Genomic DNA, 228,723 nt, shown 5'->3' on the forward strand with positions numbered 1-228,723 from the left:
AGCGGCGTGACTCAACTAAACCGGCCTCCAGGAATCCTGGGGCGGTTCAGTATCCGCCTGACATGCGTGGAATCGAGCCGAAGGCAATCGCAGGGAAGTTCAGCTTTCGTTTCGGCACTTTATGCAGGGCTGCGGCCCAGTGAACCTGCTGACGCCGGCCGAGTCCGAATGGCCGGCGTCGGCAGGGTGTCCCTATGAAAGGAGACATACTGCGCCGGCCATCAACACATTCAGGTAATTCAGGCGCTCCAGCGCGCCGAAGTGCTCCACCAATCCGAGTCGTTCGACAGAGACCTTCCCGACCGGGGGTGTGCCAATGAAACATGTATCGACACTCTAAGAAATGCTGCGTTCACTGCCCGTCAAGCGATTGCGACGATGTTGCAGTCGGGAAACAGATGCATGCTGGGACGAGCACAAGGGTCCCTTCGCCAGTTCGCCGACAGACGGTTACGTCACCGTCGCCGACATCGCCGACATCGCCGACTTGAGCGTCGCCACCCTTGCGGTCACCAATCCCAATCACAGTTCATACTGGTTTATTCAACTCACTACATATCGTTGAAACATAGTCATGACTTTCTTGCGGACACTCCTAATGGGGCAACATATATTAGTATTTAATTAATTTCTTCTGGTTAGCGTGCCTCCGTCTTCAAGCCACCCAATTTAATATCAACACTCATTTAGTAAGTGAAGTTATGAGCCTATCTAAGAAATTTAAATCTATAGAAAAATTTGCAGTTGAGCAGGAAGTTCATATTGCAGATTTTAATACCAGAATATCTGATCTTGAAAAGGAGTTATTGAAGAGAGATCAGTCAATGGCGCTGATTCAAGCTGATTTAGTGCGGTACGACTCAGCTTTGGTTGAAGCTCGCCGCCTTCTAGGAGAGAAGATCAGGCACCGGCATGCCGAAAAGCACCGCTTTACTGATTCGTTCTGGTGGAAAGCCGCGGCCGTGGTACGTGCTCCTGCATTCTTCTTTCGGAGATTTAAGCGCAGGAACCTCAGGAACCGCCTGAAATCGCTGGAAACCGTTGTATCATCACGGGACCAGCACCTGAAAAGGCTGAAGGCGCATGCAACCGCTCTCGCTGAGATCACGTTACAAAAGGACCATATTTTAGCAGACCTAAGCAGCCAAGCCTCTCAGCGCCAGCTCGAAGTAGCCGCTATCGAGCATAGCATCCGTGAGGAAAGTCACGTCTGCGACACGATGTTACAGGAATTCCTGACATCAAGCTCGTGGAGATTGACTGCGCCGATGCGCAAGATCACGACCGCCTGGACGATTTGGCACCGGGCAGTCGCACGACGCCGATTGGACCGGTCGGCGGTAAGGCAGGGGTTATGCCGAATCGAGCCGATACACGATCTCATACAGAATCCAGACGGCAGCTTCACCAGCACCGGCGACGACCCTCAGTTCAACGTTCAGCATGCATCCGGCGGCCCACCATGCGGCTGGGCCAAAATTTCATTCGATGTGCTCGAAGCGGACTTGCCCCTCAATCCAGTTATCTATGCCGGTGCAGACACCAACCTCACAAAGGCAGTCGAACTACCCCTCGATATGGCCGAGGTCGGACGAGCGTGTCAGATTGTCCGAATTCCCGACGACTCACTAAGATTGCGGTTTGATCCAATGGCCCACCAAGGCCGCTTTGCTATCAGCGATCTCCGTATATCAAAGGCAAGCCGAAGCAAGATACTGTTGGAATTGCTGGAAAGATCTCCGCATGGAGCTTTTAAAACTCTCGGCGGGGTATGGCGCCGGGGTCTCGCTGCGGTGTGGGACGAGGTGTTCACGTACAACAACTCCAGGAAACACGACCGCTATAGCTATTGGCTGGAGGGACCCGGAGGTCTCAACAAGAGCGACCTCCAGAAGATCAAGACCCACGTTGAGCAGCTTGAGTACAAACCGCTGATCTCCATCATCATGCCGACCTACAACACCCAGCCGGAATTTCTCAAGGCGGCGATCGATTCGGTACTGGCCCAGATTTATCCTCACTGGGAACTTTGCATTGCTGACGATGCATCGACGAAATCAAACATCAAGGCGATTCTGACACGCTATCAGGAGAGGGATAAGCGGATAAAGATCGTGTTCCGACCAATCAACGGGCACATCTCGGCGGCAAGCAATTCTGCGCTCGAACTCGCAACCGGCGACTTTACTGCTCTAATGGACCATGACGATGTTATTTCGGTCCATGCTCTGTACATGATCGCGGCGGAATTGAATGCACATATGGATGCAGACTTGATCTATTCAGACGAAGATAAGATTGATGAGCGAGGCTGGAGGTACGATCCGCATTTCAAGTCGGACTGGAACTTTGAGATGTTCTGTTCCATGAACATGGTCAACCACTTGGGCGTCTTCCGAACTTCTCTGATACGGGAAATTGGCGGATTCCGGGAAGGATATGAGGGCAGCCAGGATTATGACCTTGCCCTGCGCGTCATCGCCCGGACCCCACCCGAACGCATCCGCCACATTCCATTCATCCTTTACCACTGGCGGGTTTTCGAGTCCTCCGGCTCCTACTCAACCGACTTTCTCGACAAGGCTGTCGATTCCAGCCGCCGCGCGCTTGTCGACTATTTCGAAAGCATTGGTGAGGAGGTCGAGGTCACGGGCGGCTTCCTGGGCTATAATCGCGTCATCCGGCCATTGCCGAGCCCTGCGCCTCTGGTGTCACTGCTGATCCCAACCCGTGACCGGGTCGATCTGTTGCGGGGTTGCGTCGACGGTATCCTGAATCGGACCGATTACCCAAAGATCGAAGTCCTAATTCTCGACAACGAAAGCGTAGAGCCCAAGACGCACGATTATTTCAAGTCACTGGCAGGTGACGAGCGCGTGCGAATAGTGAAATTCACCGGCCCTTTCAACTTCTCGGCCATCAACAACTTCGGTGTGCAGCAGGCCCGCGGCAGCATCATCGGCTTTATCAACAACGACATCGAGGTGATTGGTTCGGGCTGGCTGCGGGAGATGGTGGTACACGCAATCCGGCCGAATGTCGGAGCAGTCGGCGCCAAGTTACGCTATGCCGATGACACGCTCCAGCACGGCGGCGTCATCGTTGGACTGGGCGGAGTCGCCGGACACTCGCACAAGCATCTGGGAGGCACGGAACCCGGCTACTGCTGCCGTATCCAGATCCCTCAATATCTTTCGGCCGTTACGGCGGCATGCTTGGTGATGAGGCGGAGCTGCTTTATCAAGGTCGGCGGATTCAACGAAAAGAACCTCGCCGTTGCGTTCAATGACGTCGATCTGTGCTTGAGGGTTCGGGAGGCAGGATTCGATATCGTTTGGACTCCCTTCGCCGAGCTGTACCATTTGGAGTCGGCATCACGCGGGACCGACATGGCTCCTGAGAAGGCCGAACGCTTTGCACGCGAACTGATGTACATGCGCACGCGCTGGTCCGAAGTCCTGGACAACGACCCCTACTACAGTCCGAACCTGACACTCGACAGCGAAGATTTCGCTCTCGGATTTCCGAGCCGCGCTAAAAAACCTTGGCTGAAAGGCTGATGAATGGAATGCATCATACGAAAATGCAACCTAGCCAGCTTTGCTCTAACATCCGTCGGCAAGGCCGATCAGTGTTATGGCTGAAACGGATGGTTCCCGCCAGCGATGGCGAGTTGCTGTTGGGCCACAGCCCAACAAAGACCCACATGTGAACGGGCAAATCATCTGTTTGAACCAGAACAATATCGTGCGGGGCAAGAAAATCAAAATTTGCCTATACGTTTGATTTTTTACGAGAAAATTTGATCTATAAATTTTCGCGGAAATAATAGGAAAACTTAACCTGTTGTTGTGATGATAAGTTCGTATTAGAAAGTATTTAACATGATCATGCCACTCATCATATCGATCTTCCAAATCATAATTATTTCGTGCTTTATTTTTTCCATTGCGTCTACAATCAGGCATCACATTGGTGATTCTGTGAAATCAGTTGCTTTTGCTATTATTATTATCTGCTTATTGGGCATGATTCAGTTTTGGATAGCATTTCTCCTATACCCTCTGTCGTTATTATTAAAAATCCTATTTTGGACAGTGGGTAGCGTACTGTTCACACGATCTCTTTGGAAACAGGAGTTTCGATACGAGGCTGCGGTTCCGGTCATTGGACTTGCATTAGCATCTATTGTTCTGGCGTTGTGGACTCACTTAGGTACCGATCTTTCACAGCCGATAGAAACTGCCCGATTGCGATGGACCCATTCACTGCCCACGGACAATATCTTACCGTTTATCTTTGTCGAGAATTTGCGTGATGGCGTGATTCGAATACCAATGGTCGGGGAATGGCTAAGCAGTGACCGGCCACCTCTTCAAGTAGGCCTGTATTTATTATTAGGGCTACCAATTGGTTATGATATGCTGAATTATCAGTTCAGTTCGATCTCATTCCAGATGTTCTGCCTAGTCGGGGTATGGGTATTAACCAGAGCCCTAGAAATATCGCCCCGCTACGCTATACTTGCAATGGTTACGACATTCTTCACCCCCTTTGTCATAGTTAACGGTAGCTTTGTTTGGCCCAAATTAATATCTGGTGGAATATTATGCATAACTACAGCACTTTACTTTACACCCTTGCATGATCGCACGCGAGGGGACTGGTTGATGGGGGCTGCTGCTGGTCTCTCTGCCGCGTTTGCATTGCTTGGACACGGCGCAACATCCTTTGCACTCGCTGCAATGGCGTTAACTGCGCTAGCACTTCACAGGTTCGGCAGACCCAATTATCTTCTCGCTGGATTTGTTGCATTTGTTTTGATGTACGCGCCGTGGATGGCTTATCAGAATTATTACGACCCACCGGCCAACCGGTTGACAAAATGGCATTTGCTCGGAGTAATAGAAATCGATAGCCGAACAATTGGAGAAGCAGCGAGAGACCAGTTAGCATCTACTTCAATGTTAGCGTGGATAGATGGTCGTCTTCAGAACTTTAGCTGGCTTTTTCTTGATTACGATAATGTTGTCCATAAGACAATTTTGGCATCGGAACATGTCGCCGCAGGTGATATCGATGCTGCTCGAAAGATGCTTGCTGAGGTGCGAGTAAGCCAATTCTTCTTTATGGCATCAGGATTAGGCGTAATTGGTGTATTTTCATACCTAGTCCCTCTTGGACTGATATTGAGCAAGACTAGACCACTTGCGCTACTCTTTATGATATCGTCGATGGTGTGGGTGTGGTTGATGTTTTTGCCGGGGAGCACGGTCATTCACCAAGGCAGCATGCTGCCTCAGCTTCTACTGATATCCGGCACCATAGTGACTGTGTCCGTCTTTGGCTTCTGGCCGGCTGCTGGACTTACTTTGGCGCATGTCGCCGTAACCATATTTCAGTATGCGCTGTAGCATTACAATTGCAGCGTTAATGCCTACTCCCTGTTGACCAATGTTTCGGGAGAGATGCGATGAGCGGTGTCGCCATTGAAGATCTTCTGGAGCTTTTGTCGGCCGAACTGCGGAAAGCCCAGGCCCGGCTGGGTTGGTTGATCGATCACCCGAGCGTCCTGGCCTCTGCGGTGGCTTTCCTTGACACGCTGCTTGGGCCGGAGCGTCGCAGGGCGGGCTGGAGATGCGGGCAGAGGCCGGCGGCGACGTCGGTCCTTGGCGCCAGCAGGCGGTGCTGGGCCGCAGCCACTGGGATGCCGACGCGATGCGCGATGTTGTGCGCGACTATACGCTTGAGACGCTGGCCGAAGGCGACGGCGTGCTGGTCATCGACGAAACCGGCTTCCTCAAGCAGGGCAAGGCGTCGTGCGGCGTTGGACGGCAGTACACCGGGTCGGCGGGCAAGATTACCAACTGCCAGGTCGGCGTTTTTGTCGCCTATGTGTCCACCAAAGGCCACGCTTTCATCGACCGGCGTCTGCCTGGGCCGACGATCCGAGCCGCCTGGCGGCGGCCCACGTCCCTAACCTAAGGACGTCCGGTTCGCGACCAAGCCGCGCCTAGCGGTTGAAGTGATCGAGCGGGCAATCGGCGCCGGCGTACCCTTCGTCTGGGTGGCGGTGGACAGCGTCTACGGAGTCGGCGAAGTGGAGATGACGCTGCGCCGGGCCGGCAAGGGATACGTGCTCGGTGTCGCAAGCACCACGCACAACCCGGAGCCGGGACAAAGGAGCCAAGGCTTTACGACCGGAGTTATCTGGAACTGGCCGACATTGATGCGCAAGGTTTCTTCGGGTGTCGCTCCGCTCAAACGATCTGGACACGCGGCCTGCTGATCCGGCGAGGTCTGAGTGACGGCAAGATGGCCTTCTTCTCAACATGGTGTCCGGTCGGTACGCCTCTGGAAGTCCTGGTCGGGGTCGAGGGGCGGCGGTGGCCGATCGAGGACGCCTTCGAGACCGCGAAAACCGAACTGGGCCTTGCCCACAACGAAACCCGAAGCTGGCACGGCTGGCATCGCCATGTCTCGCTGGTCATGCTTGCTTTCGCCCTGCTCATGGCGATCCGCCACAAGGCGGATACCCTCACGTCACCCCAAAAAAGACCACTGACCCATCAGCGAAATCCATGGTGCGATGGTCACTCCAGGAGATCCGTCGTATTGCCTGGCGTCTGATCCAGCGCCGCATTGAACCAGCTTTCGTTGTCGCATGGTCCCTCTGGCGCCGATGTCACCAGGCCATGGCCCAGAAATTACACTTCAAAAGGAACTCGCAACTGTAATGCTAAAGATCCGGAACTGCACGCGGTGTTCCAATGGCCATCCATTGCCCCCAACCTGGACCATTGTCATCAACCGACAGATCAATAGTTGCGCCGGCGTCTAGTGGAACTTTGATTACCAGTGCTGCCCATTTCATGGGTGACTCTGGTTGGATTCGCATTAATTCGCGCCCCGAGGAGTCGAGTACAGCAATAGATAAGCTGGAGGATGAAGGGCCTGTAACTACGGGAATGACGATCCGACGGCTAACTGGAACTGAAAGTCCGTCGAGGACAAGATTACCGACATTGGCGTCACTACCATTCCAAGACCCGTAAACCTTGTCATTCGGGTCAGGACGGATGACATTTATATGATCATCACCATCCAATTGCCACATGCCATTAAGACGTATATTTTTACTCACTATTTTGCTCATTTGAATCACTTCATTGATGTCAATCATTGGCTGAGGGGCAACGTGCTCTTGGTCAAGTTGGCAGATCGTTTGTCCATCATCGGTCACTGCGTAGGCTGTCAGGGAATTCCCTGCTACCGCGTTCACATAACCTTGCCAGCCAACACGCGCAGATTTTATCGTCGGCAATGTTTTGGATACATCCGGCCGCCAGTGTCCAGACAACCCAAGACCGACAATGACATCCCTTTCGTCAGCGATGACGATGATCTGCGCGACAGACGCGCTTTCCCTATCCCAAGCCCATCCCTTCACACGACCGTGGGTTCGTAGCGTTCCCGATCCGGAAGAAACTATAACATCGAAACTATCGATGACGCCTTGGCACCGGCTTTTAGGCGCTAAATGGAACTTGTCGCGGATGTTCAAACCATACCACTCAACGAAGGGCTCAGAGAACATGGAAAGGCGCTTCTGGCGCAGAAAATCGCGAGCCTGCCAAGGAATTGAAGGATTTGGAAATATGTGCTTGAGGGCTTCATCATCCTTGACCCCAAGGATGATGGCGATACCTGCTTCATCTCGGACCAAGCGTATATCCGGAGGTCCGCAAATTACGAACATCTGATGCAGCACGACAATAGTCGACAAGATCGATAACACGGTAACACCAACAATGGACAGCGCTCGTCCAATACTGGAAGGTAAACGAGCTGCAATCAGGTAGCCAAGAAGACCCGTCGCCGACCAGAATATCAAAGCCGGTGTTGTATAGCGGGAGGAAAGAGCCTGGGTATAAGTAAAATTTAGCCGGCCTAAGGCTGTCACTATTGCTGTGCCGACGACCATGAAGATGATTGTCAGCAGAATCGCCTCGGCCCGACAGGTCTCGCCGCGCCATTGGACAATGACAAGGAAGCCCAACCCGACTGAAATCAACAGGCCGAAGCTTCCCATGATCTGTGCGGCGAGCAAACCACCTTCGGCGTCGAATAACTGAAGGAACTGAAGCGTGTTGGCTATGATCACTCCGAACGGACCTCCCAGATAGGTCGCCGCGTAAAGTAGGACGCTGTCGATGTGCATTAGCGACTCCAGCGGCTGGGCATGTGCACTAGGTGAGTGATAATCATGAAGATAAAGTACAGCACTTGCTAGGAATACAGCAAAAATTATTATGAGGTGCAAACGCCGTACACGTAACCAGAAAGCTAAAAACATTAATAAAGGACCCACTAAAAGTCCGTTTGACATCATCGATATGGATAATACAAGACACGTTAGGCTTAACAAAAACCATAGTAAGGCATTTATTTTACTATGTGTACTTTGATCGGTACTTACCTGTACCAATCGACCAATGCTGGCGAAGGCTGCGGTCGCAACAGCAAAAACACCCACAAATTGAATTTGGAAACCCCATAGAAAATTTTCATGCTGAACTAATGAAAACAGTAAAACTGAAACCATTGAAGTCAAAATAATGCGCTGCCGACAAGGAACCCTATCGGATATAGAAAGTATTATCCAAAATAAGAAAATATGAATTATCTGAAATAAAAATATTGATACAATTAGAAATGCGCTTTTACCTTGGAAATAGTGTAGGTCTATCAAAAAAAAAGATCCTTGGAATTAAGATCCTATGCTCATTATGCTGACCAAACATGTTTTTCAAAATGCTATTGGAATCATAGTATCCCCATTGATCCATATGCAGGACAGAACTATATTGAAATATAATAAATGAAACGCATAGAAAAAATGTAAATATTCCAAAACACATCGCAAATGCGACAGTTGTCACGCGCAACAATCCATCAATATTTTTGAGAAAAATTATGTTTATTTTACCATTTTTTTTAGTATTAGAGTACATGATTCAATCCATAATACAGGCTTGGCTTTTGCCAAACGTAAATACCCGGTGCCCCAGGTAACTTGTCACGACCGGTACCGCGACGCCGATGGCGTGGGCGACTTCTTCGGCATGCCATGTGAAGCCGGCCCATGGCATCAGCCAGCCGGCCAGCGCCACGCTGATCAGCCAGACCTGGATGACCGCCACGACATTGACGATGGTAAAGCGCAGGAAATCGGACTGCGCCGAGCGTCCCGACTTCTCGAAGACGATTAGTCGCGACAGCACGAAAGCCGTGACCATGCCGATCAGGTAGGCGAGCACGATGGCGGCGCTGAACGACATGAAGTCGTTCAGGTAGAACCTCGACAGCCAGTTCACGAGGGCTGCGAAGCCGCCGACCAGCAGGAAGGCCAGGAACTGCCTGTTGAGAAAGGTCCCGACGATGCCCGACGTGACGCTCACGGCGCCGTCTCGGCGGTACGGGCAGGCGTTCCGACATCGCGGCGGACCGGCCCAAGATCGATTTCCACCGGGATCGCCTCGGCCATGATGCGGGCAAGGCGGATGCCTTCGGAGATGCCCCGGTCCTCCGGGTAGTAGTAGGAGGTATCCGCCACCTGAAGCCCCTCCACCCCGGTCCGGACCGGCGGCAGCCCATCGAGAAATCCGGGGGGACACATCGGCTGGGCATAGCGCAGGCGGCCGACCTTGGACGCCTTGACGTCGGCATCGGTCAGGTCCGGGTTGATCATCTTCAGGTACGACAGCGACTCGTCCACGAAATCCTGGTCCGGGCGCTCGAACTTCGGATGGCTCTGGGGCATGTAGTAGGGGATGTAGACGACATGGTCCGACCCCACGTCGCGCAGGTTCGAGAACTCGATGATGCCGGGGATCTCGATCCGGTCGTCGTTGATATTGACCCAGAAGTGCGGCGTGACCGCCTTGGCGAGCTTGTGAAGGACGCAGACGACGCCGATGTTCTGCTGGGCACGGTAACCGGCCATCAGGTCGGGCGGCAGGTCCGGGATCATGCCGGGGACATAGGGAATCGGGACCGTCGAGACGACGTGGTCGAAGCGCTGGAACCCCAGCTTGCTGGTCACGCCGGAAACCCGGCCGCCTTCCAGCTCGACCCGCTCCGCCGGCGTGCCCAGATGCATCACGCCGCCCATCCGCTTCAGCTCGTCGAACAGGCGCTGGACCAGCGTTTCCGAGCCGCCGCGGATATAGCCCATTTCCTCCTGGAAGATGCTGCGGCGCGACGTTCCGACGCGCTTGATCCGGGTCCAGATCCAGGCGGCCGAGATGTTGTCGGTATGCTCGAAGAACTTGAGGTGGAACAGCTTGTGCCAGAGCTTGGTATAGCCTTCCTCGCCGATCCAGCCCTTGATCCATTTATCGGCGGGGATGCGGTCCAGCTTCGACCAGTCCGACCGCTTGGTCGAGATGAAGGCATGAAGCCCGTAGCGGAGCTTGGTGATCAGGCTGACATGGGGGAACCGCAGCAGCGACAGCGGGTCGCCCCAGGGATGCAGCTTGCCGGAAAAGAAATAGCCCATCGAGGTCGGCCGCCAGACCATGGCGTCGCCCAGCCCCACTTCCTCCATCAGGTCGAACAGCGGCTGATCCGCCTTGCAGACGAAATGGTAGAATCGCTCGATGCTCAGCCCGTCGAAGTCGAAATGGGCGGCCATGCCGCCCGGCTGCCCGTCGGCTTCGAAGACGGTCACCTCGTGACCGGCCTTCAGCAGGAAATACGCCGTGGCGAGGCCCATCGCCCCGGCGCCGATGACGGCTACGTTTGCCATGAATGACGCTCCGGACGATTAAAAATCGAGGACGATGCTCGAGTATTTCGGATGCTTGAACGTCCGCTCGACCGCCTGTGCGAAGGGAGTCGGAGGCACGCCGAAGATGTCCCACCAGGGAATCAGCTCGAACTCCTCCGGGATCGACAATGCGGCGAGTTGCTTGGTCGTGAAGGGGGGATTGCCGTTGACCAGCGAATAGGCCTTCAGCATGAGCCAGAACAGGCCGTAGGGAATGTTGACGATCGGCGCCGACGCTCCGGTCGCCTGCTTGATCATCCGGATGATGTCGATGTAATCGATCCGCTCGCGCCCGCTGATGTTGTAGATGTCGCCGGCCGGCTGAACCTCCATGCAGCGCATGATGATGCGGGCGAAGTCCTCGACGAACAGCGGCTGGCGCAAGTAGCGGCCCGAGCCGGGAATCGGGAAGACCGGGATTTTCTTCATGAAACGCGACAGCCAGCCCAAGTGCTTGCGGTCGAACCAGCCGAACATCAGCGTCGGGCGCAGGATGCAGTGGGCAAGGCCGCTTTCGACGACCAGCTTTTCCTGAGCCTCCTTGGTTTCGGTATAGAAATCCTCGGCCAGCGAGTTGACGACGGATGAGCTGATATGGACGAAATACGGAACCTGATGGCGCTGGATCGCGTCGAGGGCGTTCTCCGTGGACGTGACGTTGTTGGCGACGTATTCGGCATGGATCTCGCCGCCGATCTGGGCCTGGAGCATCACGCAGACCTTCGCTCCGGCCAGGGCATCCTGCCATGGACCGGGGGCGGCCATGTCGGCCTCGATCACGGTGTCGACCGTACCCAGCTTCCGCAGGATACCGGCATTGACCGGATGCTTGTCGATGCCGACGATGTTGCGGTATCCCGCCTCACGCAGCAGAAGCGCCAGGTTCTGCCCGACTAGGCCGGCGGCGCCGAACAGGACTATCTTGTCGTCAGGTGCCAGACGGGTTGTGGACATCCGATCCTCGTAAAACTTAAACTTCTATTCCGACAGGAAAAATCGCGCAGATTGTGCAGTTGATATGGTTAAAGTTTTGTTTTGTAGAAAATGGCTCGTGGCACGGACTTGATTACGAGCATAATCAAACGCCAGAAGCCCGGTGTGTATGTGACCGGACGACGCTTTTCGATCGCTCGCCTGATGTCGCCCGCGACCTTGTCCGGCTTGGCCCACAGCGGCCCCTTCGGGAACGACGCGGTCATGGGAGTATCGACGAAACCGGGCTTGATGGTGACGACCGCGACACCCCTGGGCGCCAGCCTGTGGCGAAGCCCTTCCAGCAGGATGTCCAGCCCGCCCTTGGCGGCGCCATAGACGTAGTTGCTCTGGCGTCCCCGGTCGCCGGCGACCGAACCGATCGCGGCGATGACGGCGCCCCTGCGGTCTTCCATCCGCTGGGCAAGGCCGGTCAGCAGCAGCGCCGGCGCCATGAAGTTGGTGCGAAGTTCCGCCTGCGCCGCCGCAACGTCCCTCTTGCAGCGCTCCTGGTCGCCAAGGGTGCCGAAGGCGACCAGGGCGACGGCGATATCGCCCAGGCGCCGGGCACAATCGTCCAGCATGGACGCATGGTTGGCAGTGTCGTCGAAGTCGAGCAGGAACGTGAATACTTCGGCGGCCCCGCGCACGCGCAGGTCGGCTGCCACGCGTTCCAGTTGGTCGGCGCGGCGCGCGACCAGATATAGGCGGCAACCCTCCGCGGCGAAGAGCCGCGCAACCTGTTCGGCGATGGCCGATGTCGCGCCGAATATGGCGACGTTCTTCATGTCGGGGACTCGTCTTGATGATCGGCGTGGCCGCCGGTAACGCGGCGCCAGAAGCTGGAGGAGAATGCCGGATCGGCATGCGCCGCCAGATCCCGCCATTGCGGATAGGACGCCTGGAACCGGGCAGCGCTGACGCGGCCGTCCTTTGCCGGGTAGACCCGTCCGCCAGCCCGGGCAGTCACCTCGTCCAGCCGCTCCAGCAGGTCCAGCGTGGGATTTCCGCGGTTGGGGAAGTCCAGCGCCAGCGTGGTGCCGGCAACCGGAAAGCTGAGCAGGCCCGGATTGCGGCGCTCGCCGAAGGTCTTCAGGACGGCGAGGAACGATCCCTGCCCCGCTTCGGCGATCAGCCCGAGTTGGTCGCGGGTCGTCTGATAGGCGTCTTGATCGGGCACGGCGGACTGGTACTGCAAGAACCCGGCATTGCCGTAGAGGCGGTTCCAGTCGTTGATGGCGTCGAGCGGATAGAAGACGGGGTCGAAATCCACCAGCCTCCGCACGACCTTGCGACCGGCGAGTTTCCGATGGTAGACGGCGTTGAAGGCCTTGACGAAGGTGTTGTTCAGCATGCCGTCGGGCGCGCTGACCGGCACGCCCAGCCGGCCCTTGGCCGAACCTGTCTTGCCCGAATCGGCGCCGGCCGGCCTGCTCCGGACCGGTCCCGTCCCTGCCGGCGCATGCCGCGCACGGGTGTAGATGCCGCGCCCGAGCGCCGTGCCGAACGCCAGGCAGTCGATCCAGGCCGCCGTATATTCCCACTCGGCCAGACTATCCTCGGACAGCCGGTAGAACTCGTCCAGGCTGTCGACGCGGATGTCCTCGACTTCCAGGATCAGGCTGGAGACCAGCCTCAACTGAAGCCGGACATCCAGGATGACGCCGGTCAGGCCCAGGCCGCCGATCGTCGCCCGAAACAGCGGCTCGTTCTCGCCCGGACCGCAGGTCATGACGGAACCGTCCGACCGCGCCAGCCGGAACGACAGGACGTGTTCTCCGAAGGTGCCGGCGCCGTGATGGTTCTTGCCGTGGACGTCGTTGGCGATGGCGCCGCCGACCGTGACGAACTTGGTGCCCGGCGATACCGGGAGGAACCAGAGGGCGTCCGGTTCGGCCCGCCGCGAGATCACCCCCAGGATCGTCGCGAGCGAGACCCCGGCCTCGCAGGTCAGCACGCCGGTATCCCGGTCGAAGTCCAGGAACCGGTCGAGCCCCCGCATGTCGATCAGCGCACCGCCGTCGTTCAGGCAGGAGTCGCCGTACGACCTGCCCATCCCGTACGCCAGCATCGGATGCGGCAGCGCTCCGCCGAGCAGGCCGGGCATGTCCTGATCACGGGACGGCCGCACCGCTTCGTGGCCGAATCGGTGGAAGCGGCCCCAGGACAGATAGCTGCGCGTCATGGCCACGGTCTCACCACGCCATCGCGAGGGAGGCCCCGACCAGCAGGCCCAGGGCCAGCGAGGTCCTGTCCTTGAGGGCGAAGACGATGGGGTCGTCGTGCATCTCGCCGCGCGTGGTCAGCAGCCACACCCGCATGATCCAGTAGAAGATCGCGACGCAGACGGGCCACAGCCATACCGGGTTCGAATACACGAGCCGGCTGAAATGGCTGTCGACCAGGAAAAGCACCAGGATGACGAGCGCCGCGATGCTGCTGGAAATCCCGAGCACCAGGGTCATCGGCATGTCGGAAACCAGGTACCCGCGGGCTTTCCCTCCGCCGCCGGCTTCACAGGCGACGACATGAAGCTCGCTGTACCGCTTGACCAGCGCCAGGCTGAAGAAGAAGGCGAAGGAGAAGATCAGGAGCCAGTATGACGGCGGCTGGGCCAGCAGCAGGGAGCCCGCGAGGATCCGCGACGTGAACAGCCCGCCGAGCACGATGACGTCCAGGATGGCGATACGCTTCAGGACGAAGGAGTAGGCCAGGCTGACGCCGAGATAGCAGACCGCGACAGCGAGGAACGAGGCGGGCAGCAGGGCGCCGAGCAGGGCGACCGCGAGCCCGCAGGCCGGGATCGCGGCGAGTCCGGACTTGATCGGCAGCCTGCCCGATGCGAAGGGCCGGCGGCGCTTGCTCCGGTGCTGGCGGTCCGCCTGGATATCCAGCAGGTCGTTGACGACGTAGGTGCCGGACGCCAGGATCGAAAGAAGCAGCGCGCCGAGCAGCACGTTGGGGAATTCGGCGAAGTCGGCAAGCGGGCCGGCCAGGAAGAAGGGTACGAACACCAGCAGGTTCTTGGACCACTGATGGACCCGCAGGGCGCGTGCCCAGACTCGCGGCGAGTGGCCGCCGCGCGGGAACGACGCCTCGACCGTGGTCAGCCGTGCGGCCTTGCCAGCCAGCTCCCGGCTGCCGGCCACGATGGCCCCCCTGGCCTCCCGCCAGATCGGCAGGTCGACCTCGGTATCGCCCGCATAGATGAAGTCGCCGCCCACATGCTTCCTGATCGACGCGAGCTTACGCGCGCCGCTCAGGTTGGTGATGCCGTCGCTGGCGTAAACCGCTTCGAAGAAGTCGAAGCGCTGGGCTATCTGCCGCGCCAGCCTTCCATCGGCCGCCGTGAAAAGATACAGCCGGTGACCATGCTCCCTGCGCTGCCGCAGATAATCGACGAGCGGTTCGTTGACCGGCATGCGATTCATGTCCAGAACCACATGCCGCGCGATCTCGGCCTTCAGATGGGCCTTGCCCTTCAGCAACCAGATAGGGATAAGGAAAAGATAGAAAAACCGCTGCCTGACCAACTGAAGAAACGACTCGAACAGCAGATCAGTCCGAATCAACGTACCATCCAGATCGACACAGATAGGGACCAATAAATCGCTCTCATGAACTCGCTCACTTTTCGAAGGAAACTCCTTCACATCAGGCAAGTTCTTTAGCTCGATCATCTGGATAGCCTTTAATTATTACCTGAAATTCACATATTTATATATTTTAAGGTTTTTGTATTCGATGTTCAGATAGGCGACAGCCACCCATGGGGCGGCACATCGCCATATTCCGTTGGTAATATGCGCGACGTGTTTATAAAGCATTAAGCCGAATTGCGTCGAGCTTCTCAAGCCACACCGCCGCACCGGACGACCATGCGGCCCAAAGCTGCCCGAAGCTGAGTTAACGGATCCCTCACACTTTATGACTAATCATTTCGGATGAGTGTCGGCTGCGCCCCAGATCCGGCAAGTCCAGATCAATATCCCTCATGAACAGACGACCATGCAGATCCAAGCACTCGCCATAGCCGACGTAAAGATCATCACCCCCAGGAAATTCGGAGACGAGCGCGGGTATTTCTCCGAAACGTATAATAAACAGGCTCTTGCCGAAGCCGGTATCGAAGAAACCTTCGTTCAGGACAACCAGTCCCTGTCCGCCACGCGCGGTACGGTACGCGGCCTTCATTTTCAGATCCCGCCCGTCGCCCAGGCCAAGCTGGTCCGGGTCCTGCGCGGCAGCATCCTGGATGTCGCCGTGGACCTGCGCCGGGACCAGCCGACCTACGGCACCTATGTCTCGGCGGTGATCAGTGCGCGGGACGGCAACCAGATCCTCGTACCGGTCGGCTTCGCCCACGGCTTCTGCACCCTGGAGCCGGACACGGAGGTCTTCTACAAGGTGTCCGCCCCGTATTCCCCGGCGCACGACCGCGGTCTCTCCTGGATCGACAAGGATATCGCCATCGACTGGCCGGTGGATCCGGCCGACGCGGTGCTGTCGGCCAAAGACCTTGCGCTCCCTTGCCTGGCTGACCTGCCGGATTGCTTCACTCTCCGGCGGTGATCGCGGGGCGGCACTCTTGCCCTTCCTGCCACCGGACGCCCCACGGATTTCCGCCCCGATTAATGGATATCGAGCGATGAAGATCATCATCACCGGTGCCGCCGGTTTCATCGGATCGGCGGTTTGCCGGTACGTGCTCAACAACACCGGCGCATCGATCGTCTGCCTGGACAAGATGACCTACGCGGCCCACCCCGATACGCTCCGCGGCATCGTGGACGGCGACCGGGCGGTGTTCGAACATGTCGACATCTGCAACCGGGCCGAACTGGACCGCGTCTTCGCGACGCATGAGCCGGACGCCGTGATGCACCTGGCGGCGGAAAGCCATGTCGACCGCTCGATCGAGGGAGCCGGCGTCTTCATCGAGACCAACGTCGTCGGCACCTATCACCTGCTGGAAGCCACCCGCAAGTACTGGTCCGCCCTGCCGGACTGGCGCCAGGGGGCGTTCCGCTTCCATCACGTTTCCACCGACGAGGTCTACGGCTCGCTGGGCTCCACCGGCCTGTTCACGGAAGAGACGGCCTATGCGCCCAACTCGCCCTATTCGGCGAGCAAGGCCTCGGCCGACCATCTGGTCCGGGCATGGCACCATACCCATGGCCTGCCGGTCGTCGTCAGCAACTGCTCCAACAACTACGGGCCGTTCCATTTCCCCGAGAAGCTGATCCCGCTGATCATCATCAACGCGCTGGAAGGCAAGCCGCTGCCGGTCTACGGCAATGGGGAGAACGTGCGCGACTGGCTGTTCGTCGAGGACCACGCCTCGGCGCTGTGGCGGATCGTCACCGCCGGCAAGGTCGGCGAAAAGTACAATGTCGGTGGCAACGCCGAGCGCAGCAATCTTCAAGTCGTCCACGCCATCTGCGACGCGCTGGACGAGATGCTGCCGGTGGCGAAGCCGCGCCGCGAACTGATCGCCTATGTGACGGATCGTCCGGGCCACGACCTGCGCTACGCCATCGACGCCTCCAAGATCAGGCGCGAGTTGGGCTGGGAGCCTCAGGTCACGTTCGAAACAGGCCTGCGCCGGACCATCGAGTGGTTCCTGGGCAACCAGGCCTGGTGGCAGCCGCTCCGCGCCGGCGTCTACGACGGCCAGCGTCTGGGCCTGGGGGCGGCACCGCAGCCGCTCCGCCGGCTGGAGGCCGTGGCATCGTGAGCGAGGGGAGCCAGGCGAGCACGCGGACCATCCTGGTGTTCGGCAGCCAGGGTCAGGTAGCGACGAGCCTGCGCGAAGCGATCCTGCCCGCAGGCTGGACCGTCCGCACCGCCGGCCGTGCCGAGGGCGACATAGCCGTCCGGCGTGACGTGGACAGGATCGTCGCGGCAAGCGGCGCCGCCGTCGTGATCAACGCCGCGGCCTATACAGCCGTGGACCGGGCGGAGAGCGAGCCGGAAGCGGCCATCGCGGTCAACCGCGACGGAGCGTCCCACGTCGCCGAGGCCTGTGCCCATGCCGGCGCACCGCTGATCCACCTGTCCACCGACTATGTGTTCGACGGGCGTGCGGTCGGCCACGCCTACCGCGAGGACGATCCGATCGCCCCGGTCAGCGTCTACGGCGCCAGCAAGGCGGAAGGCGATCAGGCGGTGCGGGACGCCGCACCACGCCATGCCATCGTCAGAACCGCCTGGGTCTACAGCCCGCACGGCCAGAACTTCGTCAAGACCATGCTCCGCCTGGGCCGGGAGCGGCCGGAGCTGGGCATCGTTGCCGACCAGCACGGCTGCCCCACCGCCGCCGCCGACATCGCCGGCGCGCTGGTCGCCATGGCCGTGCGCATGGTGGAACCCGGCGCCGGCAGCGACCTGTACGGAACCTTCCATTTCAGCGGCACGGGACCGACCACATGGTACGGTTTCGCCCAGGAGATCTTCAGGCTCGCCGCCCGCCATGGACATCCGGCACCGCTCCTGCGGCCGATCGCCACCACCGACTATCCGACGCCGGCCGCACGCCCCGCGAATTCGGTGCTGGACTGCGGGCGCCTGCACGCGGTCTACGGCATCGCCGCCCCGGCTTGGCAGGACAGTCTCGCACCCTGTGTCGCGCGGCTTTGTGAAACCTTAGTGGAGCCAGTGACATGAAAGGCATCATCCTGGCCGGCGGCTCCGGCACCCGGCTCTATCCGGTTACCCACGTCGTCAGCAAGCAGCTCCTGCCGGTCTACGACAAGCCGATGATCTATTATCCGCTCAGCACCCTGATGCTGGCGGGCATCCGTGAAATCCTGATCATCACCACGCCGCACGATCAGCCCCAGTTCAGGGGACTGCTGGGAGACGGCAGCCAGTGGGGCATCGAGCTGACCTATCAGGTCCAACCTTCTCCCGACGGACTGGCGCAGGCCTTCATCATCGGCAGGGACTTCATCGGCGGCGACAGCTGTGCCCTGATCCTGGGCGACAATATCTATTACGGCCACGGCTTATCCCAAAAGCTTCAGGCTGCGGGGGAAAGCGGCAGGGCGGGCGCCACGGTGTTCGCCTATCTCGTCGGAGATCCGAACCGCTACGGCATCGTCGATTTCGATGCGACCGGCCGCGCCATGCATATCGAGGAAAAGCCCGTCAAGCCACGCTCGAACTGGGCGGTTACGGGCCTCTATTTCTACGATAACCAAGTCGTCGACATCGCAGCGTCGGTCAAGCCGTCGGCCCGGGGCGAGCTGGAGATCACCTCGGTCAACGCCGCTTATCTCGATCGCGGCCAGCTCTCGGTCGAACAGCTCGGGCGCGGCTTCTGCTGGTTCGACATGGGCACCCACGAATCCCTGCTGGAGGCTGGCGAGTTCGTCCGGACTATCGAGAAGCGCCAGGGCCAGCGCATCGCCTGCGTCGAGGAAGTCGCCTTCCGCATGGGCTTCATCGACGGTCCCAAGCTTCAGCGGCTGGGTGAAGGCTTGAGCAAGAGCGGCTACGGCAAATACATCCTTTCCCTGCTGGAGGACGCGGCGGCCTGACGGGCCGCACTGCCTGGCGCATCTCGGGCAGTCGATCTTTCCCATCAGCCGGCCGGTTCCCGACGGAAGCGCCGTCCCGGCGTATGGCGGCAACATCCTTATGAAAAATTAACTAGTTCGGCCGATTATCATACATCCGAATGTAAATGCCTTTCCTCCAGCATATGAAGTTGCTAGGTCTTTTGGCATAAAACCATCGCCTGTAGTGAAGCGGATGCATACTGATCAGCCGAAGCGTACCAAGGACCTGATACTCCCGGTCTATACCGATGGAACGGGAGGATGGCCGAAGCCGCTCGTCGCACACCCTCATGAAAATCCTTCCCCGCGCAAGCACGCTCCCCGCCGCAGCGGGCGGCCGGCGAGCCGTTCGCCGGCCTTGGGCAAGAGTTCCGCTTCGCCGGAACACCGATGCGCCCAAAAATCCGCGGGAACACCAATCGCCCTGGTTTGAACGCACACCCGCACTCGTGGCTACCCACTGCCACACGCGCCGACGTGCGGTCGCGGACGCCGAAGCGATCTTGAGGTGATCATGAAGATAACCAGAAAAATTCTGTCGCTATCGCCCGGCTGGCTGAAATCGCCAATTCTCATGATGGCGTCATGGGCGAAATCCCTGCTCGGATCGATCGACTATGCAATCAGCTATGTTAGACGGAACAGTTACATAGTCGATCGGTGGGAAGGCAACAAACCGCTCGCCGCCGAGGGTGGAAAAGTCGTCGTTTTTGTTCACTATGACAGAAGAGGGGTGCTGCACGACTTCGTCGAGTTTCAATTGACCAAGCTGGTGGAAAACGGCTTCAGGATCATCTTCGTCAGCAATTCTCCAAAACTGCTTGCCGACGCGGTGGATCGTTTGATCCCCCTTTGTGCGATCGTCGTGCGGCGGCGCAACGTCGGCTATGATTTCGGCGCCTACAAGGAAGGTATTTCCTTGATACCGGATATTGCGAAGCTCGATGCGCTCATCCTGGCAAATGACAGCGTATACGGTCCACTTCAGGAACTCTCCGGCGTCATCGGAGCGATGGATGCCGATGTCGCCGATATCTGGAGCATCACCGACAGCTGGTCCTTCTCCTTTCATCTGCAAAGCTATTTTCTTCTGATCCACAAAAAAGCCCTGGCCCATCCGCAGTTCGAGAAGTTCTGGTCGGAACTCAAGTATCTCCAGACAAAAGATTGGATAGTCCAGATCTACGAGGTTGGGTTCACGCGTCAGCTCAGAAGGGCCGGCCTGCGCTGCCGCGCCGCCTACCCCTATCGTCAGGCAGCCGAAGCGGTCGTCGATACGATCAGGCGGTACCGGGTTCTGGAAGTCGATCAGGCTGATAGGTCCACCGGCATCAGTCTTGCCAAGGCATTCCAGGCTGAATCGAGACGTGAAATCATGATCGACCCGGTTCAGCGGAATTACCTGATCATGCTTTTTCACGCGATCAACGCCGGGATTCCATTGAACGGAACGCATTTCTTCTGGGACTACATGATCGATCACATGCGGTGTCCCTTCATCAAGCGCGACCTGCTTCAACAAAATCCCGCTGAAGTTCCATACCTGATCTATTGGGAACGCGTCATAAACAACGTCAGCGACTATGATACCGATTTGATCGTTCAGCATCTCGAGCTGACGCTTCGTAAGCGCAGCATCTAATGCCTTCGGGGGCGGAACCTGACGGAGCTTCACCTGAATACGTGAAGCGTACAAGCACGGCTGGTGACGACCCTCATGGAAAGAAGCGCTCCTGGCGGGACTTCGTTCCATCCACGATTTGCCGTGCCCCAGCCTTCGATTCAGAAAAGAAGCCCATGGCCGCCGAAGCATCTTTCCTTCATGCGCTATCGCAGTCCGATCTGTTCGATGGATTTCACCGCCGGCAAGGTTTGGACGGTTTGCTTCCCGGACTGCTGACGGTAGCCGGTCTGGCGGCCCTGTGGTTCACAGTCTGCCTCATGACCCTGGTCATGCCTCCATTCCAGAATCCGGACGAACCGGCTCATTTCCTACGGGCGGAGCAGATCAGCCGCGGACATCCGATCGGGTATCGTTATTCGGAGTTTCGAAGCGGCGGCGCAACGGAAATCGGTATCCGGGCCGCCTATGGCCCGTTCTCCCCGGTTTTCAGCAACCGGGAAAACAAGTTCACCAGCGGCATGCTCGCCCAGGCGGGCATGGCTCATTGGAGCGGGGAACTGGTCGAACAGCATTTCCCCAATACCGCCGTCTACCCGCCTTTCTTCTACCTGCCGTCGGCGATCGGCATCCTGATCGGCAAGGCGGCCGGCCTGTCGATCGTCGATACGCTTTACCTGTCCCGGCTGCTGAGCGGCCTCTGCTCCATGGCGCTTGGCACGGCCGGCACCCTCTTGGCCGGCAGGGCGGCGCCGTTGCTGCTCGCCGTGCTGGCTCTGCCGATGGGGCTTTCGCTTATGGCATCGGTATCACAGGACGGTCCGATGATCGGCCTTGCCGCCCTGGCAGCGGCGATTTCCGTGCGCATGGTCCAGAACGGCGCTCCACCCTTCCGGCATGCCGTGGCCGTCCTGACGCTGGCGCTGGCGCTGATCGCGACGGCGCGGCCGCCTTACGCGGCTTTCGCCCTACTGCCGCTGGTCCTGCCCGGTGTGGCACCGGCTGCGCGCCGGCTGAGCGCGCTGACGATTTTCGGCCTGACCGCGGCGTGGGCTGGCCTTGCCGCCGTCATGGCACAAGTCGTCATGGAGCGTTCGGACGTCATGCCCGATGCGGTCCTTCAGGTGCGCCTGCTGCTCGACGATCCGTACAGGATCGTCTCGGTAGCATTCGCCACCCTCTCGGGAAGAGGCTTTGGCTACCTGAACGAATTCGTCGGCCAGCTCGGCTGGCTCGATGTCGGGATCCCGCGCTGGTTCCACAAGCTCGCCTGGATCGTCCTTGCCGCCGGATTGCTTGGCGGCCTGTCGCAGGCCGGCAGGTGCCCGCAAAACTCCCGTTGGAGCTGGATCGCCGTCGCCATCATCGCACTTGGAGGATCGGCGGCAGGCATCTTCGGCATTCAGTACCTGACCTGGACAGCGCCCGGCGATGTCATGGTGGACGGCGTTCAGGGCCGTTACTTCCTCGTTCCCGCCCTGTTATTGGCCACTCTTCCGCCAGCCGTCGCAATTTCCGGCGACCGGACCACCGGCCTCGCCCGGCTGTCATGGCTGGTGGTGACGGCGTTTCCATTGGTGACCTCACCTGTAATGGTATGGCAGGTGCTGTCTCGCTACTATCTTCAGTCCTGACGCCCCGGATGCCTTGGCCATCTCAGTAAGGCCACCGCGCTCCTCAGCCGGTCTCCGGCCGAAATCCCGGCGTACCGATCTTAGCCTTTCAATCAGGGATATGATTCTGTGAAACACGGACCGAACATCCTCACCGACATGGACGTAGATTGGTCGATCGATTTTTACACGAAACTTAATCGATACATAGTTGTCAGAGGCTGGATACACTGCCCGGATCGAGTCCTGGCGAAACTGTACCTGCGCGACATGATGGGAAATGTCATCGAGGCTTCCAAGATCAACATGTATTATCCTTCGGCACAGGTTGCGCCGGATATCGGTTTCGAAATCGATTATCTGTTCGATGAAGTATTCATTCCAGGTTTCTCGATGAAGGCCGTTTTCGAAGACGGCTCCACTTTCTTCCTGACTTCCGGCGAAGCCGAACAGCGTTTCCTCAAGCGCAACCCGGCCAACCACCTGATAAACAAGTTCATGTCCATGATCGAGCCGGATGAGTTCAAAACGGTACTGGATATCGGATCGCGCGCCAGATCCGGCCGAAACTACCGTGGATATTTTCCTGCCAAGAAATATATCGGCCTGGATATCATGGACGGTGAGAATGTCGATATCGTCGGCGATGCCCATAACCTGAGCAAATATGTTCCTTCCGGCTCCATCGACGTAATATATTCCAACAAGGTCTTCGAGCACTTGTTCATGCCTTGGAAAGTCGCTCTCGAGATGAACAAAGTCATGCGGCCCGGGGCATTGGCGCTGATCCAGACCCATCAGATGCTCGGCATGCACGATATGCCATGGGACTTCTGGAGGTTCTCGGGAGATGCCTGGTCGGCCCTGTTCAACGAGAAGACCGGCTTCAGGATCGTCGACAAGGTCCTCGCCTACGAAATGGTTCCGATACCCTTCTATTATCTCGATCAGTGGAAAGACGTAGAAAGCAGTGCCGGGTTCGCCGAATCGGCTGTGCTGGTCGAACGGACCGGAGGCTCGCACCTGTCCTGGGACGTTCAGCTCGATGACGTGATCAGCAACTTCTATCCGGAATGAGGGAACAAGGAAGGTAGATCCCCTTCTAGAACAGCACTCCGGCGATCCCCTTCATCCCCGGCGGCCCCCTTCATCATTGCGGAAACGCTGGACCCGGCGGGGTGGTGCTTCGGCATCGTTCCGGCTGCCGGCGCACTTGCCCGCTTCACGGCTGGATCAGGCCGGGGCGGCTGCGCCCGGCAGGATGCCGGCATGCAGGCCGTGAATGAGCGAAACGTGGCGGGGCAGGCAGACCGTGCGGAGGTCGTAGCGTTCGACGACGGTCCTGCGTGCCCGGTCCCGGAGCTTCCGCGCCCGGTTCGGTTCGTCCAGGATCTCGTCGACCGCATCGGCGATTCCCGGCGGCGAGAAGAAGTCCACCAGCAGCCCGTTTTCTCCGTCCCTGATGATTTCCTGGACCGGCGCCGTGCGGGAACCGATGACCGCGCACCCGGCCGACATCGCCTCCACCATCGACCAGCTCAGGACGAAGGGGTAGGTCAGGTAGACGTGCACGGACGATACCTGGAACAGCGATATCAGGCTCCGGTATGGCAGCTTCGGAAAGAAGTGGACCCGGGAGATGTCGAGCCCCTGCCCCACCTCACGCATCATGACCTGTCTCCAGGACGAGCCGTCCAGGGGCGCCCGGCCATAACTTACGCCATCGCCGCCGACGATCACGGTATGGAGACGCGGGCGCCGCTTCTGGATGAGGGGAAGAGCGCGCATGAAGCTGTGAAAGCCCCGATACGGCTCGAGGTTCCGGTTCACGAAGGTCAACACCTCGTCGGTATCGCCGAGGGCGAACCCCCGGTGATCCAGATGGATCCGCGCGCCGGCACGTGGGCGGACGAAATCCGTGTCGATGCCGTCGAAGATCGTCGAGATGCGGTTCCGATAGGGTGCCGGATGCTGGCTGTGCTGCCACGCGGTCGGTGCTACTCCCCAGTCGAAACTTTCCAGGCTTTGCAGGATGACGCCGTTCTTGGTGCGGACCCGGCAGATATCGTCGAAGGTGATGGGAAACTCGGGATCGAATCCGACGTCGCTGCCGGACGGCCGGTAAAAGAATTCGAAGAAACCAAGGACCTTGCTGTCGGGGAACACATCCTTCAGGTACAGGCCATCTCCCCATCCGGGATGCACGCAGATGACATCCGGAACGAACCCTTCGCGGCGGAGGTCCATCGCCACTCGCGCGACACGCTGCCCGCGCCTCACGCCGGCTTCGAATCCGCGGATATAGTGATGGGTGGCCGGCGATGCACCGGCGGTGGTGGGGTATCGGATCAGCCGAATGCCCTGGGACGATTCGGCCGGCTCGACCTTTTCCTGAGCGCCGATGGCCACGACTTCGTAGTCGGGGCGTCCGGCGAAATGCTCCACGAGGTGCTTGTACTGGCCCGGAAAATTCGGATGGATGAAGAGAAGGCGCATCAGCCTTCCACCCCCCGCTTGTGTCCGACGGCCCACAGGTTGAAGCGGGTATCGGTCCGGACGGTGATGTCCCCGAATCCGGCGGAAGCCAGGGCGCTTTCGAGCGTCTTGGGGGAAAACCCCGTACGGTGGGCCATATGTGTCCTGTTTCGCTTCAGGAGCGCCCGGCAGCCGAACAGGATATCCATGGCGGCTATGGGTCCGGCCGGAGATACGTAGATCGGTTCGTCCAGCCGGTCCTCGGCGATGTACCGGGCGATGCTGACGAGATCGGGCACGGTGATCAGGACGAAGCCGCCGGGTCCGAGCACGCGGTGGAACTCGCCCAATGCCACGGGAACTTCATGCGGATACAGATGCTCGAGGCTGTGCGAAGACCACACCGCATTGACCGACAGCGATCCGACGCCATCCATCGCGGTCATTGTGGCGACGATGTCGGGATTTGCGGCCGGATCGATATCGAGGCGTAGTTCCCGCCACTCCGGACCCCGGAATTCAGGATGAAGCTTCTGCGGATTGCGCCGGCCACAGCCGACATGAAGAACGATCCTGGTCTTGTCCCCGGGCGAGCCGGACGAGAAATGACTTGCTGGCCGGGGAAGCGGCGATTGTGACATTCATCGGTCCAAAGGGAGGGAGGATTAAACCCACGAGATGCTATGACAGTAAGCCGGAACGGGTTGTAAGCTGAAATTCTGAACAATTTCGTAAGAATCGGTCCTGGTCCGCAGTTCACATATCCGGTTAGGTAAAGTCAGGTAGCCCTCGACTAGATTTTCAATCTTTACTGTCATATTTCATCCCGGCATCCTGGCAGACATGCGGGCGTATCAATCTCACAGTTGTAAGTACTGATCGATAGTGGTACCTCTTCTCGAACCTATTGATCTATGCAATTGAGGCTGAGTCATGGCGACGTTACCGGGTGGCGTATATGTGGACGGATCGGGGCTGAGTGACGTCGACCGCGATATTCTGACCAAGGCATTCTCGGATCTGGGGTTTTCGGCAAGTAATCTGGTGCCTGCGTCGGTCGGTGAGTCGGTAGCGCCGGCAGTTGCGGACATCCTCAATGTGGTCGAGCTGACCTCCGCCGGCGGACAATCGTCCACGGTGCTCCCGGACGGCTATCAGGCGGTCGTGGTCGGCGACGTGGGCGACTTGGCGGTATCCGGAAACGACGGCAACAATCTGCTTGCAGGCAGCGGCAGCGCAAATTCCCTTCATGGTGGTGCCGGCAACGACCAGATCTTCGGATTCGGCGGCAACGATACGCTGGCCGGCGGTCTGGGCGACGATACCCTGTCGGGTGGCCTGGGCGACGACCAGCTGGAAGGCGAGGACGGCAACGACACGCTGATCGGCGGCGGCGGGGACGATACGCTGATCGGCGGCGCCGGCGACGACACCTACGAAGTGGACGATGCGGGCACGACGATCACGGAGAGCGCCGGGGGCGGCACCGATACGGTAATCAGCTCGGTCGACCACGATCTCGGCGCCAATGTCGAGAACCTGACGCTGACCGGAACGGCGATCCTCGGCCAGGGCAACGACCTGAACAACGTCATCACCGGAAACGATCAGGACAACTGGCTCGAAGGCGAAGACGGCAACGATTCTCTGATCGGCGGTCTCGGCGACGATACCCTGCTCGGTGGTCTGGGCGACGACAGCCTGACCAGTGGCGCCGGCAACGATTGGTTGGAAGGCGCGGACGGCAACGATACCCTGGGCGGCGGCACGGGCGACGATACTCTCCTGGGCGGTGCCGGCGACGACACCTACCTTGTTGACGGCAGCAATACGCTGGTAGGCGAAGATGCCGGCGCAGGCAGCGACACGGTCAGCAGTTCGGCGTCCTATGCACTCGGCGACAACATCGAGAACCTGACGCTGACCGGCACGGCCTTCCTCGGCCAGGGCAACGACCTGAACAACACCATAACCGGCAACGGCCAGGACAACTGGCTCCAGGGCGAAGGCGGCAACGACACCATCGACGGCGCCGCTGGCAACGACACCCTGTTCGGTGGTCTCGGCGACGACAGCCTGACCGGTGGCGCCGGCAACAACTGGCTGGAGGGCGACGCCGGCAATGACACCCTGGTCGGCGGTTCGGGCGACGACACCCTCCTGGGCGGCACGGGAGACGATACCTACGCCGTCAGCAGTTCCAGTTCGCTGATCGTCGAGCAGGCAGGCGGCGGCACCGACACGGTCAGCAGCTCGGCGTCCTACGCACTGGGCGACAACGTCGAGAACCTGACGCTGACAGGCACGGCCTTCCTCGGCCGGGGCAGCGATCAGGCCAACACCGTCACCGGCAACGGCCAGGACAACTGGCTCCAGGGAGAAGGCGGCAACGACACCATCGACGGCGCCGCCGGCAACGACACCCTGTTCGGCGGTCTCGGCGACGACAGCCTGACCGGCGGCGCCGGCAACAACTGGCTGGAGGGCGACGACGGCGCCGACACCCTGGTCGGCGGTTCGGGCGACGACACCCTCCTGGGCGGTGCCGGCGACGATACCTACGTCGTCGGCAGTTCCAGCTCGCTGATCGTCGAGAACGCGGGCGGCGGCACCGACTCGGTCAGCAGCTCGGCGTCCTATGCGCTAGGCGACAATATCGAGAACCTGACGCTGACCGGCACGGCCTTCTTCGGCCAGGGCAGCGATCAGGCCAACACCGTTACCGGCAACGGCCAGGACAACTGGCTCCAGGGCGAAGGCGGCAACGACACCATCGACGGTGCCGGCGGCAACGACACCCTGTTCGGCGGCCTCGGTGACGACAGCCTGAGCGGCGGCGGCGGCAACAATTGGCTGGAGGGCGATGCCGGCAACGACACCCTGGTCGGCGGTTCGGGCGACGACACCCTCCTGGGCGGTGCTGGCGACGATGCCTACGTCGTCAGCAGCGCCAGCTCGCTGATCGTCGAGAACGCGGGCGGCGGCACCGACTCGGTCAGCAGCTCGGTGTCCTACGCGCTCGGCGACAACGTCGAGAACCTGACGCTGACCGGCACGGCCTTCTTCGGCCAGGGCAGCGGTCAGGCCAACACCGTTACCGGCAACGGCCAGGACAACTGGCTCCAGGGCGAAGGCGGCAACGACACCATCGACGGTGCCGGCGGCAACGACACCCTGTTCGGCGGCCTCGGCGACGACAGCCTGAGCGGCGGCATCGGCAACAATTGGCTGGAGGGCGACGCCGGCAACGACACCCTGGTCGGCGGTTCGGGCGACGACACCCTCCTAGGCGGCACGGGAGACGACACCTACGTCGTCAGCGGTCTCAGCTCGCTGATCGGCGAGGAGGCAGCCGCCGGCACCGATACCATCAGCACCTCGTCATCCTACGCGCTGGGCGACAACATCGAGAACCTTACGCTGACCGGCACGGCGTTCCTTGGACAAGGTAATGCGCTGAACAACGTCATTACCGGCAACGACTCCAACAACTGGCTGGAAGGCAACGACGGCAGCGACACCCTCAACGGCGGAGTCGGCGACGACACCCTGTTCGGTGGTATCGGAAACGACAGTGTACTGGGCGGCACCGGCAACGACTGGCTGGAAGGGGGAACCGACAACGACACGCTGTACGGCGACGACGGCAGCGACACTCTGTTCGGCGGCACGGGTAACGACGTTCTCCATGCCGGAGGCGGCGCCAATCTGGTATTCGGCGGCGCCGGCAACGACGTCATGGTGAACGACGGCACCGGAGCCAACATCTACTGGCTTATCGGCAATGATGGAAACGATACCATCCAGGGGTTCCGCCCGGATTATGACCAGATCGGCATTTCATCCGCGGGAAACAGCGCTTCGGCGCTTGTCTCGGGAGCGAATATCACCGGCGGTTCGTCCATCTTTACCTTGAGCGACGGGACGACCATCACGGTGGAAGGCCATACCGACGTCAAGGAAAGCTGGTTTCATATCAGCAACCCCTGACCCGTAAATCAAACCGACAGATGCCTCCTGGTCCTGACGGAACCGGGAGGCATTTTTCTTTGCAAGCATCACTGATCCAATTGAAAATTTAGAAATAAGAATAGGACCAAATTTTATTTTATAAATTTGGCAACAGACTTATTTTTACATGACCCAATGTCCACGATATCAGGACGGTTGGAGTATTGCGATATGCGAGCTTCGCCCTTTGCAACGGATGCATCCTTACGGCAATCGTCCGCTCAAGCTCACCTCGACGCTCTCAAGCGGGGTTTTCATGAAGCGCTGGCGCAGGGCGACCTTCCGCAGGCCCAGTACCTGATCGAAACCGCCATACGCCATGCTCCGGGAGCGGCTGCGGTCAAGGCGCTCCATGCCACTGTCCTTACGCGGCAGGGGCGGCATGCCGAAGCGGCCGGGCAGCTCGAAGCGGCTTTCCGGATCGAACCGGCCATGATCGAGTATCTCGCCTATGCCGCCGCAAGTTGGGACCGCGCGGGCAGGCGGGAAGAAACCCGGAACCTGACTATCCGTCTCCTGGCGCTCGAGCCGTTTCAGCCGATCGGGCTCGCTCTCGCGGCCAGGACAGCCTTGCTCGCCGGCAAGGGACCCATGGGGTGCGTCTGGGCGGATGGCAGCGGGATCGCGGGCTGGGCCTGGGACCCGCGGCGGGCGGCGGACCGCCTGCCGGTTACCGTCCGGCTCGGGGGCATGGCGTTGACGGCAAGAGCGGACCGGATGGAGCCGCGGCTTGCCTCCGCCGGGATCGGCGACGGCGGACATGCCTTCTTCATCGATCTGGCACCCTTTGCGGCACCCGGTTCCGCCGTCATCGATGCCGACGTGGAGGGGGCGCCGCTCATCGCCAGCGCCCGCTCCCAGCCCAAGCCGGACAGGGGCTGCGTCCTGGGCGCCGTCTGGTTCGACGGTCGGGGGATCAGGGGCTGGGCCGTGGATACCGACAGGCCGCAGTCCCGCCTGACCGTCACCCTCCGCTCCGGCACCCGATGGCACCACACGGTACAGGCGGACGAATTGGACCAGGGCCTGCTGGCCCAAGGTGTCGGCGATGGCCATCACGGATTCACCGTCTGCCTGCCGCCCTTCCTGGAAGACGGAACAGCCGAGATCGCGGTGTTCGTCGAAGGGCATGCCGCGCTGGCCGGCAGCCCCGTTCTGATCGCCGGCGATCTGCGCCGCTCCGCCGTGATGAGGGAGTTGTCCGGCTGGTTGCGCGCCGCCGGTCAGGTGGAAGAAGGCGGAACACCGCCACCGCTTCCCCAAGCACTCGCCGGTCCCGCCGCCCTGGCTATCTGCCGCGAGACGATCGCCCGGCTCACGCTTCAGTCACAGGCCCTCCCCGGCCCCGGCGCCCTTTCCGGATCGGTGTTGCCTTCTGCCGCCGGTCTTCTGCCGAATCGGAGCGCCAGGCCTCCGGGCGTCGCCGTCGTGGTGCCGGTCTTCGGCGGTCTGAAGGAAACGTCGGCTTGTCTGGACGCACTGCTTGCTTCCCGATCCAGGAATGCGACCCGCTTCGACATCGTCGCGGTCGACGATGCATCGCCGCTGCCCGAACTTGGACGCCGGCTGGACGAGCTGGCCCGCTCGGGTGAAATCCGGCTGATCCGCCATAGGGTGAACCAGGGTTTCGCCAGCAGCGTCAACGCCGGCATGAAGGTCTGGCCGGACCGCGACATCGTGCTGCTCAATTCCGACACTCTCGTTTACGGCGACTGGGTGGACCGGTTGCGGCGGACCTGCCATACGGCCCCGGATATCGGCACCGTAACGCCGCTGTCGAACAACGGCAGCATTTGCAGCTATCCGCGCCCCAATGCCGTCAACCCGATGCCGCCGGCCGCCGAACTCGAACGCCTGGACCGCCTCTGCGCCAAGGTCAATGCCGGGACGGCGGTGGAGATACCGACCGGAGTCGGCTTCTGCCTTTACATCCGGCGGGAGTGCGGAACCGAAACCGGCGCACTGGACGCAGCCGCCTTCCCGCGCGGCTACGGGGAGGAGAACGACTTCTGCCGCCGTGCCGAAACGCTGGGCTGGCGACACGTCGTGGCCGGCGACGTCTTCGTCGCCCATCACGGCAGCATCTCCTTCGACACGGAGAAGACATCTCTCCTTGCGGCCGGGATGAACGTCCTCGACGGCCGGTATCCTGGATACCGGAATGCCGTGGACCGGTTCGTGCGGTTCGATCCGCTGAGGCCGCTGCGCCGCAACCTCGATCTCCAGCATGCCGTCGCGGTTTACCGTCGCGCCGTCCTGTTCATCACGACCGATCAGGAAGGCGGTACGGAACGCCATGTCGCCGAGCGGGTCCGGGAGCTTGAGGGGACCGGACAGGTTCCGGTCATCCTGCGCCCTGCGGAAGGCGGGCAAAGTCCCGGCGGCGGCCGGCTGGTCCGGCTCGCCGTTCCGCCGCTGCCGGATCTCTGCAATCTCGTGTTCGACCTGCCGGCCGAAGCCGATGTCCTGCTGGACGTCCTTACGCGGTTCGGCTTCAGCCGGATCGAGGTGCACCACATGCTGAACCTGCCGGCGGAGGTCCTCGACATAGTCCACCGGCTGGACCTGCCATACGACGTGACCGTGCACGACTACGCCTGGTTCTGCCCCAGGATCACGATGATCGACCACACCGGCAGCTATTGCGGCGAACCGGCTCTCGCCGCGTGCGAGCGGTGCGTCGCCCTGAACGGCAGCGAGACCGGGGAGGCGATCTCCGTCACCGATCTGCGGCAACGCTCGCAACGGCTGTTCCGGGGTGCGCGGGAAGTCGTGGCTCCCAGCGCCGATGCGGCCGCCCGGATACGCCGCCATGTCCAGGGCGCCCGGATCGCCACCCGCCCCCATCGGGACCACGACGCGCCGGCCGGCATCGACGGCTGCGCCTGGGACGGTACCCGACCGCTTCGCGCCGTGCTGGTCGGGGCGATCGGCGAGCACAAGGGTTTCCGCATCCTCCGCGACTGCGTCCGGGATGCCGCGAAGCGGGACCTGCCGCTGGAATTCTCCGTGGTCGGCCATACCTTCGACGACGATGCCTTGCGGGCAGCCGGCCGGATTTCCATAACGGGACCATATGCCCCGCACGAAGCTGCCGATCTGATCCGGGCGAGCCGTTCGGACGTCGCCCTCTTCCTGTCGGTCTGGCCGGAAACCTGGTGCTACGCACTGACCGAGGCCTGGGCGGCGGGACTCCCGGCATTCGGGTTCGACATCGGAGCGATCGGCGAGCGGATTGCCGCGACCGGCCTGGGCGCCGTCTTCCCACTGGGCTGGCAGGCTTGTGAAATCAACGACTTCCTGCTCGAAACGGCGCGCCGGATGCGCGGCCCGTCCGCTTTTTGTCGCAAGTAATGGGTTACCCTTGTGTGTTAATCCATAATATGTATTACTTTCGTTGGAAAATACGCAGCTAAGGTCAGCACAAGTTCCATGGCAATCAACCTTCCAGCCGTGCGTTCGGCCGCAACCGGGGTTGTTTCGGCTGCTCAAGTACTTACCCTGCCGGCAGGCCAGCACGCCGTTTCGCTTCGGCAGTGCAGGCATCCCGTCCTGCTGCTGCAAGGCATGCCGGCCCCCTGCATCCAGCTCGCCGTTCCGCCGCCGCTGCCGGGAATGCCTCCCAAAGCCCGGCTGCTCGGTCTCGACCCCGGCGTCTCCGCCTGGCTGACGCGGCCCGGCGACGTCATGATGGTCGAGGTGCTTGCGGATTCCGCGCCGGTCATCATCACGACCTACTCGCCGTCGACATACCCGGATGCGGGGCTCGATATCCGGGTGGTGGCGGTTCATACGGCCGAGAGCCGGAAGTCGCCCCGGATCGATGCCATGGCGCATATTTCCCGGCGCGGCGATGTCCGGATGGCCGATGGCGAGTGGCTGGGCCAGCCGGAGTCACGCCTCGCGATCGAGGGCTTCGCTCTCAAGCTGGACAACGCCGGCAGCGACCTCTCGGTCGAATACAAGGCTTATGCGGCCGGCGGCAAGGAATCTCCCTGGACCGCGGGCGGGTCCTTCTGCGGGTCCAAGGGGCGCCGGCAGCACCTGTCGGGGATCGCAGTCCGCCTCCACGGAAAGCACGCCGAGCAGTTCGACATCGGCTACAAAGCGGCCTTCGCGAGCGGTCATGTCACCGATGTTCGCCGGAACGGTGAAAGGTGCGGATCGCCTGAAGCGAACGACGTCCTGGTCGCGATCCGCGTAAAGATATCCGCCGGCATGTTCTAGCAGCGCAGCGCATACGGCCCGCATCGGGGCATGTAGCCAATACTCCGGCCATGCCACGGCTTCATGAAATGGAACGGCAGATGCGGGAGATCGGTCGCTGTTCGCGAAGCTCGCTCTCCACCGGAAGCTCCGCTACAGCCTGATCAAGGGTTGAACAGATGCCGACTCAAAGCCAAGCCCTGGCCGGAGATGCCGCCCGACAGTCCGAAACAGATCCAGCTCCCGGATCGGATGACGGCTACGAGGGCTACGTGGACATAGTCCGCTGGTCGCCCTGGCGGACGAGCGTCGTCGGCTGGGTAAGGCGGTGCGGCGCACCGGCGGAGCGCGTGTCCGGATGTATCGTGCTGGGCGCCGCTGATATGGCGAAGTTCGTGGCCGACCGCAGCCGGATGGACCTCCTGAATTCCGGCATCGGCGATGGCGCCTACGGCTTCCTGGTCGAGATCGACACGCCCCTTTCCCCCGAGGATGCCGCCCGCCTGAGGATCGCCGCCGGTCCGGAACGCACGCCGCTTCCTCAAACCGCCCTGCATATCGAACCCCTGCCGATGATCAAGGGCGCCATCGACACGATCGGCCCGTACAAGGTCGCCGGCTGGGTCTTCGACCCGAACGCCCCGGAACGGCCCGCCACCGTCGAGTTCTGGGTGGACGACACCTTCGTCTGCACGGTGACCGGCGACAACAGGCGCGACGAGCTGGAAGCGGTCCAGCCGAAAGCCGGACGCTACGGTTTCGAAGTTTCGCTCGACGCCGTCGCCCGTCCGGCCGGACGCCTGGACCTGGCGGCGACGCTCGACGGCAACCAGCACCGGTTTCGCCTCAAGTGGCGCAACGCCGAGATCTATGCGACCACGGCGGCGACCAAGCCCCGCCTGCTCGGCAAGCTGGAGCGGTTCGCCAAGGGCCACGTCCAGGGCTGGGCCGTCAACCTGCTCCGCCCCGGTTCGCCGGTCGAGATCACCGTGCTGGTCGATGGCCGTGAATTGATCAGGACCAGGACCGGAGAAAGCCGCGACGACCTCGCAAAGGCAGGGCTTAAGGGCAGCGCCGCCGGTTTGAGCCTGCCGCTTCCCGTCTCACCGACCGGCAAGCCGGACTTCACCCTCGACGCCGTCTTCACCAGGACCGGCCAGCCCATCGGCGGAGGTCCCATCGCCGTCACGAACCAGCCGCTGTCGCTGATCGGCCCGACGGGCGGAGAACCGGTCCGAGCCGCGACGGCGGCTTCCTCTCCGATCGCGGTCGTCGTTCCGATCTTCAACGCTTACGACGAAGTCAAGGCCTGCCTCGACTCGCTGATAAGCCACACGACCTGGCCCTGCACGCTGATCCTGATTGACGACGCCAGCACTGACGGCCGGATCGCCAACCTCCTGGACACCATCAAGGGATATCCGGGAGTCGAGATCCGGCGCAACCCGCAAAATCTCGGCTTCACCCGGACGGTCAACCTGGGTCTTTCGCTGGCCGCCGGACACGACGTCGTCCTGCTCAACAGCGACACCGTCGTCACCCCGCGCTGGCTGGAGAACTTGCGGATCGCGGCCTATGCCCAGGGCGATGTCGGGACGGTAACGCCGCTGTCCAACAATGCCGGCGCGTTTTCCGTACCGGAGCAGAACCGCGCCAACCTCCCTCCGCCCTGGCTGTCGGCGGAACGCTACGCGCGGGCCGTTTCCCAGTCCTCGGCCGGCCTCTATTGCGAGGCGCCGACCGGCAACGGCTTCTGCCTCTTCGTCCGGCGAGCCATGCTGGACGACGTCGGCGGCCTCGACGAAACCGCTTTTCCGCGCGGCTACGGCGAAGAGAACGACCTGTGCATGCGGGCGCTGCGGCGCGGCTGGCGCCACGTCATCGACGACCGCACGATCATCTATCACGCCCGCTCCGCCAGCTTCGGAGCCGAAAAGGACGGGCTCTACCGCGCAGGCCGTCAGGTCATCGACCGGCGCTATCCCGAATACGGCGCGCTGGTCCGCCAGTTCGGCGCCTCGCCCGATCTGACGATCGCCCGCTACAGGGTCCGCCGGATCGGCGAACCGCCGCCGAAGGCTGACGGACTGCCGCGCCCGCGCGCGATGTTCGTCATCTCGACCGACACCGGCGGCACGCCGCAGACCAACATGGACCTCATGCAGGCGCTGGAGGCGGAATACGACCCCCTGCTGCTGTGCTGCGACTCGAAGACGCTCTCGGTTTCGCGGATCGCCAACGGCCGGCCAACCATGCTGGAGCAGCATACCCTCGCCAGACCGCTGGCGGCGGAAAGCCACCGCGGCGATGAATACGACCGCATCGTGGCCACGTGGCTGGTCCGGTACGCGGTCGAGCTGCTCCATGTCCGGCATATCGGATGGCACAGCCTTCAGCTCCCCAGGATCGCGCGGGGACTGGGCATTCCGGTCGTCTTCTCGTTCCACGACTTCTACACCGTCTGCCCGACGGTCAAGCTGCTGGACGACAGGTCCGCCTATTGCGGCGGCGTCTGCACCGAAGGGACCGGAACGTGCAGTCCGGAGCTGTGGCCCCGCACCGGCGTTCCCCACCTGAAGCACGCCTGGGTCCATACGTGGCGGGCGTGGATGGGCGACATGCTGCGGCAATGCGACGCCTTCGTCACTACCACTCCGCCCGCCCGCGACCTCCTCTCCGCGACCTTCCCCTGGCTGGCCGGGCGCGATTTTCGGGTGATCCCGCACGGCAGGGACTTCCCCGGCTTCGGCGTGATGGCGGCCCCGCTCCAATATGGCGAACGCCTGCGCGTGCTGATACCCGGCAATATCGGCCCGGCGAAGGGCGGTGACCTGATCGCGCGGATCAGGCGACTCGATCCCGACAACAGGGTGGAGTTCCATTTCCTCGGCGCCGTATCGGCCGAACTCGCCCGTCACGGCATCCATCACGGCACCTATGAACGCGCCGAGTTCGGCGCCAGGGTCGCCGCGATCCGGCCCCATATCGGCGCCATCCTGTCGATCTGGCCGGAAACCTACTCGCATACCCTGACCGAGATGTGGGCCTGCGGCGTGCCGGTCCTGGGAATCGACCTGGGAGCCGTCGGAGAAAGGATTCGCGAGCACAAGGGCGGCTGGTTGGCCCCCTCGGCCGAGCCGGCTGAAATCCTGTCCCGGCTGCTCGATATCGCCAATGCTCCGGATGAGCATTGGCGCACCGTGACCGAGGTCCTGGACTGGCAGCGCGGCCCCGGGACCTCTTACGGCACCGCAGCCATGGCAGCCCGCTATTCCGACCTTTACCGCACCGTGAGGGAACGGCGGCGCGTCTTCGTTCCGGTCTCCCGGGTCAGCCCTGCTCCCAAGGCGATCGGACTGCTGTCCCTCCATCAGTCGTCCCGGCAGTCGCCCCGGCAGCCTCCCCGGCAGCCGCCGGACGGTGTCCGATGGTTCGTGGACTGGCTCCGGTATCCCGATGCCGAGATCGTCAGGACGCGGGCGGTGACCGCAGGCGAGGTCCTTGCCGGCAATCGGACCGGCCTGCCGGACATGCCCCTGGATGCGCTGGTACTTGCCGACGAGACCGTGCCGCCCGCCCTGGCCACGGCGCTCGACCGCTTCCTGGCCGCCAGACGCATTCCCCTCGTCCTGTCGCGCGACGGCCGCGCCACCGTGCGGAGATTCGTTGAAGAAGAGACCGGCGACGAAGCGAGCGGCCGGCCATCCTCATGGCTGGAAACGCCCCTGGGTGGCGATGCGGCACTGCGGTTTGCCGTCGATGAGACCGAATGGCTGCGCCCCGTCGAGCCGATGCCCCGCCAGTCCGCGGCAACTCCCCCGGCTGACCGCTCCCGAAAGACCATCCTGCTGATCCCGGACTGGGACCGCGCCGACAGCATGAAGACGTTCACCTCGCTTCGAAGCGCTCTGTCGAAGAGAAAAGACGTGACGCTGGCGACGCTCGGCGCCCCAAGGCACCTTGCCGGAGCGGAACTGGAAACCCTTCCCGATCCGGAGGACATGCAGGATATCGGCAGCTTCAAGCAGGCGATCCAAGCCATGGCGGAGGGGTGGAGCCTAGCGGTGTATCTACCGTCCGCCACGGCTGGAAGCGCCGAGCGGCTGGCCCGCCTCATGGTGCGGATTTCCATCATGGGAGTTCCGCCGCTGGCGCCGGGATGCCAGCTTTTCCAAAGTATGCTTCAGAACGGCGTCGACGGCTTCCTGACGGAACCGGCGCTCGACTCCGTCCAGGGCGGATTCGAGGAAATATTGTCCGGATCGATGGACGTTCAGGCGGTCAGGGAACATTGCCATGATTTGGCCGTCAGACGGTTCACCTTCAGGAGATTGAAAGACTCTTTCCAATTTCTCGTCGAGAACCTGACCTCATGAAACCGCCGCTTCGACAGTGCTGAAGATTTATTAAGCTTCCGCCGGATAGGTTACCTCGGCCCTAAGCCATATCCCCAAGGGCAGATCGGTCATCGGGCGCGTTCATGGAGAACATCATAGTGCGGACGGATGAAATGCCGGAGGGAGAGGTCGCGGACCGGCCTCGCGAAGGACGGCTCCTGATCTACGCCTTTCCCCCCGGCGAAGGCTTTGTCGAGAGATCGATTTCTTCCGCGGAGTACAGGAACCGCGCGGACTTCGTCGATGGCGTCCACGTCGAATACCGGGGAGACGTTCCGCCGGAGTTCGAGCTGGCGACGTTCGTCTCCGCCGCGTGGCCGCATCGCGGCGTCACCTGCTCATGTACGGAACCGGGAGCATACACCCGCTTCAACATGTCGTTTTCCTTGCGCGGCGCCGAAGCCGGCGACCTGATCCATCTGCGATGGCTTGCCCGCGTCGGATCGGCGGCCTGCGACGAAGCCGAAGCCGATCTCTCCCTGATGACCTCGGACGCCGGCAAGGGCGGCAAGACCCTTGCGGGCAAGCTGCCGGCGCTGCGAAGCCGAGGTGGGGGATGGTCGGAGTGCTATGCGATCCTCCAGGTGCTCGACCCCCAGCCCGACGGACTGCTGCATCTGGTCTTCAGCCTGCATGCCGGAACGGTCCTGGACGTCGCCGCCCTCGAGGTGCTGCGATGCGGAGCGCGCCCCTTGCCATCGGCGGCGAGCCTGCCGCTGCCGGAATCCGGCCCCAGGATCGACCGTATCGGCGATTGCGCCGTCATGGCCGCAGCCGGTCCCGAAGCTCGGCGCGGCATAGCGGCCGGCGGCGAGTTCGGCATCCTGAACACCGTGGACATGAACGGGATTTCCGGCGTCGCATGGAACCCGGCGCAGCCGTCGGCCTCCGTTCCCCTGGAACTCCATATCGACGGCGAACTGGTGTCGGTGCTGATTGCCGAACCCTTGTCCGGCGGCGCCTCCCCGGACGAGATGCCGCCGCCAGGGCATTTTCGGATGGCGATGCCGCCGCAGTTCCTTGACGACAGGGATCATGGAATCGACGTCCGCTTCGCCGACGGCGGCGCGAGCCTGTGGAATTGCCCGTTGCCGGTCCGGCTGGAACAGCCTTTCAAAGGTCTGGTTCAGCTTGGCGCCGATGGTCATCTCGTCGGCTGGGCCTCCGACCGGCGGCAGACTTCCGCACCGGTCCGCCTGGAAATCCTGGTGGACGGCCAAGTCGCGGGTGAGGTGATCGCCGACCTGCGGCATCCGGTGCTGGCGGGTGCCGCCTACAACGAAGGCCGCTGCGCTTTCCGCCTCCCCCTGCCGGACGGCGTTCAGGACGGACTGCCGCATCTGGTCGATGTCCGGGCCATGGGCGGTGCCGCTCTCCAGGGCAGTCCGATCGCCGTCCAGGTATGCCGCCGCCGCTATATGCTCCACGTCGAAGCCGTGGGCACCGCCCGGCTGACCGGCTGGGCCGTCGATACCGAACAGCCGGCGACGCCGCTTACCCTTGAAGTACGGATCGACGGCAGGATGTTTGGTATCGTACGGGCCGACCGGCGGAGCGCCGCCCTTGACGCGGCCGATGGGGGCGTACGGCAATGCGGGTTCTCGATCCCGCTGCCCGGCGGCGCCCGGCACGTCGCCTTCCATCGGGCCGGCTCGGACCTGATCGCCGCCTTCGATCTCGACCGCGCCGGAAACGTCGCAGCACCTCGCCCGTCCGTTCCGCTTTCCGGTCAGGAGGACGCGGCGAAGCCGGGGCCGTCCGAAGATCCGCAGGAAAGCTTTCGCCGGCTGTTCGACGCGGACTGGTATCTGGCGGCCTATCCCCTTGCTGCCGTCGAGATCGACAGGGGAGTCGCCGCGTCGGCTTCGGCCCATTGGCTGGCGCAGGGCGCCGCACAGGGCTGGAACCCGACGTTCTGGTTCGATGAAACCTGGTATCTGGCACACAACGACGATGCCGCCGCGGCGGTCGCGACCGGGTCCGCCGCGTCCGGTTTTCTCCACTGGCTCGCGACAGGTTCGGCCGAGTGGCGGCGGCCGGGACCGGTCTTCGATCCGGCGGCCCATCGGCAGGCCGATCCCTTGTCGGGAGCCGATGGCCGGGAGGTTGTCGCCGCCTGGCTCGCCGCACTGTCGACTCCGCCGAAACCGCTTTCCCCCGCGATCGGGAGCGGGACTGCGGCGCCACCGGCCGCAAGCACCGGCAGACAAGTCGTCCTCCGCAATCTCGTGGCCCTCCGGCGCGGGCCGGAAACGATCTACGACGCTTACGTCGACCGCCTGATCCGGGACTTGAGCCTGACCGCCGGCGCCGAGGCGCAACGGCTGCGCCAGTCCCTGGACGACAACGAAGCCGACATCGCCCAGTGGCTGATCGAACATCCGGTGGCAGGGGAACCCCTGGTCACCGTCATCATGCCGACCTTCAATCGCGGGTTCCTGATCGCGGAGGCCATCCAGTCGATTCTGGACCAGACCTGGAAGAACTGGGAACTGATCGTCTGCGACGACGGCAGTACCGACAAGACCTCTTTCGTCGTCAAGCACTTCAAGGACCCGCGCATCCGCTACTTGCAGCTCGAGAAGGCGAACGGTGCGATTGCCCGCAATTTCGGCTTGAAGTTCTCGCGCGGGGACTACATCGCGTTCCTCGACTCCGACAATATGTGGCATCCCTTCTTCCTGTCGCTGTCGGTCGGTGCGCTGATGTCCTCGGCACGTCCGATGGCCTACAGCGGCTATATCGATACCAGGATGACCGGCGCCCGGCTGAGCGAGGGAGTCGTGAAGTTCCGGCAGTTCGACTATCAGGCGCTTCTCAGCCGTAATTTCATCGACCTGAACACGATCGTCATCGATCGCGCGGTCTATGATTTCCTCGGCGGTTTCGACGAAACGCTGCCGCGCGTCCAGGACTGGGACCTCGTCCTGAAATACTCGCGCCTGATCGATCCCGTCGAAATACCGTCGGCGACCGCCTTCTACCGCCGCAACGAGGCCTGGGGTCAGGTGACCGACCTGTTCGGCCAGACGAACTTCAACGACATCGTCCGCGAGACTGCTCTGGAGCGCCTGCGGTCCGGACGGTCGGCACTTCGTCCCGGCAGCCGCCGCCGCTTCGTCCTGACCCTGATCAGCCAAGCCGATGGCGAGGATGCGGGCGATCTCTTCGCCTTGGCGGAGCTGCTGCGCGACATCGCCGAAATCCGCCTGCTGGTTCCCGATATCCCGCGGCTGCGCGCCTTCGCCGAACGCACCGGTCTTGCGGGCGGGGCCGGACTCGTCTGGCTGAACCGCGACGCCGACATACTCCGGTCGCTCGCCGGCGAGGGGATCGTCATCGGCGAGAGGTTCGATTGGGACGGCCTGCGCTTCGATCCCGGGGTGCCGGTTCTCCGGCTCGGCCGCGACGCGGAACGGACGACGATCGCCCCGTCAGGCCCGGCCAGAACGAGCATGCCGCTCGGCGCCCTGCAACTTTGCGACTTCAACACCTTGCCGAGCGCCGATACGCTCGCGCGTTCCGGTCTCGACCTTTCCCGCGACGACCGCGTCATGGTGTTCGTCGACGGTCCCGCCCGGCCGGCCTGGACTACGGCGCTGGCAGGCCGCAGCCGTTCCGGCCCTTCCGCACTCCTCGTCAGCCTGGGCGACGATCATGAGCCGGTCGTCGAAAGCGTCGAGAAGGGGGAAGTGCGGCCGGTGCATCTTACGCCGCAGGCCCTGCTGGGCACCGTCCGCCACTGCGCGGCGGTCGTCCTGACGGCGGGGAGCGCCGCCGACCGCCTGTTGGCGACGAACCTTGCCGTCGCGGCACTCGGGTTCGAGCGGGTGCTGCTCGCGGTGGAAGATCCCGTCTACTCGTCCTGGATCGCGGCCAAATGTGCCCATCGCTGCAAGAGCGTGGACAGCGGCCCCTTGCTGGAACAGGTGAAGGCGGCGATCGCCGACCCGAACAAGGCCCGCGTGACCGCACGCGGACGCCGCTGGTTCGATCATCTTTATCAGTGGGAATCGATGCGGGACCGGGCCGAGCTGTCCCTGAACGTCATGCTGAAAAACAGGGAGTCCGGGACATGAGCATGGGCATGAGCGTGAAACCGGACGCCATCGCCGGACGGCTCGATCCGGTCCTGTCCGGCAAGGTCACCGGCTGGATCTATCCAGCCAAGCGCGTAACGCTCACGGTCGACGGTACGGTCATCGGAACCGCCATGGCGGCGGAGCCCCGGCAATTCGCTCTCCGCCGGCTCTGCGACGAACGCTGCGGGTTCGCCATCGATCCGCCTCGCAACCTGTTCGACGGCGCCGTCCACGAGATCCGCGTCACCACCGACGACGGCCACGATATTCCCGGAAGCCCGATGCGGTTCCGCAGCCGCACGGCCGAGGGCGCCGTCGAAGGAGTCGTCGAGCGGGTCGCCGGCAACGTCGTCCATGTCAAGGTTCGCCGGCATGCCGGCGCTCCCGATCTGCCCATCGCCGTGGCCGGCATTGCCGGCGACGAGACGGTCGCCATCGCCGTCGCACGGGTGGACCCGGTGCAGCCCGCCGGTTCATGGACCAGCCTCGTCCTGGTCGTTCCCGAAGACGTGATTCGATCGGGCCACCGCCTGATCCATGTCGGTCTGATCGGAACGGACCGGTTCCTCGGCAAAAGCCCGGCACTCCTGCCCGCGCTCCGACCTTCCGCCGTTTCGATTCGGCAACGGGCGGCACCTGTCACGCTGGCGGTAAAGATCGCGGCCCCCAATGCGCGCGTGGCACATGAATGGGGGGATTACCATTTCGCCCGGCAACTGGGTGCGGCACTTCAGCGGCGTGGCTGGGCGGTGCGGGTCGATTGCCAGGAAGAATGGAGCAGGACCGGCGACGACGTGACGCTCGTACTGCGCGGCCGCCACCGCTACAAGCCGGACGGCGGATCGGTGAACCTGATGTGGATGATCAGTCATCCGGATCGCATGGCGCCGGACGAACCGGCCGATTACGACCATATCTTCGTCGCCTCCGACATCTACGCCCGGATCCTGGGCGGTCAGACCCAGACACCGGTCAGCGCACTGCATCAGGCAGCCGACCCCGGCGTCTTCCGCCCGCCGCCGGGCAAATCGGCCCTGCCCTCGCCGGTGCTGTTCGTCGGCAATTCCCGCCGCGAATATCGCACCATCGTCCGATGGTGCGTCGAGACCGGCATCGACGTGGCGGTCTACGGGAGCCTGTGGGATAACGTGATCCCCGCGAAGCTGATCGGCGGGACCTATATAGACAATGCCGATCTCCACCGCTGGTACGGATCCTGCGGCGTGCTCCTGAACGACCATTGGGACACGATGCGCGAAAACGGCTTCCTGTCCAACCGCCTGTTCGACGGCAGCGCCGCCGGAGCCTTCATCATTACCGATGAGGTGCGGGGTCTTGCCGCCGTTTTCGGCGACGCCATCGAAACCGCTGCCGATGCCGCCGAACTGAAGGAGAAGACCGACTATTACCTTGCCAACCCGCTGGAAGCGGAAGAGAGGGCGAAACGGGCGCGGGCCATCGTCCTTGCCGGACATACCTTCGACCACCGCGCCGAGCAAATCATTGAAATTCACCGCCGGCTCAAGGATTCAGGCATCGGCGTTCGGAACCACATCCCGGCGGCATGACTATGGGAAAGTGACTATTCGGCCTCCGGACAGGCAGAGACTTCGTCACATCGGATAGCACTGCCGCATCGTCTCGCTCCGGTCGGCCTGTTCGAAAGCGCCGACACCATACCGGCGCTATCGAACAGACCAATCTGCCAAGATGTCAGCCTCGGGCTTGAGATTTCCAGCCACAGGTTCGGACGCTCCCGGTGACCGGTCGCTTCAGTTTCATAACCGCTGCCTTACAGCCGCTGCACGACGATGTGATTGACGTCGACGGTCGATTTGGAGACCACTTGCGGCGGTGCTTCCGTCCAGATATCCCTGACGAAAAACTTCCCGCCTCCGAGCCGGACCAGCAAAACCACTAGTTCTTCCAGTGTCGCGCCGAACGGATCGAGCTGATTGATTTCGATGTGGTAGCGGCTATGCTCGAATATCACCAGTCCTCCGGGCCGGACGGTTTCGGTCCATGCCTGGATCATCTTCGGCGGATCGTAGGAGTGATCCCAGGAATTTGAATAAACGAAATCCGCACGCCCCAGCCAGTCCGGATTCTTTTCGTGAAAATCCCACTGGACCGTGTTGGGGAACTGGTTGGCAGTATCCGAGATTTCCGTTCCGATAACCTCGCAGCCAAGATATTCCGCAAACCATGCTTGTTCGAGCCCGCGCCGTGTCCCATGGCATATGCCGAACCTTGGTGCGGCTATCAGCTTCTTGATGTTTCCTGATAGATACTCAATGGTCGTCTCTTGTGCCCACTGACTGTTGATCTTTCGTTTGTTCCCTTCTGTCTGTATTTTCTGGTATTTTTCATAATCGAAATCGCCCTGTTCGTTTAAGTACTGGAAAACACGGAGCGAATTTTCCTTCATGGCAACCTCCTTGAGATCGGTTCAATCGAACTTTGACGGCAGTGATGCAATTGGTGGAATGTCAGGCCGGATCGTGCTTTATCGGTCCGGTTGATCGAAGCGAAGATCAGGCCGCCTGACCATCATAGATACCTGGATCTGATGGTTTCGCATGCCGCGGGCTGCAACACTTCAGCACTCCAATCTTCACCTTTTCAGGCCTTTAAAAGATCTCCCGCTGCGGATGGCTGTGTATTACGAGTGCCAGAAAACAGGCGTCCATGATGTCGATTTGCTCAGAGGCCATGTCGGCTTCTATCGCAGCCTTGGTGGCCCGTGCATATTCATCCCTGTGGGTCCGGCGGCGATCGGGCATTTCAGGGTTCAATGTGTCATGCACATAGCGGTAATGGACATCCAGGCAGTGCTTTCCTCCTAGAGTGAAGACGTGACTTCGCGAAAAGTCCTTGAACATATCCAGGATCGTCGCGAGATTGGCCGGCACGTATCCCCGAAATCCATGTGGCCCGTATTGCCGCCACATCGTGCCGGTTGGCAGAAGATGGATCTGCAGAGTTGGATAATCCCTGGAGCGCAGAGCATCGGCAACATTCTGGAAGAATGTCAGGTCACAGGGAAAATGCTCCAGTGCGGACTGTGAAACGATCAACGTCTTGTCTTCGAGCAAGCTATGATCGATCTCCTCGGCTCCTCTCCGAACAAAGTTCACCCTCGGGTCTTTTTGAAAATCGGACCAGCCGGGTCTCGCCTTGATATCTACCCCAGTATAGCTCTCAACTCCACCCAAGGAATCGTCGATGATTGGAAAGTAAATCCCTTTGCCGCATCCGCAATCCATCAGCCTCAGCCTCAGCCTCTTCAATTCATTTGAAATGGCTTCTGACGGCAAACTCTGCCAGAACAAGTTTGACAGAATGCGTGAAGGAGTCATAAGAACGTCGCAGTGCCTAGCGGGGTATGGAACAACGGAGCAACGAAAGTTCTTCACGTTGGGTATCGACGGCTGCAATTGATGCGATTGAGCAAGGTTGGCAATCAGCCAGCTAAGCTTCTGTGCGTCATCCAGAATCCCGTCGCCACTAATGATATTAGGTGATGACATGGAAATTTGAATCGAGGTCTCAATTTTCATGAAACGATCTTCCTATCGGACGATGTGAGCGGTTAATTATTTACCAAACCATATTTCAGAATTAACTCATATTGGGTTTTGTGGCGATCTTGACTGGACGCCACCATGCATTGGTCAACAGCGTTTTTGATACGCTGAGGCGTCAAGTTACCCACGGATGGACACGGATTTCACACGGATGAACACGGATGAATTGAACTTTGGATACATCCACGATATTCGATTCGCTCAACGTACATCTATCCGTGTCCATTCGTGGAAAATCTAGAAAGTTTGGAGACGCGAGGCGTATCACCCCGAAGCCCGACATGAGCCTAGGCATTCTTTAACGTTTGCTGTGGCGGAAGTTTTTGATTTAGCTGGATATTTATCATCTCGGAAAACTTGGCGTAGAGATCATTCGGGCAATGCCCTTGGCCCAGGCCTATGAAATGGCAGATCGCCGGCTGATAACTGCTGTCCGATTTGGTCAGGTGCAGGCTCAGCGGGGCTTCGCCGATATGCCAGGCACTCCATTTAAGCGTGGAGATATTCCAGCAATCCGACAGCGGATAAATTTTCATCCGGGTCTTAGCCATCGTAAGTCCCCAGATCGACTCGTTGGAAAATCCTCCTCCCTTGCGATGCTTGACCGTCGCGACGTCGCGATGGTTGATGAAGAAGTCCTGCGCGACCTTGAAAAAATCTTCGGCTTCCGGGGACCTGTCGAAAAAAAAGACGCCACCATTCAATTGCACGATGAATTCAAGCCCGAACCTTTCGATCAACGGCGGTATCTCCAGCCGCCAAAAACCCGAGCTGCGTTCGATGCCTGGAAATGTCACATGGTACTCTTTCAATTTTTCCCAGATCGCCACGATCCGGGAACTGGCGATCAGACAATCCGCATCCACATACATGGTGCGGTCGAAGGGAGACATCCGGTTTACGAACAGATGGAATTCCGTTCCCTTCAAATGGAGCATGTCATCGGGGATCAGGTACTTGTTCGTGAATATGTCGGCTTTCGGGCTGTCCAGGAGCCGTTCGTCATCGCAGGCAATGCATATGGGGCGCATGGGGTCGAACAGCCGCATCGATTTTGCGGCTTGAATCGCCATATCGAAATACTTTTCAGGACCAGTAGATATCAGGATATAGCCTTCTGACACAAGTCACCTCAAAATAACTCATAGACAAATATTCGACATTAGAGGCGTTAAATTATCGCCAGTTCAGATCGATGTTAACAAGCCCGCGCTGGCGAATGTTTTGTCGCACCCATTCGATCTTTTTGCGGATCGAGTCGATCTTGTGCTCATGGGTCTCGACGAACATATGGCCGATCCTGTCGATGACGTTGGTGTTCAGAAGTCCCTCGAGGATTCTGGCCTCCTCTCCTTCCACGTCGAGCTTGAACAAGGAAACCGGACGGTCCAGCTTTGAAACGAAGGCAACGACGTCGATGACCTGAACATCCTTATAGGAATTCTTACTTACATTCGGCTTTTCGGGCAGGAGCGAAGATCCCTGGGACATCGTCTCGACATCCTTCGCCCGGTCGCGGTGGAAATAGAGCCGTGCAACCCCATCCGATATCGAGACGGCCGCATTGAACAACTGGACGTTCGGCATTCCGCCCATGCGTTCTGTCAGTCTGGCGAAGGCAAACGGGTCGGGCTCGAAGGCGAAGACCCGGCAACCGGTCTGCGCCAGAATTTCGGTGAACTCTCCGACATTGGCTCCGCAGTCCAGGGCAATATCGTCAGGGCCGAGTTTGGCGCAAACATCGGAGAACTTATTTCGGGCGACCTGCTTGAGCCGCAACTTTTCAGTCGTGACTTCTGTGGAAGGCATCGCTCTTTCACCCGTCGATGAACTCATATGTGTCTCACATTGACCGCTGGCAGAGCATTGCGGAACACCATCGTAGTAGCCGATGGGGGCGAAACCTGAAGAGCGACCGATGTCGACCGGAATGTCAAGGGCACACTCTATGATAATCCTCCTCATCATGCGGAATATATAAACGAGTATGTTTTCTCCGCTCCTGCTTCATAAGGCGTTATGCAACACCGGGGCACACGCGCTGAGCCTTATAGGGACAATCATCTCTTGTATTAGTAAATATTCCTATTATAGTCCATCTTGTGGGAACGAAAGATGAACTCCGCGTGCCCGCGATCGCTTGACCTTTTGCAGAAGAAAGAAGAATTCAAAATGCAGTCTTTTCAGACCCTTACCGATGTCATGGGAAAGAGTACCAACGTAATACCCAGTCCGAATTACGTCCTGGCACTCGTCCTGCCCCCCGGAACAGCCAAGACCGTGACGGTTCCCGCAGACGCAAGGGTCGCCTTGTTCTCGGCGACGGGAAACTTCTGGCTGGGTTCGACCGGCGCTCCCGCCGTTCCCGCCGCCGACATTCTGGACGGCACGGCTCCGGAACTGAATCCCTCCGGACGTGCCGTGCGTCCCGGCCAGACGCTGGGGCTGGTGGCATCCTCGGCTTGCTCCGTCAGCATTTCGTTCTACGGGTGACGCCATGACCAGCGTATTTCACAGCCCTTCCCAGCTGGACTTCTCCGATCTTGCGCCGCGGGCGGATCCGACCTTCACCGGCAGCGCCGCCTTCGCCTCCCTCACCGTCTCGGGAACCGCCTCCTTCGGGAGCGGGCTGACGGTCGATGCATTCCCCAGCGTCGTCGCGGCAGCGCAGATGGACAGCGGAGCGGCCTTGACCCTTCCCGCCTCGAGCGCCGTCTTGCGGGTCCGTTTGACCGGCAACGCTACCCTGACGCTGCCCGCGATGTCCGTACTCCCGGCCAACGCCCGTACGACGCTGGAAGTGGAATTGGTGCAGGACGGCACGGGCGGCAGGACGGTCGCCTGGGCCGCAGGGTCCGGCGATACGATCGAGTGGGACTATTCGGCGGTTGCGCCGGCCATAGCCGCCGCCGCCGCGAAGGAAACCCATTTCGTCTTCCGCCGCCGGGCCGGTTCCACCTGCTGGTACGCCGCCAAGATCTGGCAGGGGGTCTGACATGTTCCGGCGGTCCACGGCCCTTTCGGCGGGCAGATACCCAATCCCGAACCTCGATCTGAACTACGCCGCCACCGGTGCCCTATCCGGCATCGAAACCTTCACCCGCGCCTCCTCCGCCTGGGCATTCAACCAGACGGGAACGCTTAGCCAGTATGCCGCCAATACGCCGCGCTTCGACTACGATCCGGCGACGCTGGCTTCGCGCGGGCTTCTGGTGGAGGAGCAGCGGACCAACCTCCTGCTCAACAGCAACACCTTCTCCGCATGGTCGAACAGCGGCCTGTCCGTGACCGGTTCGTCGGGGACGGCACCGAGCGGGTCGAACGACGCATGGCTTCTCGGCGCCGGCGTCGCCGAAGGCCGGGGTGCGCTGATCGTTGCCATCCCCGCGGACACCACCGTCTACGCCTACTCGATCCATCTCAAGGCCGGCTCGTCCGCCGTGACGGATATCCGCCTGTCGTTCGTGGGCGGCAGCGAATACGATGCCCGGGTGACCTGGGCGACGGCCGGCATATCCGTCAAGAAAGGGACGCATGCCTTCTCCCCGAGCCTGCAAAACATCGGGGGTGGCTGGTACCGGGCGGTCATGGGGGTGGCGAACACGTCGCGGACCCAGGTGCTGCCCTACATCTTCCCCGCCGGCCAGGGCACCTCGGCGACCGGCAATGTCCTTGCGTTCGGCGCCCAGTTGGAAGCCGGCTCCTTCGCGACAAGCTACATACCCACCACCTCGGCATCGGCGACCCGCGCCGCCGACACGTGCAGCATTTCCCTCGGCGCGTTCGGCTACGACTCCGCCGAGGGTACGTTGTTCGCGGAGTTTCTCAGGTCGGCGGGCACGAACAGCCAGCAGGGGCGTGCCGCCAGCCTCAGCAACGGCAGCAACGCCAATCTGATCGAGATCTATCAGGCAGGGGCCGCGACGCCGCTTGGGCAGATCTACAGCGACGGCAATGTGCAGGCGCAGTTCGGGGCTGCCGGCGGTGCCCCCGATACCGTCCAGCGCGCGGCCATCGCCTGGGCAGCCGGCGCGTCGGCGTTCTGCGCCGGCGGGACCACGGTCCAGGCGGATACCTCGACCGTGGCCCCGCCGGTCACCAGCCTGCGCGTCGGCGACCGGTGGGATGGTGCCCGCAACCTCAACGGCAATATCCGTCGCATCGCCTACTACCCGCGCGCGCTCGAAACCGCCATCCTCGGAAGGATCACGTCATGATCGATCACCACTGGCACGGCTCGCCCGAAGCCGTCGCCGCCGCCGTACTGGGCCTGCCCGACATCATCGGACCGCGCATTCTCGACGGCATCGCCTATGTCTGCATACGGGCGGACACGGCACTCGGCATGCCTGCCGGCCTTTCCGAAACCGGGCTCGAATTGAGTTCGCTCGTGCTTGGGGTCTGGGCTTAATCGGGTTTGGGCAAGTCGGCAGTCCGGGAGCGGCGTTCCACCCGCTCCCGGACTGCCGGCGGCGATACGCAATCTTAGCCTGTCCATGATGACAATTGATTACATTTACGTCCTGGTAGAGGGTGTCATCATCGCGTTACCCGAGTATCTTGAACTATCCCCCTCCACCTTTGTACTCCACCGAAAGTATGGGCAAGTAATAGATCATTAATCGATTCGTATGATGCTGCCGGCTGGAGTTCCGTCACCACTTGAAGCTGTCCGGGGAGACCTTGCCGTCTCATGTTGAAGTTGCCTTCCGCCCCAGCCGGTGCGCATCAAGTATCCTGTTCTCATAGCGGCCTGCTGACGCTCATCGACGTGGTACGGCATCGCGGCATCCATCTTTCCCTCGATCAGCTCGTGCGCGACAATTTCCTGGGCGACCACGAGGTCTCCATGGCGCAGCTGGCGAAGATCGCCAGGGCCAACGGCTTCCGTGCCGCGCCGGCCCGGATGCAATGGGACCAGCTGGCCGGCCTGGGCAAGGCGCTGCCAGCGATCGTCCGGTTGCGCAGCGGCGGCTACATGGTGATCGCGGAGGTCCGGACATCGCCCCAGGGCGACCTCGTGATCCTCCGCGACCCGCTGGCCGCACCCGATGCCGTGCTGGTGCTCGACGAAGCGCGTCTCAGAGCGGTCTGGGACGGTGCTGTCCTGCTGGTCAAGCGGCAGCACAAGGTTTCGGATGCCGGCCAGCCGTTCGGGATGCGCTGGGTCGTCGGACAGATCCTCCGGGACAGCCACCTGATCCGCGACATCCTGCTCGGCAGCCTGTTCATCAGCGCCTTCGCGGTGGCGCCCATCATCTACTGGTCGCTGCTGTTCCGGATCGTGCTGCCCCGCAACAGCCTCGACACCCTGAACCTGCTGGTCGCCGGGTTCGTCTTCGTCGTCGTCTTCGACACTATCCTCGGCGCGATGCGCAGACACATAATCCTGCACATCGTGTCCAAGGCCGATATCCGCATGGGACACCATGTGTTCGACCGGATGCTGAGGCTGCCGATCGGTTTCTTCGAGACTACGTCGACCGGGCAAGTTACCTCCAAGCTCGGCGAGATCGGCCGGATCCGCGGTTTCCTGCTCAACAGCGTGTTCGGGACGCTTCTCGACGGGGTCTGCCTGATCGTCTTCATACCGGTCCTGTTCTTCGTCAGCACGCCGCTGTCGCTGCTGGTGCTGGCCGGCTGCGCCGCGATCCTGCTGGCGAACCTCGCCTTCATGCCGGAACTGAACCGGCGGCACGAAAGACTGGTCCGCGCCGAGCGCGACCAGTACTCCCATCTGGTCGAAACGGTCCACGGCATGCGCACGGTCAAGACGCTGGCCCTCGACGCCCGGCAGCGCACCCTCTGGGACCTCCTCGTGGCGCGCACCGCACGGGAGCGGATCGCCTTCGGCCGGGTTCAGAACTCCATGAAGACGGTGATGGCGCCGCTGGAGAGCCTGCTGCCGATCACCGTGCTGACCGTCGCCGCCTATATGATCCTGGGCGGCGACTCGCCTTTCGACATGAGTTCGCTGATCGCCTTCGCCCTGCTCACCGGCCGCACGATGGGTCCGCTGCTGGGCATCGCCAAGCTGGTCGAGCGCTACCACGAGGCCCGCGGCTCGATCGCGACCATCGCGTCGGTCGTCGACCATCCGGCGGAGGAAGGGCTCTCCGGCACCGGCGTCCTCACTCCCCTGAAGGGGACGATCGAATTGATGGACGTCGGTTTCCGCTATCCCGGCACCGTCGTTCCGGCCATCGACGGTCTCGACCTGCTGATCCCGTCCGGATCGACCATCGGCATCGTCGGGCGCAGCGGCTCCGGCAAGACCACGGTCACCCGCCTGCTCCAGGGATTGCACGCGGATTACGGCGGGCTGATCAAGTTCGACGGCATCGACATCCGGCAGTTCGACCTGACCCATCTCCGCTCCAGCATCGGGGTCGTCCTCCAGGACAGCTTCCTGTTCCGCGGGACGATCCGGGAGAACATCGGCATCGCCAAGCCGAGCTGCACCCTGGAAGACGTCGCGGCCGCGGCGCGCCTTGCCGGGGCCGAGGAGTTCATCGAGCGGCTGCCGCGCGGCTTCGACACCATGATCGAGGAAGGCGCCGCCAACCTGTCGGGCGGTCAGCGCCAGCGCATCGCGATCGCCCGCGCCCTGCTGACCAATCCCAGGATCCTCATCCTGGACGAAGCGACCAGCGCGCTCGACCCCGAGAGCGAGGCGATCCTGAGCGCAAACCTGAAGCGGATCGCCTTCGGGCGGACAGTCATCATCATCTCGCACCGGCTGGCGTCGCTGGTCTCGTCCGACGCGATCCTCGTCCTCGAACGCGGCCGTCCGGCAGCGCTGGGCAGGCATCAGGAACTGCTTGCCGATTGCCGGCTCTACCGGGACCTGTGGACTCAACAGAACGGCCATCTTGGCCAACAGAACGGCCATCCTGGCCAGGAGACAAGCCGTGGCACCGGGTATGTTTCGATCAGCCCGCCGGCAGCGTAACGCCGCGCGGCAGCTCGTCAACGACTTCCAGTCGGAATCGGCCGAGATCGAGGGCGCTCCCGATCCGGTATCCGCGCGCCTGACGCTCCACACCATCGCCTTCATGTTCGCGGCGGCCATGGCCATCGCGTCGGTCACCCATGTCGACCGCATGGTCGATACCTCGGGGCATCTGGTTTCGACGGCGCCGACCATCGTGATCCAGCCGCTCGACGATTCGATCATCCACAGCCTGACCGCGCGCGTCGGCGATTTCGTCCGCGCCGGCACCGTGCTGGCGACCCTCGACCAGACCTTCACGGCGGCCGACGTCGCCCAGCTGGAACAGCAGCTCGGCAGTCTCCAGTGCGAGATCGCCCGACTGACGGCGGAACGCGACCAGACGCCGTTCGCGCCGCAGCCCGGAGCCAGCGAAACCTACTGCTCGCTCCAGCTCGCCTTGTGGAACCAGCGCAAGGCGCAGTTCAAGTACCAGATCCAGGACTACGACCAGAAGATCGAGAGCATGGCCGCCGCCATGCGGCGCGGCGAAAAAGACGTGGAGCACCTGTCGGCCAGGTTGAAGCTGCTGGCCGAGATCGAGCAGATGCGGTCCTCGCTGGAAAAGACCCAGTCGGGCAGCCGGCTCAATTATCTCGTCGCCAGCGACGACCGCCTCAAGGTGTCGATGGATCTCGCCTCGATCGGCAACGTCATCCAGCAGAACCGGCACGACCTGGAATCGCTGAAAGCCGCCCGGGAAGTCTACGTCAACCAGTGGCGCTCCCAGATCTTCCAGGATCTGGTCACCCGGCAGAACGCGCTGGACATGGCGCGCGAGCAGATGGCCAAGGCTTCCAAGCGGCAGGATCTAGTCCGCCTCGTGGCGCCCGAGGACGCCTTCGTCCTGGAAATGGCGAAGCTTTCCGTCGGGTCGGTCGTCCAGAACGCCGAACCGCTCTATACGCTGGTGCCGCTGAACGAACCGCTGGAAGCCGAGGTGCTGATCAATACGCGGGACATCGGCTTCGCCCAGGCCGGCGATCCGGCCAACGTCAAGTTCGAGGCTTACGACTACCTCAAGCACGGCTGGGCCACCGGATCGGTCCGCTTCATCAGCGAAGACACCTTCATCCCGCCAGGATCGACGATCCCGTTCTACAAGGCCCGGATCCAGCTGGCCTCGACCGCCTTGAAGAACGTCCCCGACAATTTCCGGCTGATTCCCGGCATGCCGCTCTCGGCCAATATCCGGATCGGTTCGCGGACGGTCCTGTCCTATCTCGTGCGCGGGCTGCTCCGCAACCTGAACGAAGGGATGCGCGACCCTTGATCGATACGGCGGGCGACGGCAGGAACGACGATCCGATTGCGGACGGGAGAGCATGGGCAAGCTCCTGACACGCATGACCGGCTGGATCGCGCCCCGGTTCTGGACGAAACGCCTCGTGGCGCGGTCGGCCAGGGCCGAAGCCCGCGGCGACCACCGCAAGGCGGTCAAGGGTTTCATGACCGCCGCCGAGCGGGGGGATCCGGAAGCTCGGGTCCGGCTCGCGACGCTGCTCCGTCTCGGGCGGGGCGTGCGCCGCAATCTGGCCGACTCGGCGCACTGGTGCCGGCTGGCCGCCGAGGCCGGCCACCTGCGCGCGCAATACGAACTCAGCCTGATGCTTGCCCTTGGCTCCGGCAAGGGCAGCCACGACGATGCCGAAACACGCTGGTATCAGGCGGCGGCTCAAGCCGACCAGGCCGCGGCCGACCGGCATTTCCGGCTGATGTATCCCAACGGGCTGCGCCTCGAACGCAACCTGCCGGAAGCGGTCCGCTGGGCGACCGTGGCGGCGACCAGCGGCCATCCCAAGGCGCAGGCTCTGCTGGCGTCCTTCTATCTCGATGGACGGGGGGTGGACCGGGACCTCGGTCAGGCCGGACGGTGGTTCGGCGCAGCCGCCGGCCAGGACGAACCGGCGGGCCATCTCGGCCTCGGCCTCATGGCGCGGCAATCCGGCGACTTCGCCACCGCGGCGGAGCATTTCCGCTTTGCGGCGGAAGCCGGGAACGCCCGCGCCAGTTGCGAACTGGGAGACCTCCACAGGACCGGCCATGGCGTACCGCGCGACTGCGCGAGCGCCCTCGGCTGGTTCCGCCAGTCGGCGGAAGCGGGCTACGCCCAGGGGCAGTACAGGCTTGGACTGGCGTACCTCGAGGGTGAGGGAGTGGACCGCTCCCCGGACACCGCCGAAACCTGGCTCCGCCGGGCCGCCCTTCAGGACGACATCGCCGCGATGATGGCGCTGGGACGCCTCCACGCCGATACCCAGGGCGGCGTCGCCGACACGCGCGAGGCGGAGACCTGGTTCCGGAAAGCCGCCGGTCGGGGCAGTACCTCGGCGATGATGGCGCTCGGCCGGATCATGGCTTCCGGTGGACCGGGCCGTCCGAAGGAGCCGGAGGAAGCGGCGCTGTGGTTCCGGCGTGCGGCCGAAGCCGGCCATGCGGGAGGGCAGCTGATCCTGGCGCGCCTGCTGCTTGCCGGCCGCGGCATCCCGGCCGACCCGGCCAAAGCCGTCCTGTGGCTGACGCGAGCCTCCGGGCAGGACAATGCCAACGCGCAGTACGAACTTGGACTGCACCTTGAGCAAAACGGCGGCGAAGCGCCGGAGGGGATGGATGCCGTGGACTGGTTTCGCCGGGCGGCGGAACTCGGCCATCCGGAAGCTCAGGCGCGTCTCCGGCTCCTCGACGGCCTCCCCGATGCCGGATAGCCCGTTCCCCCCGTGTTGCAGGCGGCACTCAGCCGGCGGCGATCACCGCCCTGATCTCCCGCAGCACCAGCTCGATGTTTTCCGGACTGAGGAAGGAGAGCGGCATCGCCGTGGAGATCGCGGTCGTCGTTCCGCCGCCCCGTTCCCGGATCGGTACGGCGATCCCACCGCAACCGGGGATGATCTCGCCAAGGTCGAGGCCGTACCCCGTCTCGACCGCACGGCCGACCATCCGGTGGACCATGTCGAGATCGACGTTGCGCTGGACGAAGCGGTCGATATTGGCCTTGAGGATGAAGTCGCGGGTGCCCGCGTCCTGCATCGCGAGGATGCTGGCGCTGCCCGGCCCCAGCCCCATCGGCAGGCGTCCGCCGACTCCGTTGGTCAGCGCCTGGATCGGTGCCGTGCCCATCTGCATGTCGAGGACGACGGCATCCGTGCCAGCGCGCTCCATCAGGTAGATACAATGGCCCAGGCGCTCGGCCAGCGCCATCAGGGCCGGACGCCATTTGCGGACCTTTTCCGCCGCGGTGTTCTGGCGGCATGCCAGCGCATAGATCGAGGGGCCGAGCCGATAGTTGCCCCGGTTCTGCGACTGCTCGACGAAGCCGTGCTTCGCCAGCGCCATCAGGGTGCGGTGGACGGCGGGTTTCTGCTCACCCATGCGGCCCGCGATGTCCTTCAGAGCAAGCCCTTCGGAACCTGCTTCTCCCAGGACCAGCAGTACCGAGGCCGCACGTTCGGCATTTGTCGATGAACTAAGTCCCGTCATGTTCTAATTATCCGAACAGAGTTCTTTCTATACTCTGATAATAAGAATTCTATTGACCGGCAAGCGGAAACGCGATGAGCTTGGGCCAGCACCGGAACTGGCAGGAAGCTCCCAATACTCCATGGCTTTCCTGCCGACCTATTCCCCGCTGCTCAAATAAGAGGTAGATCCTGTGCAGGTTTACCCTCTGATGAACGTGAGGGGTCATGAATCAGAGAGACATTGAGTACTTCGTAAAGGTAGTCGAAGCCGGGAGCTTTTCTCAAGCAGCTATCAAGCTTGGCAAGACTCAACCTGTGCTGAGCCGGCATGTCCGCGATCTGGAGACGGATCTGCGTGTCTCATTACTTTACCGGAACGGGCGCGGCGTCGTCCTGACCGAAGCCGGCGAGCGGCTTTACGCCCGCGCCACCGCCATCCTCGAGCAGCTTGCCGAAGCCCGCAGCGAAATGCTCAACCTGTGCAAGGGCGGCATCGACAGCGCCGCCATCGGGATGCCGCCCAGCGTCGCCCGCGTCCTCACGGTACCGCTCGCTCGCACCGTCTATGCCAGATTCCCCGATATCAAGCTGCGCTTCACCGAGGCCTTCAACGTCCATCTGCTGGAATGGCTATCCAGCGGAGCCATCGACCTCGCCATCCTCTACGCCAACGAAGCGACCCAGCGGCTCAACGCCGAACCGCTGATGACCGAGCGGATGCACCTGATCGCCCCGGCGGAGCGCGGCTGCCTGCCGCCACAGACGCCGGCCGCGGCTTTGGCCGAGCTTCCCCTGGTGCTGCCGAGCCGCCACAACGGGTTGCGCCAGCAGGTCGAAACCTGGGCCACCCGCCAGGGACTGCACCTGAACATCCGCGCCGAATGCGACTCGATCTCCTCCATGCTGCGGCTGGTCGAGGGCGACATGGGCCACACGATCCTTCCCGCAAGCGCCGTCCAGGCCGAGCTGGAAGCGGGAAAGCTGGTCAGTTCGCTGATCGTCGAACCTTTCCTGGAGCGCTCGCTGGTTCTGGCCATCCCCAGCAACCGAAGCGTCACGTCCGGCATGGGCGAGCTGGCGCGCCTGGTCAAGCGTCAGGTGCGCGCCCTCGGCACGCCGGCGGAACCCGTCTTCGCCCCGCCGCCGAAGGCAGCGCCTGAAATCCTGATGACCGCCTGAAGACTGGATAACATTCATGACCGATGTCGTCGTCGTCGGCGCCGGGATCAGCGGAGCCGCGAGCGCCTACGAACTTGCTAGGCGGGGCTTCCGTGTGACCTTGCTGGACCGCTACTCGCCGGCCGCCATGGCGTCGGGCTGGACGCTCGCCGGCGTCCGGCAGTCGGGCCGCCATCCCGCCGAACTGCCGCTGGCGACCGCCGCCGTTCAGCGCTGGGCCGGGCTGGCCGATGAACTGGAGGGCGAAACCCGCTACCGCCGCAACGGCAACCTCCGCCTCGCGCGGACCGCCGAGGAAGTGCCCGTCATCCGCAGCCTGGTCGAGCAGCAGTCGGCCGCCGGACTGGACGTTGCGCTGCTCACCGACACGGCCGATATCCAGGCCGTCGCTCCCGCAGTGTCGGACCGGGTCATGGCCGCCTCCTGGTGCCCCAGCGACGGCTCCGCCGATCCGCGCGCGACAGTGCTCTCCTATGTCGCGGCTGCGCAAAGATTGGGCGTCGAGATGCGGTTCGGCGAACAAGTGCGCCGGATCGAAACCGTCGAAGGCCACGTCACCGGTATCGCCACCGATGCCGGCATGATCGCAGCAAGCCACGTCGTCGTCTGCGCCGGCATCTTCGGCAACGAGCTGCTCGAACCGCTCGGGCTGGCCGTGCCCCTCCAGGTCCCGATGGTCACCGTACTCCGCTCGGTCCCGATGCCGGCGGCGCTGGGACCGGTGATCGGCGTCGCCAACGCCGACTGCGCCGGACGGCAGGAAGTTGACGGCCGTTTCCGCGTCACCAGCGGCCTGGAAACATGGCATGGCGACATCGATCACGATGGACCGAGACCGGCGGTACGTCCGACCATGCGCAGCATCGCCGAGGTGGTCCGCCTGTTCGGCGAGGTGGTCCCCGCCTTCAAGGACGCCCGCATGGACGAGACATGGGCCGGCCTGATCGACCTGACGCCCGACGGCCTTCCCGTGATCGACTCGCCGGCCGGGTTGGACGGCCTGACCGTCGCCATGGGCTTCTCCGGGCACGGCTTTTGCTTAGGTCCCGTGACCGGAACGATCGTCGCCGACCTCGTGGAAACGCGGCGGACGCCATTCCCGATCACTCCCTTCGCCCTCGACCGCTTCACCGATCGCAAGCAGGTCGCCTTCGAACCCCTGAGCCTGCACGGCTGAACCGACCAGCCGCGCATTCCATCAACAATAAGACGCAAAACCGGACCAAGCGGAAGAGACACCAAAACAACCGCATCCGGCACTTCTTCCAGACAGGGAAGGTTATCCGTGAAGAACTTTCAGCTCATCCTCTGTACCGCCCTGCTCGCAGGTCTACTCGGCAGCACCGGCGCCCATGCCCAAGGCACCCATCTCCGCATCGCGGCGGCCGGCAACGATCTCGGCACGCTCGACCCCCATCGCGCCACGGCGACGCCGGATATCGGGGTGGTGTCGATGATCTTCAACGGCCTCGTCCGCATCACGCCGGGCAAGGCCAACCCCGAGGCGGTCGAGCCGGATCTGGCGACGAGCTGGACCAGTTCCGACGATAAGCTGTCCTGGACCTTCACCCTGCGCGACGACGTCCAGTGCCACGGTGGCGGCAAGCTGACCGCCGACGATGTCGTCTATTCGCTGAAGCGCGCGGCATCCAAGGACAAGTCCAGCTTCTTCGCCGAATATTCCGCCTTCCAGGCGGTCGAGGCGGTCGATCCGAAGACCGTCAAGATCACGCTGTCGAAGCCGGTGCCAGGATTGCTGGGACTGCTGGTGCCCTACCACGGCGGCAACATCGTCTGCAAGGCGGCGGCCGAGCAGGCCGGCGACGGCTTCGCCCGCAAGCCGGCCGGGACTGGACCGTTCGAGTTCGTCGAATACCAGCCGCAGCAGTTCGTCAAGCTGAAGGCGAACGAGGCCTATTTCCGGGGATCGCCGCAGATCAAGGAAATCACCTACCGCTACATCCTGTCCGACGCCAGCCGCGACCTGGCCTATCAGTCCGGCGAGATCGACCTGTCCTACGGCCGGCAGGACGACAACTGGATCAAGCGGATGCGCCAGCTTCCCAATTCCAAGGTCGGCGTCTTCGGACCGGGCGAGCTGTACAACGTCCACCTCAACATGACGCAGAAGCCGCTCGACGACGTCCGTGTCCGGCAGGCCATCGCCCATGCCGTCCAGCGCCCCGCGCTCGCCAAATACAAGGGGCAGGAGATCGCGCGCGAAGCCGACAGCGTCGTACCGCAGGGCTATCTGGGCCACGAGAGCGTCGGTTTGGCCGACTACAGCCCCGACAAGGCGAAGAAGCTGCTGGCCGAGGCGGGCTATCCCGACGGCGTCACGATCAACGCCATCCAGACCACTCTGCCCTCCATGATGAACACGATGCAGGCTGTTCAGGCGCAGTTGAAGGCATCCGGCATCACGCTCAACCTGGCCCCGGTCGATCACCCGACCTTCCATTCGCAGATCCGTCAGGACCTGTCGCAGGTCGTGCTCTACGCCGCCGCCCGCTTCCCGGTCGCCGACACCTACCTGACGCAGTTCTACGAATCCGATGCCATCGTCGGCAAGCCGTCCGCCGTCACCAACTTCTCCCATTGCGGCGTCGCCGACGCGGAGATCAAGGCCGCCCGGACGGAGACCGACGCCGACAAGCAGAAGGCCCTGTGGGCCGAGGCCCAGCGCAAGATCGTCGATCAGGTCTGCTCGGTCCCGGTGTTCGAAATGCTCCAGGCCTGGGCCTGGAAGGAAAGCCTGGACTTCGGCTACCCGGTCGAAGGCTCGCTCAGCCTGATCCCGCCGGTCACCGAGAAGACCCGCTTCGTGAACTGACCTCCGCATCCAGGAACCGAAAATCCAGGAACCGACAATGACAGCCTTCATCCTGAAGAGGATCGGCTTCGCCGTCATCACGCTGTTCGCGGTGCTCACGCTGGTCTTCTTCATCGTGCGGGTGCTGCCCGGCGACCCGGCCTCCGTCGTGCTGGGCGATCAGGCGAGTGCCGCCAGCATCGAGGCCATGCGCCAGAAGCTCGGCCTCGACCAGCCGATGGTGTTCCAGTACCTCGATTTCCTGGGCGGCGTGGTCCGGGGCGACTGGGGCGTCTCGATGGCGACCGGCAGGCCGGTGGTGGCGGAAGTCCTCAACGTGCTGCCCTACACGATCGAGTTGACGGTAGCGGCGCTGATCCTCGGCCTCGCCTTCGGCGTGCCCATGGGCATCTGGGCGGCGGTCAACCGCAACCGCATTCCCGACTACCTGACGCGCATCGTCTCGCTGCTGGGGCTGTCGGCCCCGGCCTTCGTCTCGGCGGTGATCCTGCTCCTGCTGTTCGCGATCCAGTTCCGCTGGTTTCCGGTGATCAGCTCGGGCCAGGACACCAGTCTGGGCGGCAAGCTGCGCGACTTGGCGCTGCCCGCCGTCAATCTAGGCCTGATCATGGCGGCCTACATCACCCGCGTCACGCGGTCGGCCATGCTGGAGGTGCTGAGCCAGGACTACGTCCGGACGGCGCGGGCCAAGGGCGTCCCGAACAACGTCGTGGTCTGGCGGCACGCCTTCCGCAACTCGTTGATCCCGGTCGTCACCGTCGTCGGTCTCTACCTCGGCATCCTGATCGGCAATTCGGTGCTGACCGAGATCGTCTTCAACCGGCCGGGCCTGGGCAAGCTGATCGTCGGGGCGCTGGGGCAGCGGGACTACACGATGCTTCAGGGCATGATGGTGATCTACACCTTCATCGTCGTCGTCGTTAACCTCCTCACCGACCTCGTCTATGGGCTGGTCGATCCCAGGGTGCAGTACCGATGACCGGCAGCACGGAGAAACGCATGGCCCCCGCCCGCTTCGGACAATCGGAACTGGGCGCCGTCGCGACGATGGCGTGGCGCGCCACCGCCCGCGCCTTCCGGATGAACGCCACGACATCTATCGGCGCCATCGCGCTATTGATAATCGTCCTGTCGGCGCTGCTGGCGCCCTGGATCGCCCCCTACGATCCGCTCGAGCAAAACATCCTCGAATCGCTCCAGCCGTCGTCGGCCCTGCACTGGCTCGGCACCGACTATTATGGCCGCGACACCCTGTCGCGCATTCTGTATGGCGCGCGGCTGTCGCTGCTGATCGGATTGCTGTCGATCCTGCTGGCGGTGGTGGTCGGCACGCTGATCGGGCTGGTTTCCGGCTATTTCGGCGGCAAGCTGGACATCGTCATCATGCAGGTGATGGACGTGATCCTGGCGTTCCCGTCGCTGATCCTCGGCCTGATCCTGGTCGCGATGCTGGGCGCCAGCGTCACCAACCTGATCCTCGCCATCGCCTTTACGGCGATTCCCGCCTTTGCTCGCATCGCGCGGGCGCCGACGATTGCCCTGCGGGAGCGGGAATTCGTCCAGGCCGGGCGGGCGCTGGGTTATTCCGACAGCAGGATCATGTTCCGCCACCTGCTGCCCAACATCGTCCCCGACGTGCTGGTGATGGCGTCGCTCTGGATGGCGACCGCCGTCCGGGTCGAAGCCTCGCTCGCCTTCATCGGTCTCAGCGTCGCACCGCCTACGCCTACCTGGGGCGGCATGGTGCGCGAGGGCTTCGAGAACATACTCGATAGCTACGCGCTGGCCCTGTTCCCCAGCCTCGCGGTGCTGATCCTGGTGCTGGCCCTCAACCTGATCGGCGACGGCTTGCGCGACGCGATCGACCCCAATCTGAGGACCGAGTCATGACCGGAACCGTGGAACCGGTGCTAGCCGTCGACGGACTGCGGATCGAGTTCGGCGGGCGAAGCGTCGTCGAGGACTTAAGCTTCTCGGTCGATGCCGGCGAGACCGTCGCCGTAGTCGGCGAATCCGGCTCCGGCAAGAGCGTCACCGCCCTGTCGATCCTGCGCCTGCTGCCGTCCACCGCCCGGATGAGCGGTAGCATCCGGCTTGCCGGCCGCGACCTCCTGCCGCTGTCGGAACCGCAGATGCGGGAAGTCAGGGGCGGTCAGGTCAGCATGATCTTCCAGGAGCCGATGACTAGCCTGAACCCCGTCCTGCCCGTCGGTTTCCAGGTCAAGGAGGCGCTTCGCTACCACAGCCGGGGCAGCGACAAGGACTGCGAGGCGGAGGCGCTCCGCCTGTTCGACCGCGTCCGCATCCCCGACGCCAAGCGCCGCTTCAACCAGCACCCGCACACCTTCTCCGGCGGCATGCGGCAGCGGGTCATGATCGCGATGGCTCTCGCCTGCCGTCCCAAGCTGCTGATCGCGGACGAGCCGACGACGGCCCTGGACGTCACGGTCCAGGCCCAGATCCTCGACCTGCTGCGGGACTTGCAGCGGGAGACGGGAACCGCCGTCCTGTTCATCACCCACGACATGGGCGTGGTGGCTCAGATCAGCGACCGCGTGCTGGTGATGCGGCACGGCAGGCTGGTCGAAAGCGGCACGGCGGAGAGCGTCTTCGGCGCACCCCGGCACCCTTATACGAAGATGCTGCTGGCGGCGGTGCCGCGCCTGGGCGACATGGCGGGTTCGACCGGACCGCGCCGCTTCGGCGAGGCCGCCGCCGGCACCAAGGCCCCGAAACTCGAGCGTAAGCCGATCCTGGAAGTCCGCGATCTCGTCACGCGCTTTCCGGTCAAGGGCGGCTTCTTCAACCGGACGGTCGGCAATGTCCACGCGGTCGAGCGCGTCTCGTTTACGGTACGGGAGGGCGAGACCCTGGCGCTGGTCGGCGAGTCCGGCTGCGGCAAGTCCACGACGGGCCGCAGCATCCTGCGGCTGGTCGAGCCTGCCGCCGGTTCGGTCCGCTTCGACGGGGAGGACATCCTGAAGCTGGACAAACGGGCGCTCCAGGCGGCGCGGCGAAAGATCCAGATGATCTTCCAAGACCCTTTCGGCTCGCTCGACCCGCGCCAGACGGTCGGCTCCGCCATTGCGGAACCGATGCTGCTGCACGGCATCGCGAACAAACGCGAAGTCCGCGACAAGGTGGCCTATCTGCTCCAGCGCGTCGGGCTGGAACCCGTCCACGCCACCCGCTTCCCCCATGAATTCAGCGGCGGCCAGCGGCAGCGCCTGTGCATCGCGCGTGCCCTGGCGCTTCAGCCGAAGCTGGTCATCGCGGACGAGGCAGTGTCGGCCCTGGACGTCTCGATCAAGGCGCAGGTGATCGACCTGCTGCTCGACCTTCAGGACGAATTCAACTTGGCCTACCTGTTCATCAGCCACGACATGGCGGTGGTCGAACGGGTAAGCCACCGGGTCGCCGTGATGTACCTGGGCGAGATCGTCGAGATCGGCCCCCGCGCCGACGTCATCGGCAACCCGCGCCACGACTACACCCGCCGATTGCTCGCCGCCGTTCCGGTCCCCGACCCACGTCGCCGGACACTTGACCGCGCTCCCCTCGGCGAGGAGTTGCGCAGCCCGATCCGGCCCCTGAACCACACGCCGGATGCGCGGAACTTCATCGAAGTGACGCCGGGCCATTTCGTTCAGGCCAGCGTTTGACCTGAAAGAACCGATGGAGGAATCGTTGAGCCAGACAGTTTCGTGGGGCGTCCTGAGCACCGCCAAGATCGCGCGCGAGAAGGTGATCCCCGCCATGCAGCGCGGCACACTGAGCCGCATCGACGCCATCGCGTCGCGCGACGCCGTCAAGGCGGCCGAAACGGCGGCGTCCCTTGGCATTCCCAAATCCTACGGCAGCTACGAGGAGCTGCTGGCCGACCCGGACATCCAGGCCGTCTACAACGCCCTGCCCAACCACCTCCACGTGCCCTGGACCCTCAAGGCGCTGGAAGCGGGCAAGCACGTGCTCTGTGAAAAGCCGGTTGCCCTGTCGGCAGCAGAAGCCGCCGAGATCACCGAGGCGCAGGCCCGCACCGGCCTCGTCGTGGCCGAAGCCTTCATGGTGCGCCACCATCCGCAATGGCGGCGTGCCCGCGAGATCGCCGCGAGCGGCAGGATCGGCGAGGTTCGCGCAATCCAGACCTTCTTTTCCTACTACCTGACCGATCCGGACAACGTCCGCAACAAGGCCGATATCGGAGGCGGCGCGCTGTACGACATCGGCTGCTACGCCATCTCGACGGCGCGCTACATCTTCGGCGCGGAACCGGAGCGCGTCGTGGGCCTGATCGACCGCGATCCCGTGATGCTGACCGACCGGCTGACCAGCGGACTGGCCGAGTTCCCCGGCAACCGGCACCTGACCTTCTCCTGCGCCACCCAGCTCGTTCCGCATCAGCGGGTGACGATCAGCGGCACCAAGGGACGGATCGAGGTCCAGATCCCCTTCAATCCCACACCCGCTCAAGCGACGCGCCTGCTAATCGACGACGGCACCGATCTGGCCGGCAGCGGCATCGAGGTCGAGGAGTTTCCGCCCTGCGACCAGTACACGCTCCAGGGCGACGCCTTCTCCCGCGTCGTGCTGGGCCAGGAGGAACTGCCGCACTCGATCGGCGACGCCGTCCTCAACATGCGCGTGATCGACGCCTTTTTCCGCTCGGCCAAGGCCGGCGCCTGGGAGCAGCCATGACTGTCAACACCACCCGCCGCGTCGCCCTGATCTCCGGTGCCAATCGCGGCATCGGCCTTGCCGTCGCACTCAAGCTCGCCGAGTCCGGCTGGTCGCTCAGCCTCGGCGTGCGTGATCCGGCGAAACTGACACAGGTCCCCGGCGGTGCCGACACCCTGGTCCATCGCTTCGACGCCACCGATCCGGCTTCGGAAAAGGCTTGGACCGAGGCGACGGCCGAACGCTTCGGCCGGATCGACGCCGTGATCGCCAATGCCGGCATCATGATCCCCAAGACGGTGATCGAAGCCGACGACAGCGATATCGACGCACTCATGCAGGTCAACGTCAAATCGCCGATGCGGCTGGTCCAGGCGGCATGGCCCTTGCTGACGGCGTCGGGCAAGGGACGCGTCATCACCATCGCGTCGCTCTCGGGCAAGCGGGTGAAGAGCGCCAAGTCCGGCACCTACGCCATCAGCAAGTTCGCCGCCATGGCATTGACCCACTCGATCCGTCAGGCCGGCTGGGACCAGGGCATCCGCGCCACCGCCATCTGCCCCGGCTATGTCGCGACCGACATGTCCGCACCCCTAACCGACCGCCCGCCGGAGGACATCACCCAACCCGAAGACATCGCCCGCATCGTCGCCTTCGTCCTCGACCTACCCAATACATCGAGCATCACCGAAGTCCCGATCAACTCGACGCTGGAGGAGATGTTCTAAAAAAGGCCGAGCGGCCCGCTAACAAGCGGGCCTTAGCCTCTTCAAGCCGCCTTCGTCGTCCCGCGCAGGAAGCGTTCGTAGCGGAAGGGGGTCGGGTCGGCGATCGGGACGTCTCCCGTCACCAGATCGGCCGCCATACGGCCGGTCCCCGGCCCCAGGCCGAAGCCGTGGCCGGACATGCCGCTGGCGATCACCAGACCGGGCACGCCAGGGACGTGGGAGATTACGGGGACGGCGTCCGGCATCACGTCGACCAGTCCGCCCCAGCTTTCCACAATTTCCATGTTCCGGAAGGCGGGGAAGTTGCGGGCGAGGTTGACCTTGGCTTCCTCCAGAATCGAGTCCACCGGCGCCGGGTCGAGCACGCGGACTGTTTCGAACGGCGTCTTCTGGTCCAATGTCCAGCGCTTCGGGATCTGCCATTCCTCGATGAAGCGGCCGTTGACCCTTAGCCGAAGCTCGTGCCACTGCTTCCGCAAGGCCGGCAGGAAGTCGAAGAACAGGCGGAAGCTGTCGGGCACGATCGGAGCGACGTTGGCGCCGCGTTGCGCCACCGTATAGCCGCCGTCCAGCCTGCGGCGGAACGCGAAGTCGGAAGCGCCGACCGCCTGCGACGGCACGCCGTCGAGTGGCTTGGTCCGCATCACCGATCCCAGGATCTTGAGCTGCGGGAACGTCACCCCAATGTTGCCGAGGAACAGCCGCGACCACGCTCCCCCCGCCACCACGACGGTATCGCAGGCGATCGTCCCCTTCTCCGTCACGGCGCCCGACACTTTGCCGGCCGATGTCTCGATCCCGCGCACGGCGCAGCCGGTCAGGATATAAGCGCCCATCCGGCGGGCGGCGGCGGCGATGGCGGGGGCCGCCTTCTGCGGCTCGGCGCGGCCGTCGCTGGGCGTGTAGAGCGCTCCCTTCCACTTGCGGGCGGAACCGGGCAGCAGCTTGTCGACCGCGTCGGGGCTGAGCAGATGGCTATCGAGCTGGTAGGGCCGGGCGTGCTCCAGCCATTCCTCGTGGCGGGCGATGTCGTCCTGGGTTTCGCACAGGTAGACCACGCCTTCCTTGCGGAAGCCGGTCTCGCCTTCGACCCGCGTGTTCATTTGCTCCCAGAACCGCAGGCTCTCGATCGCCAGCGGGATTTCGGCGACATCGCGGCCCATCTTGCGGCACCAACCCCAGTTGCGGCTGGATTGCTCGCCGGCGATATGCCCTTTCTCGCAGAGCGCCACCGAGACGCCCTTCTCTGCCAGGAACATCGCGGTGCAGACGCCGACGATGCCGCCGCCGATGATCACGACATCAACGCGCTTGGGAATGACCTGATCTGTTTCGATTTGATCGATACGGGGTGCCATGATTTGGCGATTTCCTCGATTATGCCGGAAAGCGGAAGAACTTGGTCGGAACCGGTCAGCCGATGTCGTGCCGGATGCAGGCGACGCGGTGAGCGGGGTCACCCCGCGCTTCGAGCGCCGGAACCACTCCGGCGCAGGCCTCGATCGCGCTGGGGCAGCGGGTCCGGAAGACGCAGCCGGAGGGAGGGTTGGCGGGGCTGGGCGGTTCGCCGCGCAGCACGACGCGCTCGCGCCGGGATGCGGCGTGGAGGCTGGGCGCCGCCGACAGCAGTGCTCGGGTATAGGGATGATGCGGGGCGGAGAAGACGGCTTCGACCGGTCCTTCCTCCATCACCCGGCCGAGATAGAGCACGACGACGCGGTCGCACAGGTGGCGCACCACCGGCAGGTCGTGGCTGATGAACAGCATCGCCAGACCCATCCTGGCGCGCAGATCGGCGAGCAGCGCCATGACCTGCGCCTGGACCGAGACGTCCAGCGCCGATACCGGTTCGTCCGCGACCAGGAAGTCCGGATCGGTCGCCAGCGCCCGCGCGATGGCGACGCGCTGGCGCTGGCCGCCGCTGAACTGACGCGGCGTCCGGTCGGCATGGTGCGGCTCCAGCCCTACTCGCCCCAGCAGTTCCACCACCCGCTCGCGGCGCTGGTCCTTCGGCACGATGTTGTGGATGGCAAGCCCGTCCTCCACCTGCGAGCCCACCGTCCGCCGAGGGTCGAGGCTGGAATAGGGGTCCTGGAAGACCATCTGCATGCGGCGGCGGAGCGCCCTTCGGCGCTTGTCGTCGAGAGTGGCGAGGTCGTCGCCGTCGAACGTGATCCGCCCGGCGCTGAGGTCCATCAGCCCCAGCATCAGCCTGCCGATCGTGCTCTTGCCCGACCCGCTCTCTCCTACCAGCCCGACCGCCTCGCCGCGCGACAGCGAGATCGAGACGTCGCTGACCGCCTGGATCGAGCGGCTTCGGCGGAAGAACCCGCCGCCGTGGAACGACCGGCTCATGTTGCGGCCTTCGATCAGACTGTTCGTCATGGAAAGACCGTCCGTCATAGGGATGCCCACCGGATGCAACGGGATGCCCGGCCAGGACCGATGTCGAACAGCGGCGGCCGGGTCTTGACACAGGTATCGATGCTCTTGTCGCAGCGCGGGGCGAACACGCAGCCGGCCGGCAGGTCGCCTGGCACCGGCACGGTCCCTGGGATGCCTTCGGGAGCCGGTCCGTCGTCCTTCGGCGCACTGCGCAGCAGGGCAGCCGTATAGGGGTGGCGAGGATCGGCGAAGATCTCGGCCGTTGGCCCTTCCTCCAGGATCTCGCCCGCGTACATGACGGCGACCCGGTCGGCGATCTCCGCCACCACCGGCAGGCTGTGGGTGATGAACAGCAACCCCAACCCGCTGTCGCGCTTCAGGGAGGCCAGCAGATCCAGCACTTGGGCCTGGATGGTGACGTCCAGCGCAGTCGTCGGCTCGTCCGCGACCAGCAGGCGTGGACCGTTGGCGATCGCCATCGCGATCATCACCCGCTGCCGCATGCCGCCGGACAACTCGTGGGGGAACGCCTTGGCCCTGCGCTCCGGGTCAGGGATGCCGACGTTGCGGAGCAGCGTCACCGCCTGGGTCGTGGCGGCCCGGCGGGAGACCGGGCGATGGGCACGGATCGCCTCCGCGATCTGGGACCCGACGCGGTGGACCGGGTTCAGGCTGCTGCCGGGGTCCTGGAAGATCATCGCCATCCTGTCGCCAAGCAGCTTCCGCAACTCAGCCGCCGGCAAGGCCAGCAGGTCCTTGCCCTCCATCGTGGCGGTGCCGCCGGAGACTTCCACGCCGGCTGGCACCATGCCGATGGCCGACAGGCTCATCAGCGACTTGCCGGACCCGCTCTCGCCGACGATCGCCAGCGTCTCGCCTTCACGGACATGGAACGAGACGTCCCGCACCGCCAGCTTGCCGTCCCCAGGGTCGCCGATGGCGACAGTCAGTCCCCGCACGTCCAGCACGGTGCCCGGCTCGGCCGGTTCCGGTACAACTGGAGCCGCGACGCGGCGGAACCGCGAGAACCAGGAAGCGCGCCGTGCAGCCGGATGGGGATCGAGCACGTCGCGCAGGCCGTCGCACAGCGCGTTCATCGCCAGGATGGTCACCGTTAGCGCCAGACAGGGCCACAGCAGCAGGAGCGGCGCCTGGACCATCGTGCCGCGTGCCGCCCCGATCATCAGCCCCCAGCTTGGGGCCGGAGGGACCACGCCTAGCCCCAGGAACGACAGCCCGGATTCCAGGACCACAGCGGATGCCGCTGCCAGACTGAACTGGACCAGGACGGGGCCGGCGATGTTGGGCAGGATCGTCCGCGTCATGATCCGCAATCGTCCCGCCCCCAGCACCTTCATCGCCGTGACGTATTCATGGCCGCGCACCGACAACACGCCGGCATAGGCGACGCGGGTGAAACTGGGCAGATAGACGATGGCCAGCACCGGGATCAGCGTGCTCGCCCCCGGTCCCAGCAGCGTCACCACCAGCAGCGCCAGCAGCAGCGGCGGGAAGCACAGGACCACGTCCATCGACCGGACGGCCAGCAGTTCCGCAACACCCCTGACATAGCCGCCGACCAGACCCAGGATCGTGCCGATGACGCAGGCTATGGCGGCGGCGGCGAAGGCGATGCCGAGCGAGGTCCTAGCACCCCAGATCAGGCGCGACAGGACGTCCCGGCCATACTCGTCCTGACCCAGGGGATGGGCCGCCGAGGGTCCCGCCAGCCGGTGCGCCACGTCCATCGCGACCGGATCGGCCAGCCCGATGACAGGGGCGGCCAGTGCGGCCAGCACGATCAGGCCGACGGCGACGATGGGAAGCCAGGGCAGCCGCCTCATCCGTGCCTCACCCGAGGGTCGAGCACCGCGTAGAGGACATCGACGACAAAGTTGAGGGTGACGAACAGGATGGAGATCACCAGCACGACGCCGACCACGGCCGGATAGTCGCGCCCGTTGACCGCATCGACCAGCAGCCCCGACAGTCCCGGCCAGTTGAAGACGTATTCGACCAGCACGGTGCCGCCCAGCAGCGTTCCCAGGTTGAGCGCCAGGACGGTGACGACGGGGATCAGCGCGTTCCGCAGGATGTGCCGCGTCAGGATGCGCCGGAACGACAACCCCTTGGCCCGCGCCGTCCGGACATAGTCGCGCAGCGTCACTTCAAGCACGGCGCTCCGCGTCACCCGGAACATGGTCGCCGAGAGGCCGACCGCGATGGTCCCCGCCGGCATCAGCAGCAGGATCAGATGCTGCGCAGGGTCCTGGGAGAACGGGACGAAGCCGCCCGCGGGCACCAGCCGAAGCGACTGGGCGAACACCAGGATCGCCACCGTGCCGACCACGAAGACCGGCACCGCCAAGCCCAGCCCGGCCAGCGCCGAGGCGATCCGGTCGAAGGCTCCGCCGGCGCCGACCGCCGCCAGCGTCCCGGTCGAGACGCCGACCAGGACGCTGATCAGGGCGGCTGCCCCTATCAGTTCCAACGTGCGCGGCAGGCGTGTCGCGATCTCTCCTGCTATCGGCGCTCCATCCATCATGGAGTATCCGAGATCCCCCCGCAGCAGGCCCGCCATGCTGTGAAGGTACTGCTCCAGCACCGGCCGGTTCAGGCCGAGCTGGTCGCGCAGATCCTCGACGATGGCGGGATCGGGTGCCGCCCCTCCCTGCGACAGCAGAAGTTCCGCCGGGTCGCCGGGCACCAGATATATCGCCAGGAAGACGATGGTGGCGACCAGCCAGACCAGCAGCACCGAGATGCCGAGACGCTTCACAAACCATTCCATGCATCGACCTCCGTTCCATCGACCTCCGTTCCCGAGTGCGGTTCAGGCCAGGGAAGCGTTCTCCAAGGTGGTGGCCGAGTAGAACGACAGCGGACCGGGGATATTGGTGAAGCCCTGAAGGTTGGCCTTCATCGCGTATCCCTGCGACCGCCATGCGAGGCCGACGAACGGCGCTTGTTGCAGGACCAGATCCTCGACCTTGGCATAGATGGCGCGGCGCTTTTTGGTATCGAACTCCGCCCGGCCCTGATGAAGCAAAGCCGAGAGACCGGGTACCGTGATGCCGGTGCTGCGGATGAACGACGGGGCCGCCGTATCGTCGAGCACGGACGACAGGTTGTCGGGATCGGTGCTCTCCATCGCGGTGCCGTTGACCGCGAACTCGTATTGCCCGCGATTGCCCAGCGCCACCCTGGTCGCCCAGTCCGGCATGTGCAGGTTCACCACGATATTGAGATCGGCCAAATTCTGCTGGACCACTTCGGCGGTGTTCTTATGCATGCCGTACTGCGCCGTGGACAGCAGCGTACAGGAGAAGCCGCCGCTCAATCCTGCCTCCGCCAGCAGCGCCTTGGCGGCATCCAGGTCGCGCCGCCAGCCATGCGCCCGCGCCGCGTCGTAATACGGCGTGCCTTCCTGAAGCGGCAGCCCTTCCAGCGGCGCGCCCCGGCCGAAGAAGGCGCTCTGCACGATGTCGTCGCGCTTGATTGCCAGCGCCACCGCCCGGCGGACACGGGCGTCGGCGAACGGCCCCGTCCTGCCGTTGAAGGTCAGGTACATGTAAGGCCCGAGCGTGGTGTCAAGCCGCAGGTTCTTGTCCTGCTCGATCTGGCTCATGGCGGCCCAGGGGACGTAGTCGATCAGATCGACGTCGCCGGACTGCAAGGCCGCTACCCGCAGGTTCTCGTCCGGATATGCCACGACCCGGACGGTTTCGAACTTCGGCATTCCCGGCTTGTAGAAACCCTCGAACGCTTCGAGGTCGATCGAGACGCCGCGCTCCAGCTTCTTCAGCTTGAAGGGACCGGCCCCGACCGCGAAGCTGTCGCGGCTGAGCGTGCCCGGCGCCACCATCGGCATGAAGTATGTCGCCAGCCAGTCCGGGACGGCGACGGTCGGCTGCTTCATGATAAGCCGGACGGTGCGTTCGTCCGGCGTCTCGATCCGCTCCACCCCCTGGAACTGGCTGCGCATATAGGCGGTGGATTTAGCGTCCGCGACCTGTTCCAGGTTCCACTTGATGTCCTCGGCGCGGACCGGCGAGCCGTTCTGGAACTTCGCCTGCCGCAGGTGGAACACCCAGCCGGTATCGCCGTCGCGTTCCCAGCTTTCAGCCAGTTCACCCTGGATCTGGCCATCCGCCGAGAACGACAGCAGGCCCCGGTGGATGAGCGCCGCCATGGTCCCGGCGGCTGAGCCGGCATTGACCCAGGGCTGGAGGTTCGGCGGATATGACGACAGGCCGATCGTCAGGTTGCCGCCCTTGCCGGACGAGCCGGAGGAAGTCTGGCCCATGACCTTGCCGGCAAATCCGGCGAGCGGCAGGCTCGCTCCCACAACCAGGAACCCGCGACGGGATATCCGCATGATGCACCTCTTTTCTTTGACTGGATCGGATTCAACCGGCGAACTTGTAGACGTCGCGCGCTTCCCTGGGACTGATCCGGCGGTCCGCCAGATCCCTTGCCACCAAATCACGGTCGCGCCGTTCGGGCGGTCCGTAGCCGCCGGCGCCCGGCGTGATGATCTCGATGATGTCGCCGGCCCGCAGCAGGCCGGAGCCATGGTCGAACGGCTCGACGCCGGCGCTGAACCGGCAATCGCCCCTGCCACCCTCGTGGCCGCCGGCGAGACCCCAGGGCGATGACTTCATGCGTCCACCGTCCATCTGGACCCGGCACTCGGCCTCCGCCCGGTAGACCCGCCGAAGCCCCATGCCGCCACGCGTGGTCCCTGCCCCGCCGGAACCGTCCACCAACTCGTAGCGCAGCAGCGTCAGCGGGTATTCCAACTCCAGCGCCTCGCATGGCAGGTTGGAGGTGTTGGTCATGTGGATATGGACGCCGTCCAGGCCGTCCTTGGTCGCCCGCGCGCCGAAGCCGCCGCCGATGGTCTCCAGATAGACCCAGGTGCCGCCGGTCCTGGGATCGACGCCGATGAAGCTGGCGGAAGCGCAAGCGCCGTTGCCGGCCGCCGTCAGCCGCTCCGGCACTGCCTGCGCCAGCGCGCCGTGGATCAGGTCCACGACCCGCTGGCAGGCGGCGATCCTGCCGTTGACCGCCGCAGGGTGCGAGCAGTTCAGGATGGTGCCTTCCTTGGCCGTGACCTCCAGCGGGCGGGCCAGACCGGCGTTGGGCAAGATGGTCGGATCGACCACCGTCTTGACGGCGTAGTAGACGGTCGAGAGCAGCGCCGTGTAGACCATGTTGAGGCCGGCGCGGACCTGCGGCGGGCTGTCGAAATGCAGCTTCATGGTGTCGCCCGCGACCGTGATCTCGACCGAGAACTCAAGCTCGTCATCGATCTCCGGGTTGTCGAACATGTCGGTGAAGCGATAGACGCCGTCGGGGATCGCGGCGATGCCGGCCCGCATCTTGCGCTCGGCATAGTCCTGAAGCGCCTCGCCCGCCGCCAGCACCGTGTCGCGCCCGTACTTGGCGCACAGGTCCGTCATCCGCTGGACGCCGAGCCGGTTGGCCGCCACCTGGGCGCGGAGGTCGGACAGCCGCTCGCGCGGAACCTGACAGTTCAGCAGGATCAATTCCTGCACGTCGGCCTGCAACTCGCCTTGCCGGTACAGCCGGATCGGCGGGATGCGCAGGCCTTCCTGGTAGATGTGGGCATGGCCCCGGTCGGCGAAATCGGCGTGGTGGGCGGTATTGACCGCCCAGCCGGTGATCTCGCCCTCGAAGAAGATCGGCTCGGCCAGCACGATGTCGGGCAGATGCGTTCCGCCGCCCTCGAAGGCGTCGTTGCCGATGAAGATGTCGCCGGGCTTGATCTCCGACAGCGGGTTTCGCCGCATGATGTGCGGGATGATGCCGATGAAGCTGCCGAGATGCATCGGGATGTGCTCGGCCTGGCACAGCGTGTTGCCCCGGATGTCGAACAGCGCCGTCGAGCAGTCGCGCCGTTCCTTGATGTTGGTGGAATAGCTGGCGCGGACCAGCGCTTCGCCCATCTCCTCCGCAATCGAGGAAAAGGCGCTGCCGATGACTTCGACGGTGATCGGGTCAACCGACATGGTTGCCTCGGCACTGGGGACGGGCATGCTCATAGCGATTCCAGGACAAGGTTGAGGTAGGGTTCGACATGGGCCGCCATCCCCGGCAGGACGACGGTGGTGGCGTCCATCTGCTCGACGATCGCCGGACCCACGATCCTGTTGCCGGCGTCCAGCTTCGACCGGTCATAGATCGGGCAGGACACCATGCCGTTGGCCTCGGGCAGCCAGACATCGCGCCTGCCGATGATGGCGCCGGAAGCATCCGGACCGGCATCGGGACGGGGCTTGAACGAGGCCTTGGCGACCAGTCCGGTCGCCTCGACCCGGAACGTCACGATCTGGATCGCCTCGCCTTCCGCGATGAAGCCGTACATCCGCTTATGCGCGGCCTCGAAGCCCTCGACCAAGGCGTCCAGCGTGGCAGGGGTGACGGGTCCGTCGGGCAGGGCCACCGCCAGCTCGTAGTTCTGCCCGGCGTAGCGCATATCGACCGTCCGGGTGAGCTGGCGGGAGCCTGCCGGCACCGCCTCCCCCGCGAACCATTCGTCCGCCCGCTCGCTCAATCCCTGGAAGGCCGCTTCGATGCCGCCGACGGCTTCGGCTCCCACCACGGTTAGGCGGGTGACCGCGAAATCGGCCCTAAGATCGGTCAGCAGCAGGCCCATGGCGCAGAGGATGCCGGGATTGCGCGGCACCAGGATGCGCGTCATGTCCAGCTCGCGCGCCAGACGCGCCGCGTGGAGTGGCCCGGCACCGCCGAACGCCATCAGGGTATAGTCGCGCGGATCGTGGCCGCGCTGGACGCTGATGACCCGGATCGCCTTCGCCATGTTGGCGGTGACGACGGACAGTATGCCCTGGGCGGTCGCCATCGTGTCCATGCCCAGCTTCTCGGCCAGCCGACCGATGGCGGCCTTCGCCAGATCCTGGCGGACGGCCATGCGGCCCCCCAGCAGATGCGTCGGGTTGAGCGTCTGGAGCACGACGTTGGCGTCGGTGACGGTCGGTTCCTCGTTGCCCCTGCCGTAGCAGACCGGTCCCGGATCGGCCCCGGCGCTGCGCGGTCCGACCTTCAGCAGACCGCCGCTGTCGACATAGGCGATGGAGCCGCCGCCCGCACCCACGGTATGGATGTCGAGCATGGGGGCCTTGATCGGATAGCCGTGGACGACAGCCTCGCTCGCCAGCCGGCACTGGCCGTTCGCCAGCAAGGCGACGTCGCTGCTGGTGCCGCCCATGTCGAAGGTAATCAGGTTGGGGAAGCCGGCCACCTGCCCGATTACCTGGGCGGCGACGACGCCGGTGCTGGGGCCGGACAGCACGGTGCGAACCGGCAGCTCTGCGGCGGCCTTGAAGCTGATGACGCCGCCGTTGCTCTGCGTTAGATGCGGCTTCGGCTTGACGCCCAGCTCGTCCAGGCGCTTCGCCAGACGCTCGATATAGCCGTGCATGACGGGGCCGAGATAGGCGTTGACGACGGCGGTGGACATCCGTTCGTACTCGCGGAACTCCGGCGCCACTTCATGGGATGTGCAGATGAACGCCTCGGGGAACTCCTCCTCCACGATGCGGCGCACGGTCGCCTCATGGTCGCCGCGCACGAAGCTGTAGAGGAAGGAGACCGCGACCGCCTTGGCTCCCGAAGCCCGCAACTGCCGGGCTGCAACGCGTACCGCTTCCTCGTCGAGCGGCGTTTCCACCGAGCCGTCGTAGCGGACCCGCTCCGGCACCTCGATCCGCATCTCCCGGCTGACCAGCATCTCCGGTTTGTCGGCTTGCAGATCGTAGAGGTCGGGCCGCTTCTGGCGGCCGATCTCCAGCAGGTCGCGGAAACCGTCTGATGTGATCAGGCCGGTGCGGACGCCGCGATGCTGGATCAGCGCGTTGGTGCCGACCGTCGTGCCGTGCCCGAAATAGGCGATGTCCCCGGCATCGGCCCCGACCTGGGCAATGCCTTCCTCGACCCCCGCCGCGATCCCGCGGGATGGGTCGTCCGGCGTCGAGGGCACTTTCCAGACCTCGACACGTTCCGTCGCATCGTCGAACAAGCAGACATCGGTAAAGGTACCACCGGAATCGACACCGATACGCCAAGCCATTCTGTAAACCCCCTGTCGTTGGATGAAGGCTAGCGGCAGGGGTGACCAGGCGGAACTGTCTGTCCTCCGATAACAGTTATGCCGATAACAGCTATGCCGATCCCGGCAGAGCGACGCTTATGCGGCCAGCGGCGCCGCGAGGTTCAGGTCTTCGCGGATGCAGGCCGACAGGTGGCCCTGCCCTACCTCCCGCAGCGGCGGGACCGCTTCGGCGCAGGCCGGCAGGGCATAGCGGCAGCGGGTCCGGAAGGCGCAGCCCGACGGTGGATCGAGCGGGCTGGGGATATCGCCTTTCAGAAGGATGCGGTTGCGCTTGACCGTCGGGTCCAGCGTCGGGATCGCGGAGAACAGCGCCTCGGTATAGGGATGGCGCGGCGCCGAGAATACGGCGCGGGTGTCCGCCAGTTCCACGATGCGGCCCAGATACATCACCGCGACCCGGTCGGAGATATGGCCGACCACCGCCAGATCGTGGGTGATGAACAGGATGGTCAGGTCGAGCTTGCGCTTGATCTCCAGCAGCAGGTTGACGATCTGCGCCTGGATCGACACGTCCAGCGCCGAGACAGGCTCGTCCGCGACCAGGAACTCCGGCTCCATCACCAGCGAGCGGGCGATGCCGATCCGCTGGCGCTGGCCGCCTGAGAACTCGTGCGGGTAACGGTCCAAGTGGTGTTCGGTCAATCCTACCGCCCCCAGCGCCGCCACGACGCGCTCGTCCCGCTCCGCCCTGGACAGCCGCAGCTTCTGGATCTGGAAGGGAGCGCCCAGGATGCGGCCGACCGTCATGCGCGGGTTGAGGGAGGCGAAGGGGTCCTGGAAGATCAACTGCATCTTCGGCCGCAGCGGCTTCAACTGGCGGCGGTTCAGCCGGGTCAGGTCGACGCCGTTGAACAGGACGCTGCCGGAGGTCGGCTCCGTCAGTTGAAGCACCGTCCGGCCCAGCGTGCTCTTGCCCGACCCGGACTCGCCGACCAGCCCCAGCACTTCGCCCCGGCGGATCTGGAAGGAGACGTCATCAATGGCCCTAACCGACTGTCGGCTGCGGCCGAACAGCCCGCCGCCGACGGAATAGGTCTTGCTCAGTTTCTGCACATCCAGGATCGGGCCGTGCTGGTCGTCCATCGCGATGGTCATAGTCTTCACGCCTCCACGGAGGCTATGGCGCGCCAGCGGTGACAGCGCACCAAATGGTCGGCTTCAGCCTCCTCAAGGATGGGGATCGTCCTGTCGCACCGGCCAAGTTCGGCATGATCGCAGCGCGGGTGGAAGGAGCAGCCTTGCGGCATCCGCGTCGGATCGGGCACGTTGCCCCGGATCGCCTCCAGCTTGGCTTGCCCGAAAGCCGCCAGTTCCAGCCGGGGAACCGAGCGCAGCAGTCCGTGGGTGTAGGGCATCAGCGGGTGTTTCAGCAGCGGCACGACGCCGCCGCGCTCGACGATGCGGCCGGCATACATGACCATCACCCGGTCGGCGATCTCGGCCACGACGCCCAGGTTGTGGGTGATGAAGACTACCGCCATCCCGGTCCTTTCCTGAAGCTCCTTCAGAAGCTCCAGGATCTGCGCCTGGACCGTGACGTCCAGGGCGGTCGTCGGCTCGTCGGCGATCAGCACGCTCGGGTCGCAGGCCAGCGCCATCGCGATCATGACCCGCTGGCGCATCCCGCCTGAGAGATGGTGCGGGTAGGACTTCAGGCGCTTGCGCGGTTCGGGGATGCCGACTAGCACCAGCAACTCCTCCGCCCGGTCCAGGGCCGCCTGCCGGTCCACCTTGCGATGATACCTGACCGCTTCGGCGATCTGGTCGCCGATCCGGTGGACAGGATTGAGCGAGGTCATCGGCTCCTGGAAGATCATCGAGATCTCGTTGCCGCGCATCGCCTGCATCTCATGCTCGGCAAGCGTCGCCAGATCCCGCACCTGCCCGTCCCGGCCCCGGAACAGGATGGAACCGGTAAGGCTGGCCTGCGGCGCCGGCGGCGTCAGGCGCATGACGGCAAGGCTGGTGACGCTTTTGCCCGAGCCGGATTCCCCGACCAGCGCCAGCGTTTCCCCCGGCTTGACCGTGAACGAGACGTCATGGACGGCGGGTACCTCCCCCCGGTCGGTCCTGAACGAGACGGCGAGGTTCCGGACATCCAGAACGGAGGAGGCATCCATGTCGGCAGCCATCACGACACGTCCAGGCGGGCGTCCAGCGCGTCGCGCAGGCCGTCGCCGATGAAGTTGAAGCTGGTCACGGCCAGCGTGATCATCAATCCTGGGAAGATCGCCAGCCAGGGCGCCGAGCCGAGATATTGCTGGGCGTTGTTCAGCATGTTGCCCCAGCTTGCAGCCGGCGGCTGGATGCCGTAGCCGAGGAAGCTGACATAGGCTTCCATCAGGATCGCGCGGGCGATGCACAGGGTCGCCGCCACGACGATCGGGCCGATGGCGTTGGGGATCAGCTCGCGGAACATGATATAGCGGTCGGACGCGCCCATCATCAAGGCAGCGGTCGCGAAGTCGCGCTCCCGCAGGGTCCGGATCTGGCTTTCGACCACGCGGGCGACTTCCATCCAGCCGGTCGCCGCGATGATCAGCGTGATCGTCACGACGCTGGGCTTGATCAGGGCCGCCAGTGCCAGCACCAGGAAGATCGTGGGGAAGCACAGGATGGCATCGACGAACCGCATCAGGATGGTGCCGACGATCCGGCCGTAGAACCCGGCCACCACGCCGATCACCGTTCCGATGATCGTGCTGATCACCATCGCGGCGAACCCGACCGTCAGAGAGATCCGCCCCGCCATCAGCAGCCGCGCCGCGAGATCGCGCCCAAGCGGATCGGTGCCCAGCACATGGGCGCCGGAAAGCGGCGGCGCGAAGCGGTTCCGGATGTCGATGAACAGGTCGTCGAACGGGATCAGGTGAGGCCCGACCGCCGTCGCCAGCACCAGCAGCACGATCATGAAGACGCCGAACATGGCGAGCCGGTGACGCCGGAAACGCTGCCACGCCCGGTTGGCGGAGCGCGGCTGCTTGACCACCGTCAGTACGGGGTCTTCTTCGAGGTAATCGACGGCCTTGACCATCATCGGTTACATCCCTTCATGGTCAATCCAGCCGGATGCGCGGATCGGCGATGGCGCAGAAGCAGTCGGCCAGCAGGTTGCCGACCAGCACCAGCACGGCCGAGAACATCAGGATGCCCATCACTACCGGGTAGTCGCGGTAGCCCAGCGAGTCCAGGAACAGCCGGCCCATTCCGGGCCATGTGAAGACAGTTTCGGTGACCAGGGCGCCGCTCAGCAGCACCGGCAGTTCCAGCCCGGCCAGCGTGATCATCGGCAGCAGGGCGTTCCGCATCGTGTGGTGGAACAGGACGACCCGTTCCGGCAGCCCCTTGGCCCTGGCGGTGCGGATGAAATCCTGGTTGATCACGTCCAGCATGGAGGAGCGCATGTAGCGGCTCCACACCGCGACTTCGACCAGGGCCAGCACGATGGAGGGCGCTATCAGATGGTACGCATAGTCGAAGAACGAGCCGTCGCCGACGGTGGAGCGGTTGCCTGACGGCAGCCAGCCCAGCTTGACCGAGAAGATGTAGATCATCACCAGCCCGAACCAGAAAGTCGGGATCGACAACGCGATCATCGCGCCGATGGTGCCCAGATAGTCGAAGACCGAATAGCGCCGGATCGCGCCCATCACGCCGATCCAGACGCCGAGCACGATGGCGATCAGCGTCGCCGTGACCATCAGTTGCAGCGTCGCTCCAAGACGGGAGCCGATCACGCTCAGTACCGGCTGGCTGTCGCGGTACGAATTGCCCCAGTCGCCCAGCAGCAGCCGGGTGAACCATTCCCAGTATTGAATAGGGAGCGGGCGGTCCAAGCCCATCTGCGCCGCGATCCGCGCAATATCGGCCTGCGACATGCCGGGGACCAGCGCGAACTGGGCCAGCGGTCCGCCGGGCGCCAGATGCAGCACCGCGAACCCGATCATGGACACGAGGCAGAGCAGGATCAGGCTCTGGACCACGCGGCCGAAAATGAATCTTGCCACGTCTGCGGCCTCCACTAAGCGGAATTCCGTCGGGTGAGCCCTGCAACATTGGAGTCTGGACCCCCTCACCCTAACCCTCTCCCTGAGGGAGAGGGTTAGGGTGAGGGGGTCCAGGCGTCATTTCCCCAGTTGCCAGCGTCAGTTCGCCCAGTACCAGGTATTGGCGTTCCAGCAGTTCTCCTGGACGTTCACGTTGGGCGTGAATCCGGCCAGACCCGCCTTGGTGCCGGACACCATCGCGTACTGGAAGATCGGCAGGTACGGCAGGTCGTGGCGGGTCACGGTCTGCATCTTCTGATAGACCGTTTTGCGCTTGTCCTGATCGACCGTCGCCGCCCCTTCCTGAAGGAGGGTATCGACGTCCTTGCTGGCGTACTGGGTCGTGTTCTGCCCGGCTCCGCCCTGCGCGCCGATCGAGCGGCTGGCGAAGAAGTCGGTGGCATCGGGGTCAGGCCCGATCATGAAGCCGATGCCGACCATCGCGGTCTCGAACTTCGACATCATCCAGTACTCGCCCCACATGACGGCGGCGGGCAGGTTGCTGATCGACATCTTGGCGCCGATCTCCATCCAGTTCTGCTGGAGCAACTGCTGCGCCTGTTCGCGGACATGGTTGCCGGCGGTGGTCGAGTTGACGAACTCCAGCCGGACGCCGTTCTTCTCCCGCACGCCCCCCGATCCGACGACCCAGCCCGCGTCGTCGAGGATCTTCCTCGCCTTGGCCGGATCGTAGCTGTGCTTGGGCAGGTCGGGATTGAAGGCCCAGGACTGGGCGGGCAGGAAGGCCTCCGACTCCTTCGGCAGCCCGTAATATATGGCTTCGATGATGCTCTGCTTGTCCATCCCGTAGTACAGCGCCTCGCGCACCGCGCGGTCCTGGAAGACCGGCAGGCCCAGGTTGAAGGCGATGTTCTCGATGAACGGCTGCGGCACCGGCATCACGTCGCGCTGCGCCAGCCCCTTGGCCTCGTCGTAGTGGTCCGGGCTGATGCCCTGAAGGCCGATATAGTCGATGTCGCCGGTGCGGAATTGGGTGTACAGCACGGTCATGTCCGGAATGTACTTGATCACCAGACGTTCAAGGTAAGGGCCGCCGCCGTGATAGGTGGTATTGGCCGCCAGCGTGATGTGGTCGCCGGGGACGCGCTCGACCCATTTGAACGGCCCGGTTCCGATCGGCTTGTTGTTGAAGGACGAGGTATTCGGATCTGCTTCCTTCTCCAGGATGTGCTTGGGCACGAAGAAGGTCCAGGACAGGATCGCCTGATAGGGTGCGTAAGCTTTCTCCATCCGCCACGTCAGTTCGGTCGGGCTGACGACCTTGATGTCTTTGACCAGCTCGTGCCCGGCGCGGCGACCAGCACGGAAGTTCGGGTTGTTGATCAGTTCGATGTTGAACTTGACGTCCTCGGCGGTGAACGGCGTTCCGTCGTGCCATTTGATGCCGTCGCGCAGCTTGATCCGCCACGTCAGGCCGTCGGCGGAAATGCCGCCGTTCTCCAGGCTCGGGATCTCGGAGGCCAGATCGGGGGTGAAGTTGCCCTTGGGATCGACCCGCCACAGCCCGCTGAACAGGTTGAAGTAGACGGCCTCATCCACTTCGATGTGAAGCATCAGCGGATTGAAGACAGTCGGCTCCTGCGACAGGCCGACGATCGCCTGACCGGTCGGCTTGGCCGGCGGTCCCGCCGCTTCGGCACCGGGAACCCATCCAAGCACCGGCCCCATCCAGGCCGCGGCAGCACCGGCAAGACCGAAAGCCAGCAACTGGCGGCGCGTCGGGTTGAGAAAACTATCGGTGTTATTGTCGTCGGAACAGCCGCTCATCGTGTGAAGCCCTCCTGTTTTTTATTGAAGCGCCAAATCTGACTTTCTCATCGGACCGCAGATCAGATTCCCGAGACCGGCTGCGGCCTTGATCCGTCGGTGAAGCGGGAGAAGCGGAACGGCGTCGGATCGACGATCGGGCTGGTGCCCATGACGATGTCGGCGACCAGCCGGCCTGCCCCCGGACCGATGCCGAAGCCGTGGCCTGAAAAGCCGGTCGCGATCACCAGACCCGGCACCTCGTCCACCGCCGAAATCACCGGCACGACATCCGGCATCACGTCGATCATGCCGGCCCATTCCTGCACGATCCTGGCGTTGTTGAAGGCCGGGAACCGGCGCGCGAGGCTGGCGACAGCGCCTCGGGTGAAGCGGCTGTCGGGCTTCGGGTCGAGCACCCGGACCTTCTCATAAGGGGATGTCTGGTCCAGCGGCACGGGCGCAGCCTCCCGCCATTCCTGGACGAAGCGGCTGTCCAGGCGAAGCTTGAGGGCTTCCCAGTCCATCTTCATCACCGGCAGGAAATCGTTGAAGAAACGGAAGCTGTCCGGCGTGATCGGGGCGACGTTGGCGAAGCCGTCGGCGATGTTGTAGCCGCCGTCCAGACGCTTGCGGAACGCCGCATCCTTGCACCACAGCGCCGTCTCCGGCACGCCGTCCAGCGGAGCCGTCCGGGCCACGCTGGCGCGGACCTTCAATTGCGGCAGCCGGAGTCCTAAGTCGCTGACGAAGCGCCGGGACCATGCACCGCCGGCCACGACCAGCGACTTGCACCGGATCGTGCCGCGCTCGGTGACGGCGGCCGAGATGCGCCCGCCCGTCCGCTCGACCCCGCGCACCGCGCAGTCCGTCAGGATCACCGCACCCGCCCGGCGTGCCGCCAGCGCCACGGCGGGCGCCGCCTTCTGCGGCTCGGCCCTGCCGTCGGATGCCGAATAAAGCGCGGCCTTCCACATCTTCGACGCGCCGGGCATCAGTGCGTCCAGTTCGGCGCCGGAAATCAGCCGGGCGTCGAGCTGATAGGGGCGGGCGTAGTCGAGCCACGTCTCGCAGCGGGTAACGTCCTCATCGGTCTCGGCAGCGAACAGGATGCCGGTGGTGCGGAAGCCGGTTTCAGCCTCCACCGTCTCGTTCATGCGCTCCCACAGGCGCAGGCTCTCGATGACCAGAGGGATCTCGCGCGGGTCGCGCCGCGTCTTGCGGACCCAGCCCCAGTTGCGGCTGGACTGTTCGCCCGCGATATGGCCCTTCTCGCACAGCACCACCGAGACGCCACGCTGGGCCAGGAACAACGCCGTGCTGGTGCCGATGATGCCGCCGCCGACGATCACCACCTCCGCTTCCGCCGGGAGTTGGTCGGTCGGCGCCACCGTGTCTACCTGGGGACCGCTCATCGCAGGTCTCCCGGCATAGGGTAGACGGCGGTGCCGGTCAGGTTGGAGAAGGCACCTTGTCGACGTAGCTTTCGTAGACCTTGCGCAGGATGCGCATCAAGGCGTCCTGCTCCTCGTCGGTCAGGACGGAGAAAAAGTCGTCGGACTGCCGCCGCGCCACCTCCCGGACCTGTTGCGCCAGCGCTCTGCCCTTGGGCGTCAGGTAAAGCTCCCGCGCCCTGCGCTCGGTCACGGACACCTTCTGCTCCAGCAACCCGGTCCGCTCCATCTGCTCCAGCAGCTTTCCCATGGCCGAGCGGTCCTTGAGGATGAAATGCGCCAGCACGGAAGGACGCAGGCCCGGATTGGCGCCGACCAGCAGCAAGGTCGATATCTTGCCGGTGCCGCCGGCCATCGCCAGTTCCTCCGTCTGCTCGTCCAGATCGCGGCTGACCAGGATGTTGACGGTCCGGACATAGAAGCTCAGGAGATCGCCGAAGATGTCGAAATCGACGTTGGAATAGTCGATCGTTTTCGGCGCCTGGGGATTTCCCGGAGTTCGGCGCGTGACGCGCGACCCGTTGACCCGGCCGATGCTCATGTCGGAAGCAGCCTTTCGCGAGTGTCGGTAGCGGCAAGTCTAGATGGCGGTCAGGCATGGAATTGGCAACCGTTCAGCAATGATAAAGGGGATCTTCAGAAGGGCGGCGGACTGACGCCGTCGCGCCGCGCCATCCGCTGGTCGCGGAAGCGGTACCAGGACAAGAACAGGCGCGGGGCCACCTTCATGTAGAAGGGCGCGGGGGTCAGCGGCTCCAGCGGCAATGCTAGGTCCTTCGCCGGCATTCCCATCGCCCAGTCGGCCAGTACCGTCCCCATCATGGTCCCGGTCGGCACGCCCCGACCGGAATAGCCGAGCGACGCGACCACGCCGGGCGCCAGATCGAACAGCCGGGGAATGGTCTTGCGCTGCATGTCGAGCGCGCCGAACCAGTAATATTGCCAGTCCACTTCGGGCAGTTGCGGCAGAAGCCATTGCAGCTTCTCGCGCATCAGGTTCTTGGTGTACTCAAGGTCGCCGCCGCGCTTGCCTTCCACGAAGGCCGACGTCACCAGCCGGCCTTCGCCGTTGTACTTGTAGATCATCGCGTCGCCACGGCTGTCCACGACGGTGTTGTTCTCAGGTGCGATGACCTTGCGGAGGTTGTCGCCGAGCGGCTGGGTCGCCATCACGGCGACGCCCAGCGTCGCGAAACTGTCCTGAAGCCCCGGCCAGAACCCGGTCGTATAGGCGCCGGTGCCGCAGACGACCTTGTCGGCCACGACCGAACCGGTCGGCGTCTCGACCTTCCAGCGCGTACCCTCCTTGACGATAGCGGTCACGGGCGAGTTGGTGAAGACCCTGCCGCCGACCGACATCACCGCCCGCGCCAGACCCCGGACATAGCCCAGCGGGTTGATGTGCCCGCCCTCGGGATGGAACCACGCGCCGAAGTAGCGCGGCGATCCGGTCAGGCGCTCCGTCTCGTCGCGGTCCAGCATCCGCGTCGCCTTGCCGATCTCCTGATAGGTCCGGCAGCGCCGCTCCAGCTTGCCGAGCACGCTCGGCGCATGGGCCGCCTGGATGTAGCCGGTCTGGACGCCCTCGCAGTCGATGTCGTAGCGCCTGATGATGTCGAAGACCAGATTGGCGCCGTTGGACTGCCGCTCGATCAGGCGGGACGCGAAGGGCTCGCCCAGCATCTTGCGGATGGTCGGGATCTCGTAGAAATGGAAGGTCGGCGTGCAGTGCCCGGCGTTGCGGCCGGAGCCGCCCTGCCCGATCCGCGCCGCTTCCAGCACGACCGTATCGACGCCGCGCTCGCCCAGGTGCAGGGCGGTGGAAAGGCCGGTATAACCTCCGCCGATCACGCAGACACTGGTTTCCACCCTTTCCTCAAGGGGAAACGTGGCGGGAGCTTCCTTGGCTGTCGCGAACCATAGCGATGGCTCGAGAGGAGCGCTCTGCATCCTCATCTCGTCCTCCAGACCTAAAGGTTGGATGGAACTCGCCTGAACAGGACTTCTGCCCGGCAAACAGGCAAAGGGCCTTATTCTATGGCATACTTACGGATAGGGTGCCTTCAGGCCCCGCAGTACGGTTTTGACTTGGGAGTTAAGGACCGGTTTCTTCGATCTCTATGTGATAATGGTGAACGTCCACTATGGATGTCGTCAAGCATTTTTTAACCAATGAACGCAAAATTTGGCTCAGGCGCTCGTCGGCGCTGGGTCGTACAGGTGGCAGTTCACCAAATGCGGCCGGTCGGGCGTTCCGATGTTCCGTTCCGCCGGGACCACGCTCCGGCAATGGTCCATGACGTTCGGGCAGCGCGGATGGAAGGGACAGCCCGGCGGCGGGAACTCCGGGTTGGGCAGGTCGCCTGCCGGAACCGCGCGCACCCGCCGCCGCTCCGGATCGGGCTGCGGGATGGCCGACAGCAGCGCCCGCGTATAGGGATGCGCCGGACCGGCGTAGAGCGTGTCCACGTCGGCCAGTTCAACGATCTGGCCCAGATACATCACCGCGACCCGGTCGCTGATGTAGCGGATCACGCCGAGATCGTGGGAGATGAACAGGTAGGACAGCTTCAGCTCGGCCCGCAGCGCCACCATCAGGTTGAGCACCTGGGACTGGATCGACAGGTCCAGGGCGGATACCGGCTCGTCGGCAACGACCAGCTTGGGCCGCAGCGCTATCGCCCGCGCGATGCCGATGCGCTGGCGTTGCCCGCCGCTGAACTCGTGCGGGTAGCGCCGGGCGGCGTCCGATGGCAGGCCTACCTTCTCCAGCAGCCCCGCCACTTCGCGCAGCCGTTCGGCGCGAGTGCCGATACCGTGGATGTCCAGCGGCTCCCGGATGATATCGCCGACGCTCATCCGGGGATCGAGCGAGGCGTAAGGGTTCTGGAAGATGATCTGCATGTCGCGCCGCTTGGCGCGCAGAGCGCTTGCCGACAGGGCGCGCAAGTCGGCGCCGTCGAACCGGATCTCACCCGAGGTCGGCTCGACCAGTCGCAGGCATAGCCGCGCCAGGGTGGACTTGCCGCACCCGGATTCCCCCACGATGCCGACGGTCTCGCCCCGGCGCTGGCGCAGGCTGACGCCGTTGACGGCGTGGATGACGCCGCCGCCCTTGATCGGGAAGTGCTTGGTCAGGTTCTCGACCACCAGCAGGTCGTCGGGTTCGGAGGTCGAACTCATGAAACGGGGTTCCAGCAGGCGAAGGCGTGGCCGTCCGCTCCGCCCGCAAGCGGCGGCATCTCGACCCGGCATCGCGGCAGCACGTTCGGGCAACGATCAGCGAAGGGGCAGCCGGGCGGGCGGTTGCCGGGATTGGGCACCATGCCGGGGATGGTCGGCAGGACGCCCCGCTCGCCGTCGAGCTTCGGGATGGAGGCGAGCAGCCCCGCCGTATAGGGATGCCGGGGATTGGCGAACAGCGGACGCACGGGAGCCTTCTCGACCACCCGCCCCGCATACATCACGACGACATGATCGCAGTATTCCGCGACTACGCCCAAGTCGTGGGTGATCAGCAGGATCGCCATGCCGAGCCGGTCGCGTAGGTCCGACAGCAGGGCCAGGATCTGCGCCTGGATCGTCACGTCAAGCGCGGTCGTCGGCTCGTCCGCCACCAGCAGCCGGGGCTCGCAGGCGAGCGCCATCGCGATCATGACGCGCTGGCGCAGGCCGCCGGACAGCTCGTGCGGATACTGCTTCAGCCGCCGTTCCGCGGCACCGATGCCGACCAGCTTCATCAGCTCCAGGCAGCGCTCGTGCCGCTCATTTCGGCCAAGATTGGTGTGAAGCCGGAGGGCCTCGTCGATCTGCCAGCCGACCGTGAAGGTCGGGTTGAGGCTGGTCATCGGCTCCTGGAAGATCATGCCGATGCGGTTGCCCCGCATGTCGCGCATGGCATGTTCGTCCAGCGACAGCAGGTCCGTGCCGTCGAAACGGATGCCGCCGCGATCGACCCGGCTGGGCGGGCTGGGCAGCAGCCGCATCACCGACATGGCGGTGACGCTCTTGCCGCAGCCGGATTCGCCGACCAGACCGACCACGGCGCCGACGTCGAGCGTGAACCCGACGCCGTCCAGCACCGTGACCCTGCCGCCGGTCGAACTGCCGAAGCTGACGGTCAGGTCCTCGACTTCCAGCAGAGGCGTCAGGACAGCACCACGCGCGGGAAGTAGAAGCTGACGACCCAGTTCGGCATGTCCACGATCTCGCTGACGCGCAGGTCGCCGCAGACGCTGCACAGCATGTAGGCCTCCACGGCGGACATGCCGTGACGGGCCGTCAGCAGGTCGATCATGCCGGAGACGGCAGCCCGCGCGCCCTCCATCAGGTCGGGACCGACGCCGGTGGTGACCTCGTAGCCTTCCGCGTCCAGGTGCCGGGTCACCGGTCCGCTGGTGGTAAAACGCGGGAAGCGGTGGTTGGCGCCCTTGACCAGATCGAACTTCAGCGTGACGTCCATCGGGCTTTCGATGGCGGTGCCGCAAACCTCGCCGTCGCCCTGCGCAGCATGGGTGTCGCCGACCGAGAACAGGGCGCCCGCCACTTCGACCGGCAGGTACAGCTCGGTCCCGGCGCACAGGTCGCGGACATCCAGGTTGCCGCCGACCCGGCGCGGCGGCACGACGCTGTGCAGGCCGGCTTCACCAGGGGCCAGACCGATCGTACCGGTGAACGGCTTCAGCGGCACCCGACCGCCCGGCCCGTAGAGGGCCGGGGTCATCGCGGCGGCATCGTATTTCCAGATGTGCAGCGCCGCCTCGGTGAACTGGTCCGCCAGCAGGCCGAAGCCCGGAATATTGGCGGTCCAGCCCCAGCCCGACGGTTTGAAGCCGACCAGCGTCACCTTCAGCGCATCGCCCGGCTCGGCGCCGTCGATCCAGACCGGGCCGGTCACCGGGTTGACCTTGCCGAAGTCCAGCTTGGCAAGGTCAGCCAGCGTGCTGTCGGGACCGAGCTGGCCGCCGGAGCTGTCCACGGTCTCGAACTCGACCGTCTCGCCCGGCGCAATGGTCAGCGCCGGGGTGAAGCTGTTGTCCCAGCCATGGTGGTGGCAGTGGCGGTGGATGGTATGGCCTGCGCCATGGGCATGGTTGCCGGGGATGTGATTACTGGACATCGGTTGCGTACACGTGTTCGTAGTTGACCGGGATGTGGACGGGATCGACGAAGATGGCGTCGGGACCGCCCATGCGGGCGCTGTGCATGGTGAAGCGCTGCTCGTTGAAGACGGGAGCCCAGGGCGCGTCTTCCATCACCTTCAGGTAGATGTCCCGCCACGCGGCCTCACGCGCTTCCTTGCTAGCCGGATCGACCATGGCGTCGGCCTCGGCCGCCTTGGCGTCCAGGTCCTTGTTGCAGTACCACGACCAGTTCCAGCCACCCGGCACCGCGCCGGCGCAACCCAGGATCGGACCGTAGAAGTTGGACGGATCGGGGAAGTCGGCGATCCAGGCCATGCCGCCCGACCAAATCATCGCAGCGCCTTCCTTCTCTCCCCCCGCCGCGATGACATTGGCCTGGGCCAGCGTCTTGACGGCGGCCCGGATGCCGACGGCGGCCAGATCCTGCTGGATCGCCTGGACGATGCGCGGGTTGGGATCGGTGTTGTTGGCAAGGATCTCGGTGTCGAACCCATTGGGGAATCCTGCTTCCGCCAGCAGCGCCTTGGCCTTGGCCTGATCGAACGCGTAGCCCTTGTAGTCCGGCGCGTAGCCCGGCATCGACGGCGGCAGCGGCTGGGTCGCCGGCACCGCGCGGTTGTTGATGATGCGGACGATGCGGTCCTTGTTGATCGCCATGTTGACGGCCTGCCGGACCTTGACGTCGTCGAACGGCTTCATGGTCACGTTCAGGGTGACATAGCCGGTATGGAGCTGGGTCCCGACCGCGATCAGGTCCTTGTTGGCGGGGTTGTTCTTCACTTCCAGGAAGCGGGCGGGCGGGATCGGGTCGCCCAGCACGTCGACCTCGCCGCGCTCCAGACGCAGCAGGGCGACGGTCGGCTCCTGCCCGATCTCGAAGGTGATCTGATCCAGGTGCGGCAATCCCTTCTCGTGGAAGTCCGGGTTCCGCTCCAGCACCAGCCGCTGACCCAAGGTCCATTCCGACATCTTGAAGGCGCCGGTGCCGACTGGCTTCTTGCCGAAATCGGCGCCCGCCTTCTCGACCTCCTCCTTGGGCACGGCGAAGGAGAAATTGATCGCCATCACGTGCAGGAACGTCGCATCGGGACGCGACAGCTCGATCTTGACGGTCTGCGGGTCTACCACGTTGATGCCGGACAGCGCGCCGTTGGCGGCGGCAGCTTCCTCGAACCCCTTGATCGAGCCGAAGAAGCCGGCGCCGGGGCTCTGGGTCGCCGGGTTGACTGCCCGCTCGATCGAATACTTGATGTCGTCCGCCGTCAGCACCCGGCCGTTGTGGAACTTGACGCCGGGCCGGAGCTTGAAAGTGTAGGTCAGGCCGTCCGGCGACATCTGGTAGCTCTCCGCCAGATTGGGGCGGAGGTTGGTGGTGCCGGGCTCGTAATCCATCAACCCGTCGAACAGCGACTTGATGATCGACCAGTTCTGCCAGTCGTAGCCGATCGCCGGGTCCAGCGTCGCGATGTCGTCCTTGTAGGTCACGACCATGGCGCCGCCATTCTTGATCTCGGCGGCGTTGGCAGCGGTGAGGGCGGGAGTCAGGGCCGTGGCACACAGCAGCGTTGCCGCCAGGGCCGTGGAAAGCATCAGGGTACGCATGTTCGTAAAGCCTCCTGCACCGTTTGTTTTGTTCGTTGTCTGCTTGAAAACAGGCTCGTGGACGTCAGCGGAGCTTGATGCGCGGATCGGCGAGCGGCGCTATCAGGTCGGCCAGCAGGTTGCCCAGCACGATGAAGACCGCCGCCGTCAGCGTGACGCCCATGATTACGGGGATATCGACCTGCTGGATCGCCTGCCAAGTCAATTGGCCGATGCCCGGCCAGCCGAACACCGATTCCACGACCACGGCGCCGCTCATGAAGATGCCGATGTCCAAGCCGATCATGGCGATCAGCGGCAGCACGGCGTTCCGCAGGGCATGAATGTAGACGACCCGGCGTTCACCCGCTCCCTTGGCGCGGGCGGTGCGGATATAGTCCTGGCGCAGCACGTCGACCATGGAACTACGGGTCATCCTGCTGTACCAGCCGCCGCCCAGGATGCCCAGGGTCAGGGCCGGCAGAACCAGATGGGCGAAGGTGCCGTAGCCGCCGATCGGGAACCACTGAAGCCGGACAGCGAAGACGTAGAGCAGCAGGATGCCGACGACGAACTGGGGTGCGGACACCCCCAGGAACGACGCCACCATGACGGTCGTATCGGCGGGCTTGCCGCGCCGGACCGCCGCCAGGATGCCGGCTCCCAGCCCGATGACCAGCTCGCAGACGATGGCGCCGGCCATCAGCAGCAATGTGGCGGGTAGCCGGCTCCAGACCAGCGGGGCCACTCCCGTCCGCTGGATGTACGACCGGCCCATGTCGCCCTGGACCAGATTGCCCAGATAGCGCAGGTATTGCTGCCACAGCGGCAGGTCGAGGCCGAGTTGCTGGCGGATCGACTGCACGGTGGCAGCCGTCGCCGAGCGCCCGGCGATTTGACGGGCCGGATCGGCCGGCAGAAGATAGAGCAGGACGAATGTCACGAAGGTGACGCCGAGCAGGATCAGCACCGCCTGGACGATCCGCCGCGCCAAATACGCCGCCATCGCTCAGCGCCCCCGCTGGGTCGGGTCGAGCGCGTCGCGCAGCCCGTCGCCGACAAGGTTGAACGCCAGCGCCAGCAGCAGGATCGCGGCGCCGGGGATGAAGACCAGCCAGGGCGCCGTCGCGAAGTAGGTCTGGTTCTCGTAGATGATGTTGCCCCAGGACGGCTCCGGCGGCCGGACCCCGATGCCGAGGAACGACAGCGTCGCTTCCAGCAGGACGGTGGTGGCGATGCCCAGCGTCGCGTAGACCAGCACGGTCGGCACCAGATGCGGCACGATATGGCGGAACAGGATGCGCGGCCAGTTGGCCCCCAGCGCCCGGCAGGCCTCGATATAGTCGCGCTCGGCCAGCGCCGTGGTTTCGGTATAGACGACGCGGGCGATCTGGACCCAGTTCACCATGGCGATGACCAGCGCCACGATCAGCAGGGACGGTTGGAAGATCGCCGCCAGCGCTATCGCCAGCAGCAGCGCCGGGAACGCCATCATCAGGTCGGTGAACCGCATGATGACCGATCCGACCACGCCCCGCACATAGCCCGCCGTGACGCCGAGCACCGTCCCCAGCAGCACCGCGACGCCGTTCGCCAGGACGCCGACGACGAGCGAGGTTCGGGCGCCGTAGATCAGGCGGGACAGCAGATCGCGGCCAAGCTGGTCGGTCCCCAGCCAGAACTCGGCGTTGGGTGGCAGCGGCGCCCCTTCCAGCGTCAGTCCTTCGAAGAACTGCTCGTTCGGCGGATAGGGCGCCAGCCACGGTGCGAACAGAGCGGCCCCGACGATGACGGCGATCAGCACCAGCCCGAACAGGGCGATGCGGTTGGCGGCGAAACGCTTCAGGCCCCCGGCCATTCAGCACGCCCTGCAAGTCGTGATCGAGGTGTCCATTCCTGCGGCTTTCAGAGCCAATTAGTTGGCTACGCAAACAACCTGCCTAGCATAGAGCAAGGCATCCGATCACGTTCAACTATTTGAATCGGCAGGTAATTGCCTTCGGGCTGGAGTGTTACCCCGTCCGTGACCGACGGGGCCGGATCCTACCGCCGGCTGCGCGCGAGTACCGCCAGCTGGAAGAAAGCGCGGGCACAGACTGTTTCGTCCGGCATGTTGGTGCGCTTGCAGTCTGCCTCGGCCTCGGTCAGGCGGTCGAGGCCCTGGCGCAGGGCCGCGGGCGACCAGCGCTTGGCCTGCGCGATGAACTGGTTCTTGACCTTGAAGAACAGCGGCGGGCGCAGCGATCCTACGGCGCGTTCGAGCGAATCGCCCCGCTGGACCTGGGCCACCACCAGCTGGAGGCGCTGGAAATGGCGCTGCGCCGTGCGGAGGATCGGAACCGGACTCATGCCCTCGGCGAACAGGCGGCGGAGCGCGCGGTCGACGCCGGCGAAGTCGCCGTCGCCGGCGGCCCAGCAGGGGGCGTCGAGTTCAAGGGCGCCGCTGTCGCCGATGCAGGCTTGGGCGTCTTCCAGCTCGACCCGGCCGGGACCGCCCATATAGGTCACCAGCTTCTCGATCTCGCCCCGCGCGACCATCCGGTTGCCGACGAGGTTGGCGGCGAGGAAGTCGCGGGCGTCGGCGCTGACGGTCAGCTTGTGCCCTGCCAGCATCGACCCGATGGTGTCGGCCAGGGCCGATTCATCCTCGACGTAGCAGGGAATCGGGGCGCCGTAGTCGGAGTTCTCGAACAGCGCGCGGAGCTTGGAGGCCTTGGGCAGGTCGCCGGCCTCGACCACCACCATGCTGTCGCCGCCGGGCATCGACTCGAACAGGGCGGCGAAGGAACCGGTGACACCGTCGTCGGCATCGCGGACACGGATCAGGCGGCGACCGCCGGTCAGCGACATCGACGCCACTTCGTCGGCCAGCCGGGCCGCGTCCTTGGCGATCGCGGAGCCGAGAATATCCACGACGCGGAAGGGATCGTGCTGGTCCGGACAGACGCCACGCGCCACCGTGTCGGCCCGCTCGCGCACCAACCCGCTGTCGGGACCGTAGAACAGCACCGCCCGGACCGAGGGGTCCGGGCGACGCAGGAAACCATCGATGCGGCCAGCCGCAACCTTCACCACGGCCTGCTCCCATGAGAAGCCTTACACGACCGCATGCTCAGACAATCCTATGCTCAGATGACCACGTTGACGATCCGGTTCGGCACGTAGATCAGCTTGCGGACCGGCTTGCCTTCCATGGCGCGTTGCACGTTTGCGTCGTTCAACGCCGCTTCTTCCGCAATCTCCTTGGCGGCGTCGCGCGGCAGCGGAAGCTGGGCGCGGAGCTTGCCGTTGACCTGGACGGCCACCACGACGCTCTCGTCGACGACCAGCGCCGGATCGGCTTCCGGCCAGGGCGACTCGGTCAGCAGTTCGGCATGGCCCAAGCCCTGCCAGAGTTCCTCGCCCAGGTGCGGCATCATCGGGCCGATCAGCTTGACCAGCGTCTCGTAGCCTTCGCGCAGCACCCAGCCCTCGCCGGCGCCCTTGCCGTCCAGCTCGGCCAGCGCGTTGGTCAGCTCGCGGACGCGGGCGACCGCCTTGTTGAAGCGGAACTTCTCGACATCGTCGCCGAAGCCGTCGATCGTCTTGTGGACGATCCGGCGAGCCGCCTGCCCTTTGTCGGAGATCTCGGCCGGCTGCGGGCTGCCCGCCGGGGCAAGTTCCACGGCGGGTTCGGTGATCAGGCGCCAGACGCGGGCGACGTAGCGCCACGCGCCGTCGATGCCCGACTCGGTCCATTCCAGGTCGCGTTCCGGCGGGCTGTCGGACAGCAGCAGCAGCCGCATGGTGTCGGCACCGTAGGTGTCGATGATGTGCTCGAGCCCGACGACGTTCTTCTTGGACTTGCTCATCTTCTCCAGCCGGCCGATCTCGACCGGCTCGCCGCCGTCGATCCGGACAGGCACGCCGTCGCGCTGCTCGACCTCTTCCGGGTAGAGCCACTGGCCCTGAGCATCCTTATAGGTCGCGTGGGTCACCATGCCCTGGGTCATCAGACCCTCGAACGGCTCGGCCACGCTTAGATAGCCGCAGTCCTTCAGGGCACGGGTGAAGAAGCGCGAGTACAGCAGGTGAAGCACGGCGTGCTCGACGCCGCCGATATACTGGTCCACCGGCAGCCAGTAGTCCGCCGCACTCCGGTCGAACGCAGTCGTCGTCTCGTGCGGGGAGCAGAAACGGGCGAAGTACCAGGAGCTTTCGAAGAAGGTGTCGAAGGTGTCGGTTTCCCGCCGGGCCTCGCCGCTGCAGGTTGGGCAGGCCACGTGCTTCCAGGTCGGGTGATGGTCCAGCGGATTGCCCGGCTGGTCGAAGCTGACATCGGTCGGCAGTTCGACCGGCAGGTCCTGTTCCGGCACCGGAACGATGCCGCAGGCGTCGCAATGGATCACCGGGATCGGGCAGCCCCAGTAGCGCTGGCGGCTGACGCCCCAGTCGCGCAGGCGGTAGATGGTCGTGCCCTCGCCCTTGCCCGTCGCCTCGATCCGGCCGATCGCCTCGCGCTTGGCGGACTCGACGTCCAGCCCGTCGAGGAAGCCGGAATTGCGCAGGACGCCTGGGCCGGTATACGCCTCCGTCCCGACTTTGAAGCTCGCAGGGTCGGTGCCTTCGGGCACGACCACGGGCAGCACCGGCAGACGGTACTTGTTGGCGAAGTCCAGATCGCGCTGGTCATGCGCCGGGCAGCCGAAGATAGCCCCCGTGCCGTATTCCATCAGCACGAAGTTGGCGACATAGACCGGGAGCGTGCGGGTCTCGTCGAACGGATGAATCGCCTTCAGCCCGGTGTCGAAGCCCAGCTTTTCCGCCGTTTCGATAGCCGCTTCGCTGGTGCCGATGCTGTTGCACTCGGAAATGAAGGCGGTCAGATCGGGGTTGCCGGCAGCCAGACGCGCCGCCAGCGGATGGTTGGGCGAAACCGCGACGAAGCTGGCGCCGAACAGCGTATCGGGCCGGGTCGTGAAAACCTCGATCTTGTCGGCGTCGTCCATTAGGTCGAAGGTGAAGCGCAGGCCGGACGACTTGCCGATCCACTTTTCCTGCATGGTCCGGACCTTGTCCGGCCAGCGGTCCAATTTGGTCAGCGCGTCCAGAAGCTCGTCGGCGTAGTGGGTGATCTTCAGCACCCACTGGTTCAGCTTCCGCTTTTCGACCGGGGCGCCGGAACGCCAGCCGCGCCCGTCGATCACCTGCTCGTTGGCGAGCACGGTGTTCTCGACCGGGTCCCAGTTGACCCAGCTTTCCTTGCGGTAGGCGAGACCGGCCTTTAGGAAATCGAGGAAGATCTTCTGTTCGTGCCGGTAGTATTCCGGCGCGCAGGTCGCGATCTCGCGCGTCCAGTCGTACGCGAGACCCAGCGTCTTCAGCTGGTCGCGCATGGTCGCGATGTTCTGGTAGGTCCAGTCGGCGGGATGGACCTTGTTGGCGATGGCGGCGTTCTCCGCCGGCAGGCCGAAGGCGTCCCAGCCCATCGGATGCAGCACGTTGAAGCCGCGCGCCCGCTTGTAGCGGGCGACCATGTCGCCGATCGCGTAGTTGCGGGCGTGGCCGACATGGAGGCGTCCCGACGGGTACGGGAACATCTCCAGCACGTAGTATTTGGGACGGCCGGGGTCCTCGGTCGCGATGAAGCTACCGCGCTGGTCCCAGATCGCCTGCCACTTAGCTTCGGTTTCCTTGGAATTGTAGCGCGACATCAAGCATCCCTCATCCCGCCCCGGATGCCCCATGCCAGGGGCGGGCGACAACTGACCGTAATGATATGGCCGTAACGATATTGGCGATCGTAACGATATTGGAAGATTACCGGCTGTCGGCGGTCTGGGCGATCCGGAGCTGGCGGGCGCGCGTCAGAATCGTGTCCTCCAGCTTGCTCGCCGTCTCGGTATTGACGCCGGCGTCACGCCAGTCCCCGGCGCCCTGCGCTCCGGTCGAAGCGGCCGTACCGCCGCCGCCTGCATTGCCGCGCTGCTGACGGAAGACGCTGACGCGTACGCCATCGGCGCGAAGCTGCCGGTCGAGGATGTAGAGGTTGACCTTGAACCGCTCGTTCGGCGTTTCCGGCGGGGAATACCAGTCGGTCAGGATCACGCCGCCGAAGGGGTCGGCCGAAACGATCGGCATGAAGGCCAGCGTATCGAGCGAGGCGCGCCACAGATAGCTGTTGACGCCGATCCCCTGCGTATTCTGCGTTTCGGCTTCGGCCCGGCGCGGCCCGAGCAAAGTGAAGCCGCCCTCGCCGCCCAGGATGCTGCCGTAGCGGTACCGCTTGTCCTCGTCCGGATCGGGGAATGTGGCTTCCGGCTTGACGCCGGCGCAGGCCCCGAGCAGCAGGGTGGCGCCCAGCATGCCCCATAGGAGAGCGGTCCGGGCACGGCCGGATGCAGGCTGCCGGGATATGGCAGGCCGGGTGGCAAGCTGGGCGGAGGTAAGCGGAAAACGGGCCATTTATCTGACATCTTCTGCGGTTCAGGCGCCGGAAAATAGACCATAGGCCGCCGCCAAAGCAAGCGATCGGTCAAGGGGAACGGAAAATGGCTCCCCTTTCCCGGCGGCGGAGCCCATCCGAGCGGTTAATCCGGAAGTGGCAAAATTGTTACGCCATGTGGCTGATCTATCGAAAGAGGTATAATGAGATTGCCTCGCATATCCCTTAAATCCCAAGAATAGGGCGAACGGCCGGCATGGCCTAATCCATTACGGGGATATAGATGCGCAAGATCCTTCTCGCCACGGCTTCGGCCTCCGTGCTTTGCACCTTCGCCATGCAGGCTCAGGCACAGATGATCGTCACGCTCGGTGGCTACACCGAGTTCTTCGCCGGCCTCTTCAACGACCAGCTCGGCGCCAACCGCAACACGCGCGATTTCGAGCTTGAGACGGAAATCGTCGTCAAGGCGGACGGCAAGGCCGACAACGGCCTGCTGTACGGCGTCAAGATCGAGCTTCAGAACAGCACGCCCAACGTCGGCACCGGCGTCGGCACCGACGAGGCCTCGATCTATGTCGGCGGCCAGTGGGGCCGTTTCGAACTGGGCGATTTCGACGGTGCGGCCGATACCCTGAAGATCTACGCGCCGGTCGTCGGCATCGAGCAGATCGACGGCGACTATACCGACTTCGCGGGTGGCCAGCCGAACTTCGGCATGCATATCCCGAATTCCGGCGACTCGACCAAGATCATGTACCTGACCCCACGCTTCGCGGGCTTCCAGGGCGGCGTCAGCTATACGCCGGAAGCGGGCGACGAAGGACAGCGCGTCGTACAGTTGAAGAACACCAGCACGTACAAGGATGTCGGCGAGTTCGGCGTCAACTACACGGGTGAGTTCTCCAACTTCGGGCTGTCGGTGGGTGCGACGCTGACCACGGCCGACGGCACCACCGGCGGCGGCGTGAAGGATTTCACCGCCTGGAACCTGGGCGCGCAGATTTCCTACGGCCCCTTCATCCTCGGCGGCGGATACGTCGATGCCGGCGACTTCCTGGTGCCGACCACCGGCGCGATCGACGACGATCAGACCGCATGGCATATCGGCGCCAGCGTCACCACCGGCCCCGTCGCCATCGCTGTCAGCTTCCTGGATGCCGAAGGGTATTCGGGGACCAATGGCGGCTACAGCACCGAGTACCGGGCCTATAGCGTCGGCGCCACCTACGCCCTGGCACCGGGCCTGACCCTGGAGACCGAACTCACCATGTTCGAGGACGATTACCTGACCGGCACGCGCGGCGCCACGACCGCCGGCAGCAACGATGGCTATGTCTTCATCGTGGGTACGCGCCTCGATTTCTAATCCGGCGGTTCGATCGGTTGCGAAGCGGCGGCATCCCCGGATGCCGCCGTTTTTCATTGCAGGTTTTCAGTGCGGAGCAGTTTCGACAAATGTGCTTAAAACGCCACACTGTGGATGCTTCTACACGGTGGCGGTGACTCCGGCGTTGCAAGCTCAAGACTTACGGATTAATCCCAATTGCATATCCCAACAGGGATAATCCAAAAGTTCCAGAGGGAGTTAAAATCAATGAGGAAGATCCTCCTCGCCACCACCGCCCTGGCCGCTTTCGCCGGTTTCTCGTCCGCCGCCAACGCTCAGATCACCGTCACCCTGGGTGGCTACACCGAGTTCTTCGGCGCGATCTACGACAACAATCTCGTCAACGGCACCGACCGCGAATTCCAGGTCGAAGCCGAGATCGTGGTCAAGGCGGACGGCAAGGCCGACAACGGCCTGCTGTACGGCACCAAGGTCGAGCTTCAGACGACCGGCACCGGCGCCAACGGCGCCAGCAACAACGGCGTGACCACCGACGAGGCGTCGGTCTACCTCGCCGGCTTCTGGGGCCGCGTCGAACTGGGCGACTTCGACGGCGCGTCCGACACCCTGGCGATCTACGCCCCGCTGGTCGGCGTGGAAGGCATCGACGGCGACTACGCCGACTTCATCACCAACACCGGCGTTATCAACGGCGTCTCGGTCGAAATGGGCCGCCAGCCCTGGGGCGCGATCATCAAGAACCCGGACAGCAGCGACGCGACCAAGGTCATGTACCTGACCCCGCGCTTCTCTGGCTTCCAGGCCGGGTTCAGCTACACGCCGGAAAACGGTGACGAAGGCCAGAGCGTTGTCGGGCTGAAGAACACTTCCGGCTATTCCGACTTCCTGGAATACGGCATCAACTACACCGGTAACTTCGACGGCCTGACCGTCGCAGCCAGCGCCACCGGCACCAGCGGCAACGGCAAGGGCACGACCGCCACCACGGCGCTGAAGAACTTCTCCGCCTGGCAGGTCGGCGCCCAGATCGGTTACGCCGGCTTCAAGCTTGGCGGCGGCTATGTGGATGCCCAGAACTTCAACGTTCCGGTCCGCACCGACAGCGGCGACCAGCATGCCTGGCACGCCGGCGCCAGCTACACCACCGGCCCGATCGCGGTCGGCCTGAGCTATGCCGACGCCGAAGGCTACAAGCGCGCGCCCGGCACCTATGCCGAACAGTACCAGGTCTATGGCGTCAGCGGTGCGTACACCCTGGCTCCCGGCCTGCTGCTTCAGTCGGACCTGATGTTCGTCAACGAGGAACTGAAGGCCAATGCCGCTACCGCCGTCAAGCGCGACACCGACGAGTACGTGTGGCTGATCAGCACCCGCGTCAACTTCTAAGGTTCTGCCGGTCACCTGACCGGGAGTTCTGGAGCTTTTGGATCCGGGGCGGTGGTGAAAACCACCGCCCCGATTTCTTTGGGAGTTCTCGGTTTTCAGTCTTATCAGCAATGCCAAGATCGGATTGGGCTCGAACTTGATAAACAAACAAAATATACGTAATATACAGATTGTACACGTAGCTTGCATGGAGGCGCTGATGCCCCCGGTTTCCACTGCGGAATTCATTCGAAATTTGGGCACCTTCCAGCGAATGGTCGCTCGTGAACCCATTGAGGTCATCAGCCACGGCAAGATCGCAGGCGTGTATGTTTCAGCGGAAGACGCGGCACTTCTGAAGCGCATCCGTGCATCGCGACCAGCCTATCACCCTTGAGAACTACCGGACGAATTCCGGAAAGCGCTGCGGAAGGCTGAACCAGGTTCGGAAAGCGACGGTCTCGACCATTTGATGGACGAGTGATCCTTGGCCTTACCTGTTCCCGTGCCCGGCCTTATGATCCGGTATTCTTATCTCTGGCGTTCCGACCGCGACGCGGGACATCGAATGGCCTGGATACGATCTTGAACAGATACCCGGCATGCCGGATCAGTTTGCATATGGCTATCTTCCTCGAAAACTCTTCTACAGGTTACGTGACGCTATCCTGGCGCATAACACGCCCGTTCAAATGACGAGAAGGAACTGACGTTAAAATACCAAGGACCGACGATGTTGACTGGCGAGGACGCTGATGCCGTAGGTCGGACTAAAGCGAAGCGGTAGCCGACACAGACGCGCCTGCCTGTCGGCTGCCGCTTCGCTTTAGGCCGACCTACGAGGCTCACGGTATTACGTAATGATGCGGATGAAAACGTGAGGTTGTCATGCATACAACCAAGCTAACTAAAGTTGGCAATTCCACGGGTCTGATCCTGCCGCGTGACGTGCTCGCCGCCGCCGATCTTCAAAGAGTTGATGAGGTCCGTATCGAAGTTCGCAGTGGGCGAATAGAGATCACCAAAACCGTTGAAACTTGCAACAGCACTATGGATATCGGCCAACGCTTTGCGGCGCATTACCGGCGTACCATGGCGATCCTTTCTAAATGAGATGGTTCCTGATCCGCAATCGGCTCACGCGATCTCCACCACCTTCATGTTGCCAAGGTCGGTCAACAATTGCCGACGGGCTTTTTCGTTGAGGCTGGGATGGGCTTCGGCGAATTCCGACTCGGAGAAGCTTTCACGGCCGACGACCCAGGAGACGGGACCCTCGACGCCCGGAGGAATCGGCACGGCGCGGCGGTCGTCGCCCAGCTGCCAGCCGTTCTGGCCGCGCGTCACTTTCAGGCTGGCGCTGCGGCGGCGCCAGCGCTTGGCGAGCGCGTCGCCAGGCAGGTTCAGGGTGCCACGGTCGTAGTGAAAAGCCCGCATATGGGCGGCGAACTGGCGGAGGATCGCGGGTTCGCGCACGTAATCGGCGATTCTGGCGCCAAGTGCGGCCAAATGGTCGGCCATCGGGCCGACGTCCCCGCCGACGGCCTCGGAGCCTGGCGACGGCACCGTGCGGCGGAACAGCGGGTCATGGACCGCGCGTTCGAACAGCATCGAGATCAGGTCCAGCCCGATCACGGAGGTCAGCCCGAAGGCGATGTGGATGCTGGTCTCGGCGGAGGCCAGCGCATCATGGTACCAGCCGCGCGGCAGATACAGCACATCGCCCGGCTTCAGCGTCACCTCCATCGTGACCGGTCCCTTGTGCTTGTCGTGGAATTCCTGACCCAGCGACTTGAAGAAGGGATGGGCGATCGGGTCCTCGAAATGGCGCTGATAGAGCCGCCACGTCTTTTCCCCCGTGACGTGGAGCGCGTAGACGTCGTGGGTGTCGAAATGGCTGCCGAAAGCCTGATGCGCCCGCCATGAGCAGTAGAGATTGGCCTGGGCCTTGCCGCCGAGCCCCTGCTCCAGCGCATTGGCCGCCGCTTTCAGGCCGGGCGTCAGGCTGTCGATGTCGTTGCAGACCAGCGAGGCGCCGCGCCGCAGCCAGGTCCCGACCTTGTCGAGATCGGCCATCATGGCGTCGCGCCCTTCCCTGTCCTGGGCCGGACGGCAATATTCCGCAGGCTCGAGGATCTTGGTGTCGAGCACGAGCTGGAGCGACTTGCCCGTCCATATGCCGGACTGGCTCAGGAGACCGGACAACGTCGGCCAGTCCATCACGGAGGCCAGCTTGTCCGCGGTACCGGGGATGTGGACCGGCTTCTTCCCGTGGTAGTCGCGGAAGAATTCCTCCGGCGTCAGCGGATACAGGATATCGGCGAGGCTTGCGATCTGCTGGGGCATGGTAAGCTGGTCCGGTATTTGAGGCTGGCCGCTGGTTTTGCTGGCTTTTTGCCACAGATGGACGCCGATGGACACAGGTGATAGGGTCCACCGCATCTTTTGAGCGGTTAAGACTGGCCATGACGAACGCTGAAACACCTAACTCCACCGCCACCGATATCGCGGCCAACCTTGCGGAAGTCCGCAAGGCCATCGCGGATGCCGCCAGGGCGGCTGGCCGCGATCCTTCCGGCGTCACGCTGGTCGCGGTCGGCAAGGTCCAGCCGGTCGAGAAGCTGGATGCCGCCCTGGAGGCGGGCCAGCGGGTGTTCGGCGAGAACCGGGTCCAGGAGGCCAAGGCCAAGTTCCCGGAGCGGCGGGAGCGCTGGCCCGATATCGAGCTTCATCTGATCGGGCCGCTTCAGACCAACAAGGTCAAGGAAGCGGTAGCATTGTTCGACGTGATCCAGACCGTGGACCGGCCGAAGCTGGCGGTGGCGCTGGCCGAGGAAATGGCGAAGCAGGGAAAGCACCCGCGCTGCTATGTCGAGGTCAACACCGGCGCCGAACCGCAGAAGGCCGGCATCCTGCCGCAGGAGGTCGGGGATTTCCTGGAAAAATGCCGGACGGAGTACGGGTTACCGATCGAGGGCCTGATGTGCATCCCGCCGGCGGACGAGGAGCCGGCGCTGCATTTCGCCCTGCTGGCCGATCTGGCCAAGCGGCACGGGCTTGCCGGCATCAGCATGGGCATGAGCGGTGATTACGAGACGGCGGTGCGGTTCGGCGCCACCCATGTCCGCGTCGGCACCGCCATCTTCGGCGAGCGCAAGCCCAAGGAATAGCGGGACGGGAATAGCAGGTTGGCGCGTCAGCCCGCGACGCACAGCCGGTCGCCCGGCGAACAGTGCTTGAGCAGGGCCAGCAGGTCCGGCAGGGCCAGCGCCACGCAGCCGGCGGTCGGCTCGTAATCGGGCTTCGCCACATGCATGAAGACGGCGCTGCCGAAACCGGGAACGACGGGATCGTCGTTGTGCCCGATCACCACGACGACGTCGTACAGTCCGTCGGCCCGCCACATCTCCTCGTGGCTGGCTGCATGGGGCAGGCTTACCGGCTGGTTATAGGCAGGGTCGGCGGGATCGTCGCACCAGCCGTCGGCAGGGTGGATCGCGGTAACAGGAAGGCCGGTTTCCGGTGGAGCCAGACGGTCGGGACGGTACAGCACGCGGCGCAGGACGAAAGCGCCGACCGGCGTCGCGCCGTCCCCTTCCCGCTTGTCCGCCCTGATGCCGCCGCGTCCGATCGCGCAACGGAAACCGCCACCGGGATATGTCAGCGTTCCGTCGCCGGTAAGCTGCCCGGAAACTTGCCCGGTAACCTGGATGTCCATGCCGTTTTCCTGAAGTCTCACCCGAGACCGCGATCATAGCCCCGATCAGAAGGCGCCGCGAGCGGCAGCGGCGCCAGCGCCGTTCGACAGGGAGGCGGTGCCGGTACGGGCGCCCTGCTTATACTTGTCAAGCGCGTTCATCATCATGTCGGCCACCAGTTCCGGCGGCACCGGTGCCGGGCCGCTCGGCGGCCACGCCGCCGTCTGCGTCTGGTTCGCCGGCAGGATACGCGCCTCCGTCTGCGGCTGGGCCTGCGAAGCCGTCGGCTTGGCGCTCGCCCGTTCCGACGCCAGATGGGCGGCGGCGCGCTGGACCGGCGTCTTGTCGATATTGGCCGCCGGTCCGGTCGCGACCGGCACCGGCCTGGGGAGAAGGCCGGCGGTGCGCTTGGGCACCGGGAAGCTCCGCGCCGGTTCCGGGTCGCCGAGACGGCGCTGGACGGGAGCGGCGGTTCGGGCGGCGGGCATCAGCACGTCGCCGGCGGCGGCAGGTTCGGCCATGGCGACGGTGGTGGGCGCAGGAGCGGAGGCTGGGACCGTCTGGGCCGCCGCGGCAGGGGAGGCCGGAGTTGCAGGGACGGCCGCAGCGGCCGATCCCGCCGGTCCTGCGGACGAAGGCATGGCGTCCGCAACGGCGGTATCGCCGGTCGTCTGCGGCACGGCGCCATCGGAGTCCTTGAACATCGCGAGAACGTGCTCGCCGGGGTCCTTGCCGGTGGTTTCCGCGACGATGGCGCTGCCGATACCGGCGACCAGCCCGATGACCCCGCCGTAGATACCGCCGCCGATAATCCGCGACACTCCCTTGATCGAGTCGCCGGTCAGCTCGCGGTAGATCGTATTGACCACGGGGATATGCTGGAGCGGGTTGACGATGTCCACGAAGTCCCAGAAGTCCATATCGACCGTGCCGGTATCCGGCACTTCGTTCTCCTGGATTCCGTTCGGAATCGGAGTCTCCCAGTTCTTTTTGGCGATCTGGGGAGATGCGCGGCTGATGCTGGTATCGGCTGTCAGGGTATCGATGGACATGGCATGGCCTCCTAGGTGACATTCATCAGCAAGGGCCGTGCCAATCGGGGGTACCACCGGTTACAGGGGTTTGCGCGGCGGTTGCGGGACATGCCCGGCAAATCCTGCCGCAGGGCCTGGGGAATTCCTGCCGGGCGGAACGATACGCCGCTTCAGCCGGCGGGAACCGGAACCGGCGGATCTTCCAGCATGTCGCGCTCGCTGGTCTTGTCGGGATAAGCGCAGAGGTCACGGACGGCGCAGGCAGGGCAGTCGGGCTTGCGCGCCTTGCAGATATAGCGGCCGTGCAGGATCAGCCAGTGATGCGCATGGGGCTTCCAGCGCGCCGGGACGTAGCGCACCAGCTTGCGCTCGACCTCCTCCGGCGTCTTGCCCCGGGCAAGGCCGGTGCGGTTGGAGACGCGGAAGATGTGGGTATCGACCGCTATCGTGATCTGGCCGAACGCCACGTTGAGGACGACGTTGGCCGTCTTGCGGCCGACGCCGGGCAGGGCCTCCAGTTCCTTCCGCTTTCGCGGGACCTCGCCGCCGTGCTCGGCGACCAGGATCTCCGACAGCCTGATGACGTTCTTCGCCTTGGTGTTGAACAGGCCGATCGTCCGGATGTACTGCCGAAGCTTTTCCTCCCCCAGTTCCACCATCTGACCGGGAGTCTGGACGATCTGGAACAGTGGACCGGTCGCCTTGTTGACCCCGATATCGGTCGCCTGGGCCGACAGCACGACCGCCACCAGCAGGGTATAGGGGTTGATGTATTCCAGCTCGGTCTTGGGAGCCGGATTGTCGGCGGCAAGACGGCGGAAGAATTCGTCGATGTCTGCGGGCTTCATGGTGGCAGCTTATCCCGGCCCAGCCCTTTGCGCAAAGGCGGCATCTTTACCTAAGCCCGCAAGCCATCATATCGTAGTGTCATGACCGCCATCCTGCCAGACGATACCGGCGGCGCCAGCGCCGGACAGAGGGTCTTCTTCGACGCGATCCTGCACCCGCACAGGAGCCTGTCGCCGAAGGGATTCGCGATCTTCATGGGCGTCTTCACGGCCATCAGCCTGACGGTCGGCGGTTTCTTCTGGCTTCACGGCGCGTGGCCGATCTTCGGCTTCTTCGGATTGGACATCCTGGCGGTCTGGTATGCCTTCCGGCTCAACTATCGCAGCGCCCGCATGTACGAGACGGTCCGGCTGACGGAGCGCGAACTCGTGGTCCACCGCGTCGGCGTCAAGGGCCGGGACGGCACCTGGACTTTCCAGCCGTACTGGCTGCGGGTGACCATGGACGACCCGCCCGAACACGAGAGCCAGGTGACGCTGAGCAGTCACGGGCAGACGCTGACCGTCGGCTCGTTCCTGTCGCCGGAAGAACGCCTGGACTTCGCCAAGGCGCTGCGGGAAGCCCTGGGAAAGGTCAACGCGGGCCATCCTGCATAGGCGGGCCCAATAGCAGGAACCGGGCAGCAGGAACAGGACAGCAAGAATCGGGTTGGCCCGGCTGTTTTTTCGGCGGCATATGACGATCCTCAGTTCGGGAGAGGATGACATGAGCGCCGCCTTCGACATGACCGGTCACGAATTGGACAACTCGACGGATCCAGGCAGCCACTACCGGGCGATCGCCTCGGCGATCGACCTGATCGTGGAGAGCTACCAGGACCAGCCTTCGCTGGACGAGATGGCCGCAGCCGCCGGGATGAGCCCGTTCCACTTCCAGCGCGTCTTCAAGCGCTGGGCCGGCATCAGCCCCAAGCGCTTCGCGCAGTTCGTCACTCTGGGACATGCCAAGCGGTTGCTCGACGACGACGAAAGCGTGCTGGGCACGGCATTGGAGGTCGGGCTGTCGGGACCGAGCCGGCTGCACGACCTGTTCGTCGCCTGCGAGGCCATGACTCCCGGAGACTACAAGGCCGGCGCCGGGACGCTGACCATCCGCTGGGGGCTCCATGACAGCCCCTTCGGGCGCGCCCTGCTGGCAGCCACCCCGCGCGGTTTGTGCTGGCTGAGCTTCGTGATCGATGGCGACGAGGACGCGGCGGTCCGTACCTTCGTGGAGGAATGGGGCGCCGCCGATCTGGTCCGGGACGAAAGCGCCACGGCTGGGATCGCCGCCCGCGTCTTCGCCTTCGGCCCAAACGCCGGTTCGGAAAAGGGAGATCCGATACCGCTGGTGCTCCGGGGCACCAACTTCCAGATCAAGGTCTGGGAAGCGCTGCTGCGCATCCCCACCGGCCGCTTCATCAGCTATCAGGACCTCGCCCGCGCGGTCGGCAGGCCGGAGGCTCCGCGCGCCGTGGGCGCCGCCGTGGGACGGAACCCGATCAGCCTGATCATCCCGTGTCACCGGGTCATCCTGAAGTCGGGCATCGTCCACAACTACCGCTGGGGCGTGCGGCGGAAGAAGGCGCTGCTGGCGTTTGAAGCGGCCCGGCTGGGGAAGCAGGCCTGAAGGTCCCGCCCCTTCGGTTCAGGCAGCCTCGAAGGTGATCTTCTGGGCGCCCTTCCACAGGGCCAGCTTGCCGATCTCCGGCAGCTTCTCAAGGCCGGAAGTCAGCGTGATGAAGTGGTTGCCGGCAAGCTGACCCATCTTGCAGGCGAAATGGACGCCGCCATAGGCCAGCAGGATCTCGGTCTCGCTGATGCCGCCGGGATACAGGATGATCTGTCCGGGAGCGGGGTAGCTGGTGTGGTTCTCATAGCCCACGCCGAAATCGAGGTCTCCCAGCGGGATCCAGACGCCCTCGCCGCTCCAGCGGACATGGACGATCTGGGACACGAAGGGCAGCCGCTCGATGAACGCGGCGCATGTCTTGGGCGCCGCTTCGGTTTCGAGGCGCGCATCGAAGACGTGCTCGTTGATCGTGACCTTCAGCTTTTCCATGTCTTTTCTTCAAACTCCTGGCTTTGAATCCGTACTACTTGCCGAGCGCCGAGGCCTTCGCTCCCGCCGGCCCGAGCGCCCAACGTCCCAGCATGGCATGGATGCCCTTGTGCCGGTTGACCAATTGGGTAACACGCAGGTCGGCGGCGAGGCTGCACAGCCGATAGGCCTCGTCCGCCGAAAGGCTGGTGCAGCGTGTGATCAAGGCGATCATGTCACGGAGTGCTGTCCGCGCCGCCTCCTCCAGGTCCTCGTCGAAGCCCATCGTGATCAGATGCGTCGGCGTCTCGGCCCGAGGAGCTTTCAGGCTCGTTCCCTTAACCAGGGTGAGGCGGAAGGTTCCGGTCAACCCCGTTTCGACGGCGGTCAGGCAGACCTCGCCGTCGCCTTGCGCCGCGTGCCCGTCGCCGGCGGAGAACAGGGCACCCTTGGTCCAGACCGGCAGGTAGAGCGTGGCGCCGGCCACCAGTTCCTTGTTGTCGATATTGCCGCCGAACGAGCGCGGCACGACGGAGGTCAGCCGACCGAGTTCGGCGGCGGGCGCCGTGCCCATCACGCCGAAGAAAGGCTTGGCCGGGATCTCCAGCCCCCAGGGCGTGCGGACCAGACGCTTTTCCCGGTCGATGGCGAGATGGATGCGGCGGTGGTAGGGGAAATCGTCCGGCAGGGTGCCGGCACCGGGCCGGATCAGGTTGAAGCCCCAGTTGTCGCGCAGCGCCACGTCGAGGATATCGACGCGCAGGACATCGCCCGGTTCCGCTCCCCGCACCGCGACCGGGCCGGTCATGATGTGCGGCCCAAGCTCGGATGTCACGGCGGCATGAACGCGGGCATGTTCCGGGCGGATCGTCATGCCACCGGGCGGCAGGTCGTCCCGGCTTCCGCTCAGCGTGTGGAGGACGACGGTATCGCCGCTCTCGACCTCGGCCACGGGCGGGAGGGCCGCGTCGAAATAACCCCAGTGGACGGTGCCCGGTTCGGGATGGATTTGAACTGGTGAGGCCATCGGTTCACCCCCGCTCCGCGATGATCGCGACCGGACCGCCGCCGTCCGGCCCCTGGTGCTCCGCCCCGCCCGAGACGAACAGGTCGGTCAGGCCGACCGTCCCGGCAAGGACGCCGGCGACGAAGGCGCGGGCGTGCCGGGTCGCGGATATGTCGCTGTCGTCGAGCATCGTATGGCGCATCCCCCGGACCGTGCCGGTGCGCGACGCCTCCGCCTTGGCGAGCACTGCCCTGACGCGGGCGCGCTCTTCGGCACCGAGCTGTCCTGGGCCGTCGAAACCCAGCCGGCCCAATGCCGCGCGCACTGGTTCGATATCGGCGGCGTCGGTCATGACGGCGTGGTCGATGCGGAGCGGTCCCGACCATTCCCCGCTCATCCCAAGCACCAGGATTTCGTGCCCCATGATCTCGATACCGGCCGAGGTGCTGGCCCGTCCGGACCACAGCCCCATGTCGGCGCCGATGGCAACCTCCGCGATGGCATCCATCTGCAACTCGCCCAAGGCGACGGCAACGCCGAGCGCGCTGGCGCCGCGCGACAGCCCCATCGACTTGAGCGTGTCGCGGGTCGCCGTGGCGAAGCCGCGCCCGTCCGCCTCGGTCACGCGGGCCGCCGTCAGCAGGGGGCACTTGATCTGGACGAAATGCACTTCGGCGGGGTCGGCGATGCGCGCCCGATCCATCGCCAGACGCACCCCCTCGGCCACCATCTCTACCTGCGCCCTGCGGCCGAGATGCTCGGCGGCAAGCGGCGGAGTGATGGCGCTTCCCATGGCCAGGGCGGGGCCTTGGCCGAACTCCTTGACGTGCTTTCGCTCGAACACGATCCAGTGAGGCGACAGCGCCCCTTCCGTGCCGCCCGACATGACGAGGCAGACGGAAGCGGCGGCATCCGGTCCGATATGCCGATGCAGAAACAGCTTGAGGCTCTGGGTCGCGAAGCCCCGACTGAAGTCGTTGACGCAGCCGTTGCCTTCCGTCTTGCCGAGGATGGCGACGATGCCCGACGGGTCGAGCGTCCCGGTTTCGACTAGCCGTTCCAGTCCTGCGACGTCGTCCGGACCGGAGGCGGCGACGCGGTGGACCGCGACCATCGGATTGAGCAGTGAGGATGTCATGATCGGTCTCGATAGGTCAGCAGCAGGGCGCCGCCGAGAAATGACGTTCCATGGCCCGGGCCAGTTCCGGCAGAGCCGCCCGAAGAGATGCGTTTTCCGCGATGCCATGGCGAAACCGCGCCAGAAGCTCCGCCTGGACGGCGTCGTGGTCGATGCCCGTCACGCGGCCGCGCCGCACGACGGTCCGCCCGGCCACGATCAGTTCGGCGATGTGGCCGGCGCCGGCGCGGGCGAACAGCAGGTCCGCCGGTGACAGGTCCGGCACCAGGCGGTCGCCGTCGAGCGCATCGGCGTCCAGCAGCAGCAGGTCCGCCGGTTCGCCCTGCCGGATGACGCCGCCGTCGGCGCTGCCGGTCACGGCAGCGCGGCCTTCGGCCAGCGCGATGCGGAGCATCCGCTTCTCGTCGATGGCGGAGTCGAAGCCCCAGCCGCGGTGAAGCGCATTGGTCAGGCGCATCTCGCACAGCGCGTCGTCATCCTCGTTGAGCGTCAGCCCGTCCAGGCCGAGGGCGACCTTGCAGCCGCGCGCCACCATCTCGGCCACCGGGGCGATGCCGGACCGGATGCCGAGATTGGAACCCGAGTTCACGGCGATGGTCGTTCCCGCTTCCGCGATCAGGTCCAGTTCGTCGGGCCGCGCCCAGGTGCAGTGCGCCAGCGTCAGGCGCGGCGACAGCAGGCCGATCTCCTTCAGGAACCGGATCATGCCGTTGGGGAAGTGCCGGTCGGCCCAGTCGCGCTGATAGCGCGTTTCCAGGCAGTGCATATGGACGCGCCGCCCGGAGAGCGCCGACGCTTCGGCTATGGCCTGGAGCAACTCCGGAGAGCACCACTGGACGCCGGTCGGGCCGAACTGGACATCGACGAGGTCGCCCGCCGCCGCATCGGCCGCTTCCTCGACCAGCCGGAGCTGGTCGGCCACGGGCAGCGGCGGCTTGGCCGTGCGCCGCGCGATCTCGCTCCGGGCCGGTTCCGGCATCAGCGCCAGCAGATCGTCAGTCGGGCCGTAGACCAGGGGGTTCCTGTCCTTCAGCGCCACCGCGAAGCCGATGCGGACGCCGATGTCGCGGGCCGCGCGTGCGACCTCGGCCGCTTCTTCCGGAAACGACGTCAGGCCCTGGACCCGCGTATGGTGGACCATGACGGCGCCGGCCCCGCCCAGCGCGCCGCGGCCGAGCGAGGACGCGGCGGCCAGATACGGATCGACGGCGGGCAGCAGGGCGAGATACTGAAGCCAAAGCTCCAGCGGCTTGCCGCCGGCCCCGAACGAACTCGACCGCACCGGACGGCCATGGTCATGGGCGTTGACGAGGGCCGGAAGGGCGAACAGCGCGTCGCCTTCCACAGTCTCGCCACCCATCTCTTCGATGGCTCCGATCCGCCCGCCGTCCAGCCTGATCCTGCGCGGCCCGCGAACGTCGTAGCCGGCACCTTCGAGCAGGCTTGCGCAGGCGATGGAGCGGCTTGTCATCATGGACCTCAATTCGTTGCGGGACCGATGCTCCGCTCGCCGGGAGGCGGCAGGAAGGAGCGGTCGAAGACCTGGGAGACCTTGGGCTTGTCCTGCAACGTGTACGCTTCGGCCATGACGTCAATGGAGCGGCCGAGCCGGGCGTCGTCCACGTCTCCCAACCCGATCTTCCGCGTCTCCGGCGTGATCATCAAGGTATCGAAAGCGAAGGCGACGCGGCGCTGCTCGCTTTTAGCGTCGACCAGCGGCTCGATCGCCGTCAGCGCCTTCACGCCCGAGGCCGGATCGGCGATCACGTCCTTTACAGCGCGGTTGATGGCGCGCACCAGCCCCTTGACCGCTTCCGGCTTGTCGCGCGCCAGCGATTGGGAAACCATCACGCCGTTGGAATAGAGGTCCAGTCCGTAGTCGGCGTAGTCGAGCCAGCGGAAGCCGGTATCGGGGTCCTGCCCCTGCTGGATCAGGTTGACGTAGCTGGTCACGTTGAAGACGAGGGAAGCCGCGACCTCGCCCCGGATCAGCATCTGCTCCTGGAGGTTCGGCTGCATGTTGAGAACTTCGACCGAGGTTTCCGCGACGCCGTTCCGCGCCAGCAGCGCCGGGAGCAGGCGGGTCGCGGCGCTGCCGGCCGGTCCGCCGACCTTCTGGCCCGCCAGTTCCTTGATGCTGTCGATGCCGCTGTCCGCCTTGGTCAGCACCGAGAAGGGCGGCCTGTTGTAAACCTGATAGACCATGACCGGCGCGTCGGCGGGCTTCTGCGACGCCTGCTGGATCACGGCGTTGATGTCGCCGAACCCGGCATCGTAGGCGCCGGACATGATGCGGGTGACGGTCGCCGCAGACCCTTCGCCCTGGTCGATCGTGACCTCGAGGCCTTCGTCGCGGAAATAACCCTTCTCCTGGGCGACGAAGTACCAGGAATGGATGCCCTGGTACTTCCAGTCCAGCGTGAAGCGGATCGGCGTGGGGGTCTGGGCGGCGGCGGAAGATATGGCGGAAGACATGGCGAGTGCCAGGCCGAAGCCGGCGAGCAGCGCCGCCCGGCGTGTCAGGGTGAGCATGGCGTTCTCCAGTGAAGAAGGTATGCGAGGGCCTCAGCCCATCGCGAATTCGGTCTTGCGGTTGGCCCAGCCAGTGACGCGACGCTCGATTGCGGAGAAGATCACGTAGAGCGCGATGCCCAATCCGGCGAGGATGAACAGCCCGGCGAAGACCAACGGAACGTTGAAGTTGGATGACGCGATCAGCATCATGTTGCCGATGCCCCGGTTGGACGCGACCGTCTCGGAGATCACGGTGCCGACGAAGGACAGCGTCACCGCCACCTTGAGGGAGGCGAACAGGTAAGGCATCGCGCGCGGCAGGCCGACGTTCAGCAGGATGTCGCGCTTGGTCGCCTTCAGCGTCCGCAGGACGTCCTCCAGCTCCGGCTCCGTCGTGGCGAGGCCGGTCGCCATGTTCACGACCACCGGAAAGACCGAGATGATCATGGAGGTCAGGATCGCGGGCACCGTGCCGGCGCCGAACCACAGCACGAAGATCGGCACCACGGCCACCTTGGGGATCGACGAGAAACCGACCAGCAGTGGGAACGCCACGTTATAGGCCAGCCGCGAGGAGCCGATCAGCATCCCGATCAGGATGCCGGCGGAAACGCCGAGCGCGAATCCGACCAGCGTGGTGTAGAGCGTCTGGACGGCATGGGGCATCAAGGCCGGCCAGCGGTCGATCAGCACCATGACGATCTGGCTCGGCCGGGGCAGGACGAACTCGCTGATGCCGAAGACGAGGCAGGCGAGTTCCCAGACCACGAAGACGCCGACGATCAGGGCAGCGGACGCCAGCTTTTCCCGGTTCAGTCTGGTCATGGGGCGGCTCCCACAGCGCTCCGCGCCTCGACGATAAGGGTGCGGAGCTTGTGCGTCAGGGTGGTGAAACCCGGTTCGAAGGTGGTGTCGATCGACCGGGGCCGGGCGAAGCCGACCGGCTCGTCCACCAGGATGCGGCCCGGCCGGGCGCTCATCACGACGATCCGGTTGGCGAGATAGGCGCTTTCCCGCAGGTCATGGGTCACCAGCAGCACCGTCGGCTTGGTGTCGATCCAGAGCGTCTGGAGGATGCCCCACAGCTCTTCCCGCGTGAACTGGTCGAGCGCGCCGAACGGCTCGTCGAGCAGAAGCAGGTTGGGGTCGTGGATCAGCGCCCGGCACAGCGACGCCCGCTGCTGCATGCCGCCGGACAACTGCCACGGATACTTGCTCCCGAAGTCCTTCAGCCCGACCTTGGCGAGCAGGGCCTCGGCGCGGTCGCGATACTCGCCCTTGCGCTTGGCGGCCCAGTGGGCACGGAACGGCTGGACGATCTTGAGCGGCAGCATGACGTTGTCGCGGATGCTGAGCCAGGGCAGCAGGGTCGGGTTCTGGAAGGCCATGCCGATCCGAACGTCCTGCGCGCCGACCTCCCGTCCCGCCACGAAGACGTGGCCGCTGGACGCCTTCAGCAGATCGCCGACCAGCTTGAGGATGGTGGACTTGCCGCAGCCCGACGGACCGACCAAGGCGATGAAATCGCCCTCGCCGATCTGGAGCGAGATGTCTTCCAACGCCTTGGTGGCGTTGGGACCCTTGCCGTAGGAGACGGTGACGTTCTCGAGTTCGATGAACAGATTCGTACGCGTGTCCTGCACCGGGATATGTTCAGGCATCGGGACAGGTTCGGGCACCGGAACGATGCGGGCGACGGGTCTCGGGTTGGTCGTCATGCGGCCTCCTGGGTGGACCGGCCCGCTCCCTTCCCGGCAGCGCCGGTAACGGCGGCGGTCGTCTCGTCGACATGGCGCGGTTCCGGCGCCGGCATGTTCTGGATGCGCGTCACCGACAGCCCCCAGCCGCTTGCGTCCTCGACCAGCTTGCGGTCCTTCATGACGAAGCGGCCGCGCACCAGCGTATGGACGGGGGCGCCGACAGTCTCGAAACCCTCGAACGGCGTTATCTTGCCCCGGGAATGGAGATCCTTGGCCCGGATGGTTTCCCGCCGGTTCAGATCAACCAGCGCGATATCCGCATCGGCGCCGGGAACGATGGCGCCCTTGGCGGGGTACAGGCCGAACGCCTTGGCGGGCGCCGTGGACGACATGCGGACATAGTCGGTCAGCGACAGCAGCCCGGCATGGACCTGTGTCAGCATCAGCGGCATCTGGGTCTCGACGCCGGGAAAACCGCAGTCGGCGCGCCAGATGTCGTCGCGCAGCTTTTCTTCCGGATCATGAGGGGCATGGTCGGTCGCGATCATGTCGATCGTGCCGTCCTTCACCCCTTCCCACAGCGCGTCCTGATGATGCTTTTCCCGGACGGGCGGGTTGACCCGGATGATCGAGCCGAGATCGGTATAGGCATGCTCGTCGAACAGCAGGTAGTGCGGGCAGGTCTCGCCGGTGATGTCGACGCCACGCGCCTTGGCTTCACGCAAGGGGCGCAACTCGTCACCCGACGAGATGTGCAGGATGTGGATGCGGGCTCCCGTCCATTCCGCCAGGATCGCGGCGCGGGCAACCGCTTCGGTCGCGACCACGGCGGGACGGGAGGCCAGATGGGCCAGCGGGTCGCGCCGACCCGCCGCCATCAGCTTCTTCTGCCGCAGCGCCATGATCGACGCGGTTTCAGCGTGGAGCGAGATCCGCAATCCATGCTGGGCGATGATCTCGAACCCTTCGAGCATGGCGCCGGTCGAGGGCGACGGCAGGTTCCCGAAAGTGTTTCCCATGAAACATTTGAAGGCGGCCACGCCTCCTTTGATCAGGCCTTCGAGCTGGTCCAGGTTGTCTTCCGCCAGCAGGCCGTAGAGACCATAATCGACATAGGCCTTCTCCGCCGCCTTCTGCTTCAGCTTCAGCGCCTCGACCGTGCCGGTCGGCGGGTTGGTGTTGGGCATCTCGAAGACGGTGGTCACTCCCCCCATCGCGGCTGCCGCCGTGCCGGTCCGCCAGTCTTCCTTGTGGGTATAGCCAGGTTCGCGGAAATGGACATGCGCGTCGATCGCGCCGGGCAGCAGGTGAAGCCCGGTGGCGTCGAAGGTCTCGCGTGCCGGCGGCATCGCCTCGTCCGAGCCGACGGCGACGATCCGGCCGTCGCGGATGGCGACCGCTCCCTTGAAGCTGGCCTGATCGGTGACGATGACGCCGCCCGTGATGACGAGGTCGGCCGTGGCGTGGTTCGGTTCCATGATCTTATCCATGCTTTAAAGGGAGGCCCAGCCGCCATCGACCGGGAGATCGACGCCGGTGATCTGCCGGGCGGCGTCGCTCGCCAGGAAAAGGCAGGCCTGCGCTACGTCTTCTCCGGTGGACACGCGCCGCAGCGCGTAGTCGGCGGCGTGCTTCTCTGCCGCTTCCTCTTCCGTGATGCCGAGCCGTTTCGCCATTTCCGGCACGACCTTGCCCCGGAAGCGCGGTCCCTCGACCATGCCGGGCGCCACGCAATTGACGTTGACGTTGTGGGGACCGGCTTCGAGCGCGAAGGACTTGGTGATGCCGCGCAGACCCCATTTGGACGCCGAATAGGCCATCCGCCCGGCCCGTCCGCGCATGCCGAAGGTGCCGCCGACATTGACGATCTTGCCGTAGCGCTGCTCGATCAGCACCGGCATGACGGCGCTCATCGTGTTGAAGCATCCGGTCATGTTCAGCTCGACGATCTCGTCGAACTCTTCGCGCGTGGTCTCCCAGCCCGTCTTGCCGACCGGACCGGAGCCGCCCGCGACGTTGACCAGCACGTCGATCCGGCCGAAGGCGGCGACCGTGCGCTCGGCGGCGCCGTGGCACTGCATCTCGTCGGTAATGTCGCAAGGAATGACGATGGCTTGCACTCCCATTGCCCTCGCCCGCTCCGCGACCGGCTCGATCGCGGCGACGTCGCGCCCGATCAGCGCCAGGCGGCACCCTTCGGATGCGAAGGCCAGGGTCACGGCCTCTCCCATCCCCTTGGCGGGGCCGGTGATGATCACGACCCGCTCTTTCAGTCCCAGTTCCATGTCTCAGCTTCTGGTTTTCAATTGATGACGGTGGTCGGACGCTCGGACAGTGGCGGCAAATAGGCGTCCGTGAAGATCGCCGATGCCTCCGGAGTACGCTCCAGGCCGTTGGCCTTGACGACCATGTCGATGGCCCGCTTCAGCCGCTCGCCGTCGACGTCGCCAAGGCCGATCTTCGCGATCTCCGGATGGTTCATTTCCATCTTGAGGGTGGCGACGGTGCGCTCGATCTCGACCTGCTTGTTCAGCAGCGGCTCGCGCTTCATCACGGTTTCGACCGAACCGGCGGGATCGGCGATCATGTCCTTGGTCGCCCGGTTGATGGCGCGGACGAAGCCCTTCACCGCATCGCCGTGCTGCTTGGCGAAGGCCTGGGAGACGACGATGGCGTTGGAATAGAGGTCCATCCCATAGTCGCCGTAGTTGATGAAGCGGAAGTCCTTGTCCGGGTTCATGCCGGCGCTCTTGGCGCTGAAGGCGATCGTGTTGACGTAGCCGAAGACGCCATCGACCTGGCCCCGCTGAAGCATCTGCTCGCGCAGGTTCGCCTGCATGTTGGTGACGGCGACCTTCGACGCGTCGATGCCCGCCACCTGGGTGAAGGCCGGGAAGAGCCTCAGCGCGCCGTCGTTGGCGGGGCCGCCGATCGTCTTGCCTTCCAGGTCCTTGGCCGTCCTGATCGGGCTGTCCGCCTTGACCGCGATGGTGAAGGGCGGCGTGTTGTACATCATGAACACGGCCAGCGGCGCTTCGTCCGGCGATTTTGACGCCATCGTGATCAGGGCGTTCACGTCGCCGAAGCCGACATCGTAGGCTCCCGTCGCGACCTTGGTGATGGAAGCGGCCGACCCTTCGCCCTGATCGATGGTGACGTCCAGCCCCTCGGCCTTGAAGTAGCCCTTGTCCTCCGCGACGAAGAACAGCGCCTGCGGACCCTGGTATTTCCAGTTGAGGACCAGCTTGACCGGTGTCTGGGCCGAGGCGGTCGCGGCAAGGCCGGAAGCTCCGATCAGGACGCCGGCCATGACGGCGGCGCATGACAAGGACCGTTTGCTGAAGACGCTGTTCATGGGGCTTGTTGTCTCCGGTGACGATATGGTTGGCTGGGCGGGGTTGGCGAAGCGATCATGCGACCGGAAGCTAAGAGGGTTGAAAGCTCTCCTCAAACGCCGTTTTCTCGCTATGGTGATGCCGGAAAGTATACACACCGGGATATGCCGACATGAGACACATGCGCATCTGGCGCTATGTCGAGGAAGCCGCCCGCTTCGGCTCGCTCCGCAAGGCGGCGGAACACCTGAACGTCACGCCGTCGGCCCTTCAGCGCCGCATCCAGGACGTGGAGGAGGATCTGGGCGCCGCGATCTTCGAGCGCTCGGCCCAGGGCATTCGATTGACCGCCGCCGGCGAGAGCTTCATCCGCTGGGTCCGCACCCAGGCCGCCGACCTCGACCGCGTCCGTTCCCATATCGAGGATCTGTCGGGCCTGCGGCGCGGGCATGTCCGGATCGCCTGTAGCCAGGCGCTGGTGAACTACTTCCTACCGACCGAGATTTCGGCGTTCCGGGCACGCTTTCCGCTGGTCAGCTTTCAGATCACCGTCGTCGATCAGGGATCGGCGCTGCGGATGCTGCGGGAGTTCGAAACCGACCTCGCGATCATCTTCAGCCCGCGCAAGACGGCGGAGTTCCAGCCGCTGATGACGCTGGGGCAGCGGATCGTCGCCATCGTCGCCGCCGGGCATCCGCTGGCCGACAAGAAGGTCGTGCGGCTGCGCGACTGCGCGCAGTACCCGATAGCGCTGCCGGACGGCAGCTTCGGCACCCGCGCCATCCTGGACGATCTGCTTGCCGTCAGCTCGACCAAGCTGTCGGTGGAACTCGAGGCGAACTCGTTCGAGATGCTGCGCAACCTCGCGCGCTCCGGCAATGTGGTGACCTTCCAGATCGAGATTGGGGCACCGGTCGTCGAGACGGACCCCGGCCTCGTCGTGCTGCCGTTAAGCGACATCGATCTGGCGCATGGTCCGCTGGTCCTGGGCCAGCAGAGGGGCCGCACCCTGCCTGTCGCCACCGCGAAGTTCGCCGAACAACTGGCCCGCCGCCTGGACGAGACAAGACGGACGCCGCAAGTCTCGGAGCCCGGGTAATACCAGCAGTGTTTGTTGGGCCACGGCCCAACCTACTGGCTCCTGCTTCGTAGGTTGGGCCGTAGCCCAACACTGCCGGAGCGCCGGTCAGACTCTTCGGCTCCTGGTAAATACCCGTCGCCGCTTGCCCCCGCCCCGTTCTCAGCGGGCGCCCTGGTCCTTGTTCACGATCACGGCGTTGCGGAGCAAGGACATGGGCGGGGCGAGGCGAAGGCGTTTCGCCGTCTCGATGTTGATCAGGTAGGCGTAGTCCTTGAGGCCGGCGACCGGCAGGTCCTCCGGGCTGACGCCTTCGAACAGGATCTTCTCGGCCTGGCTGCCCGCCAGCAACCCGACGACGAAGTTCGGGCTGACCACGCCCAGCAGCCCCGTGCCCTGCCGGATCGGGACTTCGCCGGCGGCGGCAACCGGCAGCCCGGCCGCGACCGCCGCCTCGGTGAACGCCGTCACGTGGGACAGCAGGAACGAACTGGACCCGATATAGACGAAGTCCACCTTCGCTTCGGCCAAGCGGCCGATCACTTCGGGGATCGAGGCCGGATCAGGCCGGCCCGATGCATCGGCCGGGATCGGCACCTCCACCAGTTCGAAGTCCATCGGCCCGGCGAGCGCCCGCAGCCGCTTGACGTTGTCGATGGAATTGGGTTCGTCGGTGTTGAAAGCGACGCCGAGACGCCGCATCGGGCGGTAACGGCGGATCGCGTTGATCTGAACGTCGTCGGGGACCACGCTCATCGAGCCGGCGACCCCGGCGCGGCCCGATCCCTGGGGACCGGCGGCAAGGCCGGAGCCGATCGGATCGGTGACGTTGGCGAACACGGCGGGAGCGCCGAGCGGCTGTGCGGGCACCGACAAGGTGCCGAGCGCCGCCAGCGAAACCGTCGTCCCCCAGGTCAGCACGAGGTCCCATTCCCCGTCCCTCACCTCCTCCACCAGTTCCGCCAGCCGGCGGCGGTCCTGCTTCGCGTCGCGCATCTCGAACGCGACGGCCAGGTGGCGGCGCTCGAACCAGCTCTGGAAGCCTTGGCAAAGCTCCTCGCAGCCGCGCCATAGGAGCATCATGACACGCTTCGGTCCTTCGGAGGCAACGGCATCCGGAGACGCCGCCCGGCACGGACCGGCGAAAAACAAAAGAGCCAGGGCCACCAGCAAAGCCTTGGTCATCTCACATCACCAGCAGGGGGTTCGGCAGGAAGGCGCCTATCAATTCGTTGTAGGCCGCCATGTCGACCAGCTTCAGCCCACGTGCCGCGAAGGCGTCCAGCGCCTCCCGGTTCGGGTAGTAGCAGAGCTTGGCGGGCAGCACGCCCGGCTCCCGCTCGTCCAGGGCTTCGCCCCGGTCGATCCAGGCGACCAGTTCGGCCATCATGGCGGCCCCGACGCGGTGCAGGTCGATATTGGCCATATGCGCGGATACGGTGGGATCGACCGGCACCTCGTGCACCATGACGATGGAACCGGCGTCCAGTTCCGGCACCATGCGGTGTACGGTGACGGTGAAGAACGGATCGCCCCGGAGCATCGCGTAGAAATGCGGGAACAGCCCGGCAAGCCGGGGAAGTGCGCCGGGGTGCATGTTGAAGGCGAGACGGGGCATCCCCGGCAGGCCGGGCCTGATCTGGAAGCTGTAGCGGATCGACAGCAGGATATCCGGGCGCATCCGCTCGACCGCCGATGCGAAGACGGGATCGTCGGAAGACCGTACGATATCCATCTTCACGCCACGGGCCGCCAGACGCGGGAAAGTCATGAGATCGGCGTAATCGTGCCGGCCGCTGGATACCAGCCGCTCGACCAGAGGTTCGACCACGCCGATCGGGAAATCGCGCTCGACGAACTTGACCTGGGCAAGCTCCGGCGTCGACTCCTCGATCGGACGCGTCCGCTCGGCCAGCATCACGCGGACCTCGTGTCCGTGCAAGGCTGGCAGCAGGACGTTCATCGCAACCAGCGAGGTGAGATCGCGCTTGGTGCAGACCAGGATCTTCATTCCGTCCCCCCGAGTTCCGCACGACCCGCGTCCCGCCGTGCGCCGCGAAGCGCGGGCACCGCGATGGCGACGACGCCATGAGTCAGCGACACGGCGACAACACCGGCGCCGATGGCGCCGATCGCCGGGCCGAAGCCGATGGAGACGGCGACCGCCGCCGCCGCCGCCGGCCCGGCGACGCTGCCGATGCGCTCCATCATCCGCAAGACGCCGAGCATGGTGGTCCGGCCGTGACGCTCGGCCTCCGGCTGGCAGACCTTGGTGGCGAAGGCGACGCCCCGCGCCACGCACATCGCGTGGCCGATCCCGAGACACGCCACGATCAGCAGGATCAGGTGCGTCTGGTCGGCGCCCGCCAGCAGCCACGCACCGGCGCCGGACACGGCGCCGCCGGCGACCATCATGGCGAAATGAACGTTGCGGCGGTCGGCGAAGCGAGCGGCCATCGGCCCGGCCGCTATGTTCATGAAGGAGTAGATGATCAGCACGCGGGCGATGTCCGCCTGCCCCGCCCCGATCTCCGCCAGCCTCAGCGGCACCAGATAGAACAGGATGCCGGTCAGCGCTATTTTCGACGGAATCGCCGCCAGCAGGAGGAACGCCAGGAACGCCGGGTTGAGCAGCATGTCGCGCATCGCGGCAAGCAGGCTGGACCTTTGGGTCGCGGGATGGATTTCCGACGGCGGCACCATGCGCCACGCGATGACGCCGGCCAGGGCAGCGACCGCCGCCGATGCCGCGAAGGCGGCGTTCGGCCCGACACGGTCGGCGACGATGCCGCCGATGGCGGTGCCGCAGATGCTGGCCGTCATCAGGGCGCCGATGAAGATCGTCATCGCCAGCGACCGCTTGGTTTCGCCGGCCGCCGCTATGATATGGCTCTGGCAGGCGATCGTGATGAGGGCGTAGCCGAGTGCCGTCAGTCCCCGGCCGCCGATCAGCCACAGGGCATCCTGGGCCAGGGCGCACAGGACATAGCCGGCGATGGCGGGCACCAGTCCCAGGATTACCATGCGGCGCGCCCCGAACCGGTCGGCCAGACGGCCACAGGACGGAGTCGCGAGCGCTATCACCGCCATATAGACGGTAAGGGGCAGCGCCGAGACCGTTTCCGCCGAAATTCCAAAGACCGGTTCCGCAAGGGAACGGCTGAACAGCGGCAGGAAGGCCTTCTGCATCTCGTCCGCCAGCACGAACAGCACGAGCGGCAGCCGGACGTCCCAGGGCGAAATCGCCTTCACCGTGCGCAGACCGTCCGCTCCGATGGCGAAGCGGTCGAGCAGTTCCTGAAGCCGTGCCGACAGGCGGCCCCGCGACGCCGCATCGCCCATCCCGGCTATCCGCGCCTTCAGGACGGCGACACGGTCATGGATCGAGCCGATGGCGCGGTCCATCGACGCCAGCGCCGAAGATACCTCCCCCGCTCCGGTGATCCGCGTCGAGGCGCCGATATCGCCATGCGCCACCCGCGACAGCTGGTCGATCAGCAGGGTAAGGGGCTCGGCGATGCTCCGCATGATCAGGACGAGCAGGATCTCGAAGGCGAGCAGCAGGCCGATCAGCAGCGCGGTCGCGACGTCGAGCACCAGCACTTCGAACTGGCCATGTACGAAGGCGGGATCGTTGGCGACCAGGATGGCGGCGGCCACCGCACCGGTTCCGCCATCGGCGTTCCCGGCGCACAGGGGGACGACGATCCCCTGGACAGGCTCCATGACCACCACGGCTTCGGCCGGGCAGGCAAGCCCGGCGGGACGGGCCGGCAACACGTCGGGCCGGACGGCGGATGTCGCGGCGATCACCGTCCAGCCATCGTCCAGCATGGCCGCATAGAGCAGGCCGCGATGAAGTTTCAGGGCGTCAGCCATGAACTCTTCCATGCCGACGAAATCACGCGGCTCCAGGCCCAGGTCCATCGCCTGAACGGCCGTCGAGGTGATCGTCGACGCCGCTATCCGCGCGGTCTGGAGGAGTTCCGGTCCGAGCACCCGTTCATAGACGCGGAACGCCATCAAGCCGGCGGCGACGGTGGCGATCACCAGCATCGTGACGCAAAGTACGACCACGCGGCTGCGCGACGCCTTCAGAAGGCCCGCGACTTCCAGTCCGGCGGGATCGGCCGGCTCGACCATGCCGTCGGAGGCGGTCATCGCACGCACCTGGGTTGCAGGGCGGCGGTACCGGCGACGGTGTCGGCCTCCATCGCGGCCAGTTCCGCGTTGATCCAGTCCAGCTTGCCCATCGCCGCGGCGCCGATCTCTCCCAGCGGATCGCCGTCCGCCGCTCCGGGACGATCCGCCATCTCGCCGATCCGCCGCAGCACCAGCGAAATCCCCCGGCAGGCGACGACGGCTCCCAAGGCGGTCAGCAGGGTGGCGAGCGTCAGCACGATACCGGACAGGGACAGGACTTCGTTGAAACTGTTGCGGACCAGCATGTTCCGGTAGGTGCTGGACGCCGCTATGCCGATATGCCCGGTCGTCCGGCCCAGCGGATCGGGGATAGCTGTCCAGACAACCAGCACATCGCCCGCATCGACCACCTTGCGCCGGTTTCCCTTCTTCGGATCGGCTTCGCCGCGCACGCCGCCGGTGCCCAGCCAGTCGAAATCGGCGCCGGCCCGGTGGAGCAGGCCGCCTTCGGCGCTGACGACGGCAAGCGCCACGATCTGCGGGTCGAGCGGCAATGCGGATTTGAGGATTTCGGAGCCGTTGCCGATCTGGTCGAGCGGGAGACCGAGCCGAACGGTGGCCGCGAAGACGTCGCCGATATCGTCGGCCAGCGCGAAGATCCGCGACTCGGTCAAGTCGAGCAGGATGTGCACGAAGGCATGCCGGCTGACGACGACGGAGGTTGCGATGGACAGAGCAAGTATGAGCCCGATGCTGGCTGTCACCCTAAATGCCAAGCGCAACAGTACCTCCGGATACGCAGCGAAATCAGGTTATGATAAATACGCCGCAAATCCCGTCGAAGAGGTTAATAACCTCGATATTTAGCGATCGAAGGGTACCAGGGCCATGGTCCGCATGCGGACCGTGACGCGCCGCTCCGCCGGGAGCAGGACGATGCCCAGATGGCCCAGGATGCCGTTCTGGCCGGTGACGTCGTCGCCGGCGATGAAATCGGCAAGATCCCGCAGGCCGCGAACCCTGCCGCCGCCCCGGCCCTTACGCATCTGCGCCGTCTTGGCGTAGACGAACAGCGGACGCGCCGCCGCGTAGTCGCCGGAAACGACGGGCAGGATCGATGGTCCCTGCCCGTCGATCAGGACCGGCTGAAGGTCCGCGGCACTGCGCTGGAACACGGAGTTGCCGACCAGTCCGATCTCTCCCTCAGCCAGGATCTTCGGGATCGACCGCTCCTCGGTCTCGGTGACGACACCGCCATCGCCACGGACGGCACCGCAGGCAGCCGTCCGGGCGGCGGCATCCAGCCGGTCTCCCAGGCCCGGACGCCCTCTGCACGCCGTCATCAGCACCTGTTCCCGCACGATCCCGAAGGTGCGGTCGGCTTGTGGCGGCAGGAGGATGCGGATTGGATCGCCGAAGCTGCGGACCCCCAAATCTTCCCATCGGACCGGCCGGGTGCCGCCGGCCCCCAGGATGTCGAAAAGCTGATCGACCGTCAGGTCGAGTACCGGACCACCGCGCCGGGTCACGAACACGGCGGTCTCGAACCCGACCGGTATCTCTACGATGTCACCTATGTCGGCGCGGCGGCATCGCGCCAGTTCGGCATGGGACATGCGCCGGTTGCTGAGCACCATGTCGGGCAGCGACGCCGGTTCGCGGCAGAAGTCGGAGAAGGCCGACCGGGTGGATGTCTCCGCCACCTGAGGAGCCGGCGTCTCGAATCGCCCGCCGAAAGCGGCCGATACGGCAGCCGCCACGGTTGCCAGAGACGGCGGAGCGGCAACGACGATCTGGTCGCGGGGCTTGTCGGCCCTCTGCCGCCCAAGCTCCGCCGCCTGCGCCGGCAGGAAAGCCGCGACGAGAAGCGCGATGCCGGCGAACAGTCCCGTTCTTTTTCCGGAGATGGCTATGCCTGAATCCCTCATCCTTGAATTCCTCATGCCTGACCCGGTGCTAGGCGCAACGAATCGGTCTACCCGAAAGAGTTAAATACAAATCTAATAAAAGTCACTGAATATAAGAAACTGCAAAATTATCAGCATAATCAGTAAGTTATTCCTGTGGCCGCTCCTCCGGCAACAGGCGTGGAGGAGACCTGTGCGGCAGGTGCCGCTTGGTTCGTAGATTTTTAAAGGTTATCGTTTAAAAATCGTCTACCCTTAGATTGGAGGAAGCGTGCGGCAGTTGTTCAAGCATTGCGCGCATAGTGTCGCCATGGCAGCCGTTCTGTTGGCGCTGACGACAGCGGAAACTCATGCAGGACGCTTCCTGGACGACAGCGATTTCGAAGAAGCGATGTCGCTCCAGCAGACCGGGCCGGTCACGGCGGCCGGTCCTGGACTTACCAAAACGGTCGTATCGGCCGATCCTGCGGCTACCGCCGGGAATGGCGGCGACGCGAGCGACTCCGTAAACGACCCGGTGGAGGAGCTGAACCGATTGGCTCACCGGCTGAACCAGGAAGTGCGCCGGTTCGTGCTTGAACCGGTGTCCGACGCCTATGTCGAAGCCACGTCCGCTCCGGTGCGGACGGGGGTCGCCAATGTCTTCTCGAACCTGCGGGAGCCCGTCTGGCTGGCCGGGCACGTCCTCAAGGGCGACTGGAACGCTGCGGAAACAACGGCGGCGCGGTTCGCCATCAACACCACCGCCGGCCTTGGCGGCGTCTACGACAAGGCGAAGGACTATGGCCTCGATCCCCGCAAGGCCACCCTGGACGAGGTCTTCTGTCATTACGGCATCGGCCCCGGCGCCTATGTCGTGCTGCCGGTGCTGGGTCCGTCGTCGGTCCGCGACGCGACCGGGCGGGTGCTAACGATCATGGCGCAATACGCGGTGCTTGGGGTGATGCTCGTTCCCTACCGCATTGCGGATGTCACGCTGCAATACATCGCGGTCAGGGACGACCTGCGCTCCGTGGAGCGGCAGGCTCTCGACGCCTATGCGGCGGAGCGCAGCGTGTTCATGCAACTCCAGAAGCTTTCCTGCGGCGAACGGCTCGACGTCGAGTCGCGGCTGTTCTTTCAGTAAGGCAGGGCAGCGGGCGCGATGTTCAGCTATCCCGGAATCATCGTAAGATGGCTGATCGCGATGTTCATCGTCTTCGCGACCTTCAATCCGTCGGGCTATTCCTATGTCCATTGGGTCCTGAGCGACAACAAGGAGCCATGGTCTCTCAAGATCCTGACCGGCATCGTCCTCGGCAGCATCGTCGCGACGTTCTTCCTGGCGACCAGGCGATCACTGGGCGTCAGGGGGATGATCGCGACTGCCGGCCTGCTGGCGGCCGCGACCTGGACGCTGATCGACCTGGGCCTGCTTCGCGATCTCTCGAACGGCGCCTACGTCACGATCGTACTGGTTGCCGTCGCGAGCGTCCTGGCGCTCGGCGTATCATGGTCGAGCCTGACTTTGCGGATGTCGGGACAGGTCGACTCGAACGACGTGACGCTCCGGTAAGTCCGAGTCACCGGGGAATGCCATGGTCCATCAGCTCTTCGATGCGCTCGACGATCCGGAAGAACGGCCGGTTGTCCACGAGGCTCATGATGACAGCGTTCTCCGCCAGCATGTCGGCGAGGTTGTTGCCGGTCATGGCCGGGCTTCCGGGATACGAGAACCGGATGTACCGGAAGAACATCATGGGGACGTCCAACTCTATGCTGGAAATCTGGTCGACCCGCACGGTCCGCTCGACGAAACCGCCTTCCAGGCCGAAAAGGGTGATGAGATAACCGAACCAGCCACCCCGCAGGATGCGCAGACGGTTTCCCTCCAGTTCGAGGTAACCGCCGAAACCGCGCGCGACCATGACAGCCCCTTCACCCTTGTCCACAGCAGCTCCCATGCGCCGATATCCAGCCCTTGCCGCCGATTATAGCCTCATGCGGTTCCAAGGGCAGTGGGCTAATACGAAAGATTGGAGATATCGCCCGTGAGCGGCGGCGGCCATCAGCATGCCAGCATCGGTCCGGGCGGACTGGTCGTCCGCCTGCTGCTGGTGGAGACCGGGACGCTGGCGACCTGGAATCCCTCCGGCTATTCCCTGCTCGGCTGGCTGACGATCGACGACGGCTGGAGCATAGCCCTGAAGTTCGCCTTTCTGGTTGCGGCGCTGGTGCTGGCCGGCTGGGGGGCGCTGACTTCCCTGGCGGCGCTTGGCCGCGGCGGCATCGCGGTAGCCGCGCTCATGCTGGCGGTCCTGACCTGGATGATCGTGGAGCAGTTTCCGCCGGACCAGCGGCTGACGGTGCTGTCATGGTGGCTGCCTGTTTCCGTCGGTATCTTGGCCACCGGCGGTATCGTCTGGGCCTCGACCGTGACCCGGCTGACCGGGCAAAGCCAAAAACGCTACATCTCGGGCTACAAGAGCCGCTGATCCGGGAAGCCTGCTCGGGAGGCACCGGTTCGGGATGACGGTTCAGTGATGCTTGGCGTAGCGGCGCTTCTGGTAGATCGCGGCGGCCAGCAAGAACACCCAGAAATTGAGCATATGCGCTACCCAGAGGATCAGCGAGACCAGGTAGATCGTCAGGAACGCCGTGGCCAGCGACAGAATCGGGATCGCCAGGAAGACGCGTGCCAGATCGGTATCCCGAGCGGTGATCAGGGCGACGGCACCGGCCAGTACAAGCAAGGCACCCGACACGAGCATGAGGTTGCCGAGCAGCGGGTCCGGCAATCCGGCAAAGGCACCGAGAGCCAGATCGATCAGGCGGTAACCGGCCGGGTCGGCCCTGCCGGCCAGGAAATCCAGCGCCGACATGTTCCAGAAGCTCGACTTGTCGAACAGGAGGGTCAGGTCGTAAACCGTCCCGTCGTCCCGGTCGTACAAGGCGCCGATACCGAGCATCAGTCCTGCCGATTTAGGAAGCACCGAGAGCGCGGGGATGCGGAAGAAGAGATGGGGGGCGAGCATGTGCAGGACCCCGTCGGACACGCTCAGCACCGCCACCGGCAGCAGCAGGGCGACCACGGTCAGCAGAGCCGGAAGGACTGTCGAAAGATCTTCGACCATGCCCGGTCAGTTGCCGACGATGCGCGCGAACAGCTCGCGGACGCTCGCGATCGCCACGTCCAGGCGGGTCGGCGGCGGCTGAAGCCGGACGACGGCGGGACCGTCCGCTTCCGGCAGCCGCGCCTGGATGTCGGAAAGCTGGCGTCCGGTACGCTCGAAACCCTCCCGCGACAGTTGGGCCTGCTGGTCGAGATCGACCCGCATTCCGCTCAGCGTCTCTTCGACGGCGCGGAGTCGGTCGTCGATCGTTCGGGTGGCGGACATACCGGCCGCCGGTATCTCCGCCGCTTGCGATCCCGACGCGACGGACGAAACGAGTTCGGCGAAAACATAGCCAAACAACCGTCCGTCGCGCGACACGGCGACCCAGGGAAGTCCCGTCACGACGCCCGGCGACTCGAGGATCGTCCCCGGCTCCACCGTCGCGAGCACAGCCGCCGACCTTGACGGCTCCGCCCGGAGATTGACCCTGCCGTTCGCCCGGAGGGCCGGCGGCCCGGCCTCCAGCGGGGGCCGGGCAGATGCGGCTTCCCGTTCCACCGCGGTCCGGGATGCCGCGGCGGCCGGAAAGGCCGCCGGAGCCGTCAGGGCAAGGGCCGCGAGCGCGGCGATGCGGATACGGCTCCGCCGCATCAGGTCTTATCCGCTTGCCGCACCACGACCAGCGCATCGTTGAGCTTGCGCAGGGACTGCTCGAACGCCAGACGGGCCTTGGCGTGGACCAGCCAGTCGGCCACCGCCGGCTGCTGCCGGAGATCGCTGGAGAGAGCTATGCGGATCGCCGAGGCCAGATCGGAATCGACCGACCGGTATGCGTCGCGCAAAGAGGCGGCCGGGCTCTGCTGGTTGAGCGGAAGGCCCAGCGTCTCGCCGACATCGGTCACGGTGCGGTTGATGAAAGTCTGCACGGTATGGACGGTGGTCTGCGGATGCGGCGCCGCCGTTTCCTCGATCCGGCCGGCGATGCGGCTAAGGTCGGACTTCAGGTTCTGGCGGGAGATGGCGCCGCCGGGTATCGCCGCTCCCAGTTCGGCCGCGGCGGCGGTCGCCTCGGGAATGCTGGCCGCCAGCGTGACGAGGCGGCCGATTTCGTTCTGGGTCAGGGCGGCGCCCGAGGTGGCGCTGCTCATCGCACGGACCACCATGTCGGCGGCGGCGACCCGCGCCAGCGCGCCGAGGCTGGCTTCGACCTGGGAGATCCGCTTGTCGAGCGCGTCGGCCCGAACCGGCAGGGCGGCGCCGGCCGACAATTCGGTGCGGAGCGCCGCCACTTCGCCGGACAGCTTGTCGAAGGAAACCGCCGCATCCTTGGACGCGGCGTTCGCCGCTTTGACCGATGCCGTGAGCGCCGACGCCGCGGCAGCCGACTCGCGAACGGCGGGCTGGACCCGCGTCAGCATCCAGCCGGTGGAACCGATCGACGCCGCAAGGGCGATGAAGGACAGGAAAACGGCCACGGTCGATCCGCCGCCGGACTTCGCGGGCCGGCTTGCCGCCGGCTCGCGGGGGGCCGGCTCCGGGGAGGCCGGGTCACGCTGAGGCACATTGTCATCGGATTCGTCAGCCATCGATCTCTCCAATAAAACACAGCCTGTTACAGATCCAGGCAGCCCTAAAAAAACGATGCGGATCGGACACTATTCGGAATGACCCCGGCCGGGCTGTCCCGTGGAGGACCTGCCGCTGGGCCGTGGACGCGGACTAAGCGCCCCGCGAGGCGGTCCCTTTATCTTCCCCGGAAGATTGCCGCATACCCAAATTCGCATCGATACTCACCGGTCCGTCGTCCTACCCCTCTCCGAAGGGTAAGCGATTTATACATCTAGTGTAATTCAAAAGAATTAGAGATAATATGAAGAAGATGGTTTCGCAACGTCGCTGCGGCCTCCGGCCTGGGGATTCAATGAAGAGTTCGGATCAGATTTCTTCCGGCGATACGATGGAGCGCCCGCTGCCTGCAACGGCCGGCGAAACGGATACGGAGACGGCTTCCACCGTGCTCCGACCGGACATCGGAGTTATCGCCGAGACGCCTGAGCACCTGCGGGAAGAGATTCCGTATTCGCCTCCGCCGCCGGAATTCACCGCGCGGTCACGCGACCGGGGCAGTCTCGAAACGCCACTGCCCCGGCGTCCGAGTCGGGCACCGCTGCTGCTGTCGATGCTGGCAATAAGCGTATCTGGGATTGCACTAGCCGGTCCGGCTGCCAAGCCTTGGGTTGAAAAACACCTTACCGTCCCACCCCATTATGCTTTCCTTCTGGGAGACTCGGGCATTGCGGAGCTGTCGGCGCGGACCGACGATGCCGAACGGCGCATGACGGCGGTCGCGGCCAGGGTGGACGCGATCGAAGCCGTGGGCGGCAACGTCAACGTCGCGGCATTGCGAATCGAGAGGCTGGAGCGCGCCGGATCGGCGGCGGACACCCGACTCGGCGAAATGGCGGCACGGCTCGATGCCCTGGCCGCACGGCTCGATACCGGCGAAGCGCGCATCAATACGGCGGCTTCGCTGGCTCAGGTCGGCGAACGCGGCGCCGCCATCCAGGCGAGCCTCGGCGCGGTCGACGCGGAGCACGACAGGCGCATCGCGGAGCTGGAAGCGGCGCTGTCCTCCAGCCGGACCGATCTCACCGCGGCCCAGGCGGAACTGGGCGCCCTCGCGGGCCGGCTGAGCGAAGCGGCGCAGGCCGCCCAGGCAAGCACCGCGGCCGCCTTCGAGGAGCTTCGGCGGGCCGATCAGACCCGCTTGAAGACGACCCGGATGGCGCTCGCCGTCCAGCAGCTCGGCGCCAAACTCCAGACCTCGCGGCCGTTCGAGCGGGAAATCGACATCATCCGCCGGCTGACCGCCGGCAATCCAGCCTACGCCGAAACGGTCGCCGTACTCGGGCAGAGCGCCGGGACCGGCGTCGCGACGCTGAGCGAGCTGCGGGAGAGCTTCAACGCCCTGGTGGCTCCGCGCATCCTGACGGCGGTTTCGGCGACCACCCAGCGCGGGTTGAGCGACCGGGTCGGATCGTGGCTCGAGTCGATCGCCGAGGCGGCCGGCGCCGAGTCGTCGCGCACCACCTCGCCCGAGCAGCAAACCCTCGAAGCGACCGCCCGACGGCTTGCCGAGAGCGACCTGAAAGGAGCCGTCGAGCTGATTTCCCGCATGGGAGCGCCCGCCAGCATCGTCGCCCGCCGCTGGCTTCTCGAAGCCAGCGGCCGTCTGGCCGTCGACGATGCGACGGCCACCCTCCTCACCCTTACCCTCGATCCGATGATCGAGGGATGACCGCCCCCGCGACACGCCCAAGGAACGACGACATGAGAACATGCGCCTTCACCGCTGCCGCCCTTATAATGACGATCAGCCTTGCCCAGCCAGCATCGGCGCAGGACGGCGGTCCTTCGGCAATGCCGGCGACGCCGGTGCCGGGCATCGAGTCCCCCGCTCCGGCACCGCTGCCCGCTCCGGCCTATCCGGCCGCCGATACGAGTGCTGCCAGCAACCGCCTGCTCGCCATCGGGCTGGGCGCCCTGGGGGGTGTCGTCGCCTTCAATCTGGCGACCGGCGGCTTGTCCGCATTGCCGCTGATCGGTGGCGGAACCGCTGCTACCGGCACCCTGTCGGCCAGTGAAGGCGCCGTCGCGATCAGCCGTGTCTATGCGGTGTCGAGTTCACTCGCCGGCGCCTTGTTCGCCGACTGGCTGACATCGCCCGAGTCGGTTGCGCCGGTGCGCTCCGGCAAGATCTCCACGGCGGTCGCCTATCGCGTCATGCCATAGGAGGCATCGGCGCCGGGATCGGCGCCGATGCCGGCAGCAGGTGAACCGCCCGGACGCTTCAGGATCGAAGCGTCCACCTTCCGCACGCTCGTCATAGGCTGATTTATTTACTTCTTTGCGGGTAACTTTCACGGGAGCCCGCATCGAACGCAATCCGCTCTTATCCGAGTCGATCAAGTCCCGATCTGATCAGGTGGCCGCATGGACTTCATTACGTTTCCTCTCATCGCGATCCTGTCGATTTTCGGCCTCGGTCTTTATACCGGGTACGACAGCATCGTGTTCGATCCGATCTCCTCTCCGAAATGGGCGCAGGAGCAAGGCTACAGCCCCCGGGTCCTGACCCGCCAGCTGACGGACGAGATCCGTGCGGTCCGGGTGGGCGCCGGCTCACGGCTTCGCAGCATCGACCTCGGCAACGAGGACAAGGACGAGTCGCTTGCCGAGATCGGCGAGTATTTCGAGATCCAGGTGCTGGTCAACGCCGCCCGTAAATATGTCGGCGTCGTCAAGATGACCATCTCCGGCGAGCTGTTCGACGTCGATGACGAGCATGTCATGCTGCGCATCCGGATCACCGACCGGGCCGGCAAGGTCCGGAGCAACCAGTTCACGGGAGCGCGGACCGATCTCCCCCTGCTGCTCAAGCAGGCCGGGTTCGAGACCGTGAAGACGGTCGATCCCTATATAGCGGCTCTGTATGTCCGGGCCACGGAACAGAAGAGCGCGTCCGCCGACTTCGCCAAGACCTACGAGATGATCGAGCATTGCTTCAGCGCGATGCCCGAGAGCGAGCAGCCGCTGATCTTCAATCTCTGGGGCCGGACGCTGTTCCTTCAGAAGAAGTATGAGGAAGCGATTGCCATATTCGGGCGTGCGACCGAACTCGACCCGACGCTGTCGCTGCCCTACCTCAACATCGGCCAGTCGCTGAACCGGCTCAACCGGCCGCTGGAAGCGCTGGACATGCTGGAAATCGCCGGCCGGCTGGAGCCCAACGCTGTTATGATCCGCGAGGAGCGGGCAACGGCCTATGAGGCGATGGGCCGGCCTGAGGACGCCATCGCGGAACTCTCCCTCGGGACTGAACTGGCGCCTGACAATCCCACCCTCCACGCGCGCCTGGGCCGCCTGCTGATGGCATCCGGACGGACCGACGAAGCCTCCGCCGCCCTGCGCAAGGCGCTCCGTCTGGCTCCTACCGACCGGTCGATCAGCGGCGATCTTGAGAAAGCGATGAAGCCGAGGCAGACTTGATGCCGGTCCGCGTCCTGGCCGCGGCCATGTTCGCGGTATCGTCCCTGCCTGCGGAAGCGGCGGTCACACTGCTGGGCGGCGGGCCGCCCGGCTCTATCGCCGAAGCGATCGCCGCCGCCGTTCCCGGCGCCCTTCCGGCCGGCCACCCGGTGGTCGTCGAGAAGCCGGCGCCCGACGCAAGTCCGCTCGATGCTCTGGAGCACGGCCGGGCAGCAGCAGCCGTGCTCCACGGCGACATATTCCGGAACGCGGCCAAGCGGTCGTCCGCCATTGCCGATCTCGAGTACTTTCCGCTTCGCCGTGCCTGCTTCGTCCTGCTCGTCCCGATCGACTCGGCGGCCGACGCCTCCGCCCTGCTGGCGGCGTCGGCCGCCCCTTCCGGCGGGACCATCGATATCGGCAGCGCCGGATCGCTCACCGCCGGCAGCTGGGCGGTGCTTTCGGCTGCCTATCCGCCGCTCGCCTCGATCAGGACCGAGACGCGCGGGGGCATGCGGGCGGTTGCGCGCCTGCTCAACCAGCAGGTCTCGGCGGTATTGCTCTCCAGCCTCGAGATCGTGCCGGGCGACGTCTCGACCAATGCCGTGATCGACGGTCTGGCCCGGATGATCCCCCTGGGCGACGAAGCGCTCTGGCAGGCCGCCGACGCCGCCGGTCTCGGCTACCAGCGCCGCCAGCTGACGATCGAGGATGCCAAGGACGGCGGCCCGAAGCTCACGGACGAGGCGTTGTGTACCGACCTGGGCATTGCCGTTTCCGATGCCGCATCGCCCGGCATCTCCGAAGCCATAGCGGCCGCCGCGAGCGAAAAGCGCCTGTCGGGCGATGCACGATCGCTGGTGGACAGCATGTACGACCTTTGGTCGATCTCCGTCTCCGAAGCCGCCGGTGCGATCGGTTGGGCTTTGAAGAAGGGCGGGCAAGCCGCCCAGGAAATCGCCCCTCGCTGGTTCGCAAGACCCTGACCGGCTGACCCAGTTTGACCAGCCCCAAGAAATCACAGGACCCGTCGATGGCCGACTCTTCCGAACAGCGCCGCAAATTCAAGGCCATGGTCCCGTTCTTCGCGGATGACGGATCCCTGCTGACGGCGGAGCGCGAGCGCGAGGCGCTGCGTACCGCCGTCGTCGATCTCGATCTCGATCCCGACGAGGCGCACGGAGCGATCCGGCAAGCCGCGCGCGAGCGGGGCATCGTCCTGGAGAGCAAGGCGGTCGAGCTTGTCCAGGCGCTTCTCAACAACACGCCCAAAGGCAAGGTGCCCAGGAAGCGCTTCGAGGAAGCGGTGACGACATATGCCACCCTGACCAACCGCCCGAAGGACACCGTCCGCGCCGAGAAGCGCGTCAAGTCGCTGATGGCCGGGCTGGCGCTGGTGCCTAAAAGGTCCGCCCTGGGCAGCCGGCGCTGGTACAACCGCATCAAGGTCGACGACTGATGGGAATCCAGGCCGAACGTCGGAGTCCATCGGATCTGGTCCGGTGTCTGGGCTGGGGTCTGGTCCGTGGTCTGGTCGTCGCGAGCCTGCTCGCGGCCGGCGCGGGCCGCTGCCAGCAGGCACAGGCTGCCGATTCGGTCTTCGCCGAGATCCTCGCCGGCGACAATCCCATGGCGACGCCGCTCGACCGTCTGATCGACCGGTTCGCCGCCCTTATGCTGCCGCCGTCTCCGACGGAAGCCCTTGATGCGGTATCGCCGGAAGCCGGCGTCTTCTGGCGCCTAATCGCGGACTGCGGTTACCGGGTCACTGAAGTCGTCACCGAGTCCGGTCTCCTGCCGAAGCTGAAGGTCCACCTGGAACGCACGCTGGAATTGTCGGAAGAGGATCGGACCTGGATCGGGCGCCGTCTGGACGACTGGGCCGCCGACGACCAGGGACTCACCGCCACATTGTCCCGGCACATCGTGATCGCATTGCTGGAAGCGTCGGAAGACCCGCGGCTGGACGCAGTTGCGGTCGATATCGCCTTGGGTCCCCTGCCGGCAGCGACGTTCCGGCTGGCACCCCGAACGACCGGCTTCCCGACCTCTCCCCCTCCCGGTTTTGTCAGGGACAGGAACTCCCATGAGCCTTGACGGGGCTCCCGGTACGACACCGTGGCTGCTTGCCGCGGGTGTCCCCGCGATCGGCGCCACGGCCTTCGTGGTCTGGGGCGGCATCGTGCTGGCGATGCGGAACCTGCTCGGGGACCCGACCCCGCTGTTTTCCGAAGCGCAGAGCGGCGCCGCCTTCGGCTGGCTGGAGCAGGTCTTCATCGGGTTGATCGCGGCGACCCTCAGCTTCGGCTGGGTTGCCGGCAACGCGCTGGAGCACGCTTATCGGGCAGAGGGTTCGTATCTCGGCGGCATCCGCGCGGCGGCGTCCGGCCTGCCGGCGGACGAGGCCGGCAGGCTGGAGCGGGCGGTGAGCGCCTATGCCGCCGATGTCGTCGGCGCCGAAGCCGGCGGCAAGGTCTCGACGGCGGCGAGCGTGTCCCTAGAACTCCTGGTCGCGATCTGCCGCGACGCGGTCGACCGCGGCATCGGCAGCATCCAGACCCGGTCTTCGCTGGACACCCTGTCGAAATTGCTGCCGGCATCCCGGCAGGCGCGGCTTTCGGCGATCAACCGCTATAGCCTGCCGCTGCCGCCCGGCCTCGTGATCGTGCCGCTGGGGCTGGGACTCCTGCTGGGCGCCACCCTGCGCACCAGCACGCATGTCAGCGACGCCGTGTTCAACGGTCTCCACGCGAGCGGCATCGCGATCGCCGCCGCGGTCGCGCTGGCGCTGGTCCTGCCGACGATGGCGGTCGCGGTTCCGGCCACTCTGACCGATCTGGCGTCACCCCAGCCCGGTATTCGGCCCGGTGCGGTGTCCGGCGCGGCGGCGGGGGGCCGATGACGCTTACGACCGAGTTCCTCCTGTGGATGGCCGGAGCGGTTTTGTGGGCGGTGTCGGGCTTGGCTATCGTCCGTTACTACCTGACGGAAGCGGAGCTCGCCGGCAACAATCCCGGCGGCGGCTTCAAATACATGTACTTCGCCCAGGTCTTCGCCGGGTTCGCCGCATTCGTCCTCGTCCAGGCCAGCGACACGCGGGAAACCGCTGCGACGGCCATCGCCCAGGAAACCGCGGCGCTCCGCGCCCTGGTCATGGTTTCCACCGCCGGCGGGATGGACGCCGATGGCCGGATCGCGGCGGCGGTCAAGGACTACGGCGAGGCGGTCGCCGCCGACGAGTGGCAGGAGATGGCCGCCGGCGCTCATAGCCCCCTCGCCGCCCGGCGCTTCGACGAGGTCTTGCGCGCCTTCCACAACGCCCCGGCTACCGATCCCGCCACCACGTCGTCACCGGTCGCGGCCGAGATGGGCAGCCAGCTGGCGGTAGCCGCCGTCTCAGCCCGCAACCAGCGCATCGACGTGGCCGCGGGCAACGCCTTCGACAAGATGCTGTGGACGGCGGTGGGTGCGCTGGCCCTGGTCTCGATCGCGTTCAACTGGGCATTGGGATCGACGTCCGTGATCATGCACGCTTTGACCACCTCGATGCTGACGATGACCATGGCGCAGATGCTCCACCTCGCCGTTCTGATGGGCAGCCCCTTCGCCGGCTCCGCACCGCTCAGTCCGCACCGTTTCCTCGCCCTGCCGGGATTCTGACCGCCATGGAAATGTTCGCCAGCCTTGCGCGATGGATCGCCGAGCAGCCGATGGCCGTGGGAGGGACCTGGGCCGTTATGGGCAGTGCGCTCGCCGGCCTCGCGGGGACCATGTTCGTGACCTTCGTCATCGGCCCGGATGGGCGCGACATCACGCTGACCGGCCTCAAGCTGGAAGTGCTGGGGCAGATCTTCTCGGGACTTCTGGTCTTCGTTCTGGTCCATGGCGCCATCTTGCAATACGACCTGCGCACGCTGATCGACCTGGAGGGCCGGCTCCTCACCGACCTGCACTTCACGGCCCGGCGGGCCGATCCGGAAGGTTTGGGCATCCTGGTGGAACGCTATGCCAGCATGGTGGTGGAACGCGAGCTGCCCGCCCTTGCCGGCGGCCGGCACGATCCGGCCACCCAGGGAGCATTCGACGACATGCTGGTCACTTTGGCGGCGACTCCGCCCCGGATGGCGTCCGATATGGGTGAAACCCTGGCACAGCTTGTCGACATCCGGACGAAACGGCTTGTCCGCAGCCTTCCCGATCCGCTGATGGGCTATGCCTGGCTGGGAGTCGCGTTCGCCACGGCCACGACGATGGTCTTCGCCTCCCTCGTCGCCGGCCCGTCCCTGATCATCCAGGCGATGCTGTCCACGCTGATGTCGCTGTCCGCCGTGACCATCGCCTATCTAGCGATCCTGATGAACCACCCCTGGTCTGGCGACATGAGCATCTCCGCACGCGCCATCATGGATATCCTGCGATGGGGATGAAATCGCGCGTCGCCGCGGCGGCCTGCGGACTGATGCTGCTGGCGGCCGTGCCGGTTGGCGTCGGTCATGCCGCCGGAGCAGCCGGACTTGCGGCACCCGTCGTCCAGGACCCTCGCGAGGCACGGCACGTCGATTTCGAGCTGCTGCTGTCGCGCTCGCTGGGCGCCATCCGGGCGGCGGCGCTCCGCGACCTGGAACTGGAAACGGCGCCGGTTCAAGCCGAACTGGTCGGCCGGGCGGACCAGTATGTTGACTGGGTGTTCGACTGGTGGACCAGCTACATCCTGATCGCCAAGGCTATCGCCGTCGCCGTTGCGTCGGTGGTGACCGGCGACTTCATCAATGTCCAGAACCGGGTCGAGGAGCGGCTGCTGACCGCCGTGCTGATCGCCTACGAGGCACGGCTTCAGCCCGATCTGGCGCGCCTGGATCTCGAGGCGGCGACGGCGGCGGTGCTGCGGGCCACCGACCGCCGGATCGACAAGCTGTGCTTCGAACTGAACCGCGAGCTTTGGGCGGGCTTGCGCCAGATCGAAGCGCCGGCCACGAAGCCCGACCTGTGCGCCGGACTGCCGCCGATGCCGGAGCCGAGAGTGATCATCCCGCCCCTGGCCTACGAGGCGGGAAGCCGGTTCGACGCCGTCGCGGCGCGGGTCACACGCCCGATCATGACCACGACAGCGTCCCTGAGCGTCTCCGCTTCGACCGTAGTGGCGATGCTGGGCAGCTACGGCATACCCGTGGCCCTGATCGGCGGTCCTGTGTTCGTCGTCATCGCCGCCAAGTCGATCTTCACCATCATCGACCTGGTGCTCGCCCAACTGGATACGGTGGTCAACCGCGAAAGCTTCGAACGCGCCGTCCGCACGGTCCTTGAAGACTCGCGCGAACACGTCAGCGAGACGCTGGACCTGACATTGGTCGGCTGGATCGACGAAGTCGGCAACACGATCCGCCTGAACCAGCGTGTCGTGAGCAGATGATGCCGGGAAGCAGATGATGCCGGAAGGGCCAACGTTTGAAGCACACGAACGGAGCCTCTGATCTCATGCCCCGCCTAGCCGCCACCTTCCACCGGCACGGAACGCTGCTTGCCAGCCTGAGCCTGTGGGTGCTGTTCCTGTCGGCGGGATGGTCGGCTTTGCCGATGCGGGATCGGCAACCCGTGTCGACGTTCCGTCCGGCCGATCGTTCGGCCGGCATTGCGGCCGTCTCCGCCCGGCCGGTCCCCGTCTTCGCCATGAGGCCGGACCGCTCGACGCTGCGAGTCGGCACCGGCAGCACCCAGGCCGACGGACGGATCGAGTTCACGCCGTTCGACCCGGACGATCCCCTGCTGGTCCAGGGCAGCGAAGGCCTGCTGTTCGATGCCAACCTGCGCGTCCTGTGGCTGCTCGCCTCCGATGAGGAAAGGACGCGGATCCGGCTCGGCATCGACGCACTCGGCCGCGGCCTGCGCGAGGCGGTGGACGCGGTGCTGAAATCTCCGGAATTCGCCGACGACTACAAGGGCGAACTGACGAACGTCATCCAGCAGGCGGCGGACTCGGCCTGGCGCGAGCCCGTTATGCGGAACGCCTACGACGACCTCGTGCGCGGCGTCGAGCCGCTGCTGCGCGACGCGGCAAGACGCGACCTGATGCCCCTCGTGCTCAACCGGATCGAGCCGTTGATATGGGAAATGCTGGGCGCCAACGCCGGTGCGCTGATCGACATCTTCCGCACGCGGCAGTGGGACCTGAAGCCGGTGGAGCGGACGATGGATGCCATCCTGCGCGACGCGCGCGAACGCGGCATCGTCGAACGGACCTCCCGGCGTATCCTCGACTCCAGGCAGGCCAGGACCTTCATCCAGACTTTCGCCGGCGCCGTCATGGACGCGATGACCCGCGACCCGCGCATCGGCGGCCTTCTGGTCCGTCTCGTTACCGACCAGAGGATCGGCGGCTATCTGAGTCCGCTGTCGCAGCCCGCCGCCGACTTGGCACGGTTCGCTCCCGGCATGCTGCTGGGCGTCCATCCGAACAACGACTTGAACGCCATCGCCGCCTTCACCTTCCGGGGTTTCATCACGGGGCGGTCCGGGCGGCTGATCATCCTGACGAGCCCCGGTCAGCGCGATGAAATGCTGCGGCTCGATCCGCGTGCGCCCCGCCCCCTGCTGAGGGACGCCCAGCCATGACCCAGGGCGAAACCCAGGCCATGACGGGGACAGGTTTCGGTCTTGCCATCGACGGGCTGAGCATCAGCCGGCCCAACGGCATGCCGCTGGTCGGCGACGCCACCTTCACGATCGGACCGTCCGAGGTGGTTCTGCTGGTCGGTCCCAGCGGCTGCGGCAAATCGACGATCGTCAAGCTGCTCGGCGGCCTGCTGGAAACCGAGAAAGGTGACTGGCACGTCTCCGGACACCTGAACTGCGCCGGGCGCACCATCGACCTCGCCACTGAGAACAGCTCCGTCGGCGGAATCGTCTTCCAGGATCATGCGCTGTTCAACGACCTGAGCGCCCTGGAGAACCTGCGGATCGCCGCGGATCATGCAGATGGCTCCGGCGATCCCGTCCTGATCGCCAATGCCGCCGCCTTGCTGGGTGACATCGACCCGAACGCCTCCGTCGCATCGTGCAGCGGCGGCCAGCGGCAGCGCCTCGCCATCGCCCGCACCCTGCTCGCGGACCGGCCGGTCCTTCTGTTCGACGAGCCGAATTCCGGCCTGGACGTCCCCATGGCGCGCAGGCTGGGCGAACTGATCCGCGGCCTCTGCCGCGACATGGGCAAGCCGGCGCTGATCGTGGCGCACCACGTCAAGGACCTGCTGCCGATTGCCGACCGGGTGCTGCTTTTCGACACGCGGTCTCACCGGCTGGTCAGCATGCCGCCCGATGCCGAGGCGATCGAGGCGGAACTGCTCAAGCTCGGCGACGGCGCCGAACCGACAGCGATGGCGGCCGGTCATTCGGCTGGCACTCCTGCGGCTGCGCCCGGCAATCCCTGGACGGCGGCGGTCGGGCACCGGCCGAAACTGTACTGGTTCGCGCGTTACATCGCCGAATATTTCTGGGTGCTCTGCGCATCGCCGCTGATGCTGATCTATATGGGGATCGGAGGCCTGATCATGGGTTTCGTCTCCATGTGGTTCGGCTTCAACTACAACTCGCTCGGCGGATACCTGAAGTCGTTGCTGCATGACGAAACGCTGGTCGGCCTGGGCTTCGTTCAGAACACGATCGCCGTTCCGCTGGTCAGCAGCATCCTGTTCGTGGCGCGCAACAACGCCATCATCGCCGCCGATATCGGCAACCGGGTGCTGTCGTCGCAGTTCAAGGCGATGGAAAACCTGCGGATCGCCGCGCGGCTCTACATCTTCTCGGCCATCCTCATCAACATGGTGGCGGGAGCGCTGCTCCTGCTGCTGCTGTCGCTGGCGGCGGCGAGCTGGAGTTCGATGCATACGTGGCACGTCCAGTTCCCGCAACAGCATTTCGAGCTGTGGCGCAGCCAGTTCTTTCAGCGGGTACTGACCGACGGCCTCTGGCCGAGTCCTAACATGGCATGGGTGGTCGTAAAGGTAGCGCTCAGCGCCCTGCTCGCGGGGCTTGCCGCGATCGCCATCGGAAGCCGGCGCAAGGACTCGGGCATCGCCATCAGCACGGGTATCGCCCAGTCGATCATCGCCGGTGTCACGGTGACCCTGCTGGTACACGCCGCCGTCTCTGTCATTACACTCTAGATGAGGCGCCACCGATCAGAGGTTCCGTATTTTAGCATAATTGAAACCAGTTCGAAGTATCCTGTGCTGCATTCGGGCACATGCCCGGAGGAGTTCCCCGTACCGGAAACGGGGGCCCGATCCAGTGTCCCTTCCCGTCCTGACGAAGGAAATGCTCTTGAACAGAACGTTGATCGCCGGCTTGGCCGTCTTCCTCTGCTGGCAGCCGCTTTCGGTCGAAGCGGGAATGATCAGAACGGGAAACGCCTTGGTCGTGGATGTCGCAGATACCGTGGAGATCCAGCCGGAGACTCCCTACGATACCATTTTGCCGATCGTAGTCGGATTGGGCGCCATTGCGGGCGTCGTCGGTTTCAACGTGCTGGCGCTTGGCGTGGAGGCGTTGCCGGGCGGCCTGGCCTATGGAGCGGGCGCCACGGTGCCTGCCGAGATGTCGGTCGCGATGAGCCGTGTCTACGCGGTGACCAGCGCCGTGGTCGGCGCCTGGGTCGCCAATCACCTGTATGACCAGCCATGATCCGGATGATCGACGGCAGTACGGCGCGCCGGGCCGCCGTGATATGTCTGGCCGGCACTCTTGCCGCCCTGCCGGTGCTTTGGCCTTCGGAGGCCTGGGCACAGGCTGCCGAACAAGGCAGACCGCCGATCCCGCCTGACGTCGAGGAAACGATCGCGCCACCCGCGCCCCTGGTGCTGAGAAAATCCCCGATTGACCGTCGGCTGATGGCGGTCGGCACCGGGGCCGTCGTCGGCATCGTCGCCTTCAACGTGCTGGCCGCACCGCTCGGAGCGGTCCCGCTGGCCGGCGCCGCCCTGGCGGAGGTGCCATACAGCATCGCGCTGGGCAGCCGCCTGATCGCTACCGCAACGGCTGGGGCCGGAGCGCTCGCCTCCACGTTCGCCTACGATCGGTGGACCGGTCATGAGAGCGACTACCGCTACCTGACGGCCTTGGCCGCCGGCGCGCTGGGAGGCGTCGCACTGGGCAACGTCCTGACCGGCACCATCGGCACGCTTCCCTACTTCGCGGGCGCCGGCGAAGCCGCCGGAGCCGGACCCATGGCGTCCTCGGCAGCCCAGGCGGCGAGCCGGGTCTACGTGATAGCTTCCGGTGTCCTTGGAGCCTGGGCGGCCGATTGGCTTTACCCGGAGGATCCAAGCTCCAAGGATTGAGGGCTGGGCTGGCGTCGCTCCGATCCGCCAGGGATGGAAAGCGCTATTGCCGGGTGCGCGCCTTCTCGATTTCCGTGTAAAGCTCCTTCGTCAGGTCCTCGCCGACCTGGGCCGCGTATTTCTCGACCACCGGTTTGACCTTTTCCCGCATGCGGGCGATTTCCTCGGGTGCTATGTCGTTGATCTGCATGCCGTTCTTGACCAGCGTCTCGCGGGACTTCTCATCCATCTCACGCGCGACCCTGCGTTGATAATCCCTGGTTTCGACGGCGGCATCCTCGAAGATCTTCTTTTCCTCGTCCGAGAGGGAATCCCAGAACTTCTTGCTCGCCATCAGCAACTGGGAATTATAGATGTGCTTAGTATTGCTGAAGTACTTCTGCACTTCGTCGAACTTGGACGCCTCGACGGTCGAGTACGGGTTCTCCTGGCCGTCGACCGTTCCGGTTTCAAGGGCGGTATACAGCTCCGGGAACGGCATCGGCACGGCATTGGCGCCTAGGGCGTTAAGCATGTCGATGTAGAGCGGGTTCAGGATCGTGCGGATCTTCAATCCCTGGATATCTTCCAGCTTGGTGATCGGCCGCTTGCTGTTGGTGATGCTGCGGTAGCCCTGCTCCATATAGACCAGCCCGACCAGCCCCCGTGCTGGCATCGGCTCCAGCAGCTTCCGGCCGAGCGGTCCGTCGAGCACGATGTCCGCCTCCCGCTCGTTCGCGAAGGCGAACGGGAAGTCGAGTACGAGGAAGTCCTTGAAGTTGCCGACGAGCTGCGCAGGCGCCATCATCGAGACCTCGATGGTGCCGCCCTGCATGGCCGAGGCGACTTGCTGCTCGCCGCCCAGAGTACCGCCGGCATAGACCCGGACCTTGATTTTTCCGCCGCTCTTCTGCTCGATCAGCTCGGCGAACTTCTTGGCCCCGACACCTTGCGGATGCTCGATATTGTTGACGATCGGCATCTTGATGCTGCGCGACTTGATCTCTGCGCGCGCCGCATCGGCGGCGCCCGTCATGATGACGGATGCCAGACCGAGACACAGCGTCAGGTGCGAAAATCCCGGAATCTTCATTTACCCCTCCCCCACACGTGCGCGATCGGCCCCTGTGGCGATGGAGCCGGCCGCAAAGCTTCTTCGAAGGAGAAACGCCGCACCGTCGCGATTGCTGCGGCACGGCGGTAATTTAAAGTCCCGCTTGACCAGTGCTTATTGCAGCACCGTTTCAGGAAGGATCGGGTGGAAAGTCCGCGGCAAGGCTGGTGTCCTTCCAGGCGTCGATCTCTTCGATGACGCTGACGAGCTTACCGCGCACGGCATCGACGCCGAAGGCGCCGAGTACCAGGTGGCGCGGCGCGTTTTCCGCCTCCACGGCCTTGATCATCGCAGCGGCGGCGCGTACCGGATCGCCGGGCTGCTTGCCGCTGATGCCGGAGGTCGCCTTCATGCGCAACGCGGCTGTCTCGGCATAATCGGCGATCCGGCTTGGCGTCTGCTTCAGGGATCGGCCGGCCCAGTCGGTTCGGAAGGGACCGGGCTCGACGCACAGGACCTTGATGCCGAGCGGTTCGACTTCCCGAGCCAGCGAGTCCGAAAGCCCCTCGACCGCATGCTTGGTCGCCGCGTAATAGCCGGAGCCCGGGAAACCGACGAAGCCCGCGACGGACGAGATATTGACGATGTGCCCTCGCCTGCGCGCCCGCATGCCCGGCAGTGCCGCGCGGATCATCGCGGCCAGCCCGAACACGTTGGCTTCGAACATGGCGCGGATCTCGGCATCGTCGCCTTCCTCGACCGGGGCCTGATATCCGTAGCCGGCGTTGTTCACCAGCACGTCGATGGCGCCGAAACGGTCTTCGGCAGCCTTCACCGAAGCCGCGACCTGACCGGCGTCGGTCACGTCCAGCGCCAGAGCCAGCGCACTTTCCTTATGGCCGTCTGTCAGTTCCCGCACGCGATCGATGTCACGGGCGGTCACGACGACACGCCAGCCACGATCGAGCACGAGCTTGGCGAGTTCGCGGCCGAAGCCGGTGGAGCAGCCGGTGATGAACCAGACCGGAGAATTGTCGGACATCATGCATCTCTTCCCTATTGCCGAAAACGCCGGCGGCAAACGCTTGGGCGGCAGACGCTTGAAAGTCTTGCAGAACCGCCGCCTCTCCGCCGGCGTTACCCGCAGTCAAACAGGCGCTTGGTTTGAGAGTTGCTCCGATAATCCTGATTGTTCGACGAGATCAGTCGGGCAGCGATGCGCCGACTCACATCGACGATGTGATCGGGCATCATTCCGGCAAGCTCGACCACCCGGCTCGCCACTGCTTCTGGCGCCAAACCGAGTTCGGCGGCCAGCCCTCGTCATAGGTGAAGGTCAAGCTTCCACGGCTGTCCTGTGTCACGGTTCCCACGACGCGGCCTGCCATGAACGCTGCCAGTTCGGACTTCATGGCAGCTTCCTGCCCGGATCATCGATCCGGAAATCGTCACGCATGATGTCATCCAGGAGTTCATCCAAATCGACTGACGGGATGATGTCGGTTTTGCCGGCTTCTATCTTGTCTCCCGTATCGATCGAGATGCGCAAGCCCAAGGCGTCGAGCGCCCGCAGGACGAGGCCGATCTCGGCGCGTGGCTTGCCCTTCTCGATTTCCACGATCCACTGGCGGCTGACTTTGATCCGCCGCGCAAGCTCGCCCTGATCCAGCCCGAGCTTGCGCCTGCGCTCCCGCATGATGAGGCCGATGTCGGTAGCATTGCGGGCTAGCATGGATGGGATCCCCGAACGACATGTCGTCGATCGGCTACATCGTATAGAAGTCATCGAACGGCGACAATTGGGAAGGTCGGCGAGCGACGACATAAGATGCCGGTATCGTTCAGCACACAACAAAAAAGCCCCACTGGGGCTTTCGGTCCGCTCAAATGAAATCATGAGGAAATGGAGCGGGCGAAGGGATTCGAACCCTCGACCCCAACCTTGGCAAGGTTGTGCTCTACCCCTGAGCTACGCCCGCATTGGCGGCTGGTCCGGGTGATGACCAGCGGTGAGCGCGGATAATACGGATGCCGGGTGCCTTTGCAAGGCTCTTTTTTGCTATTTCGACGATTGCACGATGGCACCGGTTTGCCGTCCCGGCGCTTCGGGCTATAACAGCGCCGCCCCATCAGCCGGAACATCAAGGTTGCCGCCATGCCCGACCACGCAGACCAGGCACCGCAAGCCGACCAGACACCAAACGAAGCCCCGATGCCAACCTCGCCGGAGGCGCTCATCGCTTATCTCGACGGCCTCGGCATCGCGACAACGACCCATACCCATCCGCCCGTCTTCACGGTGGAGGAAGCGCAGGCGTTGCGCGGCACCCTGCCCGGCGGCCACTGCAAGAACTTGTTCCTGAAGGACAAGAAGGGCCGGCTCTGGCTGGTGGTGGCGCTGGAGGACAGCAAGGTCGATCTCAAGTCGCTGGACAAGCGCATCGGCTCCGCCCGGCTGTCGTTCGGCAACGGCGACCTGCTGTGGGAAGTGCTGGGCGTGCGGCCCGGATCGGTGACGCCGTTCGCCGTCATCAACGATACGGAACACCGGGTGACGGTGGTGCTGGAGCAGGCGATGATGGCGCACGACCTGCTGAACTACCACCCGCTGGACAATGGCCGCACGACGGCGATCCGGTCCGCCGACCTGCTGAAATTCTTGCGCGCCACGGGTCACGAAGCGCAGATTGCCGACCTTGCCTGACGCTCCCCGGCGCTCCGGCCTTGTGGGTTGATCCGGCAAGGCTCATGTAATCGCGAACATCAGACTCAGGCGCACTCACAGCCGCTCTCCAAGAAGAAACAGGACGCACCCATGCAGACTATGTTCAACGCGCCCGGCGCCGGATCTCAGCAACCTGCCGACCTGATCAAGGACAGCAGCGACGCCACCTTCATGGCCGACGTCATGGAAGCGTCGCGCACAGTCCCGGTCATCGTCGATTTCTGGGCGCCCTGGTGCGGGCCGTGCAAACAGCTCGGGCCGCTGCTGGAAAAGAACGTGCGGGCCGCCAAGGGCGCCGTACGGATGGTCAAGATCGACATCGACAAAAACCCTCAGATCGCGGGCCAACTCCGCATCCAGTCGATTCCGGCGGTCTTCGCCTTCTTCCAGGGCCGGCCGGTCGATGGTTTCGCCGGTGCCCAGCCCGAGTCCCAGATCAAGCAGTTCATCGACCGGCTGATCAAGATGGGTGGCGGCACCGAGGACGACGGTTTGGGAGAGGCGCTGGAAGCCGCGGCCGAAGCACTGGAAGCAGGCGACGCCTCGACCGCCAGCAGCATCTACAATCAGATCCTTCAGCACGAGCCGACCAATGCCCCGGCCTTTGCCGGCCTTGCCCGCTGCCTGATCTCGGTGTCCGACTTCGCCCGTGCCCGCCAGTTGCTCGACGGCGCCACGCCGGAGCAGGCGAAGAACGCCGAGGTCATCGCCGCCCGCAGCGCACTCGATCTGGCGGAGCAGAGCGCTTCGGTCGGTCCGGTGGACGACCTGACGGCCCGGCTGGCCTCCGATCCCAACGACCACGAGGCCCGGTTCGACCTTGCCATGGCCTTTTACGCTTCCGGTAAGCGCGAAGAGGCTGTCGAGGAGCTGCTGGAACTGGTCCGGCGCGACCGCGAATGGAACGAGCAGCAGGCCCGCAAGCAGCTCGTAAAATTTTTCGAGGCTTTTGGGCCGACTGACAAGCTTACCCTCATGGCAAGACGGAAGTTGTCATCTATCTTATTTTCATGAGCCCAAACCCGTTCGACCCAACCTTCGACCAACTGCCGGAAATCCTGCCGATTTTCCCGCTTACCGGGGTGCTGCTGCTGCCCCGCGGCAAGTTGCCGCTGAACGTCTTCGAGCCTCGCTACCTGGCGATGATCGAGGACGCCTTGGCCGGCAACAGGATGATCGGCATCATCCAGCCGTCGGACCCCTTGAGCCGCGCCAGCGTGCCGCCGGTCTATCCGATCGGCTGCGCCGGCCGGATCACCAGCTTCAGCGAGACCGACGACGGCCGCTACCTGATCACCCTGACCGGCGTCTGCCGGTTCGAGACGGTGCGGGAACTGCCGATCGTGCGCGGCTACCGCCGCGTCGACGTCTCGTGGGAGCGGTTCGCCGCCGATCTGGACGAGGCGGGTCCCGCCCTGTTCGACCGGGCGCGGCTGGTCGAAGGCTTGCGGACATATTTCAAGATCCAGGGCATCTCGGCTAACTGGGATGCGGTGGAATCCACGCCGGACGAACGGCTGGTGACGTCGCTCGCCATGATCTGCCCGTTCGAGCCGTCGGAGAAGCAGGCCTTGCTGGAGTGCGGTTCCCTGTCGGAACGGGCGAGCATGATGGTCGCCATCATCGAAATGTCCGTGCTGGACAAGCGCAGTGGCGATACCATGGCGCGGCACTGACAAGACGGTGCCGACACATAGAAGGGATAAGGACGTGAGCGATACCAAGTCGGTCTCGACCGCCAAGGTCGATCCGAAGCTGCTGGAAATTCTGGTGTGCCCGCTGACCAAGGGGCCGCTGTCCTATGACGCGGCGGCGCAGGAGTTGATCAGCGAGCGCGCCGGTCTGGCCTATCCCATCCGTGACGGCATCCCGATCATGCTGGTGGACGAGGCCCGGACGCTGGACGCCGATACGGCTCATCCCTCAGGTCCGAAGACGGGTCACTGATCATGACGGGACCCAGCGAGTCGTTTGCTACCGACCCATTCGGCACGCAGCACTGGCCGGTCGAGGTTCGCTTGAAGAAAGCTGAAAAGCGGCTGGAGATCGAGTTCGACGACGGCCGCAAGTTCTCGCTGCCGGCGGAGTTTCTGCGGGTGGAAAGTCCGTCCGCCGAGGTTCAGGGCCATAACCCGAGCCAGAAGCAGACGGTGTCGGGCCGCCGCCATGTCGGCATCATGGGGCTGGAGCCGGTCGGCAACTACGCACTCCGGATCCAGTTCGACGACATGCACGACAGCGGTATCTTCTCGTGGAAGTACCTGTACCAACTGGGCGAGCATCAGGACGAGCTTTGGGCGGAGTATCTGGCGGAGCTTGAAAAGCGCGGCCTGAAACGCGATCCGCGATAGTCAGCGTTCCCGAATGAAGAAGATCAAGTCGCGACCCAGGCATTGTAGTGCGCGACGGTCCGAAGATGCTCCGGCGTCATGGCGGAAGCCCGGAATCGAAAAGCCGCGCCTTGTATAGCGCGGCTTGTTCAGATCGGCCAATCCGGATCGGCCATGGTCAGCCCCATGTCGCGACTGAAGATCAGGCGCGCCAGAACGGCTTGCTGGCTTCGGACTGGGCTTCCAGGTCGCTCAGGCCGATGTCGCGCAGCATATGCGCGTCGAGTTCCATCAGCTCGCGACGGCTGACGATGCGGTACTTCCAGGTTTTCAGTGTGTCGGTCAACCGCTGGATAAGATCAGCGGAAGAGTCGGCCGAACGTCGACCGGCATAACCGGACGTGCGAACTGCCAGTGCCATGATGTGAGTCCTCAATAAAAACGGCCGGCGTGTCTCGCCGGCCTTCCGTTCTTTCGTGATCGGAATATGGGGTCTTGCTGCACCTGCGAGAAGTGCGCCTTCTACATGGTTGACATGATTTGGCGCCATGGCTGGCCTAGGAACATTCGCCGATGCCCTATTACTTCGGGCCCAATCAACTAAGAACCGGCGCCATCCGTTCCATTGCAACTTTCAGCCTTGCCGGCGAGCTGGCGAAGCAGAGGCGGAGATAGCCCTCGCCACCCTCGCCGAAGGCGGCGCCGGGCGCCAGGCCGACCTGGGCCTCGTCGACGATGCGCTTGGCGAGCGTCAGGCTGTCTGTTTCCCCCTCCACCGAGAAGAAGGCGTAGAAGGCGGCGTCGGGCCGCTGGACCTTGACGCGGGGCAGCGACTCGAGCACGCCGCAAACGATGTCCCGGCCGGTCCTGCACCGTTCGACCATGTCGGCCAGGAAGCCGTCACCCTGCTCCAGTGCTGCGATGCCGGCCTTCTGAACGAAGCCGGGGACACCCGAATTGTTGAACTGGACCATCTTTTCGTAGACTGGCCCGAACGAGGACGGGGACACGACCCAGCCCAGCCGCCAGCCGGTCATCGCCCAGTTCTTGGAGAAGCTGTTGATGACCAGCAGCCGGTCTTCCGGTTCGGACACGTCCAGGAAGGACGGCGCGCGGCTGCCGTCATAGACCATGCGGGAATAAACCTCGTCCGACATCACCCAGAGGCCGCGTTCGCGCGCGAACTTCATGACACGGCGCATGTCGTCGGTGCCCATGGTCCAGCCGGTCGGATTGCAGGGCGAGTTGATGAAGATCATCTTCGTCCTCGACCCGCAAGCGTCGAACAGGCGGTCGAGATCCAGGGTCCAGCCGGCGTTCCCCAGCGTCAGCGGCACCTGCCGGACTACGCCGCCCATGATCTCGATGCTCGCGAAGACGTTGGGCCAGACGGGGGAGACGATGACGACCTCGTCACCGGGATCGATCAGGCTTTGGATCGAGAGCGAGATCGCGGTCATGCCCGATCCGGTGACTGTGATCCGGTCGGCGTCCACCGGCATGCCGTAGGTCCGCCGATGATAGGCAGCCAGGGCATCGCGCAGTTCCGGCAGGCCGCGTTGCCAGGTGTAGAAGACATGGCCTTCGCGCATAGCCTGATTGGCGGCATCCATCACGAAATCCGGAGTCGGCACGTCTCCCTCGCCGAACCAGAGTGGGATCATGCCATCGCGCCCCCTGCCGTATCTGGCTATCTCGTCGATCAGGCTATGGGGAAGAGCGTCGATCGAGGGACGGATGCCGGGACCTTGGGACATGGAGGAATGGCCACGAATTTAGTTGAGGAAGGCAACCGTCATACTCTGGGCTGCTTTGTTTGTATAGCGCCCGGACCCATGAATTCCTCTCATGCCGATATGAGAAAGCTTTGTTTGAAGAAGAGAAGCAGGCACGCAACCCTGGGACCGGACGCATAGGGAGAAAACGGCAATGAACGATTCCCAAGGTGACGATACGGTCCATCAGGGTGGCTGCCTATGCGGCGCCGTCCGGTACAGGACGACGGGCAAGCCCAACGACACCAACATCTGCTACTGCACCCAATGCCAGCGCCAGAGCGGAGCACCCATGCCGGCCTTCGCCAACTTCGATCGGGACAAGGTCGAACTCGTGCAAGGCGAGCCGGGCAGCTATCGGGCTTCCGGCACCGCATCCCGGCAGTTCTGCGCGAACTGCGGTTCCTGGCTGTTCTGGATGCAGGATGGCGGAACGCGCATCTCGATCACCTTGGGAAGCTTCGACGATCCTTCGGACTTCCCGGCGCCGGATTACGAGATCTGGACCGAACACCGGATCAAGTGGCTGAGCAACATACCCGGTGTCGATTCGTATCCGGGCGATAATTGAGATCTCATCCGTTCAGGCAATAAAAAACGGCGGCGGAATGATTCCGCCGCCGGTACGTTTAACGCCCCCGCACCGCTTCAGCTTGCCGCAGCCTGAGTCTGCGCCGCCGTCGTGGCGTTCTGCGCCGTAGTGGTAGTCTGGGGCGGAGGCTCCTGATCGACCACGGTGGTCTGGGCCGTCGCCGTCTGGGACGTAGGCGGCTCCACCGGCGGAGGAGCCGGCGGCAGGCGGTTCGGCTCGTCGATCTGAACAGCGATGCTCGGAGTCTTCCATTGCATGCTGTCGAAGGCGCCGCAATGTCCGCAGTTGCTGCGCCATGACTTGGACGGCGTTCCGCATTCTTTGCAGATCCAGATCGGATCCGGCTCGGCATTGGCGGCCTTGGCCAGCCAGTCGCGGGCGGCCGCGATGTCGCCGTGCTCCGCCTCGGCCAGCTCCGCCAGCATGCGGTAGACCCGGTCGCTCTGGCGTTGGGCCAGCGCCTTGCTCAGGTGGTTGCGGGCCTCGCCCCACAGCTTGGCGTTCATGGAAACGCGGGCGAGCGCTATGTGGCCGTCGATGTTGTCGGGTGCTAGCGACTGAAGCCGCTCGAACCGCTTGACCTGGGCCAGCGGGTCGGTGTCCTGGCTGATGTCGCGATAGGCGTCCGCCAGTTCCGGATGCGGCCGGGTGGTCCAGGCCTTCTCGATGACCTTTGTGGCCTTCCTGTGCTTGCCCGTGCGGGCCAGCAGACGCGCCAGCCGGGAGGCGGCCGGCGGAAAAGCCGGTTCCAGCTTGGCGGCCGCCGTCGCGTGGCTTAGGGCGGCATCGTGCTGGCCTTCGAGTTCCGCCTCGTAGCTGCGCTCCAGCAGCAATGCCGCGCGGTGATGGCGGCCCGCTTCGGAGGAGATGGCGCCGGCCTTGACGGCGTCCTGAAGCGTCTGTTCCGCCCTGCCCCATTGGGCGGCGCGGGTCTCCAGGTCGAACAGCGTCGTCAGGACCCACGGGGTCTGCGGCTGAAGCGACTTGGCGCGGCGGGCGAGTTGCAGCGCCTGCGACTGGTTGCCTTCCCGGATCGACTGGGTCAGCAGGCCGCGCACGCCGAGGAAGGCGGTTTCCGGCATGTCCAGCATGGTGTGGAAATACCGCTCCGCCGCCTTCTCGTCGCCGTTGAGCTGTGCCGCCTGGGCCGACAGCAGCATGGTCAGCGGCGGGTCGCGCAGCATGGTATCGGCCTCACGGGCGTAGCGGCGGGCGCCGGCGGCGTCACCGGCAGCCACCGCGACCATGCCGCGGGTCAGCGCGCGGTAGCCGCGATCCCGCTTGCGGACGCTGCGGGCGCGGCCGAAGGCGCCCGGAGCGCTCCGGATGCCGCGCCACAGCCGGTAGGCGATGGCCGCGATCCCGATCAGGACCACGACCACCAGCAGGAGCATGGCGAACGAGGTGTTGATGACGTAGCCCAGCCAGTCGATCGTGACGGCGCCGGGATGCTCTACGAGGTAGATGGCGATCGCTACCACGATCGCCAGCTTGATAAGGAACCAGATGGCGCGTGTCATTACTGGGTGCCTCCGGGCGAACCCGCGAGGCGGGCGATGGCCTGGCCGGTCAGCAGGGCGCCGGCGTTGTTGGCGGCGAGTCGGGCCTTGGCGTCCTCGATCCAGGGCTTGGCGACGCCGGCCGGCTCACCGGTCAGCGTTTCCAGTTCCTTGACGGCTTCGTCGAGACGGCCGGCCTTCATGTATTGCTCTGCCCGAGCGGTGACGGCGTCGGCGCCGCTGCCCTGGATGTCGCCCGCCGTGCGGCGGACGCTGACCAGGGACGATGCGGTCGAGATCGCCTTGTCCCACCACTGGCCGGCCTGGCCGGTCGCGATCACGCCGGCGCGGACGATCTCGCCCGCCACGTCGGAGAACTGCTGGTTCAGCTGGGCCTCGGTCGGGATGCCGTCGGCGGCGTAGGGCTCGATCTCCTTGAGCGCACCGACCACCTGTTGATCCTGAAGGTTGACCGCCCGCACCGCCGAAAGCTCGCCGCTGAACGGCCTGGAGCTTTGCAGGGCGGCGCGAAGCTGGCCCGCCGCCAGGACCAGCGCCTGGGCCTTGCTCTCCTCCGCCTGCCGGAGAGTCAGCGTCTCGGCAACCTTGGCGGAGCGGTTGGAGGTTTCGGTGACTTCCTGGGCAAGGCGGTTGGCTTCCTGCTCCAGCCCCGAAACCGACTGGCTCAGGCGGCTGATCGCCTGTCCCTGCTGGTCGATCGTGCCGAGACGGCCTTCCAGCCCCTGGATGCGTTCGCGGATCTGGGCCAGCGCCAGAAGCTGCTGTTCAAGCGGAACGACGCGGGCGTCGAGCGCCTGCTGGTCCAGGCCCGGACGCGGCTGGGGACGTTGCTCCAGGGCACCGAGGCGGCTGGCGAGCTGCTGCACCTGGGCTTGGACGATCTGCTCGACCTGACCTTCGTCGAGACCGGCGGTGGCTTCGGACGCTGCCGGGGCCGCATCGCCGGATGCCGGCGGCTGGCTCTGCTGGCCCTGGCTCTGCTGAACCGCGCTGAGCTGCTGCTCGAGCTGGGCGATCCGGTCGCTGAGCGGGGCGGTGTCGCTGCCGCGCGAGGCGAGCTGCTGAACGCGCTGTTCCAGTGTCGCCACCTGACCCGGCAGATCGCTGCCGGTCTGCGGCGGCCAGACCTGCGGGATCACCTTGGGACCCCATACCGGCGCCGTCACGGCGGCGCCGGAACCCAGCAGTGCCAGCAGGATCGCGAAGGTCGCCAATCCCTTGCCGCCACCCGAGGTCCGGGCCGGCTCGGGGGTGTAGACGGGCTCCGAAGCTGTAGAGGACATGGGCTCTGACGCGGTCTCGGTTGAAGAGGCGGCGGGCTGTTCGTAGCTGCGGGGCGACGTCCAGGGCGTGCCGGATGCGCCGCCCGCGACGGGCTCGACAGGCTGCTCCGGCTCCAGGGAAGTCGGGCTTGGGGTCGTCAGGGGCTCGGTGCCGGAGACGATGATCGTCGACGACGACTCCTCGGTGGACCGCTCGTCCGCAGGGGCGGCGGCATCGAGTTCCGCCTGTTCCAGCGTCACGTTGTGGCGCTTCGCGGCGGCGAGCAGGTCCGGGTGACGGTTGCTCGGAATGGCGCCGCGCTTCTTCCAGCCCTGGACGGTGGTCACCGGCATGTTGAGCTTGTGGGCCATCGGGCGGATGCCGCCGAACTTTTCGATGATCCGCTCGGCGGCGGTACCGTTCGGGTTGGCGCCGTCGGAGGACTCCGGCACGGTCGGATCGTTATCCGATTGATCGGGGGGACGGGGACTCATGAGCGGCCTTCTCGTATTCCCTGGGGGCGTTTATCGTTGGTCTGTTTTTGGCTGACTGTTCGAAGGGACTGGTTTGCGGGACTGGTTCGCGGGATCGAACTCGTTTTCTTCGGATGAGCCTTCTTCACGATGGAGGCAGGTGCCGGACGAGGAACGGCAGATCAAGCAGCGAAGCCTGATCGGGCCGCGCCGCCACCTGAATATCTTGCCATCTCACCGTACGCACTGCCGTACCTACCGCCTCGCTGAGGCATAACGCCACGACTCCGCCGAGACGCTCGGCCAATCCCGAGTTCTGAACAACCTTAACAAAGCTTTGCGCCGTCCGGGGAGAGAAAAACAGGACTGCGCCGATTGTACCGGCGTACAGAGCCTCCCTCGCCTGAGGATCGAATTCCGTCACCGGGTCGGCGGCGTACAGCACCTGACGCTCAAACCGGAAGCCGGCGCTGCCGAGATCGCCGGCCAAGTCTCCGGCGACGGCACTTCCCGCCGCGTGGAACAGACGGCCGGCGGCCGGGTCGAGCCGGGCCCTCACCAGACGCGCCAGACTTTCCACATCGCCGTGAGCGCTTTCAACCTGGATGAAGCCTTCGTCGCGCGCCGCGCGAGCCGTGGCGTCGCCAACGGCCAGTGCTGGCAGATCCCTCGCCTTCGTACGCGCTGCGGTAGCCCGTACGCCATTTGCGCTTGTGAAAAGCAGCGCCTGTACGCCATCGAGATCGAGCGGCGGCCCTTCCAGCATCCGGATTTCCAGCATCGGCTGGATCATGACCGGAAATCCGCGCTGGTCGAGTTCAGCCGCCAAAGCCTCCGCATCGTCGCGCGGCCGGGTGACGAGGATGCGGGGAGGCGGCCCGGTCACGGCGACGATCCGGTCACGGAACGAAGAAGTCCGGCGGCATCAGGCTCTTCAGCTCCTCGCCGGCGTCGCGTCCCAGAGCCTCGGCGTCCGATGCGCTTCCGCTCCGGTCCGTGCGCAGCACGCGGCTGCCCGCAGGGTCGGCAACCAGCGCCTCCAGCGTCAGGGCGCCGGTACCGTCGAGCTGGGCCAGTGCGGCGATGGGAGTGCGGCAGGAACCATCGAGCGCCGCCAGGAGCGCCCGCTCGGCCGCGACGCGGATGAAGGTTTCCTCGCAGTTCAGCGCCACGAGCAGGCCGTTGGTGTAGTCGTCGCCGGCCCGCGTCTCGATCCCGATGGCGCCCTGGGCCACAGCCGGCAGCATGATGTCGGTTTCCAGGACGGCGGTGATGCGGTCGGTCATGTCGAGACGGCGCAGCCCGGCAAGCGCCAGCATCGTGGCATCCACCTCGCCCGCCGCCAGCTTGCGCAGACGGGTCTCGACGTTGCCGCGGATCGGCACGACTTTCAGGTCGGGGCGGCGGGACAGCACCTGGGCCTGCCGACGCAGGCTGGCGGTGCCGACGACGGCTCCTTCCGGCAGATCGTCCAGATGTCCGGCGATCTCGGAGAAGAAAGCGTCGCGCGGGTCCTCGCGCGGCAGGAGACAACGGATCTCCAGCCCGTCGGGCAGCCACGTCGGCACGTCCTTCATGGAATGGACCGCCAGATCGATCGAACCGGCGGTCAGCGCCTCCTCGATCTCCTTGGTGAACAGTCCCTTACCGCCCGCCTCCATGAGGGTACGGTCCTGAATGCGGTCACCGGTCGTCTTGATCACGACGATCTCGATGGCGTCGGGCGCCGCCAGGGCGGCGTGAGCCGCCGCCAGCCGTGCGCGGGTCTGGTGGGCTTGCGCCAGCGCCAGCGGGCTGCCGCGCGTGCCGATTCTCAAAGGGTTGCTCATGTACTTTCTTTAGGACGTTATGGGACGCACGGGAAGTCCCCACATGCGTATTTGAGGCGCATGCGGAAAGCCCGTTGGTATAAGCGCTTTTAGGCTATATGTCTCGCTATCGTATTGGTGCGGCGCAGCTAGGGCATCTGGTCAGGGACGGTCGATGATAACGGAGCGACGGCAGGTAATCTTCTCGAACGAGGCGGTGAAGGAAGCTGTCCGCCTGTTCGCCAGCCTCCACCCGGACAAGATGCCGCACGGACAAATCCGGCGCGTCTGGACCGTTTCGGAGCCGGAACTTCAACTCGTGGTGCAGGTGGAGAAGGCGGGCGCCCGGCAGCTGATCGATCTCGTCTTCACCCAGGGCGAAGCGGCGGCCTTCCTGATCCTGTTCTGCCGCAAGAACAAAGTGCCTCTGCCGCGTAGCGCCGACAAGTTCCTGGAGCTGGAGAACGGGTGCCTGTCCCTGGTCATCACCAAGCAGATCCTGACCGAGAACCTTTCGTCGACGAGATCCTCCAACTGATATGATTATTCACTGACATGATCGTTCTGGGTATCGAAACGAGTTGCGACGAGACGGCTGCCGCCGTCGTCACAGACCGGCGGGAGATCCTGGCCGACGTCGTGCTGTCGCAGCTCTCCGACCACCGTCCCTATGGCGGCGTCGTCCCTGAGATCGCGGCGCGTGCCCATCTTGAACATCTCGACGGCCTGATCGCGCGCGCGATGTCCGATGCGGGCCTGGGCTTCGACCAGTTGGACGGCGTGGCCGCGACCGGCGGACCGGGCCTGATCGGCGGCGTGATCGTCGGCGTCATGACGGCCAAGGCGATCGCCTCCGTGCGCGGCCTTCCCTTCGTCGCCGTCAACCACCTGGAAGGCCATGCGCTGACCGCCCGGCTGACCGACCCGTCGCCGGAGGGGCTGGCGTTTCCGTATCTCCTGCTGCTGGTGTCGGGCGGCCACTGCCAGCTTCTGGCGGTGGAAGGTGTCGGCAAGTATCGCCGGCTGGGCACCACGATCGACGACGCGGTCGGCGAGGCGTTCGACAAGGCGGCCAAGCTGATGGGCCTGGGCTATCCCGGCGGACCGTTGCTTGAAAGGGCCGCCGAGGGCGGCGATCCCGGGCGCTTCGAGCTGCCGCGCCCGATGAAGGGACGGCCGGGCTGCGACTTTTCGTTCTCGGGGCTCAAGACGGCGGTCCGCAACCGGCTGGACGAGCTGCCGCCCGGTCCGTTCGACCCGGTTGATATCCGCGATCTGGCCGCCGGCTTCCAGGCCGCCGTCGGCGACGTGATGGTGGACCGTTGCACCCGCGCCATCGCCCAATTCCGCGCCGAGCACCCCGATGGCAATACGCTGGTGGTGGCGGGGGGCGTCGCCGCCAACAAGTACCTGCGCGCCCGGCTGACGGCGCTGACGGAAAAGCTGGCCTTCCGCTTTCAGGCGCCACCGCTGAAGCTGTGTACCGACAACGCCGCGATGATCGCTTGGGCCGGCGTCGAACGCCTGCAACTCGGCCAGACCGACACCCTGGACTTCGCCCCCCGCCCCCGCTGGCCGCTCGACCCGACCGCGAAGAAACCGGCGGGCAAGGGAGCCAAGTAACAGCCAACCCGGTTGCCATCCCGGGACGGCTCGCATAATGAAGGTGTGATCCGCCAGCCGAGGAAACCTGTCATGACCGCTGCCGATGTTGTCCCCTTCGCCCGCGTCGGCGTGATCGGCGCGGGCGCCTGGGGGACCGCAATCGCCCTGGCGGCGCTGCGTGCCGGACGCGAAACCGTGCTTTGGGCAAGGAACCCGGATGCGGTCGAGGCGATGAGGCGGGAGCGGGAGAATACCCGCTATCTACCGGGTGTCCCATTGCCGCCGACGCTGGACCTCACCACCGACCTTGGCGAGATAGCGAAGGCCGACGCGATCATGCTGGTGACGCCGGCGCAGCACCTGCGGACCGCCTGCGCCAAGTTACAGCCTTCGCTGCGGCCCGGTACCCCGGTCGTGCTGTGCGCCAAGGGGATCGAGCTTTCGACCGGCTGCCTGATGAGCGAGGCGGCGGAGGCGTCCCTGCCCGCCTCGCCGGTCGGCGTTCTGTCAGGCCCGACTTTCGCGGTGGAGGTCGCCAAGGGCCTGCCGACGGCGGTGACACTGGCGATCCGGGACCAGGAACTGGGTTCCCGGATCGTCGAGACCCTCGGCAGCCGGTCGTTCCGGCCCTATCTATCCGACGACGTCATGGGCGCTCAGGTCGGTGGCGCCGTAAAGAACGTGCTGGCGATCGCCTGCGGCATCATCCTGGGCCGCCGACTCGGCGACAATGCCCGCGCCGCCCTGATCACGCGCGGACTGGCGGAAATTTCGCGGCTTGGGCTGGCGCTGGGCGCCCGGCCGGAAACGTTGATGGGGCTGTCCGGCCTGGGCGACCTGACGCTGACCTGCACCAGTCTCCAGTCGCGCAACACGTCGCTGGGAACGGCGCTCGGCGAAGGCCGCACCCTGTCGGAGATCATGGGCGAACGGCATTCGGTCGCGGAGGGCGTCCACACATCAGCGGCATTGGGAGAACTGGCCCGCCGCCATGGCGTGGAGATGCCGATTTGCCGCGCGGTGGACGCCATCCTCAACCGGAATGCCGATATCGACGAAACCATCGCATCACTGATGGCCCGGCCGTTTCGCATCGAAGGCCGCTGATGTTATGAGTTGTTGATGTTAACAATAGTTTCAGACGCAACATGAACCTGGGAGGAATAACGATGCTCTACGTGATCACCTGCACCGACAAGGCCGGCAGCGGCGACATCCGGGCAGCTAACCGAACGGCCCATCTGGCCTATCTGGAAAGCTTCGGCGACAAGATCTTCGCCGCCGGACCGACCCTGACCGACGACGGCAGCGCCATGACCGGCAGCGTGCTGATTGTCGATTTCGACGACAGCGCCGCGGCCCAGCGTTTCACGACGGACGATCCTTATGCCAAGGCCGGTCTGTTCGAAAGCGTAACGATACGCCCATGGCGCAAGGTCCTGCCGAAGTCCTGACCTTACCCGTCTGAACGAACCTTTATCGAGACCTCTATCCCAAGGCGGCGGCGATGGCGTACTGGCTGGTAAAATCCGAGCCCTTCAAATACTCGTGGGACCGGATGGTCGCGGACGGCGTTACCCATTGGAACGGCGTCCGGAACCACCAGGCGTCCAACAACCTCAAGGCCATGCGCCTTGGCGACCGGGCATTCTTCTACCATTCCAACGAAGGTTTGGAGATCGTTGGCGTCGTCGAAGTGGCGAGGGAGTACTATCCGGATCCCAGCGACGAGAAAGGCCGCTTCGGCATGGTCGATGTCCGGGCGGTCGCTTCCGTCGTGACTCCGGTCACCCTGAAGCAGATCAAGACCGACCCGGAGTTGGCCGACATGGCCCTGATACGGCAGTCGCGCCTTTCGGTCTGCCCGGTCACCGAAGCCCAGTGGAGCCATATCTGCCGGCTTGCCGGCCTTGCCGAGGACATCGATGGCGATCGCGCTTTGTCTGCTTGAGGAAATTCCCGACGGCACCGGACGCGGCTTCACGCTGAAGTCCGGTATCGGGGAGGCTCCGGACAGCCTGGATATCCTGATCGTGCGATCGGGGAGCCGGGCGTTCGGCTATGTCAATTCCTGCCCGCATGCACGGTCGCCGCTGGATTGGACGCCCGACCGCTTCATGAGCCGAAACGGACGGCATATCCAATGCGCCACCCATGGCGCCCTGTTCGAGATCGAGACGGGTCGCTGCGTCAGCGGTCCATGCGTCGGCAAGCACCTGACACCGATATCGCTCACCGTGACCGGCGATGGTGTCGTGACGGCGCGGGATTGACGCCCGTCAGGAAGCGCCGGTGAGGCTGGCGCCGCAGTCGCGGGCGCTGTGGACGACCCGGCGGGCGACCACGCGCAACTCGGCCGCGGCGGTTGCGTAGCCATTGCCGTCACGCGGCAGCGCCCGCAGCACGGCGTCGATCGTCATCAAGCTGGTCTGGTTGCTGATCTGGCTGAGGCGGCGGATCTCGCCGGTCAGGCTATCCGTCCCACCGTCCGCACCGACATCGCTCGTCATGGCCTTGTCCCGCGCTGATTGCAAAAGTCCTGGCTGACACGAGAATATGCAGCCTTGACTTAACGGCTGGTAAATGTTGCGGAACCGGAACGTTACCTTTCGCTGGTTCGGCATTGGTCCAATGCACACCCCCTTGCGACTAATTGTCCACGTCACCACTGCAAGCCGGAAAGAATGCTGCTGTCCCGGCTGCCCTGCCATCTTCCAAGTGGAATGACCACTTTGATATCGAACTTCTCAGATCCTCGTTGTGGAAGAGCGATTTCCTAAAATATTTAGACACCGGATCGGAATATTTGGTCTATTTTTCTTTTCCTACAGACGCGCAGAACGACATCTACACTCAATATCTTTGACCATCTGCAAGTTCCTGCCGGAGTGGATTGTATGCCTCAGACATTATGTCATCGTTGACATGAACTCGGCATACGGGAGCTTGGGCAGCCGAATACAGTCGATTACTGCCAGGGACCGGCATCCCCATGGAAATCCAGTCGCCGGTGACGATCCTCGGAATATTCTGTTGAGGTAGATCAATGCGTAAGAATGTCCCCGCGCGCGATATGACGGGAGGCGGATTTCCACAGCTGGCATGGCCTGCGCGACACATGCCTCCACCACCCGAACGGCTTGTTAAAGCTGCGCCGCTGTGGCTAATCTTCCGCAGACCGAGAGAGGTTACCGGATCGATTATTCCAAGATCGACCGTCAACTGTAACCAGAACGAACCGGGGGAACCGCGAGCCAATGAACACAACGCCCAATACGACTCCGAGCAGCTTCCCGCCTCCCGAATCAGTCGCGAAGTCGGCCTGGGTCGATGCCGCAGGCTACGCCCGGATGTACGAGCAGTCGATCAAGGACCCGGAAGCATTCTGGGGCGAGCAGGGTAAACGCCTGGACTGGATTCGCCCCTATACCCACGTCAAGGATGTCAGCTTCACCGGTGACGTTCATATCCGCTGGTTCTATGACGGCACGCTCAACGTCAGCGCCAACTGCATCGACCGCCATCTGGCCGATAAGGCCGACCAGACCGCGATCATCTGGGAAGGCGACAACCCGGCCGAAAGCCGTCACATCACCTACCGCGAGCTTCACGAGCAGGTCTGCCGGCTGGCCAACGTCCTGAAGGCGAAGGGCGTCAAGAAGGGCGACCGGGTCACCATCTACCTGCCGATGATCCCGGAAGCGGCCTATGCGATGCTGGCCTGCGCCCGCGTCGGCGCCATCCACTCCATCGTCTTCGGCGGCTTCTCGCCGGACAGCCTGCGCGACCGCCTCGTCGACTGCGACAGCCACCTGCTGATCACCGCCGACGAGGGCCTGCGCGGCGGCCGCAAGGTCCCGCTGAAGAAGAACGCCGACGAGGCGCTGAAGCAGTCTCCCTGCGTCAAGACCCAGATCGTCGTCCGCCGCACCGGCGGCGCCGTGGAATGGACCGAGGGCCGCGACTTCTGGTACGACGAGGAGATCGCCAAGGTCCCGGCCGAGAACACCCCGGACGAGATGAACGCGGAAGACCCGCTGTTCATCCTCTACACCTCCGGTTCGACCGGCAAGCCCAAGGGCGTGCTGCACACCACCGGCGGTTATCTGGTCTACGCGTCGATGACCCACCAGTACGTCTTCGACTACAAGCCGGGCGAGGTCTACTGGTGCACGGCCGACGTGGGCTGGGTCACCGGCCACTCCTACATCGTCTACGGTCCGCTCGCCAACGGCGCCACGACGCTGATGTTCGAAGGCATTCCGAACTATCCGTCGGTGTCGCGCTTCTGGGAAGTGATCGACAAGCACAACGTCTCGATCTTCTACACGGCCCCGACCGCCGTCCGCGCGCTGATGCGCGAGGGCGAAGGCCCCGTCAAGAAGACCAGCCGCAAGTCGTTGCGCATCCTGGGCTCGGTCGGCGAGCCGATCAACCCGGAAGCCTGGCTGTGGTACTACAACGTGGTCGGCGACGGCCGTTGCCCGATCGTGGACACCTTCTGGCAGACGGAAACCGGCGGCATCCTGATCAGCCCGCTGCCCGGCGCCACCACCGCCAAGCCCGGTTCGGCCACCCTGCCGTTCTTCGGCGTGCAGCCGGTCGTGGTGGATAACGACGGCAAGCTGCTGGAAGGTCCGACCGAAGGCAACCTGTGCATGGCCGATAGCTGGCCCGGCCAGATGCGCTCGGTGTTCGGCGATCATGCCCGGTTCGTCCAGACCTACTTCGCAACCTTCGAGGGCAAGTACTTCACGGGCGACGGCTGCCGCCGCGACGAGGACGGCTACTACTGGATCACCGGCCGCGTCGACGACGTCATCAATGTGTCCGGTCACCGGATGGGCACTGCCGAGATCGAAAGTGCGCTGGTCGCCCACCCGAAGGTCGCCGAGGCCGCCGTGGTCGGTTACCCGCACGACCTGAAGGGCCAGGGCATCTACGCCTATGTGACGCTCAACACCGGCATCGATCCGACGGAAGAGCTGCGCAAGGAGCTGGTGACATGGGTCCGCAAGGAAATCGGCCCGATCGCCTCGCCGGACCTGATCCAGTGGGCTCCGGGATTGCCGAAGACCCGCTCCGGCAAGATCATGCGCCGCATCCTGCGCAAGATCGCCGCGAACGAGCACGAAGCCCTGGGCGACATCTCCACGCTGGCCGATCCCGGCGTGGTGAACGATCTGGTCGATAGCCGCATGAACCGCGGCTGATCTGTCGCGGAGATCGAAATTGGAGAAGGGGAGCCGCAGGGCTCCCCTTTTTCATTCCAGATGCGGCGGAGGGGATTTTCCACCCGAGAATTCATTGCCAAGCGATCAGGCATGAATCGACAAAGCCATAACCGGTGGCGGAACAAGGTTCCGCACGGCAAAGATATTACGCTTCCAGAATTACTTGGCGTCAGGATTTCAGCAGGATTATCTCGCCGTCATTCGGCGGAAAGTGGCGGACCCGATACGATTCGAACGTACGACCTCTGCCTTCGGAGGGCAGCGCTCTATCCAGCTGAGCTACGGGTCCAGCGACACGAGGCGGACCATAGCGTAAGGAAAGACGATGCGCAATGCCTTGGTGGCACGGGTTTTCGTGTCGCCAGCGCTTCGAAAGGCTCGTGGCTGCCCCACGTGGAACGACCCGAGCTTGACGCTGTTGCCCTGGCTGTCCATCTCGCAAGTGCGAAGGCATCTCGCACCAGTACGAAACAACCGGGGCTCGCTTCATGGTAACTTCCTCCGTTTCGGCAAGAAAAACGGATATTGCGCTTGTGCTGGGCGGTGGCAATGCGCTCGGAGCCTACCTTGCCGGCGCCTATGAGCAGTTGGACGAACGGAACATTCGGCCGGACTGGATAATCGGCGCCTCCATCGGAGCCATCACGGGGGCGATCCTCGTGGGCAACGCGCCGGAACGAAGGATGGAGCGACTGGCGCGCCTGTGGGACGAGGCGACGCTGCCGACGTTCCCGATGCCCTCGTCCCTAGGGCTGAAGCCGCGTCAGATCTACAACGGCCTGAACATGACGCTGTCGGCCATGTTCGGCCGTCCCGGCATTTTCCGGCACCGTTACCCCGGACTATGGTCTGCGCTCCCCTGGGTTCCCAACGATACCGCGCTGTACGATACCGCACCCTTGCGCATTACATTGGAACGCTTGGTCGATTTCGACCGCCTCAATAACGGGGAGATCAGGTTTTCGCTGGTCTGCGTCGATCTGGAAAGCGGTGAGGAGGTGTTTTTCGATACCGCCCGCGACAGGATCGGGCCGGAGCACATCATGGCTAGCGCCGCCATCACCCCGGCTTTTCCGCCGGTCGAGATCGATGGCCGGCTGCTGTGCGACCCCGGCTACACCAACAATCTCCCCTTGGACTATGTCTTCAGGGAGCCGGTCCAAGGTGACCTGACCTGCATTGCGGTCGATCTGTTCAGCCTGCGCAATCATCGGCCCAAATCCCTCGATGCCGTGCTTGAACGGACCCAGGACATCGTATTCTCCAGCGCTACACGGCGCAGCATCGCTTCTCTCAAAAGGGAGTTCGAGCTGCTGGAGAAGCAGGATCCGGACAGCCCACCGGTACGGCTGCTCCATCTGGCTTATCAGGCTGCACGGCATGAGATTGCTGGAAAGACCCTGGACTTCTCGCCGTCATCCATCCGCGACCGCTGGGCCGCCGGCCGGCGCGATATGGCGAATGGGCTGGAAGCATTGCGCCTGCCGCCGGCGTCGAAGGGCAGGTTCGATTACATCTGCCCGGACCGCGAAGCCGCCGGAGGATCGGCCGAGGCCGGAGCAGAAGGGGAAGCGACGCCGACCCTGGACAAGGTCGCCTGAATTTGGCCAGCCATGCGCCGGACGCGCTCTTCCCTCGGCGCATAGCTGCTTTTCGTCTCTTTCAATTCCACCGGTAAAATCACATTTTCCGGGACAGATATTCCCGATAAACAACACGTCGATCGTGTTCAAATACAGGGTCCCGGATGACCGATTTGTCCGTCTCCAACGCTTCCGGCCGCTTATTTACAGCCGGCGGTCCGAACACCACCCGGAACAACGGTGCCGCCCTGGTTGCGGCAGCACTGCTTGGCGCCGGTGCGCTGTGGCTGGGCGGCGCCATCAGTCCGACCCAGGCCGCCTTGTTTCTGGTCGGCGGTCTGCTGGGACTGACGCTTTATCACGCGTCGTTCGGCTTCACCTCCGCCTTCCGGGTACTGATCGCCGACCGGCGCGGCGCGGGGTTGCGGGCTCAGATGCTGATGCTGGCGATCGCCTGTGCGCTGTTCTTTCCCGTACTGGCCGATGGCAGCCTGTTTGGGCAGCCGGTGAGAGGGTTGATAGCCCCAGTCGGCACATCGGTCGTCGTCGGCGCCTTCCTGTTCGGCATCGGCATGCAATTGGGTGGCGGCTGCGCGTCCGGAACGCTTTTCACCGTCGGTGGCGGCAATACCCGCATGGTGGTCACCCTGGCGGCCTTCATCGCCGGATCCGTGCTCGGCGCCTATAACCTGCCGTGGTGGCAGACGCTGCCGTCCCTGGCGCCCATATCACTGGTCGAAAGCTTCGGCTGGCAGGCGGCACTGGGCTTGAGCCTCGCCGTTTTCGCCGGCATAGCGGTCCTGAGCGCCGTTCTGGAGAAGCGCAGGCACGGTGGTCTCGTCGCCGCCGGGACCGATGCCACGCGGGCCGGTGTCGGGCGCTTCCTGCGGGGTCCCTGGCCTATGCTTTGGGGTGCCGTCGCCCTGGCGCTGCTGAACTTCGCGACGCTGGCTCTCGCCGGACGTCCCTGGGGCATCACGTCGGCCTTCGCCCTGTGGGGCAGCAAGGCCTTGATGGCCGGCGGCGTCGACGTCGCATCCTGGCCCTTCTGGCAGCAGCCGGGAAACGCCAAGGCCCTTGGGGAGAGCGTCATGGCCGACGTCACGTCGGTCATGGACTTTGGGATCATCCTGGGAGCGCTGCTGGCCGCCGGCCTGGCAGGCCGCTTCGCTCCCGGCTGGCGGCTGCCGTTGAAGTCGTTCATCGCGGCATTGGTCGGCGGACTGATGCTGGGATACGGGTCGCGTCTGGCCTTCGGCTGCAACATCGGCGCCTATTTCAGCGGGATCGCATCGGGTAGCCTGCATGGCTGGGTCTGGATCGTCGCGGCGCTGGCCGGCAACTGGGTCGGCACGGGCTTGCGCCCCCTGTTCGGTCTGGCCGTCGAACGGACGCCGCGCCAGACCGCGTGCTGACGAACGCAGCGGCTTCAATCCCCAATCAGGTCTCTTTCCAATACGCGAGAGGGTGAGTTGCGTACTCAAACTCTCGCGACTAACGTCTCGGGGCGCCCCCAACAGGCAGACTAATTTGGGCAGACTAACTTGGGAGGAGATTCAGCGATGAGAAAATGCATGTTCATAGCGGCCTCGGCCGCTTTCCTGGCATCGACGCCGCTGCACGCCGCGACGACGGCGACGGCCACCATGAACCTTATCAGCAAGGACGGAACGGGCCAGTCGATCGGGACCGTCACGATCCGGGAAACGTCCCAGGGCATCGTGCTGGAACCCGACCTGAAGGGTCTGCCGCCCGGCCCGCGCGGGTTCCACGTTCACCAGAACCCGAATTGCGGACCGGGACAGAACAACGGGCAGACGGCAGCCGGGTTCGCCGCCGGCGGCCATCTCGATCCCGCAAGCTCCGGCAAGCATCTGGGTCCGCAGGGAGCGGGGCATCTGGGCGACCTGCCGGCGCTGGTCGTCAATGCATCGGGCATCGCCAACCAGCCGGTCGCGGCCCCCCGCCTGACGCTGAAGGATGTCCAGGGGCGCGCCCTGATGATCCACGAAGGCGGGGATAACTATTCCGACGAGCCGAAACCGCTAGGCGGCGGTGCCGGCCGCATTGCCTGCGGCATCGTCAAGTAGCCTCGGTCACTCCCCTCCGGCAACCTCCTCCGGCGGACGCACGGCGCGAAACTGCCGGAGAAGCGCCAGATCGTAGCCGATCTTCAGCACCCCGGCGCAGATCAGCGGCCAGCCGAAGGTCGTGGCGCCAAGCATCCAACCGGCAAGGGCGGGTGACATCGCCGCGGCCAAACTGCGCGGCACAGCCGTAAGGCTGGCCGCCGCCGGCCGTTCGGCAGGCTCCACGATCGCCATGACATAGGAGGACCGCGTCGGTACGTCCATCTGGGACAGCAGGCTGCGCACCACCAGGAAACCCACGGCCAGCGACAGATCGGGCGCCAGCGCCGCCAGGATCAGAAGCACGCTCGACGGCATATGGGTGAAAACCATGGTGTTGATCAACCCGAACCGCCGCGACAGCGGAACGGCGATCAGATAGGAAACGGCGGAGCACAGGCCGGTCGCGAAGAAGATGGTCCCCGTGGTGGCTATCGACAGGCCGAACCGCTCGAACAGCCATAGCGCCAGCATCGAGTTGACGACGAAGCCGCCACCGAACGAGTCGACCGAGAACAGCGCCGCCAAGCCATAGACCCGGCGGCGCGACGGTCCCAGCCTGACGGTCCGATGCTCGGCCGGCGGCCGGACATCGGGCAAGCCAGAATAGAGCCACCACGTGGCGACACCGATGGCGGCATAGACCAGGAACATCGCCTGGGTCGCCGTGCCGGGCGGCACCAGCCGGTCGAGCCATTCCAGTCCGCCGGCTGCAAGTGCGCCGAGTGCCGTGCCGACCGAGCCCACCAGACTATAGCGGGCGAAGATGGCGGTCCGCTCACGGTCGGGCGCCAGTTGCGCGATCAGCGTGTGCTCGAGCGGCAGGAAAACGCTGACGTCGCCGCTGGACGGGTTGACCGTGCCGACGAAAGCCACCAGCAGCAGCGGCCAGAAGGTGTCGAACCCGGCGAAGCAGAGGCCGGTTGCCGTCATCAGCAGGGCGGCTCCGAGCAGTCCTTGCCGAAGCCTGATCCGGTGGCCGGCATAGCCCAGCGTCAGGGTCAGCAGCGCGGAACCGAGCAGGGTGACCGTGGCGAGCAGTCCGACATCCAGGGCGCCGTACCCCAGCCGTCCAAGATGGACCGGCAGCAGAAGCGCTACGAACCCGTCGGCAACCGACCGCAGACCGCGCCCGAAGAGAACCCGCGTGATGGTTGCCCGCATGGCTTCCCTCTCGATATCTTTCTTCCACGGTGCGGCTTGGCCACCGGCCGTGACGTTCGGTAGAAGCCGCTTGCATCGGTGAGGCGTTCAGGACAAGCCTGACATCGATCGAGCCGGGACCTTACAGCGAAAAGCGCCAAAAGATGAGCAAAGCCTTTGTCCGCGAAAGTGACACCGAGGAAGACTTGCCGGACGAGCCGGAAATCCAGCCGGCCGGTAAGAAGAACTACATGACGCCGAAGGGCTTCCGTGACCTTCAGGACGAGTTCAAACACCTGATGCGGGTGGAACGGCCCAAGGTAGTGGAAGTCGTCTCCTGGGCGGCTGGCAACGGCGACCGCTCCGAAAACGGCGACTACATATATGGCAAGAAGCGCCTGCGCGAGATCGATCGCCGCATCCGCTTCCTGACCAAGCGGATGGAAAGCGCCGAGGTCGTCGATCCGACCCAGCAGAAGACCCGCGACCGTGTCTTCTTCGGCGCTACCGTCACCTATGCCAACGACCGAGACGAGGAGAAGACGGTGACCATCGTCGGGATCGACGAGGCCGACCTTTCCCAGGGAAAGATAAGCTGGATTTCACCGGTTGCCCGCGCCCTGCTGAAGGCGGAAGTCGGCGACGTGGTCGAAGTCAGGACGCCGGCTGGGGTCGAGTCGCTGGAAGTGGTCGATATCCGCTACCCGGAAGCGGCCGCGACCTAGTTAAGCGCCGTCTGATCCGGAGACGGCGTGCAGACGTTCATGGTCGAGCGCAGCTTGTAGGCGATGTCGCGAATCAGCGGCTCGGCGTTGAGGCTTTGGCCGTTCAGCAGGACCACGAGCGCCGCAAAGGCGACGACGACAGGACGAAGCCTGATCTCCGGCGGCTTGGCGCGGGCATGAGCCCAGGCGAAGAACGCGACGGAGAGCCCCCCGATCAAAAGACCGCCGATGACTTCCTCGGGCGTATGGGCACGAAGCGTCACGCGGCTGACCGCTATCAGCAGGATCAGCGTGACGGCACCGCCGAGTATGGCGATACGTTGCCATTTCGGCCGGCCGAAACCGGCCAGGAGACCGGCGCAGCCGAAGAAGATGGCGCCGAACGCGGTATGGCCGCTGGGGCTGCGGACATCCGGTAGACCGATCTCCACACCGCATGCATGGAAGCCAAGCTTGGCCACCAAGGTGGTGCCGAGCCCTACCGCGAGGACCGCTGCCCAGATCAGCGCCACCGAATGCGCGCCCTTGTACAGCAGGTAGGCCAGAATGCAGAGCGACGCGGGCAAAAGCAGGCCCGAGTCGCCCAAGCTGGTAATGGTTTGCATCAAGTCGATCATTTTGCCTGTTCAGGCTGTAGGATAGCGGCAAATTTCTTGAAAAACGGTCAATTTCGCAACTGCACATCGGATATGACGGCGGAAAATACGGAACCGTCAGATATCCCTGCGGGAAGCTCCCAAGACGCCGGGCAAGCGTTGCAGGAAGAACGCGGTGCCGATACCCCAGGCGCCGTTGACGAGAATTCCCGTCAGCATGCCCGCCAGCTGCCACCCGTTACCGGCCGGCATGCCTTTCATCGGCAGGACCACGAACCACGCGACCAGCGTCGGAAAGATGGCGCCGAACAGGAACGCCGCCACCCAGTACGCCATTCCGCGCGGGAAGCGATGATGTACCAGCGCGAACACGATGCCCCAGACCCCGCCCCAGAAGGCGGCTGACAGGAACGCCGGAATCCCGAGCGGCGGAATGGCGCGCAGGGCGTAGGGCTGGCCAGCGGTCAGGCCGATCAGGTGCAACAGCCCCAGCATGAGCTGATGGAAGATGAGGACGCCGAGGAAACCAGCGACAAAGCCGGCGACGAGGCTCCAGAGGTTTCGGTTGGCGGTCGGGTAAGCGGTCGCGGACATGCTTCTTGCCTCTCGGGATATCGGAACGGCGGTCTTGATTATGGATGACGGACTGGATGTCCGGTCACATAACGCAGTATGCCGCTCTCCGTCCCAGGCATACACCCTATGCCCCGCGCCCTACGAAGGCCGTTCAGGATCGAGCACGTCCAGATATCTGAATGAAGCGAAAAACGCGGTCTCGGCAGTCAATCCCGATGGGGATTGTAAAGCTCCAGTACGCGCCGCGCCGCCGTGAAAGCGGTATAGATCCCGACCTTGCCTATGGCGTGATCTTCGTTTCCGTCACGGTGCTTGCAACACTTGTCCTCAGTCCCATCGGGCTCCGTTCCGATAGGGGAGCCGATATGCGCCGATCCCTCATGGTTCTTCGCGAAAGCTACGATCTGTTTGATGACAAAATCGTCCAATCCGATCTTCTTGGGCTCTTTCCGAAGGAGATGGTTCAGAACGTGAATTGTCACGACGAGAGGAACGCGATCCTTGTCGCGCATGTGCTCCCAGATAAAGTAGCCGTACCAGGTTGCCGCTTTGTAGGGATCGACTTCTGTCTGCTCGATATTGAACATACGCAGATGCGCCAGGTGATAGCGCACTGCGTGTTTAGCCGCTTCATTTCTAATGCTGCTGGGAACAACGATAAGGTGCTTGTACCCGTCCAATGCTCTGTCGAACAGGTTGAAAGTTCGACGCATGTCTCGAACTTGTTCAGTCGACATGAAAGGATCTACGCGCCGAACTGCGAGTTGCTGCTGCTCCTGGAGTGGTACCGGAATGATGCTGAGAAAGCTCTACTTATGTGGGGCTGCCGGGAGCACCGCCGTAAGATCCGCAATCAAGGCATCTGCTTCTGAATTCAGGAAGTCTTCGTCATCCAAATGCCGCAGATAAGACCGCAACTCTGCGGAAGAACCATTGGTAGATGGCTCTATGGGAGCATCCATCACGGGGCCATAGGCGGCAGCGGCACATTCCTCCGCGACCATCTGAAAAAAGGCGTTTTCGTCCATGACCGGCTATGTTGCTTTCTGTTTCCCCACCATCAACGTGACGAACGCTGATGGCTGGATGCCTAAATTGACGGAATTCAGTCAATCGTGCTGGCAAAAACGATATCGTTCCCGCTCTATCGGTGCAACAATAAAAATTTAATCGATTGCTTATCTATGAATCATGTAATGCTGAATTTAGCCTTGGAATCAAAGCTTTGCCTGATAGCCCATGAACTGCTTTTTGTGCTCATGAATCTCGACGAGTGACGTGTCGAAAAGGCGCAGTCAATTTTCCCTCGAACTAACCTTCACCCTCCCGCCATCTCCGTCCATGATCTTTCGTCGGCGCCGCTCGCCAGCGGGGCCGTCGGGTTCTCGATCCAGGCGACCATGTCGCGCAGGACGATCTCGCCGTTCAAGTCGCGCATCAGCATGTGGTAGCCCTGGTCGTAGATCCCGACCGTCACCCTGCCCTTGCCGTCCGGCAGGGTCCGGGGAAGGGCTGCCAGCGCTTTTTCGATCGGTGCCTTGGGGATCACCTGCTCGTTCCTGCCGTAAAGCACCAGGGCGGGCACCGGCAAGGACGCGGCGCTGGATGCTGCCCGGCTCATCAACTGCACCAGTCCCTCGACCGCGTCGACGCGGGTGCCCTTGATGACCAGGGGATCGCGGCTCAGCGCCCGCAGCATCTCGATGTTGTCGGACGGCTTGATCCTCAACTCGCGGGGTGCGGTCAGCCGGAGCCAGGGGACCGTGTGATAGCTGACCCAGAGGGCCGCGCGCTGGAGCGTTGTCAGCGAATTCCTGTCCCAGACGGCCGGAGCCGACAGGATGACTCCCGCCGGGGCAAGCGGCTCGAACCCTGCGGGCGTCGGACCGGCCAGCGCGCTCATCGTGACCGCTCCACCCATGCTCTCGCCCAACAGGTAGAAGGGAACGTCCGGATGCCGTCCGCGTACCAGCGAGGCGACCGTATGCAGGTCGGCGATCAGGGTCTCGTCGGTCGGCCATATGCCGGGCCGCACCGTGGCGCCGAACCCGCGCTGGTCATAGGCATAGGTCGCGATGCCGTGCGCCGAGAAATAGCGCCCGGTCGCCTGAAAGGCGTTGGAGTAGTCGTTGAAGCCATGCAGCGCCAGGACGACGGCGTGGACCGGAACCCCATCCTCGGGCAGCCAGGAGCGAAGCGGAAGTCCCGCCCCATCGGGCGTCACGACCGTGTCCATCGTCAAATGCGCGGCTTGGGTCATCGGCCCCATCGGCTGGAAGGTGGCGGCGCAGCCGCCCGGCAGAAGCAGGAGCATTCCCAGCGCGAGCAGGTATGCCGCACGGTCCACGGCACGCCGCACCAGCGTCATCGCGCCGCCATCAAAGTCGGATCCCCTGCCTCCGCGGCGTGCGAGCCGCGCGTCAGCTGCAGGAAGATATCCTCCAGGTCGGCTTCCTCGGTGCTGAGGTCCTGGATGGCGAGGCCGGTCGCCTGAACAGCCGCCAATACGTCGCCGACGCGTGTCCGGCTCGGCTTGTAGCGCACCACCAGCCGCTTCGGGTCAGGCAGTTCGGCCTGCCAGCGGCCAAGTCCTTCCGGCACCGCCGTCAGGTCGCGTTCCAGATGGAAGACCAGCGCCTTGCTGTCCAGCCGGCGCAACAGCGCACTCGTGCTGTCCATCGCCACCACCTGACCATGGTTGATGATCGCGATCGTATCGCACAACTCCTGCGCTTCCTGAAGGTAATGGGTGGTCAGCAGGACCGTGGTTCCGGCCTTGTTGAGCATGCGGACCTGTTCCCACAGCATTTCGCGCAGCTCGATATCGACGCCGGCGGTCGGTTCGTCCAGCACCAGCACCGGCGGGGAGTGGACCATCGCCTTGGCGACCATCAGCCGGCGCCGCATCCCGCCGGACAGGGTGCGGGCATAGGCGTCGGCCTTGTCCTGGAGGCCGACCGCCTTGAGCAGGTCTTCGGTGATGCGCTCCGACTTCGGCACGCCATACAGGCCGGCTTGCAGGTTGAGCAACTCGCGGGGGGTGAAGAAGGGATCGATGTTCAATTCCTGCGGCACCACGCCGATGGCGGCGCGCGACGCCCGCGCTTCCCGGTCGATGTCGCGGCCCCAGATCCGGGCCTCGCCGCCTGTTTTGTTGACCAGACCGGCCAGGATGTTGATCAGCGTCGATTTGCCGGCCCCGTTGGGACCGAGCAGACCGAACAGCGATCCGCGCGGGATGGCGAGATCAATACCCTTAAGCGCTTCCTTGGCGGGCGCCCGGCCCGCCGCCTTGTAGGTCTTGGTAAGGCCCCTGACCTCGACCGCCTGGGCCGGCAGCGGCGTGGTGGCTATGGCGGGAGCGGGAGTGGAGGAATGGGCGGTCATATTCGACAGGTTCTTCTCGACAGGGCTGCCATCAAGGCTCTCGCCTGATGGATTGAGCGCTTGCTGCGGCACCACCACGCGGGCGCCAACAATCGCGTTGATCAGGCCGCGCCGTCTTGTATCATCCGGACGGCCGGCAAAACATGCCGGAACGCCGTTGCGGCGTGAGGCATGACTCTCAAGACAGGGAAATAGGTAATGCAGCCGACAGAAACAATTCAGGTGGAAACGGAAACTGTGGGCTGCGACGGCGGCGGCGGGGCGCTCGGCCATCCGCTGGTCTATCTGACGCTCGACAATGGCGGCAAGGCGGACTGCCCGTATTGCGGCCGTCGATTCGTTCTCAAGGAAGGCGCCAAACTGTCTCACGGACACTGAAGGTATTATGACGGCGGGTCGGGGGTTTCCGGAGTCGCCATCGTTTTACGAGTAGTTATTTAAAGAAAAACTACTTTTGGTCTAGGTTTCCGTCTTCCCCCTGCGGCTATTCGGCGAGTCGGAGAGGGGATTGCTACACGGTGCTTTACTGTCGGATGCCGGAACAATAAGTTAGAATTGATTCGACTTCCCGTGGTGCAATCGCTTACGGCGATCAAGAGATCCCGCGGGTAGTCGTCAGTTCCGTTCCCTTTGTCCGGTCATGCTGCGCAAAAAAAAGTCGTCTTACGAGGTTCTGATCTACCGTGACGACCAGTGGATGCTCGAGCACCTGCTGGAGGACGAGGATCAGGCTAAGAGTGCTGCCGACCGGCTGATGCTTCAGCCCACGACCGCAGGTGTGCGGGTTACCAAGAAGATCCAGCGTAACGATGGCGGCAGCGTTGCCGTCGTGGTGTCTGAGGTCATGAAGACCTCGATGCCGTTGACCCAGATCCGGATCGCCGACGGGATCGAGGCGCCGTTCTGCGAAACGCTGGAAGATTTCTACGCGCTGTCGAGCCGTCTGACGATCCGCCGCCTGCTGGCGGACTATCTGGACCAGAAAGTCCTGATGGTCAGCGAAGTGCTGCATTGCGCCGACGAGGCCGACAAGCTGCTGGGGGTCACTCCCCTGATGAAAAGCGCCGTCATGACGGCGGCCGGCAGCCACGCCCGGCTGACCGGAAGGGACGGTGCCGCGTCGCGCAACAGCCTCAACAAGCGCGTCGAGGAGATGGCTGCCCGTGCCCGGACGGCGCGCAGCAGCTATCAGCGCAACTACAAGGCCCGCCAGGCCTTCGCCCCGCTGGTGGCGAAGTTCGGCAAGACGTCCGGCAAGTCCGGCGGTTCGCGCTTCGCCCTTGTCCATGCCGCCTGCACCGAACTGCTGGGCGCGCGCGACTGGACGGGCAAGCTGTCGCGGTTGACCGACTGGCTTTATGAACCGCTCGACGATTACGCGGTCACCGTGCTGGACGGGCTGATCGCCGACCTGCTGGTCTCCAACGGAGCCATCCGCGAGCTGTTCGGTCCCGATGCGGACCCAAGCCTTCGGTTGTGCCGGCTGTTCGACGTCATCAAGGGGGACGAGACGTCGCCCCTGCTGACCCCCCTGACCGACAACCTGCGGGCGCTCGCCCATCAGTTCGACGCCGGCCGACTGCCCCAGGCCCGGCAGGCGGCGTTGCTGCACATCCAGATCCAGCTCAACGACGCCAAGGCTTCCGCCCGCGACACCAAGGCGTCGTCCTTCATGACGCTTCTCGAACGGCTGGTGACCGAGAAGGGCGTCGAAGGCGGGCCGGAGATGGCCGAGGCGCTGACCACGCGCCATGCAAGGACACAGGAACAGGGCGGCTTGACCGGCCTGAAGGAGGCGATGGGCCGGCTGCTGGCGCTGATGGGCGAACCGGGGCGCAAGATCAACTATATCCAGGCCCTCGCCCATTCCCCGCTGTCCCAGCGTCAGCCCCGCCTGATGCTGGAGGCCCTGGACGATCTGGCCGCCAAGCCGCGCCTGATCAGCAGCTTCGTCGACAGCGGATCTCACCCGGTCCAGAAGATGAAGGTGCTGAGCAACACGCACGCCCTGCTCAGCGCCGCCCAGCTTCCCGGCGATGTCCGCTCGAAGCTGATGCACATGGTCGAGATGGTCTTCACCGACTTCCTAACCGAAAACCGCATCCTGGAGAAGATCGACAACCCGGACGTGAACCTGCGGCAGCGTGTGATCAAGCTGGCGCAGCTTTGCACCCAAGGCCTGCTGACGCCCGGCAGGCCGCTGGAGATGGCGCGCAGCAGGCTGCTGACCCTGGTGTCCCGCCATGGCTTCGAAGCGATGGTGGTATCTGACATCGCCGACCCCGCCGAGCGCAAGCGCGAGCTGGCATCCTTGCAGGAACTGCTGGCGGCGGTGCCGCCCCCTGAATCCAGGACAGCCGAGCAGAGAGGCAGCGAGGGCAGTGCGACGGAAGCGGCGCAGACCCGGCTGCTCGACCATGGCGGGATGGCCGGCTCGGGCGCCGGCAAGCTGGCCGGACCCTCGTCGCCCGAGAACAGGGTCTGTCCCAGCTGCTTCGCTCCCGGCTACACGGATTCCTGCCCTACCTGCGGCTATCGGCACATGCCGAGCCAGCGCGATGGATTCATCCTGGCTCCGAACACCATGCTGACCGGACGCTACCGGATCGGCCGGGTCCTCGGCCTGGGCGGGTTCGGCATCACTTACATCGGCAAGGACGAACGGCTGCATGCCTTGGTGGCCGTCAAGGAATATTACCCCTCGATGTATTCGGTCCGGATGCCGGGAAGCTCGCTGGTCGCCCCCAGCGGCGCGGAACAGGCGGGACCCTACCGGGTCGGGATGGAGAAGTTCCTGGACGAGGCGCGGCTTCTGGCTCAGTTCCGCAATACGGCCGAGATCGTCGACGTGCTCGATTTTTTCACCGAGAACGGCACCGCCTACATGGTGATGGAATACCTGGAAGGCCGTTCGCTCCAGGAAGTCCTGAACGAGCGCGGCGGCCGCCTGCCTTTCGGTGAAGCGCTGAGCGTCATCCTGCCGGTGATGCGCGGCCTGTCCCACGTCCACGACAAGAACGTGCTCCACCGCGACATCAGTCCGGACAACATCTACATCACCAGTGACAAGCGGTCGAAGCTGCTGGACTTCGGCGCCGCCCGCATGGCGATCTCCCAGGGCGAGCAGAACCTGACGGTCATCCTGAAGCGCGGCTATGCCCCGCTGGAGCAGTACAATGCCGGCGGCCGGCAGGGTCCATGGACCGACGTCTATGCCCTGTGCGCCACGTTCTACCGCACCCTGACCGGCCAGATGCCCGCCGACTCGCTGGCCCGGATCGAGCAGGACGACCTGATCCCGCCGTCCCGCCTGGGTGTCGCTATCCCCCCCGCCGTCGAGAAGGTCCTGCTCAAGGGCCTGTCGCTCAGGGGCGCCGAACGGCACCAGGACATGATCGAACTGCTGAGCGATTTCGAAGCGGGGCTGACGGGACGGAAGTAGGCCAAAGCCCCAGAGCGTTCAGGCCGGAATGTTCAGGCCGGACCCTTCAGGCAGGACACCAGCGACGCGGCCATGTCCCGCATCAGGGTGAAGTAGAGGTCCGGACCATCGTCGAGAGCGGCGCCCAGTGGGTCCAGGGTGCCGCGCCTGGCAGGTGTCTTCTCCACGACGGTCGCCACGAGCGTCGGTTCGAACTGCGGTTCGGCGAAGACACAGGCGGCGTCCAGGCTCGAGATTTTGGCCCGGAGCTGGCTGAGCCGCTGGGCGCTTGGACGCTGGTCGGGGCTGACGGTGATCGCGCCGACCGCGTTCAGGCCGTAGCGATCCTCCAGGTAGTGATAGGCGTCGTGGAACACGACGAAGGGGCGGTCTTTGACGGGAGCCAGCGTGGTTTTCAGCTCGGCATCCAGGGCGGTCAGGCGTTCCGTCAATGAGGCGGCGTTGGCTTGATAACGGGCAGCGTTGGGCCTGTCGTGTTCCGACAGTTCCGCGGCGATGGTTGCGACCATCTTCCGGGCATTGTCGACATCCAGCCAGACATGGGCGTCGTGGGTGCCATGCTCGTGCTCATCTTCGTGTCCTGCCTCTTGGGCATGGCCATCATGAGCATGCGCATGATCGTCGTGCCCCTGTTCCTTACCGTGGTCTTCATGCCCATGGTCCTCGTGCCTTTCCCAGGCGCCGCCCTCGCGGGTCGGCAGCAGGGTCAGGCCCGCTTCTTCCATCAGCGCTACGGGATGGGCTTTTCCGCCCAGCGACTGGATCGGCTTGGTCAGGAAGGTCTCGAGGTCCTCCCCCACCCAGAACACGAGATCGGCCTGACTGAGCACGCGGGCATCGCTGGGACGCATGTTGAAGGAATGGGGCGAGTTGGCACCCTTGAGCAGCAGGGCCGGTTCGGCCACGCCCTGCATCACTCCGGTGACCAGCGAGTGGATGGGTTTGACCGAGGCTACGACCTTGACGGGATCGGCCGCCATTGCCGTTCCCATTTGGGCCGTTCCCATATGGACCGTTCCGGAAAAAATCAGCGTGCCGGCAAGGGCAAGGAGGGAAGTTCGGGCGATGCGCGCGTTCATGACGGGAGACGACCTTCGGACAGGGAACAGGTTTGCATAAATGCGTAGTCGCGAAGCGCCTACTGTTCTGTTATAACATTACATTGTCAAGCGCCGGATCGCGGCGGAGGGATTGGGGCACACTCCATGGCATCGAAGAACGGACCTCTGGTCGCGGTACGCGGCCTGAGCGTCGCTTATGGCAGCAGGACGGTGTTGGAAAACATCGACCTGGATGTGGGACCCTGCGAGATCGTGACGCTGATCGGCCCCAACGGGGCCGGCAAGACCACGCTGGTCAAATCGGTGCTGGGTCTGGTTCAGCCGTCGAGCGGCACGATCACCCTGCGGCCGGGCCTGACCGTCGGCTACATGCCCCAGCGCCTTCAGGTGGAACGGACGCTGCCGCTGACCGTCCGCCGCTTCCTGACGCTGTGGCAGAAGGTCGGCCGCGCCGATCTGGAAAAGGTGCTTGTGGAAGTCGGCGCCGCCCACGTGATCGACAGTGCCGTCCAGACCCTGTCGGGCGGTGAGCTTCAGCGCGTGCTGCTGGCGCGGGCCTTGCTGCGCCGGCCCGATATCCTGGTGCTGGACGAGCCGGTGCAGGCGGTGGACGTCCATGGCCAGATCGAACTGTTCAACCTGATCGCGGAGATTCGGCGGACGCGCGGCTGCGGCGTGCTGCTGGTCTCGCACGACCTGCATCTGGTGATGGCGCGCACCGATACCGTCGTCTGCGTCAACCGTCACATCTGCTGCTCCGGCCGGCCGGAGGATGTCAGCCGGCATCCGGAATATCTGGCGATGTTCGGCCGCCATGCCGAGGCGCTGGCGGTCTACCAGCACAGCCACGACCATCATCACGACTGCGCCGGCGAAGTCGTGGCGCTGGCTGAGGTCCGCCACCGCCATGGGTGACTTCGTGCTCGACGACTTCATGATCCGCGCGCTGGTCGGAGGCTGCGGCATAGCGCTGGTTTCCGGACCGCTGGGCTCGTTCGTCGTGTGGCGGCGGATGGCCTATTTCGGCGATACGCTGGCCCACTCCGCCCTGCTGGGCATAGCGCTGGGATACTTGCTGGGGATCGGCATGACGGCGGGGGTGATCGCCGTCTGCGTCGGGATCGCCGTGCTGCTGGTGCTGCTTCAGGAACAACGCCAGCTGGCCTCGGATACGCTGCTGGGCATCGTATCTCATTCCACCCTGTCGCTGGGCTTGGTCGCCATCGCCTTCATGGAAACGATGCGGATCGACCTGCTGGCCTATCTGTTCGGCGACATCCTGTCGGTGACTTGGGACGACATCGTCTGGATCTATGGCGGGGGTGCTGTGGCGCTGGCCGTGCTCGCCTTCATTTGGCGCCGGCTGCTGGCGATCACGGTGGACGAGGATCTGGCGCGGGTCGAGGGAATGCCGGTGCTGGCGATCCGGCTGACCTTCATGCTGCTGATCGCGGGCGTGATCGCGATCGCGATGAAGATCGTCGGCGTCCTGCTGATCACGTCGCTGCTGATCGTACCCGCCGCCACGGCAAGGCGCTTCGCCCGCTCTCCCGAGCAGATGGCGGGAACGGCGGCGCTGATCGGGATGCTGGCGGTACTGGGAGGGCTGGCGGGCTCGCTGGTCTGGGACCTGCCGAGCGGGCCCAGCGTAGTCACCTCGGCGGCGCTGATGTTCGCGTGCAGCCTGATGGTGCCGGTACCGCGCGCGGCGTGATGTGGTAGGGAGCGATGATGGGTTGGTGAAGTGAGTTGGCTCACGGCCCAACCTACGGAACTTCGTAGGTTGGGCCGTGAGCCAACGACATCTCTCAGCGCCTGCGGTTTCTTCAGTCCTTCAGGTCTTCCCAAAGCTCCTTCACCTTGGCGAAGAAGCCTTCGCTTTCGGGACTGGTGCCTTCCTTGCCGGCCTTCTCGAACTCACGCAGCAGTTCCTGCTGCTTCTTGTTCAGGTTGACCGGCGTTTCCACCACGGCTTGTACATACATGTCGCCGCGCTGGGTGGCGCGCAGCACCGACATGCCCTTGCCCTTCAGGCGGAACTGGTGGCCGGACTGGGTACCGGCCGGGACGGTGACCTTGGCGCGGGTGCCGTCGATGCTCGGCACCTCGACCACGCCGCCAAGCGAGGCCGTCGTCATCGGGATCGGCACGCGGCAGTGGATGTTGGCGCCGTCGCGCTGGAAGAACCGGTGCGGCGCTATCGCCAGGAAGATGTAGAGGTCGCCCGGTGGAGCGCCCCTCAACCCGGCTTCGCCCTCGCCCGCCAGACGGATGCGGGTACCGTCCTCGACGCCGGCGGGAATGTTGACCTGGAGGTTCTTTTCCTTCCGGGTCCTGCCGGCGCCGCCACAGACCTTGCAGGGATCCTTGATCACACGGCCGGCGCCGTGGCAGGACGGGCAGGTCCGCTCGATCGTGAAGAAGCCCTGCTGGGCACGAACCTTGCCCATGCCGCCGCAGGTCGGACAGGAGATCGGCTGGGTGCCGGACTCGGCGCCCGATCCGGAACAGCCTTCGCAGACTACCGAGGTCGGCACCCGGACCGTCGCCTGACTGCCGGTGAAGGCCTCTTCGAGCGAGATTTCCAGGTTGTACCGCAGGTCGGAGCCACGGCCGGCCTGACCACCGCCGCCGCCTCGGCGTCCACCCATGAAGTCGCCGAACATCTCGTCGAAGATATCCGCGAAACCGCCGCCGCCGAAGTTGAAGTCGAACCCGGCACCGCCGCGTCCGCCACCCCCCGCCCCGCCGTTTTCGAAGGCGGCATGGCCGAACCGGTCGTAGGCGGCGCGCTTCTGCTCGTCCTTCAGGACTTCGTAAGCTTCGCTGCAATCCTTGAATTTCGCTTCGGCCTCGGCATCGCCCGGATTGCGGTCGGGGTGATACTGCATGGCCATCTTGCGATAGGCCTTCTTGATCTCCTCCGCCGAGGCACCCTTCGTCAGGCCGAGAAGTTCGTAATAGTCCTGCTTCGCCATCAGGCCGCCAGCCCCTGCCTCTGAAACATAAAACCGCTCCGGCCGCCGAAGCCTGTCAACGAAGGCCGAGCGACCGGAGCGAAACACACAATGCCACACATCATGGACCGGGAGGGAGTGCGGATTTCAGGCCGTACTCCCTCCACGATCCGGTTCAAGGACCGGCTATCAGGCCGACTTGTGCTTCTTGTCGTCGTCGACTTCCTCGAAGTCGGCGTCGACCACGGTCGAGTCGCCACCCGCCGAACCGCCGGCGCCGGCAGCGCCGCCCGCACCCGGACCAGCCGAACCGTCGTCCTGGCCGGCCTTGTAGACTGCCTCGCCCAGCTTCATCGAGACCTGGGCCAAAGCTTCGGTCTTCGACTTGATGGTGTCGGCGTTGTCGCCGCCCATCGCCTCGCGCAGCTCGGTGATGGCCTTCTCCGCGGCGGTCTTGTCGGCGGCCGGGATCTTGTCGCCGGTCTCCTTAAGGGTCCGCTCGGTGGTGTGGATCAAGCCGTCGGCCTGGTTGCGCAGCTCGACCAGTTCGCGGCGCTTCTTGTCCTCGGCGGCGTGCGCCTCCGCGTCCTTCACCATCTTCTCGACGTCGGCGTCGCTCAGGCCGCCCGAGGCCTGGATGCGGACCGACTGTTCCTTGCCGGTCGCCTTGTCCTTGGCGCCGACGCTGACGATGCCGTTGGCGTCGATATCGAAGGTGACCTCGATCTGCGGCACGCCGCGCGGGGCGGACGGGATGCCGACCAGATCGAACTGACCCAGCAGCTTGTTGTCGGCCGCCATTTCGCGCTCGCCCTGGAAGACCCGGATCGTCACGGCGCTCTGGTTGTCCTCGGCGGTCGAGAAGGTCTGGCTCTTCTTGGTCGGGATCGTGGTGTTGCGGTCGATCAGGCGGGTGAACACGCCGCCCAGCGTCTCGATACCGAGCGACAGCGGAGTCACGTCGAGCAGCAGCACGTCCTTGACGTCGCCCTTCAGCACGCCGCCCTGGATAGCGGCGCCGATCGCCACGACTTCGTCCGGGTTGACGCCACGGTGCGGTTCACGGCCGAAGAACTGCTTCACGACTTCCATGATCTTGGGCATGCGGGTCATGCCGCCGACCAGGATCACTTCGTCGATCTCGCTCGCCTTCAGGCCGGCATCCTTGAGCGCCGCCTTGCAGGGTTCGATCGTGCGCTGCACCAGATCGTCCACCAGGGCTTCCAGCTTGGCGCGGGTCAGCTTGATGTTCAGGTGCTTCGGGCCGGACTGGTCAGCGGTGATGAACGGCAGGTTCACTTCCGTCTGCATGCCGGACGACAGCTCGATCTTGGCCTTCTCGGCGGCTTCCTTCAGGCGCTGGAGTGCCAGACGGTCGCTGCGCAGGTCGATGCCCTGCTCCTTGCGGAACTCGTCGGCGAGATAGTCGATGATCTTGGCGTCGAAGTCCTCGCCACCCAGGAAGGTGTCGCCGTTGGTCGACTTCACCTCGAACACGCCGTCGCCGATCTCCAGCACCGACACGTCGAAGGTGCCGCCGCCGAGGTCGTAGACCGCGATGGTGCCGGAGCCCTTCTTTTCCATGCCGTAAGCGAGTGCGGCGGCCGTCGGCTCGTTGATGATGCGGAGCACTTCGAGGCCGGCGATCTTGCCGGCGTCCTTGGTCGCCTGGCGCTGGCTGTCGTTGAAGTACGCCGGGACCGTGATGACGGCCTGCGTCACCTTCTCGCCCAGATAGTTCTCGGCGGTTTCCTTCATCTTCTGAAGGATGAAGGCGCTGATCTGGCTGGGGCTGTACTTCTTGCCGTGGCTCTCGACCCACGCGTCGCCGTTGTCGCCGCCGACGATCTTATAGGCGACGAGGCCCTTGTCCTTCTGGGTCAGCGGATCGTCGTAGCGGCGGCCGATCAGGCGCTTGATCGCGAACAGGGTGTTGTCGGGATTGGTCACAGCCTGGCGCTTGGCCGGCTGGCCGACCAGCCGCTCACCGCCCTGGGTGAAAGCGACCATCGACGGAGTAGTGCGCGTACCTTCGGTGTTCTCGATGACCTTGGCACTGCCGCCTTCCATCACGGCCACGCACGAGTTCGTGGTGCCCAGGTCGATACCAATCACTTTGCTCATCATTCAGCCTCTTTGTTACGGCAGACCAGCAGCGGCCCGGTACTTCGGCACCGCCACGGCCCCCTCTGGTCTAAGGTCTGGGGGTTTATGGAACGGTGTTGGGGGTTTCAACGAATTACGTCTGAGCGGAGATATAGGCAGGTGCGTGAAAGGCTGCAACCGCCGCATCCTGCCTCATTTGCACAGAATTTACCGGAAACCGGGTTCATCGCTCACGGGGATGCAGGGCAGACGCTCCCAGCCGGGAGGGGCGCGACCGGCTGACGCAGGGGCGGGCCGGGGCCTGTCACGAGGTTGATGCGGATGCGGGAGAGATACAGCGCCGGATAACGCGCGCAAGCGCAAATTTCCCCTTCGCGCCGGCCGGTCCCGTGCTCCGACACCCGGAGGACAGCTCGTTATTTGAATCGATTGAGCGACGTACCACCAACAGTCTCTATTGCAATCAAGAAGAACTGCATTACTAAATAGCAACAATATTGCATACATCCGAATTTTTGCCTGAAGTTAATTATTCCTTAAAGTAATCCCGTGCAGATTTATCACTATGCTCAATTGACAGTTGCCATGAATTTTTACTCGAGTGAAAATAATCCATCCCCTAATCCCAAAGGGCTATGTTATATGTTTGGCGTGTAAGGCGAACGTCGAGTGTTTGGGGAGGCACCGCTTACGCCGCGCGGATTTTTATGGGATCTATTTTTCAGAGGTAGCTTCACCATGACCGACAGACGTCGCGATCTGGCCCTCGCGATAAAATCCTGCCTTGACAGTCTGGCCGACGACGCCGCCAACAACGATCTGGCCGATCTCGCCCATTTCGTCGGATTGGCGTCGCTCGCCGCCGAGGAAGCGGCGCAGGCGGCCGACCCCCGTTCCAACCTGCTCGCGGCACTGATGACAGGGGAGGCCGGTCACTGCTGATACCGGCGGTTATTCAGCCCCGGCCGATGTTCAGCCCTGACCGAGGCCGGCCGCTCTTATTTCAGAATCCAGCATTCCCACGATGGCGGCGAACTCCTCGTCGCCATCCTTCTCCTGCGCCATGGCGAAGCTGAAGACGGCGATCGTGACCGTCTCGGCCATGGCCTTGCCGCGCATCCAGAGATAGATCACAAGTTTATCGCCATCCACTTCCGTCCGGGCGCTGTAGCTGGCGATCAGGCCGCCGTCGTCGAGTTGCTCGACGATCCGGTCACTGCCGCGCGGATCGTCGGGACGGACGAAATTCTCCGCCGTCTGTCGCAGGATCACGCGCGTCGCGGCGGCCAGATCCCCGTCGCCGGGCGGGCCGGCGTGGCTAAGCACCTCGCTGGTGACTCGCAGCGTCCCGCCGCCTTCCTGCGGCGGCTGGAAGACGCCGATGCCGGCCTCCTGCCCTTCCAGCCAGTCGGCCGGCAGGCGAAATCGGACCCGCTTCTCGAAAAGGATGCATTTGAAGGGCGTCGAAGCTGGATCGGCCATGTTGGAATCCGCGATAGCGAAGCGCCGGCTCCCCGGCCGGAATTCGCCGCGAGCTTACAGCAGTTACGGGACCTGACACGTGATCATTTCCGCGAGCTACAAGACGGATATTCCCGCCTTCTACAGCCGCTGGTTCCTCAACCGGCTGGAAGCCGGCCACTGCCTGATGGTCAACCCCTATGGCGGACGGACCCACCGGATCGACCTGTCGGTCGGCGCCGTGGACGGTTTCGTCTTCTGGACCCGCAACGCGGCCCCTTTCGGCGACGCCCTGGAAGCGGTCGCCGCGCGCGGCACCCCGTTCATGATCCAGATGACGGTGACGGGCTATCCGCGCGTTCTGGAATCAAACGTGCCGGAAACGGCCCGTGCGGTCGACCAGATCCGGGCGCTGGCGCGGCGCTGGGGTCCGCGCGCCGTGGTCTGGCGCTACGATCCCGTCGTGCTGTCGTCGCTGACCGACGAGCGCTGGCACCGCACCAACTTCACCGGGATTGCGGAAGCGCTGAAGGGATCGACCGACGAGGTGGTCCTGTCCTTCCTCCAGCCCTACCGGAAAACGGAGCGCAACCTGGGTTCGGCGGCGTCGCTCCACGGTTTCGACTGGCGCGATCCGCCGGTCGACGAGAAGCGGGAACTGCTGGCGGATCTGGCGGCCATCGCAGCGGATGCCGGCATGACTCCGACGCTGTGCACCCAGCCGCACCTGCTGGACGTGCCGGGCGTGTCCGCCGCCCGCTGCATCGACCTGAAGCGCCTGAGCGACATCGCCGGACTCCCCGTCGCCGGACGGCGCAAGGGCAACCGTCCCGGCTGCGACTGCGCCGAGAGCCGCGACATCGGCGATTACGACACCTGCACCCAGGGCTGCGCCTACTGCTACGCCGTCAACTCCCGCACCGTGGCGCAGCGCCGGCTTAAGGCTCACGACCCGGAAGGAGAGATGCTGCGGCCGGGCGGCTTGAAGCCTGCTATGCCGGTTTCTGGACGATGACGCCGTACCAGCCCAAACCCGGATATGTTTCGTACCCGGGGGTCCGCGCGAAGCCGATCGCTTCGCCGGCGGCGGTGATTCGGCTGCCGGTCGCTTCGTCGCTGGACGGCAGTTCGATGGTTTCCGACATGATGCCTTTGCCGTCGGATGCCGCGATCACCCTGCCCCGGGCATCGACCAGCAGGCAGCGGGTGCGGGCGGCCTCGTCGCCGGCCAGACGGATGCCGGAAACGACGGCTTTCGCCTGCGGCTCCCAGTCGAAGAAGATCCCGAGGACGCCGGCCGGCTTGCCGTTCGCCTCGCCGCCCTCCCGGATCGCGGTGGCGTATGTCGCGACCTGCGCATGGTCCAGGATGGGATTGGTGGCGATGTCGCAGGCGACATAGTCGTCGCCGCTCCGGGTCGCCATGCCCCGGCGAAACCAGTCCTCGCCCGACACGTCCGATCCGAGGACGCCCGGATAGCGGTCCGGCCTGCCGCTGGCGACGACCCGGCCGGTGGCGTCCGCTACCCAGAGGTCGAGATAGACCGTGTAGCTGCGCAGGATGACGCCGAGTCGCTGGCTGGCATGGGCAGGATCGGCGGCGGCATCGACGACGGCGCTGTCGGTCGCCCACCAGCGCACGTCGCAGCTTCGCTCATAGAGGTTGCGGTCGATGATGTCGATCGCGTTCAGGGCAAGATCGATAAGCCGCTGGCCCCGGATGCCGTCCAGGATGTCGCGCCCCAGTTCGGACAGTTCGGCGACGCTGCCGGACAGTTCGCGCGACATCTCGGCGGAGATCTGGGTGATCTGGGCGGAAATCTCCTTGACCTCGTTGGCGACGACGGCGAAGCCGCGACCGGCATCGCCGGCCCGCGCCGCCTCGATCAGGGCATTCAACGCCAAGGTCCGCATCTGGCCCGTGATGGTGTTGATGTCCCTGATCTTGCTGTCGACGACCGAAGAGACCTTTCCCGTCAATTCGATGATCTGTTCGGGCCTGCTCACCTCAACCACCTTTCGCGGTAATTTCCCGAAGAATTAGACGCGAATAGTTAATAGAAGTTATCAGTGGTGCTGTCGTATGCCTAAAGTTTGCCGCAAGGAGCTAACTTCAGGCGGAGCGGACCTCCCGCAGGAAATCGTCGACCTGCTGGTCGAGCGAACGGGCCTGGACGCTGAGGCGGTCGGATGCTTCCAGCACGCCGCCTGCCGCCTCGCCGGTCCGCGCCGCCATGCCGGTGACGCGGTCCACGGTGTCGGAAACGCGGCTTGTGCCGGTGGATGCTTCCGACAGGTTGCGCGCGATCTCCGTGGTGGCGGCCCGCTGCTCTTCCACGGCGGCGGCGATGGTCGAGTTGATCTCGTCGATCCGTCGGATGACCGTACCGATCGCCTGGATACGGCCGACGGCGTCGCCGGTCACGGACTGGACCTCGCCGATCTGGCGGGCGATCTCGTCGGTCGCTTCCGCCGTCTGATGGGCAAGCTGCTTGACCTCGTCCGCCACGACGGCGAACCCCTTGCCCGCCTCGCCGGCCCGCGCGGCCTCGATCGTGGCGTTCAGCGCCAGCAGGTTGGTCTGCGACGCGATGGAGGAGATCAGCTTGACGACATCGCCGATGCGGAGCGCCGTCTGGTCCAGCGTCTTCATGGTGTCGTCGGTCGCCTGGGCGTTCTCGACCGCCTCGCCGGTGATGCCGGCCGACATGACAGCCTGCCGGCCGATCTCGGTGATGGACAGCGAAAGCTCGTGGGCGGCTGCCGCCGCGTCCTCGACGTTGCCCGACGCCTGACCGGCCGCCGACAGCGCCTGTCCCGCAAGATCGCTGCTGTCCCGCGCCGAGGCCGCCATGTCGGCCGCCGTCCGCTGCATCTGGCTGGCGGCGCCCGAGACCTGGTCGACGGCGCCCTTGACCCGGCTCTCGAACCGGGACGCGAGGTCGAGCAGCATGGCGCGCCGGTCCTCGGCCGCCCGGATGCGTTCCGCCTCGGTGCGGCGCTCGGCTTCCCTGACCGCCAGCGCGTTGTCGCGGAAGACGATAAGCGTCGTCGCCATCTCGGCGATCTCGTCCCGCCCGCCCGTCGGGATGGCGACCGTGAGGTCGCCGCCGGCGATCGACGCCATGCTGGTGCGCAGCGTCAGCAGGCGATGCACGACGTTACGCCCGATATAGAGCCATATGACCAGCGCCGAGAGAACGATACTGAAGGCTCCGACGCCGATCAGCAGCGCCGTCCCCCGGTCGAGCAGGAGCGTCGTGGCGCCAGTCGCTCCGTCGACATTGGTTTCCTGCCGCTGGACGACTCCTTCGACGAGGGCTGCAAGGCGCTCCGAAAGGTCACGGTTGCCGTCCACGAGGCTGTGGAAACGCTTGAGGATTTCCAGCTCCTTCGCGCGGCCTTCCAGCATGTTGCCAGGATCGGATGCTACCCGTTGCATCACGCCGAACGGGCCGCTCACCATCTCGGCCACCTTCTCCGGCAACTGGCCCCGCGCCATGTCTAGGCTGACCAGCCTGCCTTGCAGGTTCGTCTGCACCACCATCAGCCGGTCGGAGTCGGTGGAATAGACGACTTCCAGGAGCTGGTTGCGCACGGCGCCGGCATCGGCGATCATCCCGGCCATGGCGCTCCGGCCCGCGGTCGCCTCAACGATCTGCCGCCCGGCCTCGCGCAGTTGCTCGGTCCCGGCATCCGGGTCCGAAAGGATGGCATGGGCCTGGTCGAGTTGCGCGTTGTAGAGCGACAACAGCGGCGCCAGCACCTTTTCGATCCGCGCATGGGCGGCGATCAGCTCCGGCACCATGGCTTCGCGCGCGGTCGTGAGAGCAACGCGCTGCTCCATCGTGCGGTCGAGTTCGCTCAGGTTGCGGAGCAGCGCCGAGGCAGCCTCGGCCAGGGCTTGGCCGTCTTCCGTCCCGTCGCCGGCGGTGACTTCCCGCAGTTCCGCAAGCCGCTCCTCGAAGACCTGCTTTCCCGCGACGATGCGGTCGGAGACTTCACGGTGGCCGGCTTCATCCCTCGCCGCTTCCAGGGCCGGCGCCAGCGCCACCAGCCGCTCCGCGTGCTGGGCGACCCGCATAGCCCGGTTCATGGCGGGCAGCGACTGTTCGGTTATGGTGGCGAGCGTCGTCTCGACATTGCCGTAGCCGTTGATCGCCACGGCGGCCGCCATCAGGGTGCCCGACAGGACCGCTCCGATAGCCAGCAGCATCCGGCCCCTCAATCCGAGCGAAAATCGGGCACCAATCCTGCGGTGCGGTGAAGCGGACTGCACTTCTGCCGACATCTCATCCCTCTACTAACTAAATTTCTTAGAATTGATCTATTCGTATCGAGAGCAGGATCATGGAACACAAATGTAACCGTTTATTTAAGTGCGGCCCCATCAGAACTATACTTAAGTCATTGGGCGTTTAGTCATTTCTTCCGTCGTCAACCTGTTGTTTGGACATTCATCATACATCTATAGTTTGGATGATTTCGGATCACGTCGATGATGATCGCAGTCTTGGTGGCATATGGCGTCCAGCCGGCGTTCAAACCTTTGCGGACGCAACATCCCTGGGGTAAATGTCTCGTACCTGGGAAGGAAAACGGACTGTCGGTCCCACCAACTAAATAATCGGAACGGATCAACCCCATGTTCGACATATCGGGCCGTCATGCGCTGGTCACAGGCGGCACCAGCGGCATCGGCGCCGCAATCGCGGCGGCCTTATCCAGCGCAGGATGCCACGTCACCGCCGCCGGCCTGCCTGCCGCCGAGGGAACCGGAGTCCCCGCCCCCGGTGTCACGACCGCCGCTCTCGACGTGACCGATGCCGCTTCGATCGACCGCTTGGCCAGCGGGCTGAGCCGTCTCGATATCCTGGTCAATGCCGCCGGGATCATCCGGCGGAGCGCCGAATACGATCTGGAGACCTTTGCGCAGGTGGTGGACGTCAACCTGACCGGCACCATGCGCCTCTGCTCCGCCTGCCGGCCGCTGCTGGCGGAACAGGGCGGCTCCATCGTCAATGTCGCGTCGATGCTGACCTTCTTCGGCGCCGGCCTCGCCCCCGCCTACAGCGCCAGCAAGGGCGGCATAGCGCAGCTCACCAAGAGCCTGGCGATCGCCTGGGCGGCCGAGGGTATCCGGGTCAACGCCATAGCGCCGGGCTGGATCGCGACGCCGCTGACCCAGGCGCTCCAGGACGATCCCGCCCGGTCGGAGGCGATCCTGAGCCGCACCCCGATGAAGCGCTGGGGCACACCCGGCGACCTTGCAGGCTCGGTGATCTTCCTGTGCTCCCCCGCCGCGGCCTTCGTCACCGGCGTCGTCCTGCCGGTGGACGGCGGCTATCTGATCTCCTGAAGTTCCCGAGACTGGCTTTCCAAGCCTGGAGGACATGACTATGGACAAGACGCCCGAAGCTCCCGAACGCTCGCTCGACCAGAGCAAGATGCCCTACCAGCTTCCCTTCCCGCCCGAGGCCGCGACGGAGATCGTGGTACCTTCGGCCCTGCCGGAGGACGAGCGCGTCTGGGTGCCGCAGATGGAAAACGTCTGGTTCCGCCCGCTATGCCTTCACACCGGACAAGGCTACTGGATCAACCTGCTGCGGGTCCGGAAGTCCGGCGTGCTGAGCCGCCACCGCCACCCCGCTCCCGTCCATGGCTTCGTCCTACGCGGCCGCTGGCACTATCTGGAACACGACTGGGTCGCGAACGAGGGCGGCTACGTCTTCGAGCCGCCGGGCGAGACGCACACGCTGGTGGTGCCCGACGACGTGCCGGAGATGATCACCCTTTTCCACATCACCGGCTGCATGATCTACGTCGATCCCTGGGGCAAGCAGACCGGCTACGAGGACGTCTTCACCAAGATCGACATGTGCCGCAAGCACTACGCGCAGAACGGTCTGGGCGGCGACTTCGTGGATCAGTTCGTGCGGTGATGTTCCTGCTGAGACGCTTCCGGCGGCAGGGTTGCCCCTGCCGCCGGTTTTCCAGTCCCGCACTCGGCTGACGCCGCGATCAGGCGGAGGTATCGACCCGGCTGGTGGCCGGGGCTTCGTCGGCCCCACGCTTGGCGGCTCCGACCATGGCTTCGCGCAGCAGGCGGCCGTGGATCGTGTAGCCGTCCTGAAGGACCTGGACGATGGTGCCGCCGGGCTTGCCGGTGTTCTCGACCTCGAACACGACCTGATGGAAGTTCGGATCGAACGGCTCGCCCAGCGCTTCCATCTTCTTGATGCCGCCCCGGTCGAACGCGGCTAGGAGCTGGCGTTCCGTCGCTTCGATGCCGACCAGCAGGTTCTTCAGCGCTTCGTCCTGCTCGCGCTGCTCGGGCGTCACGGCCTCGACCGCGCGGCGCAGGTTGTCGGCGACCGACACCAGGTCCTTGGCGAAGCTGCTGACGGCATACTTCGCGGTGTCCTCCCGCTCGCGCTGGGCGCGGCGGCGGATGTTCTCGGTCTCGGCCAGGGTGCGGAGGAGCTGATCCTTCAGGCTGGCGACTTCGGCTTCCAGGGCCGCGACCTTCTCGCCGGCCGAACCTTCGCCCTGCTCGGCCGCCGTCTCGGCGGTTGCCGCCGTGTTATCGGTGGCGTCGGCGGCGGTGTGGCCCTTTCCGTCCGGAGCGGTACCATTGACAGGCGCCGTATCGGTTTCGGCCTCGATGGGCTTCTTGTGAGGTTCGTTCATGGCAAGTACTCGGTCCGTAGATCAGGTCTGATGAATGAAAAGGATGATCGGGGTCAGCCGAGCAGGCGTCCGATCACCTTGGCGGTATAATCCACCATGGGAATGATGCGGGCGTAATTGATCCGTGTCGGACCGATCACCCCGATGGCACCCACGATCTGTTCGCGGCTGTTCTGGTACGGCGCGATGATCAGCGAACAGCCGGCGTGGCTGAACAGCGTGTTCTCGGCGCCGATGAAGATCTGCACGCCTTCGGCCTTGTTGGCGGCGTCCAGCAGGCGGAGCGTCGCTTCCTTGGTCTCGAGCGCTTCGAACAGGGCGCGGATACGCTCCAGATCGGAAAGCGCGGTGACATCGTCAAGCAGTTTGGCCTGACCCCGCACGATTAGATGCCCGGTCGAGCCGCTGCCGGCCCAGGTCGCAAGCCCCGCCTCGACCACGCGGGACGACAATTCGTCGAGCTGGGTCTTCTGCTCGTCCATTTCGCGAGTGACAGCGTTCCGCGCTTCGTCCAGGGTCCGGCCGATCAGCTTGGCGTTCAGGAAATTGGACGCGGTCTGAAGGGTGGACGCCGGCATTCCGAGCGGGACTTCGAGCACCCGGTTCTCGACCAGCCCGTCCTCCGTCACCAGCACCACCAGGGCGCGGCCAGGGCCTAAGTTGACGAACTCGATATGCTTGAGGGTGCGGTCCGTTTTGGGCGCCAGCACCAGCCCGGCGCAACTCGACAGGCCGGACAGCATGGAGGAGGCTTCGGCCAGCACTTCCGGCAAGCTGCGGTTCGATGTCGCACACTTGACGTTGATGTTCTCCCGCTCCTGTTCCGACAGGGCGCCGACCTCCAGCAGGCCGTGGACGAACAGCCGGAGGCCTGCCTCCGTCGGCAAGCGGCCGGCCGAGGTGTGCGGGGAATAGAGCAGGCCTAAGTCTTCCAGATCCGCCATCACGTTGCGGATGGTGGCCGGAGACAGCGAGATTCCGAGCCGGCGGGAAATGGTGCGCGAACCTATCGGTTCGCCGGTTTCCACGTAGGCATCGACGATGGTGCGGAAAATGTCACGCGAGCGCTGGTTCAGTTCGCTGATCATCTGTGCTTCGACAAAGCAGACGGCACGATGTGGCGGCCCCCCAGCCGGTTGCTGCCGGCCCATGTGGCCGAACACCCAATGTAGTCAAGGCATTCGGGCGAATCAACGGCGCGACGGAGCACGTTACGGCGGTGTGCGGGCTGGACTGGCGGGTTCCGACCCGCTAGCTTGGCCCACCGCGTTCAACCCATTGACGGATTTCAGCACCATGCGTCCCTCCGGCCGCCAACCAGACGCGCTGCGTCAGATCAGCCTGGAACCCGGCTTCTCGAAACATGCCGAGGGCTCGTGCCTTGTCCGTTTCGGCGATACCCATGTGCTTTGCACCGCCAGCGTGGACGATCGCGTCCCGCCGTTCCTGCGCCACACCGGCTTGGGCTGGGTCACGGCCGAGTACGGCATGCTGCCGCGCTCGACCAATACCCGCACCGACCGCGAGGCGGCCAAGGGCAAGCAGTCGGGCCGTACGCAGGAAATTCAACGGCTTATCGGCCGCTCGCTGCGCGCGGTCACCCACCGCCAGGGCATGGGCGAGTTGCAGATCAAGGTGGACTGCGACGTGATCCAGGCCGATGGCGGCACCCGCACGGCGGCCATCACCGGCAGCTACGTGGCGCTCCATCTGGCCTTCCAGCACCTCGTCAAGATCGGCAAGCTGAAGGCGGTGCCGTTGACCGACTCGGTAGCCGGGATTTCCGCCGGCATCTTCCAGGGTGCGGCGGTGCTCGACCTCGACTATGCCGAGGATTCGACAGCGCAAGCCGACACCAACTTCGTGCTGACCGGCAGCGGCGGCATCGTGGAAGTCCAGGGCACGGCGGAAGAGAAGCCGTTCAGCCAGGAGCAGTTCCTAGAACTGCTGGCCTTGGCGCAGAAGGGCATCGCCGAGCTGACCGCCTTGCAGAAGGCGGCGCTGGGGCTTTGAGCCGGCTGGGGAGACCGGTCCGGCTTGATCGGACCGGTTCGGCTTGGCGAAACTGAGCTTGGGAGTTCGAATGACCAGGAAGTTCGACGGCGACACGCTGGTGGTCGCCAGCCACAACAAGGGCAAGGTCCGCGAGATCGCGGCCCTGCTCGGCCCCTATGTGGCGACTTTCCGCTCGGCGGCGGAGCTTGACCTGCCCGAGCCGGAGGAAACCGGCGACACCTTCATCGCCAATGCCGAACTGAAGGCCCGCGCCGCCGCGACGGCGTGCGGGCTGATCGCCCTGTCCGACGACAGCGGTCTGGTGGTGCCGGGGATCGGCGGGCAGCCAGGGATCTACTCCGCCCGCTGGGCTGGACCTGACAAGGACTTCTCCGCCGCGATGGAGCGGGTCAACCGGGAACTGGGCGGCGGAGACCGGACCGCTTACTTCGTCAGCGCGCTGACGCTGGCATGGCCGGACGGCCATTGCGAATCGGTCGAGGGCCGGGTCTACGGCAAGCTGGCATGGCCGGCGCGGGGCGCCAACGGGTTCGGGTACGACCCGATGTTCGTTCCGGACGGCTACGAGGTCACCTTCGGCGAGATGGACCCGGCTGAAAAGCACCGGATCAGCCATCGCGCCGACGCCTTCCGGCAGCTCGTGGAGCGGTGTTTCGCCTGATGGCGCCGATAGATGAGGGACCGGGGTTCGGGATCTATGTCCACTGGCCTTTCTGTCTGGCCAAATGCCCGTACTGCGACTTCAATAGCCATGTCCGCGCCGGCGTCGATCATGCCCGCTGGCGGGAAGCGCTGCTGTCGGAGCTGGACCACTATGCGGCCCTGACGCCGGGGCGGACCGTGACGTCGGTCTTCTTCGGCGGCGGCACCCCGTCCCTGATGGAGCCGGCGACGGTCTCCGCCTTGATCGAGCGGATCGGCCGGCACTGGGCGCTGACGCCGGGGCTGGAGATCACGCTGGAAGCCAACCCGACCTCGGTCGAAGCCGGGCGCTTCGCCGGATTCCGCGCCGCCGGGGTCAACCGGGTATCGCTCGGCATCCAGGCGTTGGACGACGCCTCGCTGAAATTCCTGGGCCGTGCCCACAGCGCCTCGGAGGCGCTCGGCGCCATCGGGCTGGCGGCGCGCCATTTCGACCGCTTCTCGTTCGACCTGATCTACGCCCGCCCCGGCCAGTCGGTCGCCGACTGGGAGGACGAGTTACGGCGGGCATTGGACCATGCGGTCGGGCACCTCTCGGTCTATCAGCTCACGATCGAGGAAGGGACGCAGTTCCACACCCTGCACAGCAGGGGCGCCTTCGCCATTCCCGACGACGAGTTGGCCGGCGACCTGTACGAGGCGACGCAGGCTGTGCTGGAAAGCGCCGGACTGCCCGCCTACGAGATCTCCAACCATGCCCGGCCGGGCGAGGAGTCGCGGCATAACCTGACCTACTGGCGCTACGGCGACTATGTCGGCATCGGTCCCGGTGCTCATGGCCGGCTGACGCTGGACGGTACGAAATACGCGACCCGCGCCCACCGAGCGCCGGAAGCATGGCTGGATCTGGTCGCCCGCAATGGTCACGGCGGCCACGCGTCCGAGGAAGTCGCTGCGCCAGAGCGTCTGATCGAGTTGCTGATGATGGGGCTGCGGCTGCGCGAAGGCGTCTCGCTGGACCATCTGCGCCGGGAAACCGGGCTAAGCGCCGCTCAGGCGCTCGACCCCGGAGGCCTCCGCCGGATGCAGGACGGCGGTTTCGTCGAGCTGACGGCGGAACGCCTGCGGGCGACAGCGGCGGGCCGGCAGCGGCTCAATGGGCTGCTGGCGCAGTTGCTGCCGGCCTGATCGCCAGCGATAGAGCCGTAGGTCGGTGTAGAGCGAAGCGGCACCCGACAAGCCGGCGCGTCGGTGTCGGGTGCCGCTTCGCTCTACACCGACCTTTGAATTACGAATGTGCCCTAGAATCCCAAAGCCTGGAAGCTGCTGGGGGCGGGGTCGATGACGCGGTTGCCGCTGGGGGTTATCTCCATCACGGACAGGCCGCGTTCCACCAGACCTTCGGGCCGCAGGCGGAAGATGCCGTCGACGCCGGCGAAGCCGTTGGGATTGGTCAGGGCCATCGGATCGAACGGGGCGGGACCGCCGCTGCGGGCGAGAACGGCGGCCAATGCCGCCGCATCGTAGGCCAGCGTCGCGAGACGCGGCGGACGGCGGCCATACACGGACTCGAACCGCTGTTCGAAGTCGCGGCGGGCGGACGGATCGGGGGCGGCGTACCAGCCGCCGACCAGAGCCGGTTCGGTTCCCAGCGTGGGATCGTCCATGTTGGCCGTGCCGAGCAGCCGGACCTGCGCCGGATCGATCTGGAAGGCCGGCAGCAGCGAGGCGGCGCTGCGCAGCTTCGGCCCGCCTTCGGTCATCATCACGCCGTCCAGGCTGCCCGGTCCGCCCGAAGCCAGCGCCTGCACCACGGCCGAGAAATCGGTGTTGGCGGCGTCGTAGCGCTCCGTCCGGACGACGCGGGCGCCTGCCTTGCGGGCGGCATCGTTCAGCGCGGTGCTGACAACTTCGCCATAGGCGTTGCGGGGCACCATGGCGCCGATCCGGTTGACGCCCTGCGAGCTGGCGTAGGAGACCACCCGGCGGACTTGGTCGTCGGGCGAGAAGCCGATCGTCCAGACGCCGCTGCCGGCTTGGCTCTGGTCGTTGGAGAAGGAGATCATGCTGAGCCTGGCGCCCTGCACCGCCGGCCGGACAGCGCCGACCGAGGACGAATACAGCGGTCCCAGGATAAGCTGGGCGCCTTCCGCGATGGCGGCGCGGGCCGCTTCGGTGGCGCCGCCCGGCGTTCCCTTGGTATCGCGCGGTATGAGCTGGAAATGGTCGTCGCCAAGGTCGAACATGGCGAGCTGGGCGGCATCCAGCATGCCCTGCCCCAAGTCCGCCGCATTGCCGGTCAGCGGCACCAGCAGCGCCACCTTGATCGTCCGGTCGACCGGCGCCAGCGGCTCGAGCTGTTCGGAAACGATGGAACCGGGTGCCGGAGCTTGCGCCTGCGGCGGTTCAGGTCTTACGGTGGGCGCACAGGCGGCCAGCGCGAGCAGGCCGACCGCCAGCCGAACCGGCTTCAATACATCCGGGAAAGTCGCCAAACGTGTCACCGACAGACTCCAATTCGATACGGGCAGGCGAGAGCGAGGAAGGTACCCAAGCCGAGGTCGCAAGTAAACCGGACCCGGGGCTTTACCTTGTCGCCACTCCAATCGGAAACGCAGCCGATATAACGCTACGAGCCCTTGGCGTGTTGCGAGCCGCCGACGCCATCGCCTGCGAGGACACGCGCGTCACCCGCAAGCTGCTGTCGGCGCACGGCATCGGCACGCCGATGATCTCATACCACGAACACAATGCCGCGAAAATGCGCCCCGTCCTGCTGGAGCGGCTGGGATCCGGCGAAACGATCGCCCTGGTTTCCGACGCCGGCACGCCGCTGATCTCCGATCCCGGCTACAAGCTGGTGCGGGAATGCGTCGCAGCCGGGCTGCCGGTCACCACCCTGCCCGGCGCCTGCGCGCCTGTCACGGCACTGGTGCTTTCCGGATTGCCAAGCGACCGCTTCCTGTTCGCCGGCTTCCTGCCGCCGAAATCGGCGGCGCGGCGCTCGGCCGCCCATGAACTGATGGGCTTGAAGGCGACGCTGATCTTCTTCGAGTCGAAGGAGCGGCTGGCCGCCATGCTGACCGACCTCCACGCGGTGCTCGGCAACCGGGAGGCCGCCGTTGCCCGCGAACTGACCAAGTATTTCGAGGAGGTCCGGCGGGGCGATCTCGCCACCCTTGCCGCCCACTACACCGAACAGGGACCGCCCAAGGGCGAGATCGTCGTCGTGGTCGGTCCCCCTGCCGAGGGATCGGGGGCCGTGGACGAGGCCGCCGTGGACCGAGCCCTGGCGGCGGCGATGGCGCGCATGAGCGTCCGCGACGCGGCATCGGAGGTGGCGGCCGAAACCGGCTGGCCGCGCCGTCAGGTCTATGCGCGGGCGCTCGAACTGGGACGGGCCGCCGCCGATGCTCCTCCGCCCGACGGTGAGGATGATGGCGGTTAAGGCGGCGGCGGTTAAGACGGGGGCGGTAAAAGTCAGGATGGGCAAGCCGAGGCCGGCGGACCCAAGGCGCCTCAAGGCCTGGCGGCGCGGACGCTGGTCGGAAGCGCTATGCCGGCTGGCGCTGCGGCTGAAGGGCTACCGCATCCTGGCGCAGGGATGGCGCTGCCATCAGGGGGAGATCGACATCGTGGCCAAGCGCGGCGGCACCGTGGTCATCGTCGAGGTCAAGGCGCGGAATACGCTGGAGGCGGCGAACTGCGCCCTGTCGGCCCGGCAGCGCCAGCGGCTGGAACGCGCTGCCGCAGCCTTCGTCGCCCGGCACCCCGACCTGACCGGCCTGCCCGTCCGCTTCGACATGATGCTGGTGACGCCCCGCCGATGGCCGAGCCATCTGGTGGATGCATGGCGGGAAGGCTGCCTTTAAGCCGGAGCCGGCTTCGCCGCTTGCGGCATAAGGTTGTCGACCTTGGCTGGAATATGCTCTATGTCCGCCTTGATCGTCATATCCGCCTTAATCATCGGTAACCGACCTCGGACGGAGCGAGAACAAGACCCGTGATCAGCCGCCTGGAAGCAAAAGACCTCCTGCGCCATATCGGAACTCAGCCGGACGAAGACATCGATCTGGCCGAAGCGGCCCTGGCGCTGGCGGCACTTGACCATCCCGACGTATCGCTCCAGCGTTACCGCGACCATCTTTCGCTGCTGGCGGAACAGGTCGGGGAGTTGAACCCTCCCGATGCGGATACCCTGGAAGGCCGCGTCACCGCCTTGCAGGACGTCCTGGTCGGACGCCATGGCTACGAGGGCGATACGCTCACCTACGACGACATCCAGAACGCCAACATGATGCAGGTGATCGACCGGAAGAAGGGCCTGCCCGTAGCGCTCGGCATCCTGTTCATACAGACCGCCCGTGCCCAGGGCTGGAGCATCAGCGGCCTCAACTTTCCCGGCCACTTCCTGGTCAGGCTGGAATATGCCGGCGAACGGATCATCATCGACCCGTTCAACCAGGGTCAGACACGCTCCGTGATGGAATTGCGCGACTTGCTGAAGGTGGCGGCCGGGGCCGATGCGGAACTGACGCCGGAATACTACGCCACGGTCGGCAACCGCGATATCCTGCTGCGCCTTCAGAACAACCTGAAGCTCAGGTTCATGAAGGCGGACCGGGTGGACAAGGCGGCCGAAATCCTTGACGGAATGCTGCTGTTCGCACCGGAAGAGGCGATGCTGTGGCGTGAAGCGGGCCTGCTGAATGCCCATATCGGCAACCTGAACGCAGCGGTCGGCGCCCTGGAGACCTTCATGACGCTGGGCGGCAACGATCTGCTGCGCCACCAGACGGCCCTGCTGATCCAGCAGCTCAAGACCCGCCTGAACTGACTTCCGACCGTTTTCAATATTCTCAGCCTTGCTGACCCGCGGAGTGTACCCCGATGAGCCTCGCCGTCGCCATCCAGATGGACCCCATCGAGAGCATCAACATCGATGCCGACAGCACCTTCATGATGGCGCTGGAAGGACAACGGCGCGGGCACGCGCTGTTCCATTACCTGCCTCAGCACCTGAGCTTCCGGAACGGCCGGCTGTACGCGCGCGTACGACCCCTGGAAGTTCGTCGGGAGTACGGCAACCACTTCAGCTTCGGGTCGGAGCAGACGATCGATCTGGCGACCATGGACCTCGTCCTGATGCGCCAGGATCCGCCGTTCGACATGGCCTATATCACGGCTACCCACCTGCTGGAGCACATCCAGGCCAATACTCTGGTCGTCAACGACCCGGTCCATGTCCGGAACGCACCGGAGAAGCTGTTCGTCACCCACTTCCCCGACCTGATGCCGCCGACGCTGATCACCAGCGACAAGGCGGAGATCCTGTCGTTCCGGGCCGAGTACAAGGACATCATCGTCAAGCCGCTGTTCGGCAATGGCGGCGCCGGCGTGTTCCACCTGAAGCCGGACGACGAGAACCTTGGATCGCTGCTGGAAATGTTCACCCAGCTCTACCGCGAGCCGGTCATCATCCAGAAATACCTGCCGGAGATCCGGCAGGGCGACAAGCGGATCATCCTGATCGACGGCGAACCGGGCGGTGCCGTCAGCCGGATCCCCGTCAGCGGCGAGGCACGGGCCAACTTCCACGCCGGCGGCGGCGCCCAAAAAACCACGCTGACCAACCGCGAACGCGACATCTGCGCCGCGATCGGGCCGACGCTGCGGGAAAAGGGGCTGGTCTTCGTCGGCATCGACGTGATCGGCGACTACCTGACCGAGATCAACGTGACCTCGCCGACAGGCATCCAGGAGATCAACAAGCTGGACGAAGTCCAGCTCGAGGTCACCCTGTGGGACGCGATGGAACGCCGCTACCACGAACAGCACGCCGGCCAGCCCGTGTGAGCGGGCCGCTTTTCACTCTTCGTTGACGAAGGCGCAGTACTTGTCGGCGAGGGCGGCCACCGCCGCATCGTAGAGGCGCTTGCCATGCTCCGGCGTGGCAAGACCGGGGTTCGAACCGATGCGGCCGTCGGGGAACCGACGGCGGTAGTCGCGGGCGTCGTAGAACATGCTGCTGGGTGCTGTCGGCGGATCGAGCGGTGCGGTCTTGATGTGACCGGGGTAGAGATACTGGACGACGGACACTTCGCTGGGGGTGGCGTGGCTTCCTTCGGAGGCGCCGAACAACTCCCTGCTCAGCTTGTGGACGCTCTCGTTCTCCCACCAGCTTATGACCTTGCAGCGAATATCGGGCGCGCTCGGCCCCCACGCCGCCCGCAGTTCGGCATGGATTTCCTGAAAGGCCGCCCGCACCGTCGCGATGTTGCCGCCATGGCCGTTGACGAACAGGAAGCGCTGGAAGCCGTGCTCGGCCAGTGCCGTGACGTAGTCGCGGATGACCAGCATCAGGGTCGATGGCCGCAGCGTCATCGTGCCGGCGAATTCCATGTGGTGCGCCGCCATGCCGACGCCGATATTGGGCGCCACCAGGGCGCCTGTGGCTTCGCCGACGCCCCAGGCTATGTGCTCGGCGCAGATCGCGTCGGTGCCGATCAGCCCGTTGGGGCCGTGCTGTTCGGTGGAGCCGATCGGCATGATGATGCCGCGCGACGTCTTCAGGTAGGTTTCGACCTCAGGCCAGGTGCGGAGTTGAAGGCGCATCGTCCATCCCGTTGTTTTCCACCCGACGGCTGTGTCGAAAACCCGTCAGGCCTGCCGTAACACCATGGTAACGCCGGCATCGCTCTGCAATGTTCCATTCAGCGTCCAACGTCCGCGCTGAAACTGGAAAGTGTCGAAACGGGCGGTCGGACGGCCGCTGCCATGCAGAAGCACGACCGTATCGCCGTCGACCCGCCAGCGGGTCTCGGTCGCACGGCCCCCTTCGATCCCGCCATCGGACACGAAGCGGAGGGTGGCGAGGAATTGGCCGTAGCCGTCCTCGAGCGCCCATTGTCCGGCGGAAAGGTCCACCGGGATCGGCAGGGAGGACGGAGCGGCGGCTATGCCGGCGGGAGCGGCGACTGGATCGTTGGGGCTGCGGAGCACCCATGTCGTGCCGCCCGCCGCCGTATCGGTCCCGGTGACGGTGGCGCCCGACTGATCCTGTCCGGCATCGGTGAAGCGCACGGTCGGTCGGCCTTCGGCGTCATAGAAGGTCAGGGCGCCGTTCTCGGCCGACCAGAAGCGCGCTTTAGGATCGGTATCGCCACCGATCCCGCCATCGGGCGACAGCGTGATCCGGGAAGCGGAACCGCTGTCGGCGGGTCCGAACTTCCAGGTAGTTCCGGCAAGTCCATCGGTGGTGAGGGACGTGCCTGACGTCTGGAAAGATGCCTGGGACTGGAACGGAACCGGCTCCGGGACCGGATCCGACTGGGGTAAGGCCTGTGGTGCGGCCTGGGCGCCGTTGCCGTCGACGATGCGGAGGCTGCCGACCGGCACCGTGCCGTACTGGCTGGAGAAGGTCAGCGTCCAGCCGTTGCCCTGCTGTTGGGAAACGCCGGAGATGACGTGGTCGCCCGTGTCATAGATCGTCACCGTGCCGCCCATATCGACGGCGAGTCGGTTGACGTGGCCGAAATAGGCGTAGCGGATGTCGTTCTGGCCACCGCTGGAGTTCGGCTGGCCGAATTCCGAAGGCCACCACGAACCGTAGTTCCCGAACGAGCCGAAGGACGAGCCCGAACCCTGTGCCGGTTCCTGAAACTGGTTCAGGTCACCACCGAGCAGATAGGACAGGTCGTTGCAGACGCCGTCGACCTTGGCCTTCAACGCGTTGTTGAACAAGTCGCTGACCATCGTCATGCCGCCGCGCATCCACTGGCCGGCACCGCCGAAATCGGGATGGCTGAACTGGGCCATGGTGCCGCCGCCCCGTTGCAGGGCGTCGAGCATGGTCAGGACGCCATCGGTGCTGGCGCCGTGGCGCTGGGCGATCTCGGCAATCTTCGCCTGCCCTTCAGAAGTCAAATTCCGCATCGCCGGCAAACCCGTCCACAAATTTTCATGCATGACCGCCTATTACCATGCACGCAAAATCCGACAAGGCGGATTCCATCACCGGCGCGGCAATGCTGGCCTGATTAAACAGATAACCTGCATCGGCCGCCTCACCGCTTCCCTGCGGCAATCCGACCACGTGCGGAGAGGCTGGGATATGCCTCCGCCCCTGGCGGTTGGATCGTATTCGGCATACAAGAGCGTGTGCCATGAAGCGGGAGGCCTCACGTTGGTTGCGCGAGTGAATACGGTGGCCTTCCAGGGCATCGAAGTCCTGGATATCGACGTGCAGGTCCAGCTTTCGGGCGGCGCGGTCGCCTTCAACGTCGTGGGGCTGCCGGACAAGGCGGTCGGCGAAAGCCGGGAGCGCGTCCGTTCGGCCTTCTAGGCCTTGGGCCTGTCGCTGCCGGCCAAGCGCATCACCGTCAACATGGCGCCCGCCGACGTCCAGAAGGAAGGCAGCCATTACGATCTGCCGATAGCCCTGGGCCTGCTCGTCGCCATGGGCGTCCTGCCAGGGGAAGAGATCGCCGGCTATACCGCCCTGGGTGAACTGGCGCTCGACGGCAGCCTGACCGCCGTCGCCGGCGTCCTGCCGGCCGCCATCGGCGCCGTATCCCACAAACGTGGACTGATCTGCCCGGCGGCCTGCGGCAGCGAAGCCGCCTGGGCCGCCGATCTGGAAGTACTGGCCCCGCCGACCCTGCTTGCCTTGATCAACCACTTCAAAGGGACACAAGTGCTGGCCCAACCGAAACCTCATATGGAAGAGGTGGCGCCCGGCATGCGCGACCTGCGCGACGTCAAGGGCCAGGAAACGGCGAAGCGCGCTCTGGAGGTCGCCGCGGCTGGAAACCACAACCTCCTGATGGTCGGTCCTCCAGGCTCGGGCAAGTCGATGCTGGCTTCCTGCCTGCCGGGCATCCTGCCGCCGCTGGACCCGACGGAAGCGCTTGAAGTATCCATGATCCACAGCGTCGCCGGGCTTCTGCAAGGCGGCAGGCTGCTGCGCAATCGCCAGTTTAGAGAGCCGCACCAGGGGACTAGCCTGCCGGCGCTGGTCGGGGGCAGCTCCAAGGCCAAACCCGGCGAGATCAGCCTGGCGCACAACGGCGTGCTTTTTCTCGACGAACTGCCTGAATTTCCAAGGCAGGTGCTCGAAGCGCTGCGCCAGCCGCTGGAAACCGGCCGCGTGACGGTGGCGCGGGCGAACGTCCATGTTACGTATCCGGCACGCTTCCAGCTCGTCGCCGCGATGAACCCGTGCCGCTGCGGCTTCCTGGACGACCCGTCACGCGCCTGTGCCCAGGCGCCCAAATGCGCGGTTCAGTACCAGTCGAAGATCAGCGGCCCCATGTTCGACCGGATCGACTGTCATGTCGACGTACCGCCGGTCAGCGCCGCCGATCTGAGCCTGCCGCCGCCGGCGGAAGGTAGCGCCGAGGTCGCGGCCCGAGTCGCCGCCGCGCGGGCTACCCAGTCCGTCCGGCTGAAGGAAGCCCATACCGGACACGGCCAAGCACCCCGGACCAACGCGGAAGCGGACGGCGACCTGCTGGAACGGATCGCGGCGCCGGACCAGCCGGGCCGCAAGCTGTTGACGGAAGCTGCCGAGCGCATGCGGCTATCGGCGCGGGGTTATCACCGCGTTCTCCGCGTCGCCCGTACGCTGGCCGATCTGGAGGACAGCACGGGGGTACGCCGGCATCACGTCGCGGAGGCGCTGAGTTACCGGCGCGTGAGCCCCAGCCGCTAGGCTGCGTCGGGCGAAGCGATTAGATGTCGCACGGCTTGCGCCGGTGCGGAGTCCTGTTGCACAGTTTCAGGGAAAGCGTTTCTACCCGGCTCCTACGGAAATCCTGAATCATGGCCGCCATCCTTCAGCACAAGCATTACCGTCCCGGCGACCTCGTCTTCCGCAAGGGCGATCCAGGCGACCACCTTTATCTGGTCGAACGCGGCTCGGTCATCATCTGGACCGGCACCGAGGCCGACAAGCACGTTCTGGGCGAGGTGAAGTCGGGCGGGCTGTTCGGCGAGATGGCAATCCTGAACCGCAGACCCCGCATGGCAAGCGCCAGCGCCGCCGGGGAAACGCAACTGCTGGAGATGCCCGCCAGCATGCTGCGCCAGACGATCAACCGGGCGGACCCGCTGCTGGTCCAGCTCATCAACGGGCTGATTCACAACCTGCAACGGGCCGGCGGCGCCGTGGGAGATGGAGACGGACAGGTTTGAGTTCGGTACAGGCACTCGCCAAAGACGTCAGGTTCCTGGCGGGCATATCGCTTCACTGGAGTTGACGGCTGCCGGAATATGGAGCACTTGTCGGCTCCTTTCCCGATTACCTTCAGGAGTTCTTCGTCATGGTCGCCGCTTCCCTGCTCGCCGCGTTCTGGGCGGCCTTCGCGCTGGCATTGATCAGCCCAGGGCCGAACTTCGCCGTGCTGCTGGGCACCGCCATGCAGAAGGGCCGCCCCGCCGCCCTAAAGGTGGCGATGGGCATGGCCATCGGGGAGACGGTTTGGGGATTCGGCGCGGTATTCGGCGTCGCCATGCTGGCGGCGCGGAACCCATGGATCGAGACGGCGCTGCGTGTCGGCGGCGGTCTGTTCCTGCTGTATCTGGCCGCGCTGTCGATCCGGGCGGCCTTGAAGAAGGGCGATAGGGCCGATGCATTGCCGGCGCCCGAGAATGACGCGGCAACCGCCACTTCGGCCAGGGGAAGCGTGATGCGCGGCTTCGGGCTGATGCTGCTCAACCCGAAGGCCGGCGTGTTCTGGGTATCGCTGACCAGCGTGTTCCTGACACCGGAAACGCCGGCCTCCATCGGGGTGATCGCCGTTGCCGGTGCCGTGGCGATGTCGCTGGCGTGGCACACGACGCTGGCGATCGCCTTTTCGGCCGATGCGGTCACCGTGGCCTACCGCCGCCTCCGCCGGGGGCTGGAGGCGACGTTGGGCGTGGTGCTCGGCGGGCTGGGGTTGCGGTTGCTGGTCTCTAACTGATCGCCGTCATTCCGCCGGAGCGGGGTTTGGAGTCGAAGCCGGCGTCGCGACCGGCTGCGGCGGCTGGCGCTTGCGGGCGAACTTGCGCATCACGGTGTAGAAGACGGGCGTGAAGATCAGCCCGAAGAACGTGACGCCGAGCATGCCGGAGAACACAGCCGTCCCGAGCGACTGGCGCATCTCAGCACCTGCGCCCTGCGCGATCATCAGGGGCACCACGCCCAGGATGAATGCGAACGAGGTCATCAGGATCGGCCGCAGCCGGGTGCGGGCGGCTTCCACCGCCGCGTCGAACCGGCTCATCCCCTCGTCCTCGGCCTGCTTGGCGAACTCGACGATCAGGATCGCGTTCTTGGCGGCCAGGCCGACAAGGACGACGAAGCCGACCTGGGCCAGGATATCGACCGACATGCCCCGGATCAGCAACCCGGTCACGGCGGCCAGCAGGCACATCGGGACGATCAGAATCACCGAGAACGGCAGCGTCCAGCTTTCATACTGGGCCGCCAGCAGCAGGAAGACGAAGACGACCGACATGCCGAAGATGATCAGCGCGCTGTCGCCCGCCTGACGTTCCTGGAACGCCAGCTCCGTCCATTCAAAGCCGAAGCCGTCCGGCAGCTTCTCCGCCGCGATGCGTTCCATCGCCTCCAGCCCGAAACCGGTCGAGTAGCCCGGCAAGGTGGCGCCCTGGATCTCCGTCGCGGGATAGAGGTTGTAGCGGGTGACGCGGTACGGACCCGTGGTGTCGCGGAGTTCGGCTACCGAGCCGATCGGCACCATCTCGCCGCGCTCGTTGCGGGTCTTCAGGTTGGCGATATCCCTGGGGTCGTCACGGAACATGCCGTCCGCCTGGGCGGTGACACGGTAGGTTCTCCCTAAGAAGTTGAACTCGTTGACGAAGGTGGAGCCAAGGTAGACCTCCAGCGTCTCGAACACCCGGTCCGCCGAAACCCCGAGCATCTGGGCGCGTAGCCGGTCGATATCGGCGTAGATCTTGGGTGTGCTGGTGTTGAACAGGGAGAAGACGCTGGACAAGCCGGTCGTGCCGTTGCCGGCGGCGACGATCTCCTGGGTCGCCTCCTCCAGCGATTTCAGGCCGCGTCCGCGCTTGTCCTGGACGATCATCTTGAAGCCGCCGGAATTGCCGATGCCGCGGACGGGCGGCGGCGAGATCGTGATGATGAAGGCGTCCTTGATGCTGCTCAGCCGGCCGATCAGCTCTTGCTGGAGATGGTCGGCGGTCAGGCCGTGCTTCAACCTTTCCTCGAACGGCGCCATGGCGGAGAAGATGGCGCCGCCGTTGGACGCGTTGGTGAAGGTGGCGCCGTCGAAGCCCGCGAAGGGGACCGCGTGGTCGATGCCTTCGGTTTCCAGGATGATCTTGGTCGCCTCGCGCACCACCGCATCCGTCCGCGACAGGGACGATCCGGGAGGAAGCTGGATCACCGTGATCAGGTAGCCCTGATCCTGGTTGGGGATGAAGCCGGTCGGCGCGCGGTTGAACTGCCATCCCGTGGCGAGCAGCAGCAGGCCGTAGACCGACAGGACCATCAGCGGCAGCCGGACGAACCGCCGGGTCATGCCGCCGTAGCCGGAGGCCAAGCCGTCGAACAGCCGGTTGAAGCCGTTGAAGAAGGCGTTGACCGGCCGCATCAGCAGGTTGGACTTCCTGTGCTGCGCCTCATGGTCGTGCGGCTTGAACAGCAGGGCACAGAGCGCCGGGCTGAGCGTCAGCGAGACGAAGCACGAGATCACCGTCGCTGCGGCGATGGTCACCGCGAACTGGCGGAAGAACTGGCCGGAGATGCCGGAAACGAACGCGGCCGGAATGAACACCGCCGTCAGCACCAAGGCGATGGCGATCAGCGCGCCGCCGACCTCGTCCATGGTGCGGTGGGAAGCCTCGCGGGGCGACATTCCCGCCCGCAGGTTGCGCTCGACATTCTCGACCACGACGATGGCATCGTCCACCACGATGCCGATCGCCAGCACGAGGCCGAACAGCGACAGCGTGTTGAGCGAATAGCCCATCGCGGCAAGGACCGTGAAGGTGCCGATCAGCGATACCGGGATCGCCACGATCGGGACGATCGAGGCCCGCCACGTCTGGAGGAACAGGATCACGACGATCACGACCAGCGCCACCGCCTCGAAGATCGTCTTGATGACTTCGTTGACCGATTCCGCGATGAACTCGGTCGGATTGTAGACGATGTCGTACTGCAAGCCGGTCGGGAAGCTGGCGGACAGCTCCTCCATGGTCGCCAGGATGCGTTCGGCCGTCGCCAGGGCGTTGGAGCCGGGCCGCTGGAAGATCAGCAGCGGCACGGCGGGCCGCTCGTCCAGATAGCCGTTGGTGCCGTAGTCCTGGGCCGCCAGTTCCACCCGGCCGATGTCGCGGACACGGGTCACCCGGCCGTCGGGGTCGGTCCGCACGACGATGTTGCTGAACTGGCGCGGATCGATCAGGCGTCCTTGCGTCTCGATGTTGAGCTGGAACGCGCCCTGCACCGGCACGGGCGGCTGGTTGAGCACGCCGGACGCGACCTGGACGTTCTGCGAGCGGAGTGCTGCCACGACCTCCCCGGCCGTCATGCCCCGGCTGGCGATGCGGTCGGGATCGAGCCAGATCCGCATGGCGTAGTCGCGGGCGCCGAAGACCTGGACGTCGCCGATGCCGTCGAGCCGGGCCAGCACGTCCTTGACCTGGAGCGTCGCGTAATTGGAGATGTAGAGCTGGTCGCGTGACTCGTCGGGCGAGCTGAGATGGATCACCATCAGCATGTCGGGCGAGTTCTTCCGCACCGTTACGCCGAGACGCCGGACTTCCTCCGGCAAACGCGGCTCGGCCACCGCGACGCGGTTCTGGACCAGCACCTGCGCCGTATCCAGGTCGGTGCCGAGCGCGAAGCTGATGGTCAGCGCCAACCTGCCGTCGCCGGTCGATTGCGAGGACATATAGAGCATGTTCTCGACGCCGTTAATCTCCTGCTCCAGCGGGGCGGCCAGGGTATTGGCGACGACTTCGGCGGAGGCGCCGGGGTAGTTGGCGTTCACCACGATGGTCGGCGGCGCGATTTCCGGATACTGCGCCACCGGCAGGGTGAAATAGGCGAAGCCGCCGATTAGGGTGATGAGGATCGAGAGCACCGTCGCGAAGATCGGGCGCTCGATGAACAGGTGCGACAGCTTCATGGCGATGCTACCTGCTCCGGCTGGATCTCGCCGTCCTGCGGCGTGACCTTGGAACCGGGCCGGGCGCGGACGATGCCGCTGATGATGACGCGGTCGGTGGGCTCCAGGCCGGAGCGGATGATCCGCAATCCGTCCTCGATCGGGCCGGGACGTACGGGCTTGGGCACCACCGTGCCGTCCTCGGCCACGGTCAGGACGATCTTGCTGGACTGGTCGCTGACGATGGCGCTGTCCGGCACCAGGGTCGCGGTGTAGCGCTCCGATCCGGGCAGGCGCAGGCGGCCGAACTGGCCGGGAGTCAGCATCATCGTGGGATTGTCGAAGACGGCGCGGACGCGGATCGTGCCGGCTCCACGGTCGACCTGATTGTCGACAAAGTCGATCCGGCCTTCCAGCGGCCAGTCGCGCTCATCGAACAGGCGGGCCTGAACGCCGACCGCGCCGTCGCGCTGCTGCGCCAGCAATCCTCGCGCGGTGGCTCGCTGGTAGGCCAGGAAGTCGCTCTCGCTCATGTCGAAGTTGAAGTAGATCGGGTCGAGCGAGACGATGGTCGTCAGCAGGGTGGGAGCGCCGCCGGTCCCGCCGGCGATCAGGTTGCCGATGCTGACTTCGCGCTGGCTGACCCGCCCGCTGACGGGAGCGGTGATGCGGGTGAATTCAAGGTCCAGTTCGGCGGTCTGCACCGCGGATCGGGAAACTTCCACGCCGGCCGCCGCGACGCGCACTTCCTGGACGCGCTCGTCATAGGTGCTGGCCGACAGCACGTCGCGCTGGCGCAGCGCTCCGGCGCGGGCGAGTTGCTGGTTGGCAAGGTCGAGTCGCGCGTTGGATTGGGCGAGTTGCGCCTTGGCGGAGGCGAGGGCGGCCTCGTAGGGGCGGGGGTCGATCACGAAGAGCAGGGCGCCCTTTTGGACGATCTGACCGTCCTGGAAATGGATCGATTGCAGGTAGCCGGGAACGCGTGCCCGGATCTCCACGTAGTCGACCGCGCCGAACTGTCCGGTGAACTCGTCCCATTCGATCAGGTCGCGGCGTAGAGGGTGGCTTACGGTGACGGGGGGTGGCGGAGGCGCCGCAGTCTGCGCCTGGGCGGGTGTCGTGGTGCCGGGAAGTGAACCGTCGTACCAGAGCCAGGCGCCGCCGCCGGCCGCCAGGGCCAGGACGGCTCCCACCAGCCAGACGGCGCCGGATCGGCGCCGGTGAAATGATCCTTCAGTCATGTCTGCTCCCTTGTCGGCGGGTCCCTTATTTTGGCAAATACCAGTACGGGCTTCCGCCGGGTGACTTGTCGCTTGTCGCCGGTTTTTAGGAATCGGAATTATCGCCGGGTCCGGTGTTTCGGGATTGGCCGAAACCACCGGATACGGGGTGAGCGAAATAAAACGCGATACGCGTACTGCCCGGCAGTGCGCTTCGTCACAGCCGATATTTCCAACACGGTTTCGATTTCCACAAAACACGTACGGTTATTTGAACCGTAAGCACTGCGGTAGCCAATACTGTATCGGCTTTAAGTGACAGGTTTGTGACATCCGCACGCTCGTACGGCTGTAGCAGGCCTTCCGAGAACGATATGAGGTGATGTCCTATAACTTTCGGCGTCATCCGCACCGAAATCGTGCATGGAGCGTTTTGTCTGATAACATGGCTGCAATGCGGCAACCCACACACAAAAACAGGGCTGCATAAGAACAATCAGAGGGAGGAGACGAGATGTTACGTCGGCAATTTACATTCTTCATGCCAGTGATGGCGGCTGTGCTGGCCGCCGGTACGATGCTCGGCAGCCCGGCATCGGCTGAGATCAAGAGCGTCGAGGTCATAGCACCCGCAGCGCCCGGCGGCGGCTGGGACCAGCACGCGCGTTCGGTCCAGCAGGTGCTTCAGAACCAGAAGCTGGTGCCGAACGTCCAGGTGGTGAACATCCCCGGCGCCGGCGGCACGATCGGCCTTGCCCAGTTCGTCACCGCGAAGAAGCGGACGCCGACGCTGCTGGTCGGCGGCCAGATCATGGTCGGCGCCATCATCACCAACAAATCGGCCGTGACGCTGGACCAAGTGACGCCGCTGGCACGGCTGACCGGCGAGTATTCCGGCATCGTCGTCCCGGCCGACAGTCCGCTGAAGTCGCTGAAGGACCTGCTGGACAAGTTCAAGGCCGATCCGGGTTCGGTATCCTGGGGCGGCGGTTCGGCGGGAGGCAGCGACCAGATCCTTGCCGGGCTGATCGCCAAGGAAGCCGGTGTCGAGCCGTCCAAGGTCAACTATATCGCGACCGCCGGCGGCGGCGAGGTGCTGGCGGCCGTGCTGGGCGGCCACATCACGGCGGCGGTCAGCGGCTATAACGAGTTCGCGCCGCAGATCCAGTCGGGCAAGCTGCGGGCGCTGGCGGTGTCGTCGCCGGAACGCCTGGAAGGTGTCGATACGCCGACCCTGAAGGAACAGGGCGTCAACCTGGAATTCGTCAATTGGCGCGGCATCTTCGCTCCAGGCGGGATCAAGGATTCCGAGCGCAAGGAACTCGACGGCCTGATGACCAAGGTGACGAGCAGCGCCGAGTGGAAGGAACTGGCGAAGCAGCGCGGCTGGATCGACCTGTACCTGCCATCCGACCAGTTCGCGCAGTTCCTGAAGACCGAACGCAGCCAGATCGAAGGCACGCTGACCGAACTTGGGCTCGTGAAGTAAGCGTTTGCGTGCCGGGCCGTTGGTCCGGCACGCTTCCACCCTGCGGCTCGTCCGGCCTTCCACCAAAGAAATGCGTTGACAAAATACATCCGATAGCGGATGTATTACGTGATTGCATTGATTGACCGGAGGATACCGTAATGATCCGCATATGGCGCACCCTTGTGCGCTGGTGGCGGGAGGCCGGGACGGCCGCCACGCTGCATCACCTGCCCGACCACGTGAAGAAGGACATCGGCTTGCTGGCCGACGACCCCCTTCTTACGCTTGAACGCATCCGAGGTCGGAAGATTTAGATGCTTGCATCTATTGCCGGAATCGGCGATAGATGCGGGCGTCAGAAGAACACCCAATACCCGGAACGAGGAGACGACCATGCGAGCTATTCACCGAAACACCAGCCAAACCGGGTTTGCCGGCCACCGCTACGTATCGATGAACAAGCCGTCCGGCATGGTCCTCGCGACGAACGCATTCCTCATATGGTTTCCTGGGTGTTGTGATGCCGATTTACCTGACGCTGAAACGCGGTCCTAAGCTCTATGTGGAATATGCCCGGTGGGCGCGGCCCGGTCCCTGGCTTGAGGTACGGCGCGAGCGCGGCGAGCTGCTTTTCTGGTTCGGCCGCTGGCACGGCATCTACACTCCCAGGCGCTGGTCTCCTGATAAGCGGGGTATGCTGAATGGCGCCCGGCGTGCGACATGATGAGATCTTCACGCTGATGCATGTGCTGGAGGAGTTCCGTAAGCTCGACCCCGACCTGCCGATCCAGTACGCCCTGTCGTTCCTGACGCTGGCGCAGAACGAAGGCATGTCGATGCGGGAGCTGGCGGAACGCCTCGGCATCGCCCAGTCCTCGGCGTCGCGCAACGTGGCGGCGCTCAGCAAGTGGCACAGCTTCGGCAAGCCGGGCCTCGATCTGGTACAGGCGGAGGAAGATCCCCGCGAGCGCCGCCGCAAGATCATCTCGCTGACGCCCAAGGGGCATGAACTGATCGCGACGCTCCGCGAAATGATGCAGCGCGAGCCCCGCAACGAGCCCCGACGCGCGAAGACCGCCTGACCGCAGGCCAAGGTTGGGCTATGATGGGCTCCGGCATCGGGAAACCGGCGTCAGATCCCGCAGCACCGGTCCGGCCATGAACTACCCAGTCATCACACTGCCGAACCTGTCCCTGCGCCGTGTCACCGTCACGGTGCTGATGGCGGCTGCGTTGCTGCTGCCGGGCGCCGTTCGAGCGGCATCCGATGCGGATTTGCGCAGTTTCACGGCACCCCCCGGCAACGACGATGGCCGCCCCAGGCCGGATAAGGCGCCACGGGTGGCCGTCGAGCGACGCGCCCTGCCACCGCCCGGCGCGGAGGCGCTTTCCGGTCCCGGCGGCGACACCAAGTACGCACTGGCATGCTCGGCGGCGGAGGCGGCGACCATCGGTATGGCGGCGCCACGCCCGAATCAGAACGCCGGGTGTCCCAAGCCCTTCATCGTGATCGCCGAGCAGCCCTGATCCTTTGGCTACCCCTCACCTCGACCTGGAAATTTCCATGATGATCGATATGAACCACGTCAGCGGCCTGATCCGCACCGCCGTGGAAGCGAAGATCCTGCCCCGGTTCCGCAATCTGGCGGCGGGCGAGATTGCCCAGAAGGGACCGAACGATCCCGTCACCATCGCCGATATCGAAGCGGAGGAAATGCTGAGCCGGCTGCTGCTGGAGGCATATCCCGAAACGCGGGTGATCGGTGAGGAACTGGTATCCCGCGAGCCGGCGACGCTGGACGCGCTGCTGAGCGACACGCCGGTCTGGGTGATCGACCCGGTGGACGGAACGATGAACTTCGCGGACGGCAACCCGGTGTTCGGGACGATCCTGGCCTATGTCGTCGGCGGGGAGACCAAGGCCGGCTGGATTCACGATCCGATCAACGACGTCACGGTCACGGCCCTGCTAGGCGGCGGTGCGTGGTGCAACGGCAGGCGGCTGGAAGTGGACAAGGCGACTCCCCTGAACCGCTCGTCCGGGTCGGCTTATTGGACGTCCGAGGACTGGCTGGTGCCCGATCCGGGCATGGCGGCATCGGGGTTGTTCGGAGAACTGCGCAACCATCGCTGCTCGGCGGCGGACTACATCGATCTGGCGCTCGGCCGGCGGCAGTTCGTCCTCTCCACGGGATCGAAGCCTTGGGACCATGCGGCGGGCGTACTGATCGCGCAGGAAGCCGGCGGGTTGGCCGGCTTCCTGGACGGCTCCGATTACAGCGTGACGGAACTGGACGGCCGCGTCGTCGCAACGGCGACGGAAGAAGCGATGCAAGCCATCCGTGAAGTAGCCGGCCGGGTTGGTTGAGGCAATGGATGTCGGGCTGAAGAGGTCCGACATCTTCAGTGCGCCAAGGCGATCACCCCAACCCTCGCGCTATTCTCGCGCCAGCATGCGGCCGAGCTTCCGGCCGCCGAAGATATGGACGTGCAGGTGGGGGACTTCCTGGTGGCCGTTCTCACCGATATTCGCCAGGATGCGGTAGCCGTCGGTGGCCACACCGGCATCGCGGGCGACCTTGCCGACGGCGCGGATGAAGGCGGCGATCTCGGCGTCGGACGCCTTTTCCGAGAAGTCGTCGAACGACACGTACGGCCCCTTGGGGATCACCAGGATATGGGTAGGGCTCAGGGGGTTGATGTCGTGAAAGGCGAGGGTGTGTTCGTCCTCATGGACCTTCTTGGACGGGATCTCTCCGCGCAGGATCTTGGCAAAGATGTTGTCGGTATCATAGGCCATCAGTTGCCTCCGCTGGTGTGCTTGCGTTGTTCTTTCTCGGCGATCCCGCTGATGCCCTCGCGGGCGGCCAGGATGGCGTAGACCTCGGCTGGCTTGATGCCGGCGTCGGCCCACAGCACCATCAGGTGATACAGCAGGTCGGCGGACTCTTCCGACAGCTTCCGCTTGTCGCCGCGCATCGCCTCGATCACGGCTTCGACCGCTTCCTCGCCCAGCTTCTGGGCGATCTTGGCGGTGCCGCGCGAAAACAGCTTGGCGGTATAGGAGGTCGCCGGGTCCTGCCCGCGCCGGGAATCCACCGTCTCGTAGAGTCGGTCGAGAACAGTCGAATCAGCCGTATCGTCTCCGCTCATGCCGCCACCGTGTCGCGGACCTGGATGCCGGCCTTAGCCATATGGGCCTTGGCCTCCCCGATTGAGAAGATGCCGAAATGGAAGATCGAGGCGGCGAGCACCGCCGTCGCGTGGCCGTCCCGGATGCCGGCGACCAGATGGTCGAGCGTACCGACGCCGCCCGACGCGATCACCGGCACGCGTACGGCATCGGCCACCGCGCGCGTCAGGTCGATGTCGAAGCCGGATTTGGTGCCGTCGCGATCCATCGAGGTCAGCAGGATCTCCCCTGCCCCGTATTCCGCCATCCGCCGCGCCCATTCGACCACGTCGAGGCCGGTGCGGTTGCGGCCGCCATGGGTGAAGACCTCCCATTTGCCGGGACCGACCGACTTGGCGTCCACCGCGACCACGACGCACTGGGAGCCGAACTTTTCGGCGGCCTCGCGGACGAAGTCGGGACGGGCGACGGCGGCGGTGTTGATCGACACCTTGTCTGCCCCGGCCAGCAGCAGCTTCCGGATATCCTCGACCACGCGGACGCCGCCGCCGACGGTCAGCGGCATGAAGACCTGCTCCGCCGTACGGCGGACCACGTCGTACAGCGTGTCGCGGGCTTCGACGCTGGCGGTGATGTCGAGGAAGGTCAGCTCGTCCGCACCCTCGCGGTCGTAGAGCCGGGCCTGCTCGACCGGATCGCCGGCATCGATCAGATCGACGAAGTTCACTCCCTTGACCACGCGGCCGTCCTTGACGTCCAGGCAGGGGATCAGGCGCATCTTGAGCATCTACGCCTCGTCGGGAGCGGCAGCGGGAGAGGATAGCAGCGCCAGCGCCTCGGCCGGCTCGATCCGGCCGTCGTAGAGGGCACGGCCGCAGATGACGCCTTCGATGCCGGTATGCTCCTGAGCCTTCAATGATTCCAGGTCCAGCATGCTCGATACACCGCCCGATGCGATAACGGGCGTAGTCAGGGCGAAGGCGAGGTCGGCGGTCGCCTCGACGTTGACGCCGCCCATGGCGCCGTCGCGGTTGATGTCGGTGTAGATGATCGCGGACACGCCGGCGTCCTCGAACCGGAGCGCCAAGTCCAGCGCCTTGACCGTCGAGGTCTTGGCCCAGCCTTCGACCGCGACGAAGCCGTCGCGCGCGTCGATGCCGACCGCGACATGGCCGGGAAACCGGCGGCAGGCTTCCCGCACCAGTTCTGGATCGCGGAGAGCCACGGTGCCCAGGATGACCCGGTGGATGCCCCGGTTCAGCCAGTCCTCGATCGACTTGAGGTCGCGGATGCCGCCGCCGAGTTGGACCGGCATGGTGACCGAGGCCAGAACGCTTTCGACCGCCGCGGCATTGACCGGCCGGCCTTCGAAAGCGCCGTTGAGATCGACCAGATGGAGCCACTCGAAGCCTTGGGCGGCGAATTCCTTCGCCTGGGCGCCGGGGTCCGTGTTGAAGACGGTCGCCTGATCCATTTCACCCCTGACGAGGCGGACGCAGGCACCATCCTTAAGATCGATCGCGGGATACAAAATCATGGCTGAGCTTCGGTAAGGGGCTGAACGGCGGCGGAATGATCGAGGGAGGCCTGGTCGGAGGACGTGAGGTCCTTGTAGAAGAAATGGCCGGCGATGCCCTGGCCGCGCACGATCGCGTAGAGCGGGTGCGTGCCCCAGTGCTGGAAGCCCAGCGCCTTGTAGAGCGCTATCGCGGCGCGCTGGGTCTCGCGGACGTCCAGGTTCAGCACCCGGTAGCCGGTTTCCCGCGCCGCCGTCTCGACCGCCTGGACCAGCTTGCGGGCAAGGCCGTGACCGCGCGCCCAGGGGGCGACGAAGGACGTGGTGAGCTGAGCGGAATGCGCCTGCGCCTCGTTGTTGCGCGGCGGGGCGACGAGCTGGGCGGAACCCGCCACGACGCCGTCCAGCTTCGCCACGAACAGATGGCGTTCCGGCACGATCAGGACGCCTTTCCAGTAGCGTTCCATCACGTCGCGCGGCGGCGGATCGATCCAACCGAAGCCGCCGCCGTCGCGGATGGCCAGGTCGGCGGCGTCGCACAGGTCGTTGAGGTCGCCGGGGCGGAACTTGGTAATGCGCTCGACGGTCGCGGCGGTGGTCATCTCGGGCATGGCTCAGGGCTGCCAGCGGAGAAAATTGGCGATCAGGCGCAAGCCGGCGGCCTGACTTTTTTCCGGGTGGAACTGGGTGCCGACCAGATTGTCGCGCCCGATCACCGCCGCCACCGGACCGCCGTAATCGACGGCCGCCAGTTCGGTCGTCGGATCGGTGCAGGCGAAGCGGTAGGAGTGGACGAAATAGGCGTGCTCGCCCTGCGGGATGCCGGCCAGCACCGGATGGTCCGGACGCTCGATCCGGAGGTCGTTCCAGCCCATGTGCGGAATCTTGAGGCTGGTGTCGGTGGGGTCGAGCGGAACCACCTCCCCCGCGATCCAGCCGAGGCCCTGCTGGACGCCGTATTCCAACCCGCGCTCGGCCATCAGCTGCATGCCGACGCAGATCCCCATGAAGGGAGTGCCGTGCTTCAGCACGGCGTCTTCCATGGCTTCGATCAGGCCGGGGACGGCCCGGATGCCGGCCATGCAGTCGGCGAAGGCGCCGACTCCCGGCAGCACGATGCGGTCGGCCCGACGGACGGCTTCGGCATCGTCGGTGACGGTGATGGCGGCGCTGACGCCGGCTTCAGCCGCGGCACGTTCGAAGGCTTTCGCGGCCGATCTGAGATTGCCGGAGCCGTAATCGACGATTGCTACGGTCATGGACTAAATCGTTCCTGGGCTCTGGAGGAGCCCGTCATTAGAGAGGCTCCCTGAGAGCCCGTTATTAGAGAGATCCGCCGAGCGTGCCCTTGGTGGACGGTACCGCATCCGCCTTGCGCGGATCGATTTCCACGGCGGCGCGCAGTGCCCTGGCCAGCGCCTTGAAGCAGCTTTCGACGATATGGTGGTTGTTGTCGCCATACAGGTTCTCGACGTGAAGGGTCACGCCGGCGGCTTGGGCGAAAGCCTGGAACCACTCCTTGAACAGCTCGGTGTCCATATCGCCCAGCTTGTCGCGGGTGAAATTGACTTTCCAGATCAGGTAGGGGCGGTTCGACAGGTCCAGGGCCACGCGGGTCAGCGTCTCGTCCATCGGGATGGTCGCTTCGCCGTAGCGGCTGATGCCCTTGCGGTCGCCCAGCGCCTGGGCGAAGGCGGTGCCGATCGCGATGCCGCTGTCCTCGGTCGTATGGTGGAAATCGATATGAAGGTCGCCTTCCGCCTTGACCGTCAGGTCGATCAGGCTGTGGCGCGACAACTGCTCAAGCATATGGTCGAGAAAGCCGACGCCTGTGGAAATCCGGTACACGCCTGTACCATCCAGGTCCAAGGAAACCTCGATCCGGGTCTCGTTGGTGGCGCGCTTCAGGCTGGCCTGGCGCGCTGATCTGTTGGGAAGTCCGTCCATCTCCCGGTTTTAGCAGGAAGGCGGAGACGACGCCAGCGGCCGATGCGGTCGCTGTGGACGGTGCGTCGCGTTGTCCGCGCGGCGGAATGCCCGATTGTCCCGGCATACGATGGCAGGCTAGGCCCAGCCAGCGCTTGGACTTAGGCTGGATGGGTGGCATGGCTTCGATTCGCCTGTGGATAACATTGTGGATTGGGCTGTGCGTTCTGCCCTTGGCGGGGTGCGGCGTCAACGTTCGGAAGACCGAAATAGCGGAACCGCTGACCCCGCCGGCGGAGGCGCGCGCGGTGCCGATCCGGTTCGGGGAGTTGCAGGCCAAGGTGCGGCGCGGCGACCGGATCGGCGGCTATGTCATTGGATTCACCTGCTTGGGACCGTTCGACCCGATCACCTGGACGACAGGGCGGGAAATGATGGACCGCGGCGATGTTGCCGACATGTTCCACGAGGAGCTAAATGCCGCCGGATATGACGTCACCGGCAACCCCGGAAGGCTGTTCGAGCGCGAGGAAGACGAGGAAAGGGCCGAATTGGTCGTTTCAGCCCAGGTCACCGATGTCAAGATGAATGTCTGCCGAAAGATGGGCTGGTGGCTGATCGAATCAGATGTCATCGGCGAGGAGGTCGAGGCCTCGGTCAAGGTGGATTGGACCGTCTATTCGAGGCTGGAACGGCGGATGGTGCTGCGGACTTCGACCCGTGGATATACCGACGGCGGGTCCGCGACCGAGGACGGCAAGATCCTGGCGATCGAACAGGCGATGGCCGGCGCCATCGCCAACCTCGCGGCCGATCCCGACTTCCGCGCTGCCGCCTTCGCGGCGCGGGACGCCGACCTTTCGGTACCGGCGCTGGAGCGGAGCGGCGGCATCGGCGGGGGTGCCGGAAGCGCCGGCCGCTTGCCTGTGGACAACAGCGTTCAGGACGCCAGACTGAAGCCCATGCCGACCGCCCTGCTGGTGGACGACGCGGCCAAGCTCCAGTCGGTCCGGCTGCCGCCGGTGGCGGCCTTCACGACGCCGATCCAGGACCATGTCGAGCGCGTCACCGGCGCCGCCGTGCTGGTCGCCAACGGCAGCGGGCACGGTTCCGGCGTGCTGGTGGGCAACGACGGGCTGGTGCTGACCAACTACCACGTGGTCGGCAATGCGGAGCGGGTTCGGGTGGTGCTGGACGACGGCACGGCGCTGACTGGAGTGGTCGAGCGGCGTCACAAGGTGCGCGACGTGGCGCTGGTCAGGATCGAAGGAGCCCGCTTCCCGGCGCTGCCGATCCGGACGACGCCGCTGACGGTGAGCGAGGAGGTCTACGCGATCGGAGCGCCGATCCAGGAACGGCTGCGCGGCACCATGACGCGCGGCATCGTCAGCGCCTTCCGCCGCGACCGGCTGACCGGGCTGGAGACGATCCAGGCCGACGTGTCGATCCAGGGCGGCAACAGCGGCGGGCCGCTGGTCGATGCCCAGGGCAATCTGGCCGGACTTGCGGTGGCGGGCTACGTGGTGCCGGGAAGCACGGGATCGGCCGGGCTGAACCTGTTCATCCCGATCGCCGACGCGCTGGACCGCCTGCGGCTCGAGATCGCGTACCGGTGACGGGGACCCCCTCGGGGACAGCCCATGGGACAGGTAGCCTTGAAGCGGTTGACGATTCCCCCAACATAGCGCAGGGACTACCGATAAAGTTTACCGACAGTTTTTCTTCCGAAGGCCCAGACCCCGATGAGTTCCAACGATCCGATCCAATGGCACGGCACCACCATCCTGTGCGTCCGCAAGGGAAGCGAGGTGGTCATCGCCGGCGACGGCCAGGTGTCCATGGGCCAGACCGTGATGAAGTCCAACGCGCGCAAGGTGCGCCGGCTGGCCGGCGGCGACGTGATGGCGGGGTTCGCCGGCGCCACCGCCGACGCCTTCACCCTGTTCGAACGGCTGGAATCCAAGCTGGAGCAGCATCCGGGCCAGTTGACCCGCGCCTGCGTCGAGATGGCCAAGGACTGGCGCACCGACCGCTACCTGCGCCGGCTTGAAGCCATGATGGCGGTGGCGGACCGCAACGTCAGTCTGGTGTTGACCGGCAACGGCGACGTGCTGGAGCCGGAGGACGGCCTGATCGGCATCGGCTCCGGCGGGAGCTATGCGCTGGCCGCCGCCCGCGCGCTGGCCGATATCGAGGGGCTGGACGCCGAGACGATCGCCCGCAAGGCCATGAAGATCGCCGCCGACATCTGCGTCTATACCAATCACAACGTCATCGTGGAAAAAATGTAGTGACAGGCTGGTTCAAACCGACCGCGGATCACAGTATCGTACCGATGAACAGCGCCGCTGGCGCTCCTGACGAAGAAAAGCCAATGACTTCCTTCAGCCCCCGCGAGATCGTCTCGGAACTGGACCGGTTCATCGTCGGCCAGCACGATGCCAAGCGCGCCGTTGCGATAGCGCTCCGCAATCGCTGGCGCCGGCTCCAGTTGCCGGAAGGCCTCCGGGAAGAGGTGCTGCCTAAGAACATTCTGATGATCGGTCCGACCGGCGTCGGCAAGACGGAGATCGCGCGCCGGCTCGCCAGACTGGCCCAAGCGCCGTTCCTGAAGGTCGAGGCGACCAAGTTCACCGAGGTCGGCTATGTCGGCCGCGACGTCGAGCAGATCGTCCGCGACCTGGTCGAGATCGCGATCACGATGACCAAGGAGCGGCTGCGGAAGGAAGTTGAATCCAAGGCCGAGCTTCGGGCCGAGGACCGGGTGCTCGACGCCCTGGTCGGCACCAACTCCACCCCGGAAACCCGCCAGAAGTTCCGCAAGATGCTGCGCGAAGGCACGCTGAACGACCGTGAGATCGAGATCCAGGTGGCCGATACGGGCATGGGCGGCCTGCCGACCTTCGACGTGCCGGGGATGCCGGGCGCGCAGATGGGTATGCTCAACCTGAACGACATCTTCGGCAAGGCCCTGGGCGGGCGCACCAAGACCCGCCGCATGGCGGTGTCGGAAAGCTACGAAGTGCTGATGGCGGAGGAGTCCGAAAAGCTCCTGGACCAGGAGAAGGTCGTTTCGGAAGCCATCCAGTCGGTCGAGCAGAACGGCATCGTCTTCCTGGACGAGATCGATAAGATCTCGGCGCGGACGGAGGGGCGCGGCGGCGCCGATGTCAGCCGCGAGGGCGTCCAGCGCGACCTGCTGCCGCTGATCGAGGGCACCTCGGTCGCGACCAAGCACGGCACGGTCAAGACCGACCACATCCTGTTCATCGCGTCGGGCGCCTTCCACATCGCCAAGCCGTCGGACCTGCTGCCCGAGCTTCAGGGCCGCCTGCCGATCCGGGTCGAGCTGAAGGCTCTGACGCGGGAAGACTTCCGCCGCATCCTGACCGAGCCGGAAGCAAGCCTGATCAAGCAGTACAAGGCGCTGCTGAAGACCGAGGAAGTCGATCTGGACTTCACCGACGACGCGATCGACGAATTGGCCAGCCTCGCCGCCGAGATCAACACGTCTGTCGAGAACATCGGCGCGCGGCGGCTGCATACCGTGATGGAGCGGCTGCTGGAGGAAATCAGCTTCAACGCCAGCGACCGGGGCGGGACCAGCGTCACGATCGACGCGGGTTATGTGCGTGAGCACGTGTCTAATCTGGCGAAGAACGCCGATCTGTCGAAGTTTATCCTGTAGGCGGGGATGGTTGATGCGTTGGTGTTGGGCCACGGCCCAACCTACGAAGCGCCTGTAGGTTGGGCCGTGGCCCAACAAACTTTCGCATTCGATCACTCATCCAAGGGAAGAGGCGCCTGCACGGCGCCTTTTTTCTTTGACGGCTTCCGCGCCGGACGGCTCGCCAGGATCTCCGCCAGCGTTACCGGGCGCATGTCCCAGGCGTCCACCCCGACGTCGAATTGGCGCGGCATCGGCGCCAGCCGTCCGTGGCTGTGGCCATGCAGGTTGAGGGCCTTCCGGTGCATGCCGTTCCACGTGCGGAACGCGTAGTGGCACAGGACCAGCTTGGTCCCGTCTTCCTCGATCTCCGCATAAGCGGCGACGCTGTCCCAGCCGGCTGATTTGAGGACGGCGGGGGCGTCGTTGTTGCCGGTAATCAGGTGTTTCCGGCCGTTCAGCCGCATCAGCAGGTCGTCCACGTGCCGCTCCGACGCGCGGACGGCGAAGTCGCCCAAGTGCCAGACGGTGTCGCCGGGGTCGACCTTCTCGTTCCAGCGCGCGATCATGAACTCGTCCATCTCGCCGGTCGTGGCGAAGGGGCGGCCGTACATGAAGATGACGCGATGGTCGCCGAAATGGGTGTCGCTGGTGAAGAAGACCGTCACGAGCGATTGGGTCTCACGACGCGCCGGTCAGCCACATCGGGTTCTTCAGCTTACCCAGCAGCGCCGAATGAGCCTCCAGCTCCTCCGCCGTCGGCGCATGGGGGCGCGGTTCACGGCGGGCACGCTCGACCTTGACGGCGCTGCCGTCGGCATTGCGGGCAACTTCGCCCCGGCTGCCGGCCAGTACCAAGTCGGGCTGACGGCCGCCCTGGAGTTCCAGATAAACTTCGCCCAGGAGCTGGGCGTCGAGCAGGGCGCCGTGGAGCGTACGGTTGGAGTTGTCGATGCCGAAGCGCCGGCACAGCGCGTCCAGGCTGGCGGGAGCGCCGGGGAACTTCCGTCTTGCCATCGCGACGGTGTCGAGCGACCGGGACATCGGCAGCGGCTTGATGCCGAGCCGGACCAGCTCGGCATTGATGAACTTCATGTCGAATTCGGCATTGTGGATAACCAGCCGGGAATCTCCGATGAAATCCAGGAACTGGCCGCAGATCGCCGCGAAGACCGGCTTGTCGCGCAGGAACTCCTCCGACAGGCCATGGACCGCGAAGGCGCCCGGCGGCATATCCCGCTCCGGATTGATATACAGATGGAGCTGCTTGTCGGTCGGGATGTAGTTGATCACCTCAACGCAGCCGATCTCCACGATGCGATCGCCGGTCAGGGGATCGAAGCCGGTCGTTTCAGTGTCGAGGACGATTTCGCGCATGGGTCGGTCTGGCTCTCAGCGGGGTGAAGGAACGGGGCGGCCAGTGGCGGCCGGGCATGTTCCTCGCCAATGTGACGATCCGGCGGAGTCCGCGCAAGGTGTGGGCGCGGCCAAGGCTGCTCGCCACCACGAAATCGGCACGCCGGCGCTTCTCGCGGTCGGGCATCTGGCGCGACAGGATGCCGGCCAGCTTCTCCGGCGTCATGCCCGGCCGGGCCAGCACGCGGGCGCGCTGGATCGTCGGCGGCGCTGTCACGACGATGACGGCATCGACGCGGCGCTCGGCTCCGGTTTCGTAGAGCAGCGGGATGTCGAGCACGGCGACGGGCACGCGGCGGGCGGCGCAGCAGGCCAGGAAGCGGCGCTGGGAGCGCTGGACCAGCGGGTGCAGGATCGCTTCCAGCCGGCGCAGCGCCGTGGTGTCGCGGAACACGATGGCGCCAAGCGCTGCCCGGTCCACGGCACCATCGCGCACCGATCCGGGGAACTCCCGCTCGATATGCTGCACGGCGCCGCCGCCGCGTGACAGCAGGCGGTGGACCGTGGCATCCGAGTCATGGACCGGTACGCGGAGCCGCTTGAGCATCCGGGCGGCGGTCGATTTGCCCATGCCGATCGAGCCGGTCAGGCCGAGGACCTTCACGGAGCGGCTTTCATGCACCCGGCACCCGCTTACAGGCTTTCCAGCACGAAACGGCGAAGCTCCGGCGTTACTTCCGGCACTTGGCCGAACCATGCCTCGAAACCCGGCCGCGCCTGATGCAGCAGCATGCCGAGGCCGTCCACGATGGGATTGCCACGGGCTGCCGCCGCCGTCAGCAGAGGCGTATGGAGCGGAATATAGACGATGTCGGTCACCAGGGCCGTTACCGGCAGGCGTTCCAGGTGGAGGTCGAGGGCGGGTTCCCCGCCCATACCCTGGGTCGTGGTGTTGACCAGCAGGGCGGCACCGCTCAGCGCCGCCTCGCGCTCCTCCCATGGCATCACCCGGATCGGACCGCCGAGTTCGGCGGCGAGCTGTTCAGCGCGGGCGGCAGTCCGGTTAAGCAGGCGAATCTCGGGAACTCCCGCATCGGTCAGGGCCACCAGAACAGCGCGCGACGCGCCGCCGGCGCCCAGCACGACGGCGGGACCGGCCTCGGCGCGCCAGGCCGGCTGGTCGGCCTTCAGGCTCGCCATGAAGCCGAAGGCGTCGGTGTTGCGGCCCTCGATCGTGCCGTCCTCGGCCACCACCAGCGTATTGACCGCACCGATGCGCTTTGCCACCGGATCGACCCGGTCGCAGGCGCGAAGAGCCGCTTCCTTATGGGGAACGGTGACGTTGGCGCCGCGCAGGCCAAGGGCCGGAAGCGCTCGGATCGCGTCGATCACCCGGTCGGGCGGGACCGCCAGGGGGATATAGGCGCCGTCGATGCCGTACTGGTCGAGCCACCAGCCATGGAGCCGGGGCGAGCGGGAATGGCCGACCGGCCAGCCCATGACGCCCGCGACTTTCGCCTTCGCCGTCAGAATCATGATGCCAGGATGCGCCTCAATCGCAGATAGTCCAGCACCGGCAGCAAGGGCATGCCGAGGATGGTGAAGTAATCGCCCTCGATCCGGTTGAAGAGCTGGGCTCCCAGACCTTCAAGCTGGTAGGCGCCGACCGAAGACAGCACGGCGTCGCCCATCGCGTCAAGGTAGCGGTCGATGAAGTCGTCGCTGATGTTCCGCATCGTCAGCGTCGCGCTGTCGGTATGGTGCCACTGGCGCTGGCCGTTCATCACGGCGACGACGGTGGAAACCAGCCGATGGGGCTTGCCGCGCAGGGCCTGGAGATGGCGTTTGGCCTCCTCCCGGTCGGCGGGCTTGTCGAACCATTCGCCGCCGCAGTCCAGCATCTGGTCAGCGCCGAGCACCAGATGGCCTGGATGGCGCGACGCCACCCGCTTGGCCTTCAGCTCGCCCAGCGCTTCCGAAACCTCGTCGGCCTTGAGGCCGGCGGCGCGGAAGCTATGCTTGATCTCTTCCTCGTCCACCGCGGCCGCCTGGGCCACGACGCTGACGCCGGCACGCTCCAGCATGGCTTTGCGGGCGGCGGAGGCGGAGGCGAGGACGACGGGCTGGTCGGTCAGCATCATGACGACGTCTCACCACTCAGAGCAGCGCGTCGGCCGGCGAGCCGGCCTGGCGCCTCGCCAGCAGCATCATGATCTCGGCGGCGGTTTCCTCGATCGAGCGCCGGGTGACATCGATCACCGCCCAGTTATGGCGGGAATACAGCCGGCGCGCCTCGGCCACTTCCTGGCGGACCACTTCGGGATCGACGTAGTTGGTGTCTTGCGTTTGGTTCAGCAGCTTCAGGCGGTTGCGCCGGATCTGGATCAGGCGGTCGGGGTCCTTGGTCAATCCTACGACCAGCGGGCGGGTGATCTGCTCGAGTTCCGGCGGCAGCGGGCAACCGGGGACGAAGGGGACGTTGGCGGCCTTGATACCCCGATTCGCCAGATAGATGCAGGTGGGGGTCTTCGACGTGCGCGACACGCCCATCAGGATCACGTCGGCCTCGTGCAGGTCCCAGGTGGACTGGCCGTCGTCATGAGCCAGCGCGAAGTCCATCGCGTCCATCCGGCCGAAATACTCGGCGTCCAGCATGTGCTGGCGGCCCGGCTGGCTCTGGCTTTCCAGGCCGAGATAGGCCGCCAGCGCATTGATCAGCGGATCGAGCACCGGGATGCACGGCACCTGGAGTTCGCGGCAGGTCTCCTGCAAGCGGCGGCGCAGCTTCTCGTCGACCAGGGTGAACATGACGAGGCCGGGATTATCCTTGATGCCTTCGATCACCATTTCGAGCTGCCGCGTCGTCCGCACTAGATTCCAGAAATGCTCGATCGGCTGGACCTGATCGAACTGGGCCACGCAGGCGCGCGCAACGCTGTTGATCGTTTCTCCCGTCGCGTCCGACACCAGATGCAGATGAAACTGCTTCAGACCTGAGTTCATGCCAAGGATCAGCCTGTGTATATCTCGTTGATTACCGGGGATAACCTGGGATGGTTCCGGCGAAAGGCCAGATAGCGCCTGTAATCCCCGACAAAGGGCGGGATTCGCTCTCTCTCGGGATAAAACCCCATGCCGCTGTGAGAGTCGCGCATAGTCTCCCCATGGCTTATCGTTATCCCCATGACTCCCAGAGTTGTTGAGTCTATAGCACCGTCGCGGTGACGGCTCAAATACTCCGGCCGTCACCCACACAGTCCGGTCAGTTCCCCACAGGCTGGGGATTGTTATGGGGATAAAATGTAATCACCGCTTTCCACAGGTATCATCCACAACCACTCTTCTTAAAGAAAAAGAATCAGGATAGAAGAAGGAGAAGGACCTGTTTGGGGATAAGGGCATTTAAGAGGCTATCGGGCAGGCCATATCGGTGCTTGTCCGCCATCCTTCGAAATGCCTCTCGGAATGAAAGTTCAGACGTTGGAAAGTTCGCAGAAGCTGTTCATCCGCGCGCTCAAGGGTGAAACCCTGAGACGCCCCCCGTTCTGGCTGATGCGTCAGGCCGGCCGGTATCTGCCGGAGTACCGGGCCACCAGGGCGCATGCGGGCAGCTTCCTGGACCTGTGCTTCGCGCCGGAACTGGCGGTCGAAGTGACGCTCCAGCCGCTCCGGCGCTACGGCATGGACGCCGCGATTCTGTTTTCCGATATCCTGGTGGTGCCGCATGCGCTCGGCCAGAAGCTCGACTATGTGGAAGGCGAGGGACCGCAACTCGATCCGGTGCGCAACGCCGCCGAACTGAGCCGGCTTTCGACCGAGCACTTCCACGAGAAGCTGGCACCGGTCTACGAGACGGTGCGCCGGCTCTCCACCGCGATTCCGGAAACGACGGCGCTGATCGGATTCGCCGGCTCGCCCTGGACGGTCGCCTGCTACATGGTCGAGGGCTGCGGCTCGAAGGAATATGCCAAGGTCAAGAAGTTCGCCTATGGCGATCCGCAAGGCTTCGCGGCGCTGATCGACCTGCTGGTCACGGTCACGGCGGACTACCTGAACGCGCAGATCGAGGCCGGAGCCGAGGCGGTCCAGGTGTTCGACAGCTGGGCCGGGGTGCTGCCGGCCCCCGAGTTCCGCTGCTGGGTGATCGAGCCGACGCGCAAGCTGGTCGAGCTGATCAAGGCCAAGCACCCGCATGTCCCTGTGATCGGCTTCCCACGCGGCGCTGGCGAAATGTACAAGGAATATGCCGAGGTTTCAGGTGTTTCCGCCCTTGGGCTGGATACCACGGTGCCACCGGAATGGGCAGCACTCGAGCTTCAGACCAAGCTGCCGGTCCAGGGCAACCTGGACCCGATCATGCTGGTGGCGGGCGGCGAGGCCCTGCGGAACTCGGCAGCCGGCATTCTCAAGGCGCTGTCGAACGGGCCGTTCGTCTTCAATCTCGGCCATGGCGTGGTCCAGTCGACGCCGCCCGAACATGTCGGACAGCTTGCCGCACTGGTAAAATCCTGGCCCGACATATCTGGCTGATCAATCGGCCAAAATGAACTAAACGGTCTAACGACCGCAATGAGGCCTGGACTTAACAACCGAGCGAAATCAGCTTCAACGCCATGCCGAACCAGAAAACCGCTGTCGTCCTCTTCAATCTCGGCGGGCCTGACAGCCCCGACGCCGTGCGCCCGTTCCTGTTCAACCTGTTCAACGACCCGGCGATCCTCCGAATCCCGGGCGTGTTCCGGACGCCGCTGGCCTATCTGCTGGCGCGTCGGCGGGCGAAGCCGGCAGGCGAGATCTACGAGATTCTGGGCGGCAAGTCCCCGCTGCTGGAGAATACCCAAGCCCAGGCCAGGGCGATCGAGGCGGCGCTCGGCGATCTGGGCGAGGTCAAGGCCTTCATCGCGATGCGCTACTGGCACCCGATGAGCGACGAAACGGCCGAGCAGGTCAGGCAGTTCGACCCGGACAGAATCGTGCTGCTGCCGCTTTATCCCCAGTTTTCCACCACGACCACGGCGTCGTCGGAGAAGATGTGGTTCCAGGCGGCCAAGGCGGCGGGGCTCGACAAGCCGACGGTAACCGTCTGCTGCTATCCGACAGAACCGGGTTTCATCAAGGCGGCCGCCGGCCTGATCCGTTCCGGGATCGAGGAAGCCGGCGCCCATGGCAAGCCGCGCGTGCTGTTCTCCAGCCATGGCCTGCCGAAGAAGGTCGTTCAGGCCGGCGATCCGTACCAGTGGCAGTGCGAGCGGACGGCGGAAGCGATCGTGCGGGAACTGAACGTCCCCGACCTGGACTGGGTGAGCTGCTACCAGAGCCGGGTCGGTCCGCTGGAATGGATCGGACCTTCGACCGATGCGGAGATCGAGCGGGCCGGGGCCGACGGCGTGCCGTTGGTGGTGGTGCCGATCGCCTTCGTGTCCGAGCATTCGGAAACCCTGGTCGAGATCGAGGTAGAATACCGCGAGCTGGCCCACGAGAAGGGCGTGCCCCATTTTGTCCGGGTGCCGACGGTCGGGGTCGAGGACGGCTTCGTCCAGGGATTGGCCCGTCTGGTCCGTCAGGCGGTCGCTGGTGAGGTCAAAATGTGTTCCCAGGCGGGAGGGCGGATTTGCCCGGACGGCTTCCAGGGCTGCCCGCAGCGGGCTGGACAGGCATCCAGGGGGCAGCCGGCAGCGGCTGGCCAGACCAAGCGCCCGCTCGCGGCGGAATAGGGACTTACCGGATTGCTTTACGACTGGATCAAGGCGCTTCACGTCATCAGCATCATCGCCTGGATGGCGGGACTGCTGTATCTGCCGAGGCTGTTCGTCTACCACTGCGACGCGGCGGCAGGCTCCGAGACCTCGGAAACCTTCAAGGTGATGGAGCGCCGGCTGCTGCGCGCCATCATGAACCCGGCGATGATCGCGTCCTGGATCTTCGGCATCACGCTGCTGGTTCTGAATCCGGGCTGGTTCGAGATGGGCTGGATCCACGCCAAGCTTGCCTTCGTCGTGGGATTGACCGGCGTCCACATGATGATGGCCGGCTGGCGCCGTGCCTTCGCCGAGGACCGCAACCAGCGGCCCCAGCGCTTCTTCCGCATCATGAACGAGGTGCCGACCCTGCTGATGATCGGCGTCGTGATCTTCGTGGTGGTCAAGCCGTTCTGAACGGGCAGGGCCTGTTCAGTCAGCCGTTTGCCGGGCGATCAGGTTCCGCAGGACGATGGCCAGAGCATTCTCGTCCCCGTTGAAGCTGGCGATCATGGCAGCAAGGAAGCGGCGGGGATCGAGTTGGCCAAGGTCGAGCGGATGCCCTGTCCGGAATGCGAGAAGCACCATGAAGGCGAGCTGTGTCCGCCCATTCCCTTCCCGGAACGGATGGATCGCGTTCAACTCAGCGAGAAAATGTGCGGCGCCGGATGCGAATTCCAAAGGCACAAGGCCGTTTAGGAATTTCTCGGCCTTCAGGTAGCCGAAAATGCGCTCCATCTCGGCGGGTATGAATTCCGGGGAGCAGAAGGTACTGTTTTCTTTGGCGATCCGGACCGTGCGGAACCTGCCGGCCCAGCGATAGACATCCTGGAACAAGTGGTGATGGATATTCTGGTAATGGCGTACTCCGAGGCGGCCTGCCGGCAAGGGTTCGCCAGCGCGCTCTGCTGTGACGGTTGCCTCGAAAAGCTCCAGCGCCGCAGCGTCTCGAAGATCGGGAATGTTCTTGAGAACCGTCGAACCGGGATAGGTGTCGGGGTCCGAAAGCGGCTCGTACATCGGCGGGGTTCGGCTTGCGATTCGACCGGTTACTTGCCGAGCTTGCGCATAATCGCTTTCAAGCGATCTTCTGGGCTCAACCCCTGTCGATCAAGCTCGCGGAGATGCTTTTCCATGTCGCCGGGAAGGTGAATACCCTCGACGGCGCTGATCCTGGCAAAGCCGCTGCGACCGATCGTGAAGCTCTCGCGCCAGCGCCCGCCGCGTTCTTTGACACGCAGCTTGCCGCCTTGGGTACGCAGCGAATCCTCGGCCGCTCTCAGCGCTTCGGACCGGGTCGGGTGGACGTTGCCCTCTCCGGCCACATCGGGCTTGCTGACAGCCCAGCCGCTGCCATGTGGAACCACATGAACCGCTTGGGGAGCAGTCGATTTCGTCGGCCTGTTTCTCATTCGAGGACGATACCACAGCTTTGATTTCCTGCACCTGACGTTACGGATCATCGGCGCGATTGGTTGCCTCTCCACCGCCGCGCCGTCGCCTTTTCCAATTCGATGATTACGAACACCGTGGCCCCGATGCCCGCCAGCATCGCCCAGTCGAGTAGACCGATGGCCGCCGTGCCGAACAGGCTGTTCATGAAGGGCAGGTAGGTGAAAGCGAGCTGGAGCAACAGGCAGATAGCTATGGAAATCAGGACGGGGCGGCTGCCGAAGATGCCCTTGAAGCTCAGGACGGGGTTCATGATGGTCCGAGCGTTCCACAGATAGAAGATCTCGCCGACGACCAGGGTGTTGACCGCGACGGTGCGGGCTTCCGCGATGCTGGCGCCGGTGGATTCGAGCCACAGGAACAGGCCGAAGGCCGGGATCGTCAGCAGCACCATGACCGACAGGATGCGCCATGCCATGTAGCCGGTCAGGATGCCCTCCCTTGCCCGGCGCGGCGGGCGGCGCATTATATCTGGCTCCGGCGGCTCGAAGGCCAGTGCCAGGCCCAGGGTGACGGCGCTGATCATGTTGACCCAGAGGATCTGGACCGGAGTGATCGGCAGCGTCGTGCCGGCCAGGATCGCCAGCAGGATGATCATCGCCTGGGCGGCGTTGGTCGGCAGCAGGAACAGGATCGTCTTCCGCAGATTGTCGTAGACCGTCCGGCCCTCCGCCACCGCCGCCGCTATCGAGGCGAAGTTGTCGTCGGCCAGCACCATGGATGCCGCCTCCCTTGCGGCCTCGGTCCCCTTGTTGCCCATTGCTATGCCGACATCGGCCCGCTTCAGGGCCGGCGCGTCGTTGACGCCGTCACCCGTCATGGCGATGGTGGCGCCGTCCGCCTGGAGCGCCCGGACCAGCCTGATCTTATGTTCCGGCGTGGTGCGGGCGAAGATGTCCGTGTCGCGGGCGGCACGACCCAGCGCCTCGTCGTCGAGCAGATCGAGATCGCGGCCGGTCAGCGCCTTTCCGGCGCGCAGGCCTATCGCGGCGCCGATGGCGCTGGCGGTCAGCGCGTGGTCGCCGGTAATCATCTTGACCCGGATACCGGCGTCCGAGCAGGCCTTGACCGCCTCGATCGCCTCCTGCCGGGGAGGGTCGATCAGCCCCAGCAGTCCCAGCAAGGTCAGGCCGCTGGTGACGTCGCCGAAGTTCAGGTGCTTCAAACCCGCCGACACGTCGAGGGAAGCCACCGCCAGCACCCGCTGGCCCTGCCCCGCCATCTCCGCGATCCTGCCGATCCAGGCGGCGGTATCTATCGGCGCATCGCCGTCGGCGCGCCGCTCGGCCGCTGCCATCTCGACGAGGCGTTCCGGCGCGCCCTTGACATAGATCCGGCCCCCGCCATTGGGGACACGGTGCAGCGTCGCCATGAACTTGTGCTCGGATTCGAATGGAATCACGTCCATGCGGGGATATTCCCGCCGGGTAGCCGATTGATCCAGTCCCGCCTTCAGCGCCA

General features: G+C 64.7%; 209 protein-coding genes, 2 tRNA genes and 2 pseudogenes (1 of these 213 only partly in view). 103 read left to right on the forward strand and 110 right to left on the reverse strand.

Features of this window, described 5'->3' with window-relative positions; translation table 11 throughout:
- The first annotated feature begins 701 nt into the window (after positions 1 to 701).
- The 3 genes and pseudogenes from N826_RS41570 (at position 702) to N826_RS45695 (ending at position 6,630) form a co-directional block, all read left to right on the forward strand.
- Entirely contained in the window at positions 702 to 3,560 is a 2,859-nt protein-coding gene (locus tag N826_RS41570; RefSeq protein ID WP_084720619.1) for a glycosyltransferase family 2 protein, read from the forward strand.
- Positions 3,561 to 3,884: 324 nt separating this feature from the next.
- Positions 3,885 to 5,414, forward strand: coding sequence for a hypothetical protein (locus N826_RS42935; RefSeq protein ID WP_147040396.1), 1,530 nt, complete (start codon positions 3,885 to 3,887; stop codon positions 5,412 to 5,414).
- Positions 5,415 to 5,473: 59 nt separating this feature from the next.
- Positions 5,474 to 6,630: pseudogene (locus tag N826_RS45695) on the forward strand (IS701 family transposase).
- Between the two features lie 109 nt (positions 6,631 to 6,739).
- Here the strand turns inward: N826_RS45695 and N826_RS09480 are convergent.
- The 7 genes from N826_RS09480 to N826_RS09510 form a co-directional block, all read right to left on the reverse strand.
- The gene (locus N826_RS09480) at positions 6,740 to 8,752 is read right to left on the reverse strand and encodes a hypothetical protein (RefSeq protein WP_147040394.1); all 2,013 of its coding nucleotides are present in this window, start codon (positions 8,750 to 8,752) and stop codon (positions 6,740 to 6,742) included.
- 265 nt (positions 8,753 to 9,017) lie between these two features.
- Positions 9,018 to 9,461 carry a GtrA family protein gene (locus N826_RS09485; protein ID WP_044428041.1) on the reverse strand — a complete coding sequence of 148 codons (444 nt, stop codon included), beginning with the start codon at positions 9,459 to 9,461 and terminating at the stop codon, positions 9,018 to 9,020.
- The gene (locus N826_RS09490; RefSeq protein WP_063772230.1) at positions 9,458 to 10,810 is read right to left on the reverse strand and encodes an NAD(P)/FAD-dependent oxidoreductase; all 1,353 of its coding nucleotides are present in this window, start codon (positions 10,808 to 10,810) and stop codon (positions 9,458 to 9,460) included. The genes N826_RS09485 and N826_RS09490 overlap by 4 nt, the downstream gene beginning before the upstream one ends.
- A gap of 18 nt (positions 10,811 to 10,828) precedes the next feature.
- Positions 10,829 to 11,785 (reverse strand): NAD-dependent epimerase/dehydratase family protein, encoded by a 957-nt coding sequence (locus N826_RS09495; RefSeq protein WP_044428043.1) that lies wholly within the window; start codon positions 11,783 to 11,785, stop codon positions 10,829 to 10,831.
- Between the two features lie 68 nt (positions 11,786 to 11,853).
- Positions 11,854 to 12,591, reverse strand: coding sequence for an SDR family oxidoreductase (locus N826_RS09500; RefSeq protein ID WP_044428045.1), 738 nt, complete (start codon positions 12,589 to 12,591; stop codon positions 11,854 to 11,856).
- On the reverse strand, positions 12,588 to 13,988 hold the full coding sequence (locus N826_RS09505) for an FAD-binding oxidoreductase (RefSeq protein WP_044428047.1): 1,401 nt from the start codon (positions 13,986 to 13,988) through the stop codon (positions 12,588 to 12,590). Before N826_RS09505 ends, N826_RS09500 begins: the two co-directional genes overlap by 4 nt.
- 10 nt (positions 13,989 to 13,998) lie before the next feature.
- The gene (locus N826_RS09510) at positions 13,999 to 15,483 is read right to left on the reverse strand and encodes a UbiA family prenyltransferase (RefSeq protein WP_084720620.1); all 1,485 of its coding nucleotides are present in this window, start codon (positions 15,481 to 15,483) and stop codon (positions 13,999 to 14,001) included.
- A 328-nt stretch (positions 15,484 to 15,811) separates the two neighbouring features.
- On the opposite strand from N826_RS09510, the gene rfbC reads away from it, so the two are divergent.
- From rfbC to N826_RS09545, 7 genes are all read left to right on the forward strand, one after another.
- A complete protein-coding gene (gene rfbC / locus N826_RS09515) occupies positions 15,812 to 16,375 on the forward strand; it encodes a dTDP-4-dehydrorhamnose 3,5-epimerase (protein WP_044428050.1) in 564 nt (187 codons plus the stop codon).
- 76 nt (positions 16,376 to 16,451) lie between these two features.
- Positions 16,452 to 17,540 (forward strand): dTDP-glucose 4,6-dehydratase, encoded by a 1,089-nt coding sequence (gene rfbB / locus N826_RS09520; protein ID WP_044428053.1) that lies wholly within the window; start codon positions 16,452 to 16,454, stop codon positions 17,538 to 17,540.
- Positions 17,537 to 18,469 carry a dTDP-4-dehydrorhamnose reductase gene (gene rfbD / locus N826_RS09525; RefSeq protein ID WP_044428056.1) on the forward strand — a complete coding sequence of 311 codons (933 nt, stop codon included), beginning with the start codon at positions 17,537 to 17,539 and terminating at the stop codon, positions 18,467 to 18,469. The genes rfbB and rfbD overlap by 4 nt, the downstream gene beginning before the upstream one ends.
- Positions 18,466 to 19,344 (forward strand): glucose-1-phosphate thymidylyltransferase RfbA, encoded by an 879-nt coding sequence (gene rfbA, locus N826_RS09530; protein WP_044428057.1) that lies wholly within the window; start codon positions 18,466 to 18,468, stop codon positions 19,342 to 19,344. Before rfbD ends, rfbA begins: the two co-directional genes overlap by 4 nt.
- A 535-nt stretch (positions 19,345 to 19,879) precedes the next feature.
- Positions 19,880 to 21,007: a rhamnan synthesis F family protein gene (locus N826_RS39800; protein WP_084720621.1), complete on the forward strand. Its 1,128-nt coding sequence runs from the start codon at positions 19,880 to 19,882 to the stop codon at positions 21,005 to 21,007.
- A 155-nt stretch (positions 21,008 to 21,162) separates the two neighbouring features.
- Complete coding sequence (locus N826_RS09540) at positions 21,163 to 22,620, forward strand: DUF2142 domain-containing protein (RefSeq protein ID WP_044428059.1); 1,458 nt, start codon at positions 21,163 to 21,165, stop codon at positions 22,618 to 22,620.
- A 108-nt stretch (positions 22,621 to 22,728) separates the two neighbouring features.
- Entirely contained in the window at positions 22,729 to 23,676 is a 948-nt protein-coding gene (locus N826_RS09545) for a methyltransferase domain-containing protein (protein ID WP_084720623.1), read from the forward strand.
- A gap of 156 nt (positions 23,677 to 23,832) precedes the next feature.
- Here N826_RS09545 and N826_RS09550 read toward each other — a convergent pair whose 3' ends face one another.
- Entirely contained in the window at positions 23,833 to 25,095 is a 1,263-nt protein-coding gene (locus N826_RS09550; RefSeq protein WP_044428062.1) for a glycosyltransferase family 4 protein, read from the reverse strand.
- Positions 25,095 to 25,715 (reverse strand): class I SAM-dependent methyltransferase, encoded by a 621-nt coding sequence (locus N826_RS09555; protein WP_044428064.1) that lies wholly within the window; start codon positions 25,713 to 25,715, stop codon positions 25,095 to 25,097. Before N826_RS09555 ends, N826_RS09550 begins: the two co-directional genes overlap by 1 nt.
- A gap of 292 nt (positions 25,716 to 26,007) precedes the next feature.
- Between N826_RS09555 and N826_RS42940 the strand changes: the two genes are divergently transcribed.
- The 6 genes from N826_RS42940 to N826_RS09585 all read left to right on the forward strand — a co-directional run bounded on the left by N826_RS42940 (position 26,008) and on the right by N826_RS09585 (position 43,338).
- On the forward strand, positions 26,008 to 29,064 hold the full coding sequence (locus N826_RS42940) for a beta strand repeat-containing protein (protein ID WP_044428067.1): 3,057 nt from the start codon (positions 26,008 to 26,010) through the stop codon (positions 29,062 to 29,064).
- Positions 29,065 to 29,256: 192 nt separating this feature from the next.
- Positions 29,257 to 32,439, forward strand: coding sequence for a glycosyltransferase (locus tag N826_RS41610; RefSeq protein WP_052830969.1), 3,183 nt, complete (start codon positions 29,257 to 29,259; stop codon positions 32,437 to 32,439).
- Positions 32,440 to 32,517: 78 nt separating this feature from the next.
- Entirely contained in the window at positions 32,518 to 33,312 is a 795-nt protein-coding gene (locus N826_RS39810; protein ID WP_052830971.1) for a hypothetical protein, read from the forward strand.
- Between the two features lie 158 nt (positions 33,313 to 33,470).
- On the forward strand, positions 33,471 to 37,667 hold the full coding sequence (locus N826_RS09575) for a glycosyltransferase (protein WP_044428069.1): 4,197 nt from the start codon (positions 33,471 to 33,473) through the stop codon (positions 37,665 to 37,667).
- 119 nt (positions 37,668 to 37,786) lie between these two features.
- Positions 37,787 to 41,767: a glycosyltransferase family 2 protein gene (locus tag N826_RS39815; RefSeq protein WP_169789314.1), complete on the forward strand. Its 3,981-nt coding sequence runs from the start codon at positions 37,787 to 37,789 to the stop codon at positions 41,765 to 41,767.
- A gap of 8 nt (positions 41,768 to 41,775) precedes the next feature.
- On the forward strand, positions 41,776 to 43,338 hold the full coding sequence (locus N826_RS09585; RefSeq protein ID WP_169789315.1) for a CgeB family protein: 1,563 nt from the start codon (positions 41,776 to 41,778) through the stop codon (positions 43,336 to 43,338).
- Positions 43,339 to 43,562: 224 nt separating this feature from the next.
- Here N826_RS09585 and N826_RS09590 read toward each other — a convergent pair whose 3' ends face one another.
- From N826_RS09590 to N826_RS39820, 4 genes are all read right to left on the reverse strand, one after another.
- Positions 43,563 to 44,198, reverse strand: a complete 636-nt coding sequence (locus tag N826_RS09590) for a class I SAM-dependent methyltransferase (RefSeq protein WP_052830974.1) — start codon at positions 44,196 to 44,198, stop codon at positions 43,563 to 43,565.
- A gap of 202 nt (positions 44,199 to 44,400) precedes the next feature.
- Positions 44,401 to 45,330, reverse strand: a complete 930-nt coding sequence (locus N826_RS09595; protein WP_044428074.1) for a class I SAM-dependent methyltransferase — start codon at positions 45,328 to 45,330, stop codon at positions 44,401 to 44,403.
- Positions 45,331 to 45,644: 314 nt separating this feature from the next.
- Positions 45,645 to 46,481 carry a hypothetical protein gene (locus N826_RS09600; protein WP_147040377.1) on the reverse strand — a complete coding sequence of 279 codons (837 nt, stop codon included), beginning with the start codon at positions 46,479 to 46,481 and terminating at the stop codon, positions 45,645 to 45,647.
- A 52-nt stretch (positions 46,482 to 46,533) separates the two neighbouring features.
- Entirely contained in the window at positions 46,534 to 47,193 is a 660-nt protein-coding gene (locus tag N826_RS39820) for an FkbM family methyltransferase (protein ID WP_169789316.1), read from the reverse strand.
- Positions 47,194 to 47,529: 336 nt separating this feature from the next.
- Here N826_RS39820 and N826_RS09610 point away from each other — a divergent pair, with 336 nt between their 5' ends.
- The 7 genes from N826_RS09610 (at position 47,530) to N826_RS09640 (ending at position 55,053) form a co-directional block, all read left to right on the forward strand.
- Positions 47,530 to 47,850: an NAD/NADP transhydrogenase alpha subunit-like protein gene (locus N826_RS09610; RefSeq protein ID WP_147040375.1), complete on the forward strand. Its 321-nt coding sequence runs from the start codon at positions 47,530 to 47,532 to the stop codon at positions 47,848 to 47,850.
- Positions 47,851 to 47,854: 4 nt separating this feature from the next.
- Positions 47,855 to 48,352, forward strand: a complete 498-nt coding sequence (locus N826_RS09615) for a hypothetical protein (RefSeq protein WP_044428078.1) — start codon at positions 47,855 to 47,857, stop codon at positions 48,350 to 48,352.
- Between the two features lies 1 nt (position 48,353).
- Positions 48,354 to 49,574 carry a phage head spike fiber domain-containing protein gene (locus tag N826_RS09620; RefSeq protein ID WP_044428080.1) on the forward strand — a complete coding sequence of 407 codons (1,221 nt, stop codon included), beginning with the start codon at positions 48,354 to 48,356 and terminating at the stop codon, positions 49,572 to 49,574.
- Entirely contained in the window at positions 49,571 to 49,768 is a 198-nt protein-coding gene (locus tag N826_RS09625) for a hypothetical protein (protein ID WP_044428081.1), read from the forward strand. The genes N826_RS09620 and N826_RS09625 overlap by 4 nt, the downstream gene beginning before the upstream one ends.
- 282 nt (positions 49,769 to 50,050) lie before the next feature.
- Positions 50,051 to 52,309, forward strand: a complete 2,259-nt coding sequence (locus N826_RS09630; protein ID WP_052830977.1) for a peptidase domain-containing ABC transporter — start codon at positions 50,051 to 50,053, stop codon at positions 52,307 to 52,309.
- Positions 52,269 to 53,621, forward strand: coding sequence for an HlyD family type I secretion periplasmic adaptor subunit (locus tag N826_RS09635; RefSeq protein WP_244619498.1), 1,353 nt, complete (start codon positions 52,269 to 52,271; stop codon positions 53,619 to 53,621). The genes N826_RS09630 and N826_RS09635 overlap by 41 nt, the downstream gene beginning before the upstream one ends.
- Positions 53,622 to 53,673: 52 nt before the next feature.
- On the forward strand, positions 53,674 to 55,053 hold the full coding sequence (locus N826_RS09640; protein WP_044428085.1) for a tetratricopeptide repeat protein: 1,380 nt from the start codon (positions 53,674 to 53,676) through the stop codon (positions 55,051 to 55,053).
- 28 nt (positions 55,054 to 55,081) lie between these two features.
- Here N826_RS09640 and N826_RS09645 read toward each other — a convergent pair whose 3' ends face one another.
- Entirely contained in the window at positions 55,082 to 55,825 is a 744-nt protein-coding gene (locus N826_RS09645) for an IclR family transcriptional regulator (RefSeq protein ID WP_052830980.1), read from the reverse strand.
- 206 nt (positions 55,826 to 56,031) lie between these two features.
- Here N826_RS09645 and N826_RS09650 point away from each other — a divergent pair, with 206 nt between their 5' ends.
- The 8 genes from N826_RS09650 to N826_RS09685 all read left to right on the forward strand — a co-directional run bounded on the left by N826_RS09650 (position 56,032) and on the right by N826_RS09685 (position 65,220).
- Positions 56,032 to 56,985, forward strand: coding sequence for a LysR family transcriptional regulator (locus N826_RS09650; RefSeq protein WP_084720630.1), 954 nt, complete (start codon positions 56,032 to 56,034; stop codon positions 56,983 to 56,985).
- Positions 56,986 to 57,001: 16 nt separating this feature from the next.
- Positions 57,002 to 58,162, forward strand: coding sequence for an NAD(P)/FAD-dependent oxidoreductase (locus N826_RS09655; RefSeq protein ID WP_044428087.1), 1,161 nt, complete (start codon positions 57,002 to 57,004; stop codon positions 58,160 to 58,162).
- A 108-nt stretch (positions 58,163 to 58,270) separates the two neighbouring features.
- Entirely contained in the window at positions 58,271 to 59,818 is a 1,548-nt protein-coding gene (locus N826_RS09660) for an ABC transporter substrate-binding protein (protein WP_211099247.1), read from the forward strand.
- A 37-nt stretch (positions 59,819 to 59,855) separates the two neighbouring features.
- Positions 59,856 to 60,797, forward strand: coding sequence for an ABC transporter permease (locus tag N826_RS09665; protein WP_044428090.1), 942 nt, complete (start codon positions 59,856 to 59,858; stop codon positions 60,795 to 60,797).
- Complete coding sequence (locus N826_RS09670; protein WP_244619497.1) at positions 60,794 to 61,708, forward strand: ABC transporter permease; 915 nt, start codon at positions 60,794 to 60,796, stop codon at positions 61,706 to 61,708. The genes N826_RS09665 and N826_RS09670 overlap by 4 nt, the downstream gene beginning before the upstream one ends.
- On the forward strand, positions 61,705 to 63,480 hold the full coding sequence (locus N826_RS09675; RefSeq protein ID WP_147040373.1) for an ABC transporter ATP-binding protein: 1,776 nt from the start codon (positions 61,705 to 61,707) through the stop codon (positions 63,478 to 63,480). The genes N826_RS09670 and N826_RS09675 overlap by 4 nt, the downstream gene beginning before the upstream one ends.
- A gap of 25 nt (positions 63,481 to 63,505) precedes the next feature.
- Complete coding sequence (locus tag N826_RS09680; RefSeq protein ID WP_044428500.1) at positions 63,506 to 64,513, forward strand: Gfo/Idh/MocA family protein; 1,008 nt, start codon at positions 63,506 to 63,508, stop codon at positions 64,511 to 64,513.
- The gene (locus tag N826_RS09685) at positions 64,510 to 65,220 is read left to right on the forward strand and encodes an SDR family NAD(P)-dependent oxidoreductase (protein WP_044428093.1); all 711 of its coding nucleotides are present in this window, start codon (positions 64,510 to 64,512) and stop codon (positions 65,218 to 65,220) included. The genes N826_RS09680 and N826_RS09685 overlap by 4 nt, the downstream gene beginning before the upstream one ends.
- A 41-nt stretch (positions 65,221 to 65,261) precedes the next feature.
- On the opposite strand, the gene N826_RS09690 is transcribed toward N826_RS09685, so the two are convergent.
- The 24 genes from N826_RS09690 to N826_RS09805 all read right to left on the reverse strand — a co-directional run bounded on the left by N826_RS09690 (position 65,262) and on the right by N826_RS09805 (position 96,199).
- A complete protein-coding gene (locus N826_RS09690) occupies positions 65,262 to 66,578 on the reverse strand; it encodes an NAD(P)/FAD-dependent oxidoreductase (RefSeq protein WP_044428096.1) in 1,317 nt (438 codons plus the stop codon).
- A gap of 55 nt (positions 66,579 to 66,633) precedes the next feature.
- On the reverse strand, positions 66,634 to 67,605 hold the full coding sequence (locus N826_RS09695) for an ABC transporter ATP-binding protein (RefSeq protein ID WP_044428502.1): 972 nt from the start codon (positions 67,603 to 67,605) through the stop codon (positions 66,634 to 66,636).
- 14 nt (positions 67,606 to 67,619) lie between these two features.
- Positions 67,620 to 69,449 carry a dipeptide/oligopeptide/nickel ABC transporter permease/ATP-binding protein gene (locus tag N826_RS09700; RefSeq protein ID WP_044428099.1) on the reverse strand — a complete coding sequence of 610 codons (1,830 nt, stop codon included), beginning with the start codon at positions 69,447 to 69,449 and terminating at the stop codon, positions 67,620 to 67,622.
- Positions 69,446 to 70,396, reverse strand: coding sequence for an ABC transporter permease (locus N826_RS09705; protein WP_044428100.1), 951 nt, complete (start codon positions 70,394 to 70,396; stop codon positions 69,446 to 69,448). Before N826_RS09705 ends, N826_RS09700 begins: the two co-directional genes overlap by 4 nt.
- Before the next feature lie 42 nt (positions 70,397 to 70,438).
- Positions 70,439 to 71,983: an ABC transporter substrate-binding protein gene (locus tag N826_RS09710; protein ID WP_044428103.1), complete on the reverse strand. Its 1,545-nt coding sequence runs from the start codon at positions 71,981 to 71,983 to the stop codon at positions 70,439 to 70,441.
- Positions 71,984 to 72,014: 31 nt separating this feature from the next.
- Positions 72,015 to 73,667 (reverse strand): hydantoinase B/oxoprolinase family protein, encoded by a 1,653-nt coding sequence (locus N826_RS09715; RefSeq protein WP_044428104.1) that lies wholly within the window; start codon positions 73,665 to 73,667, stop codon positions 72,015 to 72,017.
- A gap of 2 nt (positions 73,668 to 73,669) precedes the next feature.
- The gene (locus tag N826_RS09720) at positions 73,670 to 75,721 is read right to left on the reverse strand and encodes a hydantoinase/oxoprolinase family protein (RefSeq protein WP_044428106.1); all 2,052 of its coding nucleotides are present in this window, start codon (positions 75,719 to 75,721) and stop codon (positions 73,670 to 73,672) included.
- Positions 75,722 to 75,838: 117 nt separating this feature from the next.
- Positions 75,839 to 76,858 (reverse strand): ABC transporter ATP-binding protein, encoded by a 1,020-nt coding sequence (locus tag N826_RS09725; protein WP_044428107.1) that lies wholly within the window; start codon positions 76,856 to 76,858, stop codon positions 75,839 to 75,841.
- 5 nt (positions 76,859 to 76,863) lie between these two features.
- Entirely contained in the window at positions 76,864 to 77,895 is a 1,032-nt protein-coding gene (locus tag N826_RS09730) for an ABC transporter ATP-binding protein (RefSeq protein ID WP_244619496.1), read from the reverse strand.
- Entirely contained in the window at positions 77,895 to 78,800 is a 906-nt protein-coding gene (locus tag N826_RS09735) for an ABC transporter permease (RefSeq protein ID WP_244619495.1), read from the reverse strand. Before N826_RS09735 ends, N826_RS09730 begins: the two co-directional genes overlap by 1 nt.
- 19 nt (positions 78,801 to 78,819) lie before the next feature.
- The gene (locus tag N826_RS09740) at positions 78,820 to 79,770 is read right to left on the reverse strand and encodes an ABC transporter permease (RefSeq protein ID WP_044428509.1); all 951 of its coding nucleotides are present in this window, start codon (positions 79,768 to 79,770) and stop codon (positions 78,820 to 78,822) included.
- A gap of 138 nt (positions 79,771 to 79,908) precedes the next feature.
- Positions 79,909 to 81,597 carry a peptide ABC transporter substrate-binding protein gene (locus N826_RS09745; protein ID WP_044428109.1) on the reverse strand — a complete coding sequence of 563 codons (1,689 nt, stop codon included), beginning with the start codon at positions 81,595 to 81,597 and terminating at the stop codon, positions 79,909 to 79,911.
- A gap of 62 nt (positions 81,598 to 81,659) precedes the next feature.
- Positions 81,660 to 82,991, reverse strand: coding sequence for an NAD(P)/FAD-dependent oxidoreductase (locus tag N826_RS09750; protein ID WP_044428111.1), 1,332 nt, complete (start codon positions 82,989 to 82,991; stop codon positions 81,660 to 81,662).
- Between the two features lie 37 nt (positions 82,992 to 83,028).
- Complete coding sequence (locus N826_RS09755; protein ID WP_211099249.1) at positions 83,029 to 83,571, reverse strand: MarR family winged helix-turn-helix transcriptional regulator; 543 nt, start codon at positions 83,569 to 83,571, stop codon at positions 83,029 to 83,031.
- Positions 83,572 to 83,666: 95 nt separating this feature from the next.
- A complete protein-coding gene (locus tag N826_RS09760) occupies positions 83,667 to 84,986 on the reverse strand; it encodes an NAD(P)/FAD-dependent oxidoreductase (protein ID WP_044428113.1) in 1,320 nt (439 codons plus the stop codon).
- 234 nt (positions 84,987 to 85,220) lie between these two features.
- Entirely contained in the window at positions 85,221 to 86,213 is a 993-nt protein-coding gene (locus N826_RS09765; protein WP_044428114.1) for an ABC transporter ATP-binding protein, read from the reverse strand.
- The gene (locus N826_RS09770) at positions 86,210 to 87,271 is read right to left on the reverse strand and encodes an ABC transporter ATP-binding protein (protein ID WP_244619494.1); all 1,062 of its coding nucleotides are present in this window, start codon (positions 87,269 to 87,271) and stop codon (positions 86,210 to 86,212) included. The genes N826_RS09765 and N826_RS09770 overlap by 4 nt, the downstream gene beginning before the upstream one ends.
- On the reverse strand, positions 87,178 to 88,149 hold the full coding sequence (locus N826_RS09775) for an acetamidase/formamidase family protein (protein WP_044428116.1): 972 nt from the start codon (positions 88,147 to 88,149) through the stop codon (positions 87,178 to 87,180). The genes N826_RS09770 and N826_RS09775 overlap by 94 nt, the downstream gene beginning before the upstream one ends.
- Entirely contained in the window at positions 88,139 to 89,776 is a 1,638-nt protein-coding gene (locus N826_RS09780; RefSeq protein WP_044428119.1) for an ABC transporter substrate-binding protein, read from the reverse strand. Before N826_RS09780 ends, N826_RS09775 begins: the two co-directional genes overlap by 11 nt.
- Positions 89,777 to 89,840: 64 nt before the next feature.
- Entirely contained in the window at positions 89,841 to 90,761 is a 921-nt protein-coding gene (locus N826_RS09785; protein ID WP_044428121.1) for an ABC transporter permease, read from the reverse strand.
- 3 nt (positions 90,762 to 90,764) lie between these two features.
- The gene (locus N826_RS09790; RefSeq protein WP_044428122.1) at positions 90,765 to 91,613 is read right to left on the reverse strand and encodes an ABC transporter permease; all 849 of its coding nucleotides are present in this window, start codon (positions 91,611 to 91,613) and stop codon (positions 90,765 to 90,767) included.
- A gap of 185 nt (positions 91,614 to 91,798) precedes the next feature.
- On the reverse strand, positions 91,799 to 92,827 hold the full coding sequence (gene holA / locus N826_RS09795; protein ID WP_044428517.1) for a DNA polymerase III subunit delta: 1,029 nt from the start codon (positions 92,825 to 92,827) through the stop codon (positions 91,799 to 91,801).
- A gap of 56 nt (positions 92,828 to 92,883) precedes the next feature.
- Complete coding sequence (gene leuS, locus N826_RS09800) at positions 92,884 to 95,481, reverse strand: leucine--tRNA ligase (RefSeq protein WP_373866625.1); 2,598 nt, start codon at positions 95,479 to 95,481, stop codon at positions 92,884 to 92,886.
- Positions 95,482 to 95,554: 73 nt separating this feature from the next.
- On the reverse strand, positions 95,555 to 96,199 hold the full coding sequence (locus tag N826_RS09805) for a DUF3576 domain-containing protein (protein WP_244619493.1): 645 nt from the start codon (positions 96,197 to 96,199) through the stop codon (positions 95,555 to 95,557).
- Positions 96,200 to 96,462: 263 nt separating this feature from the next.
- On the opposite strand from N826_RS09805, the gene N826_RS09810 reads away from it, so the two are divergent.
- From N826_RS09810 to N826_RS41615, 4 genes are all read left to right on the forward strand, one after another.
- Positions 96,463 to 97,548 (forward strand): porin, encoded by a 1,086-nt coding sequence (locus N826_RS09810; RefSeq protein WP_044428126.1) that lies wholly within the window; start codon positions 96,463 to 96,465, stop codon positions 97,546 to 97,548.
- Positions 97,549 to 97,776: 228 nt separating this feature from the next.
- Positions 97,777 to 98,916 carry a porin gene (locus N826_RS09815; RefSeq protein WP_044428127.1) on the forward strand — a complete coding sequence of 380 codons (1,140 nt, stop codon included), beginning with the start codon at positions 97,777 to 97,779 and terminating at the stop codon, positions 98,914 to 98,916.
- Positions 98,917 to 99,103: 187 nt separating this feature from the next.
- Positions 99,104 to 99,292 carry a hypothetical protein gene (locus N826_RS42945; RefSeq protein ID WP_147040367.1) on the forward strand — a complete coding sequence of 63 codons (189 nt, stop codon included), beginning with the start codon at positions 99,104 to 99,106 and terminating at the stop codon, positions 99,290 to 99,292.
- A 491-nt stretch (positions 99,293 to 99,783) separates the two neighbouring features.
- On the forward strand, positions 99,784 to 100,008 hold the full coding sequence (locus N826_RS41615; protein ID WP_084720631.1) for an AbrB/MazE/SpoVT family DNA-binding domain-containing protein: 225 nt from the start codon (positions 99,784 to 99,786) through the stop codon (positions 100,006 to 100,008).
- 24 nt (positions 100,009 to 100,032) lie between these two features.
- Here the strand turns inward: N826_RS41615 and N826_RS09820 are convergent, their stop codons facing one another.
- The gene (locus N826_RS09820; RefSeq protein WP_044428519.1) at positions 100,033 to 101,241 is read right to left on the reverse strand and encodes a cupin domain-containing protein; all 1,209 of its coding nucleotides are present in this window, start codon (positions 101,239 to 101,241) and stop codon (positions 100,033 to 100,035) included.
- A gap of 119 nt (positions 101,242 to 101,360) precedes the next feature.
- On the opposite strand from N826_RS09820, the gene N826_RS09825 reads away from it, so the two are divergent.
- Positions 101,361 to 102,065: a YggS family pyridoxal phosphate-dependent enzyme gene (locus N826_RS09825; protein ID WP_044428128.1), complete on the forward strand. Its 705-nt coding sequence runs from the start codon at positions 101,361 to 101,363 to the stop codon at positions 102,063 to 102,065.
- Positions 102,066 to 102,091: 26 nt separating this feature from the next.
- Here N826_RS09825 and N826_RS09830 read toward each other — a convergent pair whose 3' ends face one another.
- The 3 genes from N826_RS09830 to nth form a co-directional block, all read right to left on the reverse strand.
- Complete coding sequence (locus tag N826_RS09830) at positions 102,092 to 102,613, reverse strand: L,D-transpeptidase family protein (protein WP_084720633.1); 522 nt, start codon at positions 102,611 to 102,613, stop codon at positions 102,092 to 102,094.
- A 45-nt stretch (positions 102,614 to 102,658) separates the two neighbouring features.
- A complete protein-coding gene (locus N826_RS39825) occupies positions 102,659 to 103,645 on the reverse strand; it encodes a hypothetical protein (protein ID WP_052830986.1) in 987 nt (328 codons plus the stop codon).
- 152 nt (positions 103,646 to 103,797) lie between these two features.
- Entirely contained in the window at positions 103,798 to 104,475 is a 678-nt protein-coding gene (gene nth, locus N826_RS09840; RefSeq protein ID WP_044428129.1) for an endonuclease III, read from the reverse strand.
- Between the two features lie 81 nt (positions 104,476 to 104,556).
- On the opposite strand from nth, the gene N826_RS09845 reads away from it, so the two are divergent.
- Together N826_RS09845 and N826_RS09850 are read left to right on the forward strand one after the other, a co-directional pair.
- Complete coding sequence (locus N826_RS09845; RefSeq protein ID WP_044428130.1) at positions 104,557 to 105,072, forward strand: DUF2244 domain-containing protein; 516 nt, start codon at positions 104,557 to 104,559, stop codon at positions 105,070 to 105,072.
- 109 nt (positions 105,073 to 105,181) lie between these two features.
- Positions 105,182 to 106,084: a bifunctional transcriptional activator/DNA repair enzyme AdaA gene (locus N826_RS09850; RefSeq protein ID WP_244619492.1), complete on the forward strand. Its 903-nt coding sequence runs from the start codon at positions 105,182 to 105,184 to the stop codon at positions 106,082 to 106,084.
- Positions 106,085 to 106,102: 18 nt separating this feature from the next.
- On the opposite strand, the gene N826_RS09855 is transcribed toward N826_RS09850, so the two are convergent.
- From N826_RS09855 to N826_RS09900, 10 genes are read right to left on the reverse strand one after another with little or no spacing between them, the layout of a single operon-like run.
- The gene (locus tag N826_RS09855; RefSeq protein ID WP_044428131.1) at positions 106,103 to 106,516 is read right to left on the reverse strand and encodes a DUF3830 family protein; all 414 of its coding nucleotides are present in this window, start codon (positions 106,514 to 106,516) and stop codon (positions 106,103 to 106,105) included.
- Between the two features lie 34 nt (positions 106,517 to 106,550).
- On the reverse strand, positions 106,551 to 107,522 hold the full coding sequence (locus N826_RS09860; protein ID WP_044428133.1) for an acetamidase/formamidase family protein: 972 nt from the start codon (positions 107,520 to 107,522) through the stop codon (positions 106,551 to 106,553).
- Positions 107,523 to 107,526: 4 nt separating this feature from the next.
- Positions 107,527 to 108,639 (reverse strand): cyanuric acid amidohydrolase, encoded by a 1,113-nt coding sequence (gene atzD, locus N826_RS09865; protein ID WP_044428135.1) that lies wholly within the window; start codon positions 108,637 to 108,639, stop codon positions 107,527 to 107,529.
- A gap of 16 nt (positions 108,640 to 108,655) precedes the next feature.
- Positions 108,656 to 110,113, reverse strand: a complete 1,458-nt coding sequence (locus N826_RS09870) for an amidohydrolase family protein (RefSeq protein WP_044428137.1) — start codon at positions 110,111 to 110,113, stop codon at positions 108,656 to 108,658.
- A gap of 5 nt (positions 110,114 to 110,118) precedes the next feature.
- Entirely contained in the window at positions 110,119 to 111,171 is a 1,053-nt protein-coding gene (locus N826_RS09875; RefSeq protein WP_044428139.1) for an ABC transporter substrate-binding protein, read from the reverse strand.
- Between the two features lie 33 nt (positions 111,172 to 111,204).
- Positions 111,205 to 111,978 (reverse strand): ABC transporter permease, encoded by a 774-nt coding sequence (locus N826_RS09880; protein ID WP_044428140.1) that lies wholly within the window; start codon positions 111,976 to 111,978, stop codon positions 111,205 to 111,207.
- Positions 111,975 to 112,871 (reverse strand): ABC transporter ATP-binding protein, encoded by an 897-nt coding sequence (locus tag N826_RS09885; RefSeq protein ID WP_244619491.1) that lies wholly within the window; start codon positions 112,869 to 112,871, stop codon positions 111,975 to 111,977. The genes N826_RS09880 and N826_RS09885 overlap by 4 nt, the downstream gene beginning before the upstream one ends.
- Positions 112,868 to 114,331, reverse strand: coding sequence for an allantoinase AllB (allB, locus tag N826_RS09890; protein WP_044428141.1), 1,464 nt, complete (start codon positions 114,329 to 114,331; stop codon positions 112,868 to 112,870). The genes N826_RS09885 and allB overlap by 4 nt, the downstream gene beginning before the upstream one ends.
- Before the next feature lie 15 nt (positions 114,332 to 114,346).
- Positions 114,347 to 115,138, reverse strand: coding sequence for an SDR family NAD(P)-dependent oxidoreductase (locus tag N826_RS09895; RefSeq protein ID WP_044428142.1), 792 nt, complete (start codon positions 115,136 to 115,138; stop codon positions 114,347 to 114,349).
- Between the two features lie 17 nt (positions 115,139 to 115,155).
- The gene (locus N826_RS09900) at positions 115,156 to 116,208 is read right to left on the reverse strand and encodes an ABC transporter substrate-binding protein (RefSeq protein ID WP_044428143.1); all 1,053 of its coding nucleotides are present in this window, start codon (positions 116,206 to 116,208) and stop codon (positions 115,156 to 115,158) included.
- A gap of 152 nt (positions 116,209 to 116,360) precedes the next feature.
- Here N826_RS09900 and N826_RS09905 point away from each other — a divergent pair, with 152 nt between their 5' ends.
- The gene (locus N826_RS09905; RefSeq protein WP_044428144.1) at positions 116,361 to 117,287 is read left to right on the forward strand and encodes a LysR family transcriptional regulator; all 927 of its coding nucleotides are present in this window, start codon (positions 116,361 to 116,363) and stop codon (positions 117,285 to 117,287) included.
- A 141-nt stretch (positions 117,288 to 117,428) separates the two neighbouring features.
- Here N826_RS09905 and N826_RS09910 read toward each other — a convergent pair whose 3' ends face one another.
- The 5 genes from N826_RS09910 to N826_RS09930 form a co-directional block, all read right to left on the reverse strand.
- Positions 117,429 to 118,451 carry an ABC transporter substrate binding protein gene (locus tag N826_RS09910; protein WP_052830988.1) on the reverse strand — a complete coding sequence of 341 codons (1,023 nt, stop codon included), beginning with the start codon at positions 118,449 to 118,451 and terminating at the stop codon, positions 117,429 to 117,431.
- Between the two features lies 1 nt (position 118,452).
- Entirely contained in the window at positions 118,453 to 119,277 is an 825-nt protein-coding gene (locus N826_RS09915; protein WP_044428145.1) for a formyltransferase family protein, read from the reverse strand.
- Positions 119,274 to 121,427 carry an MFS transporter gene (locus N826_RS09920; protein WP_044428146.1) on the reverse strand — a complete coding sequence of 718 codons (2,154 nt, stop codon included), beginning with the start codon at positions 121,425 to 121,427 and terminating at the stop codon, positions 119,274 to 119,276. Before N826_RS09920 ends, N826_RS09915 begins: the two co-directional genes overlap by 4 nt.
- Positions 121,424 to 122,191: a hypothetical protein gene (locus tag N826_RS09925; protein WP_147040365.1), complete on the reverse strand. Its 768-nt coding sequence runs from the start codon at positions 122,189 to 122,191 to the stop codon at positions 121,424 to 121,426. The genes N826_RS09920 and N826_RS09925 overlap by 4 nt, the downstream gene beginning before the upstream one ends.
- An 81-nt stretch (positions 122,192 to 122,272) precedes the next feature.
- Complete coding sequence (locus N826_RS09930) at positions 122,273 to 123,337, reverse strand: substrate-binding domain-containing protein (protein ID WP_044428149.1); 1,065 nt, start codon at positions 123,335 to 123,337, stop codon at positions 122,273 to 122,275.
- 289 nt (positions 123,338 to 123,626) lie between these two features.
- Between N826_RS09930 and N826_RS39830 the strand changes: the two genes are divergently transcribed.
- Positions 123,627 to 124,442: an MlaA family lipoprotein gene (locus N826_RS39830; RefSeq protein ID WP_052830990.1), complete on the forward strand. Its 816-nt coding sequence runs from the start codon at positions 123,627 to 123,629 to the stop codon at positions 124,440 to 124,442.
- A gap of 18 nt (positions 124,443 to 124,460) precedes the next feature.
- Positions 124,461 to 124,871 carry a DUF6524 family protein gene (locus N826_RS09940; RefSeq protein ID WP_044428151.1) on the forward strand — a complete coding sequence of 137 codons (411 nt, stop codon included), beginning with the start codon at positions 124,461 to 124,463 and terminating at the stop codon, positions 124,869 to 124,871.
- A 7-nt stretch (positions 124,872 to 124,878) separates the two neighbouring features.
- On the opposite strand, the gene N826_RS09945 is transcribed toward N826_RS09940, so the two are convergent.
- Positions 124,879 to 125,259 (reverse strand): hypothetical protein, encoded by a 381-nt coding sequence (locus N826_RS09945; RefSeq protein ID WP_044428153.1) that lies wholly within the window; start codon positions 125,257 to 125,259, stop codon positions 124,879 to 124,881.
- Between the two features lie 87 nt (positions 125,260 to 125,346).
- Between N826_RS09945 and N826_RS09950 the strand changes: the two genes are divergently transcribed.
- Positions 125,347 to 125,790, forward strand: a complete 444-nt coding sequence (locus tag N826_RS09950) for a DUF6524 family protein (protein WP_044428155.1) — start codon at positions 125,347 to 125,349, stop codon at positions 125,788 to 125,790.
- A gap of 42 nt (positions 125,791 to 125,832) precedes the next feature.
- Here the strand turns inward: N826_RS09950 and N826_RS09955 are convergent, their stop codons facing one another.
- From N826_RS09955 to N826_RS09965, 3 genes are read right to left on the reverse strand one after another with little or no spacing between them, the layout of a single operon-like run.
- Positions 125,833 to 126,429 (reverse strand): hypothetical protein, encoded by a 597-nt coding sequence (locus N826_RS09955; RefSeq protein ID WP_044428157.1) that lies wholly within the window; start codon positions 126,427 to 126,429, stop codon positions 125,833 to 125,835.
- A 6-nt stretch (positions 126,430 to 126,435) separates the two neighbouring features.
- Positions 126,436 to 127,062, reverse strand: a complete 627-nt coding sequence (locus tag N826_RS09960; RefSeq protein ID WP_044428160.1) for an SH3 domain-containing protein — start codon at positions 127,060 to 127,062, stop codon at positions 126,436 to 126,438.
- Entirely contained in the window at positions 127,062 to 127,997 is a 936-nt protein-coding gene (locus tag N826_RS09965; RefSeq protein ID WP_044428162.1) for a hypothetical protein, read from the reverse strand. The genes N826_RS09960 and N826_RS09965 overlap by 1 nt, the downstream gene beginning before the upstream one ends.
- A 335-nt stretch (positions 127,998 to 128,332) precedes the next feature.
- On the opposite strand from N826_RS09965, the gene N826_RS09970 reads away from it, so the two are divergent.
- The 14 genes from N826_RS09970 (at position 128,333) to N826_RS10035 (ending at position 140,771) form a co-directional block, all read left to right on the forward strand.
- The gene (locus N826_RS09970) at positions 128,333 to 129,709 is read left to right on the forward strand and encodes an MICOS complex subunit MIC60 (protein ID WP_044428164.1); all 1,377 of its coding nucleotides are present in this window, start codon (positions 128,333 to 128,335) and stop codon (positions 129,707 to 129,709) included.
- Positions 129,710 to 129,741: 32 nt separating this feature from the next.
- Positions 129,742 to 130,203 carry a hypothetical protein gene (locus N826_RS09975; RefSeq protein WP_147040363.1) on the forward strand — a complete coding sequence of 154 codons (462 nt, stop codon included), beginning with the start codon at positions 129,742 to 129,744 and terminating at the stop codon, positions 130,201 to 130,203.
- 201 nt (positions 130,204 to 130,404) lie between these two features.
- On the forward strand, positions 130,405 to 131,460 hold the full coding sequence (locus N826_RS09980; RefSeq protein ID WP_044428166.1) for a tetratricopeptide repeat protein: 1,056 nt from the start codon (positions 130,405 to 130,407) through the stop codon (positions 131,458 to 131,460).
- Positions 131,460 to 132,425, forward strand: coding sequence for a hypothetical protein (locus N826_RS09985; RefSeq protein ID WP_044428167.1), 966 nt, complete (start codon positions 131,460 to 131,462; stop codon positions 132,423 to 132,425). Before N826_RS09980 ends, N826_RS09985 begins: the two co-directional genes overlap by 1 nt.
- Before the next feature lie 47 nt (positions 132,426 to 132,472).
- Positions 132,473 to 132,898, forward strand: coding sequence for a hypothetical protein (locus N826_RS09990; protein WP_044428168.1), 426 nt, complete (start codon positions 132,473 to 132,475; stop codon positions 132,896 to 132,898).
- A complete protein-coding gene (locus N826_RS09995; RefSeq protein WP_044428169.1) occupies positions 132,898 to 133,536 on the forward strand; it encodes a hypothetical protein in 639 nt (212 codons plus the stop codon). Before N826_RS09990 ends, N826_RS09995 begins: the two co-directional genes overlap by 1 nt.
- Complete coding sequence (locus tag N826_RS10000) at positions 133,526 to 134,341, forward strand: hypothetical protein (protein WP_044428170.1); 816 nt, start codon at positions 133,526 to 133,528, stop codon at positions 134,339 to 134,341. The genes N826_RS09995 and N826_RS10000 overlap by 11 nt, the downstream gene beginning before the upstream one ends.
- Entirely contained in the window at positions 134,338 to 135,099 is a 762-nt protein-coding gene (locus N826_RS10005) for a bestrophin-like domain (protein WP_044428171.1), read from the forward strand. The genes N826_RS10000 and N826_RS10005 overlap by 4 nt, the downstream gene beginning before the upstream one ends.
- Before the next feature lie 5 nt (positions 135,100 to 135,104).
- Complete coding sequence (locus tag N826_RS10010; protein WP_044428172.1) at positions 135,105 to 135,866, forward strand: bestrophin-like domain; 762 nt, start codon at positions 135,105 to 135,107, stop codon at positions 135,864 to 135,866.
- Positions 135,857 to 136,849 carry a hypothetical protein gene (locus N826_RS10015; protein ID WP_044428175.1) on the forward strand — a complete coding sequence of 331 codons (993 nt, stop codon included), beginning with the start codon at positions 135,857 to 135,859 and terminating at the stop codon, positions 136,847 to 136,849. The genes N826_RS10010 and N826_RS10015 overlap by 10 nt, the downstream gene beginning before the upstream one ends.
- Before the next feature lie 65 nt (positions 136,850 to 136,914).
- Positions 136,915 to 138,048 carry a hypothetical protein gene (locus N826_RS10020; protein ID WP_044428177.1) on the forward strand — a complete coding sequence of 378 codons (1,134 nt, stop codon included), beginning with the start codon at positions 136,915 to 136,917 and terminating at the stop codon, positions 138,046 to 138,048.
- Positions 138,045 to 139,598, forward strand: a complete 1,554-nt coding sequence (locus tag N826_RS10025) for an ABC transporter ATP-binding protein (RefSeq protein ID WP_044428179.1) — start codon at positions 138,045 to 138,047, stop codon at positions 139,596 to 139,598. Before N826_RS10020 ends, N826_RS10025 begins: the two co-directional genes overlap by 4 nt.
- A gap of 157 nt (positions 139,599 to 139,755) precedes the next feature.
- Positions 139,756 to 140,115 (forward strand): hypothetical protein, encoded by a 360-nt coding sequence (locus N826_RS10030; RefSeq protein ID WP_147040361.1) that lies wholly within the window; start codon positions 139,756 to 139,758, stop codon positions 140,113 to 140,115.
- Positions 140,112 to 140,771, forward strand: coding sequence for a hypothetical protein (locus N826_RS10035; protein WP_044428185.1), 660 nt, complete (start codon positions 140,112 to 140,114; stop codon positions 140,769 to 140,771). Before N826_RS10030 ends, N826_RS10035 begins: the two co-directional genes overlap by 4 nt.
- 43 nt (positions 140,772 to 140,814) lie before the next feature.
- Here N826_RS10035 and N826_RS10040 read toward each other — a convergent pair whose 3' ends face one another.
- From N826_RS10040 to N826_RS10055, 5 genes are all read right to left on the reverse strand, one after another.
- Positions 140,815 to 141,843 (reverse strand): TRAP transporter substrate-binding protein, encoded by a 1,029-nt coding sequence (locus N826_RS10040; protein ID WP_044428188.1) that lies wholly within the window; start codon positions 141,841 to 141,843, stop codon positions 140,815 to 140,817.
- Between the two features lie 151 nt (positions 141,844 to 141,994).
- A complete protein-coding gene (locus N826_RS10045; RefSeq protein WP_044428190.1) occupies positions 141,995 to 142,849 on the reverse strand; it encodes an oxidoreductase in 855 nt (284 codons plus the stop codon).
- 205 nt (positions 142,850 to 143,054) lie between these two features.
- Positions 143,055 to 143,216 (reverse strand): hypothetical protein, encoded by a 162-nt coding sequence (locus N826_RS42950; protein WP_157599336.1) that lies wholly within the window; start codon positions 143,214 to 143,216, stop codon positions 143,055 to 143,057.
- The gene (locus N826_RS10050) at positions 143,213 to 143,536 is read right to left on the reverse strand and encodes a helix-turn-helix transcriptional regulator (RefSeq protein ID WP_044428193.1); all 324 of its coding nucleotides are present in this window, start codon (positions 143,534 to 143,536) and stop codon (positions 143,213 to 143,215) included. Before N826_RS10050 ends, N826_RS42950 begins: the two co-directional genes overlap by 4 nt.
- A 172-nt stretch (positions 143,537 to 143,708) precedes the next feature.
- Positions 143,709 to 143,783: transfer RNA gene (locus N826_RS10055), tRNA-Gly, on the reverse strand.
- A 233-nt stretch (positions 143,784 to 144,016) separates the two neighbouring features.
- On the opposite strand from N826_RS10055, the gene N826_RS10060 reads away from it, so the two are divergent.
- The 5 genes from N826_RS10060 to N826_RS10080 all read left to right on the forward strand — a co-directional run bounded on the left by N826_RS10060 (position 144,017) and on the right by N826_RS10080 (position 146,880).
- Positions 144,017 to 144,508 (forward strand): prolyl-tRNA synthetase associated domain-containing protein, encoded by a 492-nt coding sequence (locus tag N826_RS10060; RefSeq protein WP_044428532.1) that lies wholly within the window; start codon positions 144,017 to 144,019, stop codon positions 144,506 to 144,508.
- Positions 144,509 to 144,619: 111 nt separating this feature from the next.
- Positions 144,620 to 145,543 (forward strand): thioredoxin family protein, encoded by a 924-nt coding sequence (locus N826_RS10065; protein ID WP_044428196.1) that lies wholly within the window; start codon positions 144,620 to 144,622, stop codon positions 145,541 to 145,543.
- Positions 145,540 to 146,205 carry an LON peptidase substrate-binding domain-containing protein gene (locus N826_RS10070; RefSeq protein ID WP_044428198.1) on the forward strand — a complete coding sequence of 222 codons (666 nt, stop codon included), beginning with the start codon at positions 145,540 to 145,542 and terminating at the stop codon, positions 146,203 to 146,205. The genes N826_RS10065 and N826_RS10070 overlap by 4 nt, the downstream gene beginning before the upstream one ends.
- Positions 146,206 to 146,239: 34 nt before the next feature.
- Complete coding sequence (locus tag N826_RS10075; protein WP_044428200.1) at positions 146,240 to 146,476, forward strand: Trm112 family protein; 237 nt, start codon at positions 146,240 to 146,242, stop codon at positions 146,474 to 146,476.
- A gap of 2 nt (positions 146,477 to 146,478) precedes the next feature.
- A complete protein-coding gene (locus N826_RS10080) occupies positions 146,479 to 146,880 on the forward strand; it encodes a gamma-butyrobetaine hydroxylase family protein (RefSeq protein ID WP_044428202.1) in 402 nt (133 codons plus the stop codon).
- Positions 146,881 to 147,061: 181 nt separating this feature from the next.
- Here N826_RS10080 and N826_RS10085 read toward each other — a convergent pair whose 3' ends face one another.
- Both N826_RS10085 and N826_RS10090 read right to left on the reverse strand, forming a co-directional pair.
- Positions 147,062 to 147,280, reverse strand: coding sequence for a DUF1127 domain-containing protein (locus N826_RS10085; protein ID WP_044428204.1), 219 nt, complete (start codon positions 147,278 to 147,280; stop codon positions 147,062 to 147,064).
- Between the two features lie 175 nt (positions 147,281 to 147,455).
- Positions 147,456 to 148,616: a pyridoxal phosphate-dependent aminotransferase gene (locus N826_RS10090; RefSeq protein ID WP_044428206.1), complete on the reverse strand. Its 1,161-nt coding sequence runs from the start codon at positions 148,614 to 148,616 to the stop codon at positions 147,456 to 147,458.
- A gap of 172 nt (positions 148,617 to 148,788) precedes the next feature.
- Here N826_RS10090 and N826_RS10095 point away from each other — a divergent pair, with 172 nt between their 5' ends.
- Positions 148,789 to 149,205: a GFA family protein gene (locus tag N826_RS10095; protein WP_044428208.1), complete on the forward strand. Its 417-nt coding sequence runs from the start codon at positions 148,789 to 148,791 to the stop codon at positions 149,203 to 149,205.
- Positions 149,206 to 149,282: 77 nt separating this feature from the next.
- Here the strand turns inward: N826_RS10095 and N826_RS10100 are convergent, their stop codons facing one another.
- The 4 genes from N826_RS10100 to hemC form a co-directional block, all read right to left on the reverse strand.
- Positions 149,283 to 150,746, reverse strand: coding sequence for a heme biosynthesis protein HemY (locus N826_RS10100; protein WP_063772231.1), 1,464 nt, complete (start codon positions 150,744 to 150,746; stop codon positions 149,283 to 149,285).
- Positions 150,746 to 152,503 (reverse strand): mitofilin family membrane protein, encoded by a 1,758-nt coding sequence (locus N826_RS39835; protein WP_052830992.1) that lies wholly within the window; start codon positions 152,501 to 152,503, stop codon positions 150,746 to 150,748. The genes N826_RS10100 and N826_RS39835 overlap by 1 nt, the downstream gene beginning before the upstream one ends.
- Positions 152,504 to 152,627: 124 nt before the next feature.
- A complete protein-coding gene (locus N826_RS10110; protein ID WP_044428211.1) occupies positions 152,628 to 153,368 on the reverse strand; it encodes a uroporphyrinogen-III synthase in 741 nt (246 codons plus the stop codon).
- A 13-nt stretch (positions 153,369 to 153,381) separates the two neighbouring features.
- Entirely contained in the window at positions 153,382 to 154,311 is a 930-nt protein-coding gene (gene hemC, locus N826_RS10115; RefSeq protein WP_044428213.1) for a hydroxymethylbilane synthase, read from the reverse strand.
- Positions 154,312 to 154,465: 154 nt separating this feature from the next.
- Between hemC and N826_RS10120 the strand changes: the two genes are divergently transcribed.
- The 6 genes from N826_RS10120 to N826_RS10145 all read left to right on the forward strand — a co-directional run bounded on the left by N826_RS10120 (position 154,466) and on the right by N826_RS10145 (position 158,168).
- Positions 154,466 to 154,828: a hypothetical protein gene (locus N826_RS10120; RefSeq protein WP_044428214.1), complete on the forward strand. Its 363-nt coding sequence runs from the start codon at positions 154,466 to 154,468 to the stop codon at positions 154,826 to 154,828.
- Positions 154,829 to 154,845: 17 nt separating this feature from the next.
- On the forward strand, positions 154,846 to 155,913 hold the full coding sequence (gene tsaD, locus N826_RS10125; RefSeq protein ID WP_044428215.1) for a tRNA (adenosine(37)-N6)-threonylcarbamoyltransferase complex transferase subunit TsaD: 1,068 nt from the start codon (positions 154,846 to 154,848) through the stop codon (positions 155,911 to 155,913).
- A gap of 72 nt (positions 155,914 to 155,985) precedes the next feature.
- Positions 155,986 to 157,002: an NAD(P)H-dependent glycerol-3-phosphate dehydrogenase gene (locus N826_RS10130; RefSeq protein ID WP_044428216.1), complete on the forward strand. Its 1,017-nt coding sequence runs from the start codon at positions 155,986 to 155,988 to the stop codon at positions 157,000 to 157,002.
- A gap of 62 nt (positions 157,003 to 157,064) precedes the next feature.
- On the forward strand, positions 157,065 to 157,349 hold the full coding sequence (locus tag N826_RS10135; RefSeq protein WP_044428217.1) for a YciI family protein: 285 nt from the start codon (positions 157,065 to 157,067) through the stop codon (positions 157,347 to 157,349).
- Between the two features lie 53 nt (positions 157,350 to 157,402).
- Positions 157,403 to 157,846 (forward strand): EVE domain-containing protein, encoded by a 444-nt coding sequence (locus N826_RS10140; protein WP_044428219.1) that lies wholly within the window; start codon positions 157,403 to 157,405, stop codon positions 157,844 to 157,846.
- Complete coding sequence (locus N826_RS10145) at positions 157,821 to 158,168, forward strand: Rieske (2Fe-2S) protein (RefSeq protein ID WP_044428222.1); 348 nt, start codon at positions 157,821 to 157,823, stop codon at positions 158,166 to 158,168. Before N826_RS10140 ends, N826_RS10145 begins: the two co-directional genes overlap by 26 nt.
- 6 nt (positions 158,169 to 158,174) lie before the next feature.
- Here N826_RS10145 and N826_RS10150 read toward each other — a convergent pair whose 3' ends face one another.
- On the reverse strand, positions 158,175 to 158,405 hold the full coding sequence (locus N826_RS10150; protein WP_044428225.1) for a hypothetical protein: 231 nt from the start codon (positions 158,403 to 158,405) through the stop codon (positions 158,175 to 158,177).
- A gap of 747 nt (positions 158,406 to 159,152) precedes the next feature.
- On the opposite strand from N826_RS10150, the gene acs reads away from it, so the two are divergent.
- Entirely contained in the window at positions 159,153 to 161,108 is a 1,956-nt protein-coding gene (acs, locus tag N826_RS10155; protein WP_044428228.1) for an acetate--CoA ligase, read from the forward strand.
- A gap of 233 nt (positions 161,109 to 161,341) precedes the next feature.
- Here acs and N826_RS10160 read toward each other — a convergent pair.
- Positions 161,342 to 161,418 (reverse strand) — tRNA-Arg (locus N826_RS10160).
- Between the two features lie 244 nt (positions 161,419 to 161,662).
- Here N826_RS10160 and N826_RS10165 point away from each other — a divergent pair.
- The 3 genes from N826_RS10165 (at position 161,663) to sodC (ending at position 164,802) form a co-directional block, all read left to right on the forward strand.
- Complete coding sequence (locus N826_RS10165; RefSeq protein WP_244619490.1) at positions 161,663 to 162,730, forward strand: patatin-like phospholipase family protein; 1,068 nt, start codon at positions 161,663 to 161,665, stop codon at positions 162,728 to 162,730.
- 146 nt (positions 162,731 to 162,876) lie between these two features.
- A complete protein-coding gene (locus N826_RS10170; protein ID WP_084720635.1) occupies positions 162,877 to 164,127 on the forward strand; it encodes a YeeE/YedE family protein in 1,251 nt (416 codons plus the stop codon).
- A 147-nt stretch (positions 164,128 to 164,274) separates the two neighbouring features.
- A complete protein-coding gene (gene sodC / locus N826_RS10175; RefSeq protein WP_044428233.1) occupies positions 164,275 to 164,802 on the forward strand; it encodes a superoxide dismutase family protein in 528 nt (175 codons plus the stop codon).
- Between the two features lie 6 nt (positions 164,803 to 164,808).
- Here the strand turns inward: sodC and N826_RS10180 are convergent, their stop codons facing one another.
- Positions 164,809 to 166,005, reverse strand: coding sequence for an MFS transporter (locus N826_RS10180; protein ID WP_044428235.1), 1,197 nt, complete (start codon positions 166,003 to 166,005; stop codon positions 164,809 to 164,811).
- A gap of 143 nt (positions 166,006 to 166,148) precedes the next feature.
- Between N826_RS10180 and greB the strand changes: the two genes are divergently transcribed.
- Entirely contained in the window at positions 166,149 to 166,709 is a 561-nt protein-coding gene (greB, locus tag N826_RS10185) for a transcription elongation factor GreB (RefSeq protein ID WP_044428237.1), read from the forward strand.
- Here greB and N826_RS10190 read toward each other — a convergent pair.
- From N826_RS10190 to N826_RS10215, 6 genes are all read right to left on the reverse strand, one after another.
- A complete protein-coding gene (locus N826_RS10190) occupies positions 166,706 to 167,314 on the reverse strand; it encodes a phosphatase PAP2 family protein (RefSeq protein WP_169789318.1) in 609 nt (202 codons plus the stop codon). The genes greB and N826_RS10190 overlap by 4 nt on opposite strands.
- Before the next feature lie 108 nt (positions 167,315 to 167,422).
- Positions 167,423 to 167,899 carry a hypothetical protein gene (locus N826_RS10195; RefSeq protein ID WP_044428240.1) on the reverse strand — a complete coding sequence of 159 codons (477 nt, stop codon included), beginning with the start codon at positions 167,897 to 167,899 and terminating at the stop codon, positions 167,423 to 167,425.
- Between the two features lie 188 nt (positions 167,900 to 168,087).
- Positions 168,088 to 168,618: a hypothetical protein gene (locus N826_RS10200; RefSeq protein WP_147040358.1), complete on the reverse strand. Its 531-nt coding sequence runs from the start codon at positions 168,616 to 168,618 to the stop codon at positions 168,088 to 168,090.
- 72 nt (positions 168,619 to 168,690) lie between these two features.
- Positions 168,691 to 168,909: a hypothetical protein gene (locus N826_RS10205; RefSeq protein WP_044428243.1), complete on the reverse strand. Its 219-nt coding sequence runs from the start codon at positions 168,907 to 168,909 to the stop codon at positions 168,691 to 168,693.
- Positions 168,910 to 169,199: 290 nt separating this feature from the next.
- Entirely contained in the window at positions 169,200 to 170,249 is a 1,050-nt protein-coding gene (locus N826_RS10210) for an alpha/beta hydrolase (RefSeq protein ID WP_044428245.1), read from the reverse strand.
- Positions 170,246 to 171,268: an ABC transporter ATP-binding protein gene (locus N826_RS10215; protein ID WP_044428246.1), complete on the reverse strand. Its 1,023-nt coding sequence runs from the start codon at positions 171,266 to 171,268 to the stop codon at positions 170,246 to 170,248. Before N826_RS10215 ends, N826_RS10210 begins: the two co-directional genes overlap by 4 nt.
- Before the next feature lie 198 nt (positions 171,269 to 171,466).
- Here N826_RS10215 and N826_RS10220 point away from each other — a divergent pair, with 198 nt between their 5' ends.
- Positions 171,467 to 171,646: a zinc-finger domain-containing protein gene (locus tag N826_RS10220; protein WP_044428249.1), complete on the forward strand. Its 180-nt coding sequence runs from the start codon at positions 171,467 to 171,469 to the stop codon at positions 171,644 to 171,646.
- 262 nt (positions 171,647 to 171,908) lie between these two features.
- The gene (locus tag N826_RS39840; RefSeq protein WP_052830998.1) at positions 171,909 to 174,710 is read left to right on the forward strand and encodes a serine/threonine protein kinase; all 2,802 of its coding nucleotides are present in this window, start codon (positions 171,909 to 171,911) and stop codon (positions 174,708 to 174,710) included.
- Between the two features lie 32 nt (positions 174,711 to 174,742).
- Here the strand turns inward: N826_RS39840 and N826_RS10230 are convergent, their stop codons facing one another.
- The gene (locus N826_RS10230) at positions 174,743 to 175,789 is read right to left on the reverse strand and encodes a zinc ABC transporter substrate-binding protein (protein WP_044428252.1); all 1,047 of its coding nucleotides are present in this window, start codon (positions 175,787 to 175,789) and stop codon (positions 174,743 to 174,745) included.
- A 126-nt stretch (positions 175,790 to 175,915) separates the two neighbouring features.
- Here N826_RS10230 and znuC point away from each other — a divergent pair, with 126 nt between their 5' ends.
- Both znuC and znuB read left to right on the forward strand, forming a co-directional pair.
- Positions 175,916 to 176,686 carry a zinc ABC transporter ATP-binding protein ZnuC gene (znuC, locus tag N826_RS10235; RefSeq protein ID WP_044428257.1) on the forward strand — a complete coding sequence of 257 codons (771 nt, stop codon included), beginning with the start codon at positions 175,916 to 175,918 and terminating at the stop codon, positions 176,684 to 176,686.
- The gene (gene znuB, locus N826_RS10240) at positions 176,679 to 177,485 is read left to right on the forward strand and encodes a zinc ABC transporter permease subunit ZnuB (protein WP_044428259.1); all 807 of its coding nucleotides are present in this window, start codon (positions 176,679 to 176,681) and stop codon (positions 177,483 to 177,485) included. Before znuC ends, znuB begins: the two co-directional genes overlap by 8 nt.
- Before the next feature lie 112 nt (positions 177,486 to 177,597).
- Here znuB and dnaJ read toward each other — a convergent pair whose 3' ends face one another.
- Positions 177,598 to 178,749: a molecular chaperone DnaJ gene (gene dnaJ, locus N826_RS10245; RefSeq protein ID WP_044428261.1), complete on the reverse strand. Its 1,152-nt coding sequence runs from the start codon at positions 178,747 to 178,749 to the stop codon at positions 177,598 to 177,600.
- Positions 178,750 to 178,917: 168 nt separating this feature from the next.
- Positions 178,918 to 180,852 carry a molecular chaperone DnaK gene (dnaK, locus tag N826_RS10250; RefSeq protein ID WP_044428263.1) on the reverse strand — a complete coding sequence of 645 codons (1,935 nt, stop codon included), beginning with the start codon at positions 180,850 to 180,852 and terminating at the stop codon, positions 178,918 to 178,920.
- Between the two features lie 720 nt (positions 180,853 to 181,572).
- On the opposite strand from dnaK, the gene N826_RS10255 reads away from it, so the two are divergent.
- Positions 181,573 to 181,776, forward strand: coding sequence for a hypothetical protein (locus N826_RS10255; RefSeq protein WP_044428265.1), 204 nt, complete (start codon positions 181,573 to 181,575; stop codon positions 181,774 to 181,776).
- A 30-nt stretch (positions 181,777 to 181,806) separates the two neighbouring features.
- Here the strand turns inward: N826_RS10255 and N826_RS10260 are convergent, their stop codons facing one another.
- Positions 181,807 to 182,316, reverse strand: a complete 510-nt coding sequence (locus tag N826_RS10260) for a hypothetical protein (RefSeq protein WP_052831000.1) — start codon at positions 182,314 to 182,316, stop codon at positions 181,807 to 181,809.
- 79 nt (positions 182,317 to 182,395) lie between these two features.
- Between N826_RS10260 and N826_RS10265 the strand changes: the two genes are divergently transcribed.
- Entirely contained in the window at positions 182,396 to 183,310 is a 915-nt protein-coding gene (locus tag N826_RS10265) for a DUF1848 domain-containing protein (RefSeq protein ID WP_044428267.1), read from the forward strand.
- Here the strand turns inward: N826_RS10265 and N826_RS10270 are convergent.
- Both N826_RS10270 and N826_RS10275 read right to left on the reverse strand, forming a co-directional pair.
- Entirely contained in the window at positions 183,288 to 184,301 is a 1,014-nt protein-coding gene (locus tag N826_RS10270; protein ID WP_044428272.1) for a methyl-accepting chemotaxis protein, read from the reverse strand. The two genes, N826_RS10265 and N826_RS10270, sit on opposite strands and share 23 nt — an antisense overlap.
- A gap of 106 nt (positions 184,302 to 184,407) precedes the next feature.
- Complete coding sequence (locus tag N826_RS10275) at positions 184,408 to 186,510, reverse strand: methyl-accepting chemotaxis protein (RefSeq protein ID WP_052831002.1); 2,103 nt, start codon at positions 186,508 to 186,510, stop codon at positions 184,408 to 184,410.
- A gap of 429 nt (positions 186,511 to 186,939) precedes the next feature.
- Between N826_RS10275 and N826_RS10280 the strand changes: the two genes are divergently transcribed.
- Positions 186,940 to 187,653 (forward strand): SDR family NAD(P)-dependent oxidoreductase, encoded by a 714-nt coding sequence (locus N826_RS10280; protein WP_044428276.1) that lies wholly within the window; start codon positions 186,940 to 186,942, stop codon positions 187,651 to 187,653.
- 40 nt (positions 187,654 to 187,693) lie between these two features.
- The gene (locus N826_RS10285) at positions 187,694 to 188,236 is read left to right on the forward strand and encodes a 2,4'-dihydroxyacetophenone dioxygenase family protein (protein ID WP_044428278.1); all 543 of its coding nucleotides are present in this window, start codon (positions 187,694 to 187,696) and stop codon (positions 188,234 to 188,236) included.
- Between the two features lie 79 nt (positions 188,237 to 188,315).
- Here N826_RS10285 and grpE read toward each other — a convergent pair whose 3' ends face one another.
- Both grpE and hrcA read right to left on the reverse strand, forming a co-directional pair.
- Positions 188,316 to 188,984: a nucleotide exchange factor GrpE gene (gene grpE, locus N826_RS10290; protein ID WP_044428279.1), complete on the reverse strand. Its 669-nt coding sequence runs from the start codon at positions 188,982 to 188,984 to the stop codon at positions 188,316 to 188,318.
- A gap of 53 nt (positions 188,985 to 189,037) precedes the next feature.
- Positions 189,038 to 190,072 (reverse strand): heat-inducible transcriptional repressor HrcA, encoded by a 1,035-nt coding sequence (gene hrcA, locus N826_RS10295; RefSeq protein WP_044428281.1) that lies wholly within the window; start codon positions 190,070 to 190,072, stop codon positions 189,038 to 189,040.
- 208 nt (positions 190,073 to 190,280) lie between these two features.
- On the opposite strand from hrcA, the gene rph reads away from it, so the two are divergent.
- The 3 genes from rph to hemW all read left to right on the forward strand — a co-directional run bounded on the left by rph (position 190,281) and on the right by hemW (position 192,830).
- A complete protein-coding gene (rph, locus tag N826_RS10300) occupies positions 190,281 to 190,997 on the forward strand; it encodes a ribonuclease PH (protein WP_044428284.1) in 717 nt (238 codons plus the stop codon).
- Positions 190,998 to 191,067: 70 nt separating this feature from the next.
- Complete coding sequence (gene rdgB, locus N826_RS10305) at positions 191,068 to 191,661, forward strand: RdgB/HAM1 family non-canonical purine NTP pyrophosphatase (RefSeq protein WP_044428287.1); 594 nt, start codon at positions 191,068 to 191,070, stop codon at positions 191,659 to 191,661.
- Entirely contained in the window at positions 191,661 to 192,830 is a 1,170-nt protein-coding gene (gene hemW / locus N826_RS10310; protein WP_044428289.1) for a radical SAM family heme chaperone HemW, read from the forward strand. The genes rdgB and hemW overlap by 1 nt, the downstream gene beginning before the upstream one ends.
- Before the next feature lie 113 nt (positions 192,831 to 192,943).
- On the opposite strand, the gene N826_RS10315 is transcribed toward hemW, so the two are convergent.
- Entirely contained in the window at positions 192,944 to 194,146 is a 1,203-nt protein-coding gene (locus N826_RS10315) for a penicillin-binding protein activator (RefSeq protein WP_244619489.1), read from the reverse strand.
- On the opposite strand from N826_RS10315, the gene rsmI reads away from it, so the two are divergent.
- The 4 genes from rsmI (at position 194,140) to gshB (ending at position 197,498) form a co-directional block, all read left to right on the forward strand.
- A complete protein-coding gene (gene rsmI, locus N826_RS10320; RefSeq protein WP_084720636.1) occupies positions 194,140 to 195,090 on the forward strand; it encodes a 16S rRNA (cytidine(1402)-2'-O)-methyltransferase in 951 nt (316 codons plus the stop codon). The two genes, N826_RS10315 and rsmI, sit on opposite strands and share 7 nt — an antisense overlap.
- A gap of 37 nt (positions 195,091 to 195,127) precedes the next feature.
- Complete coding sequence (locus tag N826_RS10325; protein WP_044428550.1) at positions 195,128 to 195,514, forward strand: YraN family protein; 387 nt, start codon at positions 195,128 to 195,130, stop codon at positions 195,512 to 195,514.
- A gap of 131 nt (positions 195,515 to 195,645) precedes the next feature.
- Complete coding sequence (locus N826_RS10330) at positions 195,646 to 196,479, forward strand: SirB1 family protein (RefSeq protein ID WP_044428292.1); 834 nt, start codon at positions 195,646 to 195,648, stop codon at positions 196,477 to 196,479.
- Between the two features lie 53 nt (positions 196,480 to 196,532).
- Positions 196,533 to 197,498 carry a glutathione synthase gene (gene gshB / locus N826_RS10335; RefSeq protein WP_044428294.1) on the forward strand — a complete coding sequence of 322 codons (966 nt, stop codon included), beginning with the start codon at positions 196,533 to 196,535 and terminating at the stop codon, positions 197,496 to 197,498.
- Positions 197,499 to 197,510: 12 nt separating this feature from the next.
- Here the strand turns inward: gshB and N826_RS10340 are convergent, their stop codons facing one another.
- On the reverse strand, positions 197,511 to 198,257 hold the full coding sequence (locus tag N826_RS10340) for a creatininase family protein (protein WP_044428297.1): 747 nt from the start codon (positions 198,255 to 198,257) through the stop codon (positions 197,511 to 197,513).
- A gap of 45 nt (positions 198,258 to 198,302) precedes the next feature.
- Complete coding sequence (locus N826_RS44730) at positions 198,303 to 199,577, reverse strand: hypothetical protein (RefSeq protein ID WP_063772232.1); 1,275 nt, start codon at positions 199,575 to 199,577, stop codon at positions 198,303 to 198,305.
- 250 nt (positions 199,578 to 199,827) lie between these two features.
- Between N826_RS44730 and N826_RS10350 the strand changes: the two are divergent.
- From N826_RS10350 to N826_RS10360, 3 genes and pseudogenes are all read left to right on the forward strand, one after another.
- Positions 199,828 to 201,354 (forward strand): annotated as a pseudogene (locus N826_RS10350) (YifB family Mg chelatase-like AAA ATPase).
- 110 nt (positions 201,355 to 201,464) lie between these two features.
- Complete coding sequence (locus tag N826_RS10355) at positions 201,465 to 201,836, forward strand: cyclic nucleotide-binding domain-containing protein (RefSeq protein WP_044428299.1); 372 nt, start codon at positions 201,465 to 201,467, stop codon at positions 201,834 to 201,836.
- Positions 201,837 to 201,964: 128 nt separating this feature from the next.
- A complete protein-coding gene (locus tag N826_RS10360) occupies positions 201,965 to 202,606 on the forward strand; it encodes a LysE family transporter (protein ID WP_044428301.1) in 642 nt (213 codons plus the stop codon).
- Between the two features lie 6 nt (positions 202,607 to 202,612).
- On the opposite strand, the gene N826_RS10365 is transcribed toward N826_RS10360, so the two are convergent.
- On the reverse strand, positions 202,613 to 205,804 hold the full coding sequence (locus tag N826_RS10365; RefSeq protein ID WP_044428304.1) for an efflux RND transporter permease subunit: 3,192 nt from the start codon (positions 205,802 to 205,804) through the stop codon (positions 202,613 to 202,615).
- The gene (locus tag N826_RS10370; RefSeq protein ID WP_044428307.1) at positions 205,801 to 207,024 is read right to left on the reverse strand and encodes an efflux RND transporter periplasmic adaptor subunit; all 1,224 of its coding nucleotides are present in this window, start codon (positions 207,022 to 207,024) and stop codon (positions 205,801 to 205,803) included. The genes N826_RS10365 and N826_RS10370 overlap by 4 nt, the downstream gene beginning before the upstream one ends.
- A gap of 493 nt (positions 207,025 to 207,517) precedes the next feature.
- On the opposite strand from N826_RS10370, the gene N826_RS10375 reads away from it, so the two are divergent.
- The 6 genes from N826_RS10375 (at position 207,518) to N826_RS10395 (ending at position 210,842) form a co-directional block, all read left to right on the forward strand.
- On the forward strand, positions 207,518 to 208,492 hold the full coding sequence (locus N826_RS10375) for a Bug family tripartite tricarboxylate transporter substrate binding protein (protein WP_044428308.1): 975 nt from the start codon (positions 207,518 to 207,520) through the stop codon (positions 208,490 to 208,492).
- Positions 208,493 to 208,632: 140 nt separating this feature from the next.
- The gene (locus tag N826_RS42955; RefSeq protein WP_147040356.1) at positions 208,633 to 208,788 is read left to right on the forward strand and encodes a YjiS-like domain-containing protein; all 156 of its coding nucleotides are present in this window, start codon (positions 208,633 to 208,635) and stop codon (positions 208,786 to 208,788) included.
- Positions 208,789 to 208,994: 206 nt separating this feature from the next.
- On the forward strand, positions 208,995 to 209,198 hold the full coding sequence (locus tag N826_RS10380; RefSeq protein ID WP_044428311.1) for a hypothetical protein: 204 nt from the start codon (positions 208,995 to 208,997) through the stop codon (positions 209,196 to 209,198).
- Positions 209,188 to 209,556: a MarR family winged helix-turn-helix transcriptional regulator gene (locus tag N826_RS10385; protein WP_244619488.1), complete on the forward strand. Its 369-nt coding sequence runs from the start codon at positions 209,188 to 209,190 to the stop codon at positions 209,554 to 209,556. The genes N826_RS10380 and N826_RS10385 overlap by 11 nt, the downstream gene beginning before the upstream one ends.
- A gap of 76 nt (positions 209,557 to 209,632) precedes the next feature.
- On the forward strand, positions 209,633 to 210,001 hold the full coding sequence (locus tag N826_RS10390) for a hypothetical protein (RefSeq protein ID WP_044428315.1): 369 nt from the start codon (positions 209,633 to 209,635) through the stop codon (positions 209,999 to 210,001).
- A gap of 37 nt (positions 210,002 to 210,038) precedes the next feature.
- A complete protein-coding gene (locus N826_RS10395) occupies positions 210,039 to 210,842 on the forward strand; it encodes an inositol monophosphatase family protein (protein WP_052831004.1) in 804 nt (267 codons plus the stop codon).
- Positions 210,843 to 210,911: 69 nt separating this feature from the next.
- On the opposite strand, the gene N826_RS10400 is transcribed toward N826_RS10395, so the two are convergent.
- The 7 genes from N826_RS10400 to hisB form a co-directional block, all read right to left on the reverse strand.
- Entirely contained in the window at positions 210,912 to 211,274 is a 363-nt protein-coding gene (locus tag N826_RS10400) for a histidine triad nucleotide-binding protein (RefSeq protein ID WP_044428317.1), read from the reverse strand.
- Entirely contained in the window at positions 211,274 to 211,627 is a 354-nt protein-coding gene (locus N826_RS10405) for a phosphoribosyl-ATP diphosphatase (protein WP_044428319.1), read from the reverse strand. Before N826_RS10405 ends, N826_RS10400 begins: the two co-directional genes overlap by 1 nt.
- On the reverse strand, positions 211,624 to 212,394 hold the full coding sequence (gene hisF / locus N826_RS10410; protein ID WP_044428322.1) for an imidazole glycerol phosphate synthase subunit HisF: 771 nt from the start codon (positions 212,392 to 212,394) through the stop codon (positions 211,624 to 211,626). The genes N826_RS10405 and hisF overlap by 4 nt, the downstream gene beginning before the upstream one ends.
- On the reverse strand, positions 212,395 to 213,144 hold the full coding sequence (gene hisA / locus N826_RS10415) for a 1-(5-phosphoribosyl)-5-[(5-phosphoribosylamino)methylideneamino]imidazole-4-carboxamide isomerase (protein WP_044428324.1): 750 nt from the start codon (positions 213,142 to 213,144) through the stop codon (positions 212,395 to 212,397).
- Positions 213,141 to 213,734 carry a GNAT family N-acetyltransferase gene (locus N826_RS10420; RefSeq protein ID WP_044428327.1) on the reverse strand — a complete coding sequence of 198 codons (594 nt, stop codon included), beginning with the start codon at positions 213,732 to 213,734 and terminating at the stop codon, positions 213,141 to 213,143. The genes hisA and N826_RS10420 overlap by 4 nt, the downstream gene beginning before the upstream one ends.
- Before the next feature lie 3 nt (positions 213,735 to 213,737).
- Positions 213,738 to 214,382, reverse strand: coding sequence for an imidazole glycerol phosphate synthase subunit HisH (hisH, locus tag N826_RS10425; protein ID WP_044428329.1), 645 nt, complete (start codon positions 214,380 to 214,382; stop codon positions 213,738 to 213,740).
- A gap of 64 nt (positions 214,383 to 214,446) precedes the next feature.
- Positions 214,447 to 215,070 (reverse strand): imidazoleglycerol-phosphate dehydratase HisB, encoded by a 624-nt coding sequence (gene hisB, locus N826_RS10430; protein WP_044428332.1) that lies wholly within the window; start codon positions 215,068 to 215,070, stop codon positions 214,447 to 214,449.
- 158 nt (positions 215,071 to 215,228) lie between these two features.
- Here hisB and N826_RS39845 point away from each other — a divergent pair, with 158 nt between their 5' ends.
- The 3 genes from N826_RS39845 to hslU all read left to right on the forward strand — a co-directional run bounded on the left by N826_RS39845 (position 215,229) and on the right by hslU (position 218,737).
- A complete protein-coding gene (locus tag N826_RS39845; RefSeq protein ID WP_169789319.1) occupies positions 215,229 to 216,665 on the forward strand; it encodes a S1C family serine protease in 1,437 nt (478 codons plus the stop codon).
- A 126-nt stretch (positions 216,666 to 216,791) separates the two neighbouring features.
- Positions 216,792 to 217,340: an ATP-dependent protease subunit HslV gene (gene hslV, locus N826_RS10440; protein ID WP_044428335.1), complete on the forward strand. Its 549-nt coding sequence runs from the start codon at positions 216,792 to 216,794 to the stop codon at positions 217,338 to 217,340.
- 83 nt (positions 217,341 to 217,423) lie between these two features.
- On the forward strand, positions 217,424 to 218,737 hold the full coding sequence (gene hslU, locus N826_RS10445; protein ID WP_044428557.1) for an ATP-dependent protease ATPase subunit HslU: 1,314 nt from the start codon (positions 217,424 to 217,426) through the stop codon (positions 218,735 to 218,737).
- A gap of 92 nt (positions 218,738 to 218,829) precedes the next feature.
- Here the strand turns inward: hslU and N826_RS10450 are convergent, their stop codons facing one another.
- From N826_RS10450 to N826_RS10475, 6 genes are read right to left on the reverse strand one after another with little or no spacing between them, the layout of a single operon-like run.
- Positions 218,830 to 219,384, reverse strand: a complete 555-nt coding sequence (locus tag N826_RS10450) for a metallophosphoesterase family protein (RefSeq protein ID WP_044428337.1) — start codon at positions 219,382 to 219,384, stop codon at positions 218,830 to 218,832.
- A gap of 13 nt (positions 219,385 to 219,397) precedes the next feature.
- A complete protein-coding gene (dnaQ, locus tag N826_RS10455) occupies positions 219,398 to 220,093 on the reverse strand; it encodes a DNA polymerase III subunit epsilon (protein WP_044428340.1) in 696 nt (231 codons plus the stop codon).
- Entirely contained in the window at positions 220,068 to 220,736 is a 669-nt protein-coding gene (gene coaE / locus N826_RS10460) for a dephospho-CoA kinase (protein ID WP_044428343.1), read from the reverse strand. Before coaE ends, dnaQ begins: the two co-directional genes overlap by 26 nt.
- Positions 220,737 to 220,765: 29 nt before the next feature.
- Entirely contained in the window at positions 220,766 to 221,608 is an 843-nt protein-coding gene (locus N826_RS10465; protein ID WP_044428346.1) for a shikimate dehydrogenase, read from the reverse strand.
- Positions 221,605 to 222,213, reverse strand: coding sequence for a Maf family protein (locus N826_RS10470; RefSeq protein WP_044428348.1), 609 nt, complete (start codon positions 222,211 to 222,213; stop codon positions 221,605 to 221,607). Before N826_RS10470 ends, N826_RS10465 begins: the two co-directional genes overlap by 4 nt.
- 16 nt (positions 222,214 to 222,229) lie before the next feature.
- Complete coding sequence (locus tag N826_RS10475; RefSeq protein WP_044428560.1) at positions 222,230 to 223,063, reverse strand: pyruvate, water dikinase regulatory protein; 834 nt, start codon at positions 223,061 to 223,063, stop codon at positions 222,230 to 222,232.
- 474 nt (positions 223,064 to 223,537) lie between these two features.
- On the opposite strand from N826_RS10475, the gene hemE reads away from it, so the two are divergent.
- The 3 genes from hemE (at position 223,538) to hemJ (ending at position 226,227) form a co-directional block, all read left to right on the forward strand.
- A complete protein-coding gene (gene hemE, locus N826_RS10480) occupies positions 223,538 to 224,602 on the forward strand; it encodes a uroporphyrinogen decarboxylase (protein ID WP_147040354.1) in 1,065 nt (354 codons plus the stop codon).
- Between the two features lie 83 nt (positions 224,603 to 224,685).
- Complete coding sequence (hemH, locus tag N826_RS10485) at positions 224,686 to 225,786, forward strand: ferrochelatase (protein ID WP_044428349.1); 1,101 nt, start codon at positions 224,686 to 224,688, stop codon at positions 225,784 to 225,786.
- A 12-nt stretch (positions 225,787 to 225,798) separates the two neighbouring features.
- Positions 225,799 to 226,227 carry a protoporphyrinogen oxidase HemJ gene (gene hemJ, locus N826_RS10490; RefSeq protein WP_084720638.1) on the forward strand — a complete coding sequence of 143 codons (429 nt, stop codon included), beginning with the start codon at positions 225,799 to 225,801 and terminating at the stop codon, positions 226,225 to 226,227.
- Between the two features lie 15 nt (positions 226,228 to 226,242).
- On the opposite strand, the gene N826_RS10495 is transcribed toward hemJ, so the two are convergent.
- The 3 genes in view from N826_RS10495 to N826_RS10505 are tightly spaced (at most 47 nt apart) and all read right to left on the reverse strand, a layout consistent with a single transcriptional unit that may run on beyond the window.
- On the reverse strand, positions 226,243 to 226,830 hold the full coding sequence (locus N826_RS10495) for a Fic/DOC family protein (RefSeq protein WP_044428351.1): 588 nt from the start codon (positions 226,828 to 226,830) through the stop codon (positions 226,243 to 226,245).
- 29 nt (positions 226,831 to 226,859) lie between these two features.
- The gene (locus N826_RS39850; protein WP_084720639.1) at positions 226,860 to 227,222 is read right to left on the reverse strand and encodes a DUF2188 domain-containing protein; all 363 of its coding nucleotides are present in this window, start codon (positions 227,220 to 227,222) and stop codon (positions 226,860 to 226,862) included.
- Between the two features lie 47 nt (positions 227,223 to 227,269).
- Positions 227,270 to 228,723, reverse strand: the 3' portion of a protein-coding gene (locus N826_RS10505) for an HAD-IC family P-type ATPase (protein WP_084720640.1). The gene runs 1,318 nt beyond the window's last position; only the last 1,454 of its 2,772 coding nucleotides appear in the window; its start codon lies beyond the right edge, outside the window — the gene reads right to left on this strand; it ends in the stop codon at positions 227,270 to 227,272.

It is taken from the genome of Skermanella aerolata KACC 11604, assembly GCF_000936425.1.
Classification (GTDB): Bacteria; Pseudomonadota; Alphaproteobacteria; order Azospirillales; family Azospirillaceae; genus Skermanella; species Skermanella aerolata.

Excerpts from the sequence above, each read along its gene's own strand:
- N826_RS10260 (WP_052831000.1), bottom strand. The coding sequence starts at position 182,316 with ATGGCCGATCCAGCTTCGACGCCCTTCAAATGCATCCTTTTCGAGAAG.
- N826_RS10220 (WP_044428249.1), top strand. The coding sequence starts at position 171,467 with ATGCAGCCGACAGAAACAATTCAGGTGGAAACGGAAACTGTGGGCTGC.
- znuC (WP_044428257.1), top strand. The coding sequence starts at position 175,916 with ATGGCATCGAAGAACGGACCTCTGGTCGCGGTACGCGGCCTGAGCGTC.
- N826_RS09755 (WP_211099249.1), bottom strand. The coding sequence starts at position 83,571 with ATGAGCATCGGCCGGGTCAACGGGTCGCGCGTCACGCGCCGAACTCCG.
- N826_RS09810 (WP_044428126.1), top strand. The coding sequence starts at position 96,463 with ATGCGCAAGATCCTTCTCGCCACGGCTTCGGCCTCCGTGCTTTGCACC.
- N826_RS10375 (WP_044428308.1), top strand. The coding sequence starts at position 207,518 with ATGTTACGTCGGCAATTTACATTCTTCATGCCAGTGATGGCGGCTGTG.
- N826_RS09760 (WP_044428113.1), bottom strand. The coding sequence starts at position 84,986 with ATGAGGATGCAGAGCGCTCCTCTCGAGCCATCGCTATGGTTCGCGACA.
- N826_RS10135 (WP_044428217.1), top strand. The coding sequence starts at position 157,065 with ATGCTCTACGTGATCACCTGCACCGACAAGGCCGGCAGCGGCGACATC.
- N826_RS09645 (WP_052830980.1), bottom strand. The coding sequence starts at position 55,825 with ATGACGGGACTTAGTTCATCGACAAATGCCGAACGTGCGGCCTCGGTA.
- N826_RS41570 (WP_084720619.1), top strand. The coding sequence starts at position 702 with ATGAGCCTATCTAAGAAATTTAAATCTATAGAAAAATTTGCAGTTGAG.
- rfbC (WP_044428050.1), top strand. The coding sequence starts at position 15,812 with ATGCAGATCCAAGCACTCGCCATAGCCGACGTAAAGATCATCACCCCC.
- dnaJ (WP_044428261.1), bottom strand. The coding sequence starts at position 178,749 with ATGGCGAAGCAGGACTATTACGAACTTCTCGGCCTGACGAAGGGTGCC.
- N826_RS44730 (WP_063772232.1), bottom strand. The coding sequence starts at position 199,577 with ATGCGGAATTTGACTTCTGAAGGGCAGGCGAAGATTGCCGAGATCGCC.
- hisA (WP_044428324.1), bottom strand. The coding sequence starts at position 213,144 with ATGATTTTGTATCCCGCGATCGATCTTAAGGATGGTGCCTGCGTCCGC.
- N826_RS09585 (WP_169789315.1), top strand. The coding sequence starts at position 41,776 with ATGAGCGTGAAACCGGACGCCATCGCCGGACGGCTCGATCCGGTCCTG.
- N826_RS09910 (WP_052830988.1), bottom strand. The coding sequence starts at position 118,451 with ATGACCAAGGCTTTGCTGGTGGCCCTGGCTCTTTTGTTTTTCGCCGGT.
- acs (WP_044428228.1), top strand. The coding sequence starts at position 159,153 with ATGAACACAACGCCCAATACGACTCCGAGCAGCTTCCCGCCTCCCGAA.
- N826_RS09920 (WP_044428146.1), bottom strand. The coding sequence starts at position 121,427 with ATGACCGCCTCCGACGGCATGGTCGAGCCGGCCGATCCCGCCGGACTG.
- N826_RS10180 (WP_044428235.1), bottom strand. The coding sequence starts at position 166,005 with ATGCGGGCAACCATCACGCGGGTTCTCTTCGGGCGCGGTCTGCGGTCG.
- N826_RS09830 (WP_084720633.1), bottom strand. The coding sequence starts at position 102,613 with ATGGACATCCAGGTTACCGGGCAAGTTTCCGGGCAGCTTACCGGCGAC.
- N826_RS09870 (WP_044428137.1), bottom strand. The coding sequence starts at position 110,113 with ATGATGACAAGCCGCTCCATCGCCTGCGCAAGCCTGCTCGAAGGTGCC.
- N826_RS09855 (WP_044428131.1), bottom strand. The coding sequence starts at position 106,516 with ATGGAAAAGCTGAAGGTCACGATCAACGAGCACGTCTTCGATGCGCGC.
- N826_RS09540 (WP_044428059.1), top strand. The coding sequence starts at position 21,163 with ATGGCCGCCGAAGCATCTTTCCTTCATGCGCTATCGCAGTCCGATCTG.
- N826_RS09690 (WP_044428096.1), bottom strand. The coding sequence starts at position 66,578 with ATGGCACCCCGTATCGATCAAATCGAAACAGATCAGGTCATTCCCAAG.
- N826_RS09640 (WP_044428085.1), top strand. The coding sequence starts at position 53,674 with ATGGGCAAGCTCCTGACACGCATGACCGGCTGGATCGCGCCCCGGTTC.
- N826_RS10325 (WP_044428550.1), top strand. The coding sequence starts at position 195,128 with ATGGGCAAGCCGAGGCCGGCGGACCCAAGGCGCCTCAAGGCCTGGCGG.
- N826_RS09630 (WP_052830977.1), top strand. The coding sequence starts at position 50,051 with ATGTTGAAGTTGCCTTCCGCCCCAGCCGGTGCGCATCAAGTATCCTGT.
- leuS (WP_373866625.1), bottom strand. The coding sequence starts at position 95,481 with ATGGGGCATCCGGGGCGGGATGAGGGATGCTTGATGTCGCGCTACAAT.
- greB (WP_044428237.1), top strand. The coding sequence starts at position 166,149 with ATGAGCAAAGCCTTTGTCCGCGAAAGTGACACCGAGGAAGACTTGCCG.
- dnaQ (WP_044428340.1), bottom strand. The coding sequence starts at position 220,093 with ATGCGCGAAATCGTCCTCGACACTGAAACGACCGGCTTCGATCCCCTG.
- N826_RS39820 (WP_169789316.1), bottom strand. The coding sequence starts at position 47,193 with ATGAGTTCATCGACGGGTGAAAGAGCGATGCCTTCCACAGAAGTCACG.
- hemC (WP_044428213.1), bottom strand. The coding sequence starts at position 154,311 with ATGAGCAACCCTTTGAGAATCGGCACGCGCGGCAGCCCGCTGGCGCTG.
- N826_RS09615 (WP_044428078.1), top strand. The coding sequence starts at position 47,855 with ATGACCAGCGTATTTCACAGCCCTTCCCAGCTGGACTTCTCCGATCTT.
- N826_RS09625 (WP_044428081.1), top strand. The coding sequence starts at position 49,571 with ATGATCGATCACCACTGGCACGGCTCGCCCGAAGCCGTCGCCGCCGCC.
- N826_RS10095 (WP_044428208.1), top strand. The coding sequence starts at position 148,789 with ATGAACGATTCCCAAGGTGACGATACGGTCCATCAGGGTGGCTGCCTA.
- sodC (WP_044428233.1), top strand. The coding sequence starts at position 164,275 with ATGAGAAAATGCATGTTCATAGCGGCCTCGGCCGCTTTCCTGGCATCG.
- N826_RS10360 (WP_044428301.1), top strand. The coding sequence starts at position 201,965 with ATGGTCGCCGCTTCCCTGCTCGCCGCGTTCTGGGCGGCCTTCGCGCTG.
- N826_RS09700 (WP_044428099.1), bottom strand. The coding sequence starts at position 69,449 with ATGAGGCGGCTGCCCTGGCTTCCCATCGTCGCCGTCGGCCTGATCGTG.
- N826_RS09775 (WP_044428116.1), bottom strand. The coding sequence starts at position 88,149 with ATGTCCAGTAATCACATCCCCGGCAACCATGCCCATGGCGCAGGCCAT.
- N826_RS10005 (WP_044428171.1), top strand. The coding sequence starts at position 134,338 with ATGACGCTTACGACCGAGTTCCTCCTGTGGATGGCCGGAGCGGTTTTG.
- N826_RS10215 (WP_044428246.1), bottom strand. The coding sequence starts at position 171,268 with ATGACCGCCCATTCCTCCACTCCCGCTCCCGCCATAGCCACCACGCCG.
- N826_RS09845 (WP_044428130.1), top strand. The coding sequence starts at position 104,557 with ATGACCGCCATCCTGCCAGACGATACCGGCGGCGCCAGCGCCGGACAG.
- N826_RS10405 (WP_044428319.1), bottom strand. The coding sequence starts at position 211,627 with ATGAGCGGAGACGATACGGCTGATTCGACTGTTCTCGACCGACTCTAC.
- hslU (WP_044428557.1), top strand. The coding sequence starts at position 217,424 with ATGACTTCCTTCAGCCCCCGCGAGATCGTCTCGGAACTGGACCGGTTC.
- N826_RS09980 (WP_044428166.1), top strand. The coding sequence starts at position 130,405 with ATGGACTTCATTACGTTTCCTCTCATCGCGATCCTGTCGATTTTCGGC.
- N826_RS09885 (WP_244619491.1), bottom strand. The coding sequence starts at position 112,871 with ATGACGACCAACCCGAGACCCGTCGCCCGCATCGTTCCGGTGCCCGAA.
- N826_RS10230 (WP_044428252.1), bottom strand. The coding sequence starts at position 175,789 with ATGAACGCGCGCATCGCCCGAACTTCCCTCCTTGCCCTTGCCGGCACG.
- N826_RS42940 (WP_044428067.1), top strand. The coding sequence starts at position 26,008 with ATGGCGACGTTACCGGGTGGCGTATATGTGGACGGATCGGGGCTGAGT.
- N826_RS10150 (WP_044428225.1), bottom strand. The coding sequence starts at position 158,405 with ATGACGAGCGATGTCGGTGCGGACGGTGGGACGGATAGCCTGACCGGC.
- N826_RS10050 (WP_044428193.1), bottom strand. The coding sequence starts at position 143,536 with ATGCTAGCCCGCAATGCTACCGACATCGGCCTCATCATGCGGGAGCGC.
- rph (WP_044428284.1), top strand. The coding sequence starts at position 190,281 with ATGCGTCCCTCCGGCCGCCAACCAGACGCGCTGCGTCAGATCAGCCTG.
- N826_RS10065 (WP_044428196.1), top strand. The coding sequence starts at position 144,620 with ATGCAGACTATGTTCAACGCGCCCGGCGCCGGATCTCAGCAACCTGCC.
- N826_RS10355 (WP_044428299.1), top strand. The coding sequence starts at position 201,465 with ATGGCCGCCATCCTTCAGCACAAGCATTACCGTCCCGGCGACCTCGTC.
- hslV (WP_044428335.1), top strand. The coding sequence starts at position 216,792 with ATGAGTTCCAACGATCCGATCCAATGGCACGGCACCACCATCCTGTGC.
- N826_RS10495 (WP_044428351.1), bottom strand. The coding sequence starts at position 226,830 with ATGTACGAGCCGCTTTCGGACCCCGACACCTATCCCGGTTCGACGGTT.
- dnaK (WP_044428263.1), bottom strand. The coding sequence starts at position 180,852 with ATGAGCAAAGTGATTGGTATCGACCTGGGCACCACGAACTCGTGCGTG.
- N826_RS09905 (WP_044428144.1), top strand. The coding sequence starts at position 116,361 with ATGAGACACATGCGCATCTGGCGCTATGTCGAGGAAGCCGCCCGCTTC.
- N826_RS10205 (WP_044428243.1), bottom strand. The coding sequence starts at position 168,909 with ATGGACGAAAACGCCTTTTTTCAGATGGTCGCGGAGGAATGTGCCGCT.
- N826_RS09780 (WP_044428119.1), bottom strand. The coding sequence starts at position 89,776 with ATGCGTACCCTGATGCTTTCCACGGCCCTGGCGGCAACGCTGCTGTGT.
- N826_RS09550 (WP_044428062.1), bottom strand. The coding sequence starts at position 25,095 with ATGCGCCTTCTCTTCATCCATCCGAATTTTCCGGGCCAGTACAAGCAC.
- N826_RS09655 (WP_044428087.1), top strand. The coding sequence starts at position 57,002 with ATGACCGATGTCGTCGTCGTCGGCGCCGGGATCAGCGGAGCCGCGAGC.
- N826_RS09685 (WP_044428093.1), top strand. The coding sequence starts at position 64,510 with ATGACTGTCAACACCACCCGCCGCGTCGCCCTGATCTCCGGTGCCAAT.
- N826_RS41615 (WP_084720631.1), top strand. The coding sequence starts at position 99,784 with ATGCATACAACCAAGCTAACTAAAGTTGGCAATTCCACGGGTCTGATC.
- N826_RS09705 (WP_044428100.1), bottom strand. The coding sequence starts at position 70,396 with ATGGAATGGTTTGTGAAGCGTCTCGGCATCTCGGTGCTGCTGGTCTGG.
- N826_RS10395 (WP_052831004.1), top strand. The coding sequence starts at position 210,039 with ATGATGATCGATATGAACCACGTCAGCGGCCTGATCCGCACCGCCGTG.
- hisH (WP_044428329.1), bottom strand. The coding sequence starts at position 214,382 with ATGACCGTAGCAATCGTCGATTACGGCTCCGGCAATCTCAGATCGGCC.
- N826_RS09695 (WP_044428502.1), bottom strand. The coding sequence starts at position 67,605 with ATGACGAACAGTCTGATCGAAGGCCGCAACATGAGCCGGTCGTTCCAC.
- N826_RS10010 (WP_044428172.1), top strand. The coding sequence starts at position 135,105 with ATGGAAATGTTCGCCAGCCTTGCGCGATGGATCGCCGAGCAGCCGATG.
- N826_RS09490 (WP_063772230.1), bottom strand. The coding sequence starts at position 10,810 with ATGGCAAACGTAGCCGTCATCGGCGCCGGGGCGATGGGCCTCGCCACG.
- N826_RS09805 (WP_244619493.1), bottom strand. The coding sequence starts at position 96,199 with ATGGCCCGTTTTCCGCTTACCTCCGCCCAGCTTGCCACCCGGCCTGCC.
- N826_RS09975 (WP_147040363.1), top strand. The coding sequence starts at position 129,742 with ATGAGAACATGCGCCTTCACCGCTGCCGCCCTTATAATGACGATCAGC.
- N826_RS39840 (WP_052830998.1), top strand. The coding sequence starts at position 171,909 with ATGCTGCGCAAAAAAAAGTCGTCTTACGAGGTTCTGATCTACCGTGAC.
- N826_RS09750 (WP_044428111.1), bottom strand. The coding sequence starts at position 82,991 with ATGAGCGGTCCCCAGGTAGACACGGTGGCGCCGACCGACCAACTCCCG.
- rfbA (WP_044428057.1), top strand. The coding sequence starts at position 18,466 with ATGAAAGGCATCATCCTGGCCGGCGGCTCCGGCACCCGGCTCTATCCG.
- N826_RS09995 (WP_044428169.1), top strand. The coding sequence starts at position 132,898 with ATGGGAATCCAGGCCGAACGTCGGAGTCCATCGGATCTGGTCCGGTGT.
- N826_RS42955 (WP_147040356.1), top strand. The coding sequence starts at position 208,633 with ATGATCCGCATATGGCGCACCCTTGTGCGCTGGTGGCGGGAGGCCGGG.
- N826_RS10000 (WP_044428170.1), top strand. The coding sequence starts at position 133,526 with ATGAGCCTTGACGGGGCTCCCGGTACGACACCGTGGCTGCTTGCCGCG.
- N826_RS10120 (WP_044428214.1), top strand. The coding sequence starts at position 154,466 with ATGATAACGGAGCGACGGCAGGTAATCTTCTCGAACGAGGCGGTGAAG.
- grpE (WP_044428279.1), bottom strand. The coding sequence starts at position 188,984 with ATGAACGAACCTCACAAGAAGCCCATCGAGGCCGAAACCGATACGGCG.
- N826_RS09850 (WP_244619492.1), top strand. The coding sequence starts at position 105,182 with ATGAGCGCCGCCTTCGACATGACCGGTCACGAATTGGACAACTCGACG.
- N826_RS09500 (WP_044428045.1), bottom strand. The coding sequence starts at position 12,591 with ATGAAGAACGTCGCCATATTCGGCGCGACATCGGCCATCGCCGAACAG.
- N826_RS10025 (WP_044428179.1), top strand. The coding sequence starts at position 138,045 with ATGACCCAGGGCGAAACCCAGGCCATGACGGGGACAGGTTTCGGTCTT.
- N826_RS10470 (WP_044428348.1), bottom strand. The coding sequence starts at position 222,213 with ATGATGCTGACCGACCAGCCCGTCGTCCTCGCCTCCGCCTCCGCCGCC.
- N826_RS09790 (WP_044428122.1), bottom strand. The coding sequence starts at position 91,613 with ATGGCCGGGGGCCTGAAGCGTTTCGCCGCCAACCGCATCGCCCTGTTC.
- N826_RS09985 (WP_044428167.1), top strand. The coding sequence starts at position 131,460 with ATGCCGGTCCGCGTCCTGGCCGCGGCCATGTTCGCGGTATCGTCCCTG.
- hisB (WP_044428332.1), bottom strand. The coding sequence starts at position 215,070 with ATGGACGGACTTCCCAACAGATCAGCGCGCCAGGCCAGCCTGAAGCGC.
- N826_RS39850 (WP_084720639.1), bottom strand. The coding sequence starts at position 227,222 with ATGAGAAACAGGCCGACGAAATCGACTGCTCCCCAAGCGGTTCATGTG.
- N826_RS09495 (WP_044428043.1), bottom strand. The coding sequence starts at position 11,785 with ATGTCCACAACCCGTCTGGCACCTGACGACAAGATAGTCCTGTTCGGC.
- N826_RS09930 (WP_044428149.1), bottom strand. The coding sequence starts at position 123,337 with ATGAGGGATTCAGGCATAGCCATCTCCGGAAAAAGAACGGGACTGTTC.
- N826_RS09610 (WP_147040375.1), top strand. The coding sequence starts at position 47,530 with ATGCAGTCTTTTCAGACCCTTACCGATGTCATGGGAAAGAGTACCAAC.
- N826_RS10370 (WP_044428307.1), bottom strand. The coding sequence starts at position 207,024 with ATGACTGAAGGATCATTTCACCGGCGCCGATCCGGCGCCGTCTGGCTG.
- N826_RS09595 (WP_044428074.1), bottom strand. The coding sequence starts at position 45,330 with ATGAAAATTGAGACCTCGATTCAAATTTCCATGTCATCACCTAATATC.
- N826_RS10080 (WP_044428202.1), top strand. The coding sequence starts at position 146,479 with ATGACGGGACCCAGCGAGTCGTTTGCTACCGACCCATTCGGCACGCAG.
- allB (WP_044428141.1), bottom strand. The coding sequence starts at position 114,331 with ATGGAACCGAACCACGCCACGGCCGACCTCGTCATCACGGGCGGCGTC.
- N826_RS09895 (WP_044428142.1), bottom strand. The coding sequence starts at position 115,138 with ATGGAACTGGGACTGAAAGAGCGGGTCGTGATCATCACCGGCCCCGCC.
- N826_RS42945 (WP_147040367.1), top strand. The coding sequence starts at position 99,104 with ATGGAGGCGCTGATGCCCCCGGTTTCCACTGCGGAATTCATTCGAAAT.
- N826_RS10280 (WP_044428276.1), top strand. The coding sequence starts at position 186,940 with ATGTTCGACATATCGGGCCGTCATGCGCTGGTCACAGGCGGCACCAGC.
- N826_RS10190 (WP_169789318.1), bottom strand. The coding sequence starts at position 167,314 with ATGCAAACCATTACCAGCTTGGGCGACTCGGGCCTGCTTTTGCCCGCG.
- hemW (WP_044428289.1), top strand. The coding sequence starts at position 191,661 with ATGGCGCCGATAGATGAGGGACCGGGGTTCGGGATCTATGTCCACTGG.
- N826_RS09745 (WP_044428109.1), bottom strand. The coding sequence starts at position 81,597 with ATGAGCGGCTGTTCCGACGACAATAACACCGATAGTTTTCTCAACCCG.
- N826_RS10255 (WP_044428265.1), top strand. The coding sequence starts at position 181,573 with ATGACCGACAGACGTCGCGATCTGGCCCTCGCGATAAAATCCTGCCTT.
- N826_RS09970 (WP_044428164.1), top strand. The coding sequence starts at position 128,333 with ATGAAGAGTTCGGATCAGATTTCTTCCGGCGATACGATGGAGCGCCCG.
- N826_RS39825 (WP_052830986.1), bottom strand. The coding sequence starts at position 103,645 with ATGTCCATCGATACCCTGACAGCCGATACCAGCATCAGCCGCGCATCT.
- N826_RS10085 (WP_044428204.1), bottom strand. The coding sequence starts at position 147,280 with ATGGCACTGGCAGTTCGCACGTCCGGTTATGCCGGTCGACGTTCGGCC.
- N826_RS09965 (WP_044428162.1), bottom strand. The coding sequence starts at position 127,997 with ATGGCTGACGAATCCGATGACAATGTGCCTCAGCGTGACCCGGCCTCC.
- N826_RS09725 (WP_044428107.1), bottom strand. The coding sequence starts at position 76,858 with ATGACCATCGCGATGGACGACCAGCACGGCCCGATCCTGGATGTGCAG.
- N826_RS10210 (WP_044428245.1), bottom strand. The coding sequence starts at position 170,249 with ATGACGCTGGTGCGGCGTGCCGTGGACCGTGCGGCATACCTGCTCGCG.
- rfbB (WP_044428053.1), top strand. The coding sequence starts at position 16,452 with ATGAAGATCATCATCACCGGTGCCGCCGGTTTCATCGGATCGGCGGTT.
- N826_RS09785 (WP_044428121.1), bottom strand. The coding sequence starts at position 90,761 with ATGGCGGCGTATTTGGCGCGGCGGATCGTCCAGGCGGTGCTGATCCTG.
- N826_RS10170 (WP_084720635.1), top strand. The coding sequence starts at position 162,877 with ATGACCGATTTGTCCGTCTCCAACGCTTCCGGCCGCTTATTTACAGCC.
- N826_RS10130 (WP_044428216.1), top strand. The coding sequence starts at position 155,986 with ATGACCGCTGCCGATGTTGTCCCCTTCGCCCGCGTCGGCGTGATCGGC.
- N826_RS09730 (WP_244619496.1), bottom strand. The coding sequence starts at position 77,895 with ATGGCTGCCGACATGGATGCCTCCTCCGTTCTGGATGTCCGGAACCTC.
- N826_RS09825 (WP_044428128.1), top strand. The coding sequence starts at position 101,361 with ATGACGAACGCTGAAACACCTAACTCCACCGCCACCGATATCGCGGCC.
- N826_RS09990 (WP_044428168.1), top strand. The coding sequence starts at position 132,473 with ATGGCCGACTCTTCCGAACAGCGCCGCAAATTCAAGGCCATGGTCCCG.
- N826_RS09960 (WP_044428160.1), bottom strand. The coding sequence starts at position 127,062 with ATGCGGCGGAGCCGTATCCGCATCGCCGCGCTCGCGGCCCTTGCCCTG.
- N826_RS09915 (WP_044428145.1), bottom strand. The coding sequence starts at position 119,277 with ATGAAGATCCTGGTCTGCACCAAGCGCGATCTCACCTCGCTGGTTGCG.
- N826_RS09880 (WP_044428140.1), bottom strand. The coding sequence starts at position 111,978 with ATGACCAGACTGAACCGGGAAAAGCTGGCGTCCGCTGCCCTGATCGTC.
- N826_RS10390 (WP_044428315.1), top strand. The coding sequence starts at position 209,633 with ATGAACTACCCAGTCATCACACTGCCGAACCTGTCCCTGCGCCGTGTC.
- N826_RS10275 (WP_052831002.1), bottom strand. The coding sequence starts at position 186,510 with ATGCTGCTGGCTATCGGAGCGGTCCTGTCGGGCACCCTGATGGCGGCC.
- N826_RS10040 (WP_044428188.1), bottom strand. The coding sequence starts at position 141,843 with ATGAAGATTCCGGGATTTTCGCACCTGACGCTGTGTCTCGGTCTGGCA.
- N826_RS09820 (WP_044428519.1), bottom strand. The coding sequence starts at position 101,241 with ATGCCCCAGCAGATCGCAAGCCTCGCCGATATCCTGTATCCGCTGACG.
- N826_RS39835 (WP_052830992.1), bottom strand. The coding sequence starts at position 152,503 with ATGAGTCCCCGTCCCCCCGATCAATCGGATAACGATCCGACCGTGCCG.
- N826_RS09765 (WP_044428114.1), bottom strand. The coding sequence starts at position 86,213 with ATGAGTTCGACCTCCGAACCCGACGACCTGCTGGTGGTCGAGAACCTG.
- N826_RS42935 (WP_147040396.1), top strand. The coding sequence starts at position 3,885 with ATGATCATGCCACTCATCATATCGATCTTCCAAATCATAATTATTTCG.
- N826_RS10045 (WP_044428190.1), bottom strand. The coding sequence starts at position 142,849 with ATGATGTCCGACAATTCTCCGGTCTGGTTCATCACCGGCTGCTCCACC.
- N826_RS09815 (WP_044428127.1), top strand. The coding sequence starts at position 97,777 with ATGAGGAAGATCCTCCTCGCCACCACCGCCCTGGCCGCTTTCGCCGGT.
- N826_RS09720 (WP_044428106.1), bottom strand. The coding sequence starts at position 75,721 with ATGGCTTGGCGTATCGGTGTCGATTCCGGTGGTACCTTTACCGATGTC.
- N826_RS09710 (WP_044428103.1), bottom strand. The coding sequence starts at position 71,983 with ATGCGGATATCCCGTCGCGGGTTCCTGGTTGTGGGAGCGAGCCTGCCG.
- N826_RS10145 (WP_044428222.1), top strand. The coding sequence starts at position 157,821 with ATGGCGATCGCGCTTTGTCTGCTTGAGGAAATTCCCGACGGCACCGGA.
- N826_RS10465 (WP_044428346.1), bottom strand. The coding sequence starts at position 221,608 with ATGATTCTGACGGCGAAGGCGAAAGTCGCGGGCGTCATGGGCTGGCCG.
- N826_RS09510 (WP_084720620.1), bottom strand. The coding sequence starts at position 15,483 with ATGATCGAGCTAAAGAACTTGCCTGATGTGAAGGAGTTTCCTTCGAAA.
- hemE (WP_147040354.1), top strand. The coding sequence starts at position 223,538 with ATGAAAGTTCAGACGTTGGAAAGTTCGCAGAAGCTGTTCATCCGCGCG.
- N826_RS10400 (WP_044428317.1), bottom strand. The coding sequence starts at position 211,274 with ATGGCCTATGATACCGACAACATCTTTGCCAAGATCCTGCGCGGAGAG.
- N826_RS10340 (WP_044428297.1), bottom strand. The coding sequence starts at position 198,257 with ATGCGCCTTCAACTCCGCACCTGGCCTGAGGTCGAAACCTACCTGAAG.
- N826_RS10100 (WP_063772231.1), bottom strand. The coding sequence starts at position 150,746 with ATGACACGCGCCATCTGGTTCCTTATCAAGCTGGCGATCGTGGTAGCG.
- N826_RS09650 (WP_084720630.1), top strand. The coding sequence starts at position 56,032 with ATGAATCAGAGAGACATTGAGTACTTCGTAAAGGTAGTCGAAGCCGGG.
- N826_RS10035 (WP_044428185.1), top strand. The coding sequence starts at position 140,112 with ATGATCCGGATGATCGACGGCAGTACGGCGCGCCGGGCCGCCGTGATA.
- N826_RS10285 (WP_044428278.1), top strand. The coding sequence starts at position 187,694 with ATGGACAAGACGCCCGAAGCTCCCGAACGCTCGCTCGACCAGAGCAAG.
- N826_RS39800 (WP_084720621.1), top strand. The coding sequence starts at position 19,880 with ATGAAGATAACCAGAAAAATTCTGTCGCTATCGCCCGGCTGGCTGAAA.
- N826_RS09675 (WP_147040373.1), top strand. The coding sequence starts at position 61,705 with ATGACCGGAACCGTGGAACCGGTGCTAGCCGTCGACGGACTGCGGATC.
- atzD (WP_044428135.1), bottom strand. The coding sequence starts at position 108,639 with ATGACATCCTCACTGCTCAATCCGATGGTCGCGGTCCACCGCGTCGCC.
- rdgB (WP_044428287.1), top strand. The coding sequence starts at position 191,068 with ATGACCAGGAAGTTCGACGGCGACACGCTGGTGGTCGCCAGCCACAAC.
- hemH (WP_044428349.1), top strand. The coding sequence starts at position 224,686 with ATGCCGAACCAGAAAACCGCTGTCGTCCTCTTCAATCTCGGCGGGCCT.
- N826_RS10420 (WP_044428327.1), bottom strand. The coding sequence starts at position 213,734 with ATGCCCGAGATGACCACCGCCGCGACCGTCGAGCGCATTACCAAGTTC.
- N826_RS10140 (WP_044428219.1), top strand. The coding sequence starts at position 157,403 with ATGGCGTACTGGCTGGTAAAATCCGAGCCCTTCAAATACTCGTGGGAC.
- N826_RS09555 (WP_044428064.1), bottom strand. The coding sequence starts at position 25,715 with ATGTCACAATCGCCGCTTCCCCGGCCAGCAAGTCATTTCTCGTCCGGC.
- hisF (WP_044428322.1), bottom strand. The coding sequence starts at position 212,394 with ATGCTCAAGATGCGCCTGATCCCCTGCCTGGACGTCAAGGACGGCCGC.
- N826_RS10060 (WP_044428532.1), top strand. The coding sequence starts at position 144,017 with ATGCCAACCTCGCCGGAGGCGCTCATCGCTTATCTCGACGGCCTCGGC.
- N826_RS10200 (WP_147040358.1), bottom strand. The coding sequence starts at position 168,618 with ATGTCGACTGAACAAGTTCGAGACATGCGTCGAACTTTCAACCTGTTC.
- N826_RS39845 (WP_169789319.1), top strand. The coding sequence starts at position 215,229 with ATGGCTTCGATTCGCCTGTGGATAACATTGTGGATTGGGCTGTGCGTT.
- N826_RS09590 (WP_052830974.1), bottom strand. The coding sequence starts at position 44,198 with ATGAAGGAAAATTCGCTCCGTGTTTTCCAGTACTTAAACGAACAGGGC.
- N826_RS09900 (WP_044428143.1), bottom strand. The coding sequence starts at position 116,208 with ATGAACAGCGTCTTCAGCAAACGGTCCTTGTCATGCGCCGCCGTCATG.
- N826_RS10020 (WP_044428177.1), top strand. The coding sequence starts at position 136,915 with ATGCCCCGCCTAGCCGCCACCTTCCACCGGCACGGAACGCTGCTTGCC.
- N826_RS10195 (WP_044428240.1), bottom strand. The coding sequence starts at position 167,899 with ATGTCCGCGACCGCTTACCCGACCGCCAACCGAAACCTCTGGAGCCTC.
- N826_RS09715 (WP_044428104.1), bottom strand. The coding sequence starts at position 73,667 with ATGCCCGTCCCCAGTGCCGAGGCAACCATGTCGGTTGACCCGATCACC.
- N826_RS09670 (WP_244619497.1), top strand. The coding sequence starts at position 60,794 with ATGACCGGCAGCACGGAGAAACGCATGGCCCCCGCCCGCTTCGGACAA.
- N826_RS42950 (WP_157599336.1), bottom strand. The coding sequence starts at position 143,216 with ATGAAGTCCGAACTGGCAGCGTTCATGGCAGGCCGCGTCGTGGGAACC.
- N826_RS39830 (WP_052830990.1), top strand. The coding sequence starts at position 123,627 with ATGGCAGCCGTTCTGTTGGCGCTGACGACAGCGGAAACTCATGCAGGA.
- N826_RS41610 (WP_052830969.1), top strand. The coding sequence starts at position 29,257 with ATGCGAGCTTCGCCCTTTGCAACGGATGCATCCTTACGGCAATCGTCC.
- N826_RS10090 (WP_044428206.1), bottom strand. The coding sequence starts at position 148,616 with ATGTCCCAAGGTCCCGGCATCCGTCCCTCGATCGACGCTCTTCCCCAT.
- N826_RS09955 (WP_044428157.1), bottom strand. The coding sequence starts at position 126,429 with ATGGTCGAAGATCTTTCGACAGTCCTTCCGGCTCTGCTGACCGTGGTC.
- N826_RS09860 (WP_044428133.1), bottom strand. The coding sequence starts at position 107,522 with ATGGCCTCACCAGTTCAAATCCATCCCGAACCGGGCACCGTCCACTGG.
- tsaD (WP_044428215.1), top strand. The coding sequence starts at position 154,846 with ATGATCGTTCTGGGTATCGAAACGAGTTGCGACGAGACGGCTGCCGCC.
- N826_RS09945 (WP_044428153.1), bottom strand. The coding sequence starts at position 125,259 with ATGGGAGCTGCTGTGGACAAGGGTGAAGGGGCTGTCATGGTCGCGCGC.
- N826_RS10015 (WP_044428175.1), top strand. The coding sequence starts at position 135,857 with ATGGGGATGAAATCGCGCGTCGCCGCGGCGGCCTGCGGACTGATGCTG.
- znuB (WP_044428259.1), top strand. The coding sequence starts at position 176,679 with ATGGGTGACTTCGTGCTCGACGACTTCATGATCCGCGCGCTGGTCGGA.
- nth (WP_044428129.1), bottom strand. The coding sequence starts at position 104,475 with ATGAAGCCCGCAGACATCGACGAATTCTTCCGCCGTCTTGCCGCCGAC.
- hrcA (WP_044428281.1), bottom strand. The coding sequence starts at position 190,072 with ATGATCAGCGAACTGAACCAGCGCTCGCGTGACATTTTCCGCACCATC.
- N826_RS10365 (WP_044428304.1), bottom strand. The coding sequence starts at position 205,804 with ATGAAGCTGTCGCACCTGTTCATCGAGCGCCCGATCTTCGCGACGGTG.
- N826_RS39810 (WP_052830971.1), top strand. The coding sequence starts at position 32,518 with ATGGCAATCAACCTTCCAGCCGTGCGTTCGGCCGCAACCGGGGTTGTT.
- N826_RS10070 (WP_044428198.1), top strand. The coding sequence starts at position 145,540 with ATGAGCCCAAACCCGTTCGACCCAACCTTCGACCAACTGCCGGAAATC.
- N826_RS09620 (WP_044428080.1), top strand. The coding sequence starts at position 48,354 with ATGTTCCGGCGGTCCACGGCCCTTTCGGCGGGCAGATACCCAATCCCG.
- N826_RS09735 (WP_244619495.1), bottom strand. The coding sequence starts at position 78,800 with ATGATGGTCAAGGCCGTCGATTACCTCGAAGAAGACCCCGTACTGACG.
- N826_RS09505 (WP_044428047.1), bottom strand. The coding sequence starts at position 13,988 with ATGACGCGCAGCTATCTGTCCTGGGGCCGCTTCCACCGATTCGGCCAC.
- N826_RS10380 (WP_044428311.1), top strand. The coding sequence starts at position 208,995 with ATGCCGATTTACCTGACGCTGAAACGCGGTCCTAAGCTCTATGTGGAA.
- N826_RS09875 (WP_044428139.1), bottom strand. The coding sequence starts at position 111,171 with ATGCTCACCCTGACACGCCGGGCGGCGCTGCTCGCCGGCTTCGGCCTG.
- N826_RS09665 (WP_044428090.1), top strand. The coding sequence starts at position 59,856 with ATGACAGCCTTCATCCTGAAGAGGATCGGCTTCGCCGTCATCACGCTG.
- gshB (WP_044428294.1), top strand. The coding sequence starts at position 196,533 with ATGAGCCTCGCCGTCGCCATCCAGATGGACCCCATCGAGAGCATCAAC.
- N826_RS09575 (WP_044428069.1), top strand. The coding sequence starts at position 33,471 with ATGCCGACTCAAAGCCAAGCCCTGGCCGGAGATGCCGCCCGACAGTCC.
- N826_RS09940 (WP_044428151.1), top strand. The coding sequence starts at position 124,461 with ATGTTCAGCTATCCCGGAATCATCGTAAGATGGCTGATCGCGATGTTC.